The organism is Flavobacterium sp. RSSB_23 (genome assembly GCF_051547145.1).
GTDB lineage: Bacteria > Bacteroidota > Bacteroidia > Flavobacteriales > Flavobacteriaceae > Flavobacterium.
Window position 1 is genome coordinate 115,344 of record NZ_JBPTTO010000004.1, and the last position, 180,956, is coordinate 296,299.

At 35.5% G+C, this 180,956-nt stretch carries 148 protein-coding genes (1 of these 148 only partly in view); 83 read left to right on the forward strand and 65 right to left on the reverse strand.

What is annotated here, in order from left to right:
* Positions 1 to 164 carry the end of a protein adenylyltransferase SelO gene (locus ACSVH9_RS08670; RefSeq protein ID WP_438063381.1) on the forward strand. It extends 1,402 nt beyond the left edge of the window, so 164 of the gene's 1,566 nt are visible here — the last part of the coding sequence; its start codon lies beyond the left edge, outside the window; it ends in the stop codon at positions 162 to 164.
* Between the two features lie 45 nt (positions 165 to 209).
* Here the strand turns inward: ACSVH9_RS08670 and ACSVH9_RS08675 are convergent, their stop codons facing one another.
* The gene (locus tag ACSVH9_RS08675) at positions 210 to 905 is read right to left on the reverse strand and encodes a TapB family protein (RefSeq protein ID WP_438063382.1); all 696 of its coding nucleotides are present in this window, start codon (positions 903 to 905) and stop codon (positions 210 to 212) included.
* Positions 906 to 1,034: 129 nt separating this feature from the next.
* Here ACSVH9_RS08675 and ACSVH9_RS08680 point away from each other — a divergent pair, with 129 nt between their 5' ends.
* The 5 genes from ACSVH9_RS08680 (at position 1,035) to ACSVH9_RS08700 (ending at position 5,273) form a co-directional block, all read left to right on the forward strand.
* Positions 1,035 to 1,619 (forward strand): hypothetical protein, encoded by a 585-nt coding sequence (locus ACSVH9_RS08680; RefSeq protein WP_438063383.1) that lies wholly within the window; start codon positions 1,035 to 1,037, stop codon positions 1,617 to 1,619.
* Positions 1,620 to 1,759: 140 nt separating this feature from the next.
* Positions 1,760 to 2,320, forward strand: coding sequence for an L-threonylcarbamoyladenylate synthase (locus tag ACSVH9_RS08685; RefSeq protein WP_438063384.1), 561 nt, complete (start codon positions 1,760 to 1,762; stop codon positions 2,318 to 2,320).
* A 35-nt stretch (positions 2,321 to 2,355) separates the two neighbouring features.
* A complete protein-coding gene (locus ACSVH9_RS08690) occupies positions 2,356 to 2,739 on the forward strand; it encodes a GxxExxY protein (RefSeq protein WP_438063385.1) in 384 nt (127 codons plus the stop codon).
* A gap of 24 nt (positions 2,740 to 2,763) precedes the next feature.
* On the forward strand, positions 2,764 to 4,185 hold the full coding sequence (locus ACSVH9_RS08695) for a CCA tRNA nucleotidyltransferase (RefSeq protein ID WP_438063386.1): 1,422 nt from the start codon (positions 2,764 to 2,766) through the stop codon (positions 4,183 to 4,185).
* A 65-nt stretch (positions 4,186 to 4,250) separates the two neighbouring features.
* Positions 4,251 to 5,273, forward strand: a complete 1,023-nt coding sequence (locus tag ACSVH9_RS08700; RefSeq protein ID WP_438063387.1) for a COX15/CtaA family protein — start codon at positions 4,251 to 4,253, stop codon at positions 5,271 to 5,273.
* Between the two features lie 14 nt (positions 5,274 to 5,287).
* On the opposite strand, the gene ACSVH9_RS08705 is transcribed toward ACSVH9_RS08700, so the two are convergent.
* Positions 5,288 to 5,758: a hypothetical protein gene (locus tag ACSVH9_RS08705; protein ID WP_438063388.1), complete on the reverse strand. Its 471-nt coding sequence runs from the start codon at positions 5,756 to 5,758 to the stop codon at positions 5,288 to 5,290.
* Between the two features lie 162 nt (positions 5,759 to 5,920).
* Between ACSVH9_RS08705 and ACSVH9_RS08710 the strand changes: the two genes are divergently transcribed.
* On the forward strand, positions 5,921 to 6,694 hold the full coding sequence (locus ACSVH9_RS08710; protein WP_438063389.1) for a CDP-alcohol phosphatidyltransferase family protein: 774 nt from the start codon (positions 5,921 to 5,923) through the stop codon (positions 6,692 to 6,694).
* 94 nt (positions 6,695 to 6,788) lie between these two features.
* Here the strand turns inward: ACSVH9_RS08710 and ACSVH9_RS08715 are convergent, their stop codons facing one another.
* The 8 genes from ACSVH9_RS08715 to ACSVH9_RS08750 all read right to left on the reverse strand — a co-directional run bounded on the left by ACSVH9_RS08715 (position 6,789) and on the right by ACSVH9_RS08750 (position 13,858).
* Complete coding sequence (locus ACSVH9_RS08715; protein WP_438063390.1) at positions 6,789 to 7,556, reverse strand: LytR/AlgR family response regulator transcription factor; 768 nt, start codon at positions 7,554 to 7,556, stop codon at positions 6,789 to 6,791.
* Between the two features lie 128 nt (positions 7,557 to 7,684).
* Positions 7,685 to 8,035, reverse strand: a complete 351-nt coding sequence (locus tag ACSVH9_RS08720; RefSeq protein ID WP_438063391.1) for a 2TM domain-containing protein — start codon at positions 8,033 to 8,035, stop codon at positions 7,685 to 7,687.
* A gap of 18 nt (positions 8,036 to 8,053) precedes the next feature.
* The gene (locus ACSVH9_RS08725; RefSeq protein WP_024981118.1) at positions 8,054 to 8,359 is read right to left on the reverse strand and encodes a 2TM domain-containing protein; all 306 of its coding nucleotides are present in this window, start codon (positions 8,357 to 8,359) and stop codon (positions 8,054 to 8,056) included.
* Between the two features lie 2 nt (positions 8,360 to 8,361).
* On the reverse strand, positions 8,362 to 8,688 hold the full coding sequence (locus ACSVH9_RS08730) for a 2TM domain-containing protein (protein WP_139363452.1): 327 nt from the start codon (positions 8,686 to 8,688) through the stop codon (positions 8,362 to 8,364).
* Between the two features lie 2 nt (positions 8,689 to 8,690).
* A complete protein-coding gene (locus ACSVH9_RS08735; RefSeq protein ID WP_438063392.1) occupies positions 8,691 to 10,046 on the reverse strand; it encodes a histidine kinase in 1,356 nt (451 codons plus the stop codon).
* A gap of 67 nt (positions 10,047 to 10,113) precedes the next feature.
* The gene (locus ACSVH9_RS08740; RefSeq protein ID WP_298295306.1) at positions 10,114 to 10,737 is read right to left on the reverse strand and encodes a hypothetical protein; all 624 of its coding nucleotides are present in this window, start codon (positions 10,735 to 10,737) and stop codon (positions 10,114 to 10,116) included.
* A gap of 136 nt (positions 10,738 to 10,873) precedes the next feature.
* Entirely contained in the window at positions 10,874 to 11,278 is a 405-nt protein-coding gene (locus ACSVH9_RS08745; protein ID WP_024981122.1) for a DUF2141 domain-containing protein, read from the reverse strand.
* Positions 11,279 to 11,731: 453 nt separating this feature from the next.
* The gene (locus ACSVH9_RS08750) at positions 11,732 to 13,858 is read right to left on the reverse strand and encodes a TonB-dependent receptor (protein WP_438063495.1); all 2,127 of its coding nucleotides are present in this window, start codon (positions 13,856 to 13,858) and stop codon (positions 11,732 to 11,734) included.
* 397 nt (positions 13,859 to 14,255) lie between these two features.
* On the opposite strand from ACSVH9_RS08750, the gene ACSVH9_RS08755 reads away from it, so the two are divergent.
* From ACSVH9_RS08755 to ACSVH9_RS08820, 14 genes are all read left to right on the forward strand, one after another.
* Positions 14,256 to 14,645, forward strand: a complete 390-nt coding sequence (locus tag ACSVH9_RS08755; protein WP_438063393.1) for a hypothetical protein — start codon at positions 14,256 to 14,258, stop codon at positions 14,643 to 14,645.
* Between the two features lie 152 nt (positions 14,646 to 14,797).
* Complete coding sequence (locus ACSVH9_RS08760) at positions 14,798 to 17,287, forward strand: YbcC family protein (protein WP_438063394.1); 2,490 nt, start codon at positions 14,798 to 14,800, stop codon at positions 17,285 to 17,287.
* An 8-nt stretch (positions 17,288 to 17,295) separates the two neighbouring features.
* Positions 17,296 to 19,164 carry a proton-conducting transporter transmembrane domain-containing protein gene (locus ACSVH9_RS08765; protein ID WP_438063395.1) on the forward strand — a complete coding sequence of 623 codons (1,869 nt, stop codon included), beginning with the start codon at positions 17,296 to 17,298 and terminating at the stop codon, positions 19,162 to 19,164.
* Positions 19,165 to 19,195: 31 nt separating this feature from the next.
* Entirely contained in the window at positions 19,196 to 20,797 is a 1,602-nt protein-coding gene (locus ACSVH9_RS08770) for a SulP family inorganic anion transporter (protein WP_438063396.1), read from the forward strand.
* Positions 20,798 to 20,910: 113 nt separating this feature from the next.
* On the forward strand, positions 20,911 to 21,675 hold the full coding sequence (locus tag ACSVH9_RS08775; RefSeq protein ID WP_438063397.1) for a DUF2490 domain-containing protein: 765 nt from the start codon (positions 20,911 to 20,913) through the stop codon (positions 21,673 to 21,675).
* Between the two features lie 81 nt (positions 21,676 to 21,756).
* A complete protein-coding gene (locus tag ACSVH9_RS08780) occupies positions 21,757 to 22,152 on the forward strand; it encodes a hypothetical protein (protein WP_159686035.1) in 396 nt (131 codons plus the stop codon).
* Positions 22,153 to 22,307: 155 nt separating this feature from the next.
* Complete coding sequence (locus tag ACSVH9_RS08785) at positions 22,308 to 22,847, forward strand: IS1096 element passenger TnpR family protein (RefSeq protein WP_159686032.1); 540 nt, start codon at positions 22,308 to 22,310, stop codon at positions 22,845 to 22,847.
* Positions 22,848 to 22,924: 77 nt separating this feature from the next.
* Entirely contained in the window at positions 22,925 to 23,284 is a 360-nt protein-coding gene (locus tag ACSVH9_RS08790) for a four helix bundle protein (protein ID WP_438063398.1), read from the forward strand.
* 46 nt (positions 23,285 to 23,330) lie between these two features.
* Positions 23,331 to 24,389: a nucleoid-associated protein gene (locus ACSVH9_RS08795; RefSeq protein WP_438063399.1), complete on the forward strand. Its 1,059-nt coding sequence runs from the start codon at positions 23,331 to 23,333 to the stop codon at positions 24,387 to 24,389.
* A gap of 112 nt (positions 24,390 to 24,501) precedes the next feature.
* Entirely contained in the window at positions 24,502 to 26,874 is a 2,373-nt protein-coding gene (locus tag ACSVH9_RS08800; RefSeq protein WP_438063400.1) for a GAF domain-containing protein, read from the forward strand.
* Between the two features lie 322 nt (positions 26,875 to 27,196).
* Complete coding sequence (locus ACSVH9_RS08805) at positions 27,197 to 27,619, forward strand: energy transducer TonB (protein WP_438063401.1); 423 nt, start codon at positions 27,197 to 27,199, stop codon at positions 27,617 to 27,619.
* Between the two features lie 161 nt (positions 27,620 to 27,780).
* Positions 27,781 to 28,725 (forward strand): hypothetical protein, encoded by a 945-nt coding sequence (locus ACSVH9_RS08810; protein ID WP_438063402.1) that lies wholly within the window; start codon positions 27,781 to 27,783, stop codon positions 28,723 to 28,725.
* A gap of 130 nt (positions 28,726 to 28,855) precedes the next feature.
* A complete protein-coding gene (locus ACSVH9_RS08815; protein WP_438063403.1) occupies positions 28,856 to 29,389 on the forward strand; it encodes a hypothetical protein in 534 nt (177 codons plus the stop codon).
* Positions 29,390 to 29,520: 131 nt separating this feature from the next.
* Positions 29,521 to 29,742: a DUF3784 domain-containing protein gene (locus ACSVH9_RS08820; protein ID WP_438063404.1), complete on the forward strand. Its 222-nt coding sequence runs from the start codon at positions 29,521 to 29,523 to the stop codon at positions 29,740 to 29,742.
* A gap of 287 nt (positions 29,743 to 30,029) precedes the next feature.
* Here ACSVH9_RS08820 and ACSVH9_RS08825 read toward each other — a convergent pair whose 3' ends face one another.
* The gene (locus tag ACSVH9_RS08825; RefSeq protein WP_438063405.1) at positions 30,030 to 31,379 is read right to left on the reverse strand and encodes a Kelch repeat-containing protein; all 1,350 of its coding nucleotides are present in this window, start codon (positions 31,377 to 31,379) and stop codon (positions 30,030 to 30,032) included.
* 509 nt (positions 31,380 to 31,888) lie between these two features.
* Here ACSVH9_RS08825 and ACSVH9_RS08830 point away from each other — a divergent pair.
* From ACSVH9_RS08830 to ACSVH9_RS08840, 3 genes are all read left to right on the forward strand, one after another.
* A complete protein-coding gene (locus ACSVH9_RS08830) occupies positions 31,889 to 32,914 on the forward strand; it encodes a hypothetical protein (RefSeq protein ID WP_438063406.1) in 1,026 nt (341 codons plus the stop codon).
* 323 nt (positions 32,915 to 33,237) lie between these two features.
* The gene (locus ACSVH9_RS08835) at positions 33,238 to 33,975 is read left to right on the forward strand and encodes a carboxypeptidase-like regulatory domain-containing protein (protein ID WP_438063407.1); all 738 of its coding nucleotides are present in this window, start codon (positions 33,238 to 33,240) and stop codon (positions 33,973 to 33,975) included.
* Between the two features lie 11 nt (positions 33,976 to 33,986).
* Positions 33,987 to 34,745, forward strand: coding sequence for a DUF1835 domain-containing protein (locus tag ACSVH9_RS08840; RefSeq protein ID WP_438063408.1), 759 nt, complete (start codon positions 33,987 to 33,989; stop codon positions 34,743 to 34,745).
* Between the two features lie 52 nt (positions 34,746 to 34,797).
* Here ACSVH9_RS08840 and ACSVH9_RS08845 read toward each other — a convergent pair whose 3' ends face one another.
* Complete coding sequence (locus ACSVH9_RS08845) at positions 34,798 to 35,988, reverse strand: Pycsar system effector family protein (protein ID WP_438063409.1); 1,191 nt, start codon at positions 35,986 to 35,988, stop codon at positions 34,798 to 34,800.
* Between the two features lie 25 nt (positions 35,989 to 36,013).
* Between ACSVH9_RS08845 and ACSVH9_RS08850 the strand changes: the two genes are divergently transcribed.
* Positions 36,014 to 39,742 (forward strand): metallophosphoesterase, encoded by a 3,729-nt coding sequence (locus ACSVH9_RS08850; protein WP_438063410.1) that lies wholly within the window; start codon positions 36,014 to 36,016, stop codon positions 39,740 to 39,742.
* Here the strand turns inward: ACSVH9_RS08850 and ACSVH9_RS08855 are convergent.
* The gene (locus ACSVH9_RS08855; protein ID WP_438063411.1) at positions 39,725 to 40,603 is read right to left on the reverse strand and encodes a hypothetical protein; all 879 of its coding nucleotides are present in this window, start codon (positions 40,601 to 40,603) and stop codon (positions 39,725 to 39,727) included. The genes ACSVH9_RS08850 and ACSVH9_RS08855 overlap by 18 nt on opposite strands.
* A 92-nt stretch (positions 40,604 to 40,695) precedes the next feature.
* Positions 40,696 to 42,006, reverse strand: coding sequence for a T9SS type A sorting domain-containing protein (locus ACSVH9_RS08860; RefSeq protein ID WP_438063412.1), 1,311 nt, complete (start codon positions 42,004 to 42,006; stop codon positions 40,696 to 40,698).
* A 442-nt stretch (positions 42,007 to 42,448) separates the two neighbouring features.
* Between ACSVH9_RS08860 and ACSVH9_RS08865 the strand changes: the two genes are divergently transcribed.
* Positions 42,449 to 42,736, forward strand: a complete 288-nt coding sequence (locus tag ACSVH9_RS08865) for a hypothetical protein (RefSeq protein WP_438063413.1) — start codon at positions 42,449 to 42,451, stop codon at positions 42,734 to 42,736.
* Between the two features lie 54 nt (positions 42,737 to 42,790).
* Complete coding sequence (locus ACSVH9_RS08870; RefSeq protein WP_438063414.1) at positions 42,791 to 43,270, forward strand: hypothetical protein; 480 nt, start codon at positions 42,791 to 42,793, stop codon at positions 43,268 to 43,270.
* A gap of 67 nt (positions 43,271 to 43,337) precedes the next feature.
* On the opposite strand, the gene ACSVH9_RS08875 is transcribed toward ACSVH9_RS08870, so the two are convergent.
* From ACSVH9_RS08875 to ACSVH9_RS08915, 9 genes are all read right to left on the reverse strand, one after another.
* Positions 43,338 to 45,056, reverse strand: a complete 1,719-nt coding sequence (locus ACSVH9_RS08875) for a DUF5060 domain-containing protein (RefSeq protein WP_438063415.1) — start codon at positions 45,054 to 45,056, stop codon at positions 43,338 to 43,340.
* Between the two features lie 4 nt (positions 45,057 to 45,060).
* On the reverse strand, positions 45,061 to 46,053 hold the full coding sequence (gene mgrA / locus ACSVH9_RS08880; RefSeq protein ID WP_438063416.1) for an L-glyceraldehyde 3-phosphate reductase: 993 nt from the start codon (positions 46,051 to 46,053) through the stop codon (positions 45,061 to 45,063).
* A 31-nt stretch (positions 46,054 to 46,084) separates the two neighbouring features.
* Entirely contained in the window at positions 46,085 to 47,599 is a 1,515-nt protein-coding gene (locus ACSVH9_RS08885; RefSeq protein ID WP_438063417.1) for a hypothetical protein, read from the reverse strand.
* Positions 47,600 to 47,698: 99 nt separating this feature from the next.
* Positions 47,699 to 48,154 carry a hypothetical protein gene (locus ACSVH9_RS08890; protein ID WP_159685961.1) on the reverse strand — a complete coding sequence of 152 codons (456 nt, stop codon included), beginning with the start codon at positions 48,152 to 48,154 and terminating at the stop codon, positions 47,699 to 47,701.
* A gap of 5 nt (positions 48,155 to 48,159) precedes the next feature.
* Entirely contained in the window at positions 48,160 to 51,144 is a 2,985-nt protein-coding gene (locus ACSVH9_RS08895; protein WP_438063418.1) for a glycoside hydrolase family 2 protein, read from the reverse strand.
* Positions 51,145 to 51,286: 142 nt separating this feature from the next.
* Complete coding sequence (locus ACSVH9_RS08900; RefSeq protein ID WP_438063419.1) at positions 51,287 to 51,973, reverse strand: carbohydrate-binding protein; 687 nt, start codon at positions 51,971 to 51,973, stop codon at positions 51,287 to 51,289.
* Positions 51,960 to 52,598: a hypothetical protein gene (locus ACSVH9_RS08905; RefSeq protein ID WP_438063420.1), complete on the reverse strand. Its 639-nt coding sequence runs from the start codon at positions 52,596 to 52,598 to the stop codon at positions 51,960 to 51,962. Before ACSVH9_RS08905 ends, ACSVH9_RS08900 begins: the two co-directional genes overlap by 14 nt.
* 11 nt (positions 52,599 to 52,609) lie before the next feature.
* Positions 52,610 to 55,594, reverse strand: a complete 2,985-nt coding sequence (locus tag ACSVH9_RS08910) for a glycosyl hydrolase 2 galactose-binding domain-containing protein (RefSeq protein ID WP_438063421.1) — start codon at positions 55,592 to 55,594, stop codon at positions 52,610 to 52,612.
* A gap of 203 nt (positions 55,595 to 55,797) precedes the next feature.
* The gene (locus tag ACSVH9_RS08915; protein WP_438063422.1) at positions 55,798 to 56,670 is read right to left on the reverse strand and encodes an AraC family transcriptional regulator; all 873 of its coding nucleotides are present in this window, start codon (positions 56,668 to 56,670) and stop codon (positions 55,798 to 55,800) included.
* Positions 56,671 to 57,176: 506 nt separating this feature from the next.
* On the opposite strand from ACSVH9_RS08915, the gene ACSVH9_RS08920 reads away from it, so the two are divergent.
* The 8 genes from ACSVH9_RS08920 (at position 57,177) to ACSVH9_RS08955 (ending at position 70,623) form a co-directional block, all read left to right on the forward strand.
* The gene (locus ACSVH9_RS08920; RefSeq protein ID WP_438063423.1) at positions 57,177 to 60,233 is read left to right on the forward strand and encodes a SusC/RagA family TonB-linked outer membrane protein; all 3,057 of its coding nucleotides are present in this window, start codon (positions 57,177 to 57,179) and stop codon (positions 60,231 to 60,233) included.
* 21 nt (positions 60,234 to 60,254) lie between these two features.
* Positions 60,255 to 61,934 carry a RagB/SusD family nutrient uptake outer membrane protein gene (locus ACSVH9_RS08925; protein WP_438063424.1) on the forward strand — a complete coding sequence of 560 codons (1,680 nt, stop codon included), beginning with the start codon at positions 60,255 to 60,257 and terminating at the stop codon, positions 61,932 to 61,934.
* A 105-nt stretch (positions 61,935 to 62,039) separates the two neighbouring features.
* The gene (locus ACSVH9_RS08930; RefSeq protein ID WP_438063425.1) at positions 62,040 to 63,689 is read left to right on the forward strand and encodes an IPT/TIG domain-containing protein; all 1,650 of its coding nucleotides are present in this window, start codon (positions 62,040 to 62,042) and stop codon (positions 63,687 to 63,689) included.
* A 147-nt stretch (positions 63,690 to 63,836) separates the two neighbouring features.
* Complete coding sequence (locus ACSVH9_RS08935) at positions 63,837 to 65,507, forward strand: glycosyl hydrolase (protein ID WP_438063426.1); 1,671 nt, start codon at positions 63,837 to 63,839, stop codon at positions 65,505 to 65,507.
* A gap of 152 nt (positions 65,508 to 65,659) precedes the next feature.
* The gene (locus ACSVH9_RS08940; RefSeq protein ID WP_438063427.1) at positions 65,660 to 66,802 is read left to right on the forward strand and encodes a glycoside hydrolase family 26 protein; all 1,143 of its coding nucleotides are present in this window, start codon (positions 65,660 to 65,662) and stop codon (positions 66,800 to 66,802) included.
* Positions 66,803 to 66,832: 30 nt separating this feature from the next.
* Positions 66,833 to 68,218: an MFS transporter gene (locus tag ACSVH9_RS08945; RefSeq protein WP_438063428.1), complete on the forward strand. Its 1,386-nt coding sequence runs from the start codon at positions 66,833 to 66,835 to the stop codon at positions 68,216 to 68,218.
* Positions 68,219 to 68,246: 28 nt separating this feature from the next.
* On the forward strand, positions 68,247 to 69,434 hold the full coding sequence (locus tag ACSVH9_RS08950; protein ID WP_438063429.1) for a glycoside hydrolase family 130 protein: 1,188 nt from the start codon (positions 68,247 to 68,249) through the stop codon (positions 69,432 to 69,434).
* A 4-nt stretch (positions 69,435 to 69,438) separates the two neighbouring features.
* Positions 69,439 to 70,623 (forward strand): AGE family epimerase/isomerase, encoded by a 1,185-nt coding sequence (locus ACSVH9_RS08955; protein ID WP_438063430.1) that lies wholly within the window; start codon positions 69,439 to 69,441, stop codon positions 70,621 to 70,623.
* Positions 70,624 to 70,700: 77 nt separating this feature from the next.
* Here ACSVH9_RS08955 and ACSVH9_RS08960 read toward each other — a convergent pair whose 3' ends face one another.
* The 5 genes from ACSVH9_RS08960 to ACSVH9_RS08980 all read right to left on the reverse strand — a co-directional run bounded on the left by ACSVH9_RS08960 (position 70,701) and on the right by ACSVH9_RS08980 (position 77,422).
* Positions 70,701 to 71,657 carry an aldo/keto reductase gene (locus ACSVH9_RS08960; protein ID WP_438063431.1) on the reverse strand — a complete coding sequence of 319 codons (957 nt, stop codon included), beginning with the start codon at positions 71,655 to 71,657 and terminating at the stop codon, positions 70,701 to 70,703.
* A 97-nt stretch (positions 71,658 to 71,754) separates the two neighbouring features.
* Positions 71,755 to 74,049 carry a beta-glucosidase BglX gene (gene bglX / locus ACSVH9_RS08965; RefSeq protein ID WP_438063432.1) on the reverse strand — a complete coding sequence of 765 codons (2,295 nt, stop codon included), beginning with the start codon at positions 74,047 to 74,049 and terminating at the stop codon, positions 71,755 to 71,757.
* Between the two features lie 261 nt (positions 74,050 to 74,310).
* Positions 74,311 to 75,687, reverse strand: coding sequence for a sialate O-acetylesterase (locus ACSVH9_RS08970; RefSeq protein ID WP_438063433.1), 1,377 nt, complete (start codon positions 75,685 to 75,687; stop codon positions 74,311 to 74,313).
* Entirely contained in the window at positions 75,677 to 76,804 is a 1,128-nt protein-coding gene (locus tag ACSVH9_RS08975; protein WP_438063434.1) for a GDSL-type esterase/lipase family protein, read from the reverse strand. Before ACSVH9_RS08975 ends, ACSVH9_RS08970 begins: the two co-directional genes overlap by 11 nt.
* 192 nt (positions 76,805 to 76,996) lie before the next feature.
* On the reverse strand, positions 76,997 to 77,422 hold the full coding sequence (locus ACSVH9_RS08980; protein ID WP_315141891.1) for a DUF1573 domain-containing protein: 426 nt from the start codon (positions 77,420 to 77,422) through the stop codon (positions 76,997 to 76,999).
* A gap of 162 nt (positions 77,423 to 77,584) precedes the next feature.
* Here ACSVH9_RS08980 and ACSVH9_RS08985 point away from each other — a divergent pair, with 162 nt between their 5' ends.
* From ACSVH9_RS08985 to ACSVH9_RS09000, 4 genes are read left to right on the forward strand one after another with little or no spacing between them, the layout of a single operon-like run.
* Positions 77,585 to 78,850 carry a sensor histidine kinase gene (locus ACSVH9_RS08985; RefSeq protein WP_438063435.1) on the forward strand — a complete coding sequence of 422 codons (1,266 nt, stop codon included), beginning with the start codon at positions 77,585 to 77,587 and terminating at the stop codon, positions 78,848 to 78,850.
* Positions 78,843 to 79,529 (forward strand): response regulator transcription factor, encoded by a 687-nt coding sequence (locus ACSVH9_RS08990; protein ID WP_438063436.1) that lies wholly within the window; start codon positions 78,843 to 78,845, stop codon positions 79,527 to 79,529. The genes ACSVH9_RS08985 and ACSVH9_RS08990 overlap by 8 nt, the downstream gene beginning before the upstream one ends.
* 57 nt (positions 79,530 to 79,586) lie before the next feature.
* Entirely contained in the window at positions 79,587 to 80,324 is a 738-nt protein-coding gene (locus ACSVH9_RS08995) for a hypothetical protein (RefSeq protein ID WP_438063437.1), read from the forward strand.
* 3 nt (positions 80,325 to 80,327) lie between these two features.
* Positions 80,328 to 81,380 carry a PCMD domain-containing protein gene (locus ACSVH9_RS09000; protein ID WP_438063438.1) on the forward strand — a complete coding sequence of 351 codons (1,053 nt, stop codon included), beginning with the start codon at positions 80,328 to 80,330 and terminating at the stop codon, positions 81,378 to 81,380.
* Between the two features lie 81 nt (positions 81,381 to 81,461).
* Here ACSVH9_RS09000 and ACSVH9_RS09005 read toward each other — a convergent pair whose 3' ends face one another.
* From ACSVH9_RS09005 to ACSVH9_RS09020, 4 genes are all read right to left on the reverse strand, one after another.
* On the reverse strand, positions 81,462 to 83,003 hold the full coding sequence (locus tag ACSVH9_RS09005) for an acyl-CoA carboxylase subunit beta (protein ID WP_300978511.1): 1,542 nt from the start codon (positions 83,001 to 83,003) through the stop codon (positions 81,462 to 81,464).
* A gap of 37 nt (positions 83,004 to 83,040) precedes the next feature.
* The gene (locus ACSVH9_RS09010) at positions 83,041 to 84,480 is read right to left on the reverse strand and encodes an acetyl-CoA carboxylase biotin carboxylase subunit (RefSeq protein WP_438063439.1); all 1,440 of its coding nucleotides are present in this window, start codon (positions 84,478 to 84,480) and stop codon (positions 83,041 to 83,043) included.
* Between the two features lie 7 nt (positions 84,481 to 84,487).
* A complete protein-coding gene (locus ACSVH9_RS09015; protein WP_024980246.1) occupies positions 84,488 to 84,973 on the reverse strand; it encodes an acetyl-CoA carboxylase biotin carboxyl carrier protein subunit in 486 nt (161 codons plus the stop codon).
* A gap of 161 nt (positions 84,974 to 85,134) precedes the next feature.
* Positions 85,135 to 87,336, reverse strand: a complete 2,202-nt coding sequence (locus ACSVH9_RS09020) for a B12-binding domain-containing radical SAM protein (protein ID WP_438063440.1) — start codon at positions 87,334 to 87,336, stop codon at positions 85,135 to 85,137.
* Between the two features lie 188 nt (positions 87,337 to 87,524).
* On the opposite strand from ACSVH9_RS09020, the gene ACSVH9_RS09025 reads away from it, so the two are divergent.
* Positions 87,525 to 94,742, forward strand: a complete 7,218-nt coding sequence (locus ACSVH9_RS09025; protein WP_438063441.1) for a T9SS type B sorting domain-containing protein — start codon at positions 87,525 to 87,527, stop codon at positions 94,740 to 94,742.
* 41 nt (positions 94,743 to 94,783) lie between these two features.
* Here the strand turns inward: ACSVH9_RS09025 and ACSVH9_RS09030 are convergent, their stop codons facing one another.
* On the reverse strand, positions 94,784 to 96,067 hold the full coding sequence (locus tag ACSVH9_RS09030) for an MFS transporter (protein ID WP_438063442.1): 1,284 nt from the start codon (positions 96,065 to 96,067) through the stop codon (positions 94,784 to 94,786).
* Positions 96,068 to 96,189: 122 nt separating this feature from the next.
* Here ACSVH9_RS09030 and bshC point away from each other — a divergent pair, with 122 nt between their 5' ends.
* From bshC to ACSVH9_RS09045, 3 genes are all read left to right on the forward strand, one after another.
* Positions 96,190 to 97,779, forward strand: coding sequence for a bacillithiol biosynthesis cysteine-adding enzyme BshC (bshC, locus tag ACSVH9_RS09035; RefSeq protein WP_438063443.1), 1,590 nt, complete (start codon positions 96,190 to 96,192; stop codon positions 97,777 to 97,779).
* Between the two features lie 14 nt (positions 97,780 to 97,793).
* The gene (locus ACSVH9_RS09040) at positions 97,794 to 99,062 is read left to right on the forward strand and encodes an acyltransferase family protein (RefSeq protein WP_438063444.1); all 1,269 of its coding nucleotides are present in this window, start codon (positions 97,794 to 97,796) and stop codon (positions 99,060 to 99,062) included.
* A gap of 108 nt (positions 99,063 to 99,170) precedes the next feature.
* The gene (locus ACSVH9_RS09045; RefSeq protein WP_064715300.1) at positions 99,171 to 99,590 is read left to right on the forward strand and encodes a nucleoside-diphosphate kinase; all 420 of its coding nucleotides are present in this window, start codon (positions 99,171 to 99,173) and stop codon (positions 99,588 to 99,590) included.
* A 166-nt stretch (positions 99,591 to 99,756) separates the two neighbouring features.
* On the opposite strand, the gene ACSVH9_RS09050 is transcribed toward ACSVH9_RS09045, so the two are convergent.
* The 13 genes from ACSVH9_RS09050 to ACSVH9_RS09110 form a co-directional block, all read right to left on the reverse strand.
* Positions 99,757 to 100,053: a DUF721 domain-containing protein gene (locus ACSVH9_RS09050; protein WP_159685879.1), complete on the reverse strand. Its 297-nt coding sequence runs from the start codon at positions 100,051 to 100,053 to the stop codon at positions 99,757 to 99,759.
* On the reverse strand, positions 100,034 to 100,474 hold the full coding sequence (locus ACSVH9_RS09055; RefSeq protein ID WP_438063445.1) for a hypothetical protein: 441 nt from the start codon (positions 100,472 to 100,474) through the stop codon (positions 100,034 to 100,036). The genes ACSVH9_RS09050 and ACSVH9_RS09055 overlap by 20 nt, the downstream gene beginning before the upstream one ends.
* Before the next feature lie 289 nt (positions 100,475 to 100,763).
* Positions 100,764 to 100,925 carry a hypothetical protein gene (locus ACSVH9_RS09060; RefSeq protein WP_438063446.1) on the reverse strand — a complete coding sequence of 54 codons (162 nt, stop codon included), beginning with the start codon at positions 100,923 to 100,925 and terminating at the stop codon, positions 100,764 to 100,766.
* A 6-nt stretch (positions 100,926 to 100,931) separates the two neighbouring features.
* Complete coding sequence (gene ftsY, locus ACSVH9_RS09065; RefSeq protein WP_159685873.1) at positions 100,932 to 101,885, reverse strand: signal recognition particle-docking protein FtsY; 954 nt, start codon at positions 101,883 to 101,885, stop codon at positions 100,932 to 100,934.
* Between the two features lie 114 nt (positions 101,886 to 101,999).
* Positions 102,000 to 102,152 (reverse strand): DUF4295 domain-containing protein, encoded by a 153-nt coding sequence (locus ACSVH9_RS09070; RefSeq protein ID WP_066310049.1) that lies wholly within the window; start codon positions 102,150 to 102,152, stop codon positions 102,000 to 102,002.
* A gap of 69 nt (positions 102,153 to 102,221) precedes the next feature.
* Positions 102,222 to 102,404 (reverse strand): 50S ribosomal protein L33, encoded by a 183-nt coding sequence (rpmG, locus tag ACSVH9_RS09075; RefSeq protein ID WP_007805817.1) that lies wholly within the window; start codon positions 102,402 to 102,404, stop codon positions 102,222 to 102,224.
* A gap of 28 nt (positions 102,405 to 102,432) precedes the next feature.
* A complete protein-coding gene (rpmB, locus tag ACSVH9_RS09080) occupies positions 102,433 to 102,669 on the reverse strand; it encodes a 50S ribosomal protein L28 (RefSeq protein ID WP_024980263.1) in 237 nt (78 codons plus the stop codon).
* A 74-nt stretch (positions 102,670 to 102,743) separates the two neighbouring features.
* Positions 102,744 to 103,994, reverse strand: a complete 1,251-nt coding sequence (locus ACSVH9_RS09085) for a CinA family nicotinamide mononucleotide deamidase-related protein (protein WP_438063447.1) — start codon at positions 103,992 to 103,994, stop codon at positions 102,744 to 102,746.
* 43 nt (positions 103,995 to 104,037) lie between these two features.
* A complete protein-coding gene (locus ACSVH9_RS09090; protein WP_159685868.1) occupies positions 104,038 to 104,382 on the reverse strand; it encodes an Hpt domain-containing protein in 345 nt (114 codons plus the stop codon).
* Positions 104,382 to 104,993 carry a fumarylacetoacetate hydrolase family protein gene (locus ACSVH9_RS09095; RefSeq protein ID WP_315230758.1) on the reverse strand — a complete coding sequence of 204 codons (612 nt, stop codon included), beginning with the start codon at positions 104,991 to 104,993 and terminating at the stop codon, positions 104,382 to 104,384. Before ACSVH9_RS09095 ends, ACSVH9_RS09090 begins: the two co-directional genes overlap by 1 nt.
* A gap of 66 nt (positions 104,994 to 105,059) precedes the next feature.
* Positions 105,060 to 105,830 carry a 3'-5' exonuclease gene (locus tag ACSVH9_RS09100; RefSeq protein ID WP_159685863.1) on the reverse strand — a complete coding sequence of 257 codons (771 nt, stop codon included), beginning with the start codon at positions 105,828 to 105,830 and terminating at the stop codon, positions 105,060 to 105,062.
* 175 nt (positions 105,831 to 106,005) lie between these two features.
* A complete protein-coding gene (locus ACSVH9_RS09105) occupies positions 106,006 to 107,316 on the reverse strand; it encodes a dihydrolipoamide acetyltransferase family protein (RefSeq protein ID WP_438063448.1) in 1,311 nt (436 codons plus the stop codon).
* 83 nt (positions 107,317 to 107,399) lie between these two features.
* The gene (locus tag ACSVH9_RS09110; RefSeq protein WP_438063449.1) at positions 107,400 to 108,563 is read right to left on the reverse strand and encodes a glycosyltransferase family 2 protein; all 1,164 of its coding nucleotides are present in this window, start codon (positions 108,561 to 108,563) and stop codon (positions 107,400 to 107,402) included.
* A 114-nt stretch (positions 108,564 to 108,677) separates the two neighbouring features.
* Here ACSVH9_RS09110 and ACSVH9_RS09115 point away from each other — a divergent pair, with 114 nt between their 5' ends.
* The 10 genes from ACSVH9_RS09115 (at position 108,678) to secA (ending at position 121,961) form a co-directional block, all read left to right on the forward strand.
* Positions 108,678 to 109,595 carry a T9SS C-terminal target domain-containing protein gene (locus tag ACSVH9_RS09115; protein ID WP_438063450.1) on the forward strand — a complete coding sequence of 306 codons (918 nt, stop codon included), beginning with the start codon at positions 108,678 to 108,680 and terminating at the stop codon, positions 109,593 to 109,595.
* Between the two features lie 77 nt (positions 109,596 to 109,672).
* Positions 109,673 to 111,535 (forward strand): ABC-F family ATP-binding cassette domain-containing protein, encoded by a 1,863-nt coding sequence (locus tag ACSVH9_RS09120; RefSeq protein WP_438063451.1) that lies wholly within the window; start codon positions 109,673 to 109,675, stop codon positions 111,533 to 111,535.
* A 76-nt stretch (positions 111,536 to 111,611) separates the two neighbouring features.
* The gene (locus tag ACSVH9_RS09125) at positions 111,612 to 112,070 is read left to right on the forward strand and encodes an FKBP-type peptidyl-prolyl cis-trans isomerase (protein WP_438063452.1); all 459 of its coding nucleotides are present in this window, start codon (positions 111,612 to 111,614) and stop codon (positions 112,068 to 112,070) included.
* A 174-nt stretch (positions 112,071 to 112,244) separates the two neighbouring features.
* The gene (locus ACSVH9_RS09130; RefSeq protein ID WP_438063453.1) at positions 112,245 to 112,814 is read left to right on the forward strand and encodes a hypothetical protein; all 570 of its coding nucleotides are present in this window, start codon (positions 112,245 to 112,247) and stop codon (positions 112,812 to 112,814) included.
* A 77-nt stretch (positions 112,815 to 112,891) separates the two neighbouring features.
* The gene (locus ACSVH9_RS09135; RefSeq protein WP_438063454.1) at positions 112,892 to 113,668 is read left to right on the forward strand and encodes an O-methyltransferase; all 777 of its coding nucleotides are present in this window, start codon (positions 112,892 to 112,894) and stop codon (positions 113,666 to 113,668) included.
* Positions 113,669 to 113,785: 117 nt separating this feature from the next.
* On the forward strand, positions 113,786 to 114,472 hold the full coding sequence (locus tag ACSVH9_RS09140; protein ID WP_298295420.1) for an ABC transporter ATP-binding protein: 687 nt from the start codon (positions 113,786 to 113,788) through the stop codon (positions 114,470 to 114,472).
* Between the two features lie 24 nt (positions 114,473 to 114,496).
* Positions 114,497 to 117,412, forward strand: coding sequence for a M16 family metallopeptidase (locus ACSVH9_RS09145; RefSeq protein WP_438063455.1), 2,916 nt, complete (start codon positions 114,497 to 114,499; stop codon positions 117,410 to 117,412).
* A gap of 99 nt (positions 117,413 to 117,511) precedes the next feature.
* Positions 117,512 to 118,081 (forward strand): cob(I)yrinic acid a,c-diamide adenosyltransferase, encoded by a 570-nt coding sequence (locus tag ACSVH9_RS09150; protein ID WP_064715265.1) that lies wholly within the window; start codon positions 117,512 to 117,514, stop codon positions 118,079 to 118,081.
* Between the two features lie 227 nt (positions 118,082 to 118,308).
* On the forward strand, positions 118,309 to 118,530 hold the full coding sequence (locus ACSVH9_RS09155; RefSeq protein WP_007138072.1) for a DUF2795 domain-containing protein: 222 nt from the start codon (positions 118,309 to 118,311) through the stop codon (positions 118,528 to 118,530).
* 86 nt (positions 118,531 to 118,616) lie between these two features.
* Positions 118,617 to 121,961, forward strand: coding sequence for a preprotein translocase subunit SecA (secA, locus tag ACSVH9_RS09160; RefSeq protein WP_438063456.1), 3,345 nt, complete (start codon positions 118,617 to 118,619; stop codon positions 121,959 to 121,961).
* Positions 121,962 to 122,093: 132 nt separating this feature from the next.
* Here the strand turns inward: secA and ACSVH9_RS09165 are convergent, their stop codons facing one another.
* On the reverse strand, positions 122,094 to 122,753 hold the full coding sequence (locus ACSVH9_RS09165) for a TrmH family RNA methyltransferase (protein ID WP_438063457.1): 660 nt from the start codon (positions 122,751 to 122,753) through the stop codon (positions 122,094 to 122,096).
* A gap of 408 nt (positions 122,754 to 123,161) precedes the next feature.
* Here ACSVH9_RS09165 and ACSVH9_RS09170 point away from each other — a divergent pair, with 408 nt between their 5' ends.
* The 3 genes from ACSVH9_RS09170 (at position 123,162) to ACSVH9_RS09180 (ending at position 127,657) form a co-directional block, all read left to right on the forward strand.
* Positions 123,162 to 123,869, forward strand: coding sequence for an SIR2 family NAD-dependent protein deacylase (locus tag ACSVH9_RS09170; protein ID WP_438063458.1), 708 nt, complete (start codon positions 123,162 to 123,164; stop codon positions 123,867 to 123,869).
* A gap of 58 nt (positions 123,870 to 123,927) precedes the next feature.
* The gene (purB, locus tag ACSVH9_RS09175) at positions 123,928 to 125,274 is read left to right on the forward strand and encodes an adenylosuccinate lyase (protein WP_438063459.1); all 1,347 of its coding nucleotides are present in this window, start codon (positions 123,928 to 123,930) and stop codon (positions 125,272 to 125,274) included.
* A 151-nt stretch (positions 125,275 to 125,425) separates the two neighbouring features.
* Positions 125,426 to 127,657: a cation:proton antiporter domain-containing protein gene (locus ACSVH9_RS09180; RefSeq protein ID WP_438063460.1), complete on the forward strand. Its 2,232-nt coding sequence runs from the start codon at positions 125,426 to 125,428 to the stop codon at positions 127,655 to 127,657.
* 226 nt (positions 127,658 to 127,883) lie between these two features.
* Here ACSVH9_RS09180 and guaB read toward each other — a convergent pair whose 3' ends face one another.
* Positions 127,884 to 129,356, reverse strand: a complete 1,473-nt coding sequence (gene guaB, locus ACSVH9_RS09185; protein WP_438063461.1) for an IMP dehydrogenase — start codon at positions 129,354 to 129,356, stop codon at positions 127,884 to 127,886.
* Positions 129,357 to 129,506: 150 nt separating this feature from the next.
* Here guaB and ACSVH9_RS09190 point away from each other — a divergent pair, with 150 nt between their 5' ends.
* Positions 129,507 to 132,008 carry a cation-translocating P-type ATPase gene (locus ACSVH9_RS09190; RefSeq protein WP_438063462.1) on the forward strand — a complete coding sequence of 834 codons (2,502 nt, stop codon included), beginning with the start codon at positions 129,507 to 129,509 and terminating at the stop codon, positions 132,006 to 132,008.
* Positions 132,009 to 132,127: 119 nt separating this feature from the next.
* Here the strand turns inward: ACSVH9_RS09190 and ACSVH9_RS09195 are convergent, their stop codons facing one another.
* The 4 genes from ACSVH9_RS09195 to ACSVH9_RS09210 all read right to left on the reverse strand — a co-directional run bounded on the left by ACSVH9_RS09195 (position 132,128) and on the right by ACSVH9_RS09210 (position 136,136).
* Positions 132,128 to 133,534, reverse strand: coding sequence for a DUF5723 family protein (locus ACSVH9_RS09195; RefSeq protein ID WP_438063463.1), 1,407 nt, complete (start codon positions 133,532 to 133,534; stop codon positions 132,128 to 132,130).
* Positions 133,531 to 134,073 (reverse strand): hypothetical protein, encoded by a 543-nt coding sequence (locus ACSVH9_RS09200; protein ID WP_438063464.1) that lies wholly within the window; start codon positions 134,071 to 134,073, stop codon positions 133,531 to 133,533. Before ACSVH9_RS09200 ends, ACSVH9_RS09195 begins: the two co-directional genes overlap by 4 nt.
* Positions 134,074 to 134,131: 58 nt before the next feature.
* Entirely contained in the window at positions 134,132 to 134,995 is an 864-nt protein-coding gene (locus ACSVH9_RS09205; protein ID WP_438063465.1) for a hydroxymethylglutaryl-CoA lyase, read from the reverse strand.
* Positions 134,996 to 135,113: 118 nt separating this feature from the next.
* Positions 135,114 to 136,136, reverse strand: coding sequence for a quinone-dependent dihydroorotate dehydrogenase (locus ACSVH9_RS09210; RefSeq protein WP_438063466.1), 1,023 nt, complete (start codon positions 136,134 to 136,136; stop codon positions 135,114 to 135,116).
* Between the two features lie 132 nt (positions 136,137 to 136,268).
* Between ACSVH9_RS09210 and pepT the strand changes: the two genes are divergently transcribed.
* On the forward strand, positions 136,269 to 137,546 hold the full coding sequence (gene pepT, locus ACSVH9_RS09215; RefSeq protein ID WP_438063496.1) for a peptidase T: 1,278 nt from the start codon (positions 136,269 to 136,271) through the stop codon (positions 137,544 to 137,546).
* A gap of 226 nt (positions 137,547 to 137,772) precedes the next feature.
* On the forward strand, positions 137,773 to 138,303 hold the full coding sequence (locus tag ACSVH9_RS09220; RefSeq protein ID WP_438063467.1) for a hypothetical protein: 531 nt from the start codon (positions 137,773 to 137,775) through the stop codon (positions 138,301 to 138,303).
* A 79-nt stretch (positions 138,304 to 138,382) separates the two neighbouring features.
* Here the strand turns inward: ACSVH9_RS09220 and yajC are convergent, their stop codons facing one another.
* From yajC to ACSVH9_RS09235, 3 genes are all read right to left on the reverse strand, one after another.
* On the reverse strand, positions 138,383 to 138,655 hold the full coding sequence (gene yajC, locus ACSVH9_RS09225) for a preprotein translocase subunit YajC (RefSeq protein WP_438063468.1): 273 nt from the start codon (positions 138,653 to 138,655) through the stop codon (positions 138,383 to 138,385).
* Between the two features lie 60 nt (positions 138,656 to 138,715).
* The gene (gene nusB / locus ACSVH9_RS09230) at positions 138,716 to 139,627 is read right to left on the reverse strand and encodes a transcription antitermination factor NusB (protein WP_438063497.1); all 912 of its coding nucleotides are present in this window, start codon (positions 139,625 to 139,627) and stop codon (positions 138,716 to 138,718) included.
* A gap of 194 nt (positions 139,628 to 139,821) precedes the next feature.
* A complete protein-coding gene (locus ACSVH9_RS09235; protein ID WP_315143015.1) occupies positions 139,822 to 140,925 on the reverse strand; it encodes a Glu/Leu/Phe/Val dehydrogenase in 1,104 nt (367 codons plus the stop codon).
* Positions 140,926 to 141,123: 198 nt separating this feature from the next.
* Between ACSVH9_RS09235 and ACSVH9_RS09240 the strand changes: the two genes are divergently transcribed.
* The 4 genes from ACSVH9_RS09240 (at position 141,124) to ACSVH9_RS09255 (ending at position 144,949) form a co-directional block, all read left to right on the forward strand.
* Positions 141,124 to 142,902, forward strand: a complete 1,779-nt coding sequence (locus ACSVH9_RS09240; RefSeq protein ID WP_438063469.1) for an ABC transporter ATP-binding protein — start codon at positions 141,124 to 141,126, stop codon at positions 142,900 to 142,902.
* A 64-nt stretch (positions 142,903 to 142,966) separates the two neighbouring features.
* On the forward strand, positions 142,967 to 143,347 hold the full coding sequence (locus ACSVH9_RS09245) for a PUR family DNA/RNA-binding protein (protein ID WP_438063470.1): 381 nt from the start codon (positions 142,967 to 142,969) through the stop codon (positions 143,345 to 143,347).
* 229 nt (positions 143,348 to 143,576) lie between these two features.
* Entirely contained in the window at positions 143,577 to 144,404 is an 828-nt protein-coding gene (locus tag ACSVH9_RS09250) for an alpha/beta hydrolase (protein WP_438063471.1), read from the forward strand.
* Positions 144,404 to 144,949, forward strand: a complete 546-nt coding sequence (locus ACSVH9_RS09255; RefSeq protein WP_438063472.1) for an RBBP9/YdeN family alpha/beta hydrolase — start codon at positions 144,404 to 144,406, stop codon at positions 144,947 to 144,949. The genes ACSVH9_RS09250 and ACSVH9_RS09255 overlap by 1 nt, the downstream gene beginning before the upstream one ends.
* On the opposite strand, the gene ACSVH9_RS09260 is transcribed toward ACSVH9_RS09255, so the two are convergent.
* On the reverse strand, positions 144,946 to 145,245 hold the full coding sequence (locus ACSVH9_RS09260; protein ID WP_438063473.1) for a tRNA-binding protein: 300 nt from the start codon (positions 145,243 to 145,245) through the stop codon (positions 144,946 to 144,948). The genes ACSVH9_RS09255 and ACSVH9_RS09260 overlap by 4 nt on opposite strands.
* Before the next feature lie 136 nt (positions 145,246 to 145,381).
* Between ACSVH9_RS09260 and ACSVH9_RS09265 the strand changes: the two genes are divergently transcribed.
* On the forward strand, positions 145,382 to 145,900 hold the full coding sequence (locus tag ACSVH9_RS09265) for a lactoylglutathione lyase family protein (protein WP_438063474.1): 519 nt from the start codon (positions 145,382 to 145,384) through the stop codon (positions 145,898 to 145,900).
* Between the two features lie 68 nt (positions 145,901 to 145,968).
* On the opposite strand, the gene ACSVH9_RS09270 is transcribed toward ACSVH9_RS09265, so the two are convergent.
* The 6 genes from ACSVH9_RS09270 to ACSVH9_RS09295 all read right to left on the reverse strand — a co-directional run bounded on the left by ACSVH9_RS09270 (position 145,969) and on the right by ACSVH9_RS09295 (position 151,726).
* Positions 145,969 to 146,901 carry a peptidylprolyl isomerase gene (locus ACSVH9_RS09270; protein WP_298299872.1) on the reverse strand — a complete coding sequence of 311 codons (933 nt, stop codon included), beginning with the start codon at positions 146,899 to 146,901 and terminating at the stop codon, positions 145,969 to 145,971.
* 207 nt (positions 146,902 to 147,108) lie between these two features.
* On the reverse strand, positions 147,109 to 147,567 hold the full coding sequence (locus ACSVH9_RS09275; RefSeq protein ID WP_438063475.1) for a hypothetical protein: 459 nt from the start codon (positions 147,565 to 147,567) through the stop codon (positions 147,109 to 147,111).
* A 26-nt stretch (positions 147,568 to 147,593) separates the two neighbouring features.
* Positions 147,594 to 147,977 (reverse strand): VOC family protein, encoded by a 384-nt coding sequence (locus tag ACSVH9_RS09280; RefSeq protein WP_438063476.1) that lies wholly within the window; start codon positions 147,975 to 147,977, stop codon positions 147,594 to 147,596.
* Positions 147,978 to 148,017: 40 nt separating this feature from the next.
* Entirely contained in the window at positions 148,018 to 148,737 is a 720-nt protein-coding gene (locus ACSVH9_RS09285; protein ID WP_438063477.1) for a hypothetical protein, read from the reverse strand.
* Positions 148,738 to 148,889: 152 nt separating this feature from the next.
* Complete coding sequence (locus tag ACSVH9_RS09290) at positions 148,890 to 149,456, reverse strand: PepSY domain-containing protein (protein ID WP_438063478.1); 567 nt, start codon at positions 149,454 to 149,456, stop codon at positions 148,890 to 148,892.
* 146 nt (positions 149,457 to 149,602) lie between these two features.
* A complete protein-coding gene (locus tag ACSVH9_RS09295) occupies positions 149,603 to 151,726 on the reverse strand; it encodes a M3 family metallopeptidase (RefSeq protein ID WP_438063479.1) in 2,124 nt (707 codons plus the stop codon).
* Positions 151,727 to 151,888: 162 nt separating this feature from the next.
* On the opposite strand from ACSVH9_RS09295, the gene ACSVH9_RS09300 reads away from it, so the two are divergent.
* The 10 genes from ACSVH9_RS09300 to uvrB all read left to right on the forward strand — a co-directional run bounded on the left by ACSVH9_RS09300 (position 151,889) and on the right by uvrB (position 163,979).
* Complete coding sequence (locus ACSVH9_RS09300) at positions 151,889 to 152,359, forward strand: DUF1569 domain-containing protein (RefSeq protein WP_438063480.1); 471 nt, start codon at positions 151,889 to 151,891, stop codon at positions 152,357 to 152,359.
* A gap of 229 nt (positions 152,360 to 152,588) precedes the next feature.
* A complete protein-coding gene (trmD, locus tag ACSVH9_RS09305; RefSeq protein WP_300976989.1) occupies positions 152,589 to 153,266 on the forward strand; it encodes a tRNA (guanosine(37)-N1)-methyltransferase TrmD in 678 nt (225 codons plus the stop codon).
* Between the two features lie 186 nt (positions 153,267 to 153,452).
* Positions 153,453 to 153,803: a 50S ribosomal protein L19 gene (gene rplS / locus ACSVH9_RS09310; protein WP_064714046.1), complete on the forward strand. Its 351-nt coding sequence runs from the start codon at positions 153,453 to 153,455 to the stop codon at positions 153,801 to 153,803.
* Positions 153,804 to 154,069: 266 nt separating this feature from the next.
* Positions 154,070 to 156,292: an NADP-dependent isocitrate dehydrogenase gene (locus ACSVH9_RS09315; protein ID WP_438063481.1), complete on the forward strand. Its 2,223-nt coding sequence runs from the start codon at positions 154,070 to 154,072 to the stop codon at positions 156,290 to 156,292.
* 128 nt (positions 156,293 to 156,420) lie between these two features.
* A complete protein-coding gene (locus ACSVH9_RS09320; RefSeq protein ID WP_438063482.1) occupies positions 156,421 to 158,832 on the forward strand; it encodes a TonB-dependent receptor in 2,412 nt (803 codons plus the stop codon).
* A 5-nt stretch (positions 158,833 to 158,837) separates the two neighbouring features.
* Complete coding sequence (locus ACSVH9_RS09325; RefSeq protein ID WP_438063483.1) at positions 158,838 to 159,659, forward strand: DUF4249 domain-containing protein; 822 nt, start codon at positions 158,838 to 158,840, stop codon at positions 159,657 to 159,659.
* 22 nt (positions 159,660 to 159,681) lie between these two features.
* A complete protein-coding gene (locus ACSVH9_RS09330) occupies positions 159,682 to 160,128 on the forward strand; it encodes a DinB family protein (RefSeq protein ID WP_438063484.1) in 447 nt (148 codons plus the stop codon).
* A gap of 66 nt (positions 160,129 to 160,194) precedes the next feature.
* Positions 160,195 to 160,857, forward strand: coding sequence for a thiamine diphosphokinase (locus ACSVH9_RS09335; RefSeq protein WP_159685712.1), 663 nt, complete (start codon positions 160,195 to 160,197; stop codon positions 160,855 to 160,857).
* A 43-nt stretch (positions 160,858 to 160,900) separates the two neighbouring features.
* On the forward strand, positions 160,901 to 161,848 hold the full coding sequence (rlmF, locus tag ACSVH9_RS09340; protein WP_438063485.1) for a 23S rRNA (adenine(1618)-N(6))-methyltransferase RlmF: 948 nt from the start codon (positions 160,901 to 160,903) through the stop codon (positions 161,846 to 161,848).
* A gap of 139 nt (positions 161,849 to 161,987) precedes the next feature.
* The gene (uvrB, locus tag ACSVH9_RS09345; RefSeq protein ID WP_438063486.1) at positions 161,988 to 163,979 is read left to right on the forward strand and encodes an excinuclease ABC subunit UvrB; all 1,992 of its coding nucleotides are present in this window, start codon (positions 161,988 to 161,990) and stop codon (positions 163,977 to 163,979) included.
* Here uvrB and ACSVH9_RS09350 read toward each other — a convergent pair.
* Positions 163,976 to 164,422, reverse strand: a complete 447-nt coding sequence (locus ACSVH9_RS09350; protein ID WP_315147278.1) for an excinuclease ABC subunit B — start codon at positions 164,420 to 164,422, stop codon at positions 163,976 to 163,978. The genes uvrB and ACSVH9_RS09350 overlap by 4 nt on opposite strands.
* A gap of 11 nt (positions 164,423 to 164,433) precedes the next feature.
* Here ACSVH9_RS09350 and ACSVH9_RS09355 point away from each other — a divergent pair, with 11 nt between their 5' ends.
* From ACSVH9_RS09355 to ACSVH9_RS09375, 5 genes are all read left to right on the forward strand, one after another.
* Positions 164,434 to 165,246, forward strand: coding sequence for an alpha/beta hydrolase (locus tag ACSVH9_RS09355; protein WP_438063487.1), 813 nt, complete (start codon positions 164,434 to 164,436; stop codon positions 165,244 to 165,246).
* A gap of 31 nt (positions 165,247 to 165,277) precedes the next feature.
* Positions 165,278 to 166,288 carry a dipeptide epimerase gene (locus tag ACSVH9_RS09360; RefSeq protein WP_438063488.1) on the forward strand — a complete coding sequence of 337 codons (1,011 nt, stop codon included), beginning with the start codon at positions 165,278 to 165,280 and terminating at the stop codon, positions 166,286 to 166,288.
* Positions 166,289 to 166,293: 5 nt separating this feature from the next.
* The gene (locus tag ACSVH9_RS09365) at positions 166,294 to 167,322 is read left to right on the forward strand and encodes an aminotransferase class I/II-fold pyridoxal phosphate-dependent enzyme (protein WP_438063489.1); all 1,029 of its coding nucleotides are present in this window, start codon (positions 166,294 to 166,296) and stop codon (positions 167,320 to 167,322) included.
* Between the two features lie 207 nt (positions 167,323 to 167,529).
* Positions 167,530 to 167,982: a DUF1456 family protein gene (locus ACSVH9_RS09370; protein ID WP_159685696.1), complete on the forward strand. Its 453-nt coding sequence runs from the start codon at positions 167,530 to 167,532 to the stop codon at positions 167,980 to 167,982.
* Positions 167,982 to 168,638, forward strand: a complete 657-nt coding sequence (locus ACSVH9_RS09375) for an oxidoreductase (RefSeq protein ID WP_438063490.1) — start codon at positions 167,982 to 167,984, stop codon at positions 168,636 to 168,638. Before ACSVH9_RS09370 ends, ACSVH9_RS09375 begins: the two co-directional genes overlap by 1 nt.
* Positions 168,639 to 168,689: 51 nt before the next feature.
* On the opposite strand, the gene sucC is transcribed toward ACSVH9_RS09375, so the two are convergent.
* On the reverse strand, positions 168,690 to 169,883 hold the full coding sequence (gene sucC / locus ACSVH9_RS09380; RefSeq protein ID WP_024982632.1) for an ADP-forming succinate--CoA ligase subunit beta: 1,194 nt from the start codon (positions 169,881 to 169,883) through the stop codon (positions 168,690 to 168,692).
* A 405-nt stretch (positions 169,884 to 170,288) separates the two neighbouring features.
* On the opposite strand from sucC, the gene gltB reads away from it, so the two are divergent.
* The 4 genes from gltB to ACSVH9_RS09400 all read left to right on the forward strand — a co-directional run bounded on the left by gltB (position 170,289) and on the right by ACSVH9_RS09400 (position 179,200).
* A complete protein-coding gene (gltB, locus tag ACSVH9_RS09385; RefSeq protein ID WP_315142951.1) occupies positions 170,289 to 174,806 on the forward strand; it encodes a glutamate synthase large subunit in 4,518 nt (1,505 codons plus the stop codon).
* Positions 174,807 to 174,808: 2 nt separating this feature from the next.
* Positions 174,809 to 176,263 (forward strand): glutamate synthase subunit beta, encoded by a 1,455-nt coding sequence (locus ACSVH9_RS09390; protein ID WP_438063491.1) that lies wholly within the window; start codon positions 174,809 to 174,811, stop codon positions 176,261 to 176,263.
* A gap of 185 nt (positions 176,264 to 176,448) precedes the next feature.
* Positions 176,449 to 177,666 carry a diaminopimelate decarboxylase gene (gene lysA / locus ACSVH9_RS09395; RefSeq protein WP_438063492.1) on the forward strand — a complete coding sequence of 406 codons (1,218 nt, stop codon included), beginning with the start codon at positions 176,449 to 176,451 and terminating at the stop codon, positions 177,664 to 177,666.
* A 118-nt stretch (positions 177,667 to 177,784) separates the two neighbouring features.
* Entirely contained in the window at positions 177,785 to 179,200 is a 1,416-nt protein-coding gene (locus tag ACSVH9_RS09400; RefSeq protein ID WP_438063493.1) for an alkaline phosphatase, read from the forward strand.
* Between the two features lie 53 nt (positions 179,201 to 179,253).
* Here ACSVH9_RS09400 and pafA read toward each other — a convergent pair whose 3' ends face one another.
* Positions 179,254 to 180,870 carry an alkaline phosphatase PafA gene (gene pafA / locus ACSVH9_RS09405; RefSeq protein ID WP_438063494.1) on the reverse strand — a complete coding sequence of 539 codons (1,617 nt, stop codon included), beginning with the start codon at positions 180,868 to 180,870 and terminating at the stop codon, positions 179,254 to 179,256.
* Positions 180,871 to 180,956: the final 86 nt, after the last annotated feature.

Here is a 180,956-nt window from a genome sequence, read left to right on the forward strand (position 1 = left end):
CTATTGATGCCGCTGAAAAAGAAGACTATTCTATACTAAAAGAATTGTTTGAACTTTTACAAAAACCTTACGAAGAACAACCCGAATATGAAAAGTGGTACGCCAAACGACCCGATTGGGCAAGAGTAAAGATCGGTTGCTCTATGCTTAGTTGCAGTTCATAAAAAAAGGAAGCATTACGGCTTCCTTTTTCATTTAAAAATCATTTTTTACTTTGAGAAAGAGGTCAACAACTCCGTTTTCTCAATCTTGCCATTCTTAGCATAGGTTTCTTGCTTAACCATACCCACTCCTTTAGCAACCCATTGCTTAGTAGTACCTTTTTTGGCAAAAAGCAATTTAGTATCTGTTGTGGCCGTAATAACCATACAATCAAAAGTACCTGCAGGAACGGTTATTTTCTCTTGCCCAACTACCTTTCTATCCAAGGTTTTAAAATACATATTCATATTCATTGCTGAGGATTTTACAGCAATATCAATTTCACTATCTGGTAATGTCTGACCCACACTTAAATCTAGCGGTGACTCAACATCTTTACCAGAAACATCTACTGTAATGTTGGGATCTTTCATATTAGATTTTAATTGATTGCTTACAATCTTTTTCTGATCCATAATAGCTACTTTACCATCACAAGTGATATCGTACTCGGTGTTCAAAGTCTCCTTTCCTTTGGAATTGGTGACAAGATGAATGACAACTTTGCCTGATGAAGCATCTTTTACCAAAAAACTAGAAACCGCCTCTACCTGATTTTTTTTATCATAGGCAGTAATTTCATATTTAGCTCCTTTGTGAGCAACAAAATATCCGTCGCACGGTTTTTGGCCATATACCAAAGTTGTTGAGTATACTAAAACCAATACTAAAAACCCAAATTGGTGTAATGCTTTTCGTTTCATATTGTTTCTTTTTAAGTTGATACATAGACAAATATAATTTATTTTTGAAAGAAAAAAAAGGTAAAAAAAATAGAATTATTTATTTTGAATATCTTAACTTTGAGTGATAACTTTAAAAACTAAATTTTTATGAAAACGATTAAACTAAATTTTTTATCATTGCTTCTAATGTTTTTTATTGGAATAACAGGGTTTGCCCAAAACTTACAAGACTTAGTTGGTGATAAAGCAGCTGGCGCATTTAACGAATTAAGAGATAGAGGTTATACCTATATAAATGGAAGTAAATCTGGAGATAGTGCTTATCAAAACTGGTACAACAGAAATCAAAACAAATGTGTAACTGTAAAAGTTAATGATGGAAGAATAGACTCTATTGTAAAATCCACTTTGGAAGATTGTGGTAAAGGCAAATACAGCAACAACTACAACAGTAACAGATACAACAATGATGATGACGACAACTATAACAACAATAGATACAACAATAACAAAAGTTATAACCGAAATTTTAAATATAATTATTTAAGTGGTCAAAGAGCTACCTATGCATATAGTGAATTAAGAAAAAATGGTTTTGATGAACAGAAAACACACGAGCAAGGAGGTAACACTTACAAAGTTTGGTTCAACAATGATACTGATCAATGTTTAAAAACTACCAGTAGAGATGAAAAAATATCCTCAATAGTAGTTTCTACACATTGCAAATAATTTAAAAAAAGTAAAGTTTTCAGCCTAAGCCCGACCTACGTCGGGCTTTTTTCTTGGTTAAACCTATTAAAATAGTGATTCATACCACAATTTAGGAATCAAATGGATAGCTTTGCAAATGAAATAAACCTAATAATCATATGAACGAAGAAATCATCAATGCTTTTGAAGTTATAAAAAACGGCGGCATCATTCTTTATCCCACGGATACGGTTTGGGGCATTGGTTGCGATGCGACGAATCCTGAAGCCGTGGCCAAAATATACCAACTCAAACAAAGAACCGAAAGCAAAAGTATGATTTGCCTTATGAATGGGGAAAAAATGATGTACAACGTATTCAAGGAGATTCCCGAAGTAGCTTGGCAAATTCTAGATTTATCCGAAAAGCCAACAACTTTAATACTAGATAACCCAAGAAATGTAGCTCCAAATCTTATTGCCGAAGACCAATCCTTAGGAATTCGATTGGTAAAAGAGCCTTTTTGCTTTAAGCTATTGGAGCGAATGAAGAAACCGCTAGTTTCTACTTCAGCTAATATTTCTGGGCAACCCACACCAAGTTCTTTCAAAGAAATTAGTCCAGAAATTATAAAAGGCGTAGACTATGTTGTAAATTTGCAGCACGAAAAAATTGCAGAAAAACCTTCTACGATTATTAAATTGACGAATGATTCTCAAGTTAAAATCATAAGAAAATAGTAGTTCACCGCAAATTCGCAAATTGTATTATTTATATGGAAGAATACATTTATAGAGAAGAAAATTATGCAATCGTAGGTATACTTTATGAAGTTCATAAAAATCTAGGAAAAGGATTTTCTGAAATTGTTTACAAAGATGCAATAGAATTTGAACTTCAACAAAACAACATTCCATATCAACGTGAAAAAGAATTTGCAGTAAACTATAAAAACACCACTTTAAAGCATAAATTTTATGCTGATTTTGTGGTTTATGACAAAATCATTCTTGAAATAAAAACAGTTGACTGTTTCAATAACAGTCATTATAACCAATGTTTAAATTATTTAAAAGTTTCCAAAAACAAATTAGCCATATTGGCTAATTTCAATTTAGTTTCTTTAGAATACAAACGCATAATAAATTCAAAAAATTAATTTGCGAATTTGCGGTAAAAAATTATGAATTATAAATCAGCACTTAAAAATACAATATTCGAAGTAATATCAAAAGCTTCCCAAGAACTAAACATAGAAAGCTATGTAATTGGTGGGTTCGTTAGGGATTTACTTTTAAAAAGAGGCACTAAAAAAGATATCGATGTGGTGGCTGTAGGCAGTGGCATCGAATTGGCGCTCAAAGTTTCAGAACTTTTACCTAAAAAACCAAAGGTACAAGTGTTCAAGACTTACGGAACTGCTATGCTCCGTTTTGAAGATACTGATATTGAATTTGTAGGTGCCAGAAAAGAATCCTACACCCACGATAGCCGCAATCCTATCGTAGAAAATGGAACCCTACAAGATGATCAAAACCGCCGTGACTTCACCATAAACGCCTTGGCTTTGTCTTTGAATCCATCTAACTTCGGAGAACTCTTAGATCCCTTTGCTGGTATTTCTGATTTAGAATCTAAAACAATAAAAACTCCGCTTGACCCAGATATCACCTTTTCAGATGACCCGCTAAGGATGTTGAGAGGCATTCGTTTTGCTACGCAATTAGGTTTTGAAATACATCCTGATTCTCTGGATTCCATTACCAAAAATGCTGAACGAATAAAAATCATTTCAGGAGAACGCATTGTAGAAGAGTTAAACAAAATTCTTCTGACTGAAAAACCTTCTTTGGGCTTTTTGTTGCTTTATAAAACAGGATTATTAGAACTGATTCTGCCTGAATTAACCGCCTTGAATCAAGTAGAAGAGATAGAAGGACACACGCACAAAAACAACTTTTATCACACACTTGAAGTAGTCGATAACATTTGCCCGAATACAGACGATGTTTGGTTGCGATGGGCTGCTTTATTGCACGATATCGGAAAAGCTCCAACGAAACGCTTCAACAAAAAACAAGGATGGACGTTTCACGGACACGAGTTTTTGGGTGGTAAAATGGTTAAGAAAATCTTCGAAAGATTGCATATGCCCTTGAACCATAAAATGAAATTTGTACAAAAAATGGTAGTGATGAGTTCGAGACCAATTGTATTGGCGCAGGACACTGTTACTGATTCAGCAGTACGTCGTTTGGTTTTTGATGCAGGAGAAGATGTAGAAAACTTAATGACGCTTTGTGAAGCCGACATCACCACTAAAAACCCAAACAAGTTCAAAAAATACCACAGTAATTTTGAAATTGTACGCAAAAAAATTGTAGAAGTTGAAGCGCGTGACCACGTCCGTAATTTCCAACCTCCAATCAGTGGCGAGGAAATAATGGCACTCTTCAACTTAAAACCGTCTAGAGAAATTGGCATCCTAAAAGAAGCCGTAAAAGAAGCTATTCTAGAAGGAGAAATACAAAATGAGTACCAAGCAGCTTATGAATTTATCTTAAAAAAAGGAGCCAAATTAGGCCTAAAGATTAACGATTGTTAGTCCTTTTTTTCTTTGATAAACCCATAAATTTGCATCTAAATAATTGATTTTTTATCACTAAAAAAATGACTAAATCTAATAAACCTGTTATCATTTGGCTGCTTTCTGGCTGCTTTCTTTTGTTTTTAATGGTTGTGGTTGGCGGAATTACCCGTTTAACTAATTCTGGACTCTCTATGACCGACTGGCATTTGATTACCGATACCTTCCCTCCTATGACAGAGGCGAAATGGAATCAAGCTTTTGAAGAATACAAAAAGTTTCCTGAGTATCAAAAAATCAACATCCACAATGATTTTACCTTATCCGATTATAAATTCATTTACTTCTGGGAATGGTTTCACCGTTTTATTGGTCGAATCATCGGGATGGTGTTTTTAATTCCTTTCTTTTATTTTTTAGCCAAAAAAAGATTAGACAAATCCACTATCAAAAAATGCATTGTTCTTTTGTGTATGGGAGGATTCCAAGGCTTTTTGGGATGGTTTATGGTAAAAAGCGGCTTAATCGACAATCCAGATGTGAGCCATTTTAGACTGGCATTACACCTTACTTTTGCTTTCATCACCTTTGCTTATACCCTTTGGGTAGCTTTAGATTTAATTTATCCTAACAAAGACAACTTTTATCCTCAGTTGAGAACTATTGCTCGATTTGCCTTTGTGTTTTTGATTATTCAAATAATCTACGGAGGTTTTGTTGCAGGACTCAACGCGGGATTAATTCACAACCATTGGCCATTAATGAGCGATGGTCAATTCATTCACGATAGTGTATTTATCGAAAAAAACAGTTTTATTCTGAACTTGATTGAAGGAAAAAGCGGCGTGCAATTCGTACATCGTACTACCGCTTATCTGGTGGTGGCTTTGATGGTTTTATTGTATTTCAAAAGCAAAAAATACTCTTTGTCAATTGCACAACAAAATGGACTCAATGCGCTTGTCATACTTGTTTTCGTGCAATTTGCACTAGGCGTTTTGACTTTGTTGTATAGCGTACCCCTTTGGTTAGGATTGGCGCACCAAATCACAGCTTTCTTTTTATTGACAGCCATGACTTATACGCTACACCGTTTCACTAAATAAAAAAAAGAGATGGCTTAATACACCATCTCTTCTCTTTCAAAAGTAGGTAAAACGATGTGATTTATGTTTTGCTCCATCCATTGGCTCTCTAACAAATATGCCCAAGCATTCATATATTTTACCGTATCTGACATCACATTTCTATTGAAAGAAGTCACACCAGCTTTGGCTAAAATCTCAGGATTGGACAAGTTTTCGAGTTGTCTCAAGTCAGAAGCTGTAAATCCAAACTCAATCATTCTGCCAATGATTAAATCCATAGGATAACCACTCGTTGGGCAATAATCTATAACTTGTTCCGACCAATCACCGCGTTTTTGCAAGGCAAATTGTTGAATTTCAGCTCTGGTAAACGAAGTTATATTTTGTGCCAAATGCCCACAATTACAACTTCCCATATGCCCCCATTCATAACGACCGCTACTTGCAATTTGTTTCGCTGTTTCTCTAAGGGCTTGAATTACTTTTAAATTTGGTGCCGCCATAATACAATAAATTTGGTTTTTAATACCATAAAAGTACTAAAACTCGAAACGCGCTTTTTTTACTTTAACACAAAGTAAACTATTGTTTAGGCTACTATTCCGCTTAAATAGAGCTACTTTTGCGCTTCGACTATATTGTCCTTCCCTTTTTATTCACTATTAATGTCTAAACTTGCTGCACAAAATAAGTTCTTCGACCTCTCCGATTATGGTCGCCCATTTGGTAAATTCCTTGCACAACAATTAAAAGAAACCCGATTCACAGCTATTCACGTAACCCTACTTTTTGGCCTTTCTGGGTTGATTGCCATTTTTTGCATACTCACCAATCATTACTTTTTGGCTGCCTTTTTCATTGTTTTAAAATCAGGAATTGATGCTGCAGATGGTGAATTAGCCAGACTAAAAAACAAACCTTCATACGTTGGTAGATACCTCGATAGTGTCTTTGATATCGTCTTAAATTTTATGATTATTATGGCCATTTGTTGGGTTTCAAAAACGACATTTTGGTATGCGTTTGCCGCTTTTTTTGGCATCCAATTACAAGGAACTCTTTACAATTATTACTACGTAATTCTGAGACATAAATCGGTTGGAGGAGACAGCACTAGTAAAATTTTTGAATACAAAACGCCCAAAGCTTTACCTGGAGAAACACAAAAATCGGTGACTCTTTTGTTCCGAATTTATACAATCGTTTATGGCCTTTTTGACAAAATAATTCACGCTCTAGATAAAGAAGCTTACAAAGTAAAAACGTTTCCAAATTGGTTTATGAGCTTGTTATCTATTTATGGTTTAGGGTTTCAATTGCTAATTATTGCTGTGATGTTACCACTGCATCTTATCGAATACATAGCGCCGTTTTTTATCGCCTACACACTGATGATTTTTATTCTTATAGCTATCAGAAAACGGTTTATTAGCGAATAAAAGCCTCATAGATAAATCTTATACCAAGAACTTAAATAACTAATAACCAGTATTTTTAACTGTTTTTATCTAAACTAAAAAATCAATTCAATTCTTAACCAATCCAATTTTTGAAATCGGCTACTTTTTCTCGGCTTACTATCACCTCTTCTGCTTTATAAGTAGGCAAAATAATTTTCAAACGGGAGTTGCTGTACACCACAATCTCTTTTATAGCTTTTAGTGGAATAATAAATTTTCGGCTGATTCTGTAAAAAGCAGCAGGGTCTAATTCTTGCTCCAAAACCTCTAAAGTGGTCTCCAAAAGATAATCTCTGTTATCGAAAGTGTGCAAATAAGTGCCTTTATTTTCGCTGTAAAAACATTCAATTTCATCCACTGAAATCACTTTCAAATGTTGCCCAATTTTCAGCGTAAATCGCTTTTTGTAATTTTTCTCAAATGGGTTGGTCAGCATCTTTTTGATAGCTTCAAAATCTAACGCAAGCGAAGGATTTTCAGGTGCCTTTTCTGGCATGCGAGATTTGTATTTATTCACAGCAATTTCCAAGTCATCTTCATCGATGGGTTTGAGTAAATAATCAATACTGTTGAGCTTAAAAGCACGCAAAGCATATTCGTCATAAGCGGTGGTAAAAATGATAGCACTCTTAATTTCGACTGCTTCAAAAATGGCAAAAGACAAGCCATCGGATAATTGAATGTCCAAAAAAATAAGGTCAGGATGGGGATGGTTCGAAAACCATTCGATAGCCTCTTCTACCGAGTGTAAAAGAACCGTAACATTTATTTGTAGTTTTTCGAGTTTACGTTGCAACAAACGCGCTGCTGGTTTTTCGTCTTCGATGATTATAGTAGTCATTATTTGAGGTTAGAGGTTAGAGGTTAGAAATTAGAGGTTAGAAATTAGAGGTTAGAAATTAGAAGGCAGAAGTTAGAAGGCAGAAAACTGAGAACTCAGAACTGAAAACTCAGAACCGAAAACAAAAATCACTTCCACTGTTGTTGTTTTTCATCTTCTTCCTTTAAAAATTCCTCCATTTTTCTTTTCTCCCAATCTTTGCCTAAAAACAAATCTTTCCCAAAAACAGAAGCTCCATGTGCTACCAATCCAATGCCCCAAAAGAAAGCAGTATTGAGTGTTTGCCAACTCCAAAAATTGCTATCTAATGAATCCAAATGCCTTGCTCTCATAGCGATTAATCCGATATTGACTAAAACATAGACTAGTAGATGCACATAAAATCCTTTTATTTTTTGCACTCTTTTAAATGCGATATCGTAACGCTCTTCTTGTGTTCTGTCTAAAATTGAATCGTATTGGTTTTGCTTATTTTCCATGATGTTTTTTATTTTAATTTATTTCCAATCGTTTCTGGATTGTTTTTCTTTTTCCATAAACTCTTTGATTTTTTGCTCTTCCCATTCTTTGCCGAAAAAAGGCATCCAATTGAACACTTTCATCGCGTGAAAGAACACGCCTACACCCCAACCTAATAACGGCCAAAAAAACCATAAATATCCTGGCGAGGTCAACAAATTAATTACTGCTAAAAATATATTCACTACAATGTAAGAGGTCAAATTTCCGTAAAATCCTTTTAAATCCTCTACTCTTTTCTTGGCTTGATAATATCTGTCTTCTTCTTGAAAATTCGTTTCCATAATTATTTCCAGATTTGTTTTTCGTTGTTCTTTTCTATCATTTTTTTAATTTGCTTTTCTTCCCAAGATTTACCCAAAATTACTTCGGTAAAAAACAATTGAACCGCTTGAATAGCAAAAAAAGTAGTCCAAATCGCCATCACAAAACCGTTGATGTAACGAATGGGAAAAAAGTTCAAAGGTGCACCATAATACGTTTTCAAAACATAAATTACTACGCCTAGCATAAAAAATATCATGTGAAAATAAAAATCTTTCAGTTTTTTCACTCTCTCTTTGGCCATTTGAACCAAAGCTTCTTGTTCTTGATTGGTATCTATTCTTTCCATCTTTATTTCCATTTTTGTTGTTCGTCTTCTTTTCTTAAAATCTCTTGAATTTTTCGTTCTTCCCAGCTAGAGCTGTAACCAAAAACTTTGAAACCGTGCATAATCAAACCGAATCCCCAGCCTCCAGCGGAGAACCAAAACCAATGAAATTGTGGGACAAAAGTAAGATTCACATAAATTAAAATTGGAATCACTACACAATATGAAATCAGGTTGCCATAAAATCCCTTTAATTCCTCTACTCTCTTTTTTGCGCGGTAGTACGCATTGTTTTCTCTGTAATTTAATGTCGTTTCCATAACAGTTATTTGTTGGGTTAAAATGGGTATTTTAACGGTAAAAGTTTGTTCGTTTTGTTCAATCAGTACTTTTCGTTTGGTAATGATGGCGTATCGATTGATGATGTTTTGTAATCCAACGCCTTGTCGGTCTTGTAATACTTCTTTCTTTTGAAAATCATTCTGAATCACCAAATAATCATTTTCAATATAAATTCGGATGTGTAGAGGTCTTTGTTCGCTTACCACATTGTGTTTTACGGTGTTTTCTAATAACAATTGCAGTGAAAGAGGCACTACTTTGGCATCTGGATTTTGAACTTCGGCAGTCACCTCATAAAACAAACTGTTCTCAAAGCGCATCTTTAGCAATTTCATATACGTAGTTGCAAAACTCAATTCCTCGGCTACCGATACCAATTCTTTATCTTTTTGTTCCAACACATAGCGGTAAATTTTAGACAAAGAAGTAGTGAAACGTTGGGCATTATCTGGATTTTCCTCAATCAGCGAACTCAACACATTCAAACTATTGAAAAGAAAATGTGGGTCGATTTGATTTTTTAAGGTTTCAAATTTAGCCGAAGCTGTTCCTGCAATAATCTTTTGTTCGAATACTTCTTTTTTAGAAGCTTGTTTCCAGTTGAGCATAAAACTACGTGCGTGCATAAAGGTCGAAACTCCCAAAGAAAGAATGATATAAAACATATGCACCCAAACCATTCTGTTGTTGAAAAACTCAGAAACTTCTAGTTTTTGAAACACTACGAAAGTCAAATAGTCAATCCCTAAAACTACAGGAACGGTGTACAAAATGGTACAAAAAATCCCAAAATACACTCTCAAATTGGTTTGCTCTAACCAATTCCATCGGCGGTCCAAAATATCATTGATGAGTCCGTTTCCAAAACCAATTCCGTAAGAATATAGAGCACTAACTAAAAAAGTGGTGAGTAGACTCTGAGGACTGAAATCCCCTTGCAACAACGAAAAAACAAGCGTAAATACCAGTGTAATCTTCAAACAATCTATAAAGCCTTTTTTGATTCTGTCTAGTATACTGTTCTTCTGTTTTTCCATTTTTTTTGGGTTTTGGGTTTTGGGTTTTTCAACCCTTTAAGAGTTTTGAACTCTGAAAGGGTTAATGCTATTTTTTACAATTCTTTTGAGCTTCTTGAGCACGGTCTAACCCCCATTTTGGTGAGAAAGCTGTTTCTGGTTTAAAAGTAGCAAAAAGTCCGATAGCTTTATCAATTTGTGCACACATAGGCGTAGTATCTGTTCCCCAGAACTTGGCTCCACCAATTTCGAACTCGGCTTTACAAAATACCACTCTTGGATTTTCTGGAGCAATGGCCTGTGCTTTACCGTAGAGTTCCATTACTTTTCCAGACAACTTTTGTCCGTTGGTCATTGGGTCATAAGCAATCCAAGCGGTGTGAATCATAGCTTGCATTACTAATAACTCAGGATTGTTTTCGTTTTTGATTAATTCTACATCCAAAGCGTTTTGTGCTTTAGTCAACAAAGCGGTTACTTCGTCTTTGCCTTTAGTTCTAAAAGCGGTTGTGGTGTTTACTAAAGCCACATAATAGTTAGGCAACCAGTTGTTTTTTTCGACTGCTGCAATTCTTTCGAATAAAGCGGCAGCTTCGGTGTTTTTGCCTTCTCCCCACAATTGGAACGCTTTTCCCATTCCTTGTTCGTATTGTCCTTGGGCAGCTAATAAACTGCAAATAAATAAAGCGGTGGCGGTTAAAACTTTAATCATAATTTCTATTTTTTTAGTTGTTAATTTCTTTTAAATGGTTGTTGTTATTTTGATGATGTAAAAGTATTGCTGATGTGCTACTTTTGAAATTGATTCTGACTGAACTGTCGTTTTTTGAGGATGAATTGTAAACTGATTATACTTTCAATACGATGTGCTTGTTTTGGGTGGCTTGGAACTTAGCGTCTTTGTATTTTGGAGGCCCCATAAACCCTTTGGCATCGTTTGAAGCGGCATAAGCTTCTTTTGGAATTCCCATAAAGTTGGTGTCTAATTTTCCGTTGCTGTTTTCATCGTGAAAAACACTAATAGCATACTCGCCAGCAGGAAGGTTTTCAAAAGTGACCGTTGCTTTTGCGTTTTTGATTAAAGCGACATTGCCTTTGTAGACTTTTTTTAGAAAATGATTTTCGGAATTGTACAATCCGATTAGGACTTGCCCTTTGTTGTTTTTTAGACCAACGATGTCAACTTTGATAGCGACTTGAGCGGTTGCCATTGCACTTATGGCTAAGAACAGGATAAGAACTGATGTTTTCATAGCTTATTTTTTTAAAGGTTGTGTATTTTATTATGCTGATGTAAAAATAGTTTGGACCAATCGAAACTAAAATTGATTGTAACTGAACTGTTGTTTTTGGAGGATGAATTGTAGGTATTCGCTTTTAAAAAAAGTTAGCCACTAATTACACGACTTGTCACTAATTGTCATCGAAATTGAAATTAAATGTCACGAATTCCATCAATAGTAATAATTCGTGTCATTAAAACACATTTTTATTCGTGATTCATTAGTGAATTTGTGGTGGGTATTTTTAAAAGCAAATGCCTTGGATGAATTGTAAAACACTTTTCTTTCCAAAAACACCCTATCTTGCCTCTTAGCCCCGGGAGGAGCGGCATCCTTTGCTGACGGGGTTCGGCAGCAAAGATATAGTGTATCACGGGACGATGCCTGCTGAAAAAACCTTATGCTTACTGCTCCTAATTAGACTTATAAATTGTTCAATTGATTGTCTTTTTTGTTGTCACTGATGGTCCAAAAGAAACCTACGAAAAAGAAACTATCGGCCGTTGGTGTGATAGCTCTGCGGTTGTACACGCCCGCTGCATCTGGAGTATTGGCGTACTCGTAACCAAAGACATTTTGAGTCTGTAAAATATTGGATACAGAGAAATACAGGATTTTTTGTTGTGACACCAAATACGCCCAATTGAAACTCAAATTATTGAAAGCTTTGGTTTTTCCGTTCATAAATTGGGTCTCGTTAGGATTGTTGTACGGACGACCTGTGGCAAACGAATGGGTGAAACCGATTTGTGATTTCCAGTCGGTGATGAAATATTTGGTCACCAAAGACGCTGTATGGTCTGCCACAAAACTTGGCGTAACTTGTTTAGGGAAATTGCGATAATCACGCTCCGTATCGATGTAAGAATAGGAAATCCAATATTCTAAATTCTTAATCGAGCTGCCATCTCTCCAGAACAAATCGAGTCCTTTGGCGTAGCCAGAACCGTTGTTGTTGTACACTGAATTAAACATTGGCGTTGTTGTATTGAATTTTACCAAATTGCTGTAATCTTTGTAATAAGCCTCGGCTCTAAACGTTTGACGGTCGTTGTTGTATTGAAAGTTTAAGATGTAATGCGATGCTTTTTCGCTTTCGAATTGGTGCATTTTGGAATACTTGATAAAATCGACACTTGGCGCCTGAGTGAAATCGCCATAAGCGAAAGAAAACTGACTTGTTTTATTCAATTTGTAAGCCAAGGAAACACGAGGAGCAACGGCAGTTTCGTTCAACAAATCGTTGTATGAGGCACGTACCCCCACTTTGGCAGCAAAGTTTTTGGTGAATAAAATATCGCCTTCGGCAAAAGCTGCTGCTATTGAAGAGTTGTATCCGCTAGTACCTCCTATGCCAGAATTTGGCGTGAAATCTTCGTTGAAACGAGTAATAAAATAATCCGTTCCGAAAGACAATTTAACGTGTTGCGAAATGCTTTTACGGAGTTTGAATTTAAGATGTGAGGCGTTTTCGTCGTTGTTTAGTTTATCCAAATCCAATCCCAATTTGTTCTTAGAATAGCCATAACTCAATCCTGTTGTTACTTGCCAATTGTTTCCAAAACCACCTTTGTAGGAAGTATTTAAATAAAAGTTGTTATTGTTCAAATCGACTCTGACCTTGTTAGGCGAATTAACGCTTTCTTGATTCAAATCGAATTTTGAGGAATCGAAAGCTGCGTATAATTTTAGAATTCCGTTATTGAAGTTGTAACGATAAACGGTTTCACCAGAAAGGGATTGAAAAGGATTGTTCCATTCGATATTTTGAGGCACCACTTTTTGATACGGCGCCAAATTGATATAAGCGGCATTGACACTCAAAGAGCTTTTTTTCCATTTTTGTGTATTTCCAACGCCCAAACCTACGGTCATTAAAGCGATTTCGGTTTTGTTTTGGTCGGGTTCGTCTTGAGTATTCAATAATAACACACTTGACAAAGCCTCGCCATACTCGGCAGAATAACCTCCGGTAGAAAAAGAAATTCCGCTGAACAAAAACGGAGAAAAGCGTCCGCGAGTAGGCAAATTATTCGTGCTAGCGCCATAAGGCTGTGCCACTCGAATACCGTCGACAAAAGTTTGTGTTTCATTGGCCTCGCCCCCACGAACGAACAAACGACCGTCTTCACCCACGTTTTGAGTTCCTGGCAAAGTTTGTAGCGCTGCAATTATATTTCCAGCAGAACCCGCTGTGGTTACAATATCTAAAGGTTTCAACACCGAAACACGAGCTTTGTCTCCCGACTCTAAAGTTCCAGCCGTAATCACCACCGCGTCTAAGGTGTTGACATTCTCTTTGAGCGTTATCGTTTTGTCTTTGTAATTGGCTACATCTATAACGAGAGTTGCCGTTTCGTGTATCAAAGAGCTTATGATTAGGGTCGCATTTCCTTTGACTGTGGTTTCGAATGAGAAAAGTCCTTTCTCATCGCTTGTGGCGCCATCATAAGTGCCTTCGATATAAATATTGGCGCTAACTACGGGCTTACCTTTTGGGTCGATAACTTTTCCTGAAATGGTGCTTTGAGCAAGAGTAACACTACTCATCAAAACCAATAGGGCTACTAAAAAGAATTTGTGTGCGATTTTTTTGATACTTGTTTTCATTATACTGTTTGTTTTTTGATGAAGCAAATATCTTTCGGGATTATCGATTCTCTAAAAAGTTATGACCGAATTGTAGAAAAACGAGGCTGAATTGTAATTCAGATAAAATAGAAAATTCTCAATAAAATTTTAATTCGGAACAAAAAAACAAATTATAATCTCTAAAAACCACAAAACAACACTAATAATTCAACAAAAAATAAATATCAAAAATAATTTTATCCCAATAAAACCTTTTAATATTAAATAAATGATAATAATGTCTAAAAGTAAAAAAGCGCTTTGGAAAATTTGTTTTAATTTATTTATGTTTGTGCCAAAATTGGAATTTATGCAAATGAGCAAAAAAAAATACACAAATGTAAATAGTAGAATTGCTCTACTATTTCTGTTTGTATTTTTTCATTTCTTACTGTATTCCGCTTTTAGTAGCCTTCCTGTTTTTTCTTTTTCAAAATTAGAAAAAGATTTTTTTGCACATACAACTGCTAAAAAAGATCATTCAAAATATTCAAAAATTCACATTCCTACCAGCGATATGGAGGAAGAATTTGAATATAGCGAAATTGAAATTGATCCTTTTTTACACTCTCCTATCCAATTATTTGATTTTATCCCTTCGAATCGGACATTCGTCACTGTTCAATCTAAATACCGCAAAAGCTATTTCTATAAAAAAAGTGGCTTGTTTCTGCTGTTTTGTAATTTAAAATATCATTCGAGTTAATAAACCTATTGAAAAACATTTTCGATCATTAGTTTATTAACCCCTAAAGTTACCCAAAAGTTAGTGAAGATTGCGTTAGTCCAAGAAAAAAGGACAACTGTACAATTATTTACAATCAATACTATTGGGCTGTTTTAGCAATATATTTTAAAATGAAATCAACTTCTATAGTTTTTGATGAACATGAAGTACTTCATAGTCTAAAGCATTATTTGCCAGCGCAAAACCCACTAAAGGATTTTGTTCATCACAATACCTTGCATGCGTTTCAAGGAAAGACTTTTTTTGAAGCACTAGAGGAATCCTCTAAAATCTTTGGCTACAAAACCTATTTACCACTAGCAAGTTTTAGAGAACGATTTGATAAAAAAGAAATCAATAATGAAGTTCTTGAGCAGGTTATACGTTCAAAAAAAGGAGAAGAAGAACTCTCTACTTGGAAACACAATCTTCTTTACAAAAACTATGACGAGTCAATATATCCTAGAATTGGAAGCCTCCGTTCTACGTGGAAAAGAGAATATGCCATCAATCTAGAAAAATCTACTTATAGCATTTTATTCAAGGTACTTTGTGGCTACTTAGATCAAGGCATTGCAATTACTACGTTTCCTGTTTTAGGAACTAGCTTTTTAGAATCTATAAAAGAACTAGATAAAAACAGTTCGATAGGTATTCTTAAAACCAAACGCGCCAAAAGTATGCTCCAAAGAGGAGCTTCTATCGAGGAGTTGCTGCATATCATTGTTGGAGATCCAAAGTATTACGAACATTATTTGTTTGATCAACAATTTGGTCATCCGGGTTGGAGCGGAATTGTCGCAACGATTGAAAGTAATCCTGCTTCATTATTAGACAAACGTTCTATTTCTTTAAAAGAATTAATTCAGTTTGAATTACTACTTGAACTAGATAGTTTGGATCAAAAATTCAATTCTATTTGGGCACCTTTGAGTTTCAAAATCAGTCAGGAACCAGCTCCTATTTTTGATACCATAAAAAAGACAGAACTTTTCGAAACCTTATCACTTTGGCAAGAGGCATTCGAGTGGACGTTTTATGATCAAGTTTTATCAGGTATCAAAACAGTTGAACTAGAAGTTGCTCCTAAACAAGCTTCATTTCAGGGATTATTCTGTATGGATGACCGTGAATGTTCATTTAGAAGACATATCGAACATTTAGACAATTCAGCAATAACCTTTGGTACTCCTGCATTTTTTAATTTTGAGTTCTTTTATCAGCCTGTAAATGGGCAGTTTTTTACCAAACTTTGCCCTGCGCCAATGCAGCCAAAATACTTGATAAAAGAAGAAAAAAGAAAGAAAAAACAAGCTAGAGATTTACACTATCATAAACATTCGCATTCCTTAGTTTTTGGCTGGATTATCAGTCAAACTCTTGGTTTTTCGGCTGCTTTAAAATTGTTTTTGAATATCTGGAAACCAACGCTAACTCCAGCAACTAGTGCTTCTTTCAAACACTTGAATAAAAAATCAAAATTAATCATTGAACATAACAGTAGTTTTGAGAATGTAGACGGTCTTCAAGTAGGCTTTACAGTTGAAGAAATGGCCAACCGTGTAGAAGGTTTATTAAAAAGTATTGGATTGGTGTCCAATTTTGCGCCAATAGTTTATATCGTAGGCCATGGAGCCACTAGCGTAAACAATACGCATTATGCCGGCTATGATTGTGGAGCTTGTTGCGGAAGACCAAGTTCTGTTAATGCAAAGGTGGCTTCTTTTGCTGCTAATCATCCTGAAGTTCGTGAAATCCTGAAAAAACGTGGTATCATTATTCCTGATACAACACAATTTTTACCAGCTTTACACGACACCACAAGGGATGAGATTGCTTTTTATGATGAAGAAACGCTAACCGCTAGCAATAAAGAATTACATCAACAAAACGAAATTACTTTTGCAAAAGCCTTATCTAGAAATGCAAAAGAACGTTCTCGCCGATTTGACACTATAGATTCTACACAAAGTCTAGAAAAAGTACATGAAAAAATCAAAAGACGTTCCGTTTCCCTTTTCGAACCTAGACCTGAATTAAATCACGCTACCAATGCTATGTGTATTGTAGGTCGTAGAAGTTTGTCTAAGCACTTGTTTCTAGACAGACGTTCGTTTATGAATTCTTACGACTATCAAGTGGATCCTACGGGGGATTATCTTGCTGGAATTCTTGGAGCTGTTGCCCCAGTTGGTGGAGGAATAAATCTAGAATATTACTTTTCAAAAGTAGACAACCAAAAGCTAGGTGCTGGTAGTAAACTTCCCCATAACGTTATGGGATTAATTGGCGTTGCCAATGGTATTGATGGAGATTTACGTTCGGGTTTACCAAGTCAAATGATTGAAGTACATGATCCTATTCGTTTATTAATCATTGTAGAGCATTTTCCAGAAATAGCCAAATATGCTATTGCTAAAAATCCTGCAACTTATGAATGGTTCAAAAACCAATGGGTAAAATTGATTGTGGTACATCCAGAAAATCAGGAACTATTTCACTTTACAAACGAGTCATTTGAATTGTATTCACCTTTACAGAAAGAGAACCTTAGTATTCATGACGAGTTAGAATTGGCAGAAGCTTCACAAGAAAACCTTCCAATTTATATTCTAAAATAACACTATCTATGAACGAGATACTCCAATATTTTATATTACTTCCATTTTTTGGATTTGTAATCAGCTTATTAATTCCAGAAAAAAAAGAATCCACTATTTCGTGGTTGTCTTTTGGAATTGTTTTTACACAATTAGCAGGTATTACAATTTTTACTATCGTATGGCTTTTAAATGGCAGCCAAACTTTAAATTTAGATGAGTTAACCATTGTAAAAACGGACAATTATACCTTTTTTATTGATTTTTACTTTGATAAAATTTCGGCTGTTTATTTGTTAATTGGCGCTTTATTAACGGCTATGATTTCTACCTATAGCAGGTATTATTTACACAGAGAAAAAGGATATAAGCGTTTCTTTAATACCGTGCTTTTTTTCTTTTTTGGATACAATTTAGCCATTCTCTCTGGCAATTTTGAAACGCTATTCATTGGTTGGGAAATCATTGGAATTTCTTCTTTTTTACTTATTGCCTTTTACAGAGAGCGTTATTTGCCTGTAAAAAATGCTTTCAAAGTGTATTCGCTTTATCGCATTGGGGATGTTGGATTGATTTTAGCCATGTGGGCTAGTCATCATTTATTTCATGAAAACATAACGTTTGTTGAGCTAAACAATTATGCATTAGTCAACCATCATTTAGAGAGTCATACTTTTATTGGTTTCTTTATTGCATTTTGTTTGGCCTGTGCTGCAGCGGTAAAATCGGCTCAAATCCCATTCTCAAGTTGGTTACCAAGAGCAATGGAAGGCCCAACACCATCTAGTGCCATTTTTTATGGTTCGTTATCTGTGCATTTAGGTATTTTTTTAATGCTAAGAACCTATCCTTTTTGGGAGAATCAAATCATTGTAAGAGTTGCTATCGGAATTATGGGATTGACCACTAGTGTAATCGCATCCATGATTGGTAAAGTACAATCGAATGTAAAAAGTCAAATCGCTTACAGCTCTATTTCTCAAATTGGATTGATTTTCATCGAAATTGCTTTAGGATTAGACAATCTAGCCTTACTTCATTTTACTGGAAATGCCTTATTGCGCACTTATCAATTACTAGTGTCTCCATCAGTAGTAAGTTACTTGATTCGCGACCAATTTTACAATTTTATTCCATTAGAAGAAAAGAAAAACTATTGGCTTTCTAAACGTTTTCGCAATTCATTGTACGTCCTAAGTTTAAAAGAATTCAATGTAGAAAATATTCAAAGTGCTTTTTTATGGAGACCACTGCGAGCCTTGGGAAAATCGTTAGACTTCTTAAACTTAAAAAGAGTATATCTTATCTTTTTGCCCCTATACGCTATAGGAGCTTTGATTTATGTTTTCAAAGAAAATGTCCCTACCGAAATCATTTATAGTATCCCTAATCTGTTTGCTTTTTTTGGCTTTGTGTTTGTACTAAAATCATTTTCAGAGCGTAAAACACCTTTCTTGGCTTGGACTTTAATCGTTTTGAGTCATTTTTGGATAGCAATGGCGATTCTTTTCAACGAAAAAGTGACAGCTAACGAACTGATTATGTACCTATCTGGAATAACCATTTCAGGAATAGTAGGTTACATTGCCTTATTACAACTAAAAAAATTAGAAAAACGAATATTGATTAATCATTATTTAGGTCACGCCTATGATCACCCAACATTTGCGATATTCTTTTTGATTGCTGCACTAGGAGTAACTGGATTTCCAATCACTACAACTTTTATAGGTGAGGATCTCTTGTTTAGCCATATTGAAAGCAATCAATACCTATTAGCATTTCTAATTTCTTCTTGCTTCGTTGTTTCAGGAATTGCTGGCATACGTGTATATGCCCGATTATTCTTGGGACCTCACGTAAAAACCAACCACGAATTACCGTATAAATCAGCTTAGCCTAATTTTAACCAACTTAATTATCAAAAAAATGTCATTAAAAAATAAACTAAATATACCTGCAGATGGAATTGCGGGATTAAAAGAGAACTTTAAAACAGATGCAATTTCTGGTTTCATTGTATTTTTACTAGCGTTACCACTAAGTTTAGGTATTGCTAAAGCTTCTGAATTTCCTCCTGTAATGGGACTTCTAACTGCCATTATTGGGGGGTTAGTAGTAAGTTTGATGATGGGTTCAAAATTGACCATCAAAGGACCAGCCGCTGGACTTATTGTAATTGTTGCTGGTGCTGTTGCTGAATTTGGCAAAGGTGACCCAATAACAGGCTGGAAACTTGCCTTGGGCGCTATGGCAGTTGCTGGAGTAATTCAAATCCTTTTTGGCGTTTTGAAACTGGGTAAACTAGCCGATTTCTTCCCTCTTTCCGCTATTCACGGAATGCTTGCTGCCATTGGTATCATCATTATAGCCAAACAATTCCCAGTCTTACTTAATGACGACCCAAGTTTAGCCAAAGGAAAAGGACCTTTAGAACTGATTGCTAACATTCCGAATTTTATTATGAATCTAGACCCAAAAGCTACATTCATAGGTGTTGTTAGTTTAGCCATAATGTTAGGATGGCCTTACATCAAAAACAAAACAATCAAAATGATTCCTGCTCCATTGGTAGTCTTGCTTTTCGCAATTCCGTGTGAATTGTTCATGCATTTCAAAGAAACAGAACCAGCATATTCTTTAGTTAAAATTGGTAATTTCGTTGACAACATCAATATTAACATCAGCTTTGATGGTATTTCTCAAACAGGTTTATTCATAAAATATGTAATCATGTTTGCATTAGTTGGTACCATTGAATCTTTACTTACTGTAAAAGCAATTGATTTAATGGATCCTTACAAAAGAAAATCAAACATGAATCAAGATTTGATTGCTGTAGGTATCGGTAATACAATTGCAGCTATTTTTGGTGGTTTACCAATGATTTCTGAAGTAGCTCGTTCTTCTTCAAACGTAAATAATGGAGCTAAAACACGTTGGGCTAACTTTTTTCATGGTTTCTTTATATTATTATTTGTGCTTTTGGCAGCTCCAATTCTAGAAATGATTCCAAATGCAGCTTTGGCAGCTATGCTAATTACAGTTGGAATTAAATTAACACATCCAAGAGAATTTATCCATACTTTAAACATTGGTAAAGAACAATTAGCCATTTTCTTAATTACTATTTTCTTTACTCTTCATGAAGATTTATTGGTAGGAATTGCAGCAGGGATTTTATTAAAAATCTTCTTTCACTTAATTCATGGTGCTCCAATTAGCTCTTTATTCAAAGCTACTGCATTGGTTTCCTCAAACGGTGATGATTATTTAGTCGAGGTAGAAAAGTCGGCTATTTTTAGTAATTTTTTGGGAATCAAAAGTAGATTAGAAGCACTACCATCTGCTATGAATGTGACCATCGATTTTACAAAAACAAAACTAGTAGATCACTCGGTTATGGAAAACCTTCATCATTTTGAAAATGAATATGTAGCAAAAGGCGGAAAAGTAACCATAATTGGTTTAGATGATCACATCACATTCTCAGATCACAAATTGTCTTCTAGAATAAAAGGTCAAAAATAATTGTATTAAATCGTTTGATTTTAGTTAGTGTTGCGACTGTACTTCCCGCAAGAAAATACTTGTGGGAGTACTACTCGCATTCCTATATTCAAGAATATCTTCACTTTATAAAAATGAAAAAAAAAGTAATATCCCCAATACTATTAATGTCCCTTTTCCTGAATTTTACTGAAGTTTCTGCTCAAGTAAAATCTCAGAATAATGACATTTGGTTCCATTATTTTGGTAAAAACATGCTTACCAAAAAGACATCCGTTTCTTTTGAAGCCGTAATGCGCTATGCTAATGGCTTTAGTGAAAAACAACAATGGTTTGTTCGTCCATCTATAGATTACCAGTTTACCAAGAAATTTATGGGAAGCCTTGGTTACTCGCACTACAACACTTATTCTTATGGTGATCCAGCTATGAACAAAATTAGCATTCCCGAAAATCATGTTTGGATACAAGGTACATACAACATTATTTCTGGCGATTTTAAATTTGTCAATCGTTTAAGAGATGAATTTAGATATGTTGGCGTTGCGGTTGGACAAAAAGATCCCTTATCTGGTCAAACAGAATATTCTATAGACCATTATGATTACAGAAACCGCCTTCGTTATCTTTTCTTAGCCAACTATAATTTGACCAAAAAAGACGACAAGGTAAAACTCTTTACTTTTGTAGGTGATGAAGTTTTTATGAATATTGGCAGTAATGCTGGAGCTACCTTTTTAAATCAAAATAGAATTATTGGTGGTTTCGGCTATAATATCAATTCGCATCATCAAATTCAGTTCTCTTACATCCATCAACATATTTGGAATTACAAGAATACGATTCAAGAAGATAATCCAACCTTGAGAGTGTCTTACATTACCAATTTTAACTTATAATGGCTGTTATTTAAATTCGTTCTTTTTTTTCATCAACTAAAAAGTTGATACCTTTGAACCAATAACTTTTAAACAACAACCATGAAATCTTTAAAATTCTTACCTGTTTTGTTCTTCTTTTTGGTGGTTTCCAATTTGTCTGCACAAACTACTTTTGAAAAATGGCCTGCTATCAAAACCTTTCACGGAGTAATGTCACAAACTTTTCATCCTGCAGAAGAAGGTGATTTGAATCCTATTAAAACTCGCTCTGAAGAAATGGTTCAAAAAGCTGATGCGTTGTCAAAAGAAGCTATCCCAGCCGAATTCAAAACACCAGCAATCTTGGCTTCTATCAAAAAATTGCAAGAAGGTGCTAAAGGCTTGGACAAACTAGTAAAAGCCAAAGGTTCAGACGAAGCTACCCTAAAATCATTGACTGCATTACACGATGTATTCCATGAAATCGTAGGTTTGTGTTCTGAAGAGAAACACTAAAACTTCACAATTGATCATAGTAAAAGCTGTCTGTTATGGACAGCTTTTTTTGTTTTCGTAGCTTTTGAAAATAAAATCTTTTCAACAAAATAAGATTGCAAAAGAGTTTTCTAAAATTAAATTTTACCTTTGACGTTTCAACAAAAACAAAAATTATGGTTTATAAATTTAGAGTTATTCTAGATGCCGAAGAAGACATTTTTAGAGACATAGCAATACTTTCTGACGATACTTTAGAAGATTTACACAACGCTATTTTTAATGCATTTGGCTTTGATGGTATGGAAGTAGCTTCCTTTTATACCTGTGATGAAACTTGGAATCAAGAAGATGAAATTCCTTTGTTTGATACGGGAGATGTTCCTGGCGAGCAACGCACCATGAGCGATTACGCTTTATCGGATATCCTTGATGAAGCCAATACCAAAATCATCTATGTGTACGATTTCATCAACATGTGGACGTTCTTGGTTGAATTAGCCGCTATAGAAGAACCAGTTGCTGGTGGTACCTATCCAGAAACCTTATTCTCTCACGGTATTATGCCAGCAGAAGCCGGTGAAAAAAACTTTGAAGCCGATATGAATGATGACATCTACGGCGAATTCGAAGACGATCTTGACGAAGACGACCTAGACATGTTTAGTGGTGACGATAGCTTCGAAGACTACGGTTTCGAGGAGAATTGGAACTAATTTTTTTGAGAAGCTAAGTTTCTAAGTCACTGAGAAGCTAAGAAACATAGAATTTCAGCGAATTATAAACTAGTAAAATGAGTGATTTTAGAAAAATTTTAGTGTGGCAAAAAGCCATGGCATTAACTACAAAGATTTATAACAACTCTCAAAAATTTCCAAAAGAAGAGATTTTCGGTTTAACTTCTCAATTAAGACGATCTGCCATTTCAATTCCAAGTAATATTGCAGAAGGGATTGGTAGAGATAGTAAAAACGAACTCTTGAGGTTTCTTACTATTGCTATGGGATCTTTATTTGAATTGCAAACTCAACTGAAAATTGCAAAAAATATAAACTTTTTAAAAGAGGAAGAATTTAATAATATGTATGAGGATAGTAGAGAGATTGAAAGAATGTTGGTTGCATTCATAAAAAAAATAAAAGAAAGCAACTAAAATCTTAGCAACTTAGAAACTTAGTACCTCATCAACTCCAAAAAAAATGATCAACTTATTCAACACCCACATCGAAACGCTTTCCATACATCGTGTTGGAAACAAGAGTCGTAATGAAGCGATCTTCTTATCAGAACAACCTTTTAACCTCAACGATGAAATTGTTCCGTTGATTAAAGAATTCTTCTTGAAACCTTTTAGAGAAAAAGAAGAAAATTACTTTCAATTTGCACACGAAGTAGATTTGGATTACAACGACATGTTCAAATTTGCCACTCAAATTTTTGATAATCCAGGCAGTTTACACGAAGTTTCTAAACAAATCACACAACACTTGTTCGAGCAATCCAATCATCCGCACATCAAGAATGGCGAGGTGTATGTGGCGCATTTAACGAATGTTTCGATAGACAATAACATATTAGACGCTATTGGTATTTTTAAAAGCGAAATCCAATCCGACTTTTTACAATTTGAGGAAAAAGAAACGCATTTAGAGATGATTCTGCAACACGGCGTGAGCTTGAATAAACTCGACAAAGGTTGTTTGATTTTCAACCACAAAAAAGAAGAAGGCTACAAAATATTGACGGTAGACAGCAACCGTTATGATGCGCGCTACTGGTTGGAGCATTTCTTATCTGTAGATGCTTTTGAGGACGAAAACTTCATCACCAAAAAGTATTTGAAATTTTGTCAAAACTTTGCCAAAGACGTTGTTTTTCCTGCCGAAGACAAAAAAGAAGAAGTGATGTTCATGAACCGCTCGGTGAATTATTTTGCTAAAAATGACCAATTTGAAGAATCGAATTTCTTGAACGAGGTTATTGATAATCCCGATTTGATTCCTGAATTCAAAAACTATAAAGTAGACAAAGGAGAGAAATACAGCATCGAAGATGTGACCTCCTTCCCTATTGCCAATGCTGCCGTTTCAGACGCGAGAAAATCCATCAAAAACGTGATTAATCTTGATACACATATCCAAATCAAAATGGATTTTATCAATCCAGAAAGTGCCGAAAAATTTGTAGAAAAAGGCTGGGACGAAGAAAAACAAATGTATTACTACTTAGTATATTTCAACAAAGAAGAGAAAAACTAGATTTTTTTCAGACTTCAAAAATACTATCCTCAATTGCCCTTTGCAGTTGAGGATTTTTTTTGAGCCATAGCACACAAAGATTGCGTAAATTTGCATTCTTAAGCCTACGCAGATGAAAAGCATTACACTCAAAGAAAGTCCTTTCAAAACGCTCATTTCGTTTCATAAACTCATCGAATCTTTAGAAGAAATTGCGCAATCCGATGTGGATTACCGTTCCAACTATGCCAAAGCCTTACTCAAAGAAATCGAAGCTTTTCCTCAATTTCGAGACGGCATCGAGGATTTAAGCCTAATACAAGACAACGAAGCCTTAGTACGCAATTTACTCGCCGACTTGTTTCCTACCGCTTTAACCCAAAACGAAATCAAAGCGGTGGCCATTCCTTTTCAAAATCTGACCTTCAATTATACTGAACGTTTCAAAAAAATACTTCAGCACCAAGGATTTACGCCAGAATTCTCGATAAGAGATGTAGACGATGACCAATTGTATATTATGAATTGCGCCTTGATTCTCAATGAATTCTATGGTCAAAAAATCAACTTCAACCAACCTTTGTTTTTTGATATCCAAGACCAAAACGGTATTATGAATCATTATCGCATTTTGTATAATGCCGATTTTGTCGAAATCATTCCTACTGAGAAATCCTTGACTTTAACCCAAGAAGAAGTGCACGAATTGCTCGATAATTATGACAATATCGACCTTTGGAAAGCCAAATTCCCTAAAGAAAGCTGGATTCTCAAAGGCTTTGGAATTGTGTCTTTGTATGATGCCACGACCGAAAGCGCCATTTCGAATTTAAAAAGTAACCTTTTGAAGTCCGAAATCGAAAAGGCTGAATATGTTGATGAATTTGAAACCATTTTCCGTTCTGTATTTCGAATTCCTGAGCTAAGAGTGGGTTTCATTTTGTACAATCAAGAAGAAAACACCTTTGTAAAACCGCCTTATTCTGATGAGACCTTGTCGAGCTATTTGCTTTTTAACGAGCAAGAATTGAGTTGTTCCGACTCGCTGTTTAGCTGTTGTTTCGAAGAAGCCATCGCAGAAAAAAAATCGCTAATCATTGCTGATGTAGACCAATATTTACTGCAAACAGAAAATAAAGTCTTGTGTGAACATTTGCTTTCTCAAGGCATCAAAAGTGCCGTGTTTTCGCCTGTCATCAAAAATAATGTGTTGCTGGGTGTAATTGAACTCGTGGCACCAACGGCTAGAGTGCTCAACAGCCTCAATGCCGAAAAACTCGATTTGATTCTTCCGTATCTAATCGACACTATAGAACGTCACAATACCGATATTTTGCATCAGGTCGAAGCGGTGATTCAACGTGAGTATACCGCCATTCACCCGAGCGTGTATTGGAAATTTAGAAAAGAAGCTTACAAGTTCATTCAAACCAACAGTTTCAATAAAGAATATATTTTCAAGGAAATTGTATTCAAAGAAGTGTTTCCGTTGTACGGTCAAATCGACATCAAAGGCTCTTCCGTGCACCGTAACGAAGTAGTCAAAGAAGATTTGAAAAACCAATTAAAAACCTTGTTGGATATTTTTTCGCACCAAAAATCCAATCAGCATTTGTTGTTGCTCGAACAACGCCAATTCGAATTGCAGTCGTTTTACAACGAACTCGATGCGCCGCTCAAAGCCGACTCCGAGCAGCTGATTCAGAATTACATCGAAAACGAAATTCACCCCATTTTGAGAAACACCAAAATGGATTTTGATACCGAAAAAGTAGAAAGCAGCTACTTTGCGAGTTTGGACCCCAAAACAGGATTGTTTTACCACGCCCGCAAAAAGTTCGATAACGCCATGTCGATTATCAACAAAAAACTGGCCGCCGTGCTTGACAAAAAACAAGTCGAAGCACAGCAAATTTACCCACATTATTACGAACGCTTCAAAACCGATGGCGTAGAACACAACCTGTACATTGGCACCAGCATTGCGCCCACCCGAAGTTTCGACATGATGTATTTGCACAATTTGCGCCTTTGGCAATTGCAAACCCTTTGCGAAATGGAGCTGGAACACCACCAACTCAAAGCCACTTTGCCGTATGAACTCGATGTCACCTCGCTGATTTTGGTCTTTAGCGCCCCGCTTTCCATTCGTTTTCGCATGGACGAAAAACGTTTTGATGTAGACGGCACCTACAATGCCCGTTACGAAGTGGTCAAAAAACGCATCGACAAAGCCAACATCAAAGGCACCCAAGAGCGCATCACCCAAAAAGAAAAAATCACCATAGTGTACTCGCACAACAACGAAGAGCAAGAATACCTCAAATACATCAAGTACCTGCAATTCAAGAACATTCTTGAGCCCACCGTAGAGCAATTCGAGATAGAGGATTTACAAGGCGTTTCGGGTTTGCGCGCCCTACGTGTCAAGGTCAAAAACACCACCGAGAGCGACACTCCCGCCAAAACCTATTCTTACCAAGAACTCCTCGACGAAATCAAGTAATTTAGACAACATACCTATCCCAATTTAATTATTTTGGGCATGTCCCCCGCCAGACGTTTGGAATTCCACCACACCCAAAGTCCATGCGGGGGCCGGGCTGTACGCTATATCTCTTGGGGCGAACCCCGCCCCAAGAGGATGCCACTCCCATCCCTCATGCGAAGGTAGAAGTACGAAATTAGAAGTTAGAAGTTGAAAAAAGACAAATGGAAAGAAGCAAAACAGAAGGCTATATTTCAGAAAAATTTTATAATTTTTGAAGGAAAAGGAATATATTTGGGAAAGAAAAAAGACTAATATTAGAGACCTTAATACTATTTCTATGGAATTAAACCACAAACAAAAATCAAAACTCATTTTGAAAAATTTATTATCTATTTTTATTTTCAGCATTTCATTTTTCGCACAAAGTCAGGAAAAAAAGCTAGATTCAATTTACAATTACGAAGATGTTACTTTAAAACCAAGCTTCTCGGGCGGAATCGAAAAGTTCTACAAATTCATAGGAAAACATTATCAAATTCCTGAAAAACTAAATACAAAGGTGAAAGTCCTCACCGAATTTGTTATCGAAAAGGATGGTTCAATATCAAATATCACTATTGTGGAAGACCCAGGTTACGGCACCGGTGAAGAAGCAATAAAAGCTTTAAAAAAATCACCAAAATGGAATCCAGGAGAAAAAGATGGAGTTTCAGTTAGAACAAAATACAAACTCCCCATAACTTTACACAATGCAGATTAACAATACTTAAAAACTACTACAACGGATTTGGTCATTTGGCTTAAAGCAAAAATGGTTTTGTATTTGGAAGATTTGGCAAATCCGTAAGATAACGCTGATTTAATCCCAAACTGCTTGTAGCGCGAGAACGATGTGCGAAATTAAAAACCAAAATACTACAAATGAATAAATTAGCACTATTTATTATATTAACAACGATAACTTTTGCAAATGCCCAAAGTAAATTTACGATAATTACAAAAGAAAATTCTAATTTACCCGATAATGATTTATGGTCAATTTGCAAAAATGATAATACAAATATTTGGATTGGAAGCGCAAATTCAGGAGTAATAGAATACGATAATACGAATTATAGTAGATTAAATAAAAATGAAATATTTGGTCGCTCAAAAATAACTTTTATTTTCAAAGACAATAAAGGTAATACTTGGTTTTCATTATGGAAACCAGATAAACTTGTCAAATTTGATGGCTCTAAAATTGAGTTAGTTGAAAATAAATTTATTAGTAATAAAAGTATAATAGAAATTTGTGAAGATAAATATGGAAATGTTTATTTTGGAGGAGATAATATATTAGCAAAGTTTGATGGAGATAAATGGAGTGAAATAAAATCACCTTCAAGCGAGATTGTTATTAGGTCTATAGATATTAATAAAGATAATGAAATTGCAATAGGACATAATAATGGATTGTTGATATTTAAAAATGACAAATGGTCAAAATATACAACTGAAAACTCTGAATTACAATTAAGTGTTGTTAGAGCTGTAAAATTTACAAACGACAATAAATTGTTAATTGGTTATGGTGGTGGACTAGGGAAAGGTGGTTTATCATTACTTGAAAATAAAAATTGGAAACATTATAACAAATCTAACTCAAAAATTCTTGACCATACTGTTAGTGATATTGAAGTTGATAAAGACGGTCTTTATTGGTTAGCAACAAATAATGGATTGACAAAATTTAAAAATGATGATGTTGTTGAAACATTAATTTTTAGAGAAGGTAATTATCACAATACAATTATGGATATTACAATTCAAGGAAATAATATTTGGTTAGCAACAACACAAGGAATAATAAAAATAGAAAATTAGCTTCGAATAACACACACTACAAACAATTTGATTATTATGCTTAATTTGAAATTGGTTTTGTATTTGGATGATTTGGCTATCCTGCTGTAGTAACAAAACGTTAGAACTCATTATAAATTCACTATATAAAATGGAAGATTTAAATTTTAAATTATTACTAGATAAAGTATCAACCCAAATTGAAGGAAGTGAATGGTTAAAAAACTTGAGTGATGAACATCATGATTCTTTCACTGATTTTTCAATCATCGAAGGAATAATTATTAGAGGTCATATCTTAGTAGAAAAATCCTTAGTCAAATCAATATCCGAAGCGATATACAGAAATGACGAATTTTATCCTGAAAAATTATCATTCTCACAAAAAGTTACAATAGCAAGAATGTTGGGTATTTCTGTATTTGTAAAGAAAGAAGTTAATGCATTAAATAAATTAAGGAATCAAATTGCACACACACTAGAATTCGATGAGCAATATATAGACGAAATTATCAACGGAATAAAAAAGAAAGATTTGGAAAATAAATATCCTAAAAATAGGATACAAAGTCTCAAAATGGCAATTTCATTTATTTGTTTTACGATTTCGGTTGAGAGTCAATATTCTCAACTTGGACAAGCAATGAAAGGTATAGATTATTTGAAAAAACTGGAATCAAAATAACCGCCCCCGCTCCCCAAAGTCTAACAAATTCATCACACTCGCTCTACGAATGTCTCCGACTTCGCAGCATTGTAGTTTCAGATTATTTTGAGTACTTTAACCTAACAAAATAGCACCCTAACTAGTAAAAAATGATTGGAATAGCGATACTTTTTATAATTTTCGGCTTCTTAATTAAATACAGAAAAATGTATTTTTTAATTGCTGGTTATAACACTATGTCAAAAGAAGAAAAAGAAAAGATTGACATTAAAGGAATTGCGGCTTTATATAAAAATGTGCTGTTTGGAATGGCTTTAACGATTATAATTGGGTATTTCATCGCAAAAAGTATTGAAAATTCAAGTATTTAAAACATTGCTTTTTTTGCTGCAATTATAATCGGTGTACCTTATTTATTGATTGCATCAAATTCTAAAAAGTACAAAATTCGTTCCTAAAGACGAACTAATTTGACACGCCCGCTCTGCAAATATTTCCAACTTCGCAGAGGAAAATATATTTAGAACTAGGTATATTTTGGAATATAAATTTTATAAGGACTAATTAATTTTAAAGTAAGTTTACTTCACTTTTATATTTGAAAATTATATTTCAAGAATGTGTAGCAAAACCATATGGATTCTTTTCAAACTACAATTTATAAAATTGCCGTTCTGTTTGGTTTTGTATTTTTAAATTCATTGCTATCAATACTGAAAAGATTGGGAGAAGGAAACTTTGAAAAATAATTTTCAATATACCCACCTAACAAATATAGTTTGTCATTATAAAAAAATAGTTTAGAGGCTTGCATTGGCAAATCAATTAAGTATTCTTTTAATTCTTTTGTGTTGGTATTGTAAGTATATATTTTCCCGTTTTCAAATAAGTAAACCAAATCATCATTAAAGGTAATTGCAGGATTATTTAGTGTACAAAACAAGTTACCTTCTGTTTTCCATTTTTCGGTAACTAAATCAAAACTTTCTATAGCTGACAATGGCTTTCCATTAAAACCCCCAAATAAATAGATTTTGTTTTTAATCAAAATTCCAGAGGTTTCTTTAGCTATTGGCATTGCTGATAATTCGTACCAATACCCAGAACTTAAATCATATAAATGAACTTTATCAGAGTACTTCTTTTTTCCATTATCACTCATTTTTACGGATCCTCCCATAACAATTAAAGAATTATTATAGGTAAAAGAAGCAAATGATGCAGCTTGATGAGGATTCGTATTGTCGATGGTAATGGTTTGTTTGTTTAAATCAAGTACTTCCATTTTATCATCTAAATATTCAAAAATACCATTTACAGAAACTCTTTTTCCTCCAAATACAAAAATCTTGTCGTTGTATTCATTTAGATTATGAAAGGCTCGCTTTCTAAACTTTAATAAAGAAGTCTCCCACTGATTGGTATTTATATCATAAACCATTAGGTTGCCGTTGTACATTTGCCCTGAAAACTGAAATTTAAGTTCTCTAATGTATTCCTCCATTGTTGGATCTACCTTTTCATATTGTACTTTTTTCCAAGCATCAGTTGTAAACGAAGCATCACCACCAATCACATAAATTTTATTCTCTTTTAAAACTGCACCAAAATTTGAAAGTGGATATTTTTGAGGAGCTAATTTTGAATAAGAAATTTTTAATTTTAATTGTTTATTTGAGGAATAGCTAAGAGTAATACTGTCTAAGAGTTCTATTTTTTCATCTAGAAAAACCTTAAAATCATAATCTTTCAACTCCTTGTAGGTAATTCTTTTTGAGACATAACTCATATGAGAAAAGTAAAGAGTATCATTTTCTTCAAGTTTTATGTTTCTTTTTAGATCGAATTTACCTTTTTCATCGGTTATAATACTCTTATCATACAGTTTCAAAGTGAGATTAACATCTGCAATTGGTAAGTTATTTTTTTTGTCAATTACAGTGCCGATGCTACTTTGTGCAACTGAAAAAACAGGAAATACTATTAAAAATAAAACTACTTTTTTCAAAATTTAAGTTTCTTATGAGGATTACAAAAAGACTAAAATTAATACTATTTTTTAGAACCATAACAAAACTCCACACCCCAAAGACTAACTAATTCGGAACTCGCCATTGACATATTTCATTGACTTGTCACAACTTTGTTACGTTTGTGATATGTGAAAATATCAAAAGTCTCCTAGATTGTATCGTTGCGGATTATGGGATACAATTTTTACAAACACATACAACTTATTAAAAAACAAACATATACATAAAAGCCAGCAGACTTTTATTACATTTACGTAGTTGAAAAAACATTTAAGTTAACAACAAGTCGTGAGGCTTCGAAAAAAAATGGCACTAATCTCTAAATTTAATTTCACAACTATTAGATTAATATAAAACCTTATCCAAATCACTGACTATCAAACTAATTGACCACATTACATAGAAAAACAATAGGTATTTATACTTGTATTTAATACGCATTTAATTTTATAAATTACATTAACTAATCCAAAAAATAAAAACTATGAAAGCAAAATTACTATTCATGCTATTGTGTTTACTAAACAGTTACTATTCAAATGCTCAAAGTGTACCACCACCAAAAAATATTTTTGTAGGCAGTATGACAATTTTTGGTGAAATTGATGATGATTCAACAATTTTCATCGACCTTGGTGATGGAACAAAACCAATAAGTGTTAATGCGAATGCAAATAAGTTTTTCATCTATGAATCACCTACCTTATTTAAGGTTGGTTCAACAATAAATATTTATTCGAAAAATAGTAATGGTGTCGAGTCAATTAAAATAACCAAAAAGGTATTGTCTGCTGATGAATTAAAAACAAATTATGAAACTATAAAAGAATCTGCAGTCCAAAGAATTTTGTTTTTAGAAAAAGAAAAGAAAAAAATTGAAGAAGAAAATGAAAAAAAAGAAAAAGCAAGGATTGAGGAATTAGCAATAGCACTCAAAGCTAACGGATACAAAATTGAAAAAATCAATGATTTCGATTCAAGTCTTGGAAAAGAAGTGTCAAAAGTAGATGAATATAAGGCAGAAAAAATGGCATTAAAAAACACAACCCTTATATATGGTTCACAAATATTATCAACAAATTTTACAATACCATTGGTCAGATTCAATTTTGTCAAAGGGGATAGTCAAAAACAAGGTGACATACTTCTCTTTAATTCAATTGGTGCTGGTGTAGGATACTATTGGGGACAACTAGAAAGAACAAGAGATAACACAGGTGAAATTATTGATGAAGAGTTCAGAAATAGATTTGGAATTAATCTTGGATTCTTATTTTCTGCAGGTACTGGTGATGACACTAAAAACGTTTTTGCCCCAGTACTTAATTTTGCTATTTTAGATTTCCAGATAGGAATTGGAACTGAATTAGGTACAAGAGGAGTTAACCAAAAAAGAGAATTTCTAACATTATCATATGCAATTCCAGTATATAAATTATTTAAAAAAGGCTATAAAATATATGCTTTGGAACCTGCACCTAACGAAATGATACAAAAATCATTAAATTGATCAACTAATAGCTATTTTAAATAAAACAATGGGGTTTGACTTTTAAATTAAAGTTGAACCCTTTTTCAGATACTGTCAAGAAGCACTTAAGATTCATTCTCTCTGATGTCCAACAAATTCTTTACTCCTGCATTGGGAATTCCTACGACTTCGCAGTTTTATAGTTGCGTTTTGTAATCCGTGCAAGTGTCAAAAGTATTCCGACTTTTTATTGTTATTGGTTATTGGATACACTTTTAATCATTCCATAACATCTTAAATTCTAAGTACATAAATAAAAAAAAACTTTTAGTAGCTTTACATATCACAAAAAAGATAGATAAATGAAAAACATCCTTTTTCCCCTTGTAACTATAGTCGCTGTCTTGCTTTTCTCTTGCAGCAACAACGATAACGAACCTACACCCACTTCAAAAGCAGCTATTTCGGGTTCCGTAATTCTTTATGATGAAGGAACAACGCTTTTGGACAAATCGAATATGAATGTTAAGGTCTTAGAAACAACTCCTTTGATTCAAACTACTACTACCACTGAGGGAAAATTTGTGCTTCCAGAAGTGCCCTTTGGTACCTACACTCTAGAATACTCCAAAGCGGGATTTGGAAGTTATAAAAAAACTGGTGTGGTACACGGAACCAACGGGCAAGCCACTGCCATTAGTACTATTCCCTCCTTAGGACAGCTGTCTACTACTACCGTAACAAACGTAACGGCTGCTGTTTTGAACAATCAAGTAAAGTTATCCATTACCACAAACCCCGCAGGAAATACAGCCAACCGTCGTTATGTACGTTATTTTTTATCCACCAGTTCACAAGTAAGTGCTACCAATTACACTTATTTTTCTGCTGTATTTGTGGCGCAAATTAATCCTTTTGAAAAAACCATCACCCAAACCGAACTACTTTCTGCTGGCTTTACATCGGGTCAACAAGTGTATGTGAGAGCCTACGGAGATTCGTTTTGGGACAATGCCTATGATGACCCAGCCATAAGTAAAAGAATATTTCCAAATCTAAATGGTACGACTGTTGCCGCCACTTCATTTGTGGTGCCGTAAATCCTCCATTAATGACAACCTATCATCTATTAAATGGAGACTGTTTGGCTGAGCAATTGAGACCAACCAAAATCAATCAAGACTTTATAATTTGCAGAGAATGTTTGATTGTTGGGCCAGTCGCTGCCGATAGACTTGATTTCTTTTGGAATATTCGAGCTCAATTTATTGCTAGTACTTATCAAGAATCGACCGAAAAGTATTTTGAAAAAACAGTCCGTGAATTAAACAAACTAAGCAACTTGCCGGAGCATTCCGAAATTTGCCTTTGGTTTGAAAATGATTTGTTCTGTCAAGTTAATATGTGGTTTGTGCTTTCTTTACTTTCCAAGTACCCCACTTTTAAAGTCTTCAGAGTGTTTCCAATCATCGCAAACAAAGCAGATATGTGGAAAGGTTTTGCCGAATCCACTCCCAAAACACTCGAACAAGCATATCATTCAAAAATTCAATTTTCACCTGATGATATCAACTTGGGAAAAAACCTATGGTCAGCCTATCAAAATAATGACTTAGAAAAACTTATTGCATTAGCCAAAACTCCATCAGACTGTTTGGAGTACCTAGAAGAGGTTTGCCAAGCACACAGCGACCGATTTCCATTAGACCAATCCTTAGGCAGACCCGAAAAAGTGGTACTAGAAATACTAAAAACTCAATCAAAAGATTTTCAACTTGTTTTTACAGAATTTGTAAAAAGAGAAGGAATTTATGGCTTTGGAGATATTCAAATTAAGAGCATGTATGACAGATTGATTCAATTTCAATAGCCTTTACGCTAAAAAAGTTTTTATTGGTGCAAAAACATTATCCCTTCGAATATTACACTCCAGCCATTTTAAACGCCACCACAAAAGCTATTACCGAAGCCACAATCCCAAACATAAAAAGATTGTAAGCCACACGAAGCAAGCGGTATTTGCGCTCCAAGACAATGCCCAAAAAGTATAAATCTTTGATCATAGTGTTATAAATGTAATCACGGTCTTTGATCATTTCGTTCATTGCCCATTGGTATTCATCGAGAGGCATTTTATAAAAATTACCAAAAAACAAGAGGTTTACTTTTTGCTCTTCGATATCTTGTCGGGAGAAGAAGCCTTTGGTTACTTTGGGACGCGTAGAAAGAATCGCAAAAATAATCGTCGTTACGCTAGAGACAATCATAAAAAAAGTCGGCATCATTAAATGCGCGTATTTGGGGTTGTCCAACTTCGGAATAATCGTAGACAAAGCAATAGAAATGATAATGGCATTTACGGATAACAAGATATTCGCCTTACTGTCGGCAATGCCGCTCAATCGGGTGTGATTGCCTAGCGTGACTCTGAAAACTGTATCAATTCCACGATCTGGTTTGTCGGGCTTGTCTTCTTTGAGAGTATTGGCTTTCTTTTTCTCCTTTTTGCCTTTTTTATCTTCTTTGGTGTTAATTATTTTTTGCAAAGCAATACAGTTTTTATCTTTTAAAGGTTGCCAATTCGTCTTGGCATAATCGGTATAAAATTGATGATAGTTGACCATAAAATCAAAATTAACCAGAGCCCATTCTTTGTCGGTATACGTTACCTTTTCGGTTTTTTCCCATTCCTTGCGAAGTTTTTCACAACTGAATAGATAGTCGGCTCCAAAAAGATGGTAATAATCAGCATCCTTAATTATTTTTTCTAAAAGCGTCTGAGGAACATATGTTTTTTCGGTGGCCGCAATCAACTGACAGACTTGCGTAATAAATGCATTAGAAGCCCCTTGCTCTGTCAAAAAAGTGGTCACCAAATCACAACTACATAATTCATGGTTGCTACAACCCGAAATAAATCCGGTATCATGAAACCATGCGGCAATAAATAAGGCCTCACGGTCTTCACCTTCTACTTTTTCTTCTTGGCACAAAGTTGTAACAGCCGCTACCACTCCTTGGGTATGTGTCAAATTGTGATAGGTATATTCGCTAGAAAGTTTATCTTTGAGCAAAGAAGTGACAAAATCTTGAGCTTTAGAAATCAGGATCATAAACAAATTTTTATACGACTAAATTATGGAATTGTTTTGGGATTATTGTTTTAAAGCTATTAAAACTAGAATTACCCTTCTTATCTTTATACTATTGCTTCAATCTTGTGCCACACATCAGGCACAATTTGGAAAAGAAGCAGCAAAAACAAGGACTACTAACGGCATTGATACCACAAAAATTGCCCACACTTTTTATTTAATTGGCGATGCCGGCAATGCCGACTTACCACTACCCCAACAAACCCTTGAACTGCTGAGTCAAAAGTTAGCTTCGGCACACAAAAATAGCACTTTATTGTTTTTGGGAGATAATATTTATCCCAAAGGAATGCCCAGCGACAAAGAACCTGAGGCAAAGGCCTTGGCCGAAACCAAATTGAATACACAAATCGCTTTGGCTAAAAACTTCAAAGGACAAACAGTATTCATTCCTGGAAATCACGATTGGTACAGCGGCATCAAAGGATTAGAACGTCAAGCGCAATACATCACGACGAAATTAAACGATAAAAAAAGCTTTCTTCCACAAAAAAACTGTGCCATCGAAAGTGTAAAAATCAACAGTAATCTAACAATGATTGTGGTGGATAGCCAATGGTTCCTTGAAGATTGGAATCAGCATCCTACTATTAATGAGTTTTGTGACATCAAAACCAGAGAAGCTTTTTTTGAAGAACTTGAAGACCTGTTGAACAAAAACAGAGATAAAAAAGTGATTTTGGCTATGCACCATCCTTTGCAAACAAATGGGTCGCACGGCGGGCAATTTTCCCTAGAAAAACAACTTTTCCCTTTGGAACAAAAAATTCCATTACCAATAATTGGGTCAGTTATCAATTTACTGCGCAAAACATCAGGAATAAGTCCGCAAGACATTCAAAACAAACAGTACACCATCTTGACGAAGCGCATCAAAACTCTATTACAAGCCCACAATAATGTAGTAGTAGTTTCGGGACACGACCATAATTTACAGTATATTGACCACGACAACATCAAACAAATCATTAGTGGTGCTGGCTCAAAATCTGAAGCCGCAAGAGCTATTTTCCCGAATGATTTCTCCTATGGCGGTAATGGTTATGCCACGCTTTCTGTGTATAAAAATGGTCGTATCACAGCTTCTTTTTTTGGAAATGAAAAAGGAAACGAACACCTTTTATTCGAAACCACCCTTTTCGATTCGGATGAAAAAAATGCTGTTGTAGCACCTAAAAATTTTCCAAAAACAACTACTGCTTCGATTTACACCCAAAAGCAAACCCGAAAAAAAGGTTTTTATAAGTTCCTTTTTGGCACGCATTACAGAAAAGTATACAGCACCAAAATTGCCGTCCCTACTGTCACTCTCGACACACTTTATGGTGGTTTACAACCCAAAAGAGCGGGTGGCGGACATCAATCCAATTCCCTGCAATTGGTAGACAAAGATGGAAAAGAATACGTGATGCGCGCCTTGAAAAAAAGTGCCACACGTTTTCTACAAGCGGTAGCCTTCAAAGACCAATACGTCGTTACTGATTTTGAAGACACCTATGCCGAAGATTTCTTGTTTGACTTTTACACCACATCGCATCCTTATACGCCTTTTGCGGTGGGCAATCTTGCGGACAAAATTGGCGTCTATCACACCAATCCAAAATTGGTCTACATTCCGAAACACAATGCTTTGAAAGAATTCAATGCCAATTTTGGTAACGAACTGTATATGGTGGAAGAAAGACCAAGTGATAGTCAAATCGACAATGAGTTGTTCGACAATCCCGATAAAATCATTGCTACCGATGAGTTGCTTAGCAATTTACACAAAGACGAAAAATACCAAGTCGATGAAAAAGCCTATATCAGAGCGCGATTGTTTGATATGCTTATTGGAGATTGGGACCGTCATAGTGACCAATGGCGCTGGAGTGCCTTCAAAGAGGGAAAAAATGTCACTTACAAACCAATTCCAAAAGACAGAGACCAAGCCTTTAGTAAATACGATGGAGCGTTGCTTTCGTTATTAATGAATATGCCCGCTTTACGCCATATGCAAACGTTCAACTCGTCCATTCGCAATGTAAAATGGCTCAATAGAGAGCCTTATCCGTTGGATTTGGCTTTATTAAGAACTGCAACAAAGGAAGATTGGATTGAAGAAGCCAAATACATTCAAAACCATTTGTCTGATAAAGAAATAGAAGAAGGTTTTGCATCCATTCCAAATGAAATAAAAGGAAAAACTATCACCGAGATCATTCAAAAGTTAAAAGTCCGAATGAGAGACTTACCGAATTATGCCAAAGCGTATTATGAAGTACTTCAAAAAACAGTGGTAATCGTTGGAACCAACAAAAAAGAACAATTTTCTATTTCATTCCCTTCAAAAAACGAAGTTGAAGTGGTAGTCTCTCGTCTCAAAAAAGAAGGACCCGAATCGTGGTACACCAAACGATTTGATGCTAAAACCACCAAAACAATTTGGATTTACGGCTTAGATGATGATGATGTATTTGAAGTTGAAGGCAAAAACAAATCTGGAATTTTACTACGTCTTTTGGGTGGACAAAATAACGATAGCTACACCGTAACGCACGGCAAAAATATTATGGTTTATGATTTTAAATCGAAACCTAATACTTATAATTTGGATGGAAAAACCAAAAAAGTAATCACAGATGATTACGACACCCAGTATTACAACTATGAAAAACCCAAATACAATGCGGTTTCTGGACTTCCTTTTGGTGGATACAATCCAGATGATGGCGTAAAATTGGGGTTGATTGCTAACTATACGGTGAATCGTTTTAAACAAAATCCCTTTACACAAAAACACATACTAAAAGCCAACTACTTTTTTGCTACTAGCGGTTTCGAACTTTTGTACAATGCTCATTTTCCAAAGGCTTTGGGCAATTGGGATTTGGATGTAGCTTCTAAGTATACGAGCCCTAATTTTACCATCAATTTCTTTGGTTATGGGAACGAAACCATCAACAACGACGAAACGTTTGGAATGGATTACAACCGTGTGCGTCTAAGAACCTTATCCGTTACACCTACGCTAAAAAAAATAGGAAGAATGGGTAGTGAATGGAACTTTGCAGCACTTGTAGAACGCATTACCGTAGAAGAAAGCACAAACCGTTTTATTAATACGCCTGGTGTCGTTAATCCAGAAGTTTTCGATAGGCAAAAATTTGCGGGTGCTAGTGCTTCCTATTCTTTTGAAAACTATGATTTACCAGCCTATCCGAGTATGGGATTTGGTTTTTCGATAAAAGGAACTTGGAAAATGAATTTGGAAGAGCTCAACCGAAACTTTACCGCTTTGGAAACCAAAATTAACCTCAACCATCGTCTAGATAAAAAAGGAAAACTAGTCCTAGCCACGATTCTAAAATCGAAAATACTTTTTAATGACCATTACGAATTCTATCAAGGCGCCACATTAGGCGGAGATTATGACCTTAGAGGATTTAGAAATGAACGCTTTTTAGGAAAACGTTCGTTCTATCAAAGCAGTGATATTCGTTGGCAATTAGGGAAAATCAAAAAAAGCTTGTTACCACTTTCTTATGGTCTTCTTGGCGGATTCGATTACGGCCGTGTTTGGCTCCCCAATGAAAGTTCCAACAAATGGCATCAAGCCTTTGGTGGTGGCCTTTGGCTAAACGGATTGAATGTGCTAACTGCTAGAATTACTTATTTTAAAAGCAGAGACGAAGAAGCGAGACTTTCTGTAGGCTTAGGGTTTGGATTTTAATTGACGTAGCGAAGTCAAATACATTTTTGACCTTCCTTTTTTCTCGGCTTCATCAGCGATTAGTAGTTGATTATTGTCGATAAAAGCAATGGATTCTTTTTGTGAAAAATGCCCTAATTCAAAAAGAGTTTTGCTTCCGTTTAGTACCGTTCCTCCTTTGAATCCTGATAACAAAAACACTTTGTCGTGGCAAAGCAGTACGATTTTGCTTTTATCAGGACTTAGTGCTGCTCCGGTGATTTGGCAACTGTTGTAAGTGTCGCACGTTTTAATTTTTCCAATTAATTGCGCCTGTTGCACTCCCGCTGCATTTCGGATTTTATAAACCAGAGAAGTACCGTCAAAATTTTTGCTTCTGTTTTTGGTAAACAAATAAAAATAGCCTTGGTATTCAATAAACGCTTCGGTATCGAAAAGTAGTGCCGATTTTTTGGGTGGAAATTCTTTTTGTTCAGGAAACGAAAAGGAAATTTTATAGTCCGCTTTTGCAGAAGATGCATTGAGTTTTGAAGCCCCAATTTTGTAAATACACAAATCACGACGGGTGTTGTCATTGTTACCAAAATCGCCAATATACACATTGCCTTGCGCATCTTTGGTCAACTCTTCCCAATCAACATTGGAGGCATTGGTGATGGTACACGTCTTTTTGAGGTCACCCGAATTCGCATCTAAACCAAAGAGTACGTTGTCATTACCACTATCTTCTAATCCCCAAATCATTTTGCTTTGAGGCATGTATACCATTCCAGAAATCTCTTTTATTTTCTTTGGGAGTTCAAACTGTAAAGTCAAAACATTGCTGTCTTTTTGACAAGCTAGAAATACAATACCCATCAAAACTATAATTCCCTTTTTCATAATTAAGTCTTTAAATATGGGCTCAAGTTAAGAAAGATTACTAAAAAAGAGGCTTATGTAGCCTCTTTTAAAATGATAGTGATTAGAAAAACTTACTTTTTAATAAACTTCCAAGTGGTAGTACTAGTACCTATTTTGAGTGTACATAAATACAAACCTTTGGATAAAGTCGACAAGTTGAGAGCTATTTTCTCTGCAGCGTTAACTTTTTTAGATAGTGAAAAAACTTGAGCTCCTGAAACTGAAAACACCTCAATGTTTACCAAGCCATCCATATTTTCAGGTAATTCGACCGTTAGCGTTGAATCGACCAAAGTTGGATAAAACAGCACCTTACTCAGCATAGACTCATTTTGTCCGAGAGCAGCACAGCCTGAAGAAATAACACCTGCGGCTGTTACGTTTAATGTAGCACCCGCCCCACAATTTCCGTTAGCTACTGAGGTAGCTACTTCAGCCACCGGTAAAACAGTATAAGAATAAGAAGGTTTTGAAACTGTACCTACATTGGTACTTCCGTTTATACAGCCATCAAATGTGAGTCCAACAGTACCTCCATCGGTACTATTGTAATTACGATAAACGCTCGCAATGTTGGCAAAATTAGTGTTCTCTACATAACAAGTAGTGTTATTATTTCCACCACCTAAACCAATAGCCAATGAGCCAGAAACTGTAGTGTTGTAATAGCAATTTAATAAATGTAATTCTGCATTTCTGGCTCTTGGCATTCTTTCTTTGCAACCTTCAGCCCAATAGCAGTTTTGAAAAGTGATGCTATAATGTCCATCTGCAGGAAAATCCGACTTACTGGACCCTACCAAATTGGTAAAACGGTGGTCATCTGCACCGCCTGGGCCGCCAGCTTTTGCTGGTTTTAAATAAGTAAACTTGCACCATGAAATGGTAGTATTGTCACCAGCTCCTTTGTTATCAAAATTTCCGTCGGTGCCATCTTGAAACTCGCAATGATCGACCCAAAGATTGGTGCACTCAGAGGTGAGATTGTCTCGACCATCTACATCATAAGCGCCAGGTCCTTCAAAAATTAGATTTCTAATAATCACGTTATTCGATCCTGGTTTTAGATACAGAATTCCAGAGCCCGTTGCCGTTTGATTCGTATTGACCAAGCGCGCTCCTTTTAAACCGATGATGGTTTTATTGGTTAGCGTTTCACTGGTATAACTACAATTAATCGTTCCAGAAACCAAAATAACTTGGGGAGTAGTCAATTTGATAGCGGCCTTAAATTCATCATAGGTAGAAACGGTTATGGGAGTGGCATTGCCTCCACCAGTAGCGGCAGCTCCAAAACCTTCGGGTTTGGTCATATAATAATTTTGTCCAAAGGCAGCCAAAAACACAAAAAAAAGGAAAGACGTAAGTACAGTTTTCTTCATAAAATAATTAGTAGGTTAAGATTTTGGGAAATCAGTGCAAAATACAATATTCTTAGCTGATGTAATCCATTACCCAACCAGATACTATTTATCATTTACAATAACTTAATTGATGAGATATCACCCATTTTCTCTAAGTAAAAGACGATTACTGGCATTTTATCTCTAATTATTGTATAAAAAATCTTATTAAATATATTCGAAATAAGCGACTGCTCTTTAAAATTCTAAAATTAGTTTTTTACTCCATAACAACAGACCCCCGTCTAAAAACAGGAAAAAACATATTTATCAATAGAGAATCAAGAACCTACCCCCTTGTAATGAGTTTAATAAGGAAATAAGTATCAAAAGAAAGATGTAAATCTAGTAAAAAGCACATTAACTGTTTTTTAACCAAAACGAAATTGTACGTATTTCTCTGTTTTAGTAACTTTACATTGTGAAAAATTCAAAAAACATAGCATTTTTATTTCTTTTATTTTCATATTCTTTATTATGGACACTAGACTGCTATTTAGACATAAAAGACTCTAAAACAATAGAATGGACCGTAAAGAATGAAAATCAAAAAGAATTGGACTCCGAATATTTCTGGGTGTTCAAAGCTGAGTCTTTGAACAATACCAAAAAAGAATACTTCAGCATTCGAAGACCAAAAGTGATTATGGATTCTTTTTATACCACAGGGATTTATTTACAAAAACATTGTCCTCCTCCAGAATGCTAGTTTTTTTTCAGATCATTTTTAATTAAAACAATAACAAGAAAAAAAATTAGTACTATGAGAACTTTTATAACTTTATTATTTTTAGCTATTGCTACACCATTTTTTGCACAATCACATGTTTTGGTAAAACATAATGGTGAAAAATTAAATGTAAATTACATCAAAACTGACAACAATTTAATCTACTTCAACTCTGGAAAAGAACAAGTTGAGCAAACAATAAGCACTTTTGCGGTAGCAGAATTGATCAATGCAACTACCAATGCAGCAACCAAAGTTTCAGATAAAATTGTGGTGAGCGGTGAGCAAGATTACAACAAAGTAATTGTGATTGCTCCTAATGCAACTACTGGTTTATCTTCAACTGCTAATGACTCTAAATTCCTTAACCGAGTAAAAGGGCAAACCCCATTGGCTGTTCAGCAACAAAACATTATCGCTTTGAAAAGAAAAGCTGCTAAAGAAGGGATTCCTTTTGTTTCTTTAGCACAAAACAACAGAGCAGAATCAAGTGCTACGATGTACACTTACTAAATACCACTTTTACAAACAGAAAAAGCCGTTTCTTGATAGAAACGGCTTTTCTGTTTAAACAAACTAATTAAAAAATAAAAACACGAAATTGATTCGCTTCCAAAGTAAAAGCTCCTAAACTAACCTTATTATCATGCACTTCATTAAGCTGAATCGAATTAAATACACCATCTTTAGTATCATACTCTGTTCCGTTTTTATTCAAACTTGAAGCATTTGCAAATTGAATAGTTGCAGTTTGAGTTTCAGCACTAGTATTTACCACAAGTAAAAAAGATTTACTTTTCCCCTTTACTAAGTAACACTGAATTTTAGGATTTATAGATTGGACGTCTTGCAAGTCAAATGAACCATTTGAATCCGCAAGCATGATGTCATTTATCGCTTTAATATGTTTAAAATAAGACATCATTCCTCTATCTTCAAAAAACTCCCACCACCATGACATGGGTAAAACTGGAGTTGGTGAAAAAATACCTAACCATAAACCGAGTTTAAAATGGCTGTCGAATTCATTACCAAATTTATTAAAATCAATACTCCAATCCCAATGGTAACCTGCCTCTCCGATGACGTAAGGCTTGTTATATTTTGCCTTTTGGGTTGTTATTACCTCGGGAATAGCAAGTGTATTACAATAGATATGTTTTTGATTAAAATCTATAGTTGGAATCTCATTTAATCCTTCTATCTCACGATGTGAAATGGACGTTGTAACAATATGATTGAATGGGTCAATACTCTTTAAATAACTGCTCATTTCCCTATGCCAATCTGAAACTACAGTATGACTAATATAGTCTTCAGGCTTCCCTTGATACATTGCATTATCTACTTCGTTAAAAAATTCCCAAGCACCAATTGAAGGACTATACCCATACCTAGCAACCATCAATCTAAGTTTGTTCTTATATTGTTTCTTTGCATTTGGAGAGGCAAAAAAATCAGTAGGAGTTACTGCAAAACCACCATTTTTAACATTATAACTACTAGTTTCCCATCCCGTACCCATAAGGCCCACGTGACTTTCTAATGCTAACATCATATAGATACCCAAAGAATCACATAATTGTACAACATGATCCAAACGTTCCATACCTGATGGATTAAATGGCTTTTCTGAATTGACATATCTTTTATTGTTTTGAACTTGTTTCCAATCTACAGGTAAATTCCAATAAATCATCCAAGTTCTAAAAAAATTACCTCCATTTTGAGCTAATTTTTTTAACATAAAATCATAGTTAAATCTAGGATTTTCATGCAATGCCTTAAAATATTTTGAATCGTCTGTATCTCGAGATTCCCATCCTATATTCTCTCCAATCCCTCGAAATAAAGCACCATTATCTGTTTTAAATGTCCAATCGGTATTCATTCTTAAAAAGCCTAAGTCCTTAGATGGATTAGCAATGAAAGAAAGTTTTTTGGATTGCGAAATCAATCCTTTGCTGTTTTTATAAGAGCAGTAGTAAGTGTACTTACCTAGTTCCGTTGGTGCAAATCTAGCTGCCCAAAGAGAGGCTTCCCCGGAATTACCAGAAACGTAAAAACAAGGTAAGGTTAACTGTTTGCCTGAAGGTGTGGTAAAATGCATGTCAATCACTAATTCATCCTGATCGTAAGGATTGATCCAATTTCCTTTTACATTAATATCCCATTCTACTTTTTGATATAAAAAACATTTTTTATTCAACTGTTTTAAAGACAGAACCTGAGCAAACAATGCAACATTGGAAAAAAGAAATACAGCAACAGCAGCAACCAAAAATCGTTTAAATAGCATAACTCTAGGGTTTTAAAACTTTTTCAATCATAGTAATCTCTTCATCGGTAAAAGAATAATTAGCAAGAGAAGCTAAATTATCATTTAATTGAGTGACACTACTTGCTCCAATTAATACGGATGTCACTCTATTATCTTTGAGCAACCAAGCAATAGCCATTTGAGCAAGGGATTGCCCTCGCTCTAAGGCTATGGTATTGAGTTGGCCTATAGTTTTGAGAATCTCTGGTGTAATCGCATCCGATTGTAATGCCCCGTGCTGTTTACTTGCACGAGAATTTTCAGGAATTCCTCTTAAATATTTATTGGTAAGTAATCCTTGAGCCAATGGAGAAAATGCGATACACCCTACTCCATTATCTCCTAAAACCGTAATAAGTTCCTCTTCTACCCAACGCTCAAACATAGAATATTTGGGCTGATGAATCAGACAAGGAGTCCCTAAATCCTTTAAAATTGCAATTGCTTCACGAGTAGCAGCTGCGGGATAATTAGAAATTCCTACATACAACGCCTTGCCTTGACGAACCATTTGCGCTAAAGCTCCCATAGTTTCTTCAAGAGGTGTTACAGGGTCGAATCGATGAGAATAAAATATATCTACATAATCGAGATTCATTCGCTTCAAACTTTGCTCAATACTAGCAATCATATATTTACGAGAACCCCATTCGCCATAAGGTCCTGGCCACATATCATAACCCGCTTTTGAAGAGATAATCAATTCATCACGATAAGAACTCAATTGAGAATGCAAAATTTTTCCAAAATTAGATTCTGCTGAACCAGGAGGTGGTCCATAGTTATTGGCCAAATCAAAGTGCGTAATCCCTTTGTCAAAAGCATTCAAAACTATACTTTCATAATTCGAATACACATCTACATTCCCGAAATTATGCCAAAGTCCTAAAGAAATGGCTGGTAATAAAAGACCACTATTACCTGTTCTTCGATACACCATTTCGTTATATCTATTTGCATTTGGTTGGTATTTCATAAAAAATCGTTACAAGATTAATAATTATAAATTAATTGACTTTAAGCACATTGGAGTAGCTAGAAGCGCCTGCTTTGTTTTCTCCTTTTACTCGATAATAATATGTTTTTCCTGGTACTTTGGTTTCATCATAAAATAATTCAAGAGGATTAGCAGCACGATCAGATGGTTCAAATGTCTTCACATCAGCAATAACTGCATCCTCGATTCCAACGGCTAAAACATTCCAAGGGCCTTTTGGTGACTCACTTCGTTCTATCGTATAACTTGCTGCTCCTGTTGCTCCTCTCCAAGTAAATCCTTCTCCTTGTACCATTAAAACTGGAGCTGGAGCTGGAACTTTTTCACTAGGAATCGCTTTACCTGCCATTAAAAAAGCGTTTGCTTTGAGTAAATCAAGTAAGCGTTGTTCTTCATATTCAAATCCTACGGAAAATCCTGGGACATGAAATGAATTTACAGGAGTTCCTCCTTCATTATGATAGTACCACCCTCCATCTCGTCTATGCCCTCTTATGGACCACATTAAACCACCTACAATAGAGCTATTTTGAATAGTAGTCATTAATTTTCGCAGATTCTCAGTTGTACCTAATCCAAATTCATCAATCACCAAAGGTTTTTTCCCTAAACATTGATTATGCGATTCTAATGCAATTTTAGCCAAATCATAAGGGCGACCTCCCATTTTGTTCCAATATTCATACAAATGATCACTAATCAGGTCAATATTTGGGCTATCAATAAGAGCGTTTCTATCGCAACCTCCTGCTTCCATAATCAAGTGATTAGGATCAACAGATTTAATATAGGCTGCCATTTCTAGACTCCAAGCCAAGATTTTGGGCTCCCATTCTGGATAATTCAAGCCTCTATCTCCTGGATAGCTTCCGAATTCATTTCCTAATTGCCACGAAAAAATTGCTGGATCCTCTTTATATAGCAAACCGTTTACAGTATTTCTTCGGTTTAACATAAAATCAAGAAAATGCTTAAAATCCGCTTTTTGTTCCTCATCATACCAAAAAGAGCCTTTTGGTTTACCAGCAATCGCAGAAAATTCATCAACACCGCGAATACCTCCAAAAGTTTGTGAGGCTATAAAAGGAATAATCAATCGTACATCGTATTCATGGCAAAGAGCGATGACTCTATCCAAGCATTTGAAAGCTTCTTCATTGTATTGTCTATGTCCTGAAATATAAACAGGCATGTCTTTGTCATCCGGACTATAAACAGATAAAGAAAAGGTTCGTGTAGCCCTCCCTCCTACACGTTGTAGACCACTTAAAATGTCGCGTATTTCATATTCATCTGGAAATCTATTGGTTCTATCTAGACGAATTTGTGATTCATTTTGTTGAATGTTTGGGGCTGCTAAGCTCATAAAACGAAACACCTTAGTCCCTTCATATACTTTATCACCTTTGCGAGTGATGATAGGCCAATTCTTAGCAGGTGTAACTTTTAATTGAGCCAATACAAGCTGCGTCATAAGCAAAGACGCAAACAACAATACAATACTAGTTTTATAGTTCATTTTCATATATGTAAATTTTATTTTTATTGGTCATATATGCTATCGCCTTTTACTTATCGGTGTTTGTTTGCTACAAACCTATTTTTTAATGGCGATTTCATAATTTTAAGCATGATTTTTAACATCAACAATTGCTATAGCTCTTTTTACGATTTCTAAGTCATTACATCCTCGAAATCCACTAAACCCTATTGACAGCTTCGTCCCATCAGAAAGTTCAATTGGTTGTCCTCCTTCCCATCCAAAAAGATCGGGTTTATTGATTCCAAACTTTTCTTCTGAAAATTCTTCATTATAAAGGCGTCTTTCATACTCACCAGTTTTCATTCCTGTAATCCAAACTTGACTGCATTTGAGCCATGCATTTTTAAAAAATTGACGTCCGATAATCTTATCATTCCCCCAAATATTTCCGTATACCAATCCCGATTCATCTTGAACACAAACTGCTACGTTTCCATTGGCAAAGGCATCAAGTGGGTTGACAGCGTACTCAGGAATGAGTTCATTTATTACATCAAAAAAATGACGGATAAATGTGTTTAATTCATTTTTGTTCATAATTTCTATTTCTTTTGTACCTCCACCATTGTTTTCTTGTTAGAGGAGTAGGTTTTATATTCAATTTTGATATCATTTAAAGTATAATCATTATCCACTTTCACTGAAAGTATTTTGGTTTCACCGGGTAGCATTGTAACATAATTATCCGACCATAAACTAGGCAATAACTCCACATTAGACTGCTTGCCAACTACTTTAAAAGCTGCTAAAACTGCTACTGAATTTCCGCTATTTTTCACTGTAACAGTAATGGTTCGATTTGCATCAAATGCCGACTCAGCCTTTACTTCAAGAGTAGGTTCTGGAATTACATTTAAAGATGTAAAATCATTATTCTCTTGAAGCCAATAGATATTATCAGCTATACCTTTTCCTGTTGCTGAAAAGGCTTCCAATTTTAAAAAGGAAACTTCTTTTGAAGGAGGAATTACAATTCCAGTGTTCGTAGCGCTATCAGGCAAAACGTTGAGCGTCTTTTCTGCCTCAAAAAATGGAATTCCAGTAGCAGAAACAAGGGTCGCTTTCACTTTAATATTGGATTCAGAAGTAGAAAGCAATGAAATAAAATCGACTGACATAGTGGCTTTATTTAACTGTACATGTACTTTTTCACTGGCTTTTTTTGCGCCATAATATCCTGCATGTGACTGCAAATACCAATCATAAATTTGCCATGTTAAACTTGGCCAACTTGAATTCGATTTCCATAAAAGTACGCCACTTGCCGTATCCCATAATTGACGGTTAATAGACTCAATACTTGCCTTATACACCTCATAATTTACCAATTGACATTTTCGAATATAAGCTTCCACCCCATTTTCTGTAGTTGCCTCGACACTGCCATAATACTTTCTTACCATATCATCATAGCTCGTAAACTTTCGGCTATCCTCACCTGGCCAGTTATTAGCATCATGGTACGCCCACACCCCATCAATAGGGAATCGTTCAGCTGCAAAATCGTTGGTGGTTGTTGGAATAAAATAAGCAATACTCTCATATTCTGGGACGCCACTTGGGCCAATCTCACTCGAGAATCCTTTCAATTTTGGATGTGTAAAATAGTCTTTTGGTTCTAGCGTATGATAAGGTCCTCCTCCGTGTAAACCATCGCCATCAGATTGCTTTAAATAATGACGAGAATCTCCTGCATCGTATTTTTTTAGAATGGTATTTACCAATACCTCTTCTCTTGGATTCACGCCCTCATTTCCACCACACCAAATGATTAAAGAAGGATGATTTCTGAGTTTTTTTACAATTTCAATTGATGCTTTTGTAAACAAAGACAATTCCGGTTGATACCCTGGTGTATTTTTATAAGTGCCCCAAAAATCATTTAAAAAATCTTGCCACATTAAAATGCCATGTTTATCTGCAGCATCAAACAAAGCCTGTGGTGGCACTCCTGTAGGTCCCCAAACGCGCAACATGTTAAGATTTGCATTAGCGGTTAGCAAAATCTCTTGTTCATAACGAGAATGATTCCAATTCAGCATCATATCCATCACCCAATTACCTCCTTTTGGATATATTTTGCGTCCGTTAATTTTGTATACCCGTTCTGCCTGACTTATATAAGTTTCCACTTGACGAATCCCGAAGGATGTTGATTGTTCCGATACAACATTTCCGTTTTCAACTAACTTTACATTGGCGGTGTAGAGATTTGGTTTTCCATATCCTGCAGGCCACCAAAGATTAGGATTTGAAATGGTTAACAGCTTGCTCACATTTTTATCAATGAGAATTTCCTTTGCCTCTAAAGCTTTAATTGAATAGGGCACATTAACTGAAAAAACACTCCCATTTTCAAAAGTGACACTAGCATTTACAACACCTTTTTTTTCTTCATTCGAATAATTTTGAATCATTGTGGTGATTGCAATATCTGCAAAAGAAGTATCGGGTAGGTTTAATTTTGAGCTTACATATAAATCACTCAATTCTACGTTTGATGTTGACGAAAGGAACACATCCTCTGTAATCCCCATATCTCTATCACGAATTGCTGGTTGCCAATCCCAACCCATTACATCCCATTTGGTATAATCTCTACTAATGACTCCATCTGCCATATTCTGACCAGGGTCTGAAAGCGGAGCTAGTGGTTCAATGGCTGGTTTTCCTGTATGGTCCGGAGGATAAATCGAAACCGCAAGAACATTCTTCCCTTTAGCTTTTAAATATTTAGAAACATTAATTTTAAAAGAACGTTCCATTCCTACAATAGCGTCTTTATCGCCTATTTTCACTCCATTTAACCAAATCTCCGCACGATAATTAATTTCGCTAATATTCAACCACCAAATTTTGTTTTTCAACTGTTTTGGAGATTCAAACTCTGTTCTATACCAATAGGGTTGAATCCAAGGGTTTTTATTGGGAATATGACTATAACGCAACAAATCGTACTCACGATTGTAGTCGTCATTAGCATCAGGTATTAGCATATTGTTCTTGGCGATATACGGATTGGGATACAATCCATTGCGAACCAATGCCGTTAAAACGGTTGCGGGAAGTGTTGTCTCAGACCATTTTTTTGTGTCAAGATTAGGTGACGCTATTGTTCTTCCATCAGCCCCAACTTCTTGTGAAGATTTTACTTTCCAATTGTATCGTAACAGCACATTACCTTCATTTATTCTTGCCAACGGTTTATCATCGATGGTGAAATTGCCTGTTTTGCTTGTTATGTTCCCTGATTTAGTGATGGCTACAACTTTCCAAACGTGTTTTCCAAACGAAAGAGGAAATGGTACCGTTGAATTACGGCTACCTTCTACACTCTCCATCTTTATATTATCAATGTAAATATCGTATTTTGAAGCTGCAATTTGATTCCAAACTAAGGTTGGTCTATTGTTTTTAAACCTTGCGTTGTTCTCAGGTGCAAGCAATTTCAAGCTTTGACCATAGCCTAAAGAGTAAAGCATAAGTAGCAAAAACGCCAGAAGATAGGTCTTAAAATGTTGTTTCATGTATTCAAAATTTATTTGTTAGTGGTCATATTATGCTATGCTTCGCCAATTCGCTTCGCTCGGATTACCTTTAACTGATAGGTGTTTGTTTGCAACAAAGCCGTTATTAGTGGCGATTTCATAAAATTTTTTATTTAAAAAATTATTTAAATTCCTCAACGAGCAAAAAATCAAGATACGCCCAGTTTGCTCCACGGTTATACTTAAACGTAATCAAATGCTGACCCGCTTTTTCAAATATTATTTCACCTACAGTAGCTTGATCCCAGTAATGCCAATTTCCGGTACTTACAGGTAATTTTAGTTTTGTTTTTGGCACACCATCTACCCATAATTCAGCTGCATTATCATCATTGCTATAGACGGTAATAATTCTATACTTACCTGCTTTCAATACATCTACAGTATAATTTGTCCATTCGCCATCCTCTTCCCATCCTATGTACAATTGATTTACCTTAGGATCTACTTTGTTAGGATGATTAAAATCTGCCCAATCTTTGGTGTAGGATATGTCAACTCCTTCCTTTTCGCGAAAAAAAGCCACGTAAGGAGTAATCCCTGGACGATGGTGACCATTGGTGTGGTTTAAAACCGCACCATCATTGGTTACGGTAGTATCGTGATAAGCAACTCCTTCTCCGCCATCATCAAAAAAAGCCAATTCCATTCTACCCGGAATTGTTTGCATTGAAAAAGAAGAAATCCCATCTATAAACGGTTTCCCTTTGTAATTCAGCGGTACTTGAGCCAAAAGAGGAAAACAAGTAGCCCATAGTATCATCACTATACAACAAGACTTTATATTCCAAAAATTATTCATTGCCATTAGGTTCAAAATTTGAAATCATTAAATTATCAAAGTCAGCATCAATACTACCTGCCGTTTTTCCCTTTCCTTTGCGCAAGCCTACTTCAAAACAACGAACTTCGGTGGTTTTAAAATCAGGTTGATTGCCTCCTTCTTTCCCCCATTTTTCATAGCTAAGCTTTGAGAGATTGTATTTGTAAAAGGTCCATTTATTGGAGGTTATTAGCGTCATGTCCTTACATCCCCATTTGCCTTTATGATTAGCACTTAATACCATTGGATGCACGTATAGTGAATCTTTGCTGTTTACTCTACACCAAAAAGATAACCAAATTGTACTACCCAATGATTTTCTATAGGGTTCCATTTTTGGATTTCTCAAGGAATCAATTTTAAGATCGGTAAACCAAGTATACTGGTCTTCTTCCCCAGAATAAGGCCATTGAACCTTTAAAAAGGCTCCAGAATCAACTGGTTTTACATCTTTACCACCAACTCTGAATTCAAACTTGACTTTATCATTATAGCGCCACCATTCTTTAGTACTGGGTCTATCGTCATAATTTAAAAGAATCGATTTTTCTTTTTTAATAAAAGAAAACGATAAGATTGCAAGGAGAAAAAAGAACATTACTCGTTTCATATTGTACCTATTTAATTTATTTGTGCTTTATCCACATTCCACCCTTCATATTGAAAATGGATCGTATCTTTTGAGTAAGCCTCAATAGGAATTTTCACTTCGATAATTTTGGAAGCTCCAGGAGTAAGTGATACATAATTATCATTACACCATAATGGTAAAACTCGCTCGCCACTTTTGTTATAATGGCCCATAAGACGAATCATCAAGGCTACTTGGTCGCTAGTGTTTTTCAATGCAACCTTAACATTTACTTCATTTTTGGATTTTACAGTAGTTATAGAAGCCGATATTTTTGCTTTGTTAATGGACTCCAAAGCTTGATAATTCATATAATCTGTTCCTCGCCAATAAAAATTATCCGACAACAAATCGCCATTTTTAGTAAACCATTCCACCTTAATGAATTGTATAGGAGTACTCGAAGCTGTAAAATCTATTTTTTCAATATCAATTACAGCATTGGAAGGGCAATCCAACTGTTTTACAATTTTAGTAACTTGTTTTCCATTTAAATCAAAAACCTGAATAACAGCAAGACTTTGGCTAACCTCCTTGAATGTATTATTGACAATTTGAACTTTTTCATTATCGGCACGCCATAGGATATGAAGGGGTTCCCCAGCTTTTTTGAAAGCATAATAAGCTGCCGTTGCATCAAAATAATAATCATAGGTTTGGCAAATTAACGATGGCCAAGCGGGATGTGACATCCAAACCAATACTCCTGGTCCACGATTACTTTGCCAACTCTCAAACATTGCTTTTGGTCCTTCCATATTGAGCATTTGAGCTTTTTTACTAAAGTCTTTGGCATCTTTAGGCAAACCATAGCTTTTAATCAGATCATCATAAAAAATAGTAACTCGTGGTTGTGTCCAATCATGCAGTCCCCACAAATCATTAATTGGCCAAACTTTATCCTTTGGCATCATAGCCACCAAACTTTCATAATTTGGAGGAGCAACAATTCCTTGTTCGCTATGAAAAGTCGTTCCTCGTTCTGTAAAATACCATTTCGAATCTTTGGTTTCATAAGGTCCTAAACCTGTTACTGGTGAATGGGCAGAACTAGACAAATAAAATCGTGTTGGATCTAGTGTAGCTGTGGCAACAGTCATTGCTGAATCGAGAACTGCTGGGGGATAGCCTTCGTTCCTACCACACCATAAAGCAATAGAAGGATGATTGCGAAGTCTCAAAATTTTGTCCTCAACTGTAGAAATAAATAAGTCATTATCTATTGGATGAGGGCCATCTACAGGGTTGGCAAGCCAAAAATCATCCCAAACCAATATTCCATATTTATCACAAGCAGTATAAAATTCGTCGTGTCCTACACTACCAATCCAGTTACGAATCATGTTCATGTTCATATCTTTATGCAATCTAACACGAGTGTCATATCCTATACTGTCGCATTGCAACATGGATTCCGCCATACCCCAGTTTCCCCCTTTTACAATAATAGGCTTTCCATTTACCGAAATCCTAAGATTATTGTTATCGATTGTATAAGAGAAATGTCTGATTCCAAATTCAATTTTTTTCTTATCCGATAAATTGCCTTGTGTATAAAACTCCAGTTGGCATTGATATAGTGGTTGCTCTCCGTAACCATTGGGCCACCATAACTTAGGGTTTTTAATTCTGAGAGCACTTATTTGATCCGAACTAAGCTTTACTATTTTCTTTTCATTGGGTAAAAGTGTCACTGGCCATTCAAACTTTTGCCCATCAATAACCCCACGCAAAACACCTGTAACTTCTTGATTTTTAAAATTATTTAGTTGGCATTCTACTTTTAGATTTGCTAAAGTAGTATCAGGTAAGTTGAGCGAAGAGCTTACAAATGGGTTTTCAATAAGTACATCATCTGTGAAATTCAAAAAAACATCATTCCATATCCCTATGTTTCGACCACGAATGGTTGGCATCCAATTCCATCCAATGCTAGCTAAAATTGCAGGGCTATCCAATCCTATACTACCACCATTACCATCAGGGTCCTTCAAATGCTGTTCTGTAACCTCACCTGGATTGTCATTTTTATGGATTAGAACTGCAATACCATTGGATTTTCCAAATTGAACAAATGAGGTCACTTCAAATACTGTGCGTTTGTAAACGCCTTGAGATTTACCTAAAAAGTGTCCATTAAAATATATATCCCCTTTCCAGTTTATACCATTGAAGTTTAACCAAATTCGTTTATTTTTTTTAGCTTCAGAGACAACAAACTTGGTTTGATACCAAAAATTAGAAGTGAAAAAACTTTCAGAAATCATCAATTGTTGATTGGAATAATTGGGATCTGGTACAGCGCCATTTGCAATATAATTAGACAAAACAGTTCCAGGCACAGTTGCCGAAATCCATCCATTAGGCACAAAAGAAGCTTTCGAGATTTCTTCCCCTTTTTTGTTTACAAATGCAGAATGCTGAATAAACCAATTCCTTCCGTTTAAGGATAAATCACCTTTGACTTCGTATTTTAGTTCAGGAGGAAGAACCAGTGGTAATACCTTACCATACACCTCCAATTCTGCTATTTCGAAATAATCATTTTCATTAATAGCTTCACATTGAATTTTAACAAATCTGCAATTGGTTTTTGCAATAGAAAATATACTCTCATCGTTGCTCGAACTAGCTTTTGCAGTTACTTTTTTCCAGTTTACGGGTGAAGACGGATTGCCTTCTGATGAAAGTTCGACACTATACAATGAGCCCTTTTTAGCACCCCATTTTACAATAATTTTAGAAACAGAAGTTACACCGCCTAGATCTACATAAATCCAGGATACTTTTTCTTTTTTACTTCTCCAAAAAGTAGAAAGGTGTCCATCAGTTGCAAGATGAGCAACATTGTTATAATCACTCGCATTAGATTGATAGCAGGCTCGATGTAATGCAATATTCTTTAAATTATCTGCAAAAACAGCCGTTGATAGAAAAAATACTATATAGAAGTATAAAGACGATTTGAAATTCATGAATTGTAATTTATAGAGATTCATTTTTGAGACATACTAAAATGAATACCAAAATTACCACATGAATCTATTTTTAATTAATAGTATTATGGCTAAAAAATATACTATATTATCATTTTTTAACCTAAAAAAAAATGCTATTAATTATAATACCTATTTTTAAATACAATAAATACAAATTGTAAATAACTACAAACAATAGATTAAAATATTTTTTTTGACCCTACAAATTTATTCCTAAACTCAGTTGGCGTACAATTTTTGCTCTTTTTAAAAATTCTATTAAAATTGGATATATTATTAAAGCCACAGTCAAAACAAATCTCATAGACACTTTCATTTGTTTCGATAAGTTTTCTGGTTGCAACACCCAATCGTAGTTCGTTTACAAATTCAACAAAAGTCTTACCTGTTTGCTGTTTGATTAATCTACTAAAAGAAACAACGGTCATATTTACCATCTCAGCAGCTTCTTCTAAACGAATTACATCGGAATAATTTGATTTTATGTGATTAAATATTTTTTCAATTTTCACACTTTTAAAAGAATCCGAATGTTCCTTAAAGGAGTTACTTGCCAAAAGTTGTTGGTTTTTTGAAATAGCCATTTCATAAAGCAGCGATTGAAAGTTTAAGAAATTTTCAAATGGATTGGTGCCATTGAGAGAAGATAACTTTGACTCTAATTTTATAGTCGTTTCCGTTGAAAATAAAATTCCTCTTTCAGATGCTTCAAACATCCTTTTGATAGGTTCAAGAATATTTTTATTCAGCAATAAAGTATCAAATAAATTTTCTGGAAATTGAATTGTGATTTCATGAGTGATTTCATTAAGATCTTTTTTATAATCCTCCCACCCGTGATATAAATTTGGACCAACCATTACCAATTCATAAGTACCAATTTCATCGACATGATCACCCACTGTACGCTTTACACCTTTAGCATTATAAATAAAATTAATTTCATACTCAGGATGAAAATGAATGGGAAAGTCAAAGCTATTTTTCGATCTTTCAAATACCAAAAAACAATCTTGTTGGTTTAATGGCGTTATTTCTCTGTGAATATCCATGTAATATAAATTTTATAAAAAAGCGTATAAATTGACAATATAGTACACTTTTGATAAACAAATATAGCATATTATGAATAATGAAATTAAAATTTAAAAAAAAGGAGCGAAAATAAATTTCAATACATTGATTTACAACAGTTTAAACAAAATACAAAGAAAAACTAAAATTATAAAACAGAGCAAATCTGTTAAATTTATATGTACAAGCAATCAAATCACTTTTAAATATCACAATTTATTTAGGTGTTTTTTTCAAAAATTCATTTTTTTGAATATCAAATATTATGCATATATTAATTATCATATTCAAGATAACTGCTAAAAGTAAAAATTGTATTAGTTTTTGAAATAAAAATATTAGACAACTCAATTACAATATTCTACTTTTGATTTATTAGTTTTTAAAACTATACAATCACTTTATAAACCATTTTTTATTAACCAATAAAGCACATAATTACAACAAGAAGTAGTTATTACTTTTGACTTAACCAATTTTTATTATGAAAAAAAAACTTAGAATTATTTTACTGTTTTTTTTAATTGTTTTGTCTTGGGAATCCTTTGCTCAAGTAAAAACAATAAGTGGGACAGTAACTGACGGAAGCAATGTTCCTCTACCAGGAGTATCTGTAACAATTAATGGTTCAAAAAACGGAACCATCTCAGATTATGATGGAAGTTTTAGTATCAGAGTTACTAACGAACAAGACGTATTGGTTTTCTCCTATAACGGATACAAAACTCAGAAAGTTACAGTTGGAAACAAGAGTTCAATAAAGATAGCCCTTGTAACAGAGATTACTGAATTACACGATGTTGTTGTTGTAGGTTATGGAACAATTAAGAAAAGTGATGTTACAGGTAGTGTTGGAAAAGTAAATGTAACAGATATTCAAAAAGTAACTTCTATAGATGCTGCTAGAGCACTTCAAGGCCGTGTAGCTGGAGTAAATGTACTTTCCAATTCAGGTAGTCCAGGATCAGGTGTAAGTATCCGTATTCGTGGTATTGGTACTATTAACAATTCGGACCCACTTTATGTAGTTGACGGTTTCCCAATGGGAGATATTAGTCACATTGCACCTGCAGACATTGAAACTATGGAAGTCTTAAAAGATGCCTCTGCAACAGCAATTTATGGCTCTAGAGGTGCAAATGGTGTAATACTTATCAAAACACGAACAGGCTCAAAGAGTAGCAAAGTAGAGGTTTTGGCAACCGCTCTTACTGGTGTTTCTGTTGCAAATAAATTTTTAGATCTTGCTGATGCAACAGAATTTGCAAATGCACGTAAATCAATTGGGCTAGATGACGACATCATTAACTATGTTCTTGACCAACAAGCTGCTGGAAATTATTTAAAAGGAACAGACTGGCAAAAAGTAATTTATCGTCAAGCGCTTAATACGCGTTTTAATGTTGGAATTTCTGGTAATAAAGATTCTTATTCATTTGATCATGGTTTTACAACATCACATGAAGAAGGTATTGTTAAAGGAACTAAACTTGACAAATTGATGTTCCATTCCAATAACAACATAAAATTGACAGATAAGATAAAACTTGGTTTAAACTTCAACTATGTTCATTTTGAAAGACCTGGAGAAAGAAATGATTTCTATAGTGGTACAATTCCTGGCGCTTTACGTTCTGACCCTATCTCCGTGCCTTTCGATAGCTATACCAATTTCTTTGGTGAAATTTATTATTCACAAGCTGCAACAAATCCAGCTTTAGCGATTCATCTTGCAGGAAAAGAAAAAAATATCGGGAACCGATATATGGGTAACTTCTACTTCCAAGTCGATGATTTGTTCACAGAAGGCTTGTCATTCCGAACTCAGTTTGGGTCAATTATGGATTATAACGAGACAAAAACATACAGTCCACAGTATTTCATTACTCCTACTCAAAGAAATGAGATTTCATCACTTTATCAAAGTAGAGGACAAGGTTTGAATTGGGTGTTTACTAACTATTTTTCATACAATAAAAAAATTGACAAGTTAAACATCAATTCAACTTTAGGTACAGAGATGCAAGCCAATAAATACTCTGATATTTGGGCTAGAGGTTACAATGTTCCAGAAACAGCTTCTCTTCAATATCTTGGAGCACACAAAGATGCTGTCTTATTTGGGCTTGGTGGAGGACAAAGCGAAAACAGATTACAGTCCTTTTATGCACGTGGTAATTTTTCATGGGATAATAAATACGTAATAACTGCAACTGTTAGAGCTGATGGTAGTTCAAAATTCATGCCTAATCAACGTTGGGGAACCTTCCCTTCTTTTGCTGCAAGCTGGAACATTCACAAAGAAAAATTCATGTCAAATTTAGAGACTACTCTTCCAACATTAAAACTACGCGCTGGTTGGGGACAAGTGGGTAACCAAGGAAGTGCTGGAAATTTTGATTTCGTTTCAAGTGTAAATGGTGGTTATAATTATACTTTTAATGGAATTCCAGTAGAAGGTGCTGTACAACAACAACTGGCGAATACAGAGTTAACTTGGGAGAGTTCAGAGCAATTTAACGTTGGACTGGATTTTGGATTATTCGACAATAGTCTTAAAGGAACTTTTGATTACTTTATCAGAAACACGAATGATATGATTCTTTCTAAACCAATTCCTACCTATGCTGGAAAAAGAAGACCAGCTGTAAATGCTGGTACAATGCAAAATAAAGGATTTGAATTTAGTTTAAATTACGCTAATAATAAAAACGATTTCAAATATGATGTTGGTCTAAATCTAGCGATAATCAGAAATGAAATAACAAGTTTAGCAGGTGGAGACCCTATCCGTAGCGGTGGTGTTGGAAGATTAGGTAATACTACAAAAACAGAAGTTGGTAGAGAAATCGCTTATTTTTATGGGTACCAAACCGACGGTCTTTTTAAAACGCAAGCCCAGCTAGATGCTCACCAAAATAACAATGTGCCTATTCAGCCTAATGCAGGTCTAGGAGACGTAAAATTTGTTGACAGAAATGGTGATGGTGCAATTACAGAACTTGATATGACGTATTTAGGTAGTGCAAGTCCAGATTTAACTGGTGGACTTAATATCAACTTATCTTACAAAGGAATTGATATGGTAATGTTTTTCGTAGGTTCTTATGGAAATGAAATTGTAAATTCAATGCGTCAAACGTTATACAACTCTAGAATGTTCGAAACAAACATCAGTAGAGATATGGCAGTAAACTCTTGGACACCTAACAATCCAAATTCAAATATTCCTCGATTAAATGCGGCGGATTTAAATAAAAATACTGAGAATTTTTCCGATTTATATGTTGAAGATGGTTCTTATATTCGTTTAAAAAACATACAGTTAGGATATACAATTCCTGAAACAAGTTCTAAAAAAATTGGTGTTAAAAGCTTAAGATTCTACACAACTATCGACAACTTGTTAACCTTTACCAAGTATACTGGTCTTGATCCAGAATTATTTGGACTATATGGAAATCCATTCTATTATGGAATTGACATGGTAAATTACCCACAACCAACCACTTATTCATTTGGTGTAAATATTAATTTTTAATAAAAGCAAAAACTGATAGTTATGAAAAAAGCAAAATACATTATCCTAATTACAGTCTCAATACTAGGTTTTTGGAGTTGCTCAGACTTCCTAGATCTTGAGCCACAAGGAGCAGAAAATAGTGCCAACTTTTTTGACAGTCAAGAAAATGGGGTACGTGCAATAATAGGTCTTTATGATATGCTCCAACTAGATGAAGGAGCAGGGCCTGATGGACAATGGATGGGACATCACCACGATTTTTTCTTAAGTGATATCCGTTCTGATGATGCTGAAAAAGGCAGTAACGATGGAGACTATGTTGCAATGTGGGAAATGTTAGACTTCACAATGACTCCTCAAATTGGTTTTGCAAGTGATTTTTGGATTCATGGTTTTTGGGGCGTTTCACGTGCTAACTTCGCACTTGACAACCTTCCTAACGTAAGTTGGAATCCAGCGGTTCGCGACAGATTAATTGGAGAAGCTTCTTTTATGAGAGCCTATTTCTACTGGTATCTAGTTCGTACTTATGGTGGTGTACCACTATTTACAACCTCTGTTAAACCATCTGATTTTGGTAAAATAAAACGTGCTAGTTTAAACGAATGTTACACTCAAATTGCTGCCGATTTAACAAAAGCCATCGATTTATTACCTGAAAAAGGTGCAATTCCATTGGCAGAAGCAGGAAGAGTAAGCAAAGGAGCTGCTAGAGCTTTATTAGCTCGTATCTATATGTATCAAATTGGTACAGATAAAGACAGTAAGATTACTTGGCAACAAGTGTACGATCAAACCAATGCAGTAATAAACTCAGGGGAATACTCTCTAGTGCCAAACTATGCTACATTATGGGAAACAGAAAGTAAAAACAATGCAGAATCAGTATTCGAAATTCAATTTGGAGTTGGAGCAAGTGATTTAGCACCAGGTTCAATTGGAACAAATTTCTATAACTTTCAAGGAAACAGAAAAGACGATTCTGGTTGGGGTTTCAACAATCCAACACCAGATTTAGTTGAAGCTTATAATGTTTCTGTTACCAACGACCCTCGACTATCTTGCGTTGTTTATGGCGAAAGTTTTAACAACGGAATTTTATATGGTGTTAAAAGAAAATACGATCGCAATGAACAAGGATCAGATTGGCTTAATAGAAAAGCAGCACTTCCTGTAAAACCAGCACTTGCTAAAGCGGGTGACAGAAACATAAAAATTATTCGTTATGCTGATGTTTTATTAATGCACGCTGAGGCTGCTTGGTACTTAAGTAGATTCAGCGAAGCTACCTCTAAACTAAATATGGTTAGAAATAGAGCAAGAAACAGTACCTATTGCAAAGGATATGCTGAAGGCAAAATGGATTATAGCGCAGCTCCAACATCTGTAAACCTTCCAGATATTAACTCAACAGGTAATCAACTCTTAGCGGATATTTGGAAAGAGAGACGTTTAGAGTTAGCTATGGAACAAATTCGCTTTTATGACCTAGTTAGAACAGGAAGATATTTTAATGTGATTGACAATGAAAAAAATATTCGTCGTGCTCCAGGAAGTAATTACGGATTAGGTGTTAAAGCCTACAAACAATTCCCAAATATAAAAGCAAGCGGAATAGCGAAATCAATTGATGGGCCTAATGGTAATAAAGTACCTCTATTACCAATCCCACAAACAGAAGCTCAAGCATGGAATCTTGACCAAAACACAGGATATTAACAACTAAATTATAGGATACTAAGTATGTTGCTCTAAAATGAGCCATAAAAAACGACCATAAATTGCAATATACTAGTCTCCTATAAACAAAAAACCAAATTTTATATGAAAAAGAATATAATTAAAACCGCATTGATTGCCTTTGTTGCTGTACTGTTGTACAATTGCGAAGATGTGGCATTCTCAGACGATTCCGATATTAATTTACCTGCTTCAACAATCACAGAAATATCAAATGAAACACCATTTGTTGGGACAGAAATTATTTTAAAAGGAACAAACTTAAATTACGTAACCAATGTTTCAGTAGGTGCTAGTGAATTTAAAATCATAAAACAAAGCGCTGACAACATGACTGTTGAGGTTCCTCGACAAATAGAAAGTGGTCCAATAACTCTTTTTAATAAGTACAAAAGAAAATTTGAATCCATTCAAATCATTAAACCTCAATTTTATCCAGCTAAAGTAATTACTTGGCCAGTTAATATTCAAAAAGGAAAACCTTTTTTAATGATAGGTGAGAATTTAGATTTGATAAAAGAAGTTAAAGTCAATGGTAAAGTTGTTGCCTTATTTGGTGCAGCAAGCCCTCAAAAAGTTTCTTACTCTTCAGCAGGAGTTGAAATGGAAATTGGCGAGTTTGCTACTATTGAAGTTACCCCTAAAACAGGAGAAAAACAAACCTCTCCAGCAATTCTAGTGGTTAAACCGGTTAACACTTATACACCAAAACAAACATTAATGATTAGCGATTTTGATGCTCCATTCAATGCGGTTAATGGTGATGCTTCAAGTCCATTTACTCATACAACAATAGCTGGAGAATACGGCAAAGCCTTAGAAGTTAAAGCTGCGTCAGCAAACGGATGGAATGGTGTTTATTTGAAAGTAGAAAATGACAATGGTGGTAAAGGATATGATTTATCTGCATACAATAAACCTCACATTACATTCTTAGTGAATACAGCTGGTGGTCAAGGTTATGTACAACCTATTATTACTGCAGGTGGAAAAACTGAAGACCGACACTTTACAGGTGCATTCGGATATGGTGATGATTATAAAATCAATACTACAAATTGGGAATGGCGTTCTTATGACCTTGAAAAAATGGGATTCCCAGTAGTAAAAGGCAAATTGGATAAAATTGGAATTCAATTCCGTGGTGGTAATGTCAATGGAACTCCTTTCTATATTGCAGTTGACCAAGTAATGATTACAGACGGACCTTTAAACCCAACCATAGCTTGGAATTGCGAAACGCCAGCTGGATCTACTTGGAATATTTTGCCAAATTCAAGCAGCTTACAAGGATACAATCAAGGTTCTAACTATGCTAGTTTAACTGGAGTTTCTCAAGGATGGGATAATAAATTAGGACAAGCATCATGGGATGTAAAAGCACTTGATCCAGCAGTTTATGCCAATGGAATTTGGATTAACTTCCTTTTAAATACAGGAAACAAAGAAGGATATTTCCAATTTGACTTTGGTCAAGGTTGGATGCATTTTACAAAATCGCAAGGGTATGGCGATGATTATAAATTTGTTCCAACAAACAACAAATGGGTTTGGCGATCCATCAAACTTACCCCAGGCGAAGGTGATTTGAGCAAATTTGATCCAACCAAAGCCTTTACAATGGGAATCCAATTATATGGTGGAAACCTTGCTAAAGGAACTGCAATGGAAGTAAATGTAGACTCATTTATTTTTACAACTGCGCCTTTAGATCCAAACTTAGTAACAGATTAGTATTGTCCACCTAAATTGACATTTTTAGGTATTAGTTTCATATTTTGTTTTTGTTTGAATGGTTTTTTAATTAAACAGGGTGGGTAACACACCCTGTTTAATCAAAAACATGTCGAGTAAAATACTTTAAGTCATAAAATAAATCAAATGAAAAAAATTTTTAAAATATTTATCTTGACAGTACTAGTGTCTTCTTGCTCTAGTAACGAACCCACTGTAGAAAGTGACAAGAAATTACTTTCTTTCAGTATCGTTGAACTAACCAACACTCCTTTTACTATAAATAGCGATAATTCAATTACTGCAAATGTCCCTTCAGGAACAAGTTTAAACAACTTAACGGCTAAATTTGAATTGCCTTCTGAAACTAGTCTATACGTTGGGTCTACGCTACAAATATCTGGTCAAACCAAAAATAATTTTACGCTACCTGTACAATACGATTTAAATTTTAAAGGAGAAAAAAATAAAAAGTATACCGTTACCATCAATTCATTCCCAAATAATTTGCCTGTTGCAATGGCTGGTGATGACAAATACATTATTCTTCCAAAAGGAACAAATACTGCAACAGTAACATTGGATGGCTCAAAATCGTCCGATTCCGAAGCAGCTCTTGTTGCTTATGAATGGAAAAATGGAAACACTATACTTGGCACCACTCCTTCGCTATCAACAAACTTAAACCTTGGAATTCATACCATAGTTTTAAAAGTGACTGACACTAGTGGTGATACAGCGACAGATACAATAACAATAAGTGTTACGCAACAAGGAGTTTATACCCCTATCGACAATAATGCAACTCAAGAAACTAAAAACCTGTTTACAAACATTGCATCAATTGCAAATAGTGACAAATTCATTTTTGGGCAAGAATTCCCTTTATCTTTTCAATTAAAAAGTCTTGATTTTGACTTAAACACCTCTGACTGTAAAGACATTACCGGAGATCACCCAGGCGTTTATGGAATTGACCCACATTACATGCTTTATAAAACTGCATCACAAAAACAACTTCACATTGATGAAGCCAAACATGCCTATTCTAATGGATCAATTGTAACCTTTGATTTTCATCAACAAAGCAAAAGTGATCACAAAATATATTTTAATGATATTACAACAAGTACAGACAAAAGTCTAATGTTTGATATTGTAAACAATAGAAACAATGCAAGAGATTGGTTTTATAAAGAACTAGATCAAGTACTTAACATTATCAATAATGATTTAGGATTTCCTATCGTTTATAGACCTTTTCATGAAATGGATGGAAATTGGTTCTGGTGGGGTACACAAGCTACCAATCACAGCCCACAACTGTACATCGATTTTTATAGATTGACCGTAGACTATATGAGAAATAAATCAAATTTGATTTTATTCGGTTGGACTCCTAATGAGAAAATAAATAGCAGTTACTATCCAGGTGATGACTATGTAGACCTTGTAGGCATTGATGCATATAGCCAGAATGTGACAAAACTAAAAAACAACCTTATTGATTTAACCAAATTCGCAACTACCCACAATAAAGTAGCCATCTTATCTGAAACTGGAAAAGGAAATTATGTAAACGACGCTCCAACATTCTGGACATCAACTATTTTAAAAGCGATTCAAGACGGTGGAAGCGACATTAGAATAGCTTGGGCTCTAGCATGGTTTAATGCACCTTGGGATTCTAATCAAAGTAATTTATTTATTCCAAATAGTAGTTCATCAACAGAGGTGAAAGATGACTTTAAGAAGTTTTACAATAGCGAAACAACTTTATTTCAGAATGAAGTAAAAGCGCTAAAAGTTTACAATTAAACGGAAGCAATTTCCTATTTGCAAACTAAAATTAAAAGCTCCTATTACATAAAAAATGATTATATAGATTACCAAGAAATATTTTTTAAAAGACCTCATTTTTAAGTATTCTAATATACAAAACATTGCTTGCCATCGCTAAAACCAAATAAATGCAAACCATAAAAATAAAAAGACTATTTCTCGTTTTTTCCTTTGGGATAACCATCTTCAGTTATGCTCAGAAAAGTGCTTCTACCCCATTGCTCGTAGATAAAAAAGCTACTCCTGAGACGCAAAAGTTATACAAAAACTTACAAGCCTTGACACAAAAAGGTATTCTTTTTGGACACCAAGATGACCTAGCCTATGGCGTGAAATGGAGATACGAAGAAGGTCGTAGCGATGTAAAAGATGTAACAAATGATTATCCAGCAGTATATGGATGGGATTTGGCAGGACTCGAAAAAAAATCTGATAAGAATATAGACGGAGTTCCTTTCGACAAAATGAAACAATACATTATTGAAGGTCATTCTCGTGGAGGTGTTATAACCGTAAGTTGGCATTGTGACAATCCATTGACAGGAGGTCCTGTATCGGATACCACTCCAAATTCATTAGCAGCTGCATTACCAAATGGTACAAGTCATGAAAAATACAAATCTTGGCTAAATGAAATTGCAACATTTTTTAGTGCTCTAAAAGACAAAAACGGGAAACCAATTCCTGTTTTATTTCGCCCTTTTCATGAACTAAACGGAAGCTGGTTTTGGTGGGGGAAAAACAACGCAACTTCTGAAGATTTGATTGCACTATGGCGATTTACTTTTGACTATTTACAAAGCAAAGGCGTTCATAATTTAATTTACCTATATAACACTGATAGGTTTAAAACTAGAGAAGAATACTTAGCATCGTATCCAGGAGCTGATTATGTAGACATGTTGACTTTCGACACCTACCATAGTTATCCTCCAACTGCTGAGGCATTTATAGAGAATTGTCAACGGCAACTCAAAATTGTAAGTACCCTTGCAAAGGAACAGAATAAAATCATGGCTTTTGCTGAAACGGGATTCGAGGCAATTCCTTATGATAAATGGTGGACCGACACTTTGATGAAAGCTATTGGTGACTATAAAATTTCTTATGTCCTATTATGGAGAAACCAAGGTTGGCAGGAAAAAGAACAAAAGATGCATTACTACACCCCTTTTAAAGGACATCCAAGCGAAAAAGATTTTGTTGACTTTTACAATTTGAAACAAACTTTATTTGGACGTGATGCTGCAAAGGCTAAACTTTACAAATAACAAAAAATAACAATTAAGTTTTATTTACAAATGCACGAAAAAATAAGTTTAAAAGAAAAAATAGGTTACGGACTTGGCGATGCTGCCTCTTCTATGTTTTGGAAAATATTCAGCATGTACCTATTGTTTTTCTATACGGATGTGTTTGGTCTAGCACCGGCAGTAGTAGGAACCATGTTTTTAATCACTAGAATTTGGGATTCTTGCTTTGACCCCATCGTAGGAATTCTTGCAGATAGAACAACATCAAAATGGGGAAAATTCAGACCCTATTTATTATGGACGGCCATACCCTTTGCTATAATTGGAGTACTAACTTTTTACACACCAGATTTTGACGAAAAAGGCAAAATCATTTACGCTTACGTAACCTACTCTTTAATGATGATGGTGTATTCTGTAATCAATGTGCCTTATGCCTCTTTACTTGGCGTTTTATCCTCTGATAGAAAAGAAAGAACTACCCTTTCTTCGTACCGAATGGTATTTGCCTTTGGCGGAAGCTTACTGGCGCTTTGGCTCATTGAACCTTTAGTTAATTATTTTGGTGGAAACCTGAATTCAAAATCGGGTTGGTTGATAACAATTGCTGTTTTTGGAGTAATTACGACCATTTTCTTCTGGGCCTGCTTTTTTTGGACCAAAGAAAGAGTACAACCCATCTCTGACGAAAAATCGAACCTGAAAGAAGACTTGAACGATTTACTGAAAAATCGTCCATGGTGGATTCTGCTTGGTGCGGGTATTGGCGCCTTAATCTTCAATTCGATTAGAGACGGAGCTGCGGTTTACTATTTCAAATACTATGTAAGTAGCACCATTAATTTTGATTTTACGCTTTTTGGCACCGATTTTCATATGACGCCTACTTCGATATACTTGGTTTTAGGCCAAGCTGCCAATATCATTGGAGTAATCATTGCTACCCCAATTGCCAATAGATTGGGTAAGAAAAACACCTTTTTAGGGGCAATGTTTCTAGCAGCCATCTTTAGTTTGATTTTTTACCTTTTCAAAAACAATGAAATCTATTGGATATTAAGTTTTCAAGTATTAATAAGCATTTGCGCAGGCTGTATCTTCCCTTTAATTTGGTCGATGTATGCTGATAGTGCTGATTATTCTGAATGGAAACAAGGCCGAAGAGCAACTGGATTAGTCTTTTCTGCTTCTTCTATGTCGCAAAAATTTGGCTGGACAATTGGAGGCGCAGGAACTGGATGGTTGTTAGGTTATTATGGCTTTCAAGCGAATGTAGCACAAACCGCCGATACTCAAAACGGCATCCAACTTATGCTAAGTGTACTACCAGCAATAGCTGCAGCAATATCCGTCATTTTCATTTTCTTTTATCCTCTTAACGAAGAAAAATTACAAATTATAGAAGACGAACTCAACAATAAAAGAGAACAATAAAATAAATTTTGAACTAGCATTTTATAGCATGATTACATCTGAAAACAACATAGTAGCCTATCGATTAGAGAACTTGAAAAAAGAATTTCAAGCGCTAATTGAGAAAAAAAACGAACCAGTAAATACCCCTGGAAACGGAATATACACCCGTTATAAAAACCCAATAATAACAGCCGCTCATACACCCCTTGAATGGCGTTATGACTTTGACCCAAACACCAATCCATTACTTTTGGAACGCATTGGCATTAATGCTACATTCAATGCTGGCGCCATAAAATGGAACAACAAATACATCACTGTGGTGCGTGTTGAAGGTGTAGACAGAAAATCTTTTTTTGCTATCGCCGAAAGCCCAAATGGAGTGGATAATTTTAAGTTTTGGGACAAGCCTTGTGTGATTCCTCAAACCGAAGAACCAGATACCAACGTATACGATATGCGTTTAATTGCACACGAAGACGGCTGGATTTATGGCATCTTTTGTACCGAACGCAAAGACCCTAAAGCCCCTGCAGGCGACACTAGTATGGCTATTGCTAATGCTGGAATTGTTCGTACCAAAGATTTAGTGAATTGGGAACGACTGCCGGACTTAATCTCTAAAACTGGACAACAACGTAATGTAGTTTTACACCCTGAATTTGTTGATGGAAAATATGCTTTATACACTCGTCCTCAAGATGGCTTCATAGATGTTGGTAACGGAGGTGGTATCGGTTTGGGTTATGTAGAAGAAATGACCAATCCAGTAGTAAAAGAAGAACAAATCATTTACGGAAAACAATACCACACCGTTTATGAGCTAAAAAACGGTTTAGGCCCCGCTCCTATCAAAACTGAAAAAGGATGGTTGCATTTGGCACATGGTGTTCGTAATACGGCTGCTGGCCTTCGTTACACTCTTTATATGTTCATGACCGATTTGAATGATATTTCGAAAGTAACACACTATCCCGCAGGACATTTTATGGCTCCAGAAGGTGCAGAAAGAGTGGGCGATGTATCGAATGTATTGTTCTCAAACGGTTGGATTGCTGATGAAGATGGAACTGTTTATATCTATTACGCTTCATCGGATACGCGCATGCATGTAGCTGTTTCAAGTATTGAGCAATTAGTTGACTATGTTACCAACACACCAGAAGACACGTTTACTTCTGCAGGTTCCGTGCAAACCATCATCAAACAAGTAGAGAAAAATAAATCAATCTAGAACAGTGACAACCGAATTAAAAAATCTAAAAATAGAGTTACGATTAGAACTCCAAAATATTCTCGAGTATTGGATGACCCATACAATCGATAACAAAAACGGAGGGTTTATCGGTCAAATTGATTTTGAAAACAATAGAAATGACGATGCTGATAAAGGAGCTGTCCTAAATGCCCGAATTCTTTGGGCATTTTCGGCGGCTTATCATTTATCTAAAAACGAAGACCATAAAAACACCGCTACAAGAGCTTTTGAATACATCAAGAACTACTTTCTTGACCCTGAATATGGTGGAATATTTTGGAGCCTGAATTTTGATGGTACTCCAAAAGATACCAAAAATCAAATTTATGCCTTAGGTTTTGTAATCTACGGAATGGCTGAATACTACTCGATTTCGAATAATGAAGAAGCATTAGCCATTGCCATTCAGCTTTATAAAAAAATAGAAACCTATAGCTTTGACCCAATAAACAAAGGTTATTTAGAAGCCTTTACTCGTGACTGGCAATTAATTGATGACCTGCGCTTGAGCGACAAAGATGCCAACGAAAAGAAAACGATGAACACGCATTTACACATCGTAGAAGGGTACGCCAATTTGTATAAAGTTTGGAAAGACGAAACGCTTCGCCAAACGATAATCGAACTTTTAACCACCATCGAAATTCATTTCATCAATACTGAAAATGGTCATTTGCGTTTGTTTTTTGATGAAAACTGGATAGAAAAACCGGATGTCTTTTCTTATGGTCACGATATTGAAGCTGCTTGGTTATTGCTACAATGCGCCGAAATAACTGGTGATACTACTTTGATTGCTAACTATAAAAAACATGCAATACAAATCGCCGAAGTGACCAAAGAGGGCATCGATACTGACGGAGGGCTATGGTACGAATACAATCCTAAAACACAAAAATTAATAGCCGAAAAACATTCATGGCCACAAGCCGAATTGATGATTGGCTATTACAATGCATGGCAACTTTCTGGAAAACAAGAATACTCAGACATCGTTTTAAAAAATTGGTCTTTTATCAAAAAACATATCATTGACCATCAAAATGGAGAATGGTTTTGGGGCGTAAATAGCGATTATTCTACTATGCAGAAGGACAAAGCGGGTTTCTGGAAATGTCCTTACCACAACAGCCGCGCTTGTATAGAACTCATTCACAGAATCTAAATTTCTTTGTAATTATGACTAGAAAAAAATACCCCAAAAAGAGTCTCAGTCTCTTTTTGGGGTATTGCTTTTTAGTACTACCTCAAAACCATCTCAATAGCCTTCAATTCATCAGCTGAAAAAGACAGCGAATTCAGACTATCGAGATTATTATTCAATTGCCCCACAGAACTCGCTCCAATCAACACCGAAGTAATCCTGCTGTCTTTGAGCAACCAAGCCAAAGCCATTTGTGCCAAGGATTGATTTCGCTCTTTTGCTATTTCGTTCAATCGAATGATTTTCTGGATACGTTCCTCCGAAACTTCTGTTTCTTGTAAATGTCCATTGGGATTGTGAGCACGGGAATTCTCTGGAATACCTTTCAAATATTTATCTGTCAAAAGACCTTGTGCCAAAGGCGAAAAAGCAATACAACCCACACCCTTTTCTTCGAGAACGTTTAGCAATCCTTCTTCGGGAGTTCTTACAAACATCGAATATTTTGCTTGATGAATCAAACAAGGAGTGCCTAATCGCTTCAAAATTTCTGTAGCCTCTCTGGTTTGTTCTGGATTGTAATTTGAAATGCCAGCATACAAAGCTTTCCCACTTCGAACAGCAAAATCCAACGCCATCATCGTTTCTTCTAAAGGAGTTTCTGGATCAAAACGATGCGAATAAAAAATATCCACATAGTCCACATTCATTCGCTTCAAACTCTGATCCAAACTCGATAACAGGTATTTTCGTGATCCCCAATCGCCATAAGGACCTTCCCACATAGTGTAGCCCGCTTTGGTAGAAATTACAATTTGATCTCTTAGATTTCCTTGAAAATTATTCTTTAGTATCTGACCAAAATTCGTCTCTGCCGAACCTGGAACCGGCCCGTAATTGTTGGCCAAATCAAAATGAGTTATCCCTCGATCAAAAGCAGTTTTGGCGATACTTTCAGCATTTTCAAAAGAATCCACCGAACCGAAGTTGTGCCATAGTCCCAAAGAAATTTGCGGTAATAACAAACCACTTTTTCCACATCTATTGTATTGCATAATCCTGATTTAAATTGAATTAAATATAAAACACGAATTTCACGAATTTACACTAATTAATTGATGCAAACTCGTGAAATTCGTGTTTGTTTATGAATTACTCCAACTCAAATCGGCCTTCCAAACCTTTATCTGAGCTTCCGCCAACCATCAGTTTAAAAGTTCCCGCTTCTACCAAGTACTTCCCTGCATTGTCATAGAATCCTAACTCCTTCTCAGTCAAAGTAAAGGTTACGGTTTTGGTTTCTCCTTTTTTCAAAGCAATCAACTCAAAGCCTTTTAGTTCTTTTACAGGTCTGGCCAAACTTGCAACCACGTCTTGGATATACAATTGCGCAACCTCTTTACCATCATAATTACCAGAGTTGGTAATATCCACCGAAACCACAACTGGCTCTCCTTTTGCGAAAGAAGCTTTGTTGATTTTTAAATTTTTATAATCGAAAGTTGTGTAACTCAATCCAAAACCAAAAGGAAACAAAGGCGTTTTCTCTACATCAGTATAATGCGACCAGAATACATTTTTGTCGCTATTTACAGGTCTTCCAGTGTTGTAATTGTTATAATAAATCGGCACTTGCCCTACATTTCTAGGAAAAGACATTGGCAATTTACCACTCGGATTATAATCACCATACAACACCTGAGCCACCGCATTACCGGTCTGTGTACCCAAATGCCAAGCCTCAACAATCGCAGGAACATGTTCCGCTGCCCAAGGCAAAGCCAAAGGTCGACCGTTGTTTAAAACCAGAACAATATTTGGATTCACTTTATACACTTCTTCTAATAATTCTTGTTGAACACCTGGTAAATCTAGATTCGTTCTACTACGTCCTTCTCCTGATTGAAAACCGTGCTCACCCAAAACCATCACTACAACATCTGCGTTTGCAGCTACTTTTTTGGCTGCTTCAAATCCGCTTTTATCGGTGGTATTAAACACCAGTTCGTCAATAAAGGTAGTTTTACCCACCGTCAAATCGGCACCTTTTTCAAACGTCAGTACGTTGCCTTTGTACTGTTGCATTCCTTCCAAAACAGAAACCGCTGTATTATCATCCGAAGCAATTCGCCAGCTTCCCAACGGACTGTTTTTATCATTAGCCAAAGCCCCAATCAAGGCTATTTTTTGACCCGATTTTTTTAGCGGAAGTATCCCCTTTTCGTTTTTCAACAATACAATCGACTTCTTTGCCATATCCAGCACTGCCTCATTATTGGCTTTACTACCCAAGGTCGCTTTCTCACGCTTTTCATCGCAATATTTATAAGGATCATCAAACAAGCCCAATTCAAACTTCACGCGCAAAATTCTGCGAACGGCATCGTCTACCAAGGCTTCTTTCACTTTTCCTTCTTTGACCAACTTCACTAATTCGACCACATACAAATGCGATTCCATATCCATATCTGAACCTGCATTCACTGCTTTTGCAGTCGCTTCTGCTCCATCTTTGGCAAAACCGTGCGGAATCATTTCCCGAACCGAAGCCCAATCTGACACCACAAAACCGTCAAATTTCCATTGTCCTTTTAAAATATCCCTTTGCAAAAAAGCATTGCCTGTAGCAGGAACGCCATTCAAAATATTAAACGAATTCATCAACGTACGCACATCTGCATCTGTCGCCGCTTTAAACGGAGGCAAAACGGTATTGTATAATTTAGAATCGCTAATGTCTACCGTATTGTAATCCCTTCCCGATTCGGCAAAACCGTAGGCCGCAAAATGTTTTGCACAAGCCGCTATCGTATTCACTTTCATTAAATCGGCTTTGGTGTCGCCTTGAAAACCAGTAACTCTAGCTTTGGCAATTTTACTTCCCAAATAAGGATCTTCTCCCGCACCTTCCATCACTCGTCCCCAACGCGCATCATTCGAAATATCTACATTTGGCCCAAATGTCCAGTTGATCCCCACCGCCGATGCTTCGTCTGCTGCCACTTGAGCCGATTTTTTAATCGCTTCCAAATCCCAGCTCGCAGCCTCAGCCAACGGAATTGGGCTCAAGGTTTTGTATCCATGAATCACATCAAAACCTATAATCAGAGGAATCCCCAATCGGGTTTCTTCGACTGCTATTTTTTGCACCGCTTTTACTTCCTTTACACCACGAACTGTAAGCATTGAGCCCACCCATCCTTTGCGTAAATGTTCGTATTTCTTTGCTGCATCGCCTCCTTTTGGCGCTGGTCCCGTTACTTCCCAAAAGCCATTGTATTGGTTCATTTGTCCCACTTTTTCCTCCAACGTCATTTGTTGCATCAACAAATCAATTCGTTCTTCAATTGGTTTTGTTTGATCTAAATGTGGTATTTTTTGTGCATTCATACTTCCAGTTATCATCAGGGCAAAAATCCCTGCCGTTACTACTATTTTATTCTTCATACTATGTTTTTTATTTTTTGGGCGTGCCCCGCTAGACACTTCGACAAGCTCAGTAGGCGGGTCGGGCTATCCGTTACAAGTCCTCGCTCCGAGAAAATCGGAGCTGTGGGCTTTTCACTCCTATCCCTCACGCGAAATCCCATCAATCAATGCGTTTTTTGGTAATTCTGAGAAACGAAGAATCACATTTTATGAACAGCTTGTATCATTCATGTTATGGGATTTCTCCTCCTTCGAAAAGACAAATTAATGCTATGTACTTTACTCACTTATAAAAGTCGAAGCCGGTAAATTCGCTTGATTAAAAAGTGTGGATTGATCCGTATTTTTCCAAGCATAGCGCACTTTAGTGGGCGACTTTACTTTATCCGATTGTACGATGACCGAATTATTTTTAATCACAGCTGTTGCTTTATAAAACACATTGTCAGCACCCGCAACTTCAAACAAATCGGCTTTCTTATCCTTAAAGTACAAGCCTTCGGCATAGTCAAAAGTGACTAGCACTTTACTTTTTTCCATTTTTATGGCTTTAAACAAAGGACCATTCACCAACTTTTTGTTGGTTTTATAGGTATTCGCCAAAGCCAAATTCCCCAATCGAATCCCCACCGATTTTTTATCCTTTGGATGAATATCATCAATAGGCGAAATATCGCTAGTAACCACCAATCCTGTGTTGGGAACTTGTTGGGCTACTTTTCGCTGGGCATCGCGAATCACGGCACCACCAAAATGATCTTCTCCATACTTATAAGGAGCAATTTGAACCAGATAAAACGGAAAGTCATACTGCCACAATTGTCTCCACGAAGTAATCAAAGCCGTGAGGGTTTTATCATAAACTGTAGAACCCACATTGCTTTCTCCTTGGTACCATAAGGCCCCAGCAATTTTGAATTCAGTCAACGGATAAATCATAGCATTAAAGGCGCGTCCCGGCTGATGGGGACCGTAACTTTCTTCTTTTCTAGTTTTGGCAGCTTCCAACAAAACAGCATCCTTTTGAATCACTTCTTCGGGCATCCAAATCTCTGCTGGCGTTCCTCCCCAATTGGATGAAATCAAACCAATCGGTACATTTTTTAATTCTTCTTGTAAACGCTGCCCAAAAAAATAGCCCACAGCGCTAAAGTATTTCATCGTCTCTGATGTACAGGTGGTCCAAGTTCCAGATACATTATTTTGCGTTGTGGACGCTGTTAATTTGGGGATTGAAAAGAATCTTATCGTGGTATTTGTAGCATTCTTTACTGCTTCATCGCCATTGGTAATTCCCCATCCGGCATTCATTTCCATATTCGATTGCCCGGAACAAATCCAAACTTCTCCAATCAAAATATTTTTAAGAACAAGCTCGTTGTACCCTTTTATGGTAATTGTATAAGGCCCTCCTTCTTTAGGTGTTGGAATCTTAATCTCCCATTGAGCTTGATTGCTAGCTTTAATTTTGTAAGTTTCATTGCTCCAACTCGGAGTAATCACTACTTCTTCTTGCGGATTTGCCCAACCCCAAAATGTCACATCTGCATTGCGTTGCAACACCATATTATCCGAAAAAATATTCGGAAGCGTAACATTGGCGAAGGCCAAACCAACTTGGAAGAAAACGACTAGGGCAAAAAGTCTATTTTTCATATAGTATTTTTTTAAAATAAGGCAATAATTGATCCGCCATCACTTTATCATCATTAGTATCGGGATGATAGCCACAACCTTTCGGAGACATCGGCTGGAACTCGAACAAGGCTATCGGTTTATGACCTTTGTCCGTTTCAAAAGCTTGGATTACTTTTTTCAAGCATTTCACCAAAGTCACATTACGATCTCCCGAAACCATAGGGCTAGTCAACAAAACAATTCGGGTATTTGGTGAATGTTTGTATACCGTTTTGATAAAATCAATATAATTCGCTACGTATTTTTCTTCATTAAAAGGCAATCTAGGCTTTTTTCCATCACCATCCGAAAGGTCATTAGTACCCAAACAAATACTCACCAAATCCGGCTGAAATGCAAAATCATACGATTTGGATTGGTCTTTGTTCAAATGTAAATTTTCGTAAACATCAGGCATAATGGCTTCTTCCAAATGCTCGTCATTCCAGTTGCGATACATTCCAATTCCAGAAACAGAACTCAACAAATAATCTGCATCCAAACGTCTAGAAAGCACTGGTCCGTAGGCCAAATAACCGTTATGTTGATCGTACCATTCGCCCGACCCACAAGGAATCGGATTGGAATCATTGCCCATTCCACAAGTAATCGAATCACCTATGAACTCGATTTTCTTTTTCTTTTTGATTTTTGTTTTCGAAGGAATCACTTGGGCTGTCGTGCCTGCAAATAGGACACTGCCATTGGCCGCTTCAGTTGCTTTATACACCTCTAATCGGTGTGTTTTTTTAGCAGAAGTAACTTGTATTGGAAACGATTGAGCACTTCCTTTTTCTATTCTCAAACGACCCAAATACTGACCATCTAATACCAAAGAAACATAATTATGATGTTCAAAACCATCCACACTTTGAAGCGAAATAGCACAAGTCGAACCTGTAAACTCAAAAGCCACCAAAGCAGCTGAACCAATAAGAAGTACTTGATTATTCTCGAGTGGGTTTACTCGACCTGACAAAGTATAATAACTGGAGCTTTCCTGTTTTTGTTGGGCCGATACATTCATCGCTAACAACAAAACCAAAGCAAAACGTAACTTATTTAAAAACATTAATTTTGGAAATTTATTTAACATAAGCTACAAATTTAAAGGGATAGAGTAGTAAATTTAGATACTATTATTTCATTTTCTAATCAAATAATACCAAATGCAAATCTTCATCCCAATTGATACACTAAGCGTCTAACTTTTTTCACCCGAAAAGTAAACGCATAAAAAAACCACCCTTTTCAGAGTGGTTTGATTGCCTTTATAATCTGTTTTCTATTAGCTTTTCGCAGTAGCCGCAACTACAGTTCCTTTAATAGTCAATACTTTTGGAGTTGTTTCTGCATTAGAAGTTACCGTTACTGTTTTAGTAAAAGCTCCCATAGCTGCTGCATTGTAAGTAGCCGTAACCGTTCCTGATTTTCCTGGAGCGATTGGAGTTTTAGTATAATTAGTAGCTGTACAACCACAAGAACCTTGAACATTAGTCAAAATTACAGGAGTTTTTCCAGTGTTTTTGAATTCAAAAATAATAGGTTTTGGAGTACCTTGAGGGATAGAACCCACATCAATAGTTTCTGATTTCCAAACCAAAACACTAGCATAATTTGCTACTTTGGTTACCATTGTTTTAACTGGAGTAATAGCCGAGAAAGACATTAATCCAAAAGCTACTGCCAATAAAGAGATTTTTAACATTTTCATAATTTCTATATTTAATTGTTTAGTGTTCTAATTTTTACTTTTCAAATATAGTTACTCTTTTTGGGATTGCTGTTAAACAAATTCAAATGATTGTTAACGACTTGTTAATGCCTCAAAAACAACTTATTTTTACTTAATATTACATCCTAAAAAGACCCTTTCTTGAAAATCAATCGCCTCAATAGTATCATTGTCATTGGACTCATTGCCATCATCGGTATTTTATTGGCACAACTATTATGGACCAAAGAAGCTTTTCGAATTGAAGAAAAAAAATTCAGTCAAAAAGCGCATATTGCCTTATATGAAGTGGCTAAAAACTTGTACAAAGGCAACAATCAGGAAATTCCGGTGCAAAACCCAGTGCAAAAAATCTCTAATGATTATTACATCGTCAACGTAGAGAATGATTTTGATGCCTCGATTTTGGAATTTTACCTCAAATCCGTTTTCAAAAAGTTGGGCGTAACTACAGATTTTGAATATGCCATTTATAATTGTCAGAGTGACGAAATGGTTTATGGTAATTATGTTTCCCTTGACGAAAAAGACACTTCTAAGCACTCAATTCATTTTCCCAAACACAAAAACTTGGTCTATTATTTTGCCATTCGTTTTCCCAACGAAACGAGCTTTTTGTTCAGTTCCCTTAAGTTTTGGTTTGTGCTTTCATTGGTTTTAGTACTGATTCTTTTGATTTATGTGTATTCCATTTACACGCTTTTACAACAAAAAAAATATTCCGACTTGCAACGTGATTTCATCAACAATATGACCCACGAATTCAAAACACCTCTGTCGTCTATACTCATTGCTTCGAATTATTTAAGCAAACAAAAACCAATTACAGATGATGAAAAGTTGGAGAAATATGCCCAAATCATTGTGGAGCAAAGCAACAAACTCAACCAGCACATCGAGAAGATTTTGACGGTTGCCAAATCGGATGCTACCCCGTTACAACTCCAAAAAACTACTTTTGAGTTCCTTCCTATCATCAAAGAAATCATAGAAAACTGTCAACTCAAACATCCAATGGTGGTGTTTCATTTAGAGAATCAAAGTACCAAAACTCAGCTAAACGGGGATGTTTTTCATTTTTCAAACATCATTTATAATTTATTCGACAATGCGATAAAATATTGCGATAAAACACCCGAAATCACTCTTCGTTTTACCGATACCAAACAGCATTTACAAATAGACTGCATCGATAACGGAATTGGCATTGAGTCTAAAAAAATTCCTTTTATTTTTGATAAATTTTACCGAATTCCATCTAAAAAAAGCAATGAAATCAATGGTTTTGGACTGGGATTGTATTACGTAAAAAAAATATGCGACTTACATCATTGGAAAATAAGTGCCCAAAATAATGAGCCTTTTGGAACAACCATAACTTTAGTATTGCCGATAAAAAATGAATAATCCAAAAATTTTATATGTCGAAGATGATGCCACTTTGGCTTTTTTGACAAAAGACAATTTAGAACAAAATCAATACGATGTTTATCATTGTGAGGATGGCGTGGCTGCTTTAGAATGCTTTCATAAAATAGGTTTTGATATTTGCATTTTCGACATTATGCTGCCTAAAAAAGATGGTTTTGAATTAGCCGAAGCCATACGAAAAATCGATACTCATATTCCCATCATTTTCCTTTCGGCCAAAACGCTCAAAGAAGACCGCATCAAAGGACTGCGTTTGGGTGCCGATGATTATTTGGTAAAACCTTTTAGCATTGAAGAGTTATTGCTCAAAATTGAAATTTTCTTAAAGCGCTCTCAAAAAAAAGAAAAGCTCGAATCTGCTCCCTATCAAGTCGGGAAATACACTTTCGACACCAAAAACTACTTGCTTTGGAATGCTTCCGAAAAAATAAAATTAACCCAAAGAGAATCAGAATTGCTAAAATTATTTCTCGACAATAAAAATATAGTCCTAAAACGAGAAGAAATCTTAACAGCACTTTGGGGTGATGATGATTATTTTATGGGTCGCAGCTTGGATGTTTTTATCTCGAGATTGCGCAAAATTCTAGCCAATGAACCCGGAATTTCTATTGAAAACCTTCACGGGATTGGGTTTCGTTTTTTTAAAGAATAATTGATTTTTTAAGTAAATTATTCAGAAATTTGAGAATCAAACTATAAATGAAAATCAATGATTTTAATTTACAAAAGACGTCTCATTTTGTCATTAACAATTGGACTTTTGATTTTTTCAAAAACAATCTATGCCCAATCTACTAACTCAAATGAAATTTCGTCATTTACCAAACTTCAAAAAGGCCTTGCATTTATTGGTTTAACAGGCGGGGCAAATACTAGAACCAGTCAAAACGAAAATATATTAGTCACCAATATCATTGACCGACAAAAAGATGGGTTCAACATTCAAGCCAACGGGGGGTATTTTTTGAGTAAATCCTTTGCAGTTGGTGCTGCCGTGAAGTACGATTGGGCGAAACTGAATCAAATTTTAGAAAACTCAGAAGGCACAAAAACTTATGTAAATGAAGTAAAAAGTAGTCTTGGAGGAGGTTTTTTCATAAAAAATTACATTCCAATTACTCCAAACGGACGATTCAATCTTTTTAATGTTGTAAGTCTAGGTATGAATGTAGAGAATAAAGTTTCTGAACAAACTACAAATGATATACTAACAAGATATTATACCGTAAATAAGAACTACAATCTGGGAATAAATCCTGGTATTCAGGTTTTTATAATTAAAGGTTTTGCCACGGAGGTAGGCGTTAATCTTGCGGGTTTTAACCATAACAACAGAACCACAACTGTGAATCAAGTAGAAAACACTAAAATTAAAAGTAGTGAGCTCGATTTAAAACTAAATATCCTGTCTTTAAACATAAGCTTTTATTATTTTTTTAAAACCTAATATATGAGAACAAAACTTTTATTCTTAACGATTGTTTGCATCGTTTTGTCCAACTGTGTCTCAGAGGATTATTTTGGAAAATCAAATCAAAAGAAGATATTGAGCTTTGTTTTGAACAACCAAGTTGGGAATACTATTATTGAGGAATCTTTAGGAACAATCAATGTAAACGTTGCAGCTAGCGCAAATATTAAACAACTAAAACCTCAAGAACTACAGCTTTCTACCTTCGCAACCGTTAGCCCAACTATCGAGGAGACAGTAGATTTTACCAACCCCGTAAAGTATACAGTAACAGCCGAAGATGGCTCAACCAAGACCTATACTGTAACCGTAAAACAAGAAGGAAGCGAACCTCAACTGGAAAACAGTACTTTTGATGATTGGTATATGACTCCCAAAAATTATTACGAACCTGGAAAAGATGCTAACTCTATTTGGGCTAGTGGAAATGCAGGCGTTACAACATTAGGAAATGCAAATGTTAGTCCTTTCACTATTAATGGAACCAATTTGGCAGCTAAGTTGGTTACCCAAGATATGGGAGGTTTAGCAGGATTAGTCAACCAACGAATGGCCGCAGGGTCAATGTTTACGGGCAAATTTGAATTGGATGTATCGAATCCAATAAATTCTGCAAAATTTGGAATCCCATTTGCCGCTAGACCTAAAAATTTCTCTGTGGATTATGCCTATAGCCCTGGAACACCTTATTTAGATAGAAAAGGACAAACTTTAACCACTAAAGATGCTTGCGATATTTATGTTTTATTAGAAAACAGAAGTGGAACAGAAGTCAAAAGAGTAGCTACAGGTTGGTTTCGTTCAGAGGAAAAAGTAATCGACGCTTTTAAAACCATCACCATAGCACTAACCTATGGCGAATTAAATAGCTCTTTCCCAGCCTATCAAAAACCTAAAAACGGTTTGTATGCGAATGCAAACGAAGCGGTCACTCACATTTCAGTAGTTTTCTCATCAAGCTTTAATGGTGACCAGTTAGAAGGAGGCACAAATAGTACCTTATTGGTCAACAATTTCAAATTGATATATTAATGAAAAATCCAAAGCTAGGGAAAAGTAGCTTTGGATTTTTTACTAATAAACGCTCACAATTGTAATCTTTCAAACAAAACATTACAACGGAATATTGCCGTGTTTTCTGTCTGGTCTGTTGACTGTTTTTCCTTCGAGCATACTGAAGGCTTTTAACAACTTTCGACGGGTATCTTCGGGAAGAATAACCTCATCTATAAATCCACGTTGTGCAGCAGTGTAAGGATTAGCGAATAATTCCGCATATTCCGCTTCTTTTTCTAATAACTTCGCTTCGTGGTCTTCGGCTTCGCTAATTTCTTTTTTGAAGATAATTTCAGAGGCTCCTTTGGCACCCATAACTGCAATTTCTGCCGTAGGCCAAGCAAAATTCATATCGGCACCAATGTGTTTTGAATTCATTACATCATAAGCACCTCCATAGGCTTTTCGTGTAATCACCGTCACTCTTGGCACGGTCGCCTCACTAAAAGCATATAATAATTTAGCACCGTGTACAATGATTCCGTTCCATTCTTGGTCGGTACCTGGCAAGAAACCTGGAACGTCTTCCAACACCAACAACGGAATATTGAAACTGTCGCAAAAACGAACAAATCTCGCAGCTTTGATAGAACTCTTCACATCCAAACAACCTGCTAAAAACATTGGATTGTTGGCTACAATTCCGATACTTCTTCCTCCCAAACGGGCAAAACCAACAATAATATTTTCGGCATACTCTTTATGAATTTCATAAAAAGAATCGGCATCAATAATTCCTCGAATCACTTCGTGCATATCATAGGGTTTGTTGGCACTGTCTGGAATAATCGTAGCCAATTCCATTCGAACTTCATCACCCAAAACGTAAGGTACTTTTGGTGTTGTTTCTTTATTATTTTGTGGCAAATAGCTCAAAAGATTTTTGATACTGTTCAACAAAGCCACTCCATTGGGAGCAGTTAAATGCGCCACTCCCGATTTGGAAGCGTGCGTTACGGCTCCACCTAAAGCTTCTGAAGTTACTTCTTCATTGGTTACCGTTTTCACGACATTGGGTCCTGTAACAAACATATAACTGTTGTTTTCTACCATCATAGTAAAATCGGTCATCGCTGGGGAATACACCGCACCACCCGCACAAGGTCCCATAATCGCAGAAATCTGAGGTATAACCCCAGAAGATTGTACGTTGCGATAAAAGATATCAGCGTAACCTCCCAGAGAACGGACACCTTCTTGAATTCGGGCACCTCCAGAATCGTTTAATCCAATCATTGGCGCACCCACTTTGAGCGCCATATCCATCACTTTGCAAATTTTCTCGGCGTGTGTTTCTGATAAAGAACCACCAAAAACAGTGAAATCTTGTGCAAAAACATACACCAATCTGCCATTAATAGTTCCGTAACCCGTAACTACACCATCACCGTAAATCAAGTCCTTCTCCATACCAAAATCGGTAGTTCTGTGGGTAACCAACATTCCAATTTCTTCAAAAGAACCTTCGTCCAACAAATACATCACACGCTCTCTTGCGGTTAGTTTCTTACCAGCGTGATGTTTATCAATTCGCGCTTGACCACCGCCCAATTGGGCTAGTGCTATTTTTTCGTTTAATACTTTTATTTTAGATTCCATACTTTTCTGTTGTTATTAAAATGTACCAAGCGCCTATTTAATTAGGCAATCGAAGCACTTTTTGGTCCTGTAAATACTGTTTCAACGCCAATTTTGCTGCAATCAATGCTTCTTTTTGGGTTTGCTCTTTTAAAATTTCAGGATTGTAATATTTTTTCACAAAATTGGTGTCAAAATCTCCAGAACGAAAGGCCTCGTGCTGCATTACAAAAGCACCAAATGGCAAGGTCGTTTGCACACCCACCACTTTATAATCCGCAATAGCTTGCTCCATACGCTGAATAGCCTCTTCACGAGTGGCTCCGTATGTTATTAATTTAGCCAACATCGGGTCATAATAAATAGGCACATCCATTCCTTGAGCATATCCGTTATCCACTCGGACACCTTCGCCTTCGGGCAATTGGTACACTTCTAGATTACCTACACTCGGTAAAAACCCATTCAAAGTATCTTCGGCATACACACGTAATTCTACAGCGTGACCGTGAATTTTCAAATCCTCTTGTTGCATTGTAAGCGCTTCGCCTCTCGCCACACGAATTTGCATTTCGACCAAATCGACTCCAGCAATAATTTCAGTAACAGGATGCTCTACTTGCAAACGCGTATTCATTTCTAAGAAATAAAAGTTCAGCTGTTCATCCACCAAAAACTCAACCGTACCTGCGCCTAAATAATCACAAGATTTGGCTACCAATACCGCGGCTTCTCCCATTTTTTTTCGAATTTCGGGAGTGATAACCGCAGAGGGTGCTTCCTCTACTACTTTTTGATGACGACGCTGAATACTACATTCTCTTTCAAACAAGTACAATACATTGCCGTGACTATCCGCCATCACTTGAATTTCGATATGTCTTGACGACGCCACATATTTTTCAATAAAAACCGCTCCATCTCCAAAAGCAGCCACTGCCTCACTAATAGCGCGGTTCATTTGCGCTTCAAAATCGGCTTCATTATCCACCACACGCATTCCTTTACCTCCACCTCCTGCAGAAGCTTTGATTAGAATAGGAAAACCAATTGCTTTTGCAGTACGCTTAGCCTCTTCTATATCGGTAATCGCGTGGTCCACTCCAGGAACCATTGGAATATCGTATTGTAGAACAGCTTCTTTGGCTGCCAATTTACTACCCATTATATGAATGGCTTTGGATTTTGGACCAATGAAGATGATGTTGTTTTTTTCGGCTTCTTCGGCAAATTCAGCATTTTCACTCAAGAAACCATAGCCTGGATGAATGGCATCAGCTTGTACCGCTTTGGCCACTTCAATAATTTTATTTCCTAACAAATAGGACTGATTGGATGGTGCTTCACCTATACAAACTGCTTCATCTGCAAAGGCTACGTGAGGTGCATTTCGGTCTACAGTAGAATACACCGCTACTGTTTTGATTCCCATTTTTCGAGCAGTTTTCATCACGCGAATCGCGATTTCTCCTCTATTGGCAACTAGTATTTTTTTCATTTTTTTTCTATTCAAATTCTACCAACAATTGTCCTTTATCTACAGCATCGCCAACAGCTACTGCAATCGATTTGATTACTCCATTTCGTGGCGATTGAAAACTGTTTTCCATTTTCATCGCTCCCAAAATGAGTAAATTATCGTTTTCTTGAACGGTTTGTCCCACACTCACATTGATTTCTAAAATTAAACCAGGCATAGGTGCTTTGATGGCATTTACTTTTTGGACCGTGCTAGTATCAAATCCCATTTCTTTAATCAAAAGGTCCAAAGCGTCAGCAATGGCGACAGTATACACTGAATTGTTCACTTCAATAGTGTATTCCTTCTTATGAAAATCAGCAGCTACAATCTGAGCTTGATACCGCTTGTTTTCACTTAAAATATGAAATTGATTGTCAGTTGTCGCAACCACATCTAGCGCATTGGCTGAGGCTGCATCGCATTCGAAATGAAAAGTATCATTTACTTTTAGTTGATAACTACTACTCATGTTTACGTTTTTAGTACTGGTAAATGTAATTAAAGAAAACGTTTTCGTAACACAGTTAAAGTAAGTTTTATACAAAAAATACTAAGTAGTAAACTGTTTTAAAAGAAATAATGAAAATTGGTTTTTCTAACGATAGATTTCGAAAGAAAAGTGTAAATAAATTACAAAATTAATAATCCAAAGGAGCGCAACGTTTGCATCGGTTTTGAGTACCAAAACAGCTCAAAATCGGATAAATGGTCTTCAAAATCAGCTTTAATTTCTTGAAAAGAATACACTTTGGATTGTGAAACCGCAATTTTGTCTAAAATAGCAACCAACCATTCGCCTTCGGCTTTATTGGTTTGAACAGCAAAACTTTCTTTTTTATCGTGAAAGGTCAATTTAGCGAGTTCCCAAGAATTGCCTTTTTTGGATTTTGTAAAATAGTCTACGGTCGGTTTTCCTCCCAACCAAACTACTTTGGCTGTAGGTTTTGTGGTGAAATTTTCTTCTTCTTGAAGTGCATTAAAAATAAAATCAGGGTGAATTTTGGTTTTTGGAATCTTAAAGTCAAACCATTCTTGCAGCTCAAAGTCGAAACAAATACCGTGCATAAAATTGAACAACGATTTCTTCAGTCCGAAACTAAACTTTTCGTGGTCAATGCCTGTTTTATCGGTATAATTAATGTCATTGATGGCAAAAATTCCCTTCTCTGAACCTTGTAATGGAAGGAGTTCTGGTGTAACCCCAAATTTTTCTGGATACAATCCCACGGGGCTGTGGGCAGTCATGGCAAACTGATGCCAAAATCCGGATTGCAACACTCCCGCTTCAAACAATTGACGCACCATTTCGAGACTGTCTATCGTTTCTTGAACCGTTTGGGTTGGGTAACCGTATATCAAATACGCATGCACCATAATACCCGATTCCGTAAAATTGCGAGTCACTTTGGCCACTTGCTCAACCGTTACTCCTTTATCAATTAATTGCAACAATCGGTCAGAAGCTACTTCCAAACCACCCGAAACCGCTATACAACCTGAAGCTTTGAGTAATCGACATAAATCGGTCGAAAAACTTTTCTCAAAACGGATATTCGTCCACCAAGTAACCGATAATTTTCGGCGTAAAATTTCGAGTGCTAAAGCTCGCATTAAAGCTGGTGGTGCTGCTTCGTCAACAAAATGAAAGCCATTCTGACCTGTTTGTGTCATCATTTCTTCCATTCGGTCGCACAACAAATTGGCAGCTATAGGTTCGTAGATTTTGATGTAATCCAAAGAAATGTCACAAAAAGTACATTTACCCCAATAACAGCCATGCGCCATCGTTAACTTGTTCCAACGCCCATCGCTCCACATTCGATGCATCGGATTTACCACTTCGATTACCGAAATGTATTTATCCAACAGCAAATCCGTATAATCTGGAGTACCAACTTGAGATTGTTTGTAATCAGGTCTTGAAGCATTGTTTTTATAAACGACTTTTCCTTCTTCTAGAATAAAAGTTCGTTTGAATTCTTTGGTATTTGGATTTTGAATATTAGAAATTAGTAATTCAACCGGAAGCTCCCCGTCGTCTAAAGTAATAAAATCGAAAAACTCAAACACTCGAGCGTCCGAAAGCGAACGCAATTCGGTATTGGGAAAACCACCTCCCATTGCAATTTTAATATTCGGATAGTGCTTTTTCACCCATTGAGCCGAACGAAAAGCGCTATACAAATTCCCAGGAAAAGGCACAGAAATCAGAAACAATTCAGGCTTTATTCTGGCTATTTTTTCTTCCAAAATAGATAGTAAAATACCATCAATATAGCTAGGTTCCTTTTGCAAAGCCTCGTACAGCTCGTCGAATGAATTGGCGCTTCGACCCAAACGCTCGGCATAGCGACTAAAACCAAAATTTTCATCGACACATTCCACTATAAAATCCGAAATATCTTCAAGGTACAAAGTTGCCAAATGTTTGGCTTTATCCTGTGTTCCCATTGTACCAAAAGCCCAATCCAACTCCTCCAATTGCGCAAAACGAGAGGCTTCGGGTAAATAGTCTTCTTGACAAATTTGCAAAGCCAAGGTTGGATTTTTGCCTTGCAAAAAAGCAATCACTGAATCTATGGTTTTGAGATATTCGTCCCAAAGTGCTACTATTCTTTTCGCATTATCAGACAAGTTGCTAGTTCCCCCTTTGGGGGTTAGGGGGCTCAATCCCTCTCTCGAAAATAATTTCAAAATCACCTCAATACCCAAATCCGCTTGCTCTGAGGGCACCTCAAGGGTATTCAAAAATCCTTTGATATACGCCGTCGCTGGATACGGGGTATTCAGTTGCGTAAACGGTGGCGTGATGAGGAAGAGTTTTGGTTTCAAAGCGGTATTGTTTTGATGCAAAAATAAGGGATAAAAATTGTTTTTTAGCTATAGCCTAACTCACATTATTAAAACAATATCAGCACAATTTATTAATATCACTTTTGCAAAACATAAATACAAAAAAGTAGTATTTTTAACATTAAAAAAAATAATTGTTATACATTTGCTTTAACAAAATTTTCATAATGAAATCCGCAATACTTCTCTTTTTCGTATTCTTTCTTCAATTTACAATTGTATTTTCACAAGATAAAAATTCAAATCCAAACACTACTCCATTAATTGAAGACAGCCATGGTCATCTGATTCAAGGGCTGGAAGAACAAAAAGCTTTTTTAAAAAATCGTGAATTAAAACGAAAAAAAGAATACCAAGACTTAAAAAAAACACATCAAACATCTAAATCAGCAATTACACAACAAGCTGTTGAAATGTGTACAAATGGAGGATTTGAACAAAATGAAACAGCTAATGGTAATAGTTTTATAAAAAATTTCCTTTACACCATAGGTGATCCACCTGGACCAACTCAATGCCGTTCAATTACAAATATTGCGGATACACCTATAAATAGCTACGACCCTAATTACACTGAGATTATGGCAACTGGTGTTTCAGCAAATTTAGTTGACCCTTATCTAGGAGACATTAAAGCATTTGATCAATACGCACTAAAGATAAACTATGAAAACTCCTCTACCTATGGCTCAATTGTACAAGGTAAACGATACAAAACAAACAATGAAAATTTTCTAAAATTTAATTATAAAGCAGTCCTTCAAAGTGTTTATGATAATAGCCATACTGACAATCAAGCCTTCGTAAAGGCAAGGATTTTAAACAAAAATGGCGCTGTTGTTAACGAATTTTGTTTAGTTGGAGATGAGAAAAATTGCATTTTTACAAAAGTCCCAAGCCAAGATTCCTCTTTCGTTACTTTGTATACAGCAAATTGGCAATCTGGTTATTTAGACATTTCAAGCATTCCTAATAACGAAGAATTTACTGTAGAATTTATGGCCTCAAGATGTGGCCTTGGCGGGCATTTTGGTTATATGTATGTTGATGATATCTGCTTATTACGGTCTGAAGAAAATTTGCAAGGATCTGTTGAATTAGCTCCACTGAATAAAGTATGTTCTACCCTACCTATATCTGTATGCGGTGATTACACACTTCCAAACTCTGGCGGAATCTCATCCACTGTAAAAAAAATAACATTAAATGTGTATGATAGCAATGCCATATCAATTTATAGCACTTCTACAACCTCTAGCATTGATACAACAAATAAAAAGTTTTGTTTCTTACTAAAAGCTTCAGATTTTCCAAATACAACAAATGCAAACTACAATGTTAGTGTACAAGTAGATTATGATATACAAGGGACAGCTTGCTCTGGAACGATATTTAATTCTGCCAAAGATCCAGATGCAAACCCAGGTTGGGATATTTCTTTTTTAAATTGTAATTCAAATTGTGACATAAGTGTAAAAACTGCAAAACTTACTCAATGTGATTCCAATCGTGATGGCAGTGAAAATTTTGATTTATCTAAGTTAAACTCTTTGATAGTAAACTCGACAGTTGGGTTAAGCTTTAGTTTTTTCAAAAATTACAATGATGCAGCAGCAAATATAAATGCAATTACAAACTTCACAAGTTATCCAACTTCGAGTACCTCAATTTTTGTAAGAGTAAATAAAAATGCTTCTTGCTTTAAAATTATTTCTGCTGATTTAGAAGTTAATAACCCCACAGCAAATATTACTGGAATTCTGAATGTTTGCTCTGGGAGTACAGTATTGAAAGCTTCTTCTGGATCTACATACTTATGGAATACAGGTGAAATCACACAAAACATAACTGTAACTTCCATTGGTGATTATTCTGTTACTGTTACGGATTCTTTTGGATGCAGTAGCACTGCTAGTGTAAAAATCGAACCAAGCCAAACAGCTCTTTTACCAACATTACAAGTCACTCAACCTTCGTGTTTATCAACAACTGGAAGTATTAAAGTAACCTCTACAGCAGCAGAATTCAGTTTTGATAATGGTACAACTTGGATTAAAAACGACACTATGAATAACTTATATCCTGGTGTTTATTTGGTAAAAATCAAAACAGTGAATGGTTGCATATCCTATTCTCAAAGCGTAACCATTTCTGCAGTTCCGACTTTATATCCAAATTATACTTCTAAAAACCCTCTGTTCTGTGGAGATTTTGGTAGTATAACAATTACTACTCCTTCTTCTTACTATAGTTTTGATGATGGTGCAACTTGGGTAAATTATGCAACAGCTTCAAACCTCTTACCTGGAAATTACAAAATTCGCATAAAAGACGCCCAAGGATGTGAATCTTCAGCGAACAATGTAGTACTTAGTAGTATATCACTTGAACTTCCAACTTATACTTACATCAAACCCGCTTGTAATGAAAAAGGGAACATAACTATCACTACAGTTTCAGATTTCTATACTTTTGACGGTGGTGCAACATGGGGAACAAATAATCAATTAAATGATGTTAGTCCAGGAAATTATTCTATCGGAATCAAAAATAAATTAGGTTGCACTTCAAACTATGATTACCTTTATTTATATGATTATCAATCTTCACCTATCGAAAACACAGTTTATCAGCCAGTTTGCGGAAGTGATGGAATCATTACCATTACAACGGTAGCTGACTCCTACAGTTTTGATGATGGTGCAACTTGGACAAAAAGTAATACTGCAAATTTACCTCCTGGAAACTACTTAATAAAAATAAAGAATAGTACAGGTTGCATAAGTAATTCACAATACGTTTATTTATACGAACCTTACTTAAACTCTCCATTTATTAGTGTCGAACAACCAACTTGTGGTGCAAATGGAAAAATCACTGTTAATTCATTATCTGATTTTTATAGCTTCGATAATGGCGTGACTTGGTCAACGCTCAATAGCAAATCATTACCGGCTGGCTACTACAGTGTAATTATAAAAAACAGTATTGGCTGTAAATCTATGGCGTATGGTGTTTACCTAAATAATCCATATATAGCAGATCCAACTTACACCGTTGTTCAACCTACTTGTACAACACCAGGAAGCATCATAATAAATAGTACTGCTGATTCCTACAGCTTTGACGGAGGTGTTACATGGGGAACCAATGCATCACTTACAAATTTAACATCTTATGGATATTATAACATCATCACAAAAAACAACATAGGGTGTACTTCAAACACTATTTACATAACTATTTATGATCCCAATCTTCCAGAACCTGACTATAATTATACCAATCCAAGTTGCGGAAATATTGGTAATATAGTATTTAATACTTCCGCAGATTATTATAGTATTGATTATGGTACAAATTGGAGTACAAATAATGTATTTACTAATTTAAGTGCTGGATATTATGGTCTAGTCATCAAAAAAGCAGACTGCTTATCCAAAATTGTATACATTTCATTGGAAGCAACAACTCTGGCCAAGCCGAAATACACAGTTGTACAGCCTCTTTGCGGAACAAAAGGATCGATTACATTTAATACAACTGCTGATTTTTACACTATCGATGGTTATAATTGGGTTACAAATCCAATCTTTATAAATTTAACATCACAATACTATCACCCTGCAATAAAAAACACACAAGGTTGTATATCCGCTTATAATGCAATATATATAGAGCCTTTTAATCTTCCTAGTCCCACTTACACGGTTACACAACCTACTTGCGGAAAGGGAGGTAGCATAACCTTTACAACAACTGCTTCTGAGTATAGTATTGATGGTGGAACAACATGGAGCACAAACCCGAAATTTGATAATCTTATACCAAAATCATACTCTCCAGTTATAAAAAACACATTGGGATGTACTTCAAATCCTTACAGTGTCCCTATCCAACTAAATCAATATTATTTACCCAATCCAGATTTTACAATAATTCAACCTACTTGCGGAAGTAATGGTAGTATTACTATTGCAACAGTAGCAGATTATTACAGTTTTGATGGAGGCACAACATGGACAACAAACCCTAAAATTACAGGACTAACATCTGGATATTATTATATAGCAATAAAAAACACAAATGGTTGTCAATCCAATAGTCTCTTTCTATATATTACCCCATATTTTCTTCCCAATCCAAACGTAAAAGTAATACAACCAAGTTGTGCTGACGGGGGAAGTATTACCATTACAACTCCAGCTGACAGCTATAGTTTTGATGGAGGTACAACATGGTCAAGCAATCCCGTTTTATTGAATCCAACCTCATCAGCTTATAATGTTGTTATTAAAAATACTACAGGTTGTATATCTCAGTCCCAATATTATTATATTAATAAATACTTCTTACCTTCACCAAATATAACGACTATACAACCAACATGTAGCTCTCCATTGGGAACAATTATTGTAAATACCTCAGCAGACCAAATTAGTTTTGATAACGGTATTACTTGGACAAAAGATCCTGTAAAAAAAAATGTAGCAAGTGGTCAGTATTATATAATTATAAAAAATAGTTCGGGTTGTCAATCCAATAGTAATTACGTCTATATTTACAATCCTCCTTATATTCCTCTCGGACCAACTGTAAAAATAACACAACCCTCGTCTTGTGGCGCAACTGATGGTAGCATTACTATAACTAATTCTGGTATTAGTTATAGTTTTAATGATGGTAACAGTTGGACCAACAACCCAACAAAAATAAATTTAGGAGCAGGTACCTATTTTATAAAAATTAAAGCCAATAATTATGATTGCGAATCAGCATCTACTGTAGTAAATTTAAGTTCTGGATCTACCATTGCAGCGCCTACTTACACATCTACTCCTCCAAATTGTAATACATCAAAAGGTTCGATTACAATTACAACAAATGCAGCAACATATAGTTATGATAATGGATTAACCTATGTATATTCGAATACGAAAACAGATCTTTCTCCTGGCACTTACTACATAAAAATTAAAGATCTAACAGGATGTATATCAGATGCTGCAAAAGTAATAATTCCACCCCTATCTCCTTTAGCTGCACCTACTTACAAAATCACTCAACCTGATTGTTTAAACTCTAAAGGTTCAATACTTATAGACACAGTAGCCGATTTGTATAGCTTTGATAACGGCCTAACATTTGAAACGTTAAATACAAAATCAAATCTCTCACCAGGTACTTATAGTTTAATGATAAAAAACAATTCAGGCTGCATATCACTCAGTACACCAGCTACAATAGACACTCCTCCAATAGTTCCAGTAGCACCTCAGGTTGTGATTACAAATCCCACAGATTGTAAATCATCTACAGGAAGTATTACTATTACTACTGCTGCAAATTCATATAGTTTTGATGATGGTAATACTTGGAAAACGAATAATACTGCTGTTCTATCACCAGGAAAATATTCAATTAGAGTTAAATTTAACAATAGCTGTGCTTCACTCGCCTACACCGCCACTATTAATAACCCACCTGACGCACCCTCAATCCCAACAATAAAAGTATCACAACCATCAAGTTGTAGTAATCCGTTTGGTTCTATATACGTTACTAGCTCAGCTTACCAATACAGTTTTAATAACGGAACTAACTATACAACTGATCCTAACTCAGGAAATTTATCACCTGGAAAATATGAAATTAAAACCAAAAACAATAGCGGTTGTGAGTCTCCTTCTTTGTTAGTAACAATTAATGCTCCTACAGATTATCCTAAAAACCCAGACTATGTGACTATTCAACCAGATTGTAATAATCCCAACGGAACTATAACAATTAATGAAAATGCTTCAGAATATAGTTTTGATAATGGTTTTACTTGGACAAAAAAAGCAACTCAAACAAATCTTAATCCAAAAACTTATTACTTAAAAGTAAAAAATCTAATAGGATGTATCTCTGAAGCTACCACAGTAACACTTATACCCTTTACTAATTTTACCATTAAACCATCAATTTCAACTTCTCCCCAAACCTTTTGCATCCAACAAAATGCAACTTTAAATTCGATTGCCATCACTGGGCAAAATGTAAAATGGTATGATGCTTTAACCAATGGAAATCTACTCGCTAGTAATACTTCTTTACAAAACGGCGTTACTTATTATGCATCACAAACTTTAAACGGGTGCGAAAGCGAGAGAACTGCTGTTTTAATTAATATTCAAAATACACCTACACCAATTACAAATACAAATCAAACCTTTTGTAGTAATCAAAATCCAACCATTGATACTATTCAAGTAACTGGAACCAACATAAAATGGTACGATGCATCTAATAATGGTTCTTCCATAGCAGCAACTACAAATCTTATTAATGGCACAACTTATTACGTTACTCAAACTATTAATAATTGCGAAAGCCCGCGATTAGGAATTACTGTTTCAATTGTAAATACCCCTCCAAATCCAATTGGAAATGCTAACCAGATATTTTGTAAAAATGAAAATGCAAAACTAAGCGATATTGCCATTTCAGGACAAAATATAAAATGGTATGATAGTACCACTTCGACAATTACTCTTGCTAATGACAAACTATTAGTAAATAATAGCACCTATTACGCTTCTCAAACCATAGGTTGTGAAAGCAGTAGAATTCCAATTCTGATTAGAATTCAGGATACACCATTACCATTAGGGCAAAACAATCAACAATTTTGTATCGATGATAATCCACTTCTTTCCGACTTAACCATTTCTGGAACTGCCATCAAGTGGTATGATGCTCAAGTAGGCGGAAACCTTTTATTAAACACGACTCCTCTCCTAAACGGAAAAACCTACTTTGCAACACAAACAATTAATGATTGTGAAAGTGAACGACTAGCGGTTACTTCAATTATACAAGACAGTACTCCACCAACAGCAGAAGCAATTCAATCCTTTTGTGTCCAAAAAAATGCAAAAATTAGTGATATATCGATTTTAGGACAAAATATAAATTGGTTCGATAGCCTCACGTCTTCGACAAGTTTATCCGAATCCACTTTACTAACTAACGGAACAACGTATTACGCCTCTCAAACTGTAAACAATTGCGAGAGTACCCGAATCCCTATTTTAATTACTATTCTCGATGCTACAAATAATGAATGTATCAATTTGGTAGATGAACTTCCATATCCAAAATTCTTTACACCAAATAATGATGGCTTCAACGATACTTGGACAATTGATTTTAACTATTTAGAACCTAATTCGTCCATTAGGATATTTGACCGCTATGGTAAACTGGTCAAAGAGTTAAGAAATAATGATTCTTGGGATGGAACATATCTTGGTCATGTACTTCCAGCTACGGATTATTGGTTCACGGTAACTCGAAAAAACGGTTCTGAATTTAAAAGCCACTTTAGCTTAAAACGATAAAAAAAAGGCTGTCCGAAAAACATGGACAGCCTTTTTTAATTTTAGAATTTATGCTCAGCTCTACTAATTGCTAGCAAAGCAAGTAAAGAAAGACAAGCAGCCCCCGTCAAATAATACCCTACATACGAAATATCATAATCCGTAGCCAGCCAAATGGCAATCATAGGAGCAAAAGCGGCACCAAATATTCCTGCTAAATTAAAGGTCAAGGAAGCTCCTGAATAGCGCACTTGTGTAGGAAACAACTCCGACAAAAAGGTGCCTAAAGGACCATAGGTGAATCCCATCAACGCCATTCCGATACAAACGAAAACAGTTACTATTACAGGACTTCCTGAACTGAGAAAAAATTGGAAGAAAAAACCAAAAACAGCTATGGCAATAGTAGCCCAAACCAGCATTTTGCGACGCCCAATAGCATCTGCAACCACTGCCGAAACAGGAATAAACAGCGCAAAAAAGAGCACGGAAAACAGCTGAATCAACAAAGCATCTCTTTTGGTGAAACCCAAATCAGAGGTCGCCCAACTTAACGTAAATACTGTCATTAAGTAAAAAACCAAAAAAGTAGTCACTGCCGCCAATGTTCCAAAAATCAATTGATTCTTGTAAGAGGCAAGTAAGGTTAAAAAAGGTATTTTTACTTCTTTCTCTACTTTTTTAGCCTGCTCAAAAGAAGGTGTTTCAGAAATTTTAGTCCGAATATAAAAACCTACCACTACCAAAAGTGAACTAGCGATAAAGGGAATTCGCCAACCATAATTCATAAAATCTTCATTGGTCATACTATCCGTTAAAAGCAAAAAAGTGCCTCCCGAAAGTAACAAACCTATAGGAGCGCCTAACTGTGGAAACATACCATACCAAGCTCTTTTGTTGGGTGGCGCATTTTCGATGGCTAGTAAAACAGCACCACCCCATTCTCCTCCAAGACCAACGCCTTGTCCAAAACGACACAGCATCAACAACAAAGGTGCGGCTATACCTATACTAGCATAACTTGGAAGAAAACCAATAGCAACAGTAGAAACACCCATCGTTAGTAATGCGGCTACCAAGGTAAATTTACGACCTATCTTATCCCCAAAATGTCCAAAAAAAGCCGAACCCAAAGGTCTTGATAAAAAAGCAATAGAAAACGTAGCTAGTGACTGCAACGTAGCCATAGTAGCATCTGTGCTCGGGAAAAAAAGTTGGGGAAACACCAATACCGCGGCATTGGCATAAATATAAAAATCAAAAAACTCAATGGTCGTTCCTATCAAACTGCCGAAAAGCACATGTTGCAATGAATTTTTTCCTTTAGAAGGAGTATTTTGGGTCATTTGTGGTGGTTTTAGTTAGTGGTTTAGAATTACAATAATAAGTTAAAATGCATTGCTATTCAAAAAGGGAAGCCATTTAATTCCGCTTTTTTTGGTAATTTAGCCCTAAATCTATTTTAATTATGCCATCCGACTGTATCAGCTTTCAAAATTCTGGGTATTTTTCCTCACTAATCAATGATTATTTAGACCAAAAACCAAACGTACAGCCATTGTACCATCGATTCCCAACTCTTGAAAACTTTGGTACTCAAATAGAAGAAAAGAAAGCCAACTTCGAAAACAATAAAAGAGCCGTTTTAGTTGCTGCTCTTGAAGCCCAATATACCAAAATCAATGCTTCAACGGCAACTTCAAACAACATCAACCTTTTAAATCATTCCAATACCTATACCGTAACCACTGGTCATCAACTGAATTTATTCAGCGGACCTTTGTATTTTCTATATAAAATCATTTCAACCATCAATCTGACTAAGGAATTACAACAAAAATATCCTGAACAAAATTTTGTTCCAATATATTGGATGGCTACCGAAGACCATGATTTTGAAGAAATCAATTACTTTACATTTAAAGGGAAAAAATTCTGTTGGAACAGAGAAAGTAATGGACCAGTAGGCCGATTATCTACAGAAGGTCTTGAAGATTTTTTAACCATTTTTTCGCTAGAATTAGGGAGCAGTACCAATGCTGAAACGTTAAAAACACTATTTCAAGAAGCTTATTTGAAGCATACCAATCTAGCAGACGCTACCAGATATTTAGCCAATGCTCTATTTGGCGACTACGGATTAGTCATTTTGGATGCTGATGATGCCAATCTAAAAAGACAATTTATTCCGTTCATTAAGGAAGAGGTAATTAAGCAAACGGCTTTTTCAAAAGTAAATGAAACTATCCATCAAATGGGTAACTATACCGTTCAAGTGAATCCGCGTGAAATCAATTTGTTTTATATAGAAGATGACTTGAGAGAGCGTATTATTTTTGAAGACGGATTGTACAAAATAAACAATACTAAAATTCAGTTTTCAGAACAAGAACTACTTGCTGAATTGGAACACCATCCTGAAAAATTTAGTCCCAATGTAGTGATGCGTCCTTTATATCAAGAAGTTATTCTACCCAATCTAGCCTATATTGGTGGTGGTGGAGAAATAGCGTATTGGTTAGAATTGAAATCATTTTTTGATGCAGTAAAGGTAACTTTCCCAATACTTATTGTACGTAACTCTGTAGTTTTAGCCACTGAAAAACAGCTAAAAAAAGCCGATGCCTTAGCCCTAAATTGGAGCGATTTATTCCAAAAACAAGCGCAATTAATCAACAACAAAACGAAACAATTATCGGAATTCTCAATAGATTTGAGCGATTTGAAACAGCAATTACAACAACAATTTCAAGCACTCAATGAACTCGCTTTCAAAACCGACCGTTCTTTTGAAGGTGCCGTAAAAGCGCAAGAAGTAAAACAAACTAAAGGACTAGAACAACTTGAAAAACGATTACTAAAAGCACAAAAACGAAAATTAGCCGATAGTTTGAGCCGAATCACGACACTTCAAAATGAACTTTTCCCCAACCAAAGTTTGCAAGAACGTCAAGCCAATTTTGCTGAATTCTATTTAGAAAATGGCGAGCAACTGATTCATAAACTAGTTGATGACATAAAACCTTTGTCTACCAATTTTACCATTATTACCTTTTAAAACCTACTTTTTTCATGAGCAAAGACCGACTAATTTCATTGGATGTATTTCGAGGATTAACTATTTTATTAATGACTGTTGTCAATAATCCTGGAAGTTGGTCCACGATTTATGCTCCCTTACGTCACGCAGAATGGCACGGCTGTACCCCAACCGATTTGGTATTTCCATTTTTTGTTTTCATTATGGGAACCGCCATTGTTTTTGCAATGCCTACTAAAACCTACGACAGCTCAACCTTCAACAAAATCTTTGTTCGTTCGTTGCGCATGATAAACCTTGGCTTGTTCTTTAACTTTTTCGGAAAAATTCAGTTTTTAGACCTTGAAGGAACACCATTAATGATTATTCGCCTACTTATAACAGCTATTGTTGGTTATGCTTTAATGGGGAATTTCAATCAAAAAACCAAAACCTATTTGGCCATTGGATGTTTTATTCTTTTTATGTTCCTTGCTTACAGCGGTATATCAGCTTATGAAAACGTCCGTCTTCCTGGGGTTTTACAGCGTATCGGGATTATATATTTCATCGCTTCTCTTTTATATTTAAAAACTACGCCCAAAATACAACTCATCGTTAGCAGTGTTTTACTACTGGGGTATTGGGCGCTAATGACATTAGTTCCTGCACCTGGCTTTGTAATTACCAATCTCGAAAAAGGAACCAATTTAGCTACTTGGGTGGACCAAATGTTGTTATCAAGACATGTTTGGGAAGCTACCAAAACTTGGGACCCAGAAGGTATTCTGAGTACAATTCCTGCCATAGTAACAGGTTTATTAGGCCTTCAAATTGGGCAATTACTCAATATGAATATATCCAAAAAATCAAAAGCACAAAAAATGCTTAGCATTGGAGCATCATTGCTGGTCTTGGGTTGGCTTTGGAGTTCTATATTCCCAATCAATAAAGCCTTATGGACCAGTTCGTATGTACTTTATACCGCTGGATTGGCCACGCTTATCTTGACGATTTTATACTATTGCATCGACCTACTCAATTTCAAAAAAGGAATCACGCTATTTTTGGTTTGGGGCGTTAATCCCATGATTGTTTTCTTTTTATCGCAAATCATTCCTCAAGCTTTGGTAATGATTTCGGTTCAAAATCCAAAAAACAACACTCCAATCGACTTTTGGACCTACAGTTATGAATTTGGAGTTTTGCCTCATTTCCAAAATCCAATGAATGCCTCACTAGCCTTTGCTTTGCTTTATGTAGGTTTTTGGAGTCTTTTATTGTGGTATTTCTACCAAAAGAAACTGTTTTTTAAAGTATAATCACACTATTTTATCGCATAATCAAAAATTTGACTTAAAAATGACAATTTCACAAATTGTATTTGCAAAAAAAGTCTATTTTTGCACCAAATTTTAAAAAACCAAAAAATGGCTACAAATAGAACTTTTACAATGATTAAGCCTGATGCTGTAGAAAACGGACACATCGGAAACATCTTAGCAATGATTACAAATGCAGGTTTCAAAATTGTTTCTTTGAAATTAACGCAATTGACTGTTGCTGACGCACAAGCATTTTACGCAGTACACTCAGCTAGACCTTTCTTTGGAGAATTAGTAGAATTCATGACTCGTGGTCCTATTGTTGCTGCCATTTTAGAAAAAGAAAATGCAGTGGAAGATTTCAGAACTTTAATTGGTGCGACTAATCCAGCTGAAGCTGCTGAAGGAACTATCCGTAAAGCTTACGCAACTTCTATCGGAGAAAATGCAGTTCACGGTTCTGATAGCGACGAAAATGCTGCTATCGAAGGTGCTTTCCACTTTGCTGGAAGAGAGCAATTCTAAATCAGTGTTCAGTAAACAGTTTTTAGTGGGCAGTAAAATGCACTAAAAATAGTTATCTCATAAAAAAATCCCATTTTGCTCTATACAAAATGGGATTTTTTATTACCTGAAAATTATAATTCAGTAAACGTTATTTAGTCGGTATACTAAACAGAACACTTTTACTTTATCTCAACACCACGTCTCTAACCACATCACGACGTAATTCTTCATTAATCATCGCAATTATTTTCGATTTCCCGTGGCTCAATTCTTCCCGTAAAACAGAAGAAGACAATTCAACATACAAAACGGATCCTTTCAAAATCACATTTTTGGTATAATGATTCACACCGTTCCCCATCAAATTTTTCCAAGCCTCACGTACATCAATCTGGTTAAGTCCTGTTTGCAGTTTATTAACTTCAATAATATGCTTCAAAACATCACCTACCGTATTCTGATCATTTAGTCGTTTTGCCATTGTCAATAATTTTTATCGGACCTGTTTTTTTATAGTGATACTCTTTTCGCTCTGCATTCCTCAAGACCAATTCCTTTGCATCAATCTTTACCAATTCCTCTGACCATTGCGCAAAATCAGTCTTGAAATCAAGAAAAATTTGATCATCTTTCTCTCGAATACGAATCGTTTCTACCAAATCATTCGCCTGAAACGTACCGTCCAATTGTGGCATTACTTTCTTTCTAAATCCAGTATCGCCTTTTATTTCAAAATAATCAAAACTATCATTGCTCGGGTATTCTTTATCGGCACCTTCTTCAAAAACCACTTTCTCAATCTCCCAATACCCATTCAACAAAGTCACCGATTCCTTCTCAACTTTAGGTTGACACCCTAAAAAAACCAAACAAAGGGTTACAAATACAACTATTTTTTTCATATTATATTAACTTATTTTTTTAGGAGCTATTTCCTGCTGTCCACTATATCTTGTCGTCCCGAACCCCGGGACCACAAGGATGCCGTTCCCATCAGGGCTAGAAAAACAGTGCACAACAACACGTCTGCTCTAATTACAAAGTACGCGTAAATCAAGTAAAGAAACAAAGAAAAACAGTTTGCATTCCACATTTTAAAAGAAAAAGGAAAGCAACTAAAAGAAAATTAAAAAGATGGAAAAACAATATATTAGTATAAATAGCAAAAAAAAAAACTGCTCTTAACAAATTTTACTTAGCACTAAACTTCTTGTAAATACCAATTAAAAAAAGAACCACGCCAGCTCCTAGAAAAAAGCCATACGCATAATCCATTTTGCCTCTAACAAAATTCGCCAAGACAAGACAAATCATACTGATGAAGTACAAATATAAAGGGCTCAAATTTTTCATATCAACCTATTTAAAGAAAGAATCTACAAACTCAAACTTATTAAAGACTTGTAAATCTTCAATGCCCTCACCTACTCCAATATATTTTACAGGAATCTGGAACTGATCCGAAATACCAATCACAACGCCACCTTTGGCTGTTCCGTCTAATTTCGTAACTGCAAGAGAAGTAACTTCGGTAGCAGCGGTAAATTGTTTGGCTTGTTCAAAAGCGTTTTGGCCTGTAGAGCCATCTAGTACCAAAAGTACATCATGAGGCGCATCAGCAACCACTTTTTGCATCACACGTTTCACTTTTGACAGCTCATTCATTAAATTGATTTTATTATGCAAACGTCCAGCGGTATCAATAATCACAATATCGGCATTTTGAGCCACTGCCGATTGCAAGGTATCAAAAGCTACAGAAGCTGGGTCACTTCCCATCTCCTGACGCACTATAGGCACTCCAACACGATCTGCCCAAATTTGTAACTGATCGATGGCTGCCGCACGGAAAGTATCCGCCGCTCCAAGAACTACATTGTATCCTGACTTTTTAAACTGATAAGCCAATTTACCAATAGTAGTGGTTTTACCCACTCCATTCACACCAACCACCATCAATACATACGGTTTAGTATTGATTGGAACTACAAATTCTGTAGCTTCACCATTATTGGTTTCAGATAACAAGCCAGCAATTTCTTCCTGAAGAATTGCATTTAACTCATCAACCCCTAAATATTTATCTGCTGCAACACGATTTTCAATACGTGTAATAATTTTCAAAGTAGTAGCAACTCCAACATCCGAAGCTACTAAAATCTCTTCTAAATTATCCAATACATCATCATCAACCTTTGACTTTCCAGCAACGGCTTTCGTTAATTTAGTAAAAAAGTTAACTTTCGTTTTTTCAAGACCTTTATCTAAAGTCTCTTTCTTTTCAGTAGAAAATATACGTTTAAAAAAACTCATGGGGTAGTTATTTATAAATACAATAAAAAGACAATCACTCACTTAGAGCGTAAATATAAAAAATAAAAAAGCTACTTCCGAATGAAAGTAGCTTATGTATAATGTGTGTATGAATTATTTCTTTTTCAAAAATTCATCAACAGCTTCAGGAGCCATAATTGATTCTACGAATGTATATGCACCAGTCTTAGGAGATTTCACCATTTTGATGGCTTTTGATAATCTCTTAGAAGCGGTTTGTAACGATGCTACGGTTTTCTTTGCCATGATTTAAATGTTTTTTATATTTTAATAAATTTCTAATTTTCAAAAACTAGAGGCTATTAAAATCTTTAATTATTTAATTTCTTTGTGAACAGTTACACGTTTCAAGATTGGATTAAATTTTTTAATCTCTAATCTATCTGGTGTATTTTTTTTGTTCTTTGTTGTTATATATCTTGAAGTTCCCGCAACACCAGTTGTTTTGTGCTCAGTACATTCTAAAATTACTTGGATTCTATTACCTTTCTTTGCCATCTTGCTATATATTTATTTAGGAAAAAGATTATTTTATAAATCCTTCAGATTGCGCTTTTTTCAAAACAGCTGCAATTCCATTTTTGTTAATTGTTTTTATCGTAGATGCTGCTACTCTAAGAGTAATCCATCTATCTTCTTCTGGAAGATAAAAACGCTTTTTCACTAAGTTTACAGAAAACTTTCTCTTAGTTTTATTCATAGCGTGAGAAACGTTATTTCCTACCATCGCTCTTTTACCTGTAAGGTCACAAACTCTTGACATTATGCTTATCTTTTATCGTTATTCAAAATCAGGGTGCAAAGAAAAGAAAAATAAACGGATGAAACAAAAAATAATTACACAATTTTTAAAATTTCTTTTTGCAACATTTCCAAACTCTTAGTAACCGCTCTATCTATTACTTTTTCTCGGGGTTGACCAAAATTAAAGCCCTCAACTATGACACCATTGGGTGTGGCCAAAGCAATAAAAACGCTACCAACACTAGCATCCGAATCCCCTTTTGATGGTCCAGCATTACCCGTTGTAGCAATTGCATAATCCGTTTCGAAGATTTTTTGACAATTTATTGCCATTTCTTTTGCTACTTCTGCACTAACAACACTATGCGCTTCTATAGTCGACAAAGAGACTTCTAACAACTTCGTTTTCATCTCGGTAGCATAAGCCACCACACTCCCTTTAAAATAATTTGACGCACCTGGGACACCTGCAATTAATTGTGCAATTTTCCCTCCTGTGCAACTTTCTGCCGTAGCTAAAGTCTTATTTTTTAAGGTTAATTGTTTTCCAACTACAAACTCTAGCGTTTCCTCTTCGTCAAAACCAACAATAATATCCCCAATTAGCGCACTCAAAGCGACTAATCGAATTTCTAATTCAGTTTCCAGTACTTGTTTGTCCTTTCCTTTTGCCGTTAACCGCAACCGAACCCTTCCTGGCGCAGGCAAATACGCTAATTTTATAAAATTTGGCAAATCATTCTCCCAATCTTCTATACGTTCCGCTACCAAACTTTCACCTTGACCATAAGTCAAAACGGTTTTATGAATAATAAAAGGTCGCTCATATTCTTCAACAAGCTTAGGCACCAATTGATAATCTACTAAATACTTCATTTCATAAGGAACTCCTGGCAAAGAAACAAAGAGCGTTTGTTCTTTTTTAATCCACATCCCCGGCGCAGTACCAACTTCATTATGCAAAACAGTACACTTTGAAGGCACCAAAGCCTGATCAATATTCATTTGCGAAGCTTTTCGTTGTAGCGCTTTCTCTATCAGCGCAATCACATGAGCTTCTACAGCATTATCTCGAACTAATTCATCATCAAAATAGTCACAAATGGTTTTCTTAGTGATGTCATCTTTTGTAGGCCCCAATCCTCCAGTTATAACTACAATATCAACATTGTTCTGCAAATAAAGAAAAGCATCTAATATAGCTTGTTTGTCATCACTAATAGACAACATTTCTTTTATCTCAATTCCTATTCGATCCAAAGCTTTGGCAATATAACCAGAATTGGTATCAACAATTTGACCAATAAGAATTTCGTCACCAATAGTAATTATGGCTGCTTTCATTTGATAGTAAATAAATTATGGATAGAGAAAAATTAAAAAAAAACTATAAATCAAAATCTTTCTTGATTTCCTTAACAGCTTCTTTTACACGCTTTTTTATACTTTTAAAAGTCTCAATAATATCTTTTTTTCTTCCCTCTACTTTTGTCCAAGCTTCTACTTGAAGTATTTCCTCGAAAGCAACATTCAAACCAATTAAATCTAAAGTAGGCTTGATTTTATGCGCAAAAGCATAGGCTTGTTTGTGGTCTTTATTATTAATTCCCTCTTTGATTTTTTTTAAATCTTCTGGAACTTCAGTAACAAATAAGATCAAAATTTGCTTCACAAATTCTGGATCATTATCGGAAAGTGCATACACTTTGGAGAGGTTGTATTTTAAAGCCATTATTTTACTTGTATTCTAAATAGTTGTTGTCCTTCTAAAAATCCTTCTAAAATATCATTTGGACGAACGGATGCTACTCCTGCTGGCGTACCAGTAAAAATAATGTCTCCAATTTTCAAAGTAAAAAACTGAGAAACGTAAGCAATCAACTCGTCAATCGCCCATAACATATGACTTGAACAGCCTTTTTGAACTGTTTGCCCGTTATTGGTCAACTCAAATGTAAGATTTTCTAATGAACTAAATTGCGTTTTGGGTAAAAATTCTCCAATCACCGCCGACCCATCAAAAGCCTTTGCTTTTTCCCAAGGCAACCCTTTTTGTTTTAGTTTTTCCTGTAAATCTCTTGCTGTAAAATCAATTCCAACACTAATTTCATCATAATATTTATGTGCAAACTTAGGTTCTATGTATTTTCCAACTTTACTAATTTTTACAATCAACTCAATTTCGTGATGAATATCTTCCGAAAATTCTGGAATCACAAATGGATGCTGCTTTAGCAAAATAGCCGAATCAGGTTTCATAAAAACCACCGGTTCCGTTGGTCGTTCGTTTTTCAACTCTTCTATATGGTTGGCATAATTTCTGCCGATACAGATTATTTTCATGTTCTTAGCGAATAGTAATTGGTGAATAGTAATTAGCAATTCACCAATTACTATTCACTAATCACTCTATTTAGTATTTAACTTTCTTAATTTAATGGCCGTAAGCACTTTTTTGGTATACAAAGGAAAATCAGCATTTTGAATCCAACTAAAATAACCTGGCTCAGCTTCTAACACCTTTTCAACCTTAACACCTTTGTGTTTGCCAAAGGTAAAAATCTCTTCGTTGTCTTTATCAAAAGCTATCATTCCAGCAAAATCGGCTATTTTTTTTCGAGTTGTGAACTCTGACAAAGCCTTCATATCATTCTCTAGCTCAGGATACCTGTCCAATTGCGCTTTTAAAATTTCATAGGTCGCCATAGTATCCGCCTCAGCAGAGTGGGCATTTTCGAGTGAATTCCCAGTATAAAATTTTAAAGCTGCTGCTAATGTTCTCTCTTCTTTTTTATGAAAAATCGTTTGAACATCGACTGATACGCGATTTTTCATATCAAAATCAACTCCTGCCCTTAACAACTCTTCAGCCAATAAAGGTATATCAAAACGATCTGAATTGAATCCCGCCAAATCACTGTCTTTAATCATCAAATGCACTTGAGATGCTAATTCTTTAAAAGTAGGCTCATTGGCCACTTTCTCATTGGTAATGCCGTGTACCGCAGTAGATTCGGAAGGAATAGGAATTGTTGGATTTACCAACCAAGTTTTACTTTCTTTGTTTCCGTTTGGAAAAACTTTAAAAATTGAAATTTCTACAATACGATCTTTTCCAATATCAATCCCAGTTGTTTCAAGATCAAAAAAACAAATTGGTCTATTTAGTTTCAGTTCCATTTTTGGTATTTATAAGGCTGCAAATATAAATCTTTATAAACGATTAAAGAACACACATTTACAACATTTATAAAGAAAAAAAAGAGTATAAAAAACAAATGCAAAAAAACATCTACAAAAAAACCGACAAATGAATTACTCATTGTCGGTTTTAACTATTAGTATCGTAAAGCGATTAAAAATCTCTATTCACATCAAAAGCTTCTAAATATTCAGCAACTCGTTTTACAAAACTTCCTCCCAAAGCTCCGTCAACCACTCTATGGTCGTAAGAATGAGACAAAAACATTTTTTGACGAATTCCAATAAAATCTCCTTCTGGTGTTTCAATAACCGCAGGCACTTTTCTAATGGCACCTAAAGCTAAAATTCCAACTTGCGGCTGATTGATAATTGGTGTTCCAAAAACAGAACCAAAAGTTCCCACATTAGTAACTGTATAAGTACCTCCTTGAGTATCGTCTGGTTTTAATTTTCCTGCTTTAGCACGATTTCCTAAATCATTTACCGCTTTAGCCATTCCAACTAAATTCAATTGGTCTGCATTTTTGATAACAGGAACGATTAAATTCCCGTTTGGTAAAGCTGCTGCCATACCTAAATTGATATTTTTCTTTTTAATGATAAAATCACCATCAACAGAAATATTCATACCTGGAAAATCTTTTAATGCTTTGGCAACCGCTTCCATAAAAATAGGAGTAAAAGTCAATTTCTCACCTTCTCTCTTTTCAAAAGCGGATTTAACTTTGTCTCTCCATTTTACAATATTAGTTACATCGACCTCAATAAATGATTGTACGTGAGCCGAAGTTTGAACAGAAGCTACCATATAACCTGAAATTAGCTTACGCATTCTATCCATTTCTACAATTTCGTCTCCTCCATTAACAGAAACTGGAGCTGCTTTTGCCGCTACTGGTGTCGCCACAGGTGCTATGGTATCCACCATTAAGGATGGCGTTGCAGTAACTTTAGGTTGATTTCCTCTATTTTTAATGTATTCTAAAATATCTGCTTTGGTAATTCTTCCTTCTTTTCCTGTTCCAGAAATAGTCTGAAGTTCTGCGATAGAAATACCTTCTTCTTTAGCTATGTTTTTTACCAAAGGTGATAAAAACTTATCCGATTCCGTAAAATCTACAGGAGCAAGCACCGTTTCTTTGGCTACTTCTATCGCTTTTTCGATAGCTACTACTTCTTCTGGTACTTCATTCGCAACAACAGATTCTGTAACCGCTCCACCTTCGGTTTCAATAATAGCAATTGTTTGCCCTACTTGAACCAAATCATTTACCTGAAATAATTGCTCAACCAATACTCCCGAAACTTCACTTGGAACTTCACTATCCACTTTATCTGTTGCAATTTCTAAAACTGCTTCATCCGCTTCAATTTTGTCTCCAACTTGTTTCAACCAATTGGTAATAGTTGCTTCTGCAACACTTTCTCCCATTTTTGGAAGCTTTAATTCAAATCTTGCCATATTATTAACCTAAAAGGTGATTTTTATTTTCTGCTTGCGAAATTAATAAATAATTTAAATATAAATTACATTTAATGTAATTTTTACCGAATTTCTATAATCGTACCTCTTTCGTTATTATTATTGCTTCCTATCAAAAAATTAGAACTTTTTGGGATAATTTTAAAAGTAAACCCTTGGTTCTTTAACGATTCTAAAATTGAGATACAATCCTTAAAAGAGATATGTGAATTATCTAAAAGTATTTCTACGCTTTCATTTGTTTTAAAAAGACACGAATTTACCATTTTTTCTCCTTCAAAAAGTCTAAAAACTACTTTTTTTCCTAAAACAGACTCTAATTCTTCCACCAATTTATCATTTGAAGACAACAACAAATAATGATTTGGCGCTTTGATTTTTTTGGATTTTCCTTGTATTCTTTTTAATGCAGAAAAAAAGAAAATCCCTATCTGCATAAATAGCTCAAAGAAAAACGGAACCTTAAAATGTTTTTGATAAAAAAAACGCATCGCTTGCTGAAAGCGTTTCATATAAGCGCCGTCTTTGATAGTACTTTCTCCTTTATAATGCAAAACAGTAGTATCGTGAAAATAAAAATTGTCTTTCCCTTTTTGTAACACTAAATAGGACAAATCGATATCATCGGAGTACATAAAGCAATTTTCATCAAATCCGCCCACTTCAAGATAGACTTTTCTTGACATAAACATAAAAGCACCGACTAATATATCTACTTTGCCTGTTTGATTTGAACGAAGATGAGAAGCATAATATTTGGTAAAGAAAGAGACCTTAGGAAAACATCGATACAAACCCATTATTTTTGTAAAAGCCACCCAAGGTGTTGGAATACCGCGTTTACTTTCGGGTAAAAAATTACCTGAACCATCAACCAATTTTACTCCGATAATTCCAAGATTTTTTTGTGCTTTGGCAAAAGCCAATACTTTTACAAAAGTATCATCAGCAACTACAGTGTCTGGGTTCAAAATACAGATATACTCCCCTTGAGCTGCTGCTACTCCAATATTATTTCCTTTTGCGAAACCAATATTACCAGCATTCCTAATAAGTGTTATCTCTGGAAAACGCGTTTGCATCATAGCACAACTATCATCGGAAGAAGCATTATCTACAACAATAATTTCCCCTTCAATGTTTTCTAGTGCTTTTTGAACACTAAGTACACATTGTTCTAAGAAATAGCGAACATTGTAGTTAAGAATGATAATTGATAGTTGCATAATACAAATGTAATTTGAAAACCTTCTTTTAAAAATTTAAATAATAATTCTTATTCAGAAAAAAATGCCACAAATGTATTTGTTTATTTTTACAACATCATTCGAAAAAATACTATGAAGAATTTTTTACTTATATTGTTTTGCATTTCAACATCCTACAGCCAAAGCTACACAAATAGTAATAGCAAAGAGACACCTTCAAGTATAAAAACAATAAAAATAAAATCATCCGTAAAATTATCAGATACGATAAAAGAAACGTCCGGCTTATTGTTCTTTGACAATCAACTATGGACTCATAATGACGATAGCGATGCTACAATTTATGGACTAAATACTTCAGGTGCAATTCAGAAAAAAATCACGCTCAAACAAATCAAGAACAAGGATTGGGAGGCCATCTCTCAGGATAGTTTATACATTTATATAGGTAACTTTGGTAACAATTATAAAGGCAATAGAAAAGATTTAAGTATTTACAGAATTGAAAAAAAATCGTTTTATGATGCAAGACCTATTATTGACACTATCGCTTTTTCGTATGCTAAACAAACAGATTTCTCCGCCCAAAAAGCAAATACTACCAACTTTGATTGTGAAGCTTTTGTGATTTTAAAAGACAGTATTTATTTGTTTACTAAAGAATGGAGTTCAAGAAAAACTAGCATCTATTCATTACCAAAAACACCTGGGAATTATACAGCGCAGCACCAAGAAACACTCAATGTAAAAGGATTAATTACAGACGCAACTGTAGTACCAACAAAAAAAGGCATCGTTTTATGTGGTTATTCCAAAACACTTCATCCCTTTGTTTTTATTATAGATGATTATCAAAACAATGCCTTTTGGAAGGGTAAAAAACGTAAAATAAAAATTAAACTTCCGTTTCATCAAATTGAGGGAATCACAACCAATGACGGCAAAATATTTTATCTAACCAATGAAGCAACTATAAAAAAACCTTTTATAAACACTTCTCCGCAATTGCATACTATCGATTTGAGTAGCTTTTTAAAGTCACAAAACTAGAAGTAACACCTAACCATTTGAATAGTAAGGATAGCAACTTCCGTTTTAAAAACTTACTTTTGCAAAAAATTACACTCGTGAATTACCTTTCTGTAGAAAATATATCAAAATCTTTCGGAGAACGAACGCTCTTTAAAGACATTTCGTTCGGTATCAACAAAGACCAAAAAATTGCTTTTATTGCTAAAAATGGCTCTGGAAAAACAACAATAATGAGCATTATTAATGGTCTTGATGAACCTGATACTGGGCAAGTTGTTTTAAGAAAAAGCATCAGAATGGCTTTTTTATCTCAGGATAATAAATTACAAGATGAATTAACAATCGAGGAAAGTATTTTTGCTTCCGATAACGAAAGTTTGAAAGTTATTGAAGCCTATGAAAAAGCACTAGAAAACCCAGAAGACGAAGAAGCTTACCAAAAGGCTTTCGACGCTATGGACCGTCATAATGCTTGGGATTTTGAAACACAATACAAACAAATTTTGTTCAAATTAAAACTAGAGGACTTTAAACTTAAAGTAAAGAGTCTCTCTGGAGGACAAAAAAAGCGATTATCATTAGCGATAATATTGATTAATCGCCCAGATTTATTGATTTTGGACGAACCAACCAATCACCTCGATTTGGAAATGATTGAATGGTTGGAGAGCTATTTTGCAAAAGAAAACATCACCTTGTTTATGGTGACACACGACCGTTTCTTTTTGGAGCGCGTATGTAATGAAATCATTGAACTCGACAACGGAAAAATATACCAATACAAAGGCAATTATTCTTATTATTTAGAAAAAAAAGAAGAACGTATTGCTTCTGAAAATGCTAGTGTAGATAAAGCTCAAAATTTATTTGTAAAAGAGCTTGAATGGATGCGTCGTCAACCAAAAGCTAGAACTACAAAATCCAAATCACGTCAAGACGATTTTTATGTAATTAAAGAAAAAGCACAAAGTCGTAGAAAAGAAAACGTAGTTGAACTCGAAATTAATATGGAGCGAATGGGAAGCAAAATCGTAGAGCTTCATAAAATTTCCAAAAAGTTCAAGGACCACGTTATTCTGGATAATTTTAGTTATGATTTTCAACGAGGAGAACGTATCGGAATTATTGGCAAAAACGGAACTGGAAAATCAACCTTCTTAAACCTACTTACTGGTACACTTCCTTTAGACAATGGAAAAGTGGTAGTTGGAGACACAATCAAAATTGGATATTACACACAAAGCGGTATCAACCCAAAACCAGGACAACGTGTAATTGATGTAATTAAAGAGTACGGAGAATTCATCCCTTTAGCCAAAGGAAGAATGATTTCTGCATCACAATTATTGGAACGTTTTCTATTTGATGCAAAAAAACAATACGATTATGTAGAAAAATTGAGTGGAGGTGAATTAAAACGATTGTATTTATGTACCGTTTTGATTCAAAATCCAAACTTTTTGATTCTCGATGAACCAACAAATGATTTAGACATTGTAACACTGAATGTCTTAGAAAGTTTTCTTTTAGATTACCCAGGTTGTTTGGTGGTTGTATCGCACGACCGTTATTTTATGGATAAAATCGTAGACCAATTATTTGTATTTAGAGGACAAGGCGAAATAGAAACTTTCCCTGGAAATTACTCTGACTTTAGAGCTTATGAAGACAGTAACGATGTGATTCAAAAAGAAGACAATAAAGCAGAAAAAAAAGAATGGAAACAAAATAATCCATCGGGAAATTTAACGTTCAACGAACAAAAAGAATTTCAAAAAATTGAACGCGAAATCAAAGATTTAGAAATCGATAAGTCCAAAATTGAGCAGCTTTTTTCAGACGGAAAAGTTGCCGATACAGAAATCGAGAAAAAAGCCAAAGAACTAGAAAACATCATCAAAAAAATTGAAAGCAAAGAAGAACGCTGGTTTGAACTTTTAGCCAAATTAGAAGGATAATTACCTTTTTTTTAAAGAGAATTCTACTAAATAGTGTTTTTACTATTTTCGCATTTATAAAAAACTTAATCACCATATGAAACAACTTTTATCTGCTTTATTAGCAATAACTCTTCTTATTTCTTGTTCTAAAGGCACTGAAACGGTAACGGATTATACCGCTAAAAATGAACAAGAAATAAAGGATTACCTCGCCAAAAATAATTTAACCGCTCAAAGAAGCACTTCAGGTTTGTATTATATCATTAATGAACCAGGAACTGGGACACAACCTACAGCAGCATCTAATGTAACTGTAGTTTACAAAGGGTATTTTACTAACGGAAACGTGTTTGACCAAAGTAAAGCAGAAGGAATAGCATTTGGCTTAAATCAAGTTATCAAAGGATGGACAGAAGGCATTCCTTATTTTAAAACAGGAGGTAGTGGTGTTCTTTTAGTACCTGCCCATTTGGGATACGGAAGTTATAATTATGGTCCAATTCCAGGAGGATCTGTCCTTATTTTTGATGTAAAATTAATTTCTGTAAACTAATTTCATCTGTTAAAAATAGTAAAGCCGCTACCTCTTTGGATAGTGGCTTTTTCTTTGGAATCAAAAAATAAAATAACAGCCTTATAATTTTTATAGACAAGAAAACTTTACTAATTTAACCTAAGAAACTCTTTTGAGAAATCAAATTTTAAAAACACGTATAATAAAAGTGATATGAAAAAAAGAATATTCCTTATCGTACTTTTTTACTCTTTTTGCCTCCAAGCACAACATGACACTACCAATTCAATATCTACCTCATCGGAAAAGAAATGGAATTTCGGTGTAGAACTCGATGCCTTACCTTATGCAACAGGCGGCTATTTTGCAGGGGCTTGGATAGGCAAAGAGCAATGGCGCACAAGAGCGCTTTTGGCTGATGTCAATTTACCAGACTTTACAACTAAAACAGGTTTTACTAATCATCATGTTCGAGCTTATGCCCTTCTTTTAGATCACTTTTTGAAAAAAAACTGGAAAGGTTGGTGGATAGGCGCTGGGCCTGTTTATTGGAAAAGCAGCATTGAAAGTGAATCCAACAACAAACAACGCAATTTTGAAAATCTCTTGCTTAATGGCAGTATTGGTTATAATTTTAAAATATACAAAAACCTTTATGCATCACCTTGGGCAGGAATGAGTTGTAAAATTGCTGGAAATGATCACTTCATTCTTGAGAATAAGTCCTATCAATTGCCTTTTTTAAATCCTGAATTATCATTAAAAATTGGCATTTTCTTCTAGTAAAACAAAAGTATTAACTTGTTGTTTCGCCACTTGTTTAAAAAAATCTAAGCCGAAAATATTTACAATCCTACAACATGTTTTTTCAAATAAAATCCTATTTACATTTCCTTTGGAACTCCAAAAACGAACACGGAGTGCATTCGCCTTTCGTTTTTTCTTTAGTTACAAAATGTTTTTATGACAAAAAAAACAAACCCGAATATGCCATTATAAAAGACTATCGAAAAGCATTGCTAAAAAACAAAAACACTATCAATGTAACTGATTTTGGCGCAGGTTCAAGAGTTTTCAAATCCAATACCCGACAAATTGCTCAGATTGCAAAAACTGCTGGTATTTCGTCAAAACGAGCCAAGCTATTATTCCGAATAACACAGTATTTTCAGCCAAAATCAATTTTGGAAATCGGTACTTCCTTAGGATTAGCTACTTCATCTCTCGCTTTAGGCAATCCAAAGGCCAAACTCACTACATTAGAAGGCTGCCCTGAAACCTCGAAAATAGCCAAAGAGCAATTACAAAAAAGTAATTTCAAAAATGCAACTACTATTACCTCTCAATTTGAATCGTTTTTTACATCAAATCAACTCGATACCAACTATGACCTCATTTACTTTGACGGCAATCATTCAAAAGAAGCAACTTTGGCTTACTTTGAACAATTATTACCAACCATAAACAATGAGACCCTTTGGATTTTTGACGATATTCATTGGTCATCAGCTATGGAAGAAGCTTGGGAACAAATAAAAGAACACCCAAAGGTTCGAGTTACAATAGACACCTTTCAGTGGGGATTAGTTTTTTTTAGAGAAGAACAAGCCAAAGAGCATTTTACAATTCGCTTATAAAAAAAATTAAAATTACGATAAAGTTGTAACGGAAATCAAATTCGGTCAACTAATAAAAATCTATTTCGTATTTTTAAAATCGAATTTAAAACAACATTAATCTTTATTCAATAGTCGATGGCAGAATCACTAATTAAAATAACCAATATTAAACGAAATTTTTCATTGGGCAACGAAACCGTTTATGTACTAAAAGGAATTGATTTAGAAATAAAAAAAGGAGAATACGTTGCTTTAATGGGACCATCTGGCTCTGGAAAATCAACATTGATGAATCTTTTAGGCTGTTTAGACACCCCAACTTCTGGCAATTACATCCTTAACGGAAAAGATGTTAGTAAAATGAAAGATGATGAATTGGCCGAAATTAGAAACAAAGAAATTGGCTTCGTTTTTCAAACTTTTAACCTTTTGCCAAGAACAACCGCACTAGACAATGTAGCACTACCAATGATTTATGCTGGTTACTCAAAATCAGAACGTGTAGCAAGAGCCACTGATGTCCTTCAACAAGTAAATCTAGCCGATAGAATGGACCATCAACCCAACCAACTTTCGGGAGGTCAACGTCAGCGTGTTGCTATTGCAAGAGCCCTTGTCAACAAACCCTCTATCATTCTTGCTGATGAACCAACAGGAAATCTAGACAGTAAAACTTCTGTTGAAATTATGAAGTTATTTGGTGACATTCACGCAAAAGGCAATACCGTTATCTTAGTCACCCACGAGGAGGATATTGCTGCTTATGCACACCGCGTAATTCGTTTACGAGATGGCTTGATTGAAACTGACACTACAAAGTAATTTACATTAACCAAGACTATAAATATGTTCAAAAAACCAATTTTATCTTTATTATTCTTATGCTCAATTTCGACTGTTGTAGCACAAGGTCCTATTGAATGGAAAGAAGCTTCAAGTAATGGGTACACATACAAATATGTTACTAATGACGCTACGAAGGCCCGTTTTTATACTTTAAAAAACGGCTTAACTGTAATTTTAAGCCCGACTAAAAAAGACCCTCGTATTCAGGCTTACATCGCTATTAAAGCAGGAAGCAAAACCGATCCCTCCACCAATACTGGATTAGCTCATTACTTAGAACACATGCTTTTTAAAGGAACGGATAAATACGGAACCTTGGATTGGGCTAAAGAAAAAGTAGAATTAGATAAAATTGACGCTTTGTATGAGCAATTCAACAAATCAAAAGACAGCATCGAAAGAAAAGAAATCTATAAAAAAATCGATCAAACTTCAGGAGTTGCTAGTAAATATGCTATTGCCAATGAGTACGACAAAATGATGTCTGCTATGGGCGCACAAGGCACCAATGCCTTTACTTCTTTTGAGCAAACGGTATATACTGATGATGTTCCTAGTAGTTCTTTGGACAAATACTTAGCCGTACAAGCCGAGCGTTTTAGAAACCCAATTCTAAGAATTTTTCATACCGAATTAGAAGCCGTTTATGAAGAAAAAAACAGAACATTGGATAATGATGGCCGTAAAGTTTCTGAAGCGCTATTTGCCAACCTATTCAAAAAACACAATTACGGTTTACAAACCACTATTGGAACAGTTGAGCATTTAAAAAACCCATCTTTAATAGAAATCAGAAAGTATTTTAACAAATACTACGTACCTAATAATATGGGCGTTATCTTGTCAGGCGATTTTAATCCAGATGAAGTAATTGCAAAAATTGACAAGGCTTTTGCTTATATGCAACCTAAAGCAATTGAAAAATATACTTTTGAACCAGAAGCACCAATAACAGCACCAATAACAGTTGAAATTGTTGGCCCAGATGCAGAAAGTTTTGCCATTGGTTACCGTCTTCCTGGCAACAAAGATAAAGATGCCTTATTAGCAAATTTAGTTGGACAAGTGCTTACTAATGGCAAAGCTGGTTTGTTGGATTTAAATTTAGTGAAAAAACAAAAAATGCTTCGTGCAAGTGCTTTTAATTACAGCCTAATAGATTACAGCGCAGTTTATTTATCTGCCGCACCTACTTCTGGTCAAACCTTAGAAGAGGCCAAAGCTTTGGTGTTAGCAGAAATAGAAAATTTAAAGAAAGGAAATTTTGATGATGATTTAATCCCATCAATCATTAACAACATTAAAAAAAGTGAAATCTACGAAACTGAAAAATACAGTGATCGTGCAAGTAATTTAATGAGCAATTTCACTTCAGAATTAGACTGGAGAGATCAAGTTGCCTATGTAAACGATTTGTCAAAATTAAAAAAAGAAGACATCGTAGCTTTTGCTAATAAATACTTTGGGGACAATTATGTAGTGATTTATAAAAGAAAAGGCGAAAACAAAAACAAAGTTAAAATTGAAAAACCACAAATTACTCCTGTCGAGACGAATGCGGACAAACAATCTGAGTTCTTAAAACAAGTCAACGCTATTCCTAGTATTGCTTCTACACCAGTATTTTTAGATTACAACAAAGACATTCAGAAATCAAAAATCGAAAAAGCAGAAGTACTTTATGTTCAAAACAAAGACAACTCTATTTTTAGATTAAAATACCGTTATAAAATCGGCACTCTTAATGACTCAAGACAAGCCTTAGCAACACAATACATTCAATTTCTAGGTACTGATAAAATGAGTACTGAACAAATTTCAAAAGCATTTTATAAAATTGCCTGTAGTTTCAATATCTCAAGTGGTGAAGAATACACAACCGTAAGCATTGAAGGGTTGCAAGAAAATTTTGAAAAAGCAGTTCAATTGTATGAAGAAGTGATTTCAAATGCAAAAGCAGATGAAAAGGCTTTAATAGCACTTAAAGCAAGAATAGCAAAATCAAGAAAAGATGTAAAAGCAAACAAAAATGCTATTTTACAAGGATTAACTAACTATGCTATTTATGGCCCAGTGAATAAGTTCAATACTATTCTAACTAATTCTGAATTAGAATCCTTAACTACTGAGGAATTAATGAGTCGTTTGAAAAACATGAATAATTACGAGCAAACGATTATTTATTATGGACCAGCACCTCTAGCTACTGTTGTTAAACAAATAAAAGGCCTACATAAAGTTCCTGCTTCATTTACTGCTACACCAGCAGCTAAAGTTTTCAAACCTTTACTTCAAACTCAAAATCAAGTATTTTTTACTAATTATGATATGGTGCAAGCCGAAACGCGTTGGGTAAGAAATACAGAAACGTATGATGCTAATAAAAATGCAATCATTACTGTATTTAACAACTATTTTGGCGACATTGTTTTTCAAACTATTAGAGAAAGTAAAGCCTTAGCTTATAGCACCTATGGCTATTATGTAGAACCTCAAAAGAAAGACGAATACTACCGAGTTTTGAACTATGTTGGAAGTCAAGCTGACAAATTCAAAGAAGCTTCTATAGCGATGAATGAACTTTTGAACAACTTACCTGAATTAAGCGAAAATTTAAATTTAGCCAAAGGTCAAGTTAAAAAAGACATTCAAACCGAAAGAATCACCCAAGACAATATCATCTTTAATTACTTAGCCGCCAAAGAACTTGGACTAAAAGAAGATGCAAGAAAAAAAATATTCTCAACCGTAGATCAAATTTCTATGACTGACCTCAAAACTTTTCACAACAGCTTCATAGCCAACAAACCATACAGTTATGCCATTGTAGCTTCTGAAAATAAGATTGATATGAATGAAATGAAAAAACTAGGAGAAATAAAGAAAGTATCTTTAGAAGAAATTTTCGGATTCTAATTTTTTTATCCACTAAAGAAAGACTGCTTTTAGCGGTCTTTTTTTATATTTACAGCCATCAACAACCATTGATAAAATAAACTTAGAACACTTACCCTAATGAAAGTATATACTAAAACTGGTGACTCAGGAACCACATCCCTATTTGGAGGAACGCGAGTACCAAAAGATCACGCTCGAATTGAAAGCTACGGCACAGTTGATGAGCTGAACTCCTACATTGGCTTGATTCGTGATCAAGAAATGGACAACCATTACAAAAACACACTTATAGAAGTGCAAGATCGCTTATTTACCATCGGCGCCATTCTTGCCACTCCACCAGAAAAAGAAGTACTAAAAAACGGTGAGTTGCGACTAAAAAACTTAGGCATTACTGATCAAGATATTGAATTCCTTGAAATAGAAATTGACACTATGGAAGCTTTATTGCCTCCAATGACGCATTTTGTACTTCCAGGCGGGCATACCACAGTGTCATATTGTCATATAGCGCGTTGTGTATGCCGACGTGCAGAGCGATTAGCGGTACATTTAAGTCATAACGAGCCAGTAGCTCCAATAGCAATTCAGTACTTAAACCGACTTTCTGACTATCTTTTTGTATTGGCACGAAAGTTGACCTTGGACTTAAACGCTGAGGAAGTAAAATGGATTCCGAGAAAGTAAAAACTTTCTTAAAATTCAAATTTTAAATCCCAAATTCCAATCCTTCAAAGTATAAATTTAGAAATAGGAATTTGTTTCTTGGAATTTGGATTTTCTTTCTTGGAATTTGGATTTTCTTCTTTAGAATTTTAAAAAATAACGTTCTTAACTTTACGCAAAAATAAATCACTTTTTACTTGTTTTTTTCCGTAAAAAAATTATTTTTGCACAAATTAAATCGACAAAATATGTATTGGACATTAGAATTAGCATCTTATTTAAGTGATGCACCATGGCCTGCTAACAAAGACGAACTTATTGACTACGCTATTAGAGCTGGTGCTCCATTAGAAGTAGTAGAAAACCTTCAATCTATTGAAGATGAGGGCGAGATATATGAATCAATGGAAGAAATTTGGCCAGATTATCCAACTGACGAAGATTATCTTTGGAACGAGGATGAGTATTAAAAAGTAACCCAAGAAAAAGTCTCAAAAAAGAGGCTTTTTTTTTGTTAGTACTAACACAAAATATAAAACAGAAATACAACTAAATTATGAGTTTCATAAACAGCATACTAAAAGTATTTGTAGGCGATAAATCTCAAAAAGACGTTAAAGCATTACAACCTTATCTAAATAAGATAAAAACTTTTGAAGCACCTTTACAAGCGTTGTCTCACGACGAGTTAAGAGCTAAAACCCTCTTTTTTAAAGAAAAAATAAAACAAGCTAGAGCTGAAAAAGACAGTAAAATAGCTGCTCTACAACAAGAAGTAGAAACTATTTCGGATATAGATAAAAGAGAAGATATTTATATCGCTATAGATGCTTTAGAAAAGGAAGCTTATGATATTTCTGAAAAAACCTTAATGGAAATTCTTCCTGAAGCTTTTGCAGTAGTAAAAGAAACAGCTAGACGATTCAAAGAAAACACTACTATTAGCGTTACTGCTACTCCAAAAGACAGAGAATTATCAGCTACTAAAAGCTATATCAACATTGTTGGCGATACGGCTAATTGGGCTAATTCATGGAATGCCGCTGGTAAAGAAATCACTTGGGACATGATTCACTATGATGTACAGTTGATTGGCGGAATGGTATTGCACCAAGGTAAAATTTCTGAAATGCAAACGGGTGAAGGAAAAACGTTGGTGGCAACACTTCCATTGTATTTGAATGCTTTGACAGGAAATGGAGTACACTTGGTAACTGTGAATGATTACTTAGCCAAACGTGATAGCACATGGAAAGCACCTTTGTTCGAATTTCATGGTTTGACTGTGGATTGTATTGACAACCACGAACCAAATTCTGAAGGTAGAAAAAAAGCCTACGATGCAGACATCACTTATGGAACCAATAATGAATTTGGTTTTGATTACCTAAGGGATAATATGGCCCATTCGCCAGAAGACTTGGTACAACGCAAACACAATTACGCCATAGTCGATGAGGTGGATTCTGTTTTGATTGATGACGCTAGAACACCGTTGATTATTTCTGGTCCAGTTCCACAAGGAGACCGTCATGAGTTTAATGAATTGAAACCAAAAATTGAAAACCTTGTAAGTTTACAACGTCAATTGGCTAATGGATTTTTGGCAGAAGCTAAAAAACTAATCAAAGAAGGTAACACCAAAGACGGTGGTTTCAATTTATTGAGAGCTTACAGAAGTTTACCAAAAAATAAAGCATTGATTAAGTTTTTGAGTGAAGAAGGTATCAAACAATTACTTCAAAAAACCGAAAATCAATACATGCAAGACAACAATCGCGAAATGCATATTGTTGACGAAGCTTTATATTTTGTAATTGAAGAAAAAAACAATCAAGTAGAATTGACGGATAATGGAATTAAATTCCTTTCTGGTGATACAGATGCAGACTTTTTCGTCCTTCCAGACATTGGAACTGAAATTGCCGCCATCGAAAAACAAAAACTAGACAAAGATGCTGAAGCGGAAGCTAAAGAAAGATTATTCCAAGATTTTGGAGTAAAAAGCGAGCGCATTCATACTTTGACACAATTATTAAAAGCTTATACTCTTTTTGAAAAAGATGTTGAGTATGTAATCATGGACAATAAAATTCTTATTGTTGATGAGCAAACAGGACGTATAATGGACGGACGTCGTTATTCTGACGGATTACACCAAGCCATTGAAGCCAAAGAAAATGTAAAAATTGAAGCAGCCACTCAAACTTTTGCTACTGTTACTTTACAAAACTACTTTAGAATGTACAACAAACTAGGTGGTATGACTGGAACAGCTGTAACAGAGGCAGGCGAGTTATGGCAAATCTACAAACTAGATGTAGTTGAAATTCCTACCAATAGAGGAATGGCTAGAATTGACAAAGACGATTTGATTTACAAAACGACTCGTGAAAAATTCAATGCCGTTATCGAAGATGTTACCGAATTATCTAAAGCTGGAAGACCGGTATTAATTGGAACAACATCCGTAGAGATTTCAGAGTTATTGAGTAGAATGCTTAAAATGCGTGGTGTAACGCACAACGTATTGAATGCAAAAATGCACAAACAAGAGGCTCAAATTGTTGAAGAAGCAGGAAAACCAGGTGTGGTGACTATTGCTACCAACATGGCGGGTCGTGGAACGGATATCAAATTGACCCCAGAAGTAAAAGCAGCCGGTGGATTGGCCATCATTGGTACGGAACGTCACGATTCACGTCGTGTGGACCGTCAGTTACGTGGTCGTGCAGGTCGTCAAGGAGACCCAGGAAGTTCTCAATTCTATGTTTCGTTAGAAGACAACTTAATGCGTTTGTTTGGTTCTGAAAGAGTAGCCAAAGTAATGGATAGAATGGGCTTACAAGAAGGTGAAGTGATTCAACATTCTATGATGACCAAATCTATTGAACGCGCACAGAAAAAAGTAGAAGAAAACAACTTTGGTGTTCGTAAACGTTTGTTAGAATATGATGACGTAATGAACGCACAACGTGAAGTGGTGTACAAACGTCGTCGTCATGCTTTATTTGGTGAGCGTTTGAAATTAGACATTGCCAATATGTTGTATGACACTTGCGAATTAATTGTTACCAACAATAAACTAAGCAACGATTTCAAAAACTTCGAATTTGAATTGATTCGTTATTTCTCTATTACATCACCAGTTAGCGAAAGTGATTTTGCTAAACTGAATGAAATGGAATTAACTGGAAAAGTATACAAAGCTACTTTGGATTTTTACACTGAAAAAACAGCAAGAAGCGCTAGAGAGGCCTTCCCTATTATCAAAAGTGTATATGAGGACCAAAACAATCAATTCGAACGTATTGTAGTTCCTTTCTCAGACGGAATCAAATCCTTGAATGTAGTGACCGATTTGAAAAAAGCTTACGATACTGAAGGAGCACAATTGGTAGCTGATTTTGAGAAAAACATCACTTTAGCTATTGTAGACGAAGCTTGGAAAAAACATTTACGTAAAATGGACGAGTTGAAACAATCGGTACAATTGGCAGTTCACGAACAAAAAGACCCATTGCTTATCTACAAATTAGAAGCCTTCAACTTATTCCGTTCTATGTTAGATAATGTGAATAAAGAAGTGATTTCATTCTTGTTTAAAGGTGACTTACCTGCTCAAGAAAACCAAAGAATTCAAGAAGCTAAAGAAGTAGAACGTCCAAAAGACGATTACCAATTGAATAAAGACGAAATCGAGAACAGCGAAAGTATCAATCGTGAGGCAGGGCAAACACAAGCCCGTCAAGTGACTGAAACTATTGTTCGCGACCAGCCTAAAATTAATCGTAATGACACGGTAACTATTCAAGAAGTAGCTACTGGTAAAACAGAAACGATGAAATACAAAAAAGCTGAAAGCTTATTAGCAGCTGGAACTTGGGTTTTAGTAAGCTAAACCCAATTTTATATAACAAAACAAAGGCTACCCGAAAGGTAGCCTTTGTTATTTTGGTAAAGGTAAAAAGTCAAATTCTATCCCGATTGCTATCGGGACCAAATTCCAAGGCTAACAGCTAAAAGCCAAATGCTATTTTTTTTCCTCGAAATAACGTGCCTCGATGCGTTTGATGTCTTTGATGGATTTTCGTGCCCAATCGAGTCGTTTTTCGAGAATTTGTGCTTCGGTTAATTGCCAAGGAATATCGGAATTGCGCAATCGATTGGTTAGATTTTGCAAAATAATTGCTGCGGATACTGAAATATTCAAACTTTCGGTGAAACCAACCATAGGGATTTTGAGAAATCCATCGGCTTTTTGCATAATCTCTTCGGATAAGCCTTCTTTTTCGGTACCAAAACACAAAGCACTGGGTTTAGAAAAATCAAAATCTTCTAAATTACAATCATCTGTATGAGGTGTGGTGGCTATGATTTGATAGCCTTTACTTTTTAGTGCATCGATACAATTGCTTACCGAATCAAACGGGGTAATATCGACCCACTTTTGAGCGCCCATGGCAATTTGTTTGTCGATTCGTTTACCAAAACGCTGCTCAACTACATTCATGTTTTGTACACCAAAAACTTCGCAACTACGCATTACCGCACTAGCATTATGCATTTGAAACACGTCCTCGACTACTACTGTAAAGTGATTGGTTCTGTTTTTGAGTACTTTTAAGAAATTCTCTTTTCTATTATCGGTTAAAAATCCTTCTAAATATTCTAGGTAATCCAAATCTATCATGCCTGATTTTTTTTTGGCAAAAATAAGAAAAGTAATTAGTCCTTAGTAATTAGTGATTAGTAATTAGTAATTAGTAATTAGTGATTAGTAGTTAGTGATTTGGATTTTGAGTTTTGAGTTTTGGGTTTTGAGTTTTGGGTTTTGAGTTTTGATTTTTGAGTTTTGATTTTTGGGTTTTGATTTTTGGGTTTTGAGTTTTGAGTTTTGATTTTTGATTTTTGGAATTGGGAATTGAATGAAAAAATGATTTTATTTGAGTTGTTGTTTTTGCGTGAGGGATAGTAGCTAGCTACCGAAGTAGCGCGGATAGCCCGACCGCAGCTACACAAAGGGGCGTCTAACACAGTTGCTATATGCCCCTTTGGGGAGATGGGGTCACGCCCAAATAAAAATTAAAGAATAACTTATATGAAAAAGAAATTAGTGGTATTAACAGGAGCCGGAATAAGTGCTGAAAGCGGCATAAAAACCTTTAGAGATAGCGATGGATTGTGGGAAGGACACGATGTAATGGAGGTAGCAACTCCAGAAGGATGGCGAAAAAATCCGACCTTGGTTTTGGATTTCTACAATCAACGTAGAAAGCAATTATTGGAAGTTCAACCTAATTTGGCACATCAGGTTTTGGTGGATTTGGAACAGGATTTTGAGGTTCATATTGTCACACAAAATGTAGATGATTTGCATGAACGTGCGGGAAGTCAAAACGTATTACACTTGCATGGTGAGTTGCTAAAAGTACGAAGTACACGAAATGAGTCCTATGTTTTGGATTGGACAGGTGACTTGCAACTTGGAGATTGTGATGCGAGTGGCAACCAATTGCGTCCGCATATTGTGTGGTTTGGCGAAGCGGTTCCTGCGCTAGAAGCTGCGATTGATTTGGTAGAACAAGCGGATTATATCGCGATTATTGGGACTTCGTTGCAAGTGTATCCTGCGGCGGGACTGACAGATTTTGCGCCAAAAAATGTTCCTATTTTTTATATTGACCCAAAAACGACCAAGATTTCGAATGTAAAAAATCCGCTGACTTGTATTGCTATGAAGGCTACTGAAGGAATTCTTGTATTGCAACAAAAGTTATTGGATTTAGAGAAAAAAACTAAGTCTTGAAAACTGAATACTGAACACTTATGCTTATTTTTGTGCCTTTCGAACAAAAAACACAACAATGACTACTTTAAACGAATTGAATGCCATTTCTCCTATTGATGGAAGATATAGAAATAAAACAATTGCATTAGCGCCTTTTTTCTCAGAAGAAGCGTTGATTAAATACCGCGTTTTGGTTGAAATCGAGTATTTCATTGCCTTATGCGAACAACCTTTACCACAATTAACTGGAGTAAACCCAAGTGTATTTGAGAGTTTACGCAACATCTACAAAAACTTTAGTACCGAAGATGCGCTTTGGATTAAGGAAACTGAAAAAGTTACCAATCACGACGTAAAAGCGGTTGAATATTTTATAAAAGACGCTTTTGAAAAATTGGGTCTTTCGGCTCACAAAGAGTTTATTCATTTTGGATTGACTTCTCAGGACATCAACAATACGGCTATTCCGCTTTCGACAAAAGAAGCGTTTGAAAAAGTATATATGCCATCTTTGATTGGTTTAATTGCTAAATTGAAAGAGTTAAGTCAAGAATGGGCTCACGTTCCTATGTTGGCACGTACGCACGGACAGCCTGCCTCTCCTACTCGCTTAGGAAAAGAGCTTGGGGTTTTCGTGGAGCGTTTAGAGGAGCAAATGCGTTTGTTGTTCAACATTCCATTTGCGGCTAAATTTGGTGGTGCTACTGGAAATTACAACGCACATCACGTAGCGTATCCACAAATTGACTGGAGACAATTTGGTAAAAAATTCGTGGAAGATATTTTGGGATTACACCACTCTTTTCCTACGACTCAGATTGAACATTACGACCATTTTGCTGCATTTTTTGATGCTTTAAAAAGAATCAACACCATCATCATCGATTTGGACCGTGATATTTGGACGTATGTTTCGATGGAATATTTCAAACAAAAAATCAAAGCAGGCGAAATTGGTTCATCGGCTATGCCACATAAAGTAAACCCTATCGATTTTGAAAACTCTGAAGGAAATTTAGGTATTGCCAATGCGATTTTTGAACATTTGTCTGCCAAATTACCGATTTCAAGACTACAACGCGATTTGACCGACAGTACCGTTTTGAGAAATATTGGTGTACCAATGGGGCATACACTTATTGCTTTTGAAGCGACTTTGAAAGGTTTGAACAAATTGTTATTGAACGAAAGCAAATTCCACGAAGATTTAGAAAACAATTGGGCAGTAGTTGCTGAAGCTATTCAAACGATTTTACGTCGCGAAGCCTATCCAAATCCTTACGAAGCGCTAAAAGGTTTGACCAGAACAAACGAAGCAATTACTAAAGATTCGATTCATAGTTTTATCGCTACGTTAGATGTTTCTGATGCTATAAAAGCTGAATTACTACAAATCACACCAAGTAATTTTATTGGAATCTAGATTCTCAAAAATATTATTCAATGAAAAGCTATCCTAACCGATAGCTTTTTTTTGGTTTTAACTTTTAGTTGTAGCCCAAAAACATAAATTCAAAAACGATTTTTGTAAATTAGCCAAAATCGAAATTTTATAATTTTCAAAATAAAAAACAATGAGTGCAGTTGCAGAAGCATCAACCCATCTAGAACCACTAATTACTGATTTGGGGTTAATACTTATGACCGCAGGAATTGCCGTATTGCTGTTCAAAAAATTAAAGCAACCTTTAGTCTTAGGCTATTTAATTGCAGGATTTTTGGCTGGGAATAATTTTGACTTTTTCCCGACGATTCGTGACACCAAAAGTGTTGAAGTTTGGGCAGAGATTGGCATCATCTTTCTACTCTTTAGTTTGGGTTTGGAATTTAGTTTTAAAAAACTAATCAAAGTAGGCGGAACGGCATCGATAACAGCCATAACCCAAATTAGCTTTATGATTTTTTTGGGCTATTTTGTGGGACAGTTGCTAGATTGGTCTAAAATGGATAGCCTTTTTTTAGGTGTAATTTTATCTATTTCGTCAACAACTATTATTTTGAAAAGTTTTGATGAATTAGGGATAAAAGTGCAACGATTTGTAGGGAATGTAATTGGTGCGTTAATCGTACAAGATATTATTGCCATTTTACTAATGGTTCTTTTGTCTACAATAGCCGTTAGTGAAAATTTCTCGGGTGGTGAGTTGATTCAATCGATTTTGAAATTGGTTTTCTTTTTAGTGCTTTGGTTTTTGAGTGGTATTTTTATCATTCCAACTGTGTTAAAAAAAGCTAAGCATTTATTAACGGATGAAATGTTGCTCATCATTTCTATAGCGCTTTGTTTGCTAATGGTAATTTTGGCTGCCAATGTTGGTTTCTCACCCGCTCTTGGTGCCTTTATTATGGGTTCTATCATTGCCGAAACTACTCAAGCCGAACATATTGAACATTTAGTAAAGCCCGTAAAAGATTTATTTGGCGCAGTATTTTTTGTTTCTGTAGGAATGTTAATAGACCCACATACACTAGTAGAACACGCAATTCCAGTTCTAATTTTATCCCTAGTTACAATATTTGGTCAATCTATTAGTTCAACCATTGGATGCCTTCTCTCTGGACAACCCTTAAAGGAATCTGTGCAGACAGGAATGAGTTTATCACAAATTGGAGAGTTTTCATTTATCATTGCTACTTTAGGAATTACGCTCCAAGTGACTAGTTCCTTCTTGTATCCAATAGTTGTTGCCGTTTCTGCGATGACCACTTTTAGTACGCCCTATATGATTAAATTTTCAGGGCCCTTTTCTGATTTTTTAAGTAGAAAACTACCCAGAAAATGGCTTAAAAGAATTGAACGCTACAGTGCTAGTACCCAAGCAATAAAAACAGTTAACCATTGGAAAACCGTTATTAATGCTTACTTGACACAGATTGTTATTCACTCTATAATAATTGTTGCCGTTATTTTACTTTCGTCAAGATTCATTCTACCGTTAGTAAAAGAATATCCTTTTGGAACAGCCATTGGAGCCTTAATTACATTGGCTTTTTTAGCGCCTTTTCTTTGGGCATTATCCTTAAGAAGAGTAGCGGTCGAAGAAGTTTCTATTCTTTTAGAAGAACGAAAATCTAGAGGTCCTATGGCCATGTTATTTTTATTCAGAATCCTACTTGCTGTAGTCTATATTGGCTTATTGCTGAATATTTTCTTTTCACCAAAAACAGCTTTCGTTGCGTTTGTAGTAGCGATTATTCTTTACTTTTTGTTCCAAAAGAGATTAAACCATCAGTACCATAAAATAGAGAATCATTTTTTATCCAATTTAAATGACAGAGAAATTAGCAAGGCTAAAAGAAGTCGCAGTGATTTATCGCCTTGGGACGGTCACATGGCAGTTTTTGACATTGCAGCCGAATCGAATATTGCAGGTGAAACTTTAAAAAAATTACAACTTCGAGAACAACTAGGAATCAATGTGGCTTCCATCAAAAGGGGAGAAATTACCATTCATATTCCAGACGCCAATGAGCGTATTTTCCCTGGTGATGAAGTATTCATAATTGGCACTGATGCCCAAGTACAGGAATTCAAAAAATATTTGGACCAACACGAAATTGAAGCTACTCCAGAAATCAGAGAACCTGACATTGTCCTCCGACAAATAGAGTTGAAAAACCATGCCTTTATTGGTAAAAGCATCAAAGATTCTAAACTTCGGGAAAAAACAAAAGGCCTCGTAGTGGGAATTGAAAAAAGAGGACAACGATTTATGAATCCTGAATCGACCATCTTGCTAGAAAAAGATGATATTTTGTGGATAGTAGGCGATAAGAAATTATTAGCTGATTTGGTGCATGAATAAACAACTATGAACTTATTGGTTGACAGACTTAAGTGTGCCCGTTTGAAAACATAAAAACCGCAAATTCACAAATTACAAACTATAATTTGTGAATTTGCGGTAAACATATTTAGAACCTGAAAGGAAAATGCACCAAAGTACATAGTTTTAACTGAAATTTGAGACCATAAAAAAAGTGCAAAATCGAAATTTTGCACTTTTTAAAAATTTATTGACAAAATTAAAACTACCTAGAATAATTAGGCGCTTCTTTAGTAATCGTAACATTATGTGGATGGCTTTCGTTAATTCCACTAGCTGTGATTCTAACAAATCTACCCGTTTCTTTTAAAGTCGGAACATCTTTTGCACCGCAATATCCCATACCTGCACGAAGTCCACCGATGAATTGTTGCATGCTTTCGTTCAACTCTCCTTTGTACGGTACACGTCCAACAATTCCTTCTGGAACTAATTTCTTCACATCGTCTTCTACGTCTTGGAAATAACGGTCTTTCGACCCTTCTTGCATGGCTTCAACTGAACCCATTCCTCTGTATGATTTGAATTTTCTTCCTTCAAAAATGATGGTTTCACCTGGTGATTCTTTTGTTCCAGCCAATAATGACCCTAACATTACACAGTCAGCTCCAGCGGCAATAGCTTTAGGAATATCTCCTGTATATCGAATTCCTCCATCAGCAATTACTGGTACACCAGAACCTTTGATAGCAGCTGCTACTTCAAGCACAGCAGAAAACTGAGGAAAACCTACTCCCGCAACGATACGAGTCGTACAAATTGACCCAGGACCAATTCCTACTTTTACCCCATCAGCTCCACTTTCAACTAAGTACTGTGCTGCTTCTGGTGTTGCGATATTACCAACAATAACATCAATTTGTGGGAATTTAGATTTTACTTCTTTTAATACATTAACCACACCTTGTGTATGACCGTGAGCCGTATCAATAATAATAGCGTCTACTCCTGCGTGAACTAAAGCTTCAGCTCTTTGCACTGCATCGCCTGTAACACCAATGGCTGCTGCTACTCGTAAACGACCATAAACATCTTTATTGGCAATTGGTTTTTGAGTCAATTTAGTAATATCTCTAAAGGTAATCAAACCAACCAATTCGTATTTATCATTTACAACAGGCAATTTCTCGATTTTATGACCTTGCAAAACTACCTCAGCTTGTTCTAAAGAAGTTCCTTCTGCAACCGTAATCAAATTATCTTTAGTCATTACCTCAACGATAGCTCTTGATGTATTTTTCTCAAAACGCAAATCTCTGTTGGTAACAATTCCTTTTAGAATTTTATTTTCATCAACGATTGGAATTCCTCCAATACCATATTCTTTCATTGCCATTTTAGCATCGGCAACCGTAGAAGTCAAAGGCAAAGTAACAGGGTCGATAATCATTCCTGACTCAGCTCTTTTTACTTTTCTTACTTTGGCTGCTTGTTGCTCAATCGTCATGTTTTTGTGCAACACTCCAATACCTCCTTCTTGAGCCATAGCAATAGCCATCGCGCTTTCAGTCACTGTATCCATAGCTGCAGATACAATAGGTACATTTAAAGTTATGTTTCTTGAAAATTTTGATTGAATACTCACTTCGCGAGGAAGAACGCTAGAGTAATTTGGAACTAATAATACATCATCGTAAGTTAAACCTTCGCCGATAATCTTGGAATTGTGTGCTTTCATGGTGCAATTTCTAGTTGAATTGCGTGCAAATATAGACAATCTTAAGCAAAAAAACACCTAAATTTTACATTAATTGACTAAATTGCAGGAATTGGAACATTTGCCACTATTACTTCAACAGACAAAAATCCAATAGAAACTACAATCATTATGTCTGAATCCAATACTACCTCTATCCAAGGGCTTTCTTCAGAAGAAGTTATTGCCTCTAGAACAAAAAACGGTGCCAATTCAACCGAACATCAACAAAAAAACAACTTTTTGCACTCGCTCTTCGAATTGATAAAGGAACCTATGTTCTTATTATTACTCACGGCTTCCAGTGTTTATTTCATAACTGCGGATTACAATAATGGCATATTCATGCTTTTGGCTATTATTTTGGTCGTATCCATTTCCTTGTACCAAGAATCGAAAAGTAGAAATGCCATTGAAGCACTATCTAAGTTAACACAACCCAAAAGTAAAGTCATTCGGAATGGAATTGTTATTGAGATTCCGAGTGAAGAAATTGTTTTAGGCGACTTTATACAAACAGAAGAAGGAACTTTTGTTCCCGCCGATGGAATCATCATCCAATCCAATGACTTTTCGGTCAATGAATCCATATTAACTGGAGAATCTTTATCGGTTTCAAAAAATGAACAATCCGAAAACAAACAAGTGTATCAAGGAACCATAGTCGCAAGCGGATTGGCTATTTGCCAAGTTACTGCCATTGGAAGTCAAACACAGTTAGGGAAAATTGGAAAAAGTCTAGACAACATCGTCGAAGAAAAAACGCCATTACAAATTCAAATTAGCAATTTTGTCACCTATATTTCTTTGATTGGTTTGGTTGCTTTTATCATTGTCTGGGGAATTAATTATTGGAATTCTAAACTAATTTTAGACAGTTTACTTAAAGCGCTAACGCTCGCCATGAGTATCATCCCAGAAGAAATTCCTGTAGCTTTTACCACTTTTATGGCGCTTGGTGCTTGGCGATTACTGCGAATGGGAATTATTGTAAAACAAACTAAAACAGTTGAAACTTTAGGAAGTGCCACCGTTATTTGTACCGATAAAACAGGCACCATAACCGAAAACAAAATGAGTCTTGCCGAATGGTTCACTCTTGATGCCACAACTGTTACAGCAAGTCATTCCAATTTAAACCCCAAAGAACAAGAACTAATTACCTCTGCGATGTGGGCGAGTGAACCCATTCCGTTTGATGCTATGGAAATGGCATTGCATGACGCCTACACCAATTCCATTGCAACAGATGAACGTCCTCAATATAAAATGATACACGAATATCCTTTGAGTGGAAAACCACCCATGATGACGCATGTATTCGAAAATAAAGAAGGACATCGAATTATTGCAACAAAAGGAGCACCAGAAGCCATTATTGCCTGTTCTAAACTATCTGAAACTGAGAAAGAAAAAATCAACACGGCTTTTCTCGCTATGACCAAAAAAGGATTTCGAGTATTGGGCGTTGGGACAGCCCTTTTTAACGGAACCAATTTCCCTAAAACACAACAAGAATTTGAACTAGATTTTAAAGGTCTTGTTGCTTTTTATGACCCTCCAAAAAAGAACATCAAAGCAGTTTTAGAAACTTTTTATAAAGCCGGAATTGCCGTTAAAATAATTACAGGTGATAATGCCGAAACCACCGCTACGATTGCTCAACAAATTGGTTTTAAAAACCCTGAAAAAATACTCAACGGAGACGAACTAATGCAAATGAGTCTTGCTACATTGAAAGAAAAAGTAATGGAAACTACTATTTTTACTAGAATGTTTCCAGAGGCTAAACTCAAAATCATTCAAGCGCTAAAAGACAATAATCAAATTGTAGCCATGACCGGAGATGGCGTAAACGATGGACCTGCGCTAAAATCAGCACACATCGGAATTGCTATGGGCAAAAAAGGGACAGAAATTGCCAAACAAGCCGCGAATTTAATTTTGGTTGACGATGATTTTTCTAAAATGACAGACGCCATTGCTATGGGAAGAAAAATCTATATGAATCTCAAAAAAGCCATTCGCTACATTATCTCTATCCATATTCCCATCATTTTAATCGTGCTTATTCCATTAGCTTTGGGATGGATGTATCCCAACATATTTTCACCAGTCCACATCATTTTCTTAGAAATGATTATGGGTCCCACCTGCTCTATCATTTATGAAAATGAACCTATGGAAGACAATTTGATGACACAAAAACCAAGACCATTGAGTACCACTTTTTTCAGTTGGAAAGAAATCACCATTAGCTTAATTCAAGGACTATGGATAACCTCAGGATTGTTGTTTATTTACCAATTTGCCATAGCCAATCAGTATAGTGAAAGTGGCACTCGAACTATGGTGTTTTTGACCTTGATTTTCTCGAATGTGTTCTTGACATTAGCTAATCGCTCTTTTTATTATTCGGTGCTAACAACTTGGAAATACAAAAATAATCTTGTAGTGCTCATCATCGGAATCACGCTTTTCATTACAGCTTTACTACTTTTTATTCCACCATTATCTAAATTTTTCTTATTCGAAAAAATCACTTTACTTCAAATAGGATGGTGTACTCTGGTAGCTGTAATTGCAGTCTTTTGGATTGAAATTTATAAATTTTTCAAAAGAAGAAAAAGCTAAAAAATACAAATTTCAAGAATAAAAAATCCCAAATTCCAACTATGTCTTTGGAATTTGGGATTTACTATTTAGGATTCAGGATTTGAGATTTGGGATTTGGGATTTGGGATTTGAACTATTTAATATTCTCCCTCTTTTTTCTCCGCAAAAATCAGATTAAGTCCTAATTGAAAAGAGGCACTTTGCGCCTTGGCAACATCTCTGAGCTCTAATAAATTATCTGCCATCAAATAAAAATTGACAGGACCTATTTGTGTTGACAAACCCAAACCAATATTCTTACTCGAAAAAGAATCTACAGTATACGTGGCTTTGGCTTCTAACCCAGTGAAAATTTTCTTTCTATAAAAAGCCGTCAAAGCCATCATTGGAGCTCGTGGTGTTGACATAGCAAAATATTGCAATCCAACGGAGTTATTATATTTTGCAGTACCATCACTGGATTTACAATTACAATCTTCTTCTTCGGTTTGTCCGAAAGAATATTGTGCCGAAGCATTAAATTTAACCGGCCTCCACGACGTGTAACTTCCTTTTAAGGTATCTCTAGGAAAAGCATCATTAAACTCTTCGGTTATGTTATTACCTCCAGTACCGTTGAAAAAATCTGGGAGAATACCTTCATATTTATAGGTCCCTTTCGCACGATAGCTTTCTACTTCTTTTGTATGACGAATAAAACCTACATCAAGCACGCTAGCTGTAATTTGAATATCTTTTTTGGGATAATAGGTGATTCCAGCATCAAAACCCAAACCTAGATTCCCTCCTAAAAGCGCTCTTTTTTGTATGTCTTTGGCCACATCAGAGTCGTCATCTTTGTCGTCATATTTTGCAATTCCGGAAGTATTCAACAACATATCGGCCGAGATGACTTGTTCGTACATAGTGTTGCCATTAGAAGGAATGGTATACAAATAACCTGAGTTTTTGGTAGAACGAGCATCGAAAATACTAGAATAAATCTTTCCTCTTACTCCCCAAATCAATTTTTCATTTTCTCTCTTATTATAGCCTACGTGAAAAACACTTAACATTTCGGCACGAGCATTCAAATCACTCAAATTAAAATACTTCCCTAAATAATTTTGATTTCCATCTAAAGCTAAAATAGCTAAATCCTTTGGAACATAACTCAATACATCAAATTCTTCATACATTCCAAAAGAAATATACGCGTTATTATTCCAATCACCTACTTTAAATCCTCCTTGAAAAACCTCCAATTGCTGATTCAAACTTACTTTATCATTTCTTGAAGTTGAAAAAATAACATTACGCAATTTGGTATTAAAATTCACACCATTATCTGCAAATAAGTCATAAGCTGAAAAACCGGTCGAGCCGACATTAGCCGAAATCCCAGACAATAAAGGAACGCCAACGTACCATCTATAGGTTACATCAGCCCCTGGATTTAAAGATAAAGATTGTGGAATTGCCGTAAAATTATACAAAACGGCTTTATTTTGAGCTAAAAGTACACTTCCTAAAAGTAGTAGCACACACGTAGTAAATTGTCTCATTGAATATCAAAATAGGCGGTTACACTAGAACGTAATTTCAAATTCCCAACACTAGTTGAAGTTAATGGTGGCCCAGGCAATAAGGTAACCACAAAAGCAATCTTTTTGGTTTGCTTTAATAAATCAAGATTAGTGCCTTGGAATGTTTGCGTTAAAGTGGTTTGATTAGTCGTTCCGGCATAAGCAGGAATATCCATTTGAATCGTTGTAAGTGGCGTATTAGCAGCATCAAGAAACACCAATCTCAAAATAAAAGCTCTGTTGATGGTATTATTGACTTCGAAAAACAAATCGGCTTTGCTTAAATTATCTCTAAAAAAAGAGTCATTAAAAACTCCAACGTCTGGAGTGTCTATAGAAACAGCTTGTTCTGTGCCATTATTTACAAACTGACCCGCTGCCACATCAAAACTTGATAAATTAGCCACAACCACGGGTTGCAACTGAAGGTCATTTACTTGATCAAAATCGAGGTCGCTACTACACGACATCGCAAAGAAAAATACAAAAAATCCGAGTAGGGTTTGGGTTACTTTCATCCTTTCATATTTATTACTACTATTCCAAACGAATAGATTATTAGTTTAGTACATTGTTTTAATGAAACTCCCCAAACAATTTTGAAGCTTCGTTATAAGCGCTTTCAAAGCTCATCGCACTCAAATTGGTGTTTTCTTTTTTCGCGGTAAAATAAGAGAGTAGTTTTTCGGTTGGCATATTTCCCGTCAAACGATCAGTAGCCATAGGACAACCACCAAAACCCTGAATCGCTCCATCAAATCGTCTGCAACCAGCATTATAAGCTGCATCTATTTTTTCAAACCATTTATCTGGAGTAGTATGCAAATGAGCCCCAAATTCTATCGCGGGGTATTTCGGAATCAAATTAGAGAACAAATGCGTGATAACTTCGGGGGTGGAACTTCCAACCGTATCGGACAACGACAGAATCTTCACTCCCATTTGTGCCAATCGTTCTGTCCATTCGCCCACAATTTCCTCATTCCAAGGATCTCCATATGGATTTCCAAATCCCATTGAAAGATAAGCAATCACTTCTTTATTGTGCTGGTCGGCAATTTCGAGAATTTCTTGTAAGGTAACCAAAGATTCTGCAATGGTTTTGTGCGTATTTCGCATTTGAAAGTTCTCAGATATTGAGAAGGGAAAACCCAAATACTGAATTGGTTGGTGAGAAGCAGCATCTTTTGCCCCTTGGACATTGGCAATTATAGCCAATAATTTACTATCCGTTTTCGATAAATCCAATTGATCTAACACCGCTGCCGTATCTTGCATTTGAGGAATTGCCTTTGGAGAAACAAAACTCCCAAAATCAATACTATCAAAACCCACTCGCAATAATGCTTGAATATACGATACTTTTCTAGCGGTAGGAATAAATGTTTTTATTCCTTGCATCGCATCACGTGGGCATTCGATAATTTTTATTGGCTCCATAGCTTTCAAAGATAGCAAAAGGAATTAAAGTTCAAAATCGAAAAGTAAGAAAGTAACTAGTCCTTAGTTACTAGCTCTTAGTTCTTAGGATTAGATGTTTTTAAATTCAGAAAAACCACTATCTCTTTTGCTTCAAAATAGCTTTATTGATTGCTTTTACCAAAGCAGGACCTTCATAAATAAAACCAGTATACAATTGAATTAGACTAGCACCAGCTTCTAATTTTTCAATAGCATCTTCGGCAGAATGAATACCACCCACGCCAATAATTGGGAAAGCACGATTGCTTTTTTCTGCCAAAAATCGAATCACTTCAGTTGAACGATTCTTTAACGGTTTGCCTGACAATCCTCCTGCTTCTCCTTTGGTTTCAGATAAAAGGCCTTCGCGGGAAAGTGTAGTATTCGTTGCAATTAAACCCGCGATTTTAGTTTCTGCCATAATATCAATGATATCTAATAATTGCTCATCTGTTAAGTCTGGTGCAATTTTTAGCAAAATCGGTTTAGGGCTAACTTTAGTTATATTTTTATTTTGAAGTGTTTGCAGCAACTGAGTCAGTGGTTCTTTATCCTGTAACGCTCTTAAATTTGGAGTATTAGGTGAACTTACATTAACCACAAAATAATCCACATAATCGTATAAAGCATCAAAACAAATTTCATAATCCGAAGTAGCTTCTTCGTTGGGCGTCAATTTATTTTTACCAATATTACCCCCAATAAGCACATCGGTATTCGACTTTAAACGCTCAACTGCTTCTAAAACACCTCCGTTATTAAATCCCATACGATTGATAATGGCTTGATCTGCCTTCAATCGGAACAAACGTTTTTTAGGATTTCCTTCTTGTCCTTTTGGTGTTAACGTACCTATTTCAATAAATCCAAAACCAAAATTAGAAAGTTCTTTATAAAGAGTAGCATCTTTATCAAAACCAGCCGCCAAACCTACAGGATTTTTGAACGTTAAACCAAAAACTTCGGTCTCTAAACGTTTGTCATTAACCACATAAAGCGATCTGAAAATTGCCGTAAATCCTGGGATTTTAGACACTATTCTAATTAACGAAAAGGTGAAATAATGTACTTTTTCAGGGTCAAAACAAAAAAGTATCGGACGAATCAATAATTTATACATAAGTAGTGTAGTTGTGTGGCACAAAAGTAAAGAATTGATTTCAAAAACCAGCAAAAAAGTGAACCCGAAGCCTAGCTTTTAGTTTAAAAAAAACAGCCCAAAATGTTTACCTTTGCTAAAAAAATAATCACCATGCAACACATTATTGATCGTTTTATAAGCTACGTAACTGTTGATACTGAATCCGACCCAAATTCTGAAACCACCCCTAGTAGTGCCAAACAATGGGATCTTGCCCATAAACTAGTAGAGGAGCTCCAAAAAATTGGACTACAAGATGTGACAATTGATGACAAAGCCTACATTATGGCTACATTACCAAGTAACGTTGACAAAAAAGTGCCAACCATTGGTTTTATTGCTCATTTTGACACTACTCCAGATTTTACTGGTGCCAATGTAAAACCTCAAATTGTACCCAATTACGATGGAAAAGATATCGTACTCAACGAAGCACAAAACATCGTTCTTTCGCCAAAATATTTCAAAGATTTATTACAATACAAAGGACAAACCTTAATCACCACCGATGGAACTACGCTTCTTGGTGCTGATGATAAAGCCGGAATCACTGAGATTGTTTCGGCAATGGAATTTTTGATTCAAAATCCAGATATTCAACACGGAACCATTAAAGTTGGTTTTACTCCCGATGAAGAAATTGGCCGTGGCGCTCATCATTTTGATGTGGAAAAATTTGGAGCGGATTGGGCTTACACTATGGATGGTAGTCAAGTAGGCGAATTAGAATATGAAAATTTTAATGCTGCGGGAGCTAAAATCACCTTCAAAGGAAAAAGTGTACATCCCGGTTATGCAAAAGGGAAAATGATTAATTCGATGCTCATTGCTAATGATTTTATTAGTGATTTACCAAAAGGAGAAACACCGCAAGAAACTAAGGGTTACGAAGGCTTTTTTCACGTTCATCACTTGAAAGGCAGTATTGAAGAAACAGTTTTAGAACTTATCATTAGAGACCATTCTAAGAAAAAGTTTGAAAAGAGAAAAGAATTGATTGAAAAAATGGTCCAAAAAATCAATAAAAAGTTCGCCAAACAATTTGGTGAGTCTATTGCTACAGCTGAGATTAAAGACCAATACTACAATATGAAGGAAAAAGTGTTACCAGTTAAACACATCGTAGATATTGCAGAAGAAGCGATGAAACAAGTCGGAGTAAAACCGATAATCAAACCTATTCGTGGAGGAACCGATGGCTGTCAATTATCCTACAAAGGATTGCCTTGCCCAAATATTTTTGCCGGTGGTCACAACTTTCACGGTAAATACGAATATGTACCTGTAGAAAGCATGCAAAAGGCAATAGATGTTATTGTAAAAATTGCTCAACTTACCGCAAGTACCGATTTTGAAAATCCCGCGCCTAAATCAAGACGCAAAAGATAAATAACAACATATCTGATTCCAGATTAAAATTGTTGTAAAAAATACTACCTCCAAAAAGTCTTTGAACTTTTTGGAGGTTTTTTTATTTCTATTCCTTTTTCCACCCCACCGCCCATTAAAAACTTAACATTGTATTTGATTAATCTTCACTACATTTGTTAATATTGAATAAACAATTCATTAACACAAGACAAATAATAGAAAATTATAATCAACAGCCCAAACCATGATAGAAAAAACAGAAGACAATATCACTCCAGAGGCTACACCTCCAACTACAGAGCAACCAAAAGCTGAAAAGCCAGTTGTAAGAAGAACGAGAACCGCAAAAACAGCAACAGCTGCCACAAAAAAGGTCGCAACAGAAACTACAAAAACAAACGTTGTTGCACCAAAAACAAGAAGACGTAGCACAAAAACAGACACGACCTCTACTGCTCCTGAAGAAACCATCAGCCCAGCAACTGAAGAAACTGTAACTATAGAAAAAACAGAAATCACGGCACTTGACCTAATCCCTGATAAAAAGTCAAAAGACAAAAAAAAGAAAAAAAACAAAGTAAAAATGAGCGAAAAGGAAAAGGAAAAAGCCAAAAAAGCTAAAGCTAAAGAGAAAGCTAAAGCAAAAGCCAAGAAAGCAAAAAAGGCTAAAAAAGACAAAGCCAAAAAGGCAAAAATAAAAGCTAAGGCTAAAGAGAAAAAAGCAAAAGCAAAGGCAAAAAAAGCCAAGAAAAACAAAAAGAACAAAAAGAAATAAACCGATTGTTCCAAACTAAAAAATCCCAAACTCCAATTAATTTGGAATTTGGGATTTTTTTATTTGATTAGCAAACCTACTATTTCTTAGCCAAAGCCGCACTCATTTCCATTGAGATAGCAGAACGCTCCATTTTCAATTTGCCTGACATAGTTTCGATAATAACTGTCGTTTCAGCTAACTCAGCAACTTTACCATGCAATCCACTTTTAGTTACAATTTTATCTCCTACTTTTAAACTGCTTTCAAATTCTTTTTCGTTTTTAGCACGTTTTTGTTGTGGTCTAATCATGAAGAAATAAATCACCACAAACATCAATAAAAACGGTAAAAACTGTTGTAATTGTCCCATAATAAAAATCTTAATTTGTTATTTTTTGTTTTGTTAAATTTAAATATTACTCGCAATTGACTACATCAAACCGCGACCAACTTTTACCAACTTCTTGCTTTCAGTTAATTCTTTTACAAGGTTATCTAAAATTCCGTTGATAAAAATACTACTTTTAGGCGTAGAATATTCTTTTGCAATTTCTAAATATTCATTCAAAGTTACCTTCACAGGAATTGATGGGAATTTCAAAAACTCACAGATAGCCATCTTTAATATAATGGTATCAACCTCGGCAATACGGTCACTGTCCCAATTTGGCGTTTTATCGTCATACGTTTTAGCCAATTCTTTTTCATTCAAAACCGTCTTGCGAAACAAATCGCGGACAAAATCTTTATCTTCGGTATCCTTATATAATTTTGGCACTCTAAAATTATCTTCCTCCAGAGGCTTCAATGCTTTTAACTGTTTCAAAATTTGAGTATTTACCATCGGGATATCATCAATCCAAGTCAATTTATCGTCCTCAAGATATTCGTATAACTTTTCATTAGGAACAATAATTTCTTCAAAGATAGCTGCAATAAATTCTTTATCTTCTTCAAAAGTATTAACTGTATTGCTCATGTATTTAGCATACAATTTGCTTTCTTTTATCGCATTAAGCAAAATAATAATGTAATCATCGTTCAATGACCAATTATTGATTTTACGATTTTCCATCGCGATACTCAAAGAATTGTTTTCAGCCAAAATCTGAAAAACAGCATTCTTAATAAACTTTTCGTTGGGTTTACGTTCTTGAGGAGTTGCAAGGTGTTTTTGACTTGATAAATGCAAAAAGATTTGTTCTTTTTTACAAATTTCTAATAATGATGACACCATTGTAAGGTATAAATCTAGAATGTTATCGATACTGTAAAAAAGAAATTTTTCTTCTTTTTCTAGATTATCAGCACCATTTTGATGCATAGCATAAATGGATTGCATGACTTTAACGCGGATGTGTCTTCTGTTTACCACCTTGTAAGAACTTTTAAAAATTAGTCTGCAAAATTAAGGATTTCATCCTTTAAATGAAAATTTGAACAGTAATTTATTTAATAAATAAAAAAGTGTTCCAATTAATAAAAGATTCGAAAAACCTTTCTATAATTGGAACACTAAAAAATTTATAAAAAATATTATTTGCTATTTGCTAATTTTCTTTCAGCAATACGTTGTTGTGCAATAGTCAAAGCTGCTTGGTGTGTGGTCATTTTGTTAGCAATTGCAAAATCAAAAATCTCTAAAGTAGTATTATAGATATTTTCGGTTTTAGCCATAATTTCAGCTTTTCCGTAATGCGCTAATTCCGCATATACATTAATGATTCCACCAGCATTAATCAAGAAATCTGGCGCATACAAAATGCCTCTTTCTTGCAAAATTGCTCCGTGAACCACTTCATTAGCCAACTGATTATTTGCTGCTCCTGCAATTACTTTCGCTTTAATTTTATGAATAGTTGCATCATTTATAGTAGCTCCCATTGCACAAGGCGCATAGATATCTACTTCTTCTGCATATACATCTGTTCCAGTATAAACAGTCGCATTGTATTTTTGACCAACTTCATACAAACGTTCTTCGTTGATATCAGAAATAGTCACCAAAGCACCTTCTTTAGTCAAATACTCAACCAAAGCTTCACCAACGTGACCAATTCCTTGTACTAAAACTTTTTTACCAGTTAAAACATCTGAACCAAATTGTTGTTTAGCCGCTGCTTTCATTCCCATATAAACTCCAAAAGCAGTTACAGGAGAAGGGTTACCAGCGCCACCTCTTTCTTCTGAAATTCCAGTTACATAAGGAGTAACATCTCTCACGATGTCCATATCGGCAGTTTCCATTCCAACATCTTCAGCTGTAATATATCTTCCACTTAATGAATGAACAAATTCACCGAACTTACGCATCAATTCTGGTGTTTTTTGTGTTTTAGCATCACCAATAATTACTGCTTTTCCACCACCAATATTCAAACCGGTAATAGCTGATTTAAAAGTCATTCCGCGTGACAAACGCAAAACATCATTCAAAGCCTCCCATTCATTGCTATAATTGAACATTCTTGTACCACCTAAAGCAGGTCCCATTACAGAATTATGAATACCAATTATTGCTTTTAATCCTGTATCTTTGTCGTTGCAAAATACAATTTGTTCGTGGTCGTCAAACGACATTTGACCAAAAACAGGATCCATTTTTTGAATTTCCTTAGCGGTTGCTATTGTTGCATTCATGAGCGTGTTGTTTTTATTATTTTACAAAATTGATAAAATTTCAAGTCAAAAATATAAAATAATCAAACATAACCTAATTTTAAATCGTTATTTTGACAATATCATAAAATTTTATTACGCTCAAAAGAAAACACACCTTACTTTTTTTAACAAAAAAGTAATAATAGAAAAAGAAACAAGTCCGAATCTCAAAAAAAAATGAAAGAATTACGTTATTTAGATAAATACTTTATAAAATACAAATTCAGTTTCTCTCTTGGTATTTTAATCACAATTATCGCACAAATATTTTCCTTATTTACTCCAAAATTAATTAGTAGTTCACTTGAAGCTATCGAAAAATTCGACAAACTTTCTAGTGTAGAAAAATCATCTACAATGGTCATTGGTCAATACCGAGAAGAACTCATTCACAACGTTTTATTGATTATTGCTACAACAATTATTGCTGGATTTTTAACTTTTTTGATGCGACAAACACTGATTGTAATGTCACGTCATATCGAATTTGATTTGAAAAATGAAGTGTTTCGTCAATACGAAAATCTTTCACAAAACTTCTACAAACAAAACCGCACTGGAGACTTAATGAACCGTATTAGCGAGGATGTTTCCAAAGTACGAATGTACGTAGGACCCGCCGTGATGTATACCATCAACACCTTTATTCGTTTTGCCATTGTCATTGCATATATGTACAATGTCTCGCCAAGATTAACCCTTTACACGTTACTGCCTCTACCAATTTTGTCGTATGCAATTTTCAAATTGAGTTCAGAAATCAATATTCGCAGTACGGTTTTCCAACAATATTTATCCAAAGTTTCTAGTTTTACACAGGAAATTTTCTCTGGAATTCGTGTTATAAAAGCGTATTCATTAGAGAATCAACAACAAAACAACCTCATCTCACTCGCAGAAGAAAGCAAAAGCAAAAGCCTAAGTCTTGCCAGAGTTCAGTCATTATTTGGCCCGTTGATGCTTGCGTTAATTGGAATTAGCAACTTAGTGGTTATCTATTTTGGTGGAATGTTATACATCAACGGCACCATAAAAAGCATTGGTACCATCGCAGAATTTATTTTGTATGTCAATATGTTAACTTGGCCAGTAGCCTCTTTAGGCTGGGTTTCGTCAATGGTACAAGAAGCAGAAGCCTCTCAAAAACGCTTGAACGAATTCCTAAAAATTGTACCAGACATCCAAAACAACAATCCATCATCAAGCACTGTAGATGGAACCATTAGTTTCGAAAACGTAAGCTACACTTACGAAGACACCAATATCGAAGCACTTAAAAACATTTCGTTCACTGTAAAAAAAGGAGAAACATTGGCTATTCTTGGTAAAACGGGCTCAGGAAAATCAACGCTTTTATCACTCATTTCTAGAATGTACGATGTAACCGAAGGCCAAGTAAAAATTGATGGAAAAGAAATCAGTCAGTTGAACTTATTTGACTTAAGAAACAGCATCGGAATTGTACCTCAGGACGCCTTCCTTTTCTCGGATAGTATCAAAAACAATATCAAGTTTGGCAAAGAAAACGCCACCGATGACGAGGTTATCGCCGCTGCCAAAAGCGCTGTAGTTCATGACAATATTGAAGGATTCAACAAAGGTTACGACACCATCTTAGGCGAACGTGGTATCACTTTGTCTGGAGGACAAAAACAGCGTGTTTCTATTGCTAGAGCCATCATCAAAAAACCTGAAATTTTACTTTTTGACGACTGTTTATCAGCTGTAGACACCGAAACTGAGGAGGCAATTTTGAATAATTTATTTGAAATTTGTAAAGACAAAACCACCATCATTGTAAGCCATAGAGTTTCCTCTGCAAAAAATGCTGACAAAATCATAATCCTTGAAAATGGACAAATAATCCAGCAAGGCTCTCATAATCAATTAATAAACGAAAACGGTTATTATTCCGCTCTTTATTTAAAACAACTTTCGGAAAAAGAATTACTATAAATGTTGTTTTATCAATAATTTTTTATGATTTTTGATTGCTATTTATAAAAGGATCGAAAGAATTATGAGAGAAAATGACATGCTAGAAAAAGAAGAAATTTACTCTAAAGTGCTTCGCGCTGGAAGAAGAACGTATTTCTTTGATGTTAGAGCCACAAAGGCTGACGATTACTACATTACCATTACCGAAAGCAAAAAATTTACCGAAGAAGATGGCTCTTTCCACTTTAAAAAACACAAGATTTACTTGTATAAAGAGGATTTTGCAGCTTTCGAAGAAATTTTAGGCGACATGACTTCTTACATTTTAAACCACAAAGGAGAAGAAGTAATTTCGGAAAGACACCAAAAAGATTTCAAAAGAGAGTTTTCAAACGAAACAGTAGAAGACGAAAATACCCCAAAAGTATCTAGTTTTACAGATATCGATTTTGATGACATCTAAAAACACTTAACACTTACCTAAGCCCAAAAGTCAACTGATTTTTGGGCTTTTTTTTGGAGCAAAAGTCCTTTTTATCCTTCACGCCTCGTCCTGCTGTACGCTATATCTTGCTGGGGCTCTTGAAAAAAAGAGCCCCAGCAAGGATACCGCTTCCATCAGGGCTAAAAATCACGTCTCTTTTTCATAACATCCTCCAAAATCAATATATTTATGGAGTAAAAAAAAATCCATGAAAACCACCTATTTCGCCCTTCTACTATTGCTCATAAGTCCTATTCTTTGGGGACAAAAAATAGAATATGTTCAAGAAAACAACATTCCTTATTACAACGAAGCTGTTGCATCAACCGACCCTTACACCAAAGAACGTTGCGTATTAGATATTTACTACCCCAAAAACAGCAAAGGATTTGCCACTATAATTTGGTTTCACGGAGGAGGATTATCAGGAGGAAACAAAGAAATTTTATCTGGATTAAAAGAAAAAGGTTTCGCCATTATTGGAGTAAACTACCGACTTTCTCCCAAAGTAAAAGTGAAAAACTGTATCGAAGATGTCGCTGCCGCAGTAGCATGGACTTTCAAGAACATCGCAAAATATGGAGGCGATTCCTCTTTACTATTTGTGTCTGGACATTCTGCTGGGGGCTATCTCGGAATGATGATTGGACTCGATAAAAAATGGTTACAGCCTTATGCTATCGATGCCAATACCATTGCAGGACTCATCCCTTTAAGCGGACAAGCCATTACTCATTTTGAAATCAGAAAAGAAAGAGGCATTCCAGACACACAACCCATAATTGACGAATTCGCACCTTTGTTTCACGTTCGAGCTGATGCACCACCTTTACTATTAATCACTGGAGATCGCGAACTCGAACTTTTGGGACGCTACGAAGAAAATGCCTATTTGATGCGCATGATGAAAATCAAAGGCCACACATCGACCACACTTTATGAATTAGAAGGATTTGATCACGGAATGGTAGAACCCGCACTTCCGCTAGTGATCAAAGAAGTAAAAAAAATAATAGCATTAAAAAAGAAATCATAATGACACCAAAACTCCTCATTATTCCTGGATTAGGTGACTCAGGCGTGGGTCATTGGCAAAACTTTTGGTTAGATCATTTTCCAAATACTACTAAAGTGACCCAAGAAAACTGGGATGAACCTTTACTCAACGATTGGCTCGACCGTTTAGACGAAACCATTCAATCCATTCAAGAACCTACTATTTTGGTAGCGCATAGTTTGGCCACTATTTTGGTCGCGCATTGGGCAAATACATTTGAAAACCCTTTCATTAAAGGAGCATTATTAGTAGCACCCGCTGATGTTGATTCCCCTGAACACACACCAGAGTGTACTTGGAATTTTTCACCAATTCCATTGCAACCACTGCCTTTTCCTTCCATCGTGGTTGGAAGTGAAAACGACCCTTACATGACTTTGGAAAGAGCTCAAGAATTAGCCAAAAGCTGGGGAAGTGATTTTATAAACATTGGAAGAAAAGGACACATCAATTCCGAAATGAAACTAGGTCTTTGGGAAGAAGGACAAGAGATTTTGAAGCTATTAATCCAAAAAATTAACTAAGCTATTCGTAATCCGTTTTCTATTTTAAAATCGGGAGACAACAAAACCACATCACCCTTCTTGCCAACAGCGCCAAGCACCAAGCATTCGCTCATAAATTTGCCTATTTGCTTTTTAGGAAAATTAACTACCGCTACGATTTGTCGGTCTACTAATTCCTCTTTCGTATAATGCGAAGCTATCTGAGCCGAAGATTTACGAATACCTATAATAGTACCAAAATCAATAGTGAGTTGATAAGCTGGTTTTCTAGCTTCAGGAAAATCATTTACTTGTAAAATGGTTCCTACTCGCATCTATACTCTTTCAAATTCTTCCCAACTTAACGTTTTACATTGCATATTCCATTTTATTTACTGGTGGTTTTAGGAATACAAATTACAGCTTTTATCAAAAAAAAATGTAATTTTATTTAAATTTAAAACACTAATTATGAGTAACTTAAATAATTATCCGAGAGTTTTTTCACATATCGGTATTTCAGTACCAGATATAGAAGCAGCCGTAGTTTTCTACAAATATGTTATGGGTTGGTATGTTATTATGGAACCGACCATAGTACAAGAAGAAAAAGATACAGCAATTGGACAAATGTGCATAGACGTTTTTGGTTCTGGATGGGGAACTTTCAAGATTGCCCATTTGTCTACAGGCGACCGAATCGGAATTGAGTTGTTTGAATTTCCTCAAAATACGAAGCCAAAAGCAGACTTTGAACCCTACAAAACAGGAATTTTCCATTTTTGTGTTCAAGATCCCGATGTTGAAGGCCTAGCAAAACGCATTGTAGAAGCTGGAGGAAAACAAAGGATGCCAGTACGAGAGTACTATCCTGGAGAAAAGCCTTATAGAATGGTCTATATGGAAGATCCTTTTGGCAACATCATTGAAATATATTCCCATTCTTATGAATTGCATTATGGAGCAGGAGCGTACCAGCATGATTTATAATTACATAAAAAAATCCCAAAACAGTCAATTAGTCTGTTTTGGGATCTATTTATTGAGTAACGCTTTTTTTATTTTACGTCCATTAATTCAACATCAAAAATCAAAGTGGCGTGTGGTGGAATTACTCCTCCTGCTCCACTTGGACCATAAGCCAAATCTGATGGGATTACAAAACGGGCTTTATCACCCACTTGCAACAAAGCAATTCCTTCGTCCCAACCTTCAATCACTTGACCTTGTCCTAAACGAAATTCGATTGGTTTTTTTCTTGGGTAAGAAGAATCAAATACTTTTCCGTTTTCAAGAGAACCTTCATAATGTACAGCAACAGTTTTTCCGTTTTCTGCTTTTTTACCAGAACCTCTTTGAATGAATTGGTAACGCAATCCGCTTTCTGTTTTTTCAAAACCAGCAGCCAATTGTTCCATTTTTGCTTCTGCTTCTGCTTTCAAAGCTGCTTCTCTTTTCATTCTAGCACCTCTTAAACCGATAAAAGCTTCGATAGCATTCCAGTTTTGCGCTTCTTCACCAACACGAATAATTTCTAAAGTCTCCAATTGGTCTCCTTGTGCTACAGCATCTACAACCTCTTGTCCTTCGATTACATGTCCGAAAACAGTGTGTTTGTTATCCAACCAGCTTGTCGGAACGTGAGTGATAAAAAACTGTGATCCATTGGTTCCAGGTCCAGCATTAGCCATAGACAATACCCCTGGGCGATCGTGTTTTAGAGAAGGATGAAACTCATCATCAAATTTGTATCCTGGATCTCCAGTTCCTGTACCTTTAGGACATCCCCCTTGAATCATAAAATCAGGAATTACTCTGTGAAAAGATAAACCATCATAGTATTTTACACCTTGAGGCTTAACCTTGTTTTCCATATTTCCTTCTGCCAAAGCCACGAAATTCCCAACAGTTCCTGGAGTCAAATCGTGCGTCAATTTTACCAAAATCGATCCTTTAGAGGTATTGAATTTAGCGTATATTCCGTTTTCCATGATAAATTATTTTTATTGAGGCGCAAATTTACGAAAATAAATGCGATATCAATTTTTGCTTATTATTATTTTATTAGCTCACAAAATCCTCACACTAGAACCATAATCTGACGTTGAATTCCCACTCCTAAGTCCTATCATTCTTATTCTTTGGCTAAAAAAACTTGACATTAGTTTTTGACTGCTACATTTTTAATTTAGAATATTTCACTTTTGAGTTCTGGCTTTTCCATCGGCAGAAATAGCAAAACTAGAACTGCGAGTAAGCGTTTTAATATAGGTCGTTTTTCTGAATCGTAGAGCACTCCAATCTTCATCAACAGCAACCATACGAACGGGTTCAAAACCGAAATTTCCTAAAACCGCCCAACCATTATCTCTATTGAATTCGCATTTATATTTTTTGGAAGTTCCTTTTGGATAACAAAACCAAACGATAGCATCACCGTTAATTTTTGGAAAAAGTGATGTAATTGCTGTTTCTATTTCTTGCAATTGCGTGACAAAAACCATAACAAAATCAATAGTTGTTATTTCATTTTCGTTGTCGTAAAAAACAGTTTCGTTTGCCATCGCCTCTTTTTCTGAAACAAAAGATGCTGGGGCATTGAGAACCAAAATAGCCTCTTGGTTTTTAAAATTTAATTTTTTGAATAATGGAGTCATTTAAAGTATTCTATTGGAACTATACATTAATGTATCGAGTGAAAACCGATTGTATTGCCTTCGGTGTCAGAAGCTAATCCACAAAAACCATGTTCGCCTATAGCAAACTTTGGCGCAACGACTTTGCCTCCAGCTGCTTCTACTCTGCTTAATTCTTCTGCACAATCTCTGCAAGCAAAATAGACTAAAGTTCCTGCTGCACTTGGATTCCTTGTTTCATCTTGCACAAGCGCTCCTGACGAATTAGTAGCACCTTCTACCCAAGGAAAAGCAACCATTTGACCGGAAAACCCTTCAGGCATTGGCATTGGTATCATCACTTCTCCTAAAACAGTTTCATAAAATTTTCTAGCTCTATCCATATCGTCAACATAGATTTCGAACCAAGTTACTGCATTTACTGTTCTCATAGCATTATAATTTTAGATTAAAAATTCTTGTGAAACTCTATTATAATTTTCCTTTTGAGGCTAGGTAATTCTTGACAAACACTTCAAAATTGGGCAAGTTTTTATCTTCATAAACCAAAATAAATTGCTTGAATTGCATATAACCATAAGTATACGGATTTTGAGAAGCTTGCTGGTAATTAGCCTTAAAATAAGCCTCTATAGTCATTCCTTCCGGTACTGGATTAGGTAGTTTTGCCCACATTTTTTTGGCATAGTTGTAACATTGTTCCAATTCTTTTTGTTTGCCTTGTTTTTTCCACCAAAGCATCGCAACAACATTTGCTAAATACTCACTTTCATATGAGCCGAACACATTCCCTTCGATCATTTGTTGTAGGGCATGTCCAAGCTCATGCGGCAAATAAAATCCGTTAAAAAACAATCCAAAAACCTCCTTACCCTCTACTTCTCCCCCAGCCACTTCATAGAAAAAAGCTTTTTGTTCGGGAATTACTTGCTCCCATAATGGCAAATTGGCTGTTTTTTGTTTACCATCATCATCATAATAAATAAGATAAGGCGTGGTATTCAATCTAGTTTTTAAGGTTAGCACCAATGTTGGTTTGATTTTGGCTATGTCTTTGATGAACGTTGATGAAATCTGATTGGCTTGTTTGACCAAAGCGGTCGAATCAGTAAAAGTGGAAAACCATTCTTTTTGCGCGAAAGTAATTTGTGACAAAAAGAGTAAAACAAAAACTACCCATCCTTTTTTCATATTCTTATTTGTTAAAATTATAGTTAATCAATAAGGTCTTAGAATGTGTTATTCGCTTTTACAAACAAAACACAACCCTTTAAAAAACAACAACTTAACAAATCTACAAAACAAAATTGAATTGGATAACTAAAAGTAGTTTCAAATTACAGCTAGGCAACACGCATTCGCTTAGGCCCATACCAAAGCCAAAAACCAGTTATAGTAAAAACCAAAAGAGCTAGTCCCATTACAGTGGTATAAACCAATTTAAAGACACCGTTACCAGTTTCAAAATACGCATCTAAGTACGAACCATCGTGAATGTTTTCGACAAAATCAGCGTTTCTACGTTCTAGATGCAAAAGTTCTCCAGTGGCACCATCCAATTGAACGCCCCAATAGTCTTCCTCAAAAACAAACTTCACCATTCCTTTATCGGGACGAATATCAATTCTATTCAAAGCTAAAGAAACATTAGGTGAAACTTCTTTTTGCAAATAATAACAGGCTTTTTGTTGTAAACTATCCACGGGGAGCCATAGTCTCAAATCGGTAGTGGTTCCTTTGCGCGAATCGGCCAATAGTAAACCACCGCTGTTTTTTTTCCATCCTAAAAGTAATCCCGAGATGGATATAATGAAAAAGAAAATAAATAAAAAAGCGCCCGTGGTTCGGTGCACTTTTCTAAATACTCTCAATGTTTTAGCCTGACTTTTTCTTTTGTTACTTTCGTTCATATGACAATTCGTAGTAATGCATTAAAAATATTGTTTGACAATATAGCTATTTCAAAAAGCGTAAACAAAAGAATTCTGCAAGTAATAAAAAAAATGACATCCTTTCGAATGTCATTTTTAAGTCTTAGTAATATATTATCAGTCAATTATTTAGTCAATCCTGCATTTTTTAAATACGGTTCAATCTTCATATCGTGACCGATGAATTCTTTGAAAGCTTTATTCAAATCTACACTGTTCCCAACAGACAAAATGTATTTCACAAAACGATCACAATTTTTTCGGGTCATTCCGCCATTGGCTTCAAACCAATCGTAAGCGTTATAATCTAAGGTTTTAGACCAAGTGTAAGCGTAATATCCTGCAGAGTAACCGCCTCCCCAAATGTGAGCAAAGTAAGGAGAATGATAACGAGTAGGTACTTCATTCACTAACAAACCATATTTTTGTAAAGCCTCTTTTTCAAAATCTAAAGTAGGTTTAAAATCCGATTCTTTTTCTACACTATGCCAAGCCATATCTAGCGTTGCAGCAGCCAACAATTCAGTTACCACATACCCCTTGTTGAAGGTGTCTGCATTTTTGATTTTATCAATCAACTCTTGTGGAATAGCTTGTTTGGTTTGGTAATGTACTGCGTAATTTTTCAAAACCGTTGGGTCTAAAGCAGCATGCTCGTTGATTTGCGAGGGAAACTCTACGTAATCTCTTGGAACAGCAGTTCCAGAAAGTGTTACATATTTTTGGTTCGCAAACAATCCGTGTAAGGTGTGTCCAAACTCGTGAAATAATGTCGTTACATCATCAAAACTGATTAAAGATGGATTACCATTAACTGGTTTTGCAAAATTGTACACATTGACAATGACTGGTTTTTGGTTTAAATAATGCGATTGATTCACCAAATTACTCATCCAAGCGCCTCCGTTTTTATTGTCTCTTGCATAAAAATCCAAGTAATAAATCGCGATTGAAGTTCCTTTATCATTGAAAACCTCATACACTTTTACGTCAGGATTGTACACTGGCAAATCGTTTCTTTCTTTAAAAGTAAGCCCGTACATCTGTTTTGCTGCAAAAAAGACTCCTTTTTCTAGCACTGAACCAATTTCAAAATACGGTTTGATTTGACTTTCGTCCAAATCGTATTTGGCTTTACGCACTTGCTCAGAATAGAAATCCCAATCCCAAGGCTCTAATTTAAAACCACCATTTTGCGCATCGATTAAGGCTTGAATGTCTTTAGCTTCTTCGTTAGCTTTGGCTACTGCTGGTTTTGCGATTTTGGCTAACAAATCCATTGCAGGAGCAGGAGTTTGTGCCATTTGGTCTTGCAATTTCCACTCGGCAAAGCTCTTTTTACCCATCAATTTTGCTTTTTGCAAACGCAATTTGGCCATTTTTTCAAGGGTTTCGCGAGTATCACCTTCATCTCCTTTTTCTGCACGATACCAAGAAGCTTTGAAAACTTTCTCTCTAGACACACGATTTGTCAAACTCATCAAAACAGGTTGCTGTGTGGTATTGATAATCGCAATCATGTATTTTCCGTCTTGTCCAGCCGCAGTTGCATTGGCTTTGGCAGCTGCAATTTCATCAGGCGTTAAACCTGCCAAATCTGAAGCTGAGTCAAAAAATACAGCAGCGTTTTTGCGCGCGGTTAATAATTTATTGCTGTATAAAGTACTCAAGGTAGCCAACTCTTCGTTGATTTTTTTCATTTTTTCTTTATCGGCCTCCGAAAGATTAGCTCCTGCTAATTCGAATTGTTGCAAGTAGTATTCGGTTAGTTTTTTATCTTCTCCTTTTAAACTCGACAATGGAATGCTTTTGATGCGGTTATACAATTTACTATTCAAGTAAATTTTGTCGTTATGCGCCGAAAAAATTGGTGCATATTCTGCTTCAATTGCCTGAAGTGTTGGATTAGTATTAGAACCTGAAAGATTATAAAAAACTCCAGTTGCTCTGCTTAAATCTACGCCACAAGTTTCTAGCGCCAAAACGGTATTCTCGAATGTCGGTTTTGCCGTATTATTCGTGATTTTATCGATTTCTTCGTCGTGTACTTTTAAACCATAATCAAAAGCTGGCTTAAAATGTTCATCTTTAATTTTATCAAAAGGTGGCGTTTGGTACTGTAAAGTACTGCGTTGCAAAAGAGGATTGTTCATAGGAGCAGTAGTATTTTGGGCATTAACGTTCTCTACTAGCAGCGTACTGAACAACAAAAGACAGCCTGCGCTAGCTATTTTTGAAAAAGAATTCATATTGAAAAATTTACAAATTATTAGGTTTTAAAAGTACTAAAAAAAACAGTATTGCAGACAAAAGTTCCTTTTATTAAGAAAACAACAACAGTAATTAAAGATGTTTAATAAAACAATTGAATAGCAATAAAACAACCAGAATTTTAAGCGAAAACATTACTTTTGATACTATCTAAAAATGAATACATTATGGCTTCTATTTACGACACTTCAGACAACACTCAGTTAATCAATAGGATTCAGAAATTAAACACCTCCTCTACTCCACTTTGGGGCAAGATGAGCGTGGACCAAATGTGTGAACACTGTATTGCTGCTATAAATGTAGCTTTTGGAAAACAAGATTTAACAATTAGTTTTCCTATGCGTTTGTTGGGACGGTTATTAAAAAATAAAGCCTTTAACAGTGACTTTGGAAAAAATAGTCCCACGGCAAAAGAATTCCGTATCACTGCCCATTCTGATTTTGAAAAAAGCCGAGACCAACTTATAGCTTGTGTTCAAGAATTTGCGAAAGGAACTTCGGTCATTACGGTAATGCATCATCCGTTTTGGGGAAAGATGAGTTTTGAGGATTGGGACAAACTGATGTGGAGACATTTGGACCATCATTTGAGACAGTTTGGGGTGTAACTGAAAAGTGTCTTGATTTGCAGGGATTGCGTGAGGGATAGCAGCGGCATCCTCTTGGGGCGGGGTTCGCCCCAAGAGATATAGCGGATAGCCCGACCCCGAGGAGCAGGGACTTTTGGTTATGCAAAGTCGTGTGCCTCGGGGTCACGCCCAAATAACTATTAGGATGCGTCACTTGATTCGTGTCCTATCATTTAATTTGTACCTTTGCACGATATAAAATACTACAATGAGAATTGATATTATTACCGTTTTACCTGAATTATTGAGAAGTCCTTTTGAGGCTTCGATTATGAAACGTGCTATCGACAAGGGGTTAGTGGAAGTGCATTTTCACAATTTGAGAGATTATACGACCAACAAACAAAAAAGTGTAGACGATTATCCTTTTGGCGGAGGCGCGGGTATGGTGATGACGGTACAACCCATTGATGCTTGTATCACGCATTTGAAGAGCGAGAGAACCTACGACGAGATTATTTATATGTCACCCGACGGAGACACGCTGAACCAAAAAATGGCCAATACGATGTCGATGTATGAAAACATTATCATTTTGTGCGGGCATTATAAAGGTGTCGATCAGCGAGTGAGAGACCATTTTATTACCAAAGAAATTTCTATTGGCGATTATGTGTTATCTGGAGGTGAATTGGGTGCTTTGGTTTTGTGCGATGCCTTGATTCGATTGATTCCAGGGGTTTTGAGTGACGAAACCTCAGCTTTGACCGATAGTTTTCAAGACGGCTTATTATCGGGTCCAATTTATACGAGACCTGCCGATTACAAAGGCTGGAAAGTTCCTGATGTTTTGTTGAGTGGGCATTTTGCCAAGATTGACAAATGGAGAGAAGACATGGCTTATGAGCACACTAAAAACAGAAGACCCGATTTGTTGGAGGATTAAAACTCTAATAATCAACATTTAAATTCCAAATCCCAAAAATAAAAAACAATTTTATTTACCCATAAAAAAAATTGGAATTAGGATTTTAAATATTGTTTTTTTGTTTACATTTGCACCCACATTAGACCAACCTCTGGCGAGAACCGTGAATGTTGCTCTATTTTAAACCATAATTAAACATTTATCATGGCAGATTTATTGAAATTCGTTCAAGACGAGTTTGTTACAAGAAAAGATTTTCCTGAATTCGGAGCTGGAGATACTATCACAGTTTACTACGAAATTAAAGAGGGTGAAAAAACAAGAACTCAGTTTTTTAAAGGAGTAGTGATTCAAAGAAGAGGTTCAGGAAACACTGAAACTTTTACTATTCGTAAAATGTCAGGAGCTATTGGAGTAGAGCGTATCTTCCCAGTTAACTTACCTGCTTTACAAAAAGTTGAAATCAACAAAAAAGGTGCAGTTCGTAGAGCTAGAATTTTCTACTTTAGAGAACTTACTGGTAAGAAAGCAAAAATCAAAGACAAAAGAAGATAATCTTTTTTCTTTCAAATATAAAAGTCCCGACCTGTCGGGACTTTTTTTTGGTAGTATATCGCCAAAATTTTTATCATTTTAAAGATTTACCCCCTTCAAAAATAACGATTTCGTAATATCACAAGATGCGCAAGAATTATGATATTTTTATAGCAAAATCAGGGAGTATTTACATCCGATTTCCATATATTTGTCCGCCTTATTTTTTTGCACTTTTCGCAAAGTAAGACACACATCCAAGTGATTTCGATTAAAAAAATAGAAAAATGACACAAAAATCAAAAATTTTTTACACCCTTACAGATGAAGCGCCATTGTTGGCTACTTACTCTTTTTTACCAATTGTTCAAGCATTTACTGCCACATCGGATATAGAAATTGAAACAAGAGATATTTCGCTGGCTGGAAGAATTTTAGCCAATTTTCCAGAATTTTTAAAAGAAGATCAAAAGACGAGTGATGCCTTATTAGAATTAGGAAAACTAGCCACTACTCCAGAGGCTAACATTATTAAATTACCAAACGTTTCTGCATCTGTTCCACAATTAAAAGCGGCTATTGCAGAACTTCAAGCACACGGTTACGCCGTACCTGATTTTCCAGAAGACCCACAAACTGAAGAAGAGAAAAATAACAAAGCAAAATACGCAAAAGTATTAGGTTCTGCTGTGAATCCTGTTTTGCGTGAAGGGAACTCTGATCGTAGAGCACCAAAAGCTGTTAAGAATTACGCCAAAGCCAATCCACATTCTATGGGAGCTTGGTCTTCTGAGTCTAAAACACACGTGGCTTCAATGGAACAAGGTGACTTTTACGGAAGCGAACAATCTGTTACCGTTAGCGAAGGTACTGATGTGAAAATTGAATTCGTAGGAGCAGACGGAACCACAACAGTTCTTAAAGCAAGTACACCGTTGAAAGCAGGCGAAATCATCGACAGTTCTGTAATGAATATCGCAGCCTTAAAAAGTTTTGTAGCCAAAACGATTGAAGAAGCAAAAGCACAAAATATCTTATTATCTGTTCACCTAAAAGCTACTATGATGAAGGTGTCTGACCCTATCATTTTTGGAGCTATCGTTGAAGTATATTTTGCCGCTGTTTTTGAAAAATATGCAACGTTATTCAATGAATTAAATATTGATACTCGTAACGGCTTAGGAGATGTTTATGCTAAAATAGCCGGACACCCTCAACAAGCAGAAGTAGAAGCAGCTATTGATGCTGCAATTGCTAATGGACCTGCTTTAGCAATGGTGAATTCTGATAAAGGAATCACTAACCTTCACGTACCATCAGATGTAATTGTAGACGCTTCTATGCCTGCAATGATTCGTACTTCTGGTCAAATGTGGAATAAAGAAGGAAAAGCACAAGATACTGTAGCCATCATTCCAGACCGTTGTTATGCTGGTGTATATACTGCAACCATAGATTTTTGTAAAAAACACGGCGCTTTTGTTCCAACTACAATGGGAAGTGTACCTAACGTAGGTCTTATGGCGCAAAAAGCTGAAGAATATGGTTCACACGATAAAACTTTCCAAATTCAAGGTGAAGGCGTTGTTCGTGTTGTAAACACAGAAGGTAACGTATTAATGGAACAAAAAGTGGCTAAAAATGATATTTTCAGAATGTGTCAAGCCAAAGACGCTCCAATTCAAGACTGGGTAAAACTAGCGGTAAACAGAGCACGTCTATCAGCTACTCCAGCGGTTTTCTGGTTGGACAACAACAGAGCGCACGATAGAGAATTGATTGTAAAAGTTGAAAAATATCTAAAAGACCACGATACAACAGGATTAGACATTCGCATTTTAAGCCCTATCGAAGCGACTAATTTCACTCTAGAGCGCATCATTAAAGGATTAGACACTATCTCTGTGACTGGAAATGTATTGCGTGATTACTTAACCGATTTATTCCCAATCTTAGAAGTAGGGACTTCAGCTAAAATGCTTTCTATCGTTCCCTTAATGAATGGTGGTGGTTTATTTGAAACTGGCGCTGGAGGTTCTGCTCCAAAACACGTTGAGCAATTTATCGAAGAAGGCTACTTACGTTGGGATTCCTTAGGTGAATTTTTGGCTTTGGGCGCTTCATTAGAACATTTAGGACAAACATTAAACAATTCAAAAGCGATTGTTTTAGCAGAAGCCTTGGATGTAGCTACTGAAAAATTCTTAGCAAATGACAAATCTCCTTCAAGAAAAGTTGGTGGAATTGACAATAGAGGTTCCCATTTCTACCTAGCGATGTACTGGGCAGAAGCTTTAGCCGCTCAAGATAAAGATGCTGATTTAAAAGCAATTTTCTCGCCTATTGCGACTGAATTCATCGCTAACGAAGCACAAATCAACAGTGAACTAATTGGTGCTCAAGGAAAACCGCAAACTATCGGCGGCTACTACCAACCGAATCCAGAGTTGACGAGTAAAGCGATGCGACCAAGCACCACTTTCAATACGATTTTGGCAAAAATTGCATAGTCATACAATAAGTAAATAATAAAAAGACAACTGGAAACGGTTGTCTTTTTTTGTTAACCATACATTAACACTTGTACACTAGTATTTAACTCAAAAAATCGTCTACTTTGTAGTATTAAAATCAATCTATGAAAAATCTCCCTTTTACAGTTTATACATTCTTTTTAATATTTGTTGCTCCATTTTTGTATGCTCAAGAAAACACCAATGCTAATCTTACTAAAGAAAAATTTACGCTAAGCGGAACCATTACTGACCAAAACAGTAATGAAACTTTAATTGGTGTCAATATTGTTTTTCCTGAATTAAAAACAGGCGTAACTACCAACGAATATGGTTTTTATTCCATTACGCTTCCCAAAGGAAAACACCAAGTTCAAATTTCTTATTTGGGCTACAAAACGGTAAATGAAACCATCGAATTGACGCAAAATACCAAATACAACTGGCCTTTGTCCAATGAAGACAACGTGCTCAAAGAAGTCATCATCACAGACGACAGAACCAAAACCGACATTAGAAAGCCCGAAATGAGCGTAAATAAACTTTCCATTTCAGCTATTAAAAAAATGCCTGTCGTTCTTGGAGAAGTAGATGTGCTTAAATCTATTTTATTACTCCCTGGAGTGACCAATGCTGGAGAAGGTGCTTCTGGATTTAATGTACGTGGTGGTGGAGCAGATCAAAACTTGATTCTGTTGGACGAAGCTACTATTTTTAACTCATCACACGTTTTTGGTTTTTTCTCTGTTTTTAATCCCGATGCGATCAAAGATATTCGACTCTACAAAGGCGGAATTCCTTCTCGCTTTGGAGGAAGAGCTTCCTCGGTTTTAGATATTTATCAAAAAGATGGAAGCAGCAAAAAATTCCATATGAATGGAGGTATTGGCCTAATCTCAAGTAGGCTTTTAGTAGAAGGCCCATTGGTTAAAGACAAAGGTTCCTTCTTGATTGGTGGTCGTGGGTCCTATGCCCATTTGTTTTTGAAATTATCTCCAGAACAAAAAGATAATGCCGCATATTTTTATGATCTAAATGCAAAATTCAGTTATAAATTAACCGAAAATGACAATTTATATCTTTCTGGATATTTTGGCCGAGACGTTTTTAGCCTAAACAAAAGTTTTACCAATACTTATGGTAATTCAACCCTAAACTTGCGTTGGAATCATTTGTATTCTGATAAATTGTTTTCTAATCTTTCCTTGATTTATAGCGATTACTATTATGGCTTAGATCTTGATTTTGTAGGATTCAAATGGGATTCGGGTATCAAAAACTACAATATCAAATACGATTTTAAAAATTACTTAACGGACTCGTTCAAATTAAACTACGGACTGAACGCAATTTATTACGACTTCAATCCGGGCACAATTGTCCCTTCAAATAGCACCTCTGGAATCAATTCCGATCAATTGGATAAGAAATATGCTTTTGAACCTGCAGTCTATATCAGTGCCGATCACGATTTAAGCAAAAAAGTGAGTATTTCTTATGGATTACGTTACAGTTTATTTTATCGCTTAGGACAATCTACCGTAAATATTTATGCGAATGACAATCCTGTTCTTTTCAATAATGACTTAAAATTGTATGAAAAAGCAACACCAATTGATACAAAATTTTATGGCAAAAACGATGTGATTCAAAGTTTTGACAATTTAGAACCTCGCTTTTCTGCGGCTTATCAATTCAATGACACCCAATCGGTAAAAGCGAGTTATAACCGTATGGTACAGTATTTACAGTTAATTTCAAATACCTCATCACCTACTCCACTCGATGTTTGGACGCCAAGTGATAATTTCATTAAACCTCAAATTGCAGACCAAGTGGCGCTAGGGTATTTCAAAAACTTCAGTGACGGAATGTACTCGTTAGAAGTAGAAACCTATTATAAAAAAATCAAAAATCGTATCGATTATATAGATGGTGCCGAATTAATTGCGAACAAAGCTTTGGAACAAGTCATTTTGAATGGCCAAATGAGAGCCTACGGATTAGAAATTTTGCTAAAGAAAAACGAAGGCAAACTCAACGGTTGGATTTCTTATACTTTATCAAGATCTGAACAACAAACCCCAGGCAGAACGCCACTAGAGACAGGAATTAATAATGGTCAATGGTATAAATCTGTTTACGACAAATTGCATAATTTAGCAGTGACTAGTTCGTATACATTGAACGACAAATGGAGCTTTGGAGCTAATTTTGCTTTACAAAGCGGTCAACCCGTAACCTACCCTGAAGGACAATATGAGTATTTAGGAATTACTGTTCCAAGCTATGGTTTGCGCAACGAAAATCGTTTACCAGCTTATCATCATTTAGATATTGCTGCTACGTTAACTCCAAGAAAAAACAACAATCGTAACTACAAAACCGAATGGGTTTTTAGTATTTACAATCTGTACAACAGAAGAAATGCTGCGTCAATCAACTTCAGACAAAACATTGACACAGGTAATAATGAAGCAGTAAGAACTTCAATATTTGGTATTGTTCCAGCTGTGAGTTATAATTTTAAATTTTAAGCATTATGCAAAAGATCACTTTCTTTTTCGTTTTTATACTAGCAACCTTATTCGTAGGATGTGAAGATGTAGTGGATGTAGACCTAAACACTGCTCCTCCAAAATTAGTAATTGAAGCCTCCATCAATTGGCAAAAAGGAACTTCAGGAAATCAACAACGCATCAAATTGACTACAACAACGGATTATTTCAGTACTAACATCCCAAAAGTTTCGGGAGCAATCGTAACCATTACCAATAGCACCAATACTGTTTTTAATTTTGTGGAAGTACCAAATACAGGCGAATATTTCTGCTCGAATTTTGTCCCTGTAATCAATGAAACGTACACATTGACTGTAGTTAGCAAAGGACAAACTTATACCGCTACAGAAACTTTACAACCTGTTGCTCCAATTACCAAACTAGAACAAAAAAATGATGGCGGTATTACAGGTGACGAAATTGAAGTGAAAACTTTTTATAATGATCCTGCTGGCATACCTAATTACTATTTATACAAATACACCTATTCCAATCAAGTAAAATCAAATCTTTATGTAGACAGAGATGAGTTTTTTGATGGCAATGAATTTTTTAGTATTTCGCAAAATGACGAACTGAAAAAAGGAGATAAAATCGAAATCACCCACTACGGCATCTCAAAAGCCTACTATAACTACATGAGTATTTTGGTTAGTATTGCTGGTAATAATGGCGGAGGTCCTTTTCAATCTCCTCCTGCTACGGTTCGTGGTAATATCATCAACACTACAGACAAAGCCAATTATCCGTTGGGCTATTTTTCCTTAAGTGAAATCGACTTTAGAAGTTATACTATTCAATAACATTCATTTCAAGTATCTTTTTATGCTTATTCAGACCTTACAAACACTTTTCAAAAGGGATTTGACCTCCTTAAAAAGAGAAATAAATGCCTATCAAAACGAAGCTATAGTCTGGTCTATTGAACAACAAATCAACAATTCGGCTGGTAATTTGTGCTTGCATCTTATTGGCAATCTCAATACTTATATTGGGGCTGAAATAGGAAAAACAAATTATGTTAGAAATAGAGACTTAGAATTTTCTGCGAAAAACATCTCCAAATCAGAATTGATTCAAAAAATCGATGAAACCATAGCAGTTGTTCATCAAGCACTTGACCAATTATCAGAAGATGATTTAGAAACAGAATATCCATTATTGGTTTTGGACAAAAAGACCCCTTATGGTTTCTTCTTGGTGCATCTTGCTTCACATCTAGCCTATCATTTGGGACAAATTAGTTACCATCGCAGACTACTTAATGCATAAAGAAATGAACTAGCTCAATAACTTTTGTACATTTGCTTCGAATAATCTTAAATTTAATTCCAAAAAATGTCCTCACATCACATCGTTCGCGACGACCAAGAACCTGCTTTAATTATCGCCAATGGAGCTTCTTGTCAGCCCGAATTATTGGGTCAATTATTAGAATGGTCACCTTTGGTTGTAGTACTAGATTCTGCCATAGAACGTGTGATTTCGTTAGACATAAAAGTAGATGTGCTTTTAGGCGACTTTGATCGTGATTTCGACCCAGAGGTATACAAAACCAAACAATATCCTCTGGAAATTGTGCACACTCCCGATCAAAACAAAACCGATTTAGAAAAGGCATTAGACTATTTAATCGAGCGAAAAATGCCTGCTGTCAATATTGTTTGGGCTACTGGAAAAAGAGCCGACCACACCATAACCAATCTCACAAATATCGTACGCTACCGCGATTTAATCAAAATTGTGATTTTGGACGACCATTCCAAAATATTTCTTTTACCCAACAAATTCGAAAAATGGTACACGGCAGGCACACCTATTTCGCTAATCCCAATTGGCGTGGTAAAAGGCATTCATTCGCAAAACTTAGTGTATCCTTTAGCAAATGACACTTTGACTATTGGATACAGAACCGGTAGTAGCAATGCTGTCGCTTCCGATGGACTGGTCACTATTGAACATTCTGAAGGAGATTTATTGTTGATGGAATGCATGGATTAATTTCCAAAAAAGGAATGCCTATCTTTGCACCGAAATTTAGAAAATGAAACGTACAAAGCAGCCCGAGAAAAAAAACCTACATCCAAGAAATCAGCACCGTTTAGGATACGACTTCGATTCCTTAATTCAGATATTGCCTGAACTCAAAAATTTTGTAGGCATCAACGAACATCAAATCCAAACGCTAGATTTTAGTAATCCTGATGCCGTAAAAGCATTGAACAAAGCATTATTACTAGCGTACTACGATATTCAATTTTGGGAGATTCCTTCTACTTTTCTTTGCCCTCCCATTCCAGGTAGAGTAGATTACATTCATTACTTAGCCGATTTGTTAGCCCAAAGCAATAATGGCATTATCCCAAAAGGAGAAAGTGTGCAAGGCTTAGACATTGGTGTAGGTGCGAATTGTATTTATCCTATTTTAGGAAATGCGGTTTACGGTTGGAGTTTTGTAGGCACAGATATCGATGAAAAAGCGATTCAAAATTGCAAAAAAATTATCGAGAAAAATCCACAACTAATCGACGCTATTAGCTTACAATTACAAACAGAGCCTCGTTTTATTTTCAAGAACATTATGGAATCTGAAGATAAATTCGCATTTACCATTTGCAATCCTCCCTTTCATAATTCAAAAGAAGAGGCTACAAAAGTAGCTTTACGAAAAGTCAATAATTTAAATAACGACAAAGCAACTTCACCAGTATTAAATTTTGGTGGACAAAACGCTGAGTTATGGTGTCCGGGCGGTGAATTGGGTTTTATCACTCAAATGATTTACGAAAGCGCTAAATATCCTATGCACTGTCTTTGGTATACTACTTTGGTCTCCAAACAAGCGCATCTAAATAGTTTGTACAAAACCTTAAACAAAGTAAATGCTGCCAACATCACCACTATAGATATGGCACAAGGCCAAAAAACGAGCCGCATCTTGGCATGGACTTTTTTAACCGAAAAGCAACAAAAAGAATGGAAGTTTGAATAAACTATTTGCATACAATTTAGATTTTTTCAACAAATAAACACTTAACTAAATTAGACGAATCCAAAAGCAGCAGTCTCATTTCGTTAAAAAACATAGTATCTTTGAATTCAATCGTACAGCACTTTAGAATCTTCAACTAATGAAACTACAAATTGTATCAGATTACCAACCCACGGGTGACCAACCTCAAGCGATAGAAAAATTAGCGCAAGGTATTCTTGCAGGTGAACCATTTCAAACGCTGCTTGGAGTTACGGGGTCTGGAAAAACATTTACGGTTGCCAACGTCATTCAAGAAGTTCAAAAACCTACGCTGATATTGGCGCACAACAAAACGTTGGCCGCGCAGTTGTACTCGGAATTCAAACAGTTTTTCCCAAACAATGCGGTGGAATATTTTGTGTCGTATTACGATTATTACCAACCCGAGGCGTTTATGCCTGTAACGGGAGTTTTTATAGAAAAAGATTTGTCTATCAATGAAGAGTTAGAAAAAATGCGTTTGAGCACGACTTCTTCTTTATTGTCTGGACGAAGAGATATTATAGTGGTCGCTTCGGTTTCTTGCATTTATGGTATTGGAAACCCAGTAGAATTTCAAAAGAACGTAATTGCCATCGAAGTCAACCAAATGATTTCAAGAACTAAATTGCTACACAGCTTAGTACAAAGTTTGTATTCTAGAACCGAAGCCGAATTTACCCCAGGAAATTTCAGAATTAAAGGTGATACAGTTGAAGTCTATCCAAGTTATGCGGATGACGCCTTCAGAATTCATTTTTTTGGTGATGAAATCGAAGAAATAGAAAGCTTTGATACCAAAACGGCTCAAGTTATTGAACGCTTTGAAAAATTGACGATTTATCCCGCCAATATGTTCGTGACTTCGCCTGATGTGCTACAAAATGCCATTTGGGAAATCCAGCAAGATTTAGTCAAGCAAGTGGATTATTTTAAAGAAATAGGCAAACATTTAGAAGCCAAACGACTTGAAGAACGCACCAACTTCGACTTAGAAATGATTCGAGAATTGGGCTATTGTTCTGGAATTGAAAATTATTCTCGTTACCTTGACGGAAGAGAAGCGGGCTCAAGACCTTTCTGTTTATTGGATTATTTCCCCAATGATTTTTTATTGGTAGTCGATGAAAGCCACGTGACTTTGTCGCAAGTACAAGCTATGTATGGTGGTGACCGTTCTAGAAAAGAAAACTTGGTAGAATATGGCTTCCGACTTCCCGCGGCAATGGACAACAGACCTTTGAAATTCGAAGAGTTTGAAGCTATGCAAAATCAAGTCATTTATGTTTCAGCAACACCTGCGGATTATGAATTGCAAAAATGCGATGGTGTTTATGTAGAGCAAATCATTCGTCCAACAGGTTTACTAGACCCCATTATCGAAATTCGTCCAAGTTTGAATCAAATTGATGATTTAATCGAAGAAATACAAGTACGCTGTGAGTTAGATGAGCGTGTTTTGGTCACTACTTTAACCAAAAGAATGGCCGAAGAATTGGCTAAATACTTGACTAAAGTTTCCATTCGTTGTCGCTACATTCACTCAGATGTGGATACATTGGAGCGTATCGAAATTATGCAGGATTTGAGAAAAGGCTTATTTGACGTATTGATTGGAGTCAATTTATTGAGAGAAGGATTGGATTTGCCTGAAGTGTCTTTGGTTGCCATTTTGGATGCCGACAAAGAAGGGTTTCTTAGAAGCCATCGTTCACTCACCCAAACTATTGGTCGTGCAGCAAGAAACTTAAACGGAAAAGCAATTATGTATGCCGATAAAATCACAGCGAGTATGCAAAAAACAATTGATGAAACCAATTATCGCCGTACCAAACAAATCAACTACAACACCCAACACAATAAAGTTCCGCAAGCTTTAGATAAAAAAATAGACAGTGCTTTTACTAAAAATCCTTTGGTGGAATACGAATTAGGACACACTATTGCAAAAGCAGCTGAGCCTGAAACCGCTTATTTATCAAAACCAGAATTGGAAAAATTAATTCGTGAAAAACGAAAAGCGATGGAAAAAGCCGCAAAAGATTTAGATTTTATGCAAGCTGCCAAGTTCCGAGATGAAATTAAAGCACTACAGGGAAAACTCTCTTAATTGTGTTGTTCTTGAAACATTCCTAACAATGCTTTGGCATCAATCATAGCATTAGGAGATTCCTGCATCATTTGCAAAACTCGTTTGGTAGCTCCAGGATTTAATCCCATATCGATGGCTATTTGACGAATCGCAACGGACTCTTTTTCGTGCAAAACACCATCACAATGCATAATCAGCGCCAAACGATAGAACTGCTGAATACGCTGAAATTCTGATTTAATAGGCAAATGAGGTAACTCTTGATGAAACAAATCAGAATATTCTGCTCTGGTAAAACCCAATTCTTTGGCTACAATCCAAATAAAATCCAACTCGCGTTGATGTAATTTTCCGTCTACAATAGAAAAACTTATCATTTCTAAAAGTAAACTTCTTTTTTCTTCAAAACTATTCATCAATTTCTTATTTTTAGCTAAATTATTGTTTTTAAATGTATCCACAAAATTCAATTATGTCTAAAAAAACAATCCTATTTTTTTGCTTCTTTTTTCTTCTGGCGAAAGGATGGACACAAGAAACCACTGCTTCTGCTCAAGTCAGTACTTTTAGTATTGCATCACCTGAGTTACAAACGACAAAAAAAATCTGGCTCTACTTACCCAAAAACTATAGTGCTTCCAAGAAGAAATATTCCGTGATTTATATGACCGATGCTCAAAATTTATTTGATGCCAAAACAGCCTACAGTGGCGAATGGAATATTGATGAAAAATTAGACAGTCTGAACGCACAAGTAATAGTTGTGGGAATTGAACACGGAAACGAAAAACGGCTGGAAGAACTCACACCCTATCCGCACGAAAAATACGGCGGCGGAAAAGCAAATCAATATTTAGATTTTATTGTCAACACCCTAAAACCAAGCATCGACAAAAAATACCGTACCAAAACCGACAAAACGCACACACTAATAATTGGCAGCTCCTTGGGTGGATTGACTGCTTTTTACGCTACGCTAAAGTATCCAGAAGTTTTTGGCAAAGCAGGCGTTTTCTCTCCTGCGTTTTGGATTAACAGAAAGGATATTATCGCATTAACAGAACAAACTCAAAAGATAAAAGCAAAATACTATTTCCTTTGTGGAGATAAAGAAGGTGACGATGACAGTATGGTCAAAGACTTGAATACAATGGAAAACATCATCAACACCAAGCGTTGTTCCTGTAAACATTTGAACACAAAGACCATCATAAAAGGTGGCCAACACAACGAAAAATTATGGCGAGATGGTTTTGTAAAAGCCTTACTTTGGTTGGGCTACTAATCCTTTTTTAGAACAATAAAAAATTTATGTTATGCAACTAATCCTTCGCGAATACAACCTCAAACTAAAACACACCTTCACCATTTCTAGAGAATCTATCGATTTTCAACCTTCGTTAATTGTAGAACTCCAAAGTGATGGCCTTTCGGGTTTTGGCGAAGCAACTTCCAATCCCTATTACCACACCACGGTACCGATGATGCGCGCGGATTTGGAAAAAATTAGACCTCTGATAGAAAACACAACAACAGAAACTCCCGAAGAATTTTGGGATAAAGTGCATCCTTATTTAAAAGACGATATGTTTGCACTTTGCGCTTTAGACTTGGCTTATAATGATTTATACGCTCGCAAAAAAGGCAAAAAACTATATGATTTGTGGAATTTTACTACCGATAAAAATCCATTAACAGATTATACCATCGGTATTGCTTCTATTGAAAAAATGGTTGCCAAAATGAAAGAACTCCCTTGGCCCATCTATAAAATTAAATTAGGTACCCAAGAAGACATCGAAATCGTAACTGAATTACGAAAACACACAGACGCCATCTTCAGAATCGATGCCAACTGCGGTTGGGGCGTTGAAGAAACCATTTCTAATTCCATAGCTTTAAAAAAACTCGGCGTCGAATTCTTGGAACAACCAATGAAAGCCGATAATTGGGAAGCACATAAAGAAGTGTACAAACACTCCGCTTTGCCCATCATTGCCGACGAAAGCTGTATTATCGAATCCGATGTTGCCAAATGCCACAATCATTTTCACGGCGTAAATGTCAAATTGGTAAAATGTGGTGGCCTTACTCCTGGCAAACGTATGCTAGAAGAAGCCAAAAAACTGGGGCTAAAAACTATGGTAGGTTGTATGACCGAATCTACAGTAGGCATCTCGGCCATTGCTCATCTATTACCACTACTAGATTATGTAGATATGGACGGAGCGCTACTATTAGATAAAGATATTGCCACAGGAGTAACCATTACTTACGGCAAAATTGATTACCCAGACGGAAACGGAACTGGGGTGACACTTTTATAATTGGTATGAAAGTCCATCAATTCCCCAATCGTACAATCGAAATCAACCAAGAAACCTTCCTTTATTTTGGTGGAACGGCTTATCTTGGTTTGCCAACTTTACCCGAATTTCAAGAAATTATCTTCAAAAATATCCAGCGTTGGGGCACCGCATACGGAAGTTCAAGAAACGCAAACGTCCAATTGAGCGCCTACGACACTGGCGAAACTCACCTTGCGCAATTCATTCAGACTGATGCCGCAGTTACTGTGTCATCTGGAATGCTAGCAGGCAAAATAACTATAGATTTTTTAAGCACAAGTACAGATGTTTTTTACCATTTCCCAAATTCGCATCCTGCCATTCAAAGAAAAGACAGCCTACCTCTATTTACAAACAACCAATTAAACCCTAGAGTTTTAGATACAAAAAAAGAAAAAATCACCCTACTCACAGATGCCGTACCCTCATTTGAAACCCAACCCATAAACCTAAAAATTCTCGAGAGCATTCCCTCTCACAAAGAAATCACTTTGGTCATAGACGAATCCCATTCTATCGGAATCCTTGGCAAAAACGGCTCAGGAATTTACTCTAGTATTACGAATCCTAACATCAAACGCAAAATTTTAGTCGCCTCACTTGGCAAAGCCTTTGGATTAACAGGCGGGGTAATTGCTAGTGACTCCAATTTTATTCAGCAAATCAAAAATTACGACACCTTCGTCGCAGCTGCTGGAATGAATCCTGCCTATGTACAAACTATTGCAGAAACTGGGCATTTAGTGCAACAGCAACTTCAAAAATTACAGGACAATTTGAACTATCTCGCTCAACATTTACAACCCAATCCCAAAATCAATTTCACCGCAAACTACCCTTCCATTTACTTAGATTGGAACAAGAGCTACGATATATTGTTGCAAAACAAAATCGTAATCACCCATTTTGATTATCCCTCAGACCAAAAAACCTTGAACCGAATCGTCATTTCGGCCAATCATCAAAAAGAAGACCTTGACCAACTAATTAAAGTTTTAAATTCCTTTTCATAGGTTTTAGGAGCAGAAAAAAAAGGCTTTTATGCCATCATAGAACCCGTCATCCGCTATATCTTTGCTTTTTTAAAGAAAAAAAGCAAAGGATGCCGCTACTACCGGGGCTAAAAGGGAACATATTGCCTTCTTGTAAACATCAAATTCAGACTCGAATATATCGTCGCTCTATTTTTAAACTGTACCTTTGTAAAAAATTAAAAGAATATGACCAACAACGATATTTTCAAAAAATTACGCGTAGCCTTAATGTTGCGTGACGACCAAATCGTTGAAATCCTAGAATTAGTAGATTTCAGAATATCAAAATCAGAATTGGGTGCTTTTTTCCGTGATGAAAAACATCCCAACTATATGGAATGTGGCGACCAAGTATTGCGCAATTTCCTTAACGGATTAGTAATTCACTTACGTGGCACCAAAGAAAACCCAAAAATACCTACTGAAGTTTTAGCCAAACACAGAGCTGAAATCCCTGCAAAAGACGGAGCTGCAAAACGTCCAGAGTTCAAAGCCAAACCAAAAGATGCCGAACAAAGCCGCGGAGACAAAAAGCCAGCAAGCAAAAAACCTTTCAAGAAAAGCAATAAAGCGGCTGCTCCAAAAATTCAAGTGGTTGAAAAAGTAAAATTCAACAACGGAAAGAATAAAAAATCATAATGAAAACGGCGCTAGTCATTGGCAGTACGGGACTTATTGGTTCGCAACTAGTAGATGTACTTTTAGAAAGTGAACACTATCAAAAAGTCATCATTTTTGTAAAACGAGAATCTGGAAAATCACATCCCAAACTAGAGCAACACATCATCAATTTCGATGCACCCGAGACCTATCAACATTTAGTGAAAGGCGATGATGTATTTTGCACCATTGGTACCACCATCAAAAAAGCGGGAAGTCAATCCGCCTTTCGTAAAGTTGATTTTGAATATCCTATTGCATTTTCAAACATTGCAAAAACTAACAACATAAAACAATTCCTGATTGTTTCTTCTTTGGGTGCCAACAAAGACTCGAACAACTTCTATTTAAAAACAAAAGGAGAAATGGAAGCAGCATTAGCCAAAGCTAATTTTGAAACCACTGTTATTGTTAGACCTTCCTTATTATTAGGTCATCGCTCAGAATTTAGATTAGGAGAAAAAATAGGCGCTTTTTTCTCTAAAGGATTTTCTTTCCTACTCCTAGGAAGCTTAAAAAAATACCGACCAATAGAAAGCTGTACAGTTGCAAGAGCCTTGTATCGTTTAGCACAGTCCAACGTAAAAGGCTACACCATTTACGAATCGGATGAACTTCAAAACATCGGAAAATAAAAAAGCCTGTTCATAATGAACAGGCTTTTCAATATATAACTAGATTGTAAATTAAGACAATGCAGCTTTAACTTGGTCAGCAGCTTCTTGAAACTCAACTGCAGAAAGAATTGGCATTCCAGAATTATCAATTAATTCTTTTGCAATAGCAGCATTAGTTCCTTGTAAACGTACAATGATTGGCACTTTAATAGCGTCACCCATATTTTTGTAAGCATCTACAACACCTTGTGCTACACGGTCACAACGAACAATTCCACCAAAAATATTGATTAAAATTGCTTTTACGTTTGGGTCTTTTAAGATGATACGGAACGCAGTTTCTACACGTTTTGCATCAGCTGTTCCTCCTACGTCTAAGAAGTTTGCAGGCTCAAAACCAGCATACTTAATCAAATCCATAGTTGCCATAGCCAAACCAGCTCCGTTTACCATACATCCAACAGTTCCGTCAAGGTCTACATAATTCAAACCTACTTCTTTTGCTTCAACTTCGATTGGGTTCTCCTCACGAATGTCACGCATATCAGCATATTTAGCTTGTCTGTATAAAGCATTATCATCGATATTTACTTTAGCATCAACAGCCATAATTTTGTTGTCAGATGTTTTTAACACAGGGTTAATTTCGAACATCGAAGCATCTGAACCAATGTAAGCATTATATAAAGAATCGATGAATTTCACCATTTCTTTGAAAGCATTTCCAGAAAGCCCTAAGTTAAAAGCAATTCTTCTTGCTTGAAAACCTTGCAAACCAACAGCTGGATCTACTTCTTCAGTAAAAATTAAATGAGGAGTATGCTCAGCCACTTCTTCGATATCCATTCCACCTTCAGTAGAATACATAATCATATTACGGCCAGTAGCTCTGTTCAATAAAACAGAAACATAAAACTCAGAAGTTTCGCTTTCACCTGGATAATATACATCTTCAGCGATTAACACTTTGTGTACTTTTTTACCTTCGGCAGAAGTTTGAGGCGTAATCAATTGCATCCCGATGATTTCGCTAGCAATTCCTTCTACTTTGTCTAAGCCTTTGGCAAGTTTTACACCACCACCTTTTCCACGTCCACCGGCGTGAATTTGAGCTTTAACAACATACCAACTTGTACCTGTTTCGGCAGTTAATTGTTTTGCAGCAGCAACAGCTTCTACAGGGCTATTCGCTACAATTCCGCGTTGAATTCGTACGCCGTAGCTTGCTAAAATTTCTTTTCCTTGATATTCGTGTATGTTCATAAGTATATAAAATTTGACCGGACTCTGAAAACGTTCCAGAATAAAGTGCGACAAAAATAGAAAATTAAACTCAAATAGAATTATTTTTTTTTCTTAAAAAAAGATAGGTTTAACTTAAAAATAACCTTACATAAAAACGTACTTTATTAAAAAAATTAAAGGTTATTCAAAAATTTGTGATATTTTTTTTTGGACAGGCTAAAATCACTAAAAAAGTCAGTTTTTGTAGGTAAATAAGACGTTTTCAATTTCAAATATTATGAAAATGTTAACAGAGGCGGTGCAAAATTTTGCAATTGTCATTTTTGCAAGCTGAATTTGATTTTATAGCAAAAATAATAGCTAAAACATGTATTTAGACAGATTATCTCATGAATTACATAATTTTGTAAAAAAAAAGCAAGCATGAAAGTTAAAGAACAAGGCCTTTACTTGCCCGAATTTGAACACGACAATTGTGGCGCAGGATTCATTTGTAATTTGAATGGAATAAAATCTAACGATATTATTCACAAGGCATTAGACATTTTAATTAAATTAGAGCATCGTGGCGCTGTTAGCTCTGATGGTAGAACTGGTGACGGAGCAGGAATCCTTTTTGATATTCCGCACACATTTTTTAAGAAAGTATGTGAATTTTCTATTCCTGAGCCTAGAGAATATGCTGTTGGTATGGTATTCATGCCTAAAAGTAGTAATCAAGTTGATTTTTGCAAAACTACTTTTGAAAAAGCAATTTTAGATCAAAAATTAGAAATCCTCGGATGGAGAGATGTTCCTGTTGATGTTAGCAATCTAGGACAAATCGCTGCCGAAAAAGAACCTACGGTAAAACAAGTTTTTGTTGGTAAAAATGGTTTGGACTTAACAGAACAACAATTCAACGCCAAAATGTTTGCCGCTAGAAAGATAGCAGAACATGCAGTTAGAGGCTCAAAAACTTCTGAGAGTCATATGTTTTATTTCTCAAGTTTTTCTACAACAACTATTATATATAAAGGACTGCTAATGCCAGAAGACATTAGCCGTTATTACACCGACTTATTAGACAGCGATTTAGTTACTCGATTGGCATTAGTGCACCAGCGATTCTCTACAAATACTTTCCCTTCATGGGATTTAGCACAACCTTTCCGCTATATGTGTCACAATGGTGAAATTAACACATTAAGAGGAAACGTTAGCCGAATGAGAGCTCGTGAAGAACTGATGAAAAGTGATGTTTTTGGTGAGGATTTAAAAAAATTATTCCCAATCATTTTAGAAGGAAAATCCGATTCTGCCTCTATGGATATGGTTGTTGAGTTACTGCTAATGACGGGAAGAACACTTCCTGAAGTTATGATGATGGTAGTTCCAGAAGCATGGGAAAAACATCAAACGATGAGTGCTGAGAAAAAAGCATTCTATGAGTACAATTCTTGTATTATGGAACCTTGGGATGGCCCAGCTTCTATACCATTTACTGACGGAAACGTTATTGGAGCGTTATTGGATAGAAATGGTCTGCGCCCTTCAAGATACACTTTGACTAAGAGTGGTTTTGTAATTATGTCTTCAGAAATTGGTGTACTTGACATCAACCCAGAAGATGTAATTCAACATGGTCGTTTAGAACCAGGAAAAATGTTCTTGGTCGATATGAACGAAGGAAGAATAATCGAGGATGACGAAGTAAAACATTCCATTGTTACTAAACGTCCTTACCAAAAATGGTTGGATGAAAATCTTTTACAATTAGCTTGTATTCCTTACACAGACAACCCTATTCCAGTTGAGAATCTTGATTTTGAAACCAGACAACGCATGTTTGGCTATACAATCGAAGATTTAAAAACCATAATCAACCCAATGGGTGGTAGCGGAAATGAGGCTATTAGCTCTATGGGTAATGATACTCCATTAGCAGTTTTATCAGATCAACCACAATTATTGTATAACTATTTCAAACAATTATTTGCTCAAGTTACCAATCCTCCTTTGGATGGAATTCGTGAAGAAATCATCACAGATATTAGTTTAGCTATTGGTGGAGATTACAATATATTTGACATTGAAGCAAAACAATGCAAAAAATTAAAAATCCAAAACCCTATCATTTCTAATGAAGATTTGGATAAAATAAGAAACATTCAGCACGAGGATTTCAAATCAGTTACTATTTCTACGTTGTACAAAATAGAAAAAGGAGCTAATGGTTTAGAGCGTGCCTTAGAGAAATGCGTACAAGCCACTTTCAAAGCTGTTTCTGAAGGAAGCAATATTGTCATCCTCTCAGATCGTGGAGTAAGCGAAACCCTAGCCCCTATCCCGATGCTTTTGGCTTGTTCTTATATTCACCACACTTTAAACCAACTTAAAGTACGCTCTAAGTTTGGAATTGTTATTGAATCTGCTGAACCTCGTGAGCCTCATCATTTTGCTCTTTTATTTGGATATGGTGCTAGCGCAATTAATCCTTATATGGTAAATGAAATAATTCATAATCAAGTTAAAGAAGGCCACATCGCTGGAATAACTGCAGAATATGCAATTAAAAACTACAACAAAGCCATCGGAAAAGGGATTTTGAAAATTATGAATAAAATCGGAATCTCTACGCTACACTCGTATAGAGCTGCTCAAATTTTTGAAATTTTAGGTTTAAACAAATCATTCTCAACCAAATATTTCCCATACACTCCATCTAGAATTGAAGGTATTGGATTAATGGAAGTAGAAAAAGAAGTGAAAAAGCGTTTCCAAAAAGCATTCCCAAATTCAAAAGTAGCCAACTTGCTACCGCTCGAAATTGGTGGTATCTATAGATGGAGACGAAATGGTGAAAAACACATGTTTAATCCAACAACCATTTCAAAACTACAACAAGCCGTTCGTTTGAATAGCCCTGAAAGTTATGCTGAATATTCTAAAATGGTCAATGAGCAAAGCGCTAATTTGATGACTATTCGTGGATTATTTGAATTCAATAATTTGGATCCAATTTCAATTGACGAAGTAGAGCCTTGGACTGAAATTGTAAAAAAATTCAAAACAGGTGCCATGTCATATGGTTCTATAAGTCAAGAAGCACACGAAAATCTAGCGATTGCTATGAACAGAATTGGTGGTAAAAGTAATTCTGGAGAAGGTGGTGAAGATTCAAGACGTTTCCAAAAAGAATTGAATGGCGACTCAAGAAATAGTGCTATCAAGCAAGTTGCTTCAGGTCGATTCGGAGTGTCTATTAATTATTTGACCAATGCCAAAGAGATTCAAATAAAAATGGCTCAAGGAGCTAAACCAGGTGAAGGTGGACAATTACCAGGTGAAAAAGTAGTGCCTTGGATTGCTGCAACCAGAAATTCTACACCTTATGTTGGACTAATTTCTCCACCTCCACATCACGATATTTATTCTATTGAAGATTTATCACAATTAATTTTCGATTTAAAAAATGCCAACCGTGAAGCTAGAGTAAATGTAAAATTAGTATCAGAAGTTGGAGTTGGAACTATAGCTGCGGGTGTTGCTAAGGCAAAAGCTGATGTGATTTTAATATCAGGTTATGATGGAGGAACAGGAGCTGCACCATTAACGTCATTAACTCATACTGGAATCCCGTGGGAATTAGGTTTGGCTGAAGCCCAACAAACTTTAATCCTAAATGATTTAAGAAGCCGTGTTGTTTTAGAGTGTGATGGACAGTTAAAAACTGGTCGCGACGTTGCTATTGCCGCTTTACTTGGAGCTGAAGAGTTTGGCTTTGCCACTGCTCCATTAGTAGCTTCAGGTTGTATTATGATGCGTGCTTGTCACTTGAATACTTGTCCTGTAGGTATTGCAACTCAAGATCCTGAACTACGTAAAAACTTCAAAGGTACTCCAGAACATGTTATTAATTTTATGTACTTCATTGCAGAGGAATTAAGACAAATTATGGCACAACTTGGCTTTAGAACTTTAAAAGAAATGGTAGGACAATCTCAAAAATTGAACGTAAATAAAGCGATTCAACATTACAAAGCGATGGGATTAGACTTGTCAACTATTCTTTATAAACCAGAAAAAGCAAAAACAGTTCCTAACCACAATACAATGCCTCAAGATCATGAATTAGAGCATGTATTAGATTTTGATATTATCAAAGCTGCGATTCCATCTATTTATAGAAAAGAAAGAACAAGAGTAACCTTTGACATCAAAAATACGGATCGTTCAGTTGGAGCAATTTTGAGTAACGAAATTTCAAAAATATACGGTGCACAAGGACTACCAGAAGATACGATTTTAGTTGACTTTACGGGTTCTGCTGGACAAAGTTTCGGAGCTTTTGCTACCAATGGATTATCATTTAAAATCCACGGAAACTGTAACGATTATCTAGGTAAAGGACTTTCTGGAGGTAAATTAATTATTAAAGTGCCACCAACAGCAACTTTCAAACCAGAGGAAAATATAATTATTGGAAACGTAGCACTTTATGGAGCTATTACTGGTGAAGCATATATTAATGGTATGGCTGGAGAACGTTTCTGTGTTAGAAACTCAGGAGCAACTGCAGTGGTTGAAGGTATTGGAGACCATGGTTGTGAATACATGACTGGAGGGACTGTAGTTGTACTAGGCAAAACCGGACGAAACTTTGCTGCAGGTATGAGTGGAGGTATCGCTTATGTTTATGACCCAAATAAGAAATTCGACCAAACCCTTTGCAATATGGAAATGGTAGCTTTTGACCCATTAGAAGCAGAAGATATCGCAAAAATGAAACGTTTGATAAAAAATCATTCCTTATACACAAGTAGCCCATTAGCTAAGAGAATTTTAGCAGATTGGGACAACCAAGTCAAGCATTTTGTAAAAGTAATGCCTACAGATTACAAAAAAGCATTACAACGTATTGCAGCAGAAAAGGAAGTTGAAGAATTAATAGCACAATAGTCATGGGAAAAATAGGAGGATTTAAAGAATTTAATAGAGCCGACGAAGGTAACATAGCTGTTGTTGAACGCGTTGCCAATTATAATGAATTCACAATTGCATTACCAAAAGATAAAATAAAAGAACAAGGTTCAAGATGTATGGATTGTGGTATCCCGTTTTGCCATAGCTCATGTCCATTGGGGAATTTAATTCCAGATTTCAATGATATGGTACATCAAGAAGAATGGCAAAGTGCCTTAGAAATATTGCAATCAACGAATAATTTCCCTGAATTTACAGGAAGATTATGCCCTGCACCATGTGAAAAATCATGTGTTCTTGGTATTATTAAAGAACCTGTTGCCATCGAAAATATCGAGAAAAACATTATAGAAAGAGGTTTTGCGGAAGGATGGATTAAACCACAACCGCCTGCAGTTCGAACTGGTAAAAAAGTTGCTGTTGTAGGTTCTGGACCAGCTGGTTTAGCGGCTGCGCAACAACTCAATCGTGCTGGACATACTGTAACTGTTTTTGAAAGAGATAATGCTATTGGCGGATTGTTACGCTACGGAATTCCAAATTTCAAATTAGAGAAAGGAATAATAGATCGTCGTGTTGCAATTTTAGAAGCTGAAGGTATCGTTTTTAAAACCAATGTAAATGTTGGTGTAAACTTTTCAGTAGAGGAATTAAATGAATTTGATTCAATCGTTCTTTGTGGTGGAGCCACAGAAAGAAGAGGTTTACCTACCAAAGGAGCCGATAGCAAAGGCGTAGTTCAAGCTATGGATTTCTTAACACAACAAACTAAAGTTTTATACGGTGAAGAAGTTCCTAATCAAATCAAAGCTACAGGAAAAGATGTTATCGTAATAGGTGGAGGAGATACAGGATCTGACTGTATTGGAACTTCAAATAGACAAGGCGCAAAATCAGTTACCAATTTTGAGATTATGCCAAAACCTCCAGTGGGTCGAAGCGAATCTACACCTTGGCCTTTTTGGCCACTACAACTAAAAACTTCTTCTTCACACGAAGAAGGTTGTAGTAGAAATTGGTTAATCAATACCAAAGAATTTATTGCTAATGAAAAAGGAGAACTAACAGCTCTAAAAACAGTAGAAGTTACTTGGAAAATTGTTCCTGGACAGCGTCCTGAATTAATAGAAAAGGAAGGTTCAGAAAAAATATGGCCATGCGATTTAGCACTACTCGCTTTAGGATTTACAGGACCCGAAAAAACTTTAGCAGAACAACTTGGTCTTGAATTGGATATGAGAAGTAACTTCAAAGCCAATAACTACCAAACTAATGTTCCTCATATTTTTACAGCAGGTGATATGAGAAGAGGGCAATCATTGATTGTTTGGGCTATCTCAGAAGGTCGTGAAGCCGCGAGAGAAGTTGATTTATTTTTAATGGGATACACCAATTTGCCTACAAAAGGCAATGGCGATTTACCTAGCTTATAAAAGAACCATTTTTTTTAAATCCCTTGGCTATAAATTTTTAAGTCAAGGGATTTTTTATTGTTATAAAAAACAAAATCCACAAACAAAATGTTCAATTAATAACATTTTGTTATATTTTGTTATATTTTGTTTTTTATTTGGTCGAAGGTAGAAACTGTAATAAATTTGTAAAAAATTAAATCACAATGCAAGGAAAAGACTTACTTCAATTAGCAGAACAATTTGGCACACCTTTATATGTGTATGATGCTGAAAAAATTCAATCTCAATTCAACAGATTAACAAAAGCTTTTTCTAAGGTTGAAAAACTTCGCATTAATTATGCGATGAAAGCATTGTCAAATATTTCAATCCTTCAACTTTTAAAAGATATGGGGTCTGGTTTAGACACTGTTTCTATTCAAGAAGTGCTTCTCGGTTTGCATGCGGGTTATGCACCAGAAAAGATTTTTTACACTCCAAATGGTGTTTCACTAGAAGAAATAGAAGAAGTAAATGCTTTAGGAGTTCAAATAAACATTGATAATTTATCCATACTAGAACAATTCGGCACCAAACACCCAAATGTTCCTGTATGTATTCGTATCAATCCTCACGTAATGGCTGGTGGAAACACTAACATTTCTGTAGGCCATATTGATAGCAAATTTGGAATATCCATACACCAATTACCACATTTGGTTCGAATAGTAGAAAATACTAAAATGAACATTGTCGGAATCCATATGCATACAGGTTCTGATATCTTAGATATTGAAGTATTTTTATACGCCGCAGAAATTCTTTTTGATGCTGCTAGAAACTTCAAAAATCTTGAATTCTTAGATTTTGGTAGTGGTTTCAAAGTACCTTATAAAAAAGACGATGTACAAACAGACATCGAAGAATTAGGTAAAAAATTATCAAAACGTTTTAATGCTTTCTGTGTTGAGTACGGAAAAGACTTAACATTGATTTTTGAACCTGGAAAATTCTTAGTCAGTGAAGCTGGTTACTTTTTAACAAAAGTAAATGTGGTAAAACAAACTACATCAACTGTTTTTGCTGGAATTGATAGCGGTTTTAACCATTTAATTCGACCAATGCTTTATGGTTCTCAACACCATATCGAAAATATTTCTAATCCAAAAGGAAAAGAACGTTTCTATTCTGTTGTAGGTTACATCTGTGAAACAGATACTTTTGCAAACAATAGGAGAATCGCTGAAATAAAAGAGGGAGATATTCTTTCTTTCCACAACGCTGGAGCTTATTGCTTCTCTATGTCTTCAAACTATAACTCCAGATATAAACCAGCTGAAGTTTTGTGGTTAAATGGCAAAGGGCATTTGATTCGAGCTCATGAAAAATTTGAGGATTTACTTCAAAATCAGATTCCTCTACAAATAGAAGCAACAGTATAATATTTAAATCCCATTTGAAAAAATGGGATTTTTTCATTTATGTTTTATATATTTAAAAAAATCTTAACCTCAATCAAATGTAAGCTTACTTATATTTGATTTATAATAAAAACAATATATGAACAGACGGAATTTCTTCAAAAACGGTTCCCTTTTCGCACTTGGAACTACACTACTCAATCCTTTCGAAAGCCCCGCAAACGAATTAGATTTATCCAATTTTCACAAAAATAAAAAAGCAAAAAACATCATAGTTATCGTAAGTGATGGAATGAGTATTGGTACTCTTAACATGGCTGATCTTTATCTAACTAGAAAAACTGGTAAAGGAAGTAACTGGATGCAATTGTATAAAGACAAAAAAGTTAGTCGTGCACTAATGGATATGGCCTCTGCATCTTCAATTGTTACAGATTCTGCAGCTGCAAGCTCATCGTGGGGTTGTGGCTTTCGTGTTAAAAATGGATCCTTAAACATAGGTACTAATGGCGAAGAATATTTACCAATTTGGCAAAAGTTCAAAAAAGCCGGAAAAATGGCTGGCTGTGTCACTACTGTTCCCGTTACTCATGCAACACCAGCAGGATTTTGTATTTCTTCTAAAAGTAGAAATAGTCAAGAAGGAATAGCAGAACTTTATTTGGACTTAAAATTTGATGTCATGTTGGGTGGTGGAGATAACTACTTTTCATCTGATATCCGAAAAGATAAAAGAGATCTTTATAAAGAATTTAAAGATAAAGGCTTTACTGTAGTCAAAAACAAAACTGAAATGTGGTCAAGTGACAACAGCAAACCCATATTAGGTATTTTTGACAAAGAGGGACTTCCCTATTCAAAAGACAGAGAAAGCAGCAAGGAACTAACCAATAGCATCCCTACACTTGCAGAAATGACCCAAAGAGCTATTGACAAAATGAAAAACCATCCAAAAGGATTCGTTTTACAAGTCGAAGCTGGAAAGGTAGACTGGGCAGCTCATGGAAATGATGTAGCTGGGTTAATTTATGATCAAGTCGCACATGATGAAGCTATAAAAATAGCGATAGATTTTGCCGAAAAAGATCAAAATACTTTAGTTATTATAACTTCTGATCATGGAAATGCCAACCCAGGTATAGTATACGGAAAAGAAGCCAATGATAACTTTGATAGCATTCAAAAATACACTCAAACCAATGATTGGATTTTAAATGGCATAGGAAAAGAAACTAGTGTAGCGCAAGTAATAGAAAGAATTGAGTATGCAAATAAGATAATTTTAAAAGAAGAGGAAGCTAAGGAAATTTTAAGCTACTATACTAATATAAAACTTGAAGATGGACTTTACAATCCAAGGCACTTACCTCTTAAAGTGTTAGGAGATATTCAGAAAAAGCGCAACTCAGTAGGCTGGATTAGTACAGACCATTCAGCTGATTATACTGAACTAGCTATGTTTGGACCAGGAAGTCAACTTTTATCTCCATTTATAAAAAATACTGACCTTCATTATTTGATGCTTCAAGCTGCAGAAATAGAAAATAAATTTTAACCAAAAAAACTCCTGAAATTCAGGAGTTTTTTTTATTTCATAAATAAAATTATTTATTTAGAAATCAAGAGTTCTTCCAAAACTTCAGCTTCAGTTCCGTTTGGAAAAGTGATTTTAAGTATTTTAGACAAAGTTGGTGCAATTGAAGTGATATAAACTTTTTTATATGATTCGCCTTTAGGAACGTGCCAACCATAAAACAATAATGGCACATTAGTATCATAACTATTAGGTGTTCCGTGTGTTGTACCTGTTTCGTTATATTCCATATAACCCGTTTTTTGAACTAAAACTAAATCTCCATTCTGTTTAGGATCAAATCCTTTAAAAATAAAATTTAAATAATAATCACCTCCTGATGATGCCAAAATTTCTTCATCGGTATATACTCTTTTTATGTGAGGTAGTTCCAAAATGAAAGTTTTGAAAGCCTGTTTTACAGCGCTTAATTCTAATCCTTTGGTTTTAACTAAATCTCTATTCAAATAAATATTATAATTAGAATAATTCGATACTAAGTTAACTCCATAAGTTGCGATTGAAAACTTTTCAAGAGATTTAAAAGTTTCTTTTGATGGCACATTCGTAACATCATATTTACGATCTCTTAAAAAAATAGGGTTCTCAGCAGCAGCATGATCAGCAGTTAAAAAAAGTAGATAATTATCTTTACCAACTTTCTTATCAAGGTAATCAAATATCCTAGCCAAAGTCAAATCTAATCGCAAATAAGTATCCTGAATTTCCATCGATCTAGGACCAAAAGTATGTCCAATATAATCCGTTGATGAAAAACTAACCGTTAAAAAGTCGGTATCATTATCCTTACCTAAACTTTCACTTTCTATAGCTTGTAAAGCAATATCGGCTAACAAATCATTACCAAATGGGGTAGTTCTAAGGATATCAGCACCAGTTTCTTTGTACAATTTATTCAAATCATAAGGAAAAATTGGCCCTTTAGATTTATCTATTTTACCCTCATAAGGATTGTCATCTGGAAGGCTTTCATTATAATCGGTTGCAGGCTTTAACAAACTCCATCCTTTTTGGATATAATCCATATAGTGCTTTTCACTATTGAATTTCGTTACCCAATCAGGCATTTTATCACCGTAAAAAGAACTTGAAATAAAGTCTCCAGACTTACTAAACCAAAAAGCCCAATTGGCAAAATGACCAGCTGGTAAAATCGCTCCTCTATCTTTTATACTAAGACCGATAACTTTTCCTCTAAAATTTGTTGCCATTCTTAGCTCGTCAGTCACAGTAGTTGCGAAAAGATTTTTTGGAGACATCATTCCTTCTTTTTCACTTCCTATAACCAATGTTTTTACAGAAGCATCGTCTGTACAATACCTGTTTTTACCAGTTTCACGAATATACCAATCATTCCCAATAATACCGTGAGTTGCAGGAGTGGTTCCTGTATAAATTGAAGCATGTCCAGGAGCTGTATAAGTAGGCACATAATTATAATTCATATTATAAAATGAGTACCCATTATTCATCAATCGTTTAAAACCATCTTGAGAATAATCATCATAGAATCTATCAAGATATTCAGCTTTCATTTGATCTACAACTATTCCAATGACAAGTTTTGGCCTTTGCTGGCCAAAAGAAAATAAGAAAACAAACAAAAACGATAATGCAAAAACTTTTTTCATAAATAAATATTTTCAACAAATTTAATTGATATTATCAAGAAATTTAAAAAAAAGGAACTTTAGTCGATATATTTCCGTGATGATAG

Excerpts from the sequence above, each read along its gene's own strand:
- ACSVH9_RS08930 (WP_438063425.1), top strand. The coding sequence starts at position 62,040 with ATGAAAAAGAATATAATTAAAACCGCATTGATTGCCTTTGTTGCTGTA.
- ACSVH9_RS08810 (WP_438063402.1), top strand. The coding sequence starts at position 27,781 with ATGAATAAATTAGCACTATTTATTATATTAACAACGATAACTTTTGCA.
- ACSVH9_RS09055 (WP_438063445.1), bottom strand. The coding sequence starts at position 100,474 with ATGAAAAAAATAGTTGTATTTGTAACCCTTTGTTTGGTTTTTTTAGGG.
- ACSVH9_RS09240 (WP_438063469.1), top strand. The coding sequence starts at position 141,124 with ATGAAAGAATTACGTTATTTAGATAAATACTTTATAAAATACAAATTC.
- ACSVH9_RS09045 (WP_064715300.1), top strand. The coding sequence starts at position 99,171 with ATGGCTACAAATAGAACTTTTACAATGATTAAGCCTGATGCTGTAGAA.
- ACSVH9_RS08680 (WP_438063383.1), top strand. The coding sequence starts at position 1,035 with ATGAAAACGATTAAACTAAATTTTTTATCATTGCTTCTAATGTTTTTT.
- ACSVH9_RS09095 (WP_315230758.1), bottom strand. The coding sequence starts at position 104,993 with ATGAAAATAATCTGTATCGGCAGAAATTATGCCAACCATATAGAAGAG.
- ACSVH9_RS08860 (WP_438063412.1), bottom strand. The coding sequence starts at position 42,006 with ATGAAGAAAACTGTACTTACGTCTTTCCTTTTTTTTGTGTTTTTGGCT.
- ACSVH9_RS08895 (WP_438063418.1), bottom strand. The coding sequence starts at position 51,144 with ATGAAACAACATTTTAAGACCTATCTTCTGGCGTTTTTGCTACTTATG.
- ACSVH9_RS08990 (WP_438063436.1), top strand. The coding sequence starts at position 78,843 with ATGAATAATCCAAAAATTTTATATGTCGAAGATGATGCCACTTTGGCT.
- ACSVH9_RS08960 (WP_438063431.1), bottom strand. The coding sequence starts at position 71,657 with ATGCAATACAATAGATGTGGAAAAAGTGGTTTGTTATTACCGCAAATT.
- ACSVH9_RS08840 (WP_438063408.1), top strand. The coding sequence starts at position 33,987 with ATGACAACCTATCATCTATTAAATGGAGACTGTTTGGCTGAGCAATTG.
- ACSVH9_RS08870 (WP_438063414.1), top strand. The coding sequence starts at position 42,791 with ATGAGAACTTTTATAACTTTATTATTTTTAGCTATTGCTACACCATTT.
- ACSVH9_RS08915 (WP_438063422.1), bottom strand. The coding sequence starts at position 56,670 with ATGGATATTCACAGAGAAATAACGCCATTAAACCAACAAGATTGTTTT.
- ACSVH9_RS08900 (WP_438063419.1), bottom strand. The coding sequence starts at position 51,973 with ATGGCAATGAATAATTTTTGGAATATAAAGTCTTGTTGTATAGTGATG.
- ACSVH9_RS09320 (WP_438063482.1), top strand. The coding sequence starts at position 156,421 with ATGAAAAATCTCCCTTTTACAGTTTATACATTCTTTTTAATATTTGTT.
- ACSVH9_RS08745 (WP_024981122.1), bottom strand. The coding sequence starts at position 11,278 with ATGAAAACATCAGTTCTTATCCTGTTCTTAGCCATAAGTGCAATGGCA.
- ACSVH9_RS08770 (WP_438063396.1), top strand. The coding sequence starts at position 19,196 with ATGTCATTAAAAAATAAACTAAATATACCTGCAGATGGAATTGCGGGA.
- ACSVH9_RS09330 (WP_438063484.1), top strand. The coding sequence starts at position 159,682 with ATGCTTATTCAGACCTTACAAACACTTTTCAAAAGGGATTTGACCTCC.
- ACSVH9_RS08730 (WP_139363452.1), bottom strand. The coding sequence starts at position 8,688 with ATGGAAAGAATAGATACCAATCAAGAACAAGAAGCTTTGGTTCAAATG.
- ACSVH9_RS08925 (WP_438063424.1), top strand. The coding sequence starts at position 60,255 with ATGAAAAAAGCAAAATACATTATCCTAATTACAGTCTCAATACTAGGT.
- ACSVH9_RS09210 (WP_438063466.1), bottom strand. The coding sequence starts at position 136,136 with ATGTATAAATTATTGATTCGTCCGATACTTTTTTGTTTTGACCCTGAA.
- ACSVH9_RS08835 (WP_438063407.1), top strand. The coding sequence starts at position 33,238 with ATGAAAAACATCCTTTTTCCCCTTGTAACTATAGTCGCTGTCTTGCTT.
- ACSVH9_RS08945 (WP_438063428.1), top strand. The coding sequence starts at position 66,833 with ATGCACGAAAAAATAAGTTTAAAAGAAAAAATAGGTTACGGACTTGGC.
- ACSVH9_RS09145 (WP_438063455.1), top strand. The coding sequence starts at position 114,497 with ATGTTCAAAAAACCAATTTTATCTTTATTATTCTTATGCTCAATTTCG.
- ACSVH9_RS09015 (WP_024980246.1), bottom strand. The coding sequence starts at position 84,973 with ATGAGTAGTAGTTATCAACTAAAAGTAAATGATACTTTTCATTTCGAA.
- ACSVH9_RS08845 (WP_438063409.1), bottom strand. The coding sequence starts at position 35,988 with ATGATCCTGATTTCTAAAGCTCAAGATTTTGTCACTTCTTTGCTCAAA.
- ACSVH9_RS08750 (WP_438063495.1), bottom strand. The coding sequence starts at position 13,858 with ATGAGTAGTGTTACTCTTGCTCAAAGCACCATTTCAGGAAAAGTTATC.
- lysA (WP_438063492.1), top strand. The coding sequence starts at position 176,449 with ATGCAAGGAAAAGACTTACTTCAATTAGCAGAACAATTTGGCACACCT.
- ACSVH9_RS08715 (WP_438063390.1), bottom strand. The coding sequence starts at position 7,556 with ATGACTACTATAATCATCGAAGACGAAAAACCAGCAGCGCGTTTGTTG.
- ACSVH9_RS09190 (WP_438063462.1), top strand. The coding sequence starts at position 129,507 with ATGTCTGAATCCAATACTACCTCTATCCAAGGGCTTTCTTCAGAAGAA.
- secA (WP_438063456.1), top strand. The coding sequence starts at position 118,617 with ATGAGTTTCATAAACAGCATACTAAAAGTATTTGTAGGCGATAAATCT.
- ACSVH9_RS09050 (WP_159685879.1), bottom strand. The coding sequence starts at position 100,053 with ATGGCAAAACGACTAAATGATCAGAATACGGTAGGTGATGTTTTGAAG.
- guaB (WP_438063461.1), bottom strand. The coding sequence starts at position 129,356 with ATGAAAGCACACAATTCCAAGATTATCGGCGAAGGTTTAACTTACGAT.
- ACSVH9_RS08820 (WP_438063404.1), top strand. The coding sequence starts at position 29,521 with ATGATTGGAATAGCGATACTTTTTATAATTTTCGGCTTCTTAATTAAA.
- ACSVH9_RS09250 (WP_438063471.1), top strand. The coding sequence starts at position 143,577 with ATGAAAACCACCTATTTCGCCCTTCTACTATTGCTCATAAGTCCTATT.
- gltB (WP_315142951.1), top strand. The coding sequence starts at position 170,289 with ATGAAAGTTAAAGAACAAGGCCTTTACTTGCCCGAATTTGAACACGAC.
- rplS (WP_064714046.1), top strand. The coding sequence starts at position 153,453 with ATGGCAGATTTATTGAAATTCGTTCAAGACGAGTTTGTTACAAGAAAA.
- ACSVH9_RS09235 (WP_315143015.1), bottom strand. The coding sequence starts at position 140,925 with ATGAATGCAACAATAGCAACCGCTAAGGAAATTCAAAAAATGGATCCT.
- ACSVH9_RS09270 (WP_298299872.1), bottom strand. The coding sequence starts at position 146,901 with ATGGAAAACGGAATATACGCTAAATTCAATACCTCTAAAGGATCGATT.
- ACSVH9_RS08975 (WP_438063434.1), bottom strand. The coding sequence starts at position 76,804 with ATGTTAAATAAATTTCCAAAATTAATGTTTTTAAATAAGTTACGTTTT.
- ACSVH9_RS09130 (WP_438063453.1), top strand. The coding sequence starts at position 112,245 with ATGAAAAAAAGAATATTCCTTATCGTACTTTTTTACTCTTTTTGCCTC.
- ACSVH9_RS09365 (WP_438063489.1), top strand. The coding sequence starts at position 166,294 with ATGAAAGTCCATCAATTCCCCAATCGTACAATCGAAATCAACCAAGAA.
- ACSVH9_RS09115 (WP_438063450.1), top strand. The coding sequence starts at position 108,678 with ATGAAGAATTTTTTACTTATATTGTTTTGCATTTCAACATCCTACAGC.
- ACSVH9_RS09195 (WP_438063463.1), bottom strand. The coding sequence starts at position 133,534 with ATGAGACAATTTACTACGTGTGTGCTACTACTTTTAGGAAGTGTACTT.
- ACSVH9_RS09165 (WP_438063457.1), bottom strand. The coding sequence starts at position 122,753 with ATGATAGATTTGGATTACCTAGAATATTTAGAAGGATTTTTAACCGAT.
- ACSVH9_RS09100 (WP_159685863.1), bottom strand. The coding sequence starts at position 105,830 with ATGGAACTGAAACTAAATAGACCAATTTGTTTTTTTGATCTTGAAACA.
- ACSVH9_RS09285 (WP_438063477.1), bottom strand. The coding sequence starts at position 148,737 with ATGAAAAAAGGATGGGTAGTTTTTGTTTTACTCTTTTTGTCACAAATT.
- ACSVH9_RS08920 (WP_438063423.1), top strand. The coding sequence starts at position 57,177 with ATGAAAAAAAAACTTAGAATTATTTTACTGTTTTTTTTAATTGTTTTG.
- ACSVH9_RS09135 (WP_438063454.1), top strand. The coding sequence starts at position 112,892 with ATGTTTTTTCAAATAAAATCCTATTTACATTTCCTTTGGAACTCCAAA.
- ACSVH9_RS09140 (WP_298295420.1), top strand. The coding sequence starts at position 113,786 with ATGGCAGAATCACTAATTAAAATAACCAATATTAAACGAAATTTTTCA.
- ACSVH9_RS08675 (WP_438063382.1), bottom strand. The coding sequence starts at position 905 with ATGAAACGAAAAGCATTACACCAATTTGGGTTTTTAGTATTGGTTTTA.
- ACSVH9_RS08970 (WP_438063433.1), bottom strand. The coding sequence starts at position 75,687 with ATGAAAAATAGACTTTTTGCCCTAGTCGTTTTCTTCCAAGTTGGTTTG.
- ACSVH9_RS08725 (WP_024981118.1), bottom strand. The coding sequence starts at position 8,359 with ATGGAAACGAATTTTCAAGAAGAAGACAGATATTATCAAGCCAAGAAA.
- uvrB (WP_438063486.1), top strand. The coding sequence starts at position 161,988 with ATGAAACTACAAATTGTATCAGATTACCAACCCACGGGTGACCAACCT.
- ACSVH9_RS08855 (WP_438063411.1), bottom strand. The coding sequence starts at position 40,603 with ATGAAAAAGGGAATTATAGTTTTGATGGGTATTGTATTTCTAGCTTGT.
- ACSVH9_RS09070 (WP_066310049.1), bottom strand. The coding sequence starts at position 102,152 with ATGGCAAAGAAAACCGTAGCATCGTTACAAACCGCTTCTAAGAGATTA.
- trmD (WP_300976989.1), top strand. The coding sequence starts at position 152,589 with ATGAGAATTGATATTATTACCGTTTTACCTGAATTATTGAGAAGTCCT.
- ACSVH9_RS08815 (WP_438063403.1), top strand. The coding sequence starts at position 28,856 with ATGGAAGATTTAAATTTTAAATTATTACTAGATAAAGTATCAACCCAA.
- ACSVH9_RS08760 (WP_438063394.1), top strand. The coding sequence starts at position 14,798 with ATGAAATCAACTTCTATAGTTTTTGATGAACATGAAGTACTTCATAGT.
- ACSVH9_RS08905 (WP_438063420.1), bottom strand. The coding sequence starts at position 52,598 with ATGAAACGAGTAATGTTCTTTTTTCTCCTTGCAATCTTATCGTTTTCT.
- ACSVH9_RS08890 (WP_159685961.1), bottom strand. The coding sequence starts at position 48,154 with ATGAACAAAAATGAATTAAACACATTTATCCGTCATTTTTTTGATGTA.
- purB (WP_438063459.1), top strand. The coding sequence starts at position 123,928 with ATGACTACTTTAAACGAATTGAATGCCATTTCTCCTATTGATGGAAGA.
- ACSVH9_RS08795 (WP_438063399.1), top strand. The coding sequence starts at position 23,331 with ATGATCAACTTATTCAACACCCACATCGAAACGCTTTCCATACATCGT.
- ACSVH9_RS09205 (WP_438063465.1), bottom strand. The coding sequence starts at position 134,995 with ATGGAGCCAATAAAAATTATCGAATGCCCACGTGATGCGATGCAAGGA.
- ACSVH9_RS09390 (WP_438063491.1), top strand. The coding sequence starts at position 174,809 with ATGGGAAAAATAGGAGGATTTAAAGAATTTAATAGAGCCGACGAAGGT.
- ACSVH9_RS09005 (WP_300978511.1), bottom strand. The coding sequence starts at position 83,003 with ATGGAATCTAAAATAAAAGTATTAAACGAAAAAATAGCACTAGCCCAA.
- ACSVH9_RS09030 (WP_438063442.1), bottom strand. The coding sequence starts at position 96,067 with ATGACCCAAAATACTCCTTCTAAAGGAAAAAATTCATTGCAACATGTG.
- rpmG (WP_007805817.1), bottom strand. The coding sequence starts at position 102,404 with ATGGCAAAGAAAGGTAATAGAATCCAAGTAATTTTAGAATGTACTGAG.
- ACSVH9_RS08720 (WP_438063391.1), bottom strand. The coding sequence starts at position 8,035 with ATGGAAAATAAGCAAAACCAATACGATTCAATTTTAGACAGAACACAA.
- nusB (WP_438063497.1), bottom strand. The coding sequence starts at position 139,627 with ATGCAATCCATTTATGCTATGCATCAAAATGGTGCTGATAATCTAGAA.
- ACSVH9_RS08885 (WP_438063417.1), bottom strand. The coding sequence starts at position 47,599 with ATGAAAATGAACTATAAAACTAGTATTGTATTGTTGTTTGCGTCTTTG.
- ACSVH9_RS09275 (WP_438063475.1), bottom strand. The coding sequence starts at position 147,567 with ATGACTCCATTATTCAAAAAATTAAATTTTAAAAACCAAGAGGCTATT.
- ACSVH9_RS09400 (WP_438063493.1), top strand. The coding sequence starts at position 177,785 with ATGAACAGACGGAATTTCTTCAAAAACGGTTCCCTTTTCGCACTTGGA.
- ACSVH9_RS09085 (WP_438063447.1), bottom strand. The coding sequence starts at position 103,994 with ATGAAAGCAGCCATAATTACTATTGGTGACGAAATTCTTATTGGTCAA.
- ACSVH9_RS09295 (WP_438063479.1), bottom strand. The coding sequence starts at position 151,726 with ATGAATTCTTTTTCAAAAATAGCTAGCGCAGGCTGTCTTTTGTTGTTC.
- ACSVH9_RS08755 (WP_438063393.1), top strand. The coding sequence starts at position 14,256 with ATGAGCAAAAAAAAATACACAAATGTAAATAGTAGAATTGCTCTACTA.
- ACSVH9_RS08935 (WP_438063426.1), top strand. The coding sequence starts at position 63,837 with ATGAAAAAAATTTTTAAAATATTTATCTTGACAGTACTAGTGTCTTCT.
- ACSVH9_RS09010 (WP_438063439.1), bottom strand. The coding sequence starts at position 84,480 with ATGAAAAAAATACTAGTTGCCAATAGAGGAGAAATCGCGATTCGCGTG.
- ACSVH9_RS08950 (WP_438063429.1), top strand. The coding sequence starts at position 68,247 with ATGATTACATCTGAAAACAACATAGTAGCCTATCGATTAGAGAACTTG.
- ACSVH9_RS08775 (WP_438063397.1), top strand. The coding sequence starts at position 20,911 with ATGAAAAAAAAAGTAATATCCCCAATACTATTAATGTCCCTTTTCCTG.
- ACSVH9_RS09105 (WP_438063448.1), bottom strand. The coding sequence starts at position 107,316 with ATGGCAAGATTTGAATTAAAGCTTCCAAAAATGGGAGAAAGTGTTGCA.
- ACSVH9_RS09090 (WP_159685868.1), bottom strand. The coding sequence starts at position 104,382 with ATGGCTTTAAAATACAACCTCTCCAAAGTGTATGCACTTTCCGATAAT.
- ACSVH9_RS09335 (WP_159685712.1), top strand. The coding sequence starts at position 160,195 with ATGTCCTCACATCACATCGTTCGCGACGACCAAGAACCTGCTTTAATT.
- ACSVH9_RS08850 (WP_438063410.1), top strand. The coding sequence starts at position 36,014 with ATGGAATTGTTTTGGGATTATTGTTTTAAAGCTATTAAAACTAGAATT.
- yajC (WP_438063468.1), bottom strand. The coding sequence starts at position 138,655 with ATGGGACAATTACAACAGTTTTTACCGTTTTTATTGATGTTTGTGGTG.
- ACSVH9_RS08830 (WP_438063406.1), top strand. The coding sequence starts at position 31,889 with ATGAAAGCAAAATTACTATTCATGCTATTGTGTTTACTAAACAGTTAC.
- ACSVH9_RS08705 (WP_438063388.1), bottom strand. The coding sequence starts at position 5,758 with ATGGCGGCACCAAATTTAAAAGTAATTCAAGCCCTTAGAGAAACAGCG.
- ftsY (WP_159685873.1), bottom strand. The coding sequence starts at position 101,885 with ATGAGTTTTTTTAAACGTATATTTTCTACTGAAAAGAAAGAGACTTTA.
- ACSVH9_RS08710 (WP_438063389.1), top strand. The coding sequence starts at position 5,921 with ATGTCTAAACTTGCTGCACAAAATAAGTTCTTCGACCTCTCCGATTAT.
- ACSVH9_RS08765 (WP_438063395.1), top strand. The coding sequence starts at position 17,296 with ATGAACGAGATACTCCAATATTTTATATTACTTCCATTTTTTGGATTT.
- ACSVH9_RS08875 (WP_438063415.1), bottom strand. The coding sequence starts at position 45,056 with ATGCTATTTAAACGATTTTTGGTTGCTGCTGTTGCTGTATTTCTTTTT.
- ACSVH9_RS08685 (WP_438063384.1), top strand. The coding sequence starts at position 1,760 with ATGAACGAAGAAATCATCAATGCTTTTGAAGTTATAAAAAACGGCGGC.
- bglX (WP_438063432.1), bottom strand. The coding sequence starts at position 74,049 with ATGAAGAATAAAATAGTAGTAACGGCAGGGATTTTTGCCCTGATGATA.
- ACSVH9_RS09290 (WP_438063478.1), bottom strand. The coding sequence starts at position 149,456 with ATGAACGAAAGTAACAAAAGAAAAAGTCAGGCTAAAACATTGAGAGTA.
- ACSVH9_RS09155 (WP_007138072.1), top strand. The coding sequence starts at position 118,309 with ATGTATTGGACATTAGAATTAGCATCTTATTTAAGTGATGCACCATGG.
- ACSVH9_RS09245 (WP_438063470.1), top strand. The coding sequence starts at position 142,967 with ATGAGAGAAAATGACATGCTAGAAAAAGAAGAAATTTACTCTAAAGTG.
- ACSVH9_RS09315 (WP_438063481.1), top strand. The coding sequence starts at position 154,070 with ATGACACAAAAATCAAAAATTTTTTACACCCTTACAGATGAAGCGCCA.
- ACSVH9_RS08805 (WP_438063401.1), top strand. The coding sequence starts at position 27,197 with ATGGAATTAAACCACAAACAAAAATCAAAACTCATTTTGAAAAATTTA.
- ACSVH9_RS08995 (WP_438063437.1), top strand. The coding sequence starts at position 79,587 with ATGATTTTAATTTACAAAAGACGTCTCATTTTGTCATTAACAATTGGA.
- ACSVH9_RS09360 (WP_438063488.1), top strand. The coding sequence starts at position 165,278 with ATGCAACTAATCCTTCGCGAATACAACCTCAAACTAAAACACACCTTC.
- ACSVH9_RS08785 (WP_159686032.1), top strand. The coding sequence starts at position 22,308 with ATGGTTTATAAATTTAGAGTTATTCTAGATGCCGAAGAAGACATTTTT.
- ACSVH9_RS09265 (WP_438063474.1), top strand. The coding sequence starts at position 145,382 with ATGAGTAACTTAAATAATTATCCGAGAGTTTTTTCACATATCGGTATT.
- ACSVH9_RS09200 (WP_438063464.1), bottom strand. The coding sequence starts at position 134,073 with ATGAAAGTAACCCAAACCCTACTCGGATTTTTTGTATTTTTCTTTGCG.
- ACSVH9_RS08800 (WP_438063400.1), top strand. The coding sequence starts at position 24,502 with ATGAAAAGCATTACACTCAAAGAAAGTCCTTTCAAAACGCTCATTTCG.
- ACSVH9_RS08700 (WP_438063387.1), top strand. The coding sequence starts at position 4,251 with ATGACTAAATCTAATAAACCTGTTATCATTTGGCTGCTTTCTGGCTGC.
- ACSVH9_RS09370 (WP_159685696.1), top strand. The coding sequence starts at position 167,530 with ATGACCAACAACGATATTTTCAAAAAATTACGCGTAGCCTTAATGTTG.
- bshC (WP_438063443.1), top strand. The coding sequence starts at position 96,190 with ATGCCATCCGACTGTATCAGCTTTCAAAATTCTGGGTATTTTTCCTCA.
- ACSVH9_RS09260 (WP_438063473.1), bottom strand. The coding sequence starts at position 145,245 with ATGCGAGTAGGAACCATTTTACAAGTAAATGATTTTCCTGAAGCTAGA.
- ACSVH9_RS09255 (WP_438063472.1), top strand. The coding sequence starts at position 144,404 with ATGACACCAAAACTCCTCATTATTCCTGGATTAGGTGACTCAGGCGTG.
- ACSVH9_RS09170 (WP_438063458.1), top strand. The coding sequence starts at position 123,162 with ATGAAAAAGAAATTAGTGGTATTAACAGGAGCCGGAATAAGTGCTGAA.
- pepT (WP_438063496.1), top strand. The coding sequence starts at position 136,269 with ATGCAACACATTATTGATCGTTTTATAAGCTACGTAACTGTTGATACT.
- ACSVH9_RS09060 (WP_438063446.1), bottom strand. The coding sequence starts at position 100,925 with ATGAAAAATTTGAGCCCTTTATATTTGTACTTCATCAGTATGATTTGT.
- ACSVH9_RS09040 (WP_438063444.1), top strand. The coding sequence starts at position 97,794 with ATGAGCAAAGACCGACTAATTTCATTGGATGTATTTCGAGGATTAACT.
- ACSVH9_RS09125 (WP_438063452.1), top strand. The coding sequence starts at position 111,612 with ATGAAACAACTTTTATCTGCTTTATTAGCAATAACTCTTCTTATTTCT.
- ACSVH9_RS08690 (WP_438063385.1), top strand. The coding sequence starts at position 2,356 with ATGGAAGAATACATTTATAGAGAAGAAAATTATGCAATCGTAGGTATA.
- ACSVH9_RS08790 (WP_438063398.1), top strand. The coding sequence starts at position 22,925 with ATGAGTGATTTTAGAAAAATTTTAGTGTGGCAAAAAGCCATGGCATTA.
- ACSVH9_RS09025 (WP_438063441.1), top strand. The coding sequence starts at position 87,525 with ATGAAATCCGCAATACTTCTCTTTTTCGTATTCTTTCTTCAATTTACA.
- rlmF (WP_438063485.1), top strand. The coding sequence starts at position 160,901 with ATGAAACGTACAAAGCAGCCCGAGAAAAAAAACCTACATCCAAGAAAT.
- ACSVH9_RS08735 (WP_438063392.1), bottom strand. The coding sequence starts at position 10,046 with ATGGAAAAACAGAAGAACAGTATACTAGACAGAATCAAAAAAGGCTTT.
- ACSVH9_RS08695 (WP_438063386.1), top strand. The coding sequence starts at position 2,764 with ATGAATTATAAATCAGCACTTAAAAATACAATATTCGAAGTAATATCA.
- ACSVH9_RS09325 (WP_438063483.1), top strand. The coding sequence starts at position 158,838 with ATGCAAAAGATCACTTTCTTTTTCGTTTTTATACTAGCAACCTTATTC.
- ACSVH9_RS08940 (WP_438063427.1), top strand. The coding sequence starts at position 65,660 with ATGCAAACCATAAAAATAAAAAGACTATTTCTCGTTTTTTCCTTTGGG.
- ACSVH9_RS08980 (WP_315141891.1), bottom strand. The coding sequence starts at position 77,422 with ATGAAAATGTTAAAAATCTCTTTATTGGCAGTAGCTTTTGGATTAATG.
- ACSVH9_RS09150 (WP_064715265.1), top strand. The coding sequence starts at position 117,512 with ATGAAAGTATATACTAAAACTGGTGACTCAGGAACCACATCCCTATTT.
- ACSVH9_RS08910 (WP_438063421.1), bottom strand. The coding sequence starts at position 55,594 with ATGAATTTCAAATCGTCTTTATACTTCTATATAGTATTTTTTCTATCA.
- ACSVH9_RS09375 (WP_438063490.1), top strand. The coding sequence starts at position 167,982 with ATGAAAACGGCGCTAGTCATTGGCAGTACGGGACTTATTGGTTCGCAA.
- ACSVH9_RS09355 (WP_438063487.1), top strand. The coding sequence starts at position 164,434 with ATGTCTAAAAAAACAATCCTATTTTTTTGCTTCTTTTTTCTTCTGGCG.
- ACSVH9_RS09180 (WP_438063460.1), top strand. The coding sequence starts at position 125,426 with ATGAGTGCAGTTGCAGAAGCATCAACCCATCTAGAACCACTAATTACT.
- sucC (WP_024982632.1), bottom strand. The coding sequence starts at position 169,883 with ATGAACATACACGAATATCAAGGAAAAGAAATTTTAGCAAGCTACGGC.
- ACSVH9_RS08780 (WP_159686035.1), top strand. The coding sequence starts at position 21,757 with ATGAAATCTTTAAAATTCTTACCTGTTTTGTTCTTCTTTTTGGTGGTT.
- mgrA (WP_438063416.1), bottom strand. The coding sequence starts at position 46,053 with ATGAAATACCAACCAAATGCAAATAGATATAACGAAATGGTGTATCGA.
- ACSVH9_RS09280 (WP_438063476.1), bottom strand. The coding sequence starts at position 147,977 with ATGAGAACAGTAAATGCAGTAACTTGGTTCGAAATCTATGTTGACGAT.
- ACSVH9_RS09000 (WP_438063438.1), top strand. The coding sequence starts at position 80,328 with ATGAGAACAAAACTTTTATTCTTAACGATTGTTTGCATCGTTTTGTCC.
- pafA (WP_438063494.1), bottom strand. The coding sequence starts at position 180,870 with ATGAAAAAAGTTTTTGCATTATCGTTTTTGTTTGTTTTCTTATTTTCT.
- rpmB (WP_024980263.1), bottom strand. The coding sequence starts at position 102,669 with ATGTCAAGAGTTTGTGACCTTACAGGTAAAAGAGCGATGGTAGGAAAT.
- ACSVH9_RS08740 (WP_298295306.1), bottom strand. The coding sequence starts at position 10,737 with ATGATTAAAGTTTTAACCGCCACCGCTTTATTTATTTGCAGTTTATTA.
- ACSVH9_RS09220 (WP_438063467.1), top strand. The coding sequence starts at position 137,773 with ATGATAGAAAAAACAGAAGACAATATCACTCCAGAGGCTACACCTCCA.
- ACSVH9_RS09110 (WP_438063449.1), bottom strand. The coding sequence starts at position 108,563 with ATGCAACTATCAATTATCATTCTTAACTACAATGTTCGCTATTTCTTA.